This window comes from Isoptericola sp. 178, from assembly GCF_030586525.1.
Classification (GTDB): Bacteria; Actinomycetota; Actinomycetes; order Actinomycetales; family Cellulomonadaceae; genus Isoptericola; species Isoptericola sediminis.
The window spans coordinates 394398-620455 of sequence record NZ_JAUQYN010000003.1; the positions used below are offsets into that span (position 1 = coordinate 394398).

Annotated in this window: 215 protein-coding genes, 9 tRNA genes and 1 other RNA gene (2 of these 225 cut by a window edge); 106 read left to right on the forward strand and 119 right to left on the reverse strand. The window is 72.9% G+C overall.

Translation table 11 applies throughout. The features are described from left to right. The 3 genes in view from Q6349_RS10985 to Q6349_RS10995 are tightly spaced (at most 36 nt apart) and all read left to right on the forward strand, a layout consistent with a single transcriptional unit that may run on beyond the window. A protein-coding gene (locus Q6349_RS10985; RefSeq protein ID WP_304604110.1) for an iron ABC transporter permease crosses the window boundary here: on the forward strand, window positions 1–920 show its 3' portion. It extends 598 nt beyond the left edge of the window; the window shows 920 of its 1518 coding nt (coding positions 599–1518); the start codon falls outside the window, past its left edge; the stop codon is at window positions 918–920. Further along, the gene (locus Q6349_RS10990) at window positions 917–2017 is read left to right on the forward strand and encodes an ABC transporter ATP-binding protein (protein ID WP_304604111.1); all 1101 of its coding nucleotides are present in this window, start codon (window positions 917–919) and stop codon (window positions 2015–2017) included. Before Q6349_RS10985 ends, Q6349_RS10990 begins: the two co-directional genes overlap by 4 nt. A 36-nt stretch (window positions 2018–2053) precedes the next feature. Then, window positions 2054–2449 carry a VOC family protein gene (locus Q6349_RS10995; protein WP_304604112.1) on the forward strand — a complete coding sequence of 132 codons (396 nt, stop codon included), beginning with the start codon at window positions 2054–2056 and terminating at the stop codon, window positions 2447–2449. Here Q6349_RS10995 and Q6349_RS11000 read toward each other — a convergent pair. The 7 genes from Q6349_RS11000 to Q6349_RS11030 all read right to left on the reverse strand — a co-directional run bounded on the left by Q6349_RS11000 (window position 2442) and on the right by Q6349_RS11030 (window position 9483). Then, window positions 2442–3401, reverse strand: a complete 960-nt coding sequence (locus tag Q6349_RS11000) for a hypothetical protein (protein ID WP_304604113.1) — start codon at window positions 3399–3401, stop codon at window positions 2442–2444. The two genes, Q6349_RS10995 and Q6349_RS11000, sit on opposite strands and share 8 nt — an antisense overlap. Before the next feature lie 413 nt (window positions 3402–3814). After that, window positions 3815–4543, reverse strand: coding sequence for a hypothetical protein (locus tag Q6349_RS11005; RefSeq protein WP_304604114.1), 729 nt, complete (start codon window positions 4541–4543; stop codon window positions 3815–3817). Window positions 4544–4672: 129 nt separating this feature from the next. Then, window positions 4673–5860 carry a hypothetical protein gene (locus Q6349_RS11010; RefSeq protein ID WP_304604115.1) on the reverse strand — a complete coding sequence of 396 codons (1188 nt, stop codon included), beginning with the start codon at window positions 5858–5860 and terminating at the stop codon, window positions 4673–4675. Window positions 5861–6637: 777 nt separating this feature from the next. Then, window positions 6638–6709, reverse strand: a tRNA-Val gene (locus Q6349_RS11015). A 90-nt stretch (window positions 6710–6799) separates the two neighbouring features. After that, window positions 6800–7666: an aminotransferase class IV gene (locus tag Q6349_RS11020; protein WP_304604116.1), complete on the reverse strand. Its 867-nt coding sequence runs from the start codon at window positions 7664–7666 to the stop codon at window positions 6800–6802. A 5-nt stretch (window positions 7667–7671) separates the two neighbouring features. Then, window positions 7672–8283 carry a dihydrofolate reductase family protein gene (locus tag Q6349_RS11025; protein WP_304604117.1) on the reverse strand — a complete coding sequence of 204 codons (612 nt, stop codon included), beginning with the start codon at window positions 8281–8283 and terminating at the stop codon, window positions 7672–7674. Window positions 8284–8313: 30 nt separating this feature from the next. Beyond that, entirely contained in the window at window positions 8314–9483 is a 1170-nt protein-coding gene (locus tag Q6349_RS11030) for a chorismate-binding protein (RefSeq protein ID WP_370375614.1), read from the reverse strand. Between the two features lie 73 nt (window positions 9484–9556). Here Q6349_RS11030 and Q6349_RS11035 point away from each other — a divergent pair. The 9 genes from Q6349_RS11035 (at window position 9557) to Q6349_RS11075 (ending at window position 13272) form a co-directional block, all read left to right on the forward strand. Then, window positions 9557–9629 (forward strand) — tRNA-Gly (locus tag Q6349_RS11035). A gap of 57 nt (window positions 9630–9686) precedes the next feature. Next, window positions 9687–9757 (forward strand) — tRNA-Cys (locus Q6349_RS11040). A gap of 1 nt (window position 9758) precedes the next feature. Next, a tRNA-Val gene (locus Q6349_RS11045) sits at window positions 9759–9833 on the forward strand. 112 nt (window positions 9834–9945) lie between these two features. Continuing rightward, window positions 9946–11487 (forward strand): MFS transporter, encoded by a 1542-nt coding sequence (locus Q6349_RS11050; RefSeq protein WP_304604119.1) that lies wholly within the window; start codon window positions 9946–9948, stop codon window positions 11485–11487. A gap of 10 nt (window positions 11488–11497) precedes the next feature. Continuing rightward, a complete protein-coding gene (locus tag Q6349_RS11055; protein WP_304604120.1) occupies window positions 11498–11785 on the forward strand; it encodes a DUF2277 domain-containing protein in 288 nt (95 codons plus the stop codon). 44 nt (window positions 11786–11829) lie between these two features. After that, window positions 11830–12546 (forward strand): flavodoxin family protein, encoded by a 717-nt coding sequence (locus Q6349_RS11060; protein ID WP_304604121.1) that lies wholly within the window; start codon window positions 11830–11832, stop codon window positions 12544–12546. A 136-nt stretch (window positions 12547–12682) separates the two neighbouring features. Beyond that, a tRNA-Gly gene (locus tag Q6349_RS11065) sits at window positions 12683–12758 on the forward strand. A gap of 1 nt (window position 12759) precedes the next feature. Next, window positions 12760–12834: transfer RNA gene (locus tag Q6349_RS11070), tRNA-Val, on the forward strand. A 144-nt stretch (window positions 12835–12978) separates the two neighbouring features. Beyond that, window positions 12979–13272 (forward strand): hypothetical protein, encoded by a 294-nt coding sequence (locus Q6349_RS11075; RefSeq protein WP_304604122.1) that lies wholly within the window; start codon window positions 12979–12981, stop codon window positions 13270–13272. Between the two features lie 24 nt (window positions 13273–13296). On the opposite strand, the gene Q6349_RS11080 is transcribed toward Q6349_RS11075, so the two are convergent. After that, on the reverse strand, window positions 13297–13530 hold the full coding sequence (locus Q6349_RS11080) for a hypothetical protein (RefSeq protein WP_171248168.1): 234 nt from the start codon (window positions 13528–13530) through the stop codon (window positions 13297–13299). A 172-nt stretch (window positions 13531–13702) separates the two neighbouring features. Here Q6349_RS11080 and Q6349_RS11085 point away from each other — a divergent pair, with 172 nt between their 5' ends. Together Q6349_RS11085 and Q6349_RS11090 are read left to right on the forward strand one after the other, a co-directional pair. Next, a complete protein-coding gene (locus tag Q6349_RS11085) occupies window positions 13703–15367 on the forward strand; it encodes a hypothetical protein (protein WP_304604123.1) in 1665 nt (554 codons plus the stop codon). Continuing rightward, entirely contained in the window at window positions 15367–16215 is an 849-nt protein-coding gene (locus Q6349_RS11090; protein ID WP_304604124.1) for a PPK2 family polyphosphate kinase, read from the forward strand. The genes Q6349_RS11085 and Q6349_RS11090 overlap by 1 nt, the downstream gene beginning before the upstream one ends. Window positions 16216–16219: 4 nt before the next feature. Here Q6349_RS11090 and zapE read toward each other — a convergent pair whose 3' ends face one another. Then, window positions 16220–17290 carry a cell division protein ZapE gene (zapE, locus tag Q6349_RS11095; RefSeq protein ID WP_370375621.1) on the reverse strand — a complete coding sequence of 357 codons (1071 nt, stop codon included), beginning with the start codon at window positions 17288–17290 and terminating at the stop codon, window positions 16220–16222. Window positions 17291–17322: 32 nt separating this feature from the next. Between zapE and Q6349_RS11100 the strand changes: the two genes are divergently transcribed. Continuing rightward, complete coding sequence (locus Q6349_RS11100; protein WP_304604125.1) at window positions 17323–18081, forward strand: dihydrofolate reductase family protein; 759 nt, start codon at window positions 17323–17325, stop codon at window positions 18079–18081. A 54-nt stretch (window positions 18082–18135) separates the two neighbouring features. Further along, the gene (locus Q6349_RS11105) at window positions 18136–18633 is read left to right on the forward strand and encodes a hypothetical protein (RefSeq protein WP_171248165.1); all 498 of its coding nucleotides are present in this window, start codon (window positions 18136–18138) and stop codon (window positions 18631–18633) included. A gap of 97 nt (window positions 18634–18730) precedes the next feature. Here Q6349_RS11105 and Q6349_RS11110 read toward each other — a convergent pair whose 3' ends face one another. The 4 genes from Q6349_RS11110 to gndA are packed head-to-tail and all read right to left on the reverse strand — an operon-like array spanning window position 18731 to window position 23532. Beyond that, entirely contained in the window at window positions 18731–19471 is a 741-nt protein-coding gene (locus Q6349_RS11110; protein WP_304604126.1) for an aspartate/glutamate racemase family protein, read from the reverse strand. Continuing rightward, entirely contained in the window at window positions 19468–20751 is a 1284-nt protein-coding gene (locus Q6349_RS11115) for a carboxylate--amine ligase (protein ID WP_304604127.1), read from the reverse strand. Before Q6349_RS11115 ends, Q6349_RS11110 begins: the two co-directional genes overlap by 4 nt. Further along, on the reverse strand, window positions 20748–22088 hold the full coding sequence (locus tag Q6349_RS11120) for a hypothetical protein (RefSeq protein WP_304604128.1): 1341 nt from the start codon (window positions 22086–22088) through the stop codon (window positions 20748–20750). Before Q6349_RS11120 ends, Q6349_RS11115 begins: the two co-directional genes overlap by 4 nt. Window positions 22089–22095: 7 nt before the next feature. Next, window positions 22096–23532 carry an NADP-dependent phosphogluconate dehydrogenase gene (gndA, locus tag Q6349_RS11125; protein ID WP_304604129.1) on the reverse strand — a complete coding sequence of 479 codons (1437 nt, stop codon included), beginning with the start codon at window positions 23530–23532 and terminating at the stop codon, window positions 22096–22098. Window positions 23533–23735: 203 nt separating this feature from the next. On the opposite strand from gndA, the gene Q6349_RS11130 reads away from it, so the two are divergent. From Q6349_RS11130 to Q6349_RS11145, 4 genes are all read left to right on the forward strand, one after another. Then, window positions 23736–24317, forward strand: coding sequence for a DUF3000 domain-containing protein (locus Q6349_RS11130; protein ID WP_171248161.1), 582 nt, complete (start codon window positions 23736–23738; stop codon window positions 24315–24317). Beyond that, window positions 24314–25540: an HRDC domain-containing protein gene (locus Q6349_RS11135; protein WP_304604130.1), complete on the forward strand. Its 1227-nt coding sequence runs from the start codon at window positions 24314–24316 to the stop codon at window positions 25538–25540. Before Q6349_RS11130 ends, Q6349_RS11135 begins: the two co-directional genes overlap by 4 nt. A gap of 181 nt (window positions 25541–25721) precedes the next feature. Next, the gene (locus tag Q6349_RS11140) at window positions 25722–26993 is read left to right on the forward strand and encodes a thiolase family protein (protein ID WP_304604131.1); all 1272 of its coding nucleotides are present in this window, start codon (window positions 25722–25724) and stop codon (window positions 26991–26993) included. A 5-nt stretch (window positions 26994–26998) separates the two neighbouring features. Continuing rightward, a complete protein-coding gene (locus tag Q6349_RS11145) occupies window positions 26999–29152 on the forward strand; it encodes a 3-hydroxyacyl-CoA dehydrogenase NAD-binding domain-containing protein (RefSeq protein WP_304604132.1) in 2154 nt (717 codons plus the stop codon). A gap of 92 nt (window positions 29153–29244) precedes the next feature. On the opposite strand, the gene Q6349_RS11150 is transcribed toward Q6349_RS11145, so the two are convergent. The 3 genes from Q6349_RS11150 to Q6349_RS11160 form a co-directional block, all read right to left on the reverse strand. Continuing rightward, window positions 29245–29949 (reverse strand): hypothetical protein, encoded by a 705-nt coding sequence (locus Q6349_RS11150; protein ID WP_304604133.1) that lies wholly within the window; start codon window positions 29947–29949, stop codon window positions 29245–29247. A 179-nt stretch (window positions 29950–30128) separates the two neighbouring features. Then, a complete protein-coding gene (locus Q6349_RS11155; protein ID WP_304604134.1) occupies window positions 30129–30815 on the reverse strand; it encodes an HAD family hydrolase in 687 nt (228 codons plus the stop codon). 9 nt (window positions 30816–30824) lie between these two features. Beyond that, window positions 30825–31685: an SGNH/GDSL hydrolase family protein gene (locus Q6349_RS11160; protein ID WP_304604135.1), complete on the reverse strand. Its 861-nt coding sequence runs from the start codon at window positions 31683–31685 to the stop codon at window positions 30825–30827. Window positions 31686–31792: 107 nt separating this feature from the next. On the opposite strand from Q6349_RS11160, the gene Q6349_RS11165 reads away from it, so the two are divergent. Further along, entirely contained in the window at window positions 31793–32896 is a 1104-nt protein-coding gene (locus Q6349_RS11165) for a glutamate--cysteine ligase (protein WP_304604136.1), read from the forward strand. Window positions 32897–32898: 2 nt separating this feature from the next. Here Q6349_RS11165 and Q6349_RS11170 read toward each other — a convergent pair whose 3' ends face one another. The 4 genes from Q6349_RS11170 to dxs all read right to left on the reverse strand — a co-directional run bounded on the left by Q6349_RS11170 (window position 32899) and on the right by dxs (window position 38846). Beyond that, the gene (locus Q6349_RS11170; RefSeq protein WP_171248154.1) at window positions 32899–33636 is read right to left on the reverse strand and encodes a PIG-L deacetylase family protein; all 738 of its coding nucleotides are present in this window, start codon (window positions 33634–33636) and stop codon (window positions 32899–32901) included. Window positions 33637–33667: 31 nt separating this feature from the next. Then, window positions 33668–34528 (reverse strand): pyruvate formate-lyase-activating protein, encoded by an 861-nt coding sequence (pflA, locus tag Q6349_RS11175; RefSeq protein ID WP_171248153.1) that lies wholly within the window; start codon window positions 34526–34528, stop codon window positions 33668–33670. Window position 34529: 1 nt separating this feature from the next. Beyond that, window positions 34530–36791, reverse strand: coding sequence for a formate C-acetyltransferase (gene pflB / locus Q6349_RS11180; RefSeq protein WP_304604137.1), 2262 nt, complete (start codon window positions 36789–36791; stop codon window positions 34530–34532). A 165-nt stretch (window positions 36792–36956) separates the two neighbouring features. Continuing rightward, window positions 36957–38846, reverse strand: a complete 1890-nt coding sequence (gene dxs / locus Q6349_RS11185; protein ID WP_304604138.1) for a 1-deoxy-D-xylulose-5-phosphate synthase — start codon at window positions 38844–38846, stop codon at window positions 36957–36959. Between the two features lie 82 nt (window positions 38847–38928). Here dxs and Q6349_RS11190 point away from each other — a divergent pair, with 82 nt between their 5' ends. From Q6349_RS11190 to Q6349_RS11215, 6 genes are all read left to right on the forward strand, one after another. Further along, window positions 38929–40377, forward strand: a complete 1449-nt coding sequence (locus Q6349_RS11190; RefSeq protein WP_304604139.1) for a GuaB1 family IMP dehydrogenase-related protein — start codon at window positions 38929–38931, stop codon at window positions 40375–40377. 5 nt (window positions 40378–40382) lie between these two features. Next, entirely contained in the window at window positions 40383–41081 is a 699-nt protein-coding gene (locus Q6349_RS11195; protein ID WP_370375622.1) for a CoA pyrophosphatase, read from the forward strand. Beyond that, window positions 41081–41992 (forward strand): aminoglycoside phosphotransferase family protein, encoded by a 912-nt coding sequence (locus Q6349_RS11200; protein WP_304604141.1) that lies wholly within the window; start codon window positions 41081–41083, stop codon window positions 41990–41992. Before Q6349_RS11195 ends, Q6349_RS11200 begins: the two co-directional genes overlap by 1 nt. A 67-nt stretch (window positions 41993–42059) precedes the next feature. Beyond that, window positions 42060–43430, forward strand: coding sequence for a hypothetical protein (locus Q6349_RS11205; protein ID WP_304604142.1), 1371 nt, complete (start codon window positions 42060–42062; stop codon window positions 43428–43430). Window positions 43431–43509: 79 nt separating this feature from the next. Continuing rightward, window positions 43510–43890: a PadR family transcriptional regulator gene (locus Q6349_RS11210; protein ID WP_171248146.1), complete on the forward strand. Its 381-nt coding sequence runs from the start codon at window positions 43510–43512 to the stop codon at window positions 43888–43890. Then, window positions 43887–45233 carry a permease prefix domain 1-containing protein gene (locus tag Q6349_RS11215; protein WP_304604143.1) on the forward strand — a complete coding sequence of 449 codons (1347 nt, stop codon included), beginning with the start codon at window positions 43887–43889 and terminating at the stop codon, window positions 45231–45233. Before Q6349_RS11210 ends, Q6349_RS11215 begins: the two co-directional genes overlap by 4 nt. 13 nt (window positions 45234–45246) lie before the next feature. On the opposite strand, the gene Q6349_RS11220 is transcribed toward Q6349_RS11215, so the two are convergent. Next, window positions 45247–45915, reverse strand: coding sequence for a TetR/AcrR family transcriptional regulator (locus Q6349_RS11220; protein ID WP_304604144.1), 669 nt, complete (start codon window positions 45913–45915; stop codon window positions 45247–45249). A gap of 84 nt (window positions 45916–45999) precedes the next feature. Here Q6349_RS11220 and Q6349_RS11225 point away from each other — a divergent pair, with 84 nt between their 5' ends. Then, complete coding sequence (locus tag Q6349_RS11225) at window positions 46000–46854, forward strand: alpha/beta hydrolase (RefSeq protein WP_304604145.1); 855 nt, start codon at window positions 46000–46002, stop codon at window positions 46852–46854. 146 nt (window positions 46855–47000) lie between these two features. Here Q6349_RS11225 and acnA read toward each other — a convergent pair whose 3' ends face one another. Then, a complete protein-coding gene (acnA, locus tag Q6349_RS11230) occupies window positions 47001–49754 on the reverse strand; it encodes an aconitate hydratase AcnA (RefSeq protein ID WP_304604146.1) in 2754 nt (917 codons plus the stop codon). 224 nt (window positions 49755–49978) lie between these two features. On the opposite strand from acnA, the gene Q6349_RS11235 reads away from it, so the two are divergent. Both Q6349_RS11235 and Q6349_RS11240 read left to right on the forward strand, forming a co-directional pair. Continuing rightward, window positions 49979–50665: a DUF5701 family protein gene (locus Q6349_RS11235; RefSeq protein WP_304604147.1), complete on the forward strand. Its 687-nt coding sequence runs from the start codon at window positions 49979–49981 to the stop codon at window positions 50663–50665. After that, a complete protein-coding gene (locus Q6349_RS11240; RefSeq protein ID WP_304604148.1) occupies window positions 50662–51351 on the forward strand; it encodes a hypothetical protein in 690 nt (229 codons plus the stop codon). The genes Q6349_RS11235 and Q6349_RS11240 overlap by 4 nt, the downstream gene beginning before the upstream one ends. Before the next feature lie 29 nt (window positions 51352–51380). Here Q6349_RS11240 and Q6349_RS11245 read toward each other — a convergent pair whose 3' ends face one another. The 3 genes from Q6349_RS11245 to Q6349_RS11255 are packed head-to-tail and all read right to left on the reverse strand — an operon-like array spanning window position 51381 to window position 55086. Next, complete coding sequence (locus tag Q6349_RS11245) at window positions 51381–51800, reverse strand: hypothetical protein (RefSeq protein ID WP_304604149.1); 420 nt, start codon at window positions 51798–51800, stop codon at window positions 51381–51383. Further along, on the reverse strand, window positions 51800–53092 hold the full coding sequence (locus tag Q6349_RS11250; RefSeq protein ID WP_304604150.1) for a class I SAM-dependent RNA methyltransferase: 1293 nt from the start codon (window positions 53090–53092) through the stop codon (window positions 51800–51802). Before Q6349_RS11250 ends, Q6349_RS11245 begins: the two co-directional genes overlap by 1 nt. An 11-nt stretch (window positions 53093–53103) precedes the next feature. After that, on the reverse strand, window positions 53104–55086 hold the full coding sequence (locus tag Q6349_RS11255; protein WP_304604151.1) for an APC family permease: 1983 nt from the start codon (window positions 55084–55086) through the stop codon (window positions 53104–53106). Between the two features lie 91 nt (window positions 55087–55177). Between Q6349_RS11255 and Q6349_RS11260 the strand changes: the two genes are divergently transcribed. Then, window positions 55178–55834, forward strand: coding sequence for a TrkA family potassium uptake protein (locus Q6349_RS11260; protein WP_304604461.1), 657 nt, complete (start codon window positions 55178–55180; stop codon window positions 55832–55834). Then, complete coding sequence (locus Q6349_RS11265) at window positions 55834–56508, forward strand: TrkA family potassium uptake protein (protein WP_304604152.1); 675 nt, start codon at window positions 55834–55836, stop codon at window positions 56506–56508. The genes Q6349_RS11260 and Q6349_RS11265 overlap by 1 nt, the downstream gene beginning before the upstream one ends. A gap of 39 nt (window positions 56509–56547) precedes the next feature. Here Q6349_RS11265 and Q6349_RS11270 read toward each other — a convergent pair whose 3' ends face one another. The 4 genes from Q6349_RS11270 to dut form a co-directional block, all read right to left on the reverse strand. Continuing rightward, window positions 56548–57339: a DUF3159 domain-containing protein gene (locus tag Q6349_RS11270; RefSeq protein WP_304604153.1), complete on the reverse strand. Its 792-nt coding sequence runs from the start codon at window positions 57337–57339 to the stop codon at window positions 56548–56550. Further along, a complete protein-coding gene (locus Q6349_RS11275; RefSeq protein ID WP_304604154.1) occupies window positions 57336–57704 on the reverse strand; it encodes an OB-fold nucleic acid binding domain-containing protein in 369 nt (122 codons plus the stop codon). Before Q6349_RS11275 ends, Q6349_RS11270 begins: the two co-directional genes overlap by 4 nt. Window position 57705: 1 nt before the next feature. Continuing rightward, window positions 57706–58473: a DUF3710 domain-containing protein gene (locus Q6349_RS11280; protein WP_304604155.1), complete on the reverse strand. Its 768-nt coding sequence runs from the start codon at window positions 58471–58473 to the stop codon at window positions 57706–57708. 94 nt (window positions 58474–58567) lie between these two features. Beyond that, the gene (gene dut / locus Q6349_RS11285; RefSeq protein WP_304604156.1) at window positions 58568–59053 is read right to left on the reverse strand and encodes a dUTP diphosphatase; all 486 of its coding nucleotides are present in this window, start codon (window positions 59051–59053) and stop codon (window positions 58568–58570) included. A 43-nt stretch (window positions 59054–59096) separates the two neighbouring features. Between dut and Q6349_RS11290 the strand changes: the two genes are divergently transcribed. Next, window positions 59097–59594 carry a DUF3093 domain-containing protein gene (locus Q6349_RS11290; protein WP_304604157.1) on the forward strand — a complete coding sequence of 166 codons (498 nt, stop codon included), beginning with the start codon at window positions 59097–59099 and terminating at the stop codon, window positions 59592–59594. A gap of 105 nt (window positions 59595–59699) precedes the next feature. On the opposite strand, the gene Q6349_RS11295 is transcribed toward Q6349_RS11290, so the two are convergent. Then, window positions 59700–59999, reverse strand: coding sequence for a DUF4193 domain-containing protein (locus Q6349_RS11295; RefSeq protein WP_171248133.1), 300 nt, complete (start codon window positions 59997–59999; stop codon window positions 59700–59702). A gap of 193 nt (window positions 60000–60192) precedes the next feature. Continuing rightward, window positions 60193–61023 carry an inositol monophosphatase family protein gene (locus Q6349_RS11300; protein ID WP_304604158.1) on the reverse strand — a complete coding sequence of 277 codons (831 nt, stop codon included), beginning with the start codon at window positions 61021–61023 and terminating at the stop codon, window positions 60193–60195. Window positions 61024–61139: 116 nt separating this feature from the next. Here Q6349_RS11300 and sepH point away from each other — a divergent pair, with 116 nt between their 5' ends. Further along, a complete protein-coding gene (sepH, locus tag Q6349_RS11305; RefSeq protein WP_304604159.1) occupies window positions 61140–62438 on the forward strand; it encodes a septation protein SepH in 1299 nt (432 codons plus the stop codon). Between the two features lie 2 nt (window positions 62439–62440). Here sepH and Q6349_RS11310 read toward each other — a convergent pair whose 3' ends face one another. From Q6349_RS11310 to Q6349_RS11335, 6 genes are read right to left on the reverse strand one after another with little or no spacing between them, the layout of a single operon-like run. After that, complete coding sequence (locus Q6349_RS11310; RefSeq protein ID WP_304604160.1) at window positions 62441–63082, reverse strand: thymidine kinase; 642 nt, start codon at window positions 63080–63082, stop codon at window positions 62441–62443. Window positions 63083–63095: 13 nt separating this feature from the next. Beyond that, window positions 63096–64307 carry an MFS transporter gene (locus tag Q6349_RS11315; RefSeq protein ID WP_304604161.1) on the reverse strand — a complete coding sequence of 404 codons (1212 nt, stop codon included), beginning with the start codon at window positions 64305–64307 and terminating at the stop codon, window positions 63096–63098. Beyond that, on the reverse strand, window positions 64304–65521 hold the full coding sequence (locus Q6349_RS11320; RefSeq protein WP_304604162.1) for an alkaline phosphatase family protein: 1218 nt from the start codon (window positions 65519–65521) through the stop codon (window positions 64304–64306). Before Q6349_RS11320 ends, Q6349_RS11315 begins: the two co-directional genes overlap by 4 nt. Then, the gene (locus Q6349_RS11325) at window positions 65518–66117 is read right to left on the reverse strand and encodes a DUF5998 family protein (RefSeq protein WP_304604163.1); all 600 of its coding nucleotides are present in this window, start codon (window positions 66115–66117) and stop codon (window positions 65518–65520) included. Before Q6349_RS11325 ends, Q6349_RS11320 begins: the two co-directional genes overlap by 4 nt. Window positions 66118–66167: 50 nt before the next feature. Next, window positions 66168–68870 carry a GNAT family N-acetyltransferase gene (locus tag Q6349_RS11330; RefSeq protein WP_304604164.1) on the reverse strand — a complete coding sequence of 901 codons (2703 nt, stop codon included), beginning with the start codon at window positions 68868–68870 and terminating at the stop codon, window positions 66168–66170. 30 nt (window positions 68871–68900) lie between these two features. Continuing rightward, window positions 68901–69512, reverse strand: a complete 612-nt coding sequence (locus Q6349_RS11335; protein ID WP_304604165.1) for a bifunctional 2-polyprenyl-6-hydroxyphenol methylase/3-demethylubiquinol 3-O-methyltransferase UbiG — start codon at window positions 69510–69512, stop codon at window positions 68901–68903. Window positions 69513–69679: 167 nt separating this feature from the next. On the opposite strand from Q6349_RS11335, the gene Q6349_RS11340 reads away from it, so the two are divergent. Beyond that, entirely contained in the window at window positions 69680–70225 is a 546-nt protein-coding gene (locus tag Q6349_RS11340; RefSeq protein WP_304604166.1) for a hypothetical protein, read from the forward strand. Between the two features lie 6 nt (window positions 70226–70231). Here Q6349_RS11340 and Q6349_RS11345 read toward each other — a convergent pair whose 3' ends face one another. Together Q6349_RS11345 and Q6349_RS11350 are read right to left on the reverse strand one after the other, a co-directional pair. Next, on the reverse strand, window positions 70232–72343 hold the full coding sequence (locus Q6349_RS11345; protein WP_304604167.1) for an alpha/beta fold hydrolase: 2112 nt from the start codon (window positions 72341–72343) through the stop codon (window positions 70232–70234). A gap of 62 nt (window positions 72344–72405) precedes the next feature. Then, window positions 72406–73497, reverse strand: a complete 1092-nt coding sequence (locus Q6349_RS11350) for a class I SAM-dependent methyltransferase (RefSeq protein ID WP_304604168.1) — start codon at window positions 73495–73497, stop codon at window positions 72406–72408. Window positions 73498–73637: 140 nt separating this feature from the next. On the opposite strand from Q6349_RS11350, the gene Q6349_RS11355 reads away from it, so the two are divergent. Further along, a complete protein-coding gene (locus Q6349_RS11355) occupies window positions 73638–76355 on the forward strand; it encodes an AAA family ATPase (protein WP_304604169.1) in 2718 nt (905 codons plus the stop codon). 135 nt (window positions 76356–76490) lie between these two features. Next, window positions 76491–78977: a DNA topoisomerase (ATP-hydrolyzing) subunit A gene (locus tag Q6349_RS11360; protein WP_304604170.1), complete on the forward strand. Its 2487-nt coding sequence runs from the start codon at window positions 76491–76493 to the stop codon at window positions 78975–78977. 7 nt (window positions 78978–78984) lie between these two features. On the opposite strand, the gene Q6349_RS11365 is transcribed toward Q6349_RS11360, so the two are convergent. The 3 genes from Q6349_RS11365 to Q6349_RS11375 form a co-directional block, all read right to left on the reverse strand. After that, window positions 78985–80577 carry an MFS transporter gene (locus Q6349_RS11365; RefSeq protein ID WP_304604171.1) on the reverse strand — a complete coding sequence of 531 codons (1593 nt, stop codon included), beginning with the start codon at window positions 80575–80577 and terminating at the stop codon, window positions 78985–78987. Between the two features lie 79 nt (window positions 80578–80656). Beyond that, complete coding sequence (locus tag Q6349_RS11370; protein ID WP_304604172.1) at window positions 80657–81358, reverse strand: hypothetical protein; 702 nt, start codon at window positions 81356–81358, stop codon at window positions 80657–80659. 165 nt (window positions 81359–81523) lie between these two features. Continuing rightward, window positions 81524–82231, reverse strand: coding sequence for an alpha/beta fold hydrolase (locus tag Q6349_RS11375; RefSeq protein ID WP_304604173.1), 708 nt, complete (start codon window positions 82229–82231; stop codon window positions 81524–81526). Between the two features lie 75 nt (window positions 82232–82306). Between Q6349_RS11375 and Q6349_RS11380 the strand changes: the two genes are divergently transcribed. Genes Q6349_RS11380 through Q6349_RS11390 form a run of 3 tightly spaced genes read left to right on the forward strand, consistent with a single transcriptional unit; the run spans window position 82307 to window position 83389 of the window. Beyond that, window positions 82307–82537: a hypothetical protein gene (locus tag Q6349_RS11380; protein WP_304604174.1), complete on the forward strand. Its 231-nt coding sequence runs from the start codon at window positions 82307–82309 to the stop codon at window positions 82535–82537. Continuing rightward, window positions 82534–82950, forward strand: a complete 417-nt coding sequence (locus Q6349_RS11385; RefSeq protein ID WP_304604175.1) for a type II toxin-antitoxin system VapC family toxin — start codon at window positions 82534–82536, stop codon at window positions 82948–82950. Before Q6349_RS11380 ends, Q6349_RS11385 begins: the two co-directional genes overlap by 4 nt. A 25-nt stretch (window positions 82951–82975) precedes the next feature. Next, window positions 82976–83389, forward strand: coding sequence for a GNAT family N-acetyltransferase (locus Q6349_RS11390; protein ID WP_304604176.1), 414 nt, complete (start codon window positions 82976–82978; stop codon window positions 83387–83389). Between the two features lie 56 nt (window positions 83390–83445). Here Q6349_RS11390 and Q6349_RS11395 read toward each other — a convergent pair whose 3' ends face one another. Next, window positions 83446–83967, reverse strand: coding sequence for a flavodoxin domain-containing protein (locus tag Q6349_RS11395; RefSeq protein ID WP_304604177.1), 522 nt, complete (start codon window positions 83965–83967; stop codon window positions 83446–83448). Window positions 83968–84095: 128 nt separating this feature from the next. After that, window positions 84096–85220, reverse strand: a complete 1125-nt coding sequence (locus tag Q6349_RS11400) for a GNAT family N-acetyltransferase (protein WP_304604178.1) — start codon at window positions 85218–85220, stop codon at window positions 84096–84098. A 69-nt stretch (window positions 85221–85289) separates the two neighbouring features. Here Q6349_RS11400 and metH point away from each other — a divergent pair, with 69 nt between their 5' ends. The 4 genes from metH (at window position 85290) to Q6349_RS11420 (ending at window position 95304) form a co-directional block, all read left to right on the forward strand. Then, on the forward strand, window positions 85290–88886 hold the full coding sequence (gene metH / locus Q6349_RS11405; RefSeq protein WP_304604179.1) for a methionine synthase: 3597 nt from the start codon (window positions 85290–85292) through the stop codon (window positions 88884–88886). A 425-nt stretch (window positions 88887–89311) separates the two neighbouring features. Beyond that, a complete protein-coding gene (locus tag Q6349_RS11410; RefSeq protein WP_304604180.1) occupies window positions 89312–92956 on the forward strand; it encodes an NACHT domain-containing NTPase in 3645 nt (1214 codons plus the stop codon). A 395-nt stretch (window positions 92957–93351) separates the two neighbouring features. Beyond that, the gene (gene arfB, locus Q6349_RS11415; RefSeq protein WP_304604181.1) at window positions 93352–93798 is read left to right on the forward strand and encodes an alternative ribosome rescue aminoacyl-tRNA hydrolase ArfB; all 447 of its coding nucleotides are present in this window, start codon (window positions 93352–93354) and stop codon (window positions 93796–93798) included. Window positions 93799–93846: 48 nt separating this feature from the next. Continuing rightward, window positions 93847–95304: a DUF234 domain-containing protein gene (locus Q6349_RS11420; protein WP_304604182.1), complete on the forward strand. Its 1458-nt coding sequence runs from the start codon at window positions 93847–93849 to the stop codon at window positions 95302–95304. A gap of 67 nt (window positions 95305–95371) precedes the next feature. Here Q6349_RS11420 and Q6349_RS11425 read toward each other — a convergent pair whose 3' ends face one another. Then, on the reverse strand, window positions 95372–95743 hold the full coding sequence (locus Q6349_RS11425; protein WP_304604183.1) for a rhodanese-like domain-containing protein: 372 nt from the start codon (window positions 95741–95743) through the stop codon (window positions 95372–95374). A 151-nt stretch (window positions 95744–95894) separates the two neighbouring features. Between Q6349_RS11425 and Q6349_RS11430 the strand changes: the two genes are divergently transcribed. The 3 genes from Q6349_RS11430 to Q6349_RS11440 all read left to right on the forward strand — a co-directional run bounded on the left by Q6349_RS11430 (window position 95895) and on the right by Q6349_RS11440 (window position 98493). After that, complete coding sequence (locus tag Q6349_RS11430; protein ID WP_304604184.1) at window positions 95895–96530, forward strand: dihydrofolate reductase family protein; 636 nt, start codon at window positions 95895–95897, stop codon at window positions 96528–96530. 55 nt (window positions 96531–96585) lie between these two features. Continuing rightward, on the forward strand, window positions 96586–97500 hold the full coding sequence (locus Q6349_RS11435) for a hypothetical protein (protein WP_304604185.1): 915 nt from the start codon (window positions 96586–96588) through the stop codon (window positions 97498–97500). A 66-nt stretch (window positions 97501–97566) separates the two neighbouring features. Then, window positions 97567–98493, forward strand: a complete 927-nt coding sequence (locus Q6349_RS11440) for a hypothetical protein (RefSeq protein ID WP_304604186.1) — start codon at window positions 97567–97569, stop codon at window positions 98491–98493. Here Q6349_RS11440 and Q6349_RS11445 read toward each other — a convergent pair. Both Q6349_RS11445 and Q6349_RS11450 read right to left on the reverse strand, forming a co-directional pair. Next, the gene (locus Q6349_RS11445; protein WP_304604187.1) at window positions 98460–99053 is read right to left on the reverse strand and encodes a DUF6580 family putative transport protein; all 594 of its coding nucleotides are present in this window, start codon (window positions 99051–99053) and stop codon (window positions 98460–98462) included. The two genes, Q6349_RS11440 and Q6349_RS11445, sit on opposite strands and share 34 nt — an antisense overlap. Continuing rightward, on the reverse strand, window positions 99050–99484 hold the full coding sequence (locus Q6349_RS11450) for a DUF4430 domain-containing protein (RefSeq protein ID WP_304604188.1): 435 nt from the start codon (window positions 99482–99484) through the stop codon (window positions 99050–99052). Before Q6349_RS11450 ends, Q6349_RS11445 begins: the two co-directional genes overlap by 4 nt. Window positions 99485–99596: 112 nt before the next feature. Between Q6349_RS11450 and Q6349_RS11455 the strand changes: the two genes are divergently transcribed. Both Q6349_RS11455 and Q6349_RS11460 read left to right on the forward strand, forming a co-directional pair. After that, complete coding sequence (locus Q6349_RS11455; protein WP_304604189.1) at window positions 99597–100643, forward strand: pyridoxal-phosphate dependent enzyme; 1047 nt, start codon at window positions 99597–99599, stop codon at window positions 100641–100643. After that, window positions 100640–101860 (forward strand): amidohydrolase, encoded by a 1221-nt coding sequence (locus Q6349_RS11460; protein WP_304604190.1) that lies wholly within the window; start codon window positions 100640–100642, stop codon window positions 101858–101860. Before Q6349_RS11455 ends, Q6349_RS11460 begins: the two co-directional genes overlap by 4 nt. Here the strand turns inward: Q6349_RS11460 and Q6349_RS11465 are convergent. After that, complete coding sequence (locus Q6349_RS11465) at window positions 101857–103983, reverse strand: type IIA DNA topoisomerase subunit B (protein ID WP_304604191.1); 2127 nt, start codon at window positions 103981–103983, stop codon at window positions 101857–101859. The genes Q6349_RS11460 and Q6349_RS11465 overlap by 4 nt on opposite strands. A 152-nt stretch (window positions 103984–104135) precedes the next feature. On the opposite strand from Q6349_RS11465, the gene Q6349_RS11470 reads away from it, so the two are divergent. Both Q6349_RS11470 and Q6349_RS11475 read left to right on the forward strand, forming a co-directional pair. Beyond that, a complete protein-coding gene (locus Q6349_RS11470) occupies window positions 104136–104339 on the forward strand; it encodes a hypothetical protein (RefSeq protein WP_171248320.1) in 204 nt (67 codons plus the stop codon). A 248-nt stretch (window positions 104340–104587) separates the two neighbouring features. Next, complete coding sequence (locus Q6349_RS11475; protein ID WP_304604192.1) at window positions 104588–105361, forward strand: hypothetical protein; 774 nt, start codon at window positions 104588–104590, stop codon at window positions 105359–105361. Between the two features lie 14 nt (window positions 105362–105375). Here the strand turns inward: Q6349_RS11475 and Q6349_RS11480 are convergent, their stop codons facing one another. The 4 genes from Q6349_RS11480 to Q6349_RS11495 form a co-directional block, all read right to left on the reverse strand. Continuing rightward, a complete protein-coding gene (locus Q6349_RS11480) occupies window positions 105376–106962 on the reverse strand; it encodes a hypothetical protein (protein ID WP_304604193.1) in 1587 nt (528 codons plus the stop codon). Between the two features lie 175 nt (window positions 106963–107137). Further along, window positions 107138–108757, reverse strand: a complete 1620-nt coding sequence (locus Q6349_RS11485) for an RNA polymerase sigma factor (protein ID WP_304604194.1) — start codon at window positions 108755–108757, stop codon at window positions 107138–107140. A gap of 253 nt (window positions 108758–109010) precedes the next feature. Beyond that, the gene (locus Q6349_RS11490) at window positions 109011–109355 is read right to left on the reverse strand and encodes a universal stress protein (RefSeq protein WP_304604195.1); all 345 of its coding nucleotides are present in this window, start codon (window positions 109353–109355) and stop codon (window positions 109011–109013) included. Window positions 109356–109364: 9 nt separating this feature from the next. Beyond that, window positions 109365–110531 carry a DUF4192 domain-containing protein gene (locus Q6349_RS11495; protein ID WP_304604196.1) on the reverse strand — a complete coding sequence of 389 codons (1167 nt, stop codon included), beginning with the start codon at window positions 110529–110531 and terminating at the stop codon, window positions 109365–109367. 108 nt (window positions 110532–110639) lie between these two features. Here Q6349_RS11495 and Q6349_RS11500 point away from each other — a divergent pair, with 108 nt between their 5' ends. After that, entirely contained in the window at window positions 110640–111203 is a 564-nt protein-coding gene (locus tag Q6349_RS11500) for a hypothetical protein (RefSeq protein WP_304604197.1), read from the forward strand. 86 nt (window positions 111204–111289) lie between these two features. Further along, the gene (locus tag Q6349_RS11505) at window positions 111290–112399 is read left to right on the forward strand and encodes a polyprenyl synthetase family protein (RefSeq protein WP_304604198.1); all 1110 of its coding nucleotides are present in this window, start codon (window positions 111290–111292) and stop codon (window positions 112397–112399) included. A gap of 7 nt (window positions 112400–112406) precedes the next feature. On the opposite strand, the gene Q6349_RS11510 is transcribed toward Q6349_RS11505, so the two are convergent. Continuing rightward, the gene (locus Q6349_RS11510; RefSeq protein WP_304604199.1) at window positions 112407–112790 is read right to left on the reverse strand and encodes an Rv2175c family DNA-binding protein; all 384 of its coding nucleotides are present in this window, start codon (window positions 112788–112790) and stop codon (window positions 112407–112409) included. 53 nt (window positions 112791–112843) lie between these two features. On the opposite strand from Q6349_RS11510, the gene pknB reads away from it, so the two are divergent. Next, window positions 112844–114874 carry a Stk1 family PASTA domain-containing Ser/Thr kinase gene (gene pknB, locus Q6349_RS11515; RefSeq protein WP_304604200.1) on the forward strand — a complete coding sequence of 677 codons (2031 nt, stop codon included), beginning with the start codon at window positions 112844–112846 and terminating at the stop codon, window positions 114872–114874. Here pknB and Q6349_RS11520 read toward each other — a convergent pair. The 3 genes from Q6349_RS11520 to Q6349_RS11530 all read right to left on the reverse strand — a co-directional run bounded on the left by Q6349_RS11520 (window position 114861) and on the right by Q6349_RS11530 (window position 118299). After that, window positions 114861–116225 carry a class II 3-deoxy-7-phosphoheptulonate synthase gene (locus tag Q6349_RS11520; protein WP_304604201.1) on the reverse strand — a complete coding sequence of 455 codons (1365 nt, stop codon included), beginning with the start codon at window positions 116223–116225 and terminating at the stop codon, window positions 114861–114863. The genes pknB and Q6349_RS11520 overlap by 14 nt on opposite strands. Before the next feature lie 14 nt (window positions 116226–116239). Continuing rightward, on the reverse strand, window positions 116240–117466 hold the full coding sequence (locus tag Q6349_RS11525) for a pyrophosphate--fructose-6-phosphate 1-phosphotransferase (RefSeq protein ID WP_304604202.1): 1227 nt from the start codon (window positions 117464–117466) through the stop codon (window positions 116240–116242). Between the two features lie 74 nt (window positions 117467–117540). After that, the gene (locus tag Q6349_RS11530) at window positions 117541–118299 is read right to left on the reverse strand and encodes a 1-acyl-sn-glycerol-3-phosphate acyltransferase (protein ID WP_304604203.1); all 759 of its coding nucleotides are present in this window, start codon (window positions 118297–118299) and stop codon (window positions 117541–117543) included. 42 nt (window positions 118300–118341) lie between these two features. Here Q6349_RS11530 and Q6349_RS11535 point away from each other — a divergent pair, with 42 nt between their 5' ends. Continuing rightward, window positions 118342–118872: a hypothetical protein gene (locus tag Q6349_RS11535; protein WP_304604204.1), complete on the forward strand. Its 531-nt coding sequence runs from the start codon at window positions 118342–118344 to the stop codon at window positions 118870–118872. 22 nt (window positions 118873–118894) lie between these two features. On the opposite strand, the gene Q6349_RS11540 is transcribed toward Q6349_RS11535, so the two are convergent. Beyond that, complete coding sequence (locus Q6349_RS11540; RefSeq protein WP_171248091.1) at window positions 118895–119839, reverse strand: ROK family glucokinase; 945 nt, start codon at window positions 119837–119839, stop codon at window positions 118895–118897. Between the two features lie 217 nt (window positions 119840–120056). On the opposite strand from Q6349_RS11540, the gene Q6349_RS11545 reads away from it, so the two are divergent. The 3 genes from Q6349_RS11545 to Q6349_RS11555 all read left to right on the forward strand — a co-directional run bounded on the left by Q6349_RS11545 (window position 120057) and on the right by Q6349_RS11555 (window position 124000). Then, window positions 120057–121868 carry a long-chain fatty acid--CoA ligase gene (locus Q6349_RS11545; RefSeq protein ID WP_304604205.1) on the forward strand — a complete coding sequence of 604 codons (1812 nt, stop codon included), beginning with the start codon at window positions 120057–120059 and terminating at the stop codon, window positions 121866–121868. A gap of 93 nt (window positions 121869–121961) precedes the next feature. Continuing rightward, window positions 121962–123725 carry a DEDD exonuclease domain-containing protein gene (locus tag Q6349_RS11550; protein WP_304604206.1) on the forward strand — a complete coding sequence of 588 codons (1764 nt, stop codon included), beginning with the start codon at window positions 121962–121964 and terminating at the stop codon, window positions 123723–123725. Next, window positions 123719–124000 carry an Lrp/AsnC family transcriptional regulator gene (locus Q6349_RS11555; protein ID WP_171248088.1) on the forward strand — a complete coding sequence of 94 codons (282 nt, stop codon included), beginning with the start codon at window positions 123719–123721 and terminating at the stop codon, window positions 123998–124000. Before Q6349_RS11550 ends, Q6349_RS11555 begins: the two co-directional genes overlap by 7 nt. A 30-nt stretch (window positions 124001–124030) precedes the next feature. On the opposite strand, the gene trpD is transcribed toward Q6349_RS11555, so the two are convergent. After that, on the reverse strand, window positions 124031–125095 hold the full coding sequence (trpD, locus tag Q6349_RS11560; protein WP_304604207.1) for an anthranilate phosphoribosyltransferase: 1065 nt from the start codon (window positions 125093–125095) through the stop codon (window positions 124031–124033). Between the two features lie 38 nt (window positions 125096–125133). Then, window positions 125134–125523 (reverse strand): response regulator transcription factor, encoded by a 390-nt coding sequence (locus tag Q6349_RS11565; protein WP_171248086.1) that lies wholly within the window; start codon window positions 125521–125523, stop codon window positions 125134–125136. Between the two features lie 203 nt (window positions 125524–125726). Between Q6349_RS11565 and Q6349_RS11570 the strand changes: the two genes are divergently transcribed. From Q6349_RS11570 to Q6349_RS11590, 5 genes are all read left to right on the forward strand, one after another. Further along, window positions 125727–126380, forward strand: coding sequence for a heme-copper oxidase subunit III (locus tag Q6349_RS11570; protein WP_171248085.1), 654 nt, complete (start codon window positions 125727–125729; stop codon window positions 126378–126380). A gap of 70 nt (window positions 126381–126450) precedes the next feature. Beyond that, complete coding sequence (locus tag Q6349_RS11575) at window positions 126451–127233, forward strand: c-type cytochrome (RefSeq protein ID WP_171248084.1); 783 nt, start codon at window positions 126451–126453, stop codon at window positions 127231–127233. Further along, window positions 127230–128279: a ubiquinol-cytochrome c reductase iron-sulfur subunit gene (locus Q6349_RS11580; protein ID WP_304604208.1), complete on the forward strand. Its 1050-nt coding sequence runs from the start codon at window positions 127230–127232 to the stop codon at window positions 128277–128279. The genes Q6349_RS11575 and Q6349_RS11580 overlap by 4 nt, the downstream gene beginning before the upstream one ends. Beyond that, entirely contained in the window at window positions 128276–129982 is a 1707-nt protein-coding gene (locus Q6349_RS11585; protein ID WP_171248082.1) for a cytochrome bc complex cytochrome b subunit, read from the forward strand. Before Q6349_RS11580 ends, Q6349_RS11585 begins: the two co-directional genes overlap by 4 nt. Before the next feature lie 177 nt (window positions 129983–130159). Further along, the gene (locus Q6349_RS11590; RefSeq protein ID WP_171248081.1) at window positions 130160–130783 is read left to right on the forward strand and encodes a superoxide dismutase; all 624 of its coding nucleotides are present in this window, start codon (window positions 130160–130162) and stop codon (window positions 130781–130783) included. 636 nt (window positions 130784–131419) lie between these two features. On the opposite strand, the gene Q6349_RS11595 is transcribed toward Q6349_RS11590, so the two are convergent. The 3 genes from Q6349_RS11595 to coxB are packed head-to-tail and all read right to left on the reverse strand — an operon-like array spanning window position 131420 to window position 134579. Next, window positions 131420–131821 (reverse strand): cytochrome c oxidase subunit 4, encoded by a 402-nt coding sequence (locus tag Q6349_RS11595; protein ID WP_171248080.1) that lies wholly within the window; start codon window positions 131819–131821, stop codon window positions 131420–131422. Continuing rightward, complete coding sequence (ctaD, locus tag Q6349_RS11600) at window positions 131818–133656, reverse strand: cytochrome c oxidase subunit I (RefSeq protein ID WP_171248079.1); 1839 nt, start codon at window positions 133654–133656, stop codon at window positions 131818–131820. The genes Q6349_RS11595 and ctaD overlap by 4 nt, the downstream gene beginning before the upstream one ends. Continuing rightward, window positions 133656–134579 (reverse strand): cytochrome c oxidase subunit II, encoded by a 924-nt coding sequence (gene coxB, locus Q6349_RS11605; RefSeq protein WP_246246733.1) that lies wholly within the window; start codon window positions 134577–134579, stop codon window positions 133656–133658. The genes ctaD and coxB overlap by 1 nt, the downstream gene beginning before the upstream one ends. 272 nt (window positions 134580–134851) lie before the next feature. Here coxB and Q6349_RS11610 point away from each other — a divergent pair, with 272 nt between their 5' ends. Then, window positions 134852–136015 carry a cysteine desulfurase family protein gene (locus Q6349_RS11610; protein WP_304604209.1) on the forward strand — a complete coding sequence of 388 codons (1164 nt, stop codon included), beginning with the start codon at window positions 134852–134854 and terminating at the stop codon, window positions 136013–136015. Next, on the forward strand, window positions 136012–136269 hold the full coding sequence (locus Q6349_RS11615) for a sulfurtransferase TusA family protein (RefSeq protein ID WP_304604210.1): 258 nt from the start codon (window positions 136012–136014) through the stop codon (window positions 136267–136269). The genes Q6349_RS11610 and Q6349_RS11615 overlap by 4 nt, the downstream gene beginning before the upstream one ends. 31 nt (window positions 136270–136300) lie before the next feature. Here Q6349_RS11615 and Q6349_RS11620 read toward each other — a convergent pair whose 3' ends face one another. Next, a complete protein-coding gene (locus Q6349_RS11620; protein ID WP_171248076.1) occupies window positions 136301–136651 on the reverse strand; it encodes an iron-sulfur cluster assembly accessory protein in 351 nt (116 codons plus the stop codon). Window positions 136652–136730: 79 nt separating this feature from the next. After that, entirely contained in the window at window positions 136731–137255 is a 525-nt protein-coding gene (locus tag Q6349_RS11625; protein ID WP_304604211.1) for a hypothetical protein, read from the reverse strand. A gap of 44 nt (window positions 137256–137299) precedes the next feature. On the opposite strand from Q6349_RS11625, the gene nadA reads away from it, so the two are divergent. Genes nadA through Q6349_RS11640 form a run of 3 tightly spaced genes read left to right on the forward strand, consistent with a single transcriptional unit; the run spans window position 137300 to window position 139703 of the window. Further along, window positions 137300–138502, forward strand: coding sequence for a quinolinate synthase NadA (gene nadA, locus Q6349_RS11630; RefSeq protein WP_171248074.1), 1203 nt, complete (start codon window positions 137300–137302; stop codon window positions 138500–138502). A 25-nt stretch (window positions 138503–138527) separates the two neighbouring features. Then, on the forward strand, window positions 138528–139124 hold the full coding sequence (locus tag Q6349_RS11635; RefSeq protein WP_304604212.1) for a DJ-1/PfpI family protein: 597 nt from the start codon (window positions 138528–138530) through the stop codon (window positions 139122–139124). 30 nt (window positions 139125–139154) lie between these two features. After that, a complete protein-coding gene (locus tag Q6349_RS11640; protein ID WP_304604213.1) occupies window positions 139155–139703 on the forward strand; it encodes an acyl-CoA thioesterase in 549 nt (182 codons plus the stop codon). A 4-nt stretch (window positions 139704–139707) separates the two neighbouring features. Here the strand turns inward: Q6349_RS11640 and Q6349_RS11645 are convergent, their stop codons facing one another. Next, window positions 139708–141087, reverse strand: coding sequence for a dipeptidase (locus Q6349_RS11645; protein ID WP_304604214.1), 1380 nt, complete (start codon window positions 141085–141087; stop codon window positions 139708–139710). Between the two features lie 56 nt (window positions 141088–141143). Here Q6349_RS11645 and Q6349_RS11650 point away from each other — a divergent pair, with 56 nt between their 5' ends. Beyond that, window positions 141144–141809, forward strand: coding sequence for a DUF3043 domain-containing protein (locus Q6349_RS11650; RefSeq protein WP_304604215.1), 666 nt, complete (start codon window positions 141144–141146; stop codon window positions 141807–141809). A 17-nt stretch (window positions 141810–141826) separates the two neighbouring features. Next, window positions 141827–142840: an aldo/keto reductase family protein gene (locus Q6349_RS11655; protein ID WP_304604216.1), complete on the forward strand. Its 1014-nt coding sequence runs from the start codon at window positions 141827–141829 to the stop codon at window positions 142838–142840. 78 nt (window positions 142841–142918) lie between these two features. Here the strand turns inward: Q6349_RS11655 and Q6349_RS11660 are convergent, their stop codons facing one another. Beyond that, window positions 142919–143764, reverse strand: coding sequence for a YitT family protein (locus tag Q6349_RS11660; protein ID WP_370375615.1), 846 nt, complete (start codon window positions 143762–143764; stop codon window positions 142919–142921). A 60-nt stretch (window positions 143765–143824) separates the two neighbouring features. On the opposite strand from Q6349_RS11660, the gene Q6349_RS11665 reads away from it, so the two are divergent. Beyond that, window positions 143825–145276: a PLP-dependent aminotransferase family protein gene (locus Q6349_RS11665; protein ID WP_304604217.1), complete on the forward strand. Its 1452-nt coding sequence runs from the start codon at window positions 143825–143827 to the stop codon at window positions 145274–145276. Between the two features lie 36 nt (window positions 145277–145312). Here Q6349_RS11665 and Q6349_RS11670 read toward each other — a convergent pair whose 3' ends face one another. The 4 genes from Q6349_RS11670 to Q6349_RS11685 are packed head-to-tail and all read right to left on the reverse strand — an operon-like array spanning window position 145313 to window position 147403. Next, window positions 145313–145522 (reverse strand): hypothetical protein, encoded by a 210-nt coding sequence (locus tag Q6349_RS11670; RefSeq protein ID WP_171248067.1) that lies wholly within the window; start codon window positions 145520–145522, stop codon window positions 145313–145315. Then, window positions 145519–146598 carry a quinone-dependent dihydroorotate dehydrogenase gene (locus Q6349_RS11675; RefSeq protein WP_304604218.1) on the reverse strand — a complete coding sequence of 360 codons (1080 nt, stop codon included), beginning with the start codon at window positions 146596–146598 and terminating at the stop codon, window positions 145519–145521. The genes Q6349_RS11670 and Q6349_RS11675 overlap by 4 nt, the downstream gene beginning before the upstream one ends. Further along, a complete protein-coding gene (locus tag Q6349_RS11680) occupies window positions 146598–147047 on the reverse strand; it encodes a hypothetical protein (RefSeq protein WP_304604219.1) in 450 nt (149 codons plus the stop codon). The genes Q6349_RS11675 and Q6349_RS11680 overlap by 1 nt, the downstream gene beginning before the upstream one ends. Next, window positions 147044–147403 carry a hypothetical protein gene (locus Q6349_RS11685; protein ID WP_171248064.1) on the reverse strand — a complete coding sequence of 120 codons (360 nt, stop codon included), beginning with the start codon at window positions 147401–147403 and terminating at the stop codon, window positions 147044–147046. Before Q6349_RS11685 ends, Q6349_RS11680 begins: the two co-directional genes overlap by 4 nt. Window positions 147404–147465: 62 nt before the next feature. Here Q6349_RS11685 and Q6349_RS11690 point away from each other — a divergent pair, with 62 nt between their 5' ends. Next, window positions 147466–148971: a leucyl aminopeptidase gene (locus Q6349_RS11690; RefSeq protein ID WP_171248063.1), complete on the forward strand. Its 1506-nt coding sequence runs from the start codon at window positions 147466–147468 to the stop codon at window positions 148969–148971. Window positions 148972–149111: 140 nt separating this feature from the next. Here the strand turns inward: Q6349_RS11690 and Q6349_RS11695 are convergent, their stop codons facing one another. After that, window positions 149112–149462: an oxidoreductase gene (locus Q6349_RS11695; protein WP_171248062.1), complete on the reverse strand. Its 351-nt coding sequence runs from the start codon at window positions 149460–149462 to the stop codon at window positions 149112–149114. Between the two features lie 292 nt (window positions 149463–149754). On the opposite strand from Q6349_RS11695, the gene sucB reads away from it, so the two are divergent. Beyond that, window positions 149755–151560, forward strand: coding sequence for a 2-oxoglutarate dehydrogenase, E2 component, dihydrolipoamide succinyltransferase (sucB, locus tag Q6349_RS11700; RefSeq protein WP_304604220.1), 1806 nt, complete (start codon window positions 149755–149757; stop codon window positions 151558–151560). 89 nt (window positions 151561–151649) lie between these two features. On the opposite strand, the gene Q6349_RS11705 is transcribed toward sucB, so the two are convergent. From Q6349_RS11705 to Q6349_RS11715, 3 genes are all read right to left on the reverse strand, one after another. After that, the gene (locus Q6349_RS11705) at window positions 151650–152969 is read right to left on the reverse strand and encodes a hypothetical protein (RefSeq protein ID WP_304604221.1); all 1320 of its coding nucleotides are present in this window, start codon (window positions 152967–152969) and stop codon (window positions 151650–151652) included. Between the two features lie 83 nt (window positions 152970–153052). Continuing rightward, window positions 153053–154093, reverse strand: coding sequence for a Gfo/Idh/MocA family oxidoreductase (locus tag Q6349_RS11710; RefSeq protein WP_304604222.1), 1041 nt, complete (start codon window positions 154091–154093; stop codon window positions 153053–153055). Then, on the reverse strand, window positions 154090–156420 hold the full coding sequence (locus Q6349_RS11715) for an MMPL family transporter (protein WP_304604223.1): 2331 nt from the start codon (window positions 156418–156420) through the stop codon (window positions 154090–154092). Before Q6349_RS11715 ends, Q6349_RS11710 begins: the two co-directional genes overlap by 4 nt. Window positions 156421–156456: 36 nt before the next feature. On the opposite strand from Q6349_RS11715, the gene Q6349_RS11720 reads away from it, so the two are divergent. Genes Q6349_RS11720 through Q6349_RS11735 form a run of 4 tightly spaced genes read left to right on the forward strand, consistent with a single transcriptional unit; the run spans window position 156457 to window position 159446 of the window. Beyond that, window positions 156457–156945 (forward strand): MarR family winged helix-turn-helix transcriptional regulator, encoded by a 489-nt coding sequence (locus Q6349_RS11720; protein ID WP_171248057.1) that lies wholly within the window; start codon window positions 156457–156459, stop codon window positions 156943–156945. A 9-nt stretch (window positions 156946–156954) separates the two neighbouring features. Then, a complete protein-coding gene (lipB, locus tag Q6349_RS11725) occupies window positions 156955–157662 on the forward strand; it encodes a lipoyl(octanoyl) transferase LipB (protein ID WP_304604224.1) in 708 nt (235 codons plus the stop codon). Window positions 157663–157689: 27 nt separating this feature from the next. Further along, a complete protein-coding gene (gene lipA / locus Q6349_RS11730; protein WP_304604225.1) occupies window positions 157690–158700 on the forward strand; it encodes a lipoyl synthase in 1011 nt (336 codons plus the stop codon). An 11-nt stretch (window positions 158701–158711) separates the two neighbouring features. Further along, complete coding sequence (locus tag Q6349_RS11735) at window positions 158712–159446, forward strand: DUF4191 domain-containing protein (RefSeq protein ID WP_171248054.1); 735 nt, start codon at window positions 158712–158714, stop codon at window positions 159444–159446. A gap of 36 nt (window positions 159447–159482) precedes the next feature. Here the strand turns inward: Q6349_RS11735 and Q6349_RS11740 are convergent, their stop codons facing one another. Then, window positions 159483–159929 carry an RDD family protein gene (locus tag Q6349_RS11740; protein WP_171248053.1) on the reverse strand — a complete coding sequence of 149 codons (447 nt, stop codon included), beginning with the start codon at window positions 159927–159929 and terminating at the stop codon, window positions 159483–159485. Between the two features lie 134 nt (window positions 159930–160063). On the opposite strand from Q6349_RS11740, the gene glnA (Q6349_RS11745) reads away from it, so the two are divergent. Further along, window positions 160064–161488 (forward strand): type I glutamate--ammonia ligase, encoded by a 1425-nt coding sequence (gene glnA, locus Q6349_RS11745; RefSeq protein WP_171248052.1) that lies wholly within the window; start codon window positions 160064–160066, stop codon window positions 161486–161488. Between the two features lie 115 nt (window positions 161489–161603). Here the strand turns inward: glnA (Q6349_RS11745) and Q6349_RS11750 are convergent, their stop codons facing one another. After that, window positions 161604–162413 carry a crotonase/enoyl-CoA hydratase family protein gene (locus tag Q6349_RS11750; protein WP_304604226.1) on the reverse strand — a complete coding sequence of 270 codons (810 nt, stop codon included), beginning with the start codon at window positions 162411–162413 and terminating at the stop codon, window positions 161604–161606. Beyond that, window positions 162410–162718: an HIT family protein gene (locus Q6349_RS11755; protein WP_304604227.1), complete on the reverse strand. Its 309-nt coding sequence runs from the start codon at window positions 162716–162718 to the stop codon at window positions 162410–162412. The genes Q6349_RS11750 and Q6349_RS11755 overlap by 4 nt, the downstream gene beginning before the upstream one ends. A 112-nt stretch (window positions 162719–162830) precedes the next feature. Between Q6349_RS11755 and Q6349_RS11760 the strand changes: the two genes are divergently transcribed. The 3 genes from Q6349_RS11760 to Q6349_RS11770 are packed head-to-tail and all read left to right on the forward strand — an operon-like array spanning window position 162831 to window position 165858. Next, the gene (locus Q6349_RS11760) at window positions 162831–163022 is read left to right on the forward strand and encodes a cation-transporting P-type ATPase (RefSeq protein ID WP_304604228.1); all 192 of its coding nucleotides are present in this window, start codon (window positions 162831–162833) and stop codon (window positions 163020–163022) included. Further along, window positions 163019–165289 (forward strand): plasma-membrane proton-efflux P-type ATPase, encoded by a 2271-nt coding sequence (locus Q6349_RS11765; protein ID WP_304604229.1) that lies wholly within the window; start codon window positions 163019–163021, stop codon window positions 165287–165289. The genes Q6349_RS11760 and Q6349_RS11765 overlap by 4 nt, the downstream gene beginning before the upstream one ends. Window positions 165290–165345: 56 nt before the next feature. Further along, entirely contained in the window at window positions 165346–165858 is a 513-nt protein-coding gene (locus tag Q6349_RS11770) for a thioredoxin domain-containing protein (RefSeq protein WP_304604230.1), read from the forward strand. Here the strand turns inward: Q6349_RS11770 and Q6349_RS11775 are convergent. The 3 genes from Q6349_RS11775 to Q6349_RS11785 form a co-directional block, all read right to left on the reverse strand. After that, a complete protein-coding gene (locus Q6349_RS11775; RefSeq protein ID WP_304604231.1) occupies window positions 165845–166990 on the reverse strand; it encodes a cytochrome b/b6 domain-containing protein in 1146 nt (381 codons plus the stop codon). The genes Q6349_RS11770 and Q6349_RS11775 overlap by 14 nt on opposite strands. A 197-nt stretch (window positions 166991–167187) precedes the next feature. Next, window positions 167188–168183, reverse strand: coding sequence for an electron transfer flavoprotein subunit alpha/FixB family protein (locus Q6349_RS11780; protein WP_304604232.1), 996 nt, complete (start codon window positions 168181–168183; stop codon window positions 167188–167190). Next, window positions 168180–168956 (reverse strand): electron transfer flavoprotein subunit beta/FixA family protein, encoded by a 777-nt coding sequence (locus tag Q6349_RS11785; RefSeq protein WP_171248047.1) that lies wholly within the window; start codon window positions 168954–168956, stop codon window positions 168180–168182. The genes Q6349_RS11780 and Q6349_RS11785 overlap by 4 nt, the downstream gene beginning before the upstream one ends. Window positions 168957–169115: 159 nt before the next feature. Between Q6349_RS11785 and Q6349_RS11790 the strand changes: the two genes are divergently transcribed. Beyond that, the gene (locus Q6349_RS11790) at window positions 169116–170276 is read left to right on the forward strand and encodes an acyl-CoA dehydrogenase family protein (RefSeq protein ID WP_304604233.1); all 1161 of its coding nucleotides are present in this window, start codon (window positions 169116–169118) and stop codon (window positions 170274–170276) included. 63 nt (window positions 170277–170339) lie between these two features. Here the strand turns inward: Q6349_RS11790 and Q6349_RS11795 are convergent, their stop codons facing one another. Next, entirely contained in the window at window positions 170340–170957 is a 618-nt protein-coding gene (locus tag Q6349_RS11795; protein WP_304604234.1) for a TetR/AcrR family transcriptional regulator, read from the reverse strand. Between the two features lie 169 nt (window positions 170958–171126). On the opposite strand from Q6349_RS11795, the gene Q6349_RS11800 reads away from it, so the two are divergent. Together Q6349_RS11800 and Q6349_RS11805 are read left to right on the forward strand one after the other, a co-directional pair. Further along, window positions 171127–171462, forward strand: a complete 336-nt coding sequence (locus Q6349_RS11800; protein WP_171248044.1) for a YciI family protein — start codon at window positions 171127–171129, stop codon at window positions 171460–171462. A 24-nt stretch (window positions 171463–171486) separates the two neighbouring features. Further along, the gene (locus Q6349_RS11805) at window positions 171487–172218 is read left to right on the forward strand and encodes a DUF429 domain-containing protein (protein WP_304604235.1); all 732 of its coding nucleotides are present in this window, start codon (window positions 171487–171489) and stop codon (window positions 172216–172218) included. A 39-nt stretch (window positions 172219–172257) separates the two neighbouring features. On the opposite strand, the gene Q6349_RS11810 is transcribed toward Q6349_RS11805, so the two are convergent. The 4 genes from Q6349_RS11810 to glnA (Q6349_RS11825) form a co-directional block, all read right to left on the reverse strand. After that, window positions 172258–172941: a haloacid dehalogenase type II gene (locus tag Q6349_RS11810; RefSeq protein ID WP_304604236.1), complete on the reverse strand. Its 684-nt coding sequence runs from the start codon at window positions 172939–172941 to the stop codon at window positions 172258–172260. A gap of 54 nt (window positions 172942–172995) precedes the next feature. Then, the gene (locus tag Q6349_RS11815) at window positions 172996–174054 is read right to left on the reverse strand and encodes a DUF808 domain-containing protein (protein ID WP_304604237.1); all 1059 of its coding nucleotides are present in this window, start codon (window positions 174052–174054) and stop codon (window positions 172996–172998) included. A 107-nt stretch (window positions 174055–174161) separates the two neighbouring features. Then, the gene (locus Q6349_RS11820) at window positions 174162–177308 is read right to left on the reverse strand and encodes a bifunctional [glutamine synthetase] adenylyltransferase/[glutamine synthetase]-adenylyl-L-tyrosine phosphorylase (RefSeq protein ID WP_304604238.1); all 3147 of its coding nucleotides are present in this window, start codon (window positions 177306–177308) and stop codon (window positions 174162–174164) included. A gap of 46 nt (window positions 177309–177354) precedes the next feature. Beyond that, window positions 177355–178692, reverse strand: coding sequence for a type I glutamate--ammonia ligase (glnA, locus tag Q6349_RS11825; protein WP_171248039.1), 1338 nt, complete (start codon window positions 178690–178692; stop codon window positions 177355–177357). A gap of 108 nt (window positions 178693–178800) precedes the next feature. On the opposite strand from glnA (Q6349_RS11825), the gene panB reads away from it, so the two are divergent. Further along, entirely contained in the window at window positions 178801–179697 is an 897-nt protein-coding gene (gene panB / locus Q6349_RS11830; protein ID WP_369810817.1) for a 3-methyl-2-oxobutanoate hydroxymethyltransferase, read from the forward strand. A 25-nt stretch (window positions 179698–179722) separates the two neighbouring features. On the opposite strand, the gene Q6349_RS11835 is transcribed toward panB, so the two are convergent. Further along, window positions 179723–179917: an SPOR domain-containing protein gene (locus tag Q6349_RS11835; protein ID WP_171248037.1), complete on the reverse strand. Its 195-nt coding sequence runs from the start codon at window positions 179915–179917 to the stop codon at window positions 179723–179725. Between the two features lie 28 nt (window positions 179918–179945). On the opposite strand from Q6349_RS11835, the gene ppgK reads away from it, so the two are divergent. Further along, a complete protein-coding gene (gene ppgK, locus Q6349_RS11840) occupies window positions 179946–180710 on the forward strand; it encodes a polyphosphate--glucose phosphotransferase (RefSeq protein WP_171248036.1) in 765 nt (254 codons plus the stop codon). A gap of 61 nt (window positions 180711–180771) precedes the next feature. Here the strand turns inward: ppgK and Q6349_RS11845 are convergent, their stop codons facing one another. The 5 genes from Q6349_RS11845 to Q6349_RS11865 form a co-directional block, all read right to left on the reverse strand. After that, window positions 180772–181056, reverse strand: a complete 285-nt coding sequence (locus Q6349_RS11845; RefSeq protein WP_304604239.1) for an STAS domain-containing protein — start codon at window positions 181054–181056, stop codon at window positions 180772–180774. Window positions 181057–181292: 236 nt separating this feature from the next. Further along, window positions 181293–181889: a GNAT family N-acetyltransferase gene (locus Q6349_RS11850; protein WP_304604240.1), complete on the reverse strand. Its 597-nt coding sequence runs from the start codon at window positions 181887–181889 to the stop codon at window positions 181293–181295. A gap of 65 nt (window positions 181890–181954) precedes the next feature. After that, window positions 181955–182336: RNase P RNA component class A (rnpB, locus tag Q6349_RS11855), an RNA gene on the reverse strand. A 23-nt stretch (window positions 182337–182359) separates the two neighbouring features. Continuing rightward, window positions 182360–182743, reverse strand: a complete 384-nt coding sequence (locus Q6349_RS11860; protein WP_304604241.1) for a tautomerase family protein — start codon at window positions 182741–182743, stop codon at window positions 182360–182362. Between the two features lie 29 nt (window positions 182744–182772). Beyond that, window positions 182773–183240: a nucleoside deaminase gene (locus Q6349_RS11865; protein WP_304604242.1), complete on the reverse strand. Its 468-nt coding sequence runs from the start codon at window positions 183238–183240 to the stop codon at window positions 182773–182775. Window positions 183241–183275: 35 nt separating this feature from the next. Here Q6349_RS11865 and Q6349_RS11870 point away from each other — a divergent pair, with 35 nt between their 5' ends. Together Q6349_RS11870 and Q6349_RS11875 are read left to right on the forward strand one after the other, a co-directional pair. Continuing rightward, window positions 183276–184109 (forward strand): YaaA family protein, encoded by an 834-nt coding sequence (locus Q6349_RS11870; RefSeq protein ID WP_304604243.1) that lies wholly within the window; start codon window positions 183276–183278, stop codon window positions 184107–184109. A 45-nt stretch (window positions 184110–184154) separates the two neighbouring features. Further along, on the forward strand, window positions 184155–184481 hold the full coding sequence (locus tag Q6349_RS11875) for a TfoX/Sxy family protein (RefSeq protein WP_304604244.1): 327 nt from the start codon (window positions 184155–184157) through the stop codon (window positions 184479–184481). Between the two features lie 7 nt (window positions 184482–184488). Here the strand turns inward: Q6349_RS11875 and Q6349_RS11880 are convergent, their stop codons facing one another. The 5 genes from Q6349_RS11880 to Q6349_RS11900 all read right to left on the reverse strand — a co-directional run bounded on the left by Q6349_RS11880 (window position 184489) and on the right by Q6349_RS11900 (window position 190115). Beyond that, window positions 184489–185175 (reverse strand): histidine phosphatase family protein, encoded by a 687-nt coding sequence (locus Q6349_RS11880; protein WP_171248029.1) that lies wholly within the window; start codon window positions 185173–185175, stop codon window positions 184489–184491. Further along, complete coding sequence (locus Q6349_RS11885) at window positions 185175–185915, reverse strand: zinc ribbon domain-containing protein (protein WP_304604245.1); 741 nt, start codon at window positions 185913–185915, stop codon at window positions 185175–185177. The genes Q6349_RS11880 and Q6349_RS11885 overlap by 1 nt, the downstream gene beginning before the upstream one ends. Window positions 185916–185950: 35 nt before the next feature. Then, window positions 185951–186823, reverse strand: a complete 873-nt coding sequence (locus tag Q6349_RS11890; RefSeq protein WP_304604246.1) for a Nif3-like dinuclear metal center hexameric protein — start codon at window positions 186821–186823, stop codon at window positions 185951–185953. Between the two features lie 24 nt (window positions 186824–186847). Next, window positions 186848–188266 (reverse strand): sugar porter family MFS transporter, encoded by a 1419-nt coding sequence (locus Q6349_RS11895; RefSeq protein WP_304604247.1) that lies wholly within the window; start codon window positions 188264–188266, stop codon window positions 186848–186850. Window positions 188267–188345: 79 nt separating this feature from the next. Beyond that, window positions 188346–190115: a bifunctional 3'-5' exonuclease/DNA polymerase gene (locus Q6349_RS11900; RefSeq protein ID WP_304604248.1), complete on the reverse strand. Its 1770-nt coding sequence runs from the start codon at window positions 190113–190115 to the stop codon at window positions 188346–188348. Between the two features lie 214 nt (window positions 190116–190329). On the opposite strand from Q6349_RS11900, the gene Q6349_RS11905 reads away from it, so the two are divergent. Continuing rightward, window positions 190330–192099, forward strand: coding sequence for a serine/threonine-protein kinase (locus tag Q6349_RS11905; protein ID WP_304604249.1), 1770 nt, complete (start codon window positions 190330–190332; stop codon window positions 192097–192099). Window positions 192100–192153: 54 nt separating this feature from the next. Here the strand turns inward: Q6349_RS11905 and Q6349_RS11910 are convergent, their stop codons facing one another. Further along, window positions 192154–192594, reverse strand: a complete 441-nt coding sequence (locus tag Q6349_RS11910) for a CBS domain-containing protein (protein WP_304604464.1) — start codon at window positions 192592–192594, stop codon at window positions 192154–192156. 264 nt (window positions 192595–192858) lie between these two features. On the opposite strand from Q6349_RS11910, the gene Q6349_RS11915 reads away from it, so the two are divergent. The 3 genes from Q6349_RS11915 to Q6349_RS11925 are packed head-to-tail and all read left to right on the forward strand — an operon-like array spanning window position 192859 to window position 196168. Further along, on the forward strand, window positions 192859–194274 hold the full coding sequence (locus tag Q6349_RS11915; protein WP_304604250.1) for an FAD-binding oxidoreductase: 1416 nt from the start codon (window positions 192859–192861) through the stop codon (window positions 194272–194274). Window positions 194275–194285: 11 nt separating this feature from the next. Beyond that, a complete protein-coding gene (locus tag Q6349_RS11920) occupies window positions 194286–195170 on the forward strand; it encodes a universal stress protein (protein ID WP_304604251.1) in 885 nt (294 codons plus the stop codon). 8 nt (window positions 195171–195178) lie between these two features. After that, complete coding sequence (locus tag Q6349_RS11925; RefSeq protein WP_304604252.1) at window positions 195179–196168, forward strand: zinc-binding alcohol dehydrogenase family protein; 990 nt, start codon at window positions 195179–195181, stop codon at window positions 196166–196168. A gap of 3 nt (window positions 196169–196171) precedes the next feature. Here Q6349_RS11925 and Q6349_RS11930 read toward each other — a convergent pair whose 3' ends face one another. The 3 genes from Q6349_RS11930 to Q6349_RS11940 all read right to left on the reverse strand — a co-directional run bounded on the left by Q6349_RS11930 (window position 196172) and on the right by Q6349_RS11940 (window position 198767). Beyond that, entirely contained in the window at window positions 196172–196705 is a 534-nt protein-coding gene (locus Q6349_RS11930; RefSeq protein WP_304604253.1) for a flavodoxin domain-containing protein, read from the reverse strand. A gap of 21 nt (window positions 196706–196726) precedes the next feature. Next, entirely contained in the window at window positions 196727–197233 is a 507-nt protein-coding gene (locus Q6349_RS11935) for a GyrI-like domain-containing protein (RefSeq protein WP_304604254.1), read from the reverse strand. 151 nt (window positions 197234–197384) lie between these two features. Then, window positions 197385–198767 carry an MBL fold metallo-hydrolase RNA specificity domain-containing protein gene (locus Q6349_RS11940; RefSeq protein WP_304604255.1) on the reverse strand — a complete coding sequence of 461 codons (1383 nt, stop codon included), beginning with the start codon at window positions 198765–198767 and terminating at the stop codon, window positions 197385–197387. A gap of 173 nt (window positions 198768–198940) precedes the next feature. Here Q6349_RS11940 and Q6349_RS11945 point away from each other — a divergent pair, with 173 nt between their 5' ends. Continuing rightward, window positions 198941–199771 (forward strand): CPBP family intramembrane glutamic endopeptidase, encoded by an 831-nt coding sequence (locus Q6349_RS11945; protein ID WP_304604256.1) that lies wholly within the window; start codon window positions 198941–198943, stop codon window positions 199769–199771. On the opposite strand, the gene Q6349_RS11950 is transcribed toward Q6349_RS11945, so the two are convergent. The 4 genes from Q6349_RS11950 to Q6349_RS11965 all read right to left on the reverse strand — a co-directional run bounded on the left by Q6349_RS11950 (window position 199772) and on the right by Q6349_RS11965 (window position 201922). Then, on the reverse strand, window positions 199772–200803 hold the full coding sequence (locus Q6349_RS11950) for a sodium:calcium antiporter (protein ID WP_304604257.1): 1032 nt from the start codon (window positions 200801–200803) through the stop codon (window positions 199772–199774). A 107-nt stretch (window positions 200804–200910) separates the two neighbouring features. Then, window positions 200911–200987, reverse strand: a tRNA-Val gene (locus Q6349_RS11955). Between the two features lie 58 nt (window positions 200988–201045). After that, entirely contained in the window at window positions 201046–201513 is a 468-nt protein-coding gene (locus Q6349_RS11960) for a peroxiredoxin (RefSeq protein WP_304604258.1), read from the reverse strand. Window positions 201514–201517: 4 nt separating this feature from the next. Next, window positions 201518–201922, reverse strand: coding sequence for a DUF3052 domain-containing protein (locus Q6349_RS11965; protein WP_304604259.1), 405 nt, complete (start codon window positions 201920–201922; stop codon window positions 201518–201520). Window positions 201923–202260: 338 nt separating this feature from the next. Here Q6349_RS11965 and aceE point away from each other — a divergent pair, with 338 nt between their 5' ends. Then, window positions 202261–205008, forward strand: a complete 2748-nt coding sequence (gene aceE / locus Q6349_RS11970) for a pyruvate dehydrogenase (acetyl-transferring), homodimeric type (protein ID WP_304604260.1) — start codon at window positions 202261–202263, stop codon at window positions 205006–205008. 82 nt (window positions 205009–205090) lie between these two features. On the opposite strand, the gene Q6349_RS11975 is transcribed toward aceE, so the two are convergent. Then, a complete protein-coding gene (locus tag Q6349_RS11975; protein WP_343035833.1) occupies window positions 205091–205672 on the reverse strand; it encodes a hypothetical protein in 582 nt (193 codons plus the stop codon). A gap of 210 nt (window positions 205673–205882) precedes the next feature. Here Q6349_RS11975 and Q6349_RS11980 point away from each other — a divergent pair, with 210 nt between their 5' ends. From Q6349_RS11980 to Q6349_RS12000, 5 genes are all read left to right on the forward strand, one after another. Further along, entirely contained in the window at window positions 205883–207046 is a 1164-nt protein-coding gene (locus tag Q6349_RS11980; protein ID WP_171248011.1) for a CdaR family transcriptional regulator, read from the forward strand. An 83-nt stretch (window positions 207047–207129) separates the two neighbouring features. Further along, entirely contained in the window at window positions 207130–208101 is a 972-nt protein-coding gene (locus tag Q6349_RS11985) for an ACP S-malonyltransferase (RefSeq protein WP_304604261.1), read from the forward strand. Continuing rightward, a complete protein-coding gene (locus Q6349_RS11990; protein ID WP_304604262.1) occupies window positions 208098–209105 on the forward strand; it encodes a beta-ketoacyl-ACP synthase III in 1008 nt (335 codons plus the stop codon). Before Q6349_RS11985 ends, Q6349_RS11990 begins: the two co-directional genes overlap by 4 nt. Before the next feature lie 105 nt (window positions 209106–209210). Beyond that, window positions 209211–209459 carry an acyl carrier protein gene (locus Q6349_RS11995; protein WP_171248008.1) on the forward strand — a complete coding sequence of 83 codons (249 nt, stop codon included), beginning with the start codon at window positions 209211–209213 and terminating at the stop codon, window positions 209457–209459. A gap of 91 nt (window positions 209460–209550) precedes the next feature. Next, on the forward strand, window positions 209551–210801 hold the full coding sequence (locus Q6349_RS12000; RefSeq protein WP_304604263.1) for a beta-ketoacyl synthase: 1251 nt from the start codon (window positions 209551–209553) through the stop codon (window positions 210799–210801). 98 nt (window positions 210802–210899) lie between these two features. Here Q6349_RS12000 and Q6349_RS12005 read toward each other — a convergent pair whose 3' ends face one another. Then, window positions 210900–211400, reverse strand: coding sequence for a DUF3145 domain-containing protein (locus Q6349_RS12005; protein ID WP_304604264.1), 501 nt, complete (start codon window positions 211398–211400; stop codon window positions 210900–210902). 159 nt (window positions 211401–211559) lie between these two features. Beyond that, window positions 211560–212045 (reverse strand): peptide deformylase, encoded by a 486-nt coding sequence (gene def / locus Q6349_RS12010; RefSeq protein WP_304604265.1) that lies wholly within the window; start codon window positions 212043–212045, stop codon window positions 211560–211562. 106 nt (window positions 212046–212151) lie between these two features. Between def and Q6349_RS12015 the strand changes: the two genes are divergently transcribed. Both Q6349_RS12015 and Q6349_RS12020 read left to right on the forward strand, forming a co-directional pair. Continuing rightward, window positions 212152–212225: transfer RNA gene (locus tag Q6349_RS12015), tRNA-Ile, on the forward strand. 153 nt (window positions 212226–212378) lie between these two features. Next, window positions 212379–212741, forward strand: coding sequence for a hypothetical protein (locus tag Q6349_RS12020; RefSeq protein WP_304604266.1), 363 nt, complete (start codon window positions 212379–212381; stop codon window positions 212739–212741). 8 nt (window positions 212742–212749) lie between these two features. On the opposite strand, the gene Q6349_RS12025 is transcribed toward Q6349_RS12020, so the two are convergent. Then, complete coding sequence (locus Q6349_RS12025) at window positions 212750–212923, reverse strand: CsbD family protein (protein ID WP_171248003.1); 174 nt, start codon at window positions 212921–212923, stop codon at window positions 212750–212752. Between the two features lie 123 nt (window positions 212924–213046). On the opposite strand from Q6349_RS12025, the gene Q6349_RS12030 reads away from it, so the two are divergent. Further along, entirely contained in the window at window positions 213047–213565 is a 519-nt protein-coding gene (locus Q6349_RS12030; RefSeq protein WP_304604267.1) for a hypothetical protein, read from the forward strand. 53 nt (window positions 213566–213618) lie between these two features. Beyond that, window positions 213619–213691, forward strand: a tRNA-Asn gene (locus Q6349_RS12035). 89 nt (window positions 213692–213780) lie between these two features. Here Q6349_RS12035 and Q6349_RS12040 read toward each other — a convergent pair. From Q6349_RS12040 to Q6349_RS12050, 3 genes are all read right to left on the reverse strand, one after another. Further along, the gene (locus Q6349_RS12040; protein WP_304604268.1) at window positions 213781–214089 is read right to left on the reverse strand and encodes a hypothetical protein; all 309 of its coding nucleotides are present in this window, start codon (window positions 214087–214089) and stop codon (window positions 213781–213783) included. Window position 214090: 1 nt separating this feature from the next. Then, the gene (locus tag Q6349_RS12045; protein WP_304604269.1) at window positions 214091–215035 is read right to left on the reverse strand and encodes a hypothetical protein; all 945 of its coding nucleotides are present in this window, start codon (window positions 215033–215035) and stop codon (window positions 214091–214093) included. A 174-nt stretch (window positions 215036–215209) separates the two neighbouring features. Next, the gene (locus Q6349_RS12050) at window positions 215210–215788 is read right to left on the reverse strand and encodes a Dps family protein (protein ID WP_304604270.1); all 579 of its coding nucleotides are present in this window, start codon (window positions 215786–215788) and stop codon (window positions 215210–215212) included. 86 nt (window positions 215789–215874) lie between these two features. Between Q6349_RS12050 and Q6349_RS12055 the strand changes: the two genes are divergently transcribed. Next, a complete protein-coding gene (locus Q6349_RS12055; RefSeq protein WP_171247989.1) occupies window positions 215875–216123 on the forward strand; it encodes a hypothetical protein in 249 nt (82 codons plus the stop codon). Between the two features lie 33 nt (window positions 216124–216156). Here the strand turns inward: Q6349_RS12055 and Q6349_RS12060 are convergent, their stop codons facing one another. From Q6349_RS12060 to Q6349_RS12075, 4 genes are all read right to left on the reverse strand, one after another. After that, window positions 216157–217143 carry a S1 family peptidase gene (locus Q6349_RS12060; RefSeq protein ID WP_216077729.1) on the reverse strand — a complete coding sequence of 329 codons (987 nt, stop codon included), beginning with the start codon at window positions 217141–217143 and terminating at the stop codon, window positions 216157–216159. 116 nt (window positions 217144–217259) lie between these two features. Beyond that, window positions 217260–219215 carry a DNA primase gene (gene dnaG, locus Q6349_RS12065; RefSeq protein ID WP_304604271.1) on the reverse strand — a complete coding sequence of 652 codons (1956 nt, stop codon included), beginning with the start codon at window positions 219213–219215 and terminating at the stop codon, window positions 217260–217262. Window positions 219216–219239: 24 nt separating this feature from the next. Beyond that, window positions 219240–220574: a deoxyguanosinetriphosphate triphosphohydrolase gene (locus Q6349_RS12070; protein ID WP_370375616.1), complete on the reverse strand. Its 1335-nt coding sequence runs from the start codon at window positions 220572–220574 to the stop codon at window positions 219240–219242. A gap of 10 nt (window positions 220575–220584) precedes the next feature. Next, window positions 220585–221382 carry a metallophosphoesterase gene (locus Q6349_RS12075; RefSeq protein ID WP_304604272.1) on the reverse strand — a complete coding sequence of 266 codons (798 nt, stop codon included), beginning with the start codon at window positions 221380–221382 and terminating at the stop codon, window positions 220585–220587. Between the two features lie 79 nt (window positions 221383–221461). Between Q6349_RS12075 and Q6349_RS12080 the strand changes: the two genes are divergently transcribed. Together Q6349_RS12080 and Q6349_RS12085 are read left to right on the forward strand one after the other, a co-directional pair. Next, window positions 221462–221953: a GyrI-like domain-containing protein gene (locus Q6349_RS12080; RefSeq protein ID WP_304604273.1), complete on the forward strand. Its 492-nt coding sequence runs from the start codon at window positions 221462–221464 to the stop codon at window positions 221951–221953. Continuing rightward, window positions 221950–222816: a MerR family transcriptional regulator gene (locus tag Q6349_RS12085; RefSeq protein ID WP_304604274.1), complete on the forward strand. Its 867-nt coding sequence runs from the start codon at window positions 221950–221952 to the stop codon at window positions 222814–222816. The genes Q6349_RS12080 and Q6349_RS12085 overlap by 4 nt, the downstream gene beginning before the upstream one ends. Here Q6349_RS12085 and Q6349_RS12090 read toward each other — a convergent pair. The 4 genes from Q6349_RS12090 to Q6349_RS12105 all read right to left on the reverse strand — a co-directional run. Further along, window positions 222777–223289, reverse strand: a complete 513-nt coding sequence (locus tag Q6349_RS12090) for a DinB family protein (RefSeq protein ID WP_304604275.1) — start codon at window positions 223287–223289, stop codon at window positions 222777–222779. The two genes, Q6349_RS12085 and Q6349_RS12090, sit on opposite strands and share 40 nt — an antisense overlap. Before the next feature lie 158 nt (window positions 223290–223447). Continuing rightward, a complete protein-coding gene (locus Q6349_RS12095; RefSeq protein WP_304604276.1) occupies window positions 223448–225343 on the reverse strand; it encodes a glycoside hydrolase family 13 protein in 1896 nt (631 codons plus the stop codon). Window positions 225344–225387: 44 nt separating this feature from the next. After that, a complete protein-coding gene (locus Q6349_RS12100) occupies window positions 225388–225810 on the reverse strand; it encodes a spore germination protein GerW family protein (protein ID WP_304604277.1) in 423 nt (140 codons plus the stop codon). 55 nt (window positions 225811–225865) lie between these two features. After that, a protein-coding gene (locus tag Q6349_RS12105; protein ID WP_304604278.1) for a sugar ABC transporter permease crosses the window boundary here: on the reverse strand, window positions 225866–226058 show its 3' portion. 713 nt of this gene lie beyond the right edge of the window; 193 of the gene's 906 nt are visible here — the last part of the coding sequence; the start codon falls outside the window, past its right edge; its stop codon occupies window positions 225866–225868.

Here is a 226058-nt window from a genome sequence, read left to right on the forward strand (position 1 = left end):
CCTTCACCACCGCGATCATGCAGCGGTACGCGGTGGGGTTCAGCGACGCGTCGGGCAGCCTGCTCGCCTCGGTGCTGCTGGGTCTGTGCCTGCTCGTGCTCACGCTCGAGGTGGTCGCCCGGGGACGGCGCCGGGTGTCGCGGGTCGGTGCCGGCACCCAGCGTCCCGCCACGCGGGCCCGGCTGGGCGGCTGGACCGCTCCGGCGCTGGTCATGCTGGGCGCTCTCGTCGGCCTGGCGCTCGTCGTCCCGGTGGCCACGGTGCTGCGGTGGCTGGGATCGGCGATCGGGGACGGGCTGGTCGACGACCTCCTCACCGTCACCGCGAGCACGGTGCTGCTGGCGGTGCTCGGCGGGCTGGCGGCCGTGGTGGCCGCCCTGCCCGGGGCGTGGCTGCTCAACCGCCGCCGGTCGGCCCTGACGGTCCTGCTCGAGCGGTCCACGTACCTGGCCAGCGCCCTGCCCGGCGTCGTGGTCGGGCTCGCCCTGGTCACGCTCGCCATCGACTGGGCGCGCCCGCTGTACCAGACCCTGGCGCTGACCGTCCTGGCCTACGCCATCCTCTTCCTGCCCCGGGCGATGGTCGCCCTGCGCGCCGGTCTCGCCGCCGCACCGCCGGAGCTCTCGGAGGCCTCCCGGTCGCTGGGGCTGGGCGGCCCGGCCACGCTCGTGCGGGTGGTCCTGCCGCTCATCGGCCCGTCGGTGCTCACCGGCTTCGTGCTCGTCTCCCTCGCCGTCAGCACCGAGCTGACGGCCACCCTGCTGCTGGCCCCGACGGGGACCGACACCCTCGCCCTCGCCTTCTGGCGGGAGACGAGCGCGCTCGACTACGCTGCTGCGGCCCCCTACGCGGCAGTCATGATCGTCTTGTCCGTACCGCTGACGTTGTTGCTGCGGCGGCAGATACTGGAGGAACGATGACCGACGTGCAGCTGCGAGCCGTCACGGCCGCCTACGGCCGGCACGACGTGCTCGACGAGGTGAACCTGGTCGTGCCCGAGGGCACGACGACCGCCGTCCTGGGTGGGTCCGGCAGCGGCAAGACGACGCTGCTGCGCATCATCGCCGGGTTCATGCAGCCGCGCTCGGGCGAGGCGGTCATCGGCGGTCGCACGGTCGCGGGACCCGGCGTCTGGGTGCCGCCCGAGCGCCGCGGCGTCGGCTACGTCCGCCAGGAGGGCGGGCTGTTCCCGCACCTGTCGGTCGCCGGGAACATCGCCTTCGGGCTGCCCTGGCCGCGACGCCGGCACCACGACCGGGTGCTCGAGCTGCTCGACCTGGTCGGCCTGCCCGCCGAGGTCGCCGACCGGCGCCCCGACCAGCTCTCCGGCGGGCAGCAGCAGCGGGTCGCGCTGGCCCGCGCACTCGCTCCCCGCCCCGGTCTCGTGCTGCTCGACGAGCCCTTCTCCTCGCTGGACACCACGCTGCGCGCCACCACCCGGGACGCCACGGCGCTCGCGCTGCGCGCCACCGGCGCCACGGCCGTGCTGGTCACCCACGACCAGGACGAGGCGCTCTCCTTCGCCGACCAGGTCGCGATCCTCACGTCCGGCCGGATCCGGCAGGCGGCGGCCCCGCGGGCGATCTACCGGGACCCCGTGGACGCCGACGTCGCCCAGTTCCTCGGCGACGCGGTGTTCGTGCCCGGCGAGGCGGCGACCGACGGCTGCGTCACCTGCCCGCTGGGCACCCTGCCGGTCCGCGGTCAGAGCCCCCGCGGCGCCGTGGACGTCATGCTCCGGCCCGAGCAGATCACGCTGACCCCGGCCGGCACCGGCCAGCTCGAGGCCACCGTGCGCCACGTGTCGTTCTTCGGGCACGACGCGCTCGTCGAGCTGGCCCTCGGCGAAGGCGCCGCCGAGCAGCGGATCCGCGCGCGGGTGGTCGGCCTGCAGCCCCCGGAGGCCGGCGACCGCGTCGGGCTGGACATCGTCGGCCCCGTCCGTGCGTTCCCCTCGCGACCGGACCGCCCCGGGGATGGCCTGCGCGACGAGAGCCCGGTGCCCTCCTCCGCCTGAGGCGGCGTGGCGGTCCGATTCGCCTAGCGTGGGAGCGTGGAACGCTTCGAGGCGTCAGCGCTGACCCACATGCTCGTCGTGGCCGACGTCGAACGCAGTCGTGACTGGTACGTGCGCGTGCTCGACGCCCGGGTGGCCGGCGAGTACGGCGGGACGTCGGTCGTGCTCCAGCTGCTGGAGAGCTGGATCCTGCTCGTGACCGGCGGGGGTCCCGACGCAGGCAAGCCGACCGTGACCCTGGCCCCGCCCGCCGACCCCGACCGCCCCAGCGCCCAGCTCGTCTTCCGCGTCGACGACTGCCTGGAGTTCTACGAGCTTCTGTCGAGCCGTGGCGCAGAGTTCCTGGCCGCACCCGACGTTCGTGACGGCGAGACCCGCGCGTTCTTCCGCGACCCCGACGGCCATCTGTTCGAGATCTCCGAGCTCACCTGAGCCCTGACGGCGTGACCTCGCTTCGGTCGTGGCGTCCTGCACCACCCCTCGAGGCCCCCCGTTCCTCGACCGTCTGCGTGGTCCAGAAGAGCAAGAACCCGCCGACGATGACGAACTCGAGCACGTAGAACCAGCGCGAGTCATCACCCACCCAGCCAAGGAGCTTGAAGCCTGCCGTCCCCGCGATGCCACACACCATCGCGATCGCCACGAGGACGTAGATCCCGCGGTACACGCTGTCGCCACGTCCGGGGTGCCGGCGAGCGCCGAACCCCCCGATCAGGGCGACCAGCGCCATCGGTGTGAACACCAAGATGGCCGCGACCGCGTGGGCATTCAGCAGGAACCATTCGTGCAGCGTCAGGTAGACCGCGAGACCTGCCAGCCACAGACCGATGACGACGAGCGTCCCGACGACTTCCTCATTCCGAGAGGGTTCCCTGTACCCCGTGTCCAGCAACCTGCGCCACCTCGAGCCGCCCGGCGCCGCGAGCGGCTCTGGCGGCCGGTCGCGAAGCACGACGAAGAACAGCAGGAGCACCAGGGCGACCGATGAGACCAGGAAGTACGCCTCCAGGGAACTCTCTACCTGGTTCGTCCACTCCGCACAGGCCTGGGCGTCCCACGGTCCGCCGCCGACGGGCGGCTGCTCCGCGACCAGGGAGTCCGGCGTCGGACGCCCGAAGCACGCCTCGCGCACGGGCTCCGGGGTGGGAACGAACGCCACGACCGGTGCCAAGAAGCCGGCGAGGTTGAGCAACGGCTCCTGGGTGCCCCGCCCACGGATCGCGATCATCGCAGCACCGGTGGCCACGAGAACCGCGACGAAGACACTCTGCGCTGGGGTGTACCACGCGGCGCTGATGGACCCGAGCGGCTCCCCGCTCGCGGGGTCGGCGTCCTCGAGAAGGACGGCGACGACCAGCATGGCTGTCATCGAGATGATGGCCACACGCAGATAGTGATAGGTCGCGGCGGCATTGCGGGCCGTGGCGACCGGGGTCGGCGCCCCTGACATCGCGCTCATGACTGTGAGGAGGCCACAGCCCGGAACACTGATACGCGAGCACCGGGTGAACGACGGGAGCGCAGATCCCAAGAGCACCGACCTGCGGGCCTGCGGACCCGAAGACCTCGACCACATCGCCTGGGAGCTCAGCGGCCAGGCACTCGCGCCACGCGGCCCGGATCTGCCTGGCCGGGCGATCTACCGATCAGGCTTGGTTGGACCGCGGCAGAGCCTGCGGAAGCTCTCGGCCGCAACCCGAACAGATGCACTCGAAGGCGTGGATGCTACTCATGAGGCGAAGGATCGGCCCACCCGGCGCGTCCAGTCCTGAGGCTTCCGGTGGCCTAGGTCGAGGGCTACTGGCCAGGCAGACAGGTCTTGCAGGCGTCATCCCCGGCAGGGAACTCGCCTGCTCCTTGCCACATGCGAACGTCGGTCGCTGCACGTGTCGTTCTGCAACCTACGGCATGCCACTTGCCGGGAGGGAAGTCGACTTCCCCTCGACGTCGCACAAACGCTCCCAGGTTGGCGATCTCATCACGCATCGAATCACGAGCGAGGTCCTGCTCCGCGTGCGGTCGCTCTGCGGGAGTCGGCGGCTGACCGGCACGGCACTCCCCGCAGACACCCCCTACGCCGGGGAGCTCTTCAACCCCTTCCCAATTCGCAACGGCGCCAGCGCGGGCCACGAACCGGCAGGTGGACAGATGCCAACGGCCAGGGCGAACATCTCGACCGTCTCGTACAGCAGCCTTACGCCGGACGAACCTACCCAGCGCGATGAACTCCCCGTGGTGCGCCATCTGCGACTGCAGCACCTCCTCCATCAGCCCAGGGCTCCGCACCATCAGGTTGAGGAAGTCGGCCGCTTGGTCTTCCCCCAGGTAGGAAGCGACGTCGGCCGCCTCCCTGAGCGCGGCCTTGCTGATGCGCTGATCGAGAGCGCGAACGAAAGCGTGCACGACGGGTGCCCAGCTCTTGACTTCGGACCCGAAGGCCGACTCCATGAAGACGGCGAGGTTGTCAGACGCCTCTTTGTCGAGCTCCCAGGCGTCTTCGCTGAGCAGATGGGTCATTACCGGCATACCGGAATCATGCCTCATGGAGGGTTAGTGGTGCGCAAACTAGTTCAGACGTCGAGGACCTGCTCCTCGCCTGCTGCGGGCTCACTCCGTGATCCCAACCTGATTGGCGAAAGGGCCTGAAATCCCCTGCTACCGGAAGTCGTGCTGCGGTTCCGAGTCGAGCCGATGCGCCGCGGCGCGTAGCCGCTCGACGACGCCATCGTAGGGCGGGTTCGCGACGACCCAGCCTTCGACGGCGTCGAGCGCTTCCAGCGCGAGCTGGGAGCGTTGGCGGTAAGAGAGACCCTCGCCGCCTGCCGCGTGCGAGAGCCGCAGGGCCTCGTAGACATGGCCGATCGCGTCGATCAACCACGCCTGGACACGCTCGCGGTCGGGCGCTTCCTGCTCGAGCAGGTCGGCGACCTGGTGCAGGCGTCGAGCCGCCACTGTGGACGCGCGCTGCCACCGTTCGGCCGGGGGCGCCGTCTCCGCCTCGCCGGCGAGGGCCTTGTCCAGCATGCCCGCGGTGGCGGCCTCGAGTGCCTTGCGCAGGAGCGCCTGCCCACCGGCCGCGACGCCGACGGCGATCCCTGCGGCCGCGCCGGCCGGGGGGAACACCAGGGTGGTGATTCCGGCCGCGAGTGCCGCGGGGAGAGCCATCCGCGCACCCTTGACCAGGGCGCCGCGCAACTGCTCCCGCATCGGTTGTTGGACGACGACCGAGCTGGTCTCGAACGACTCCGCCGTCTCGATGAGCTCGGCGAGTCGGCGGCGGAAGAAGTACAGGTTCTCCCAAAGGCGTCCCCGGACCTGGAGGCCAAGATGGCCATCGGGTTCCTTCGCGGAGAACATGTCGACCAACGCCTCGGTGAGCTGGTCCTCGATCTCGCCGGTCTTGGGTGGTGGCCGGTAGCCGAGGTAGTTGAGCAGCGCGGTGAGGTTCTGCCCGAGGAGAGCCATCGCGTCGTAGCGCAACTGCGGCCGTTCGTCGAAGAAGTCGGCGGCGTCGGCGAGCTCGGTGAACACCTCGGTCTCACTTGCCAGCCGATCCGCCGCGCCGAGCACGAGGCGCGCGGCCGGGAGCAGTGTGGCGCGCCAGTCCTCCGCCTCCGCCCGGGCGTCGGCGCGGAGTGCACCGAGGGCCTCGCGTCGCGCCCATGTCAGTTCGGCGCGCAGCGCCGCGCCGCGGTCGGCGCGGGTTAGCTTCGGCTCGACGTCCGCCCCGACCTCCTCAACCCAGGACTCGTCCGGAGGATTGGGGTCCCACGTGAGCCACTCGGAGCCCTGAGGGTTTCCATGCCGAGGGGCGGTCGGCTCCCGCGGTGCGCGTTCCGGCACCCGGCGTTGGTCATCGGATCGCGGGGGCGAACTTCGCGACTGGGGCTCCGGCATCGGTGCTGCGGCGTTAGCCATCGTTCGTCCTCGGTGAGCGGCGACTCCTGCCACCATTGTCGATGCGCCGGGGCCACCCCGCGACGCGGGCATCATCCTCCGCGGGTGAAGTCCGCAGCACCGGCGGACAGTCTCCGCGCTCGACCCCACGATCGCGAGCGGCGATGGGGACCGTGCACGGAAAAGTGAAACGGGCCTCGGCTCGGCCCGTGAGGAGGACCTGCTCATTCCCGGTCTGGCCAAGAGAAAGGCTGAACTCGGTCGGTCCGTCCGGGTGATCCGCTCATCCGCCGCGGAGTACACGACGGACGCTGGCGCCGTCATCGACGTGTTCTTCCTCTGCGCGCCCTCCACGTCCTCGCTACTTCACGGAACCCGACCGCGGCGCTCTGTCAAGGGGCTCCCACCAGGAGCAAGTCAGTGCGGAGACACCGAGGAGGTCAGTGAAGAATCGGAGGGCTCTCCGCACTCACGGCTCGAGGGGCAGTCGGACACGACTGCCAGCGACCACCGGTCGCGCAGCGTCCACCCAGGTCAGAACCGGTTCAGGACGGCCCGTCAACGGTGACAACCACGCTCACTCCCCCTCACCGTGCACCCACGCCGAGCCCGACGGGACGCTCCCAGGGTCATAGACCAGCAGATGAGCCAGCAACGCTTCTCTCGGCAAAACGAAAGGCCCTCCGTCGCAGCGTTTCCGCTGTTCAGGGGGCCTCTCTGGGGTGGGCGATACTGGGTTCGAACCAGTGACCTCTTCGGTGTGAACGAAGCGCGCTACCACTGCGCCAATCGCCCGAGTGCGTGGTCGATACTAGCCACAGATCCGGGGTTGCTCCAAACCGGATCGGTGCGGCGTGGCCCACACCCGGACGACGACGCCCCAGGTCACGGGTCGAGGCGCTCCCGGCAGTTCTTCTCGAAGACCTCCCGCACGGCGAGCGTGATCTTCCCCGGTGCGACGTCGACGCCGTCCAGCCAGGTGATGGGCTGGACGTTGCGGCCCGAGGACGTCAGCGCCAGCTGCACGCCACCGGTGGTCACCTCGTCGAGCACCGAGAACGGCAGCTCACCCTCGTGGGCCTCGCGGACCGGCAGCCCCGCCTCGGTGCCCCACTCGAGCACGAGCGCCCGCGTGATCCCCGCCAGACAGCCCGTGGACAGCGCCGGGGTGAGGAGCTCGCCGCCCCGCTCGACGAAGATGTTCGACCCCGTGCCCTCGCAGAGCTCGCCCACCGTGTTGGGCAGGATCGACTCGTCGCCGCCCTTGGCCTTGGCGTCCGCGAGCGCCACCACGTTCTCCGCGTACGACGTCGTCTTCAGCCCGGTGATCGGCGACCGCTCGTTGCGCGGCCACGGCGAGCGGGCCGAGCGCGACTCGGGCATCATCCTCGAGTCCTGCACGGCGACCACAACGCTCTGCGCGCCGGGGACCCGCATGGAGCCGAGCGGGCCGATGCCCGCGGTGACAGTGATGCGCAGCCGGCCGTCGAACGGACCGTCGAGGCGCACGGCCTCGGCCAGGACGGCGTCGACGCCCTCGCGGACGCGCTGCTCGTCGGGCGCCTCCAGCCCGAGCCCGGTCGCGGACCGGCGCAGCCGCTCCAGGTGGCGCGTCAGCGCGAACACCTGCCCGTCGAACACGGTGCACGTCTCGAAGACGCCGTCACCCACCGTGATGCCGTGGTCGACCGCGCTCAGCGCGGCCTCCCCGGCTCCGACCAACCGACCTTCGGCCCAGATCACGAGACTCATGGTGCTCAGTCTGCCCGACGCCGGTACACCAGATGGGTCACCTCCCCTGCGTGCCGTGCCGAGACGGCGTCGAGGTCCAGCCGGCCGACGCCGTCGAACAGCCTGGTCCCGCCCGGGATGTCCAGCACGACCGGGGCGACGTGCAGGCGCAGCTCGTCGATCGCCCCGGCGGCGAGGTAGGTGTTGACCGTCGAGACTCCCCCGGCGATCGAGACGTCCCCGTCGCCGGCCGCCTCGACAGCCCGGCGCAGCGCGTCCTCGGCACCGGTGGTCACGAAGTGGAAGGTCGTGCCCCCGGCCATCACCAGCGGCTCGCGCGGGTGGTGGGTGAGCACGAACACAGGCGCGTGGTACGGCGGCTCGTCGCCCCACCACCCCGTCCAGTCCGGGTCCCACGGGCCGGGGTCCGGGCAGAACATGCCCCGGCCCATCACGTAGGCGTCGGCCTCCAGGATCCCCGCGACCTCGTCGGGATGGTCCTCGGCGTGCTCGAGCAGCCACGTGTGCAGCACCTCGCCGGTGCCGATCACGTCGCCGAAGGGTCGCTCACGGGTCTGGTGCGGTCCGGCGGCGAAGCCGTCCAGGGACACGGACAGGTCGCAGGTCACCCTCGTCATGCCGGTGCTGACGCCCGAGGGGCCCCGGACTCATCGGTCGGGGCGGTGCGCGGGGGCGCCCGAGGCGAGGCCGACCAGCCGGGCGGCCTTCAGCTCCGTCTCGTGCCACTCGGCCGCGGCGTCGGAGCCCCACGTGATGCCGGCGCCCGTGCCGAAGCGCAGCGTGCCGTCGTCGTCGGCCCCGCGTTCCCACCAGAAGGTCCGGATCCCGACGGCGAGCTCGGCCCGGTCGCCGTCGACCCAGCCGACAGCACCGCAGTAGGGCCCGCGTGCCGTCGGCTCGAGGTCGTCGATGATCGAGAGAGCCGACGACTTGGGCGCACCCGACACGGACCCCGGCGGGAACGTCGCGCGGAGCAGGTGACGCCACCGGTCCGGTGCGGCGGCGACAGCGGACGTCAGCGTGCCCTGCACCCGCGAGACCAGATGCACCAGCCCCGGGTGCTCCTCCACGCCGAGGAGCTCGGTCACCTCGACCGTGCCGGGCTCGCACACCCGCTGCAGGTCGTTGCGGACCAGGTCGGTGATCATGACGTTCTCGGCACGGTCCTTGCCGCTCAGGCCGTCCGCCGTCGGTGCGGTGCCCTTGATCGGCCCGGAGGCCAGCCGTCCGTCCTCGAGGGCCAGGTAGAGCTCGGGGGACGCGGAGACCACCCAGACGGGGGCGACGTCGAGGCCTGCCGGGACGTGCACGGCCGCCCCGTACGGCGCGGGGTTGCCGGCGGCCAGACGCGCAGCCAGCGCGGCCGCGTCCGGCTCCCCCGACCCGGTGCCGGGGTCCGTCGCCGGCAGCGGGGCGCTCAGCACCCGGCACACGTTGACCTGGTAGACGTCGCCCTGACGGATGTGCTGCTGCACGCGACGGACGGCGGCCTCGTACACCTCTTGGGACATCGACGTCGCCCAGTCGTCCGGGGCCGGGCCGGACCAGCCCGCCGCCGGGTCGTCGCCCCGCTCCGGGGGCCCGCCGGCGGTGACGTGGGCGAACCGCCAGGCTCGCGCCCGTCCGCCGCGCCCGAACGCCTCGAAGTCGACGACGACGAACCAGGGCCCGGGGTCGCGGAGCCGCTCGGGGGCGACCTCGAGGTCGACGCACTCGACGACGTCGGTCGCGAGACGGCCGGCGAAGGAGGCCCAGGAGGTCGGTGCACGCACGGCTGCACGGTATGCCAGCGAGGCACCGCGAGGCGATTGGACCATTCGGGCACCGTCCACTAAAGTTTTCCTCGCGCCGGAACACCGCGGGGATCACCCCTGCACCAGGTCCGGTCGTGCGGATGTAGCTCAGTTGGTAGAGCACCACCTTGCCAAGGTGGATGTCGCGAGTTCGAGTCTCGTCATCCGCTCGGAGGCCCACTCCCCTGCGATCTCGGCAACGAGCGAGCCGGTGAGCACAGTCTCAAGGTGGGTTGGCCGAGAGGCGAGGCAGCGGCCTGCAAAGCCGTATACACGGGTTCGAATCCCGTACCCACCTCGGGCGATTGGCGCAGCGGTAGCGCGCTTCCCTGACACGGAAGAGGTCACTGGTTCGATCCCAGTATCGCCCACCACCACAGGCCCCGGACCACACGGTCCGGGGCCTGCTGCGTTCCCCGGAGATCCGTGCCACGCGAGTGGCCGACAGCGGTGCTACGTTCCAGACGGATCACCCCGGGAGGTCCCATGGTCGAGCCCGAGCCCACCGCCACCACCGACGCCCGGACACCGCTCGGCGTGATGACGGCGGCCTGCGTTTCCACCCTCATCGTCAACGCGAACACGTCCGCCGTGGCCATCCTGCTCCCGGCGATCAGCGACGACGTCGGCATGTCCACGGAGACCCTCCAGTGGGCCGTGACGGGCTACCTGCTCGTCGGGGCGGCCACGATCGTCACCTCCGGGAGCCTCGGGGACGTCTTCGGCCGGCGCAAGGTGTTCCTCGGCGGCCTGCTGCTGTTCATCGCGTCGTGCGTCCTTATCGCACTGGCGCCGGGCGGCTGGGCTGTCATCGTCGGACGCTGCATCCAGGGCGCCGCCGGGGCCACGCTCGTGGCCGGCGGGCTGAGCATCCTCACCATCGCCTCACCGCCCGGGAACGCGCAGCTGCGGGCCGTGTCCTACTGGGGGTCGGCCTCGGCGGTCGGGGCGGCGGCGGGCCCGCTGCTCGGCGGGGCGCTCGTGAACACGGTGGGCTGGCAGGGGTTGTTCTGGCTCGACGCGGCGATCGCGGTCCTGCTCGTCCCCCTGACGCTGCGTGCGGTGGCCGAGTCCTCCGACCCGACGCGCAGCCGGTCGATCGACTGGGCGGGCAGCGCGCTCATCGCCCTCGCCCTGGCCCCGCTCATCCTCGGCCTCACCCAGGGCGCGACCTGGGGATGGCTCTCGATCCAGACGCTCGGCTGCTTCGCGGTGTCCGTCGCGTCGACGATCGGGTTCGTCGCGGTCGAGAGCAAGGTGTCCGCCCCGCTGATCGACCTCGGCCTGTTCCGCAACCGGCGGCTGGTCGGGGCGACGATCGGCATCCTCATCGGCGCCGCCGCGATCAACGCGATGATGTTCCTGCTGAGCCTGTTCTTCCAGGACCCGGCCGCCTTCGGGATGGACCCCTTCGAGGCGGGGCTCGCCACCCTGCCGGCGACCGTCGGGATGGTCGCCCTCACCCCGGCGGTCCCCGGGCTGACCCACCGGTTCGGGGTGCTCGCCGTCGTCGGGACGGGGTTCGTCATCATGACGGCCGGCTTCGTGGTGCTGGCCCTGGCCGGCGCCTCGTGGGGCTACCTGGCTTTCCTGGTGCCGATCGTCATGACGGCGGTGGGACTGTGCCTGTCGAACAATCCCTGTTCCTCGGTCGCCACGGGATCGGTCGACCACTCCGAGGTGGGCGGGGCGTCGGGCCTGTCCAACATGGCGCGCTACGTCGGACCGGCGGTCATGACCGCCGTGGTCGCGGCTCTGTACGCGGGCATCCCCGCGAACCGCTCCGCGGCCGGAGCGTCCGCCACCGATGCCCTGCTCGCCGGGTTCCACGCAGCCGCCCTCGCGCTGGCCGTCGTCTCGGCCCTGGGGATCGTGCTCGTGTGGCTGATCCGGGGCTACCGGGACAAGCACACGCCCGAGGGGGTCGACGTCGCGATCGCCGCCGCCGCGCCCGTGCACACGGTGCCCCGGCCCGAGACGGGGCCATCGACCGCGACCCGGACGGCGGCATCGGGCGACCCGGCGTAGCGTCGATCGCATGTGCCGCAACATCACCACCCTGCGCGGCCTCGAGCCGCCCGCGACCGCGAAGGAGATCGAGGCGGCCGCTGCCCAGTTCGTGCGGAAGGTGACCGGCGTGGCGTCCACCGCCGCACCGGCCTCCCGCGAGCCCTGCGAGGCGGCCGCCGCCGAGATCGCCGTGATCGTCACCCGGCTGCTGGACGACCTGCCCGCCCGCCGACAACCGCCGGCCACGGTCCCGCCCCTGCGCCGACCCGAGGTGCAGGCGCGGATCGCCGCCCGCAGCAGCAGCGCGACCGCATGACGTCACCTGGCGTCCCCGCGGGACGTCGAGACCCAGGAGCGACCATGGACCAGCCCGAGCTCGACTTCTCCGCGTTGAGCGCCGTCTTCGTCAACTGCACCCTCAAGCCGTCCCCGGAGGTGTCGAACACCCAGGGACTCATGGACGTCAGCGCCGCGATCATGCGCAGGCACGGCGTGAGGGTGGACGAGATCCGCGCCGTCGACCACGACCTCGCCCCCGGGGTCCAGCCGGACATGACCGAGCACGGGTGGAGCCGCGACGACTGGCCGGCGCTGGCCGAACGGATCCTCGCCGCGGACATCCTCGTCCTCGGCACGCCGATCTGGTTGGGCGACAAGTCCAGCGTCTGCACCCGCGTCGTCGAGCGGCTGTACTCGCTGTCGGGCCGGCTGAACGACGCCGGCCAGTACCTCTACTACGGCCGCGCCGCGGGCGTCGTGATCACCGGCAACGAGGACGGCGCCAAGCACGTGGCGATGAACGTCCTGTACTCCCTGCAACATCTCGGCTACACCATCCCGCCCCAGGCCGACGCCGGGTGGGTCGGCGAGGCGGGGCCCGGCCCGTCCTACCTGGACGAGGGCTCCGGCGGCCCCCAGAACGAGTTCACCCAGCGCAACACCACGTTCATGACCTGGAACCTCATGCACATGGCCGCGATGCTCCGGGCCGCCGGCGGGTTCCCCGCGTACGGCAACCAGCGCAGCGCCTGGGACGCCGGCACCCGGTTCGACCACCCGAACCCCGAGTTCCGCTGACGGCACCCGGCCTCTCGGCCCGTCGTCCGCCGGAGGCCCAGGTCACACCGGTGGAATTGGACCTGGGACCCGCGGTCCAGTAATGTTCCTCAGGCACCGGCACGCGGGGATCACGTCCTCGGAACTGTCCGGCCGTGCGAACGTAGCTCAGTTGGTAGAGCACCACCTTGCCAAGGTGGATGTCGCGAGTTCGAGTCTCGTCGTTCGCTCCACGGGCGATTGGCGCAGCGGGAGCGCGCTTCCCTGACACGGAAGAGGTCACTGGTTCGATCCCAGTATCGCCCACCAGCGCAGAAGGGCCCCTGTATCGCGGAGACGCGATACAGGGGCCCTTCTCGTCGGTGGGTGCGGGCGCCGCGCGAGCCCACGAGCCGTCGGCCGACGGACGCCGACTCTCCGACCGGCCCGAGGACGCCCGGTACGCTCGCGGGCGTGAACGCCGACGACTCCGCCGACAGCCCGCCCGCCGTCTCCGCGACGATGCACCGGGCCAAGACCCGCGCGCGGGCGTCCCACGTCACCGTGGGCCGGACGCGCATGACGGACGAGGGCACCGTCGAGATCGACTGCTCCTGCGGCATGGTGCTCACCAACGGGCCGCAGTGGTCGCTCGACGAGCACATCCGCCTGCATAGGGCGGAGGCGCGTTACCTCGCGCTCAGCGAGGTCGCTCCGGCCGGCATGCCCCGGCTGATCCCCGTGGGCCCCGACCGGCTTCCGCGCTGACCGGCTCCTGGCCGGTCGGCGGTCTCAGAGCTCGTCCGGGTCGTCCCAGGAGTGTCCGCTCGAGGCGCCCTCCATCGGGCGCAGGACGGTCTGCGACAGCGACAGCGGCGCCTTCGTCGCGTCGCCGCCGGGTCGGGGGTCACCGTGCTCTTCCGTGGCCGAGCGCTGCCGCGGCGCGATCCGCGCCTGGGAAGCGATCGACTCGTCGAGGAGGGCCCGAGCTCGGTCGGAGTCGGCCTCCTGTGTGTCCTTGATCATGTCCCAGGTGTATCAGCGGGACGGCGCGTTCGCCCGTGCTTGGCACACTATTCTGCACACGGGCGCACTCCTGCCACCCCGTCGGCACCGGGACGTCACACCGTGCGGCGACGCGACGCCCTCTGCACGACACGACCCTCCCCTGCCCGTGCGCGCGCCGTATGGTGGGGCCGTGACCACAGGCGATCCACTCGACGAGGCGCGCTCCCGGGCCACTCCTGCGCCGAGCGAACGCCGCCGCGAACCCTGGCCCGGCCCCCGACCGCTGCTCTGGGCACCTCGCGCGCACACCGTCGAGCTCGTGCTCCTTCTCCCCGACGGATCCACCTCGCGCCGACCGATGCGACTCGTCGGCGCCCACGAACCCGGCTACTGGCGTGCCGACGAGCAGATCTCCCCGGGGACGGACTACTCGTTCTCGATCGACGGCGGGCCGCCGCACTCCGACCCCGCGGCGGCCCACGTCCCCTCAGGGATCCAGGGCCCGAGCAGGATCCTGGACGAGCGGTTCGTGTGGCGGGACCACGCGTGGCCCGGGGCCGACCTCACCCGGGGGTCGCTGCTGCACCTCGACGTGCCCACGGTGACGCCGGAGGGGACCCTCGACGCCGCCACGGGGCTGCTGCCCGACGTCGCCACGCTCGGGGTCGACGGCGTCGAGCTCTCCCCCGTGGCGGCCTTCGACCCCGAGGCCGGTCCTCGCGCCGGCGTCCGGCTCTTCGCGGTCCACGAGCCCTTCGGGGGCCCGCACGCCCTGCAGCGGTTCGTGGACACGGCGCACCGCCACGGACTCGCCGTCGTGCTCGACCTGCCCCACCGGTGGGCGGTCGCCGACCCGCTGCGGCTGGACCGGTTCGGACCGTACGCGCAGGGGTCGCGGATCGCGCCGCGGCCGCGGAAGGACCACGGCCACGACGCCCCCCGGATCAACCTCGACGGCTCCGGCAGCCGCGGCCCCCGGGACTTCTTCGTCGCGGACGCCCGGCGCTGGCTGCACGAGTTCCACGTCGACGGCCTGCTGCTGGACGTCGAGGCCCTCGCCGACCGGTCCTCGGCGCCGTTCCTGACCGAGCTGGCGGCGGTCGCCCAGGACGTCTCGGCGCGGACCGGGCGCCCCCGTGCCCTGCTCGCCGACGGACCCGGTCTCAGCGACCGCCTCACCACGACCGTGGAGCGGCTGCTGACGGGGCGGCTCGACGGTCCGGCCGGCGACCTGCGCCGGCTGTCGACCGAGATCACCGCCCCGGCCCGGATCCCGGCCGGTCGACGGCGTGCGCTGCGAGCCGCCCAGCGCAGCGGCTCGTTCGTCGGACCCGTCACCCGCCTGCCGGCCGCCACCCGGGCGGTCCCCTGGTCACGCCTCGAGGACGTCGCCGGGTCCGCCGCCACGACCTCCGCGGACGACGACGCCACGCTGCTGGCGTTCGCCGTGCTCGCCGGCAGCGTCGTGGTCCTCGACACCGAGCACGTCCCCGTCCGGCCGGGCTCCGCGGACGCCCGCCGACTCGCGGCCTGGACGCGCCGGCTGCTCACCCTGCGGCCCGCCGCCCTGACGGACCTCGCCCACCGCCTGGAGGTCACGACCGACGACGGTGCCCTCGTCGCGCGTCGTGGCGGGACCGCGCTCGTCCTGGTCCTCGACCCCGCGGTGCCCGCGCTGGACCTCGTGCCTCGCCTCGGCACGCCGTCCGGCGCCTGGCGGGTGGCGGCGGCCTGGGACGAGGAACGCACACACCTGGAGGACGGGAGCCTGCGGGCCCCGCGGCGCTGCGTCGTCATCCTCCGGGACGACCCCGACGCCCGCCCCGCCGGCGCCGACCCGAGGACGGAACCCTGATGACCGCACCCTGGACCGAGCACCCGGCGACCTCCCTGCGCTGGCGGCCCGGTGATCGCCTCGACGCGCTCGACACCCGCTCCACCCCGGGCTACACCGGCCGCAAGCGCGCCGCCAAGGTGCTGCGCGCCGGCCACGCGGACGAGCTGTCGGACCTGCAGGAACGACTCTTCGCCCACGGCCGCACGGGTGGCGTGCGCAGCGTCCTGCTGATCCTGCAGGGGATGGACACCTCCGGCAAGGGCGGGATCGTGCGGCACGTCGTGGGCATGGTCGACCCTCAGGGCGTCCGGTGCCGAGGCTTCGGGCCACCCACCCCCGAGGAGCAGGCCCACGACTTCCTGTGGCGGATCCGGCGCGCCCTGCCGTCGCCCGGGCTGCTGGGCGTCTTCGACCGGTCGCACTACGAGGACGTGCTCGTCGTGCGGGTCGAGGAGCTCCAGCCCGAGGCGAGCTGGCGGGCCCGTTACGACGAGATCAACGCCTTCGAGGCCGAGACCGCCGCGGCCGGCACCGAGATCGTCAAGGTGATGCTGGCCATCTCGCCCGAGGAGCAGCTCGAGCGGCTGGTCTCACGCCTGGACCGACCGGAGAAGCACTGGAAGTACGACCCGGCCGACCTGCGCGCCCGGGAGCGGTGGGGCGAGTACCAGGCCGCGTACCAGGAGATGCTGGACCGCACCAGCACCGACGTCGCGCCGTGGTACGTCGTGCCCGCGGACCGCAAGTGGTTCGCCCGGCTGGCCGTGAGCGAGCTGCTGCGCCACACGCTGCGGGGCCTCGACCTCCGGTGGCCGGCGGCGGACTTCGACGTGGAGCGTCAGCGCCGGCTGCTCACCGGCGGGTGACGGCTCAGGCCCCGTCGAGGAGCGCGCGGCCGTCCTCGGCCAGCGCACCCAGGCGGGACAGCGCCCGGTAGTACTTCTTGCGGTAGCCGCCGCGCAGCATCTCCTCGCTGAACAGCGCGCGCGGGTCCGCCCCGGCCAGCAGCACCGGCACGTCGCGGTCGTACAGCCGGTCCACGAGCACGACCAGTCGCAGGGCGACCTCCTGGCGGGTCACCGGTCGCACCCCGGTCAGCCCGACCACCTCGACGCCGTCGAGCAGCGCCCCGTAACGGCTCGGGTGCACGGTCGCCAGGTGCGCGAGCAGGTCGGAGAAGTCGTCGACCACCGCGCGGGGACGCGCGGCCGCGGTGGTGCACACGACCTCGGTGGCGAGCGGCGCGGCGTCCGTGACCACCGACCGGTGGCGGTAGTCCTCGCCGTCGACACGGAGCACCTCGAAACGGTCCGCGAGCGCCTGGATCTCGCGCAGGAAGTCCTCCGCCGCGAACCGCCCCTCGCCGAGGGCGTCCGGCAGGGTGTTCGACGTGGCCGCGAGGGCGACGCCGCGGTCGGCGAGCTCGCGCAGCAGGCGTGACATCAGCACGGTGTCGCCCGGGTCGTCCAGCTCGAACTCGTCGATGCAGACGAGCTTCTTGGTGGAGAGGGCCTCGACCGTCGGCAGGAACCCGAGGGCGCCGACGAGGTTCGTGTACTCCACGAAGGTCCCGTAGGCGGCCGCGTCGGCCCCGAGCTCCTCCCGCACGGCGTGCGCGAGCGAGGTCAGCAGGTGGGTCTTGCCCACGCCGAACCCGCCGTCCATGTAGACGGCGGGCGCCGGACGACGACGGCCGAGCAGCGCCCGCAGCCCGCTCGGCGCCGGGCGCGCGATCTCGGCGGCCACCTCCTGCAGCCGGGCGACCGCGGCGGCCTGGCTGGGGTGGTCCGGGTTCGCGCGGTACGTGGCGAACCGCGCGTCGGCGAAGTGCCGCGGCGGGACGAGGTCCGCCAGGAGGCGGTCGGCGGAGAAGGCGGGACGGACCGCCACCAGGGAGCCGATGGCGGTCGTGTCGCTGGACTGCACTGCTGTCACGACGATCCACCCTATGCGGGCGTCGTAGTCTGGCCGCTGTGAGTTCCGACACGCCCCCGCTGGTCCGTCATCTCCCCACCGTCGGCGAGATCCCGCCCGACGCCGACGAGCACGTCCTCGCGGACCTGTACAGGGTGCCGGACGGGCCGTTCGTGCGGGCGAACATGATCGCCACCGTCGACGGGGCCGCCTGGGGTCCTGACGGCCGGTCCGCCTCGATCAACGACCCCGCGGACTGGCGGGTCTTCCGCGTCCTGCGCGCGCTGGCCGACGTCGTCCTCGTCGGCGCCGGGACCGCCCGGCAGGAGGGGTACACGGGCATGTCCCGGCCCCGCGGCCTGGAACGTCTCGCCACCGCGCCGCTCGAGCTCGCCATCGTCACCCGCAGCGGCCAGGTGCCCTGGGCGACGCTCGACGGCCCCCGTCCCCCGCTGGTGGTCACCGGGCGGGCAGGAGCGCAGGAGGCCGGGGCCGCCGTCGGCGAGGACCGGGTGCTGGAGTGCCCGGACGGCACCGAGGACGGCGTGGACCTGCGCGCGGCCCGCGAGGCGCTCACCGCGCGCGGCCTGGCGCGGGTGCTGTGCGAGGGCGGTCCCGGCCTGCTCGCCGACATGCTGGCCGCGGACCTCGTCGACGAGCTGTGCGTGACGACCTCACCGATGCTGGCCGGGCCCGGACCCGGCCGGATCGTCGCCGCCCCCCGGGACCGGGAGCCCGGCGCCGGGCGGGAGCTGCGCCTCGGCCACCTCCTGTCCGGGCCCTCCGGCACGCTGCTGGCGCGCTGGGAGGTCGGGTGACCCGTGCCGGCGGCCCCCTGGGCACCGCGGGCGGCGGTGCCGTAGGTTGCTGCCATGTCTGCAGAAGCATGGACCGTCGTCGTCCTCAGCGAGGACGCGCTGACCTCCGCCGACGTCGACCACATCACCGGGCTGCACACCGAGATGGACGCCGAGATCGCCTATCGCGTGCTGGTGCCCGCCGACACGGAGCACCGGGTCGTGTCCTCCGTGCTCGACCACCTCGGGATGCTCGAGCTGCGTGAGGCGTGGGACGACCTGATCGGCAAGGAGCCGACGCCCCAGCAGGCCACGGCGACCGCCGCCGAGCAGGTCACCGAGTCCGTGGAGCTGTTCCGCGACCGCGGCGCCACCGCCTCGGGCGAGGTCACCGAGGACGACCCGCTGCCGACGCTGCAGCGCGCCGTGGCGGACGGCGGCGACGAGGTCGTCGTGGTGACCTACCCGCACGCCGTCGAGGACACCTTCCACACCGACTGGGCCTCCCGTGCCCGGGACGTGCTGCAGGTGCCCGTGCTGCACCTGTACGCCGGCACCAGCGAGCTCGGCTGAGGCGGAGGTGCAGCGCAGGGTGGGGCCCGAGGAACGAGGCACCCGCCCGCAGCGCAACCGCAGACTCAGCCGACGACAGCACGGCTGAGGCCCAGGTCTACCGCACCCGGTGCCCGGCCCGCGTGATGGTCGCGCGCACGAGCTCGTCCATCGAGTCGAGGAACGGCGGCTCGTCCAGCAGCCCGTGGTCGACGGCGGCCACCGACAGCTCGGTGCAGCCGAGCACGACGACCCCGGCGCCGCGGTCGACGAGGCGCGCCGCGACCTGGCGCAGCGCGTCGGGGTCGGCCGGGCGACCGGCCTTGACCTGCTCGTAGATCACGGCGTTGACGCGCTCCTGGTCGGCCTCGTCGGGGGCGACGACGTCGATGCCGTGGGCGGCGAAGGCGTGGTCGTACACGCGGGAGGCGACGGTGCCGGCCGTGGCCAGCAGCCCCACGCGCGTCAGGTCCGGCACGCGGGCCCGTGCGGCGGCGACGGTCACGTCGACGATGGACACGAACGGCACCGTGACGGCGTCGAGCACCTGCTGGGTGAAGTAGTGCGCGGTGTTGCACGGCATCACCAGGAACCGCACCCCGAAGGCCTCGAGACGCGCCGCGTCGCGGGCCAGCACGGGGCCGGGGTCGTCCGTCGACCGGCCGAGCACGAAGTCGGTGCGGTCCGGGATCGTGGCGTGGTTGAGCACCACGAGGTCGACGTGCTCCTGGTCGCGCGCGGCGTCGGTGAGCTGCACGACCCGCTGCAGGAAGTAGGCCGTGGCCAGCGGGCCGACGCCGCCGATCACCCCGACCGGAGGCATCGGTCCCGTGGCCCCGGCGTCCGAGGTGGTGCTCACGCCGAGCCCCGCCACGCGAGGCGGCGGGCCTCGGCGACCGGGTAGTGCTGCGCGTACTTGCGCCACTGGTTGAGCTGGGCGATCGCCAGGTAGGCCAGCCGCCGCGGGTCCGTCTCCGCGCGGTACCACAGCGGGTTGGTGGACCGTCCGCGGCGGGCGAGGCGGCGTGCGGTCGAGCGCACCTCGTCGTCGAGCACGTACCGGCGCAGCAGGGCGCCGGGCAGCACCGTGTACAGGTGCTCCGCCTCGAGCTCGCCGGAGGCGGTGAGCGGCACGTCCGCCCCGAGCACCGCCCGCGGGTCGGGGTCCTGGCCCTGCACGTGCTCGTGCACGTAGAACGTCACGGCGTTCGCCCCGGCGGCGGTGATGTAGAAGTTCGAGCGACCCAGGCGCGGGTTCAGCTCGAAGAACACGTACCGGCCGTCGCGCGGGTCGTACTTGAGGTCGAAGTTCGCGAAGCCGGTCCAGCCCACGTGCTCGAGCATCCGGGTGGCCTGCTCGACGACCTCGTGGTTGACCTGCGTGATGATGCCGGCCGGGTTCCCCAGGGCGCCGGGCGTGTGCTCCTCGAGCAGCACGTGACCGTAGGCGGAGAAGCGGACCTTGCCCGTGGCGTCGGAGTAGCAGGTGAGGATCCGCATCCCGGAGTCGTCCCCGGGGATGTAGTCCTGGACGACGAACGACCCCTGGTACCCCGCGTCGTGGACCCGCCGGAGCAGGTCGACGAGCTCCTCACGGGTGTCGACGAGGAAGACCTTCTTCTTCCCGGCGAACTCCACGTCGTGGTACGCGGCCGTGCTGGCGGCCTTGGCGATGACCGGGAAGGTCAGCTCGGAGGTGTCGGGCTCGCCGCCCGCGGCGACGTCGTGGACGACCGTCGTCGGGTGGGCGATGCCGAGCTCGGCGCACAGGTCGCCGAACCCTTCCTTGTCGGTGAGCCGGTGCAGCAGCTTCTCGTCGACGTACGGGATCGTGTAGCGGTCCTCGAGCCGGGCCCGCTGCTCGACGAGGAGCCGGACCAGCCAGTCCGCCGACCCGACGGCGATCAGGTCGGCGTCGGCGTGCTCGTCGGCGATCGCCCGCAGCCGCGCCACCACGACGTCCGGGTCGTCGATCCCGGGCTCCACCACGTGCTGCAGGATCCGCGAGTGGCGCACGAGCCCCGTGGACATCCCGGAGACGACCACCGGGCGCACGCCGTAGGCCTCGTGGAAGGTCCGGGCCAGGGAGTAGGCGCCGATGTCACCGCCGAGGACGACGGGCTGCAGCCGGCGGCTCATCGGGTCTCCTGTCCTGCGGCGGTGCGCCGCGTCGTCGCGCGGAGGGCCGCGTCGTAGTTGGCCTGCAGGGCGCTGGCCGGGTAGTAGCGCCGGTACTTGCGCACGTGGTTCACCAGGGCGGTGAGCACGTACAGCCGACGGCGCGGGGAGGCGTCGGCGGCGTAGCGCAGCGGGTGCACGGTGCGTCCGGTGCGCATCAGCCCCACGACCCGGGCGCGCAGCCCCTCGTCGAGGACGTAGCGGCGCAGCAGCCGGTGCGGCACCACGCAGTAGAGCACCTCGCGCCGCGCCGTGACCTGCTCGCGACGCTCGCGGCGGATCACGTCGTCGACGAGCACCTCGGTCGGGTTCTGGCCGCCCGCGGTCAGGTAGTAGTTGTTGCGCCCGATGCGGGGGTTCTGCTCGAAGAACTTGTACACGCCGTCACGCGGGTCGAGCTTGACGTCGAAGTTGGCGAACCCGTGCCAGCCGACGTGCTCGCACAGCCGCTGGGCCGCGTCGAGGATCTCCTCGATCGGCTCGACGATCATCGCCGACGGGTTGCCCCGGGCCGCCGGGGTGCGCTCCTCCAGCAGCACGCGGGCGGAGCAGCGCAGGGTCACCCGTCCCGAGGTGTCGGAGTACGTCGTGACCGACCGCATCTGGGTGTCGTCGCCCGGGATCATCTCCTGGACGAGGAACCGCCCCCGGAACCCCGCGCGCCGCAGGCTGCCCCACAGGCTGTCCAGCTCGGCGCGGGAGGCGATCTCGTAGATCTTCTTCTTCCCGGCGAAGTGCACGTCGTGGTAGTCGGCGCTGGAGGCCGGCTTGGCGATCACCGGGTAGTCGAAGCCGACCGGCGCAGGCTTCCACCCCGGCTCGTCCGCGGTGGCGAAGTCCTGGATCACGGTGGCCGGCGTGGGGATGCCCAGCTCGGTGCACACGGCGGAGAACTCGGCCTTGTCGCAGATGCGGTCGATGAGGCCCATGTCGGCGTACGGCAGCACGTAGCCGGCGGCCTGCAGCGCGGACCGGTGGTGCGCGAGGATGCGCACGACCCAGTCCATGTTCGACTGCAGCAGCAGCGGCTCACGGTGCCCGGCCCCCCGACGCTCGCGCGCCACCCGCTCGAGGGTCGCGACGATCTCCTCGGCGGCGGTGCCGGACAGCACGGTGTCGATGAGCTGCGAGTGCGCGATGGGGCCGGGCTCGGCGAAGGCGACCACCGTGGTGCGCAGGCCGTAGGCCTCGTGGAAGGACCGCGTCAGCGCGTACACGCCGATGTCGGAACCGACGATCACGGGGTGGAACCCGGGGTCGCTCGTGGCGGCCTCGGGAACCGACTGGGGGTGGGTCACGGGGGTGTCAGGCCTCCTGCTCGGAACGGTCACCGGACCAGAGGGTGTGGAACGTCCCCTCGCGGTCGGTGCGACGATAGGTGTGCGCACCGAAGAAGTCACGCTGCGCCTGGATGAGCGCGGCGGGCAGGCGCTCCGCGCGGACGCCGTCGTAGTAGGCCAGCGACGACGAGAACGCCGGGGCGGGGATGCCGGCCGACGCGGCCTGGGCCACGACGCGGCGCCACGCGGACAGGCCGTCGCCGACGGCGTCGGTGAAGTACTCGTCCGACAGCAGCAGCGGGAGCTGCGGGTCACGCTCGTAGGCCTCGGTGATCCGGTTGAGGAACCGGGCCCGGATGATGCAGCCACCGCGCCAGATGCGCGCCATGGCACCCCGGTCGATGTCCCAGCCGTGCTCGGCCGACGCGGCGGCGATCTGGTCGAAGCCCTGGGAGTAGGCGACCACCTTGGAGGCGTACAGCGCCTGGCGGACGTCCTCGACGAACGCGTCCCGGTCGGCGACCTGCAGCGGCTCGGCGTTCGCCGGCAGCGCCCGGCGGCCGGCCTCGCGCTGCGGCACGCCGCCGGACAGGGCGCGCGCGAACGTCGCCTCGGCGATCCCGGTGATGGGCACGCCCAGGTCGAGACCGTTCTGCACGGTCCACCGGCCGGTGCCCTTCTGCTCGGCCTGGTCCAGGACGATGTCGACGAAGGCCTGGCCGGTCTCGGCGTCGACGTGCCGGAGCACGTCGGCGGTGATCTCGATGAGGAAGGACTCGAGGTCGCCCTCGTTCCAGGCCGCGAAGATCTCGCCGATCTCGGCGGCGGAGGCCCCCAGACCCGCCCGGAGCAGGTCGTAGGCCTCGGCGATGAGCTGCATGTCGGCGTACTCGATGCCGTTGTGGACCATCTTCACGAAGTGGCCGGCACCGTTCGGGCCCACGTACGTGCAGCACGGCGTGCCGTCGACCTTGGCCGAAATGGCCTCGAGGATCGGGCCGAGCGACTCGTAGGACTCCCGGGTGCCGCCGGGCATGATCGACGGGCCGAGCAGCGCGCCCTCCTCGCCGCCGGAGACCCCGGTGCCGACGAAGTGCAGGCCGCGGGCGCTCAGCGCCTCCTCGCGGCGGATCGTGTCCGGGAAGTGGGCGTTGCCGGCGTCGACGACGATGTCGCCGTCCTCCAGCAGCGGCAGCAGCTCGTCGATCACGGCGTCGGTGGCCGCGCCGGCCTTGACCATGATGACGACCTTGCGGGGGCGCTCGAGCGAGGCGACGAAGTCGGCCATCGACTCCGAGGGGACGAAGTCGCCCTCGTCGCCGGCCTCCTCCATGAGGGACTGCGTCTTGCCGTAGCTGCGGTTGTGCACCGCCACCGTGTACCCGTGGCGGGCGAAGTTCCGGGCGAGGTTCCGGCCCATCACCGCCAGTCCGGTGACGCCGATCTGAGCTCGTGCTGTCATTGCTTCCTGCTTCCTCGTGGAGGTCGTTCCCGGGCGAACACTCCGTCGGTCACCCGCCAGGCCGAGAACAGCCTAGTCGGACGGCACGCGGGGCAGGTCGGCGTGCCGCGATCCGGACACGCGCCGGTGGGCCGGCGACGACGGGACGGGGCCGTCCGGCACGTCGGCCCCGCGCGGCGCCCCGCCCGGCGTACGGTGACAGGGTGACTGCTTCCCCGCCGGAGGTCCCGGGGCGGTTCGCCGCCGCGCTGGCGTCGCTGCGCGGCCGTCGCACCCGCCCCGAGGTCCGGCTGTCCGAGATCCCCGGGCCGCGACGTGTGGCGCCGTACAGCCTGGCGCTGGAGGGCGAGGTCATCAGCGGCGGGGTCGAGCTGGCCACCGGACGTTTCGTCGTCCTGCACGACCCCGCGGGGCAGGACCAGTGGCGCGGCGACTTCCGGGTCGTGACCCTGGTGCGCGCCGAGCTCGAGCCGGAGCTGGCCGGGGACGAGATGCTCGGCGACGTCGCCTGGACCTGGGTGACCGAGAACCTCGAGTCGGCGCAGGTGGGAGCGATCGCGACCGGCGGGACGGTCACCCGGGTGCTCTCGCAGAGCTACGGGGCGCTGGCACGCACGCCGGACGCGGTGGACCTGGAGATCCGGGCCTCCTGGACGCCGACCGACACCGACCTGGGGGCGCACCTGGAGGTCTGGGCGGACCTGATGTCGACGGCCGGCGGCCTGCCCCCGCTGCCCGACGGCGTGACGGCCCTGGACGTGCGACGCCGTACCGTGGAGCCATGAGCTCCGGCGTGACCCAGGCCGACCCCGGCGTCGTCCCCCTGTCCGAACCGGCCGACGGGGTCGGCGAGGTCGTCTCCACCCCGCGGTCCCTGGACCGCGTCGTCACCGCGTTCGGTGCCGGGTCGGGCCCGGTGGCGGCCGACGCCGAGCGGGCCTCCGGGTACCGGTACGGCCAGGCCACCTACCTCGTGCAGCTCCGCCGCGAGGGCGCGGGGACCGCACTGCTGGACCCGGTGACGCTGCCGGACCTGTCGGCGGTCGCGGACGCCGTCGGACCCGTCGAGTGGGTGCTGCACGCGGCCTCCCAGGACCTGCCGGGACTGGCCGAGCACGGGCTGCGGCCGCCGCGGATCTTCGACACCGAGCTGGCCGCCCGGCTGCTGAACCTGCCGCGCGTGGGCCTCGCGGCCGTCGTCGCCGACACCCTCGGCCTCGGCCTCGCCAAGGAGCACTCCGCGGTCGACTGGTCGACGCGCCCGCTGCCCACGGACTGGCTCCGGTACGCGGCGCTCGACGTCGAGGTGCTGGTCGAGGTCCGCGACGTGCTCGCCGCGCGGCTCGAGGAGGCGGGCAAGGCCGAGTGGGCCGCCCAGGAGTTCGAGCACGTGCGCACCCTGCCGCCGCCGGCCCCGCGGCCGGACCCGTGGCGCCGCACCTCGGGGACGCACACGGTGAAGAACCGACGCGGCCTGGCGGTCGTGCGGGCGCTGTGGGAGGCCCGTGACCGCAACGCCCGCGAACGCGACGTCTCGCCGGGCCGGGTGCTGCCGGACCGCGCGATCGTCGCCGCGGCGCGCGCGATGCCGCGCACGGCCGGGCAGCTGGCGGCGGTCCCGGAGTTCGCCACCAAGGGCGCCCGACGGCGGATCACCACCTGGCAGCGCGCGATCGACACCGCGCTGGCCCTGCCCGACGCCGAGCTGCCCGCGATCCGGGGGCCGCGCACCGACGGACCCCCGCAGCCGCGCACCTGGGCCGACAGAGACCCCGTCGCAGCCCGGCGCCTGGACGCGGCGCGCGCGATCGTGGCCGAGCTCTCCGAGACCCACGACGTCCCGGCCGAGAACCTGCTGCAGCCCGACGCGATGCGCCGCCTGTGCTGGTCGCCGCCGGAGCCCGCGGGTGCCGAGGAGATCGGGGAATTCCTGCGCGGACGGCGTGCCCGGGAGTGGCAGATCGGTCTGGTGGCGGAGCGGTTCGCGCGCGGTTTCGCCGACGCCTGACCGGCGCGGCCCACGGGCCGGCCTGCCCGCCCGCCGTCTGATACCGGGTCTCAGGTGGTCTATGCTCTTCGTGGTACTCGCGGTAGCGTGTACCTGTGCTCGGCGTGACCCGCCGCGGCACCCGAGCGACGATGCTCCCCGGCACCGTCGGAACCGATCCCCCGCAACGGACGGAGCTGCCATGACCGTGGCCCCCCAGGCCCCCGGCACCACCCGAGACCCGGCCCGTCGCGCCCTGCGCGACGTCGTGTTCGTCGAGGGCGTGCGCACCCCCTTCGGCAAGGCCCGGCCCGACGGCCTGCTGGCCGAGACGCGTGCCGACGACCTCGTCGTCAAGGCGCTGCGCGAGCTGCTGCGCCGTCACCCCGAGCTGCCCGTCGAGCGCATCGACGAGGTCGCCATCGCCGCCACGACGCAGCAGGGCGACCAGGGCCTCACGCTGGGCCGGACCGTCGCGCTCCTCGCGGGCCTGCCGACGTCGGTCCCCGGCTACGCGATCGACCGCATGTGCGCCGGCGGCATGACCGCCGTGACGACCACCGCGGCGGGCATCGCCATGGGCTCCTCCGACGTCGTCGTCGCCGGCGGTGTCGAGCACATGGGCCGGCACCCGATGGGCCTCGACGCCGACCCCAACCCCCGGTTCCTCGCGGAGAAGCTGGTCGACCCCGAGGCGCTCAACATGGGCGTCACCGCGGAGAACCTGCACGACAAGTTCCCGCACCTGACCAAGGAGCGTGCCGACGCCTACGCCGTCAACACGCAGGCCAAGTACGCCAAGGCCGTGGCGAACGGCGACATCGGCCCGGAGATCGTGCCGATCGCCGTCCGGTCCGCCGAGAAGGGCTGGGGCCTGGCCACCGAGGACGAGCTCCCCCGCCCCGGCACCACGATGGAGGGCATCGCCGACCTCAAGACGCCGTTCCGCCCCGGCGGTCGGGTCACCGCGGGCAACGCGTCCCCGCTGACCGACGGCGCCACCGTCTCGCTGCTCGCCGCCGGCGACACCGCCGAGGAGCTCGGCCTGCCCGCCGCGATGCGCATGGTGTCCTACGCCTTCGCCGGCGTCCCGGCCGAGATCATGGGCTACGGGCCGGTCCCGGCCACCGACAAGGCGCTCGCCCAGGCGGGTCTGACCATCGACGACATCGGCCTGTTCGAGATCAACGAGGCCTTCGCCGTGCAGGTGCTCAGCTTCCTGGACCACTACGGCATCGCCGACGACGACGAGCGCGTCAACAGCTACGGCGGAGCCATCGCCGTCGGCCACCCGCTGGCCAGCTCCGGCGTGCGTCTGATGACCCAGCTCGCGCGCCAGTTCGCCCAGCACCCCGAGGTCCGGTACGGCATGACGACGATGTGCGTCGGCCTGGGCCAGGGCGGCACCGTCATCTGGGAGAACCCCCACCACGCCGACTACTCCGGCCACGTCCCGACCACCACGGAGGGCTGAGCACGATGACCGACACCACGACCGAGACCCGCGAACCCCGGGCCGAGCGCGTCACCCACTCCCTCGTCCGCGACGTGGAGCTGCCCGGCGGCCAGGGCACCCTGGCGCTGGTCACCCTCGACAACGGGCTCGACCACACCAAGCCGAGCACCCTCGGGCCGGAGGGTCTGGCCGAGCTGACCGCCGCCCTGCGCACGCAGCAGGAGCGCGCGGCGGCCGGCGAGATCGCCGCCGTCGGCATCACCGGCAAGCCGTACTTCCTGGCCGCCGGCGCCGACCTGCTCGGCGTCAGCGCCGTGACCTCCCACGACCAGGCGCTCGAGCTGGGCCGCGCGGGTCACGCCGCCTACGAGCTGCTGCACACGATGGGCGTGCCGACCTTCGCGTTCGTCAACGGCCTCGCGCTGGGTGGCGGCCTGGAGATCGCGCTCAACTGCGACTACCGCACCGTGGCCTCCGACGCCGCCGCGCTCGGCCTGCCCGAGACCGCGCTCGGCCTCGTGCCCGGCTGGGGCGGCGCCTACCTCGTGCCGCGTCTGATCGGCATCGAGAAGGCCGTCGACGTCATCCTCACGCGGCCGATGGCCAACAAGCCGTTCAAGCCCGCCGAGGCGCTCGAGATGGGCCTCGTCGACGCGCAGTTCGAGGCCGCCGACTTCCTGGAGCGGTCCCTGGCCTGGGCCGCGGGCGTCGTGTCCGGCGAGGTCACCGTCGAGCGTCGCGAGCTCGACCCGCAGCCCGTGTGGGACGCCGTCGTGCAGGGCACGCGCGAGCGTCTCGACGCGGTCATCAACGGGTCCCGCCCCGCGCCGTACCGGGCGCTGGACCTGCTCGCCGGTGCCCGCGACGCCTCGCGCGAGGAGGCCTTCGTCGCCGAGGACGAGGCCCTGGCCGACCTCGTCATGACCGACGAGATGCGTTCCAGCGTGTACGCGTTCCAGCTCACCTCGTCCGGCAAGAAGCCGAAGGGCGCCCCGGACAAGTCGCTGGCCAAGCCGGTGACGCGCGTCGGCATCGTCGGCGCCGGTCTGATGGCCGCCCAGATCGCCCTGCTCGTCTCGCAGCGCCTGGGCGTCCCGGTCGTCATGCGCGACCTGGACACCGAGCGCGTCGAGAAGGGCCTGGGCTACGTCCGGTCCACCGTCGAGAAGCTCGTCGGCCGCGGCCGGATGAAGCCGGAGGTCGGCGACCGCATCGTCGCCAGCATCTCGGGCACCACCGAGATCTCCGAGTTCGCCTCCTGCGACGTCGTCGTCGAGGCCGTCACCGAGGTCATGGGCCTGAAGAAGAAGGTCTTCGCCGAGCTCGAGGAGATCGTCGGCGAGGACACGATCCTGGCCACGAACACCTCCGCGCTGTCGATCACCGAGATGGCCTCGGACCTGCGCCACCCCGAGCGCGTGGTCGGCATCCACTTCTTCAACCCGGTGGCCCAGATGCCGCTGGTCGAGGTCGTCAACGCCGAGCACACCTCGGACGAGGCCCTGGCCACGGCGTTCGCCATCACCAAGAAGCTGCGCAAGACGGCCGTGCTCGTCGCGGACCGTCCGGGCTTCGTCGTGAACCGCCTGCTCGTGCTGGTCATGGGCAAGGTCGTCGAGGCCGTCGAGAACGGCACCTCGGTCGAGGTCGCGGACACGGCGCTCTCCCCGCTCGGGTTCCCGATGCCGACGTTCGAGCTCTTCGACCTCGTCGGCCCCGCCGTCGGCCTGCACGTGCTGACCTCGCTGCGCGAGGACCTCGGCGACCGGTTCCCCCAGTCCCCCGGTCTGGAGAAGATCGTCGCCGACGGCACCCGCGTGGTGCAGGACGCCCCCGGCCGCGGGCTGCCCAAGCCCGTCGACCCGGCGATCCAGTCGGTGTTCGGCGAGGCGTTGCCGGCCGGCTCGGAGGGCCGGGCGGGCACGCCGGTGCTCGACGCCGACGGCGTGCTGGACTCGGTGCTCACGGCCCTGACCGTGGAGATCGGGCACATGCTGGAGGAGAACGTCGTCGCCGACCCCTCGCAGATCGACCTGTGCATGATCCTGGGCGCCGGGTGGGGCTTCCACACGGGCGGCATCACGCCGTACCTGGACCGCACCGGCTACAGCGAGAAGGTGCTGGGCCGCCGCCTGCTGCCGGACGGCGTCGCCAACGTCCCCGGGGGCTCCGCCTGAGCCGAGGTCACCTGACACCGCCCTCCCCGGGGTGAGACGCACCGGAGGCCCGGTCCCGACGTCGGGACCGGGCCTCCGGTGCGTCCGGGGCGTCAGCGGGCCGGGTCGCCGCCGTCCCCGCCGAGCTCGTCGGCCACGGTGACGAGCCACTCGGCCCAGAACTTCTTCCACTGCTCGGCCTCGGCCGGCGTGCCGATGCGCTCGTGCGTGACCGTCACGCGGCACCGCTGCCCGACGGCGTCCATCGAGAGCATGAGCATCCCCCGGTCCGCCTCGCCGTCCGGACCGGACTCGGTCACCGCGAAGCGGGGGCTCTTCACCCCAGGGCGGGAGCGCGCCGTGAGCGTCAGGCCGGGCACCAGGGTGTCGGGTCCGCCGTCGTCCAGCAGCCGGGCCCGCACGGTCTCGCGGTCGACGTCCAGCGTCCGGGACCGGCTCACCGTGAACGTGCCGTCCGGTATCTGGCCCGGCAGCCGGATGCCGGTGATGCGTTCGTAGCCGACAGTCACCGTCTGCACCCACCAGCCGGAGAAGGCGGCGCGGGAGGTGACCCACGCGGCGATCTCGGGGTGGGAGGCGGAGCGGCCCGGACCGGCGTCGATCCGGGCGACCCACTCGTCCCAGCCGAGGCCGGTAGCGTCCCGGACACTCTCGTCGGACAGCTCCGGCTCGCTGACCCACCCCGACGGGGTGCCGGGCGGTTCCGTCAGCAGGGAGCGGCGCGCCGCCGCGTAGCGTTCGCCGGTGCGTGCCATCCGCTCGCGGACGCGGCGCTTGAACGATTCCTGGGAGGTCATGAGGACTCCTCGTGCTCGCGGGTGCGCCACCAGCGGCTCGCGCCCGCGGTGCCGCACCGGAACACGGGTGTCCTGTGCGACGCGTCGAGCACTCGAGGTCCCCTTTGCCCTCACCGCACCAGGCGGTCCCGGTGGCGCGAGCACCGGGGAGAGGGTGGGGCGGGACGCACCGCCCACCCTCAGACTAGCCCCTGCGCGGAGCGGCTGTCGGGTTGAGCGGCACGCGCGGCGGCGAGCACCTCGCGCGTCGTCGCCGCGGCCACGTCCGGCGCGTCGCCGTGGGCGACGTCCCAGCGGCGTCCGTGCGACACCCAGCCCGTGCGCGTGCCGGCGGCCCGCCCGGCGGCGACGTCGGCGTGCCCGGCGTCCCCGACCATCCACACCCGGCCCCGGTCGGCGTCGGCCGCGCCGAGGCGCTCCAGCGCGATCTCGAGCAGCGCGGGGTCGGGCTTCTGGACGCCCTCCTCCCCGGAGACGACGATCGCGTCGACACGTGCCTCGACGCCGCACCGGTCGATCTTGCCGCGCTGCTGGTGCGAGACGCCGTTGGTCACCACGGCCACCCGGTCCCCGCCGGCGCGCAGCGCGTCGAGGTCGTCGAGCACGCCGTCGTAGGCGCGGACGTGGTCGCGGATGCCGGCCCGGAAGCGGTCGACCGCCGCCGGGACGTCATCGGCCCACCCGAGCCGGGCGATCAGCTCGCGGGCGACGTCGGCCTTGGGCGCGAAGCCCCCGTCGTCGGCGGCGACGATCGCGGCCAGGTCGTCGTCCGTCCCGCCGTCGTCGGCCACCGCGCGCGCCGCCCAGGCGGCGAAGGCCGCGTCCCGGGAGACGAGCGTGTTGTCCAGGTCCAGGAGCCAGATCATGGCGCCAGGTTACGCGGGGCGCCGCCACCGGCGGCGCGCCGTCCCGGCGAGCGGATCGGGCGGCCGGTGCCCGGGCGGGAGCTCCGCCCGCTCCCCCAGCGCCACCAGCACCGACGGCACCAGCGCCGCGGCCGTGCGCCGGTAGCCGAGCGCGCTGGGGTGGAACCGGTCGAGGCTGAACGCCTCCTGCGGGGAGGACACGAAGAAGGGCCCGACGACCGCCGCCAGGGAGACGGTGTGCGCCCCGGCCCGGCGGGCGGCCACGGACTGCGCGGCCGCGAGCTGCCGCGAGGCGCGCGAGCCGAGGGCCCGCAGCGGCTGCGGCACCGGCCGCAGCGCCCCGAGGTCGGGGCAGGTGCCGACGACGACGGCGCTGCCCCGCTCCTGCAGCCGCTCGACCGTCTCGACCAGGTGTCGCACGGAGGTCGCGACCGGCACGCGGTGGGTGACGTCGTTGCCGCCGACGACGACGACCGCCACGTCGGGCCGGTAGTCGTCGTCGAGCCCGTCCAGCTGGGTCCGCAGCGCCGACGACTCCGCACCCACCACGGCGGCGCAGCGCAGGCGGACGGGACGCTGGAGCTGCTGGGCGACCCCGCGGGCGATCCGGGCTCCCAGGGTGTCCTTGCGCCGCTCGGCACCGAGCCCCGCCGCGACGGAGTCGCCGAGCACGAGCAGCTCCAGGGGGTCGCCCGGGTACCGGGCCCGCCAGACGCGGTCGGCGTCCGGCACCTCCTCGCCGAGCGCCTTCCCGATCCGTCGGCGGGCGATCGCGGCCTGGCGGCGCAGCACCACGACGGCGACTCCCGCCGTCACCGAGGCGGCGAGGGGGACGGTCAGTGCGGGGAGCGTGGTGCGCGGGCGACCCATGACCGCAGTTCAACCAGACGCGTCTGAACGCCGGGTGACGCCACCCTGACGTGTCGGGGTCGGCGTCTCGGCGCGCGCTCCACGGGCGGCGGCACCATGATGCCGACATGACAGAACCGCGCACCATGGGTGTCGAGGAAGAGTTCCTGCTCGTCGGGCCGGACGGCTCTCCGGTGGCGAAGGCCGCCGAGGCGCTGGCGGCGTCGGGCCACGACAACCGGGAGAGCGGCACCGGCGCCCTGGAGCCGGAGTTCATGGAGGAACAGCTCGAGACGGCCACCCTCCCCCGGGCGTCGCTCGAGGAGCTCGCGCAGGAGATCCGGGCGGGCCGTGCCCGTGCTCAGGACGCCGCCGACCGCGTGGACGCGCGGGTCGCCGCGCTGGCGACCTCCCCGGTGCCCTTCACCGGCACGACGGTGTCGCGGCTGCGCTACCTGCAGGCCCGGCACACGTTCGGCATGACGGCGCGCGAGCAGCTCACCAGCGGGTGCCACGTCCACGTCTCCGTGGTCGACGAGGTGGAGGGCGTGGCCGTGCTGGACCGGATCGGTCCGTGGCTCGCGACGCTGCTGGCGCTGAGCACCAACTCCCCGTACTGGCAGGGCGAGGACAGCGACTACGCGAGCTTCCGCTCCCAGGTGTGGGCCCGCTGGCCGACGGCGGGCCCGACGCGCCGGTTCGGCACGCCCGAGGCCTACCACGCCGCCGTGGAGGCGATCGTCGCCACGGACACCGTGCTCGACCGGGGCATGGTGCACTTCGACGCCCGGCTGTCGCCGAAGTACCCGACGGTGGAGATCCGGGTCGCCGACGTCTGCCTGCACCCCGACACCGCGACGCTGCTCGCCGCCCTGACGCGAGGACTGGTCGAGACAGCCGCCCGCGAGGCGCTCGACGACGTCGAGGTCACGGAGACCTACCCCGAGCTGCTGCGCACGGCGGCCTGGCGGGCCGGCCGGTCCGGTCTGGAGGGGGACCTGGTCTCCCCGGTGACGTGGCGCCCCGCCCCGGCGCACGACGTCGTCGGCCAGCTCGTGGCGCACGTGCGCGACGCGCTCGTCGACGCCGGCGACCTGGAGTCCGTGACCGAGCTGCTGGGCCGCCTGTGGTCCACCGGTGGCGGCGCGGCCCAGCAGCGGGCCTGGTTCGCCGAGTCCGGGGGGAACCTGCACCGGGTCGCCGAACGGGCCGTGGAGGTCACCCACTCCTGAGGTCACATGCTCAGCACCTCGAACGCGGTGGCGTGCTCGGTGCCGAAGGCCTCCCCGTTCCCCCGCGTGATGCGCCCGAGGAACTCCGCCGGGTCGAAGTCCTGCCAGCCGAGCCCCTCGATGTAGGCGGCGTGCGCGCGCAGCGAGGCCACGCCGTCGTCGAACGTGTCGGTGACGTCGACGGCGTGGCCGGCGCGCGGTGACGCCGCGACCCAGACCTCCCGGACGCCGTCCCACCGCTCGAGGCCGTCGGTGAGCTGGTCGGTGAACACCCACCGGTTGCCCGCGTCGCGCACGGCGTCGACGACGGCGCGGCCGACGGCGACGTGGTCGGCCTGGTTGAGGACGCCGCCGGGGAACTCCTCGCGGAAGTTCAGGGTGATGACGACCTCGGGGCGGTGCCGGCGGATCGCGTGGGCGATCGCGGACCGCAGCGGCAGGCCGTACTCGACCACCCCGTCGGGGAAGCCGAGGAACTCGACGTCCTCGACCCCGACGACACGCGCGGACTCGACCTGCTCCGCCTCGCGGACCCGCCGGGACTCGGTGGGCTCCATGCCGTCGATGCCGGCCTCGCCGCTGGTCACCATGACGTAGCCGATCCGTTTGCCCTGTCCGGTCCAGCGCGCGATGGCCGCCGCTCCCCCGAACTCCATGTCGTCGGGGTGGGCGACGACGACCAGGGCCGTGTCCCAGTCCTCGTCCAGCGGTGCCGGCGGTGCGGGTGCGGTGCTCCTCATGCCCCGACGGTACCCAGCGCCGCGCGCGGCGTCAGTACGTGGTCAACCCGCGCGAGCGGAACACCTCGCGCACGGCCTCGGTGGCCTCCGCGGAGGGCGGCTCGACGTCGTCCAGCTCGTAGGTCCGTCCGAGGTCCGCCCACTTGTCGCGCGCCATCTGGTGGAACGGCAGCACCTCGACCCGCTGCACGGTGCCGGGGCGCACGGCCTCGATCGCGGCGGCGTGCTCGGCCACGAGCTCGACGTTGCGCGGGTCGTCGGTGAGCCCCGGCACCAGCACGAACCGGATCCAGACCGGGACGCCCCGCTCGGCGAGCCGCCGGCCGAAGGCCAGCGTCGGGGCCAGCGGCCGGCCGGTCACCCGCCGGTAGGTCTCCTCGTCGCCGGACTTGATGTCGAGCAGGACCAGGTCGGTGTCGTCGAGCATCTCGTCGGTGGCGTTCGCCCCGAGGAACCCCGAGGTGTCCAGGCAGGTGTGCACGCCCCGCTCCTTGGCGCCGCGCAGGACGCGCGCGGCGAAGGCCGGCTGCATGAGCACCTCGCCGCCCGACAGCGTGATCCCGCCGCCGGTGGCGGCGAAGACGGCCCGGTACCGCTCGACGCGGGCCAGCAGGTCCTCGGCCAGGACGGGGCCGCCGTCCTTCATGGCGAGGGTGTCGGGGTTGTGGCAGTACAGGCACCGCAGGGGGCAGCCGGACAGGAACACGGTCATCCGCGTCCCCGGGCCGTCGACCGCGGTGACGAGCTCCCACGAGTGCACCGAGCCGAGCGCGCCCGAGCGCATGAGCTCCAGGCGCTCGGACCGCTCGACGTCGGTGGTCGCCAGCCCGCGCAGGCCGGCACCTGCCCGGCGCGCGCTGGGGGCGTCCAGGGGCGCCAGGCAGGTGGTCATCTCAGATCTCCCCGTGGAAGGTCCGGGCCAGCACGTCGAGCTGCTGCTCGCGGGTCAGCCGCACGAAGTTCACGGCGTAGCCCGAGACCCGGATGGTGAGCTGCGGGTAGTTCTCCGGGTGCTCCATGGCGTCCTCGAGCGTGGAGCGCACCAGCACGTTGACGTTCATGTGGTAACCGCCCGCGCCGAACGACGCGTCGAGCAGGCCGGAGAGGTTGGTGATCTGCTCCGCACGGGTCCGTCCCAGCCCTGCCGGCACGACGGTGTTGGTCAGCGAGATCCCGTCCTGGGCCGCCTCGTAGGGCAGCTTGGCCACCGACAGCGCGGAGGCGAGCATCCCGTGGGTGTCGCGCCCGTTCATCGGGTTGGCCCCCGGGGAGAACGGCTCGCCGGCGCGACGGCCGTCCGGGGTGTTCCCGGTGGCCTTGCCGTAGACGACGTTCGAGGTGATCGTCAGCACCGACTGGGTGGGCACGGCGTCGCGGTACATCCGGTGGCTGCGCACCTTGGCCATGAACGACTCCACCAGGTCCACGGCGATCTCGTCGGCGCGGTCGTCGTCGTTGCCGTAGGCCGGGTAGTCGCCCTCGGTGCGGTAGTCCACGACGATGCCGCGGTCGTCGACGACGGGGGTGACGGTGGCGTAGCGGATGGCCGACAGCGAGTCGGTGGCCACCGCCAGACCGGCGATCCCGCAGGCCATGGTGCGCAGCACGTCCTTGTCGTGCAGCGCCATCTCGAGCCGCTCGTAGGCGTACTTGTCGTGGGACCAGTGGATGCAGTTGAGCGCCTCGACGTAGGTGGCGGCCAGCCAGTCCATGGTCTGGTCGAACCGGGCACGGACGTCGTCGTAGTCCAGGGGCAGGCCCTCGGGCACCGGGGTGGCGACGGGCGAGACCTGCGCGCCCGTGATCTCGTCGCGCCCGCCGTTGATGGCGTAGAGCAGGGTCTTGGCGAGGTTGACGCGCGCGCCGAAGAACTGCATCTGCTTGCCGATCGCCATCGGGGAGACGCAGCAGGCGATGCCGGCGTCGTCGCCCCACGCGGTGCGGATCTCCTCGTCGGACTCGTACTGCACCGCGGAGGTGTCGATGGAGACCTGGGAGCAGAAGTCCTTGAACCCCTGCGGCAGGTCGGCCGACCAGAACACGGTCATGTTCGGCTCCGGCGCCGGCCCCAGGTTGTACAGCGTCTGCAGCATGCGGAACGAGTTCTTGGTGACCAGGGTGCGGCCGTCGGCGCCCATGCCGCCGATGGTCTCGGTGACCCAGGTGGGGTCGCCGGAGAACAGCGCGTCGTACTCGGGGGTGCGCAGGAACCGGACGATGCGCAGCTTGATGACGAAGTCGTCCATGATCTCCTGCGCGCGGGCCTCGGTGATCCGCCCGGCGGCCAGGTCGCGCTCGAGGTAGACGTCCAGGAACGTCGAGGTGCGCCCGAGCGACATCGCGGCACCGTTCTGCTCCTTGACCGCTCCCAGGAACCCGAAGTACAGCCACTGCACGGCCTCGACGGCGGTGCGCGCCGGGCCGGAGATGTCCACGCCGTAGGAGGCGGCCATCTCCTTGAGCTCGCCCAGCGCACGGATCTGCTCGGCGTGCTCCTCGCGGGCCCGGGCCACCGTCTCGCTGAACGGCTCGACGTCGAGGGTCAGCTTGTCGAGCTTCTTGGCCGCGATCAGCTCGTCGACGCCGTAGATCGCGACGCGCCGGTAGTCGCCGATGATGCGGCCGCGGCCGTAGGCGTCGGGCAGGCCGGTCACCACGTGCGAGCTGCGGGCGGCCCGGACGTTCGGCGGGTAGACGTCGAAGACGCCCTGGTTGTGGGTCTTGCGGTACTCGGTGAAGACCTTCTTGAGGTCCTGGTCGACCGGGTAGCCGTAGGTGTTGAGGGCTCCCTCGACCATCCGCCAGCCGCCGTTCGGCATGATCGCGCGCTTGAGGGGGGCGTCCGTCTGCAGGCCGACGATGATCTCGCTCGCGGGGTCGATGTAGCCCGGCTCGTGCGCCGTGATGCCGGCCGGGACGTCGTAGGAGACGTCGTAGACGCCGTTCTCGCGCTCGACGGGGAACATCGCGCTCAGCCGGGCCCAGAGGGCGTCGGTGCGCTCGGTCGGCCCGGCCAGGAACGTCGCGTCGCCCTCGTAGGGCGTGTAGTTGCGCTGGATGAAGTCCCGGACGTCGACCGTGTCGCACCACGGTCCGGGGACGAAACCTTCCCACGCGGCACCGGTGGTGGTCTGACGCTCTTCCTGGACGGTCATCGCCCCGCTCCTTCACGCTCGCTCGGTGATGCTTCCAGCGTATTCGTGAAGACCTTCACAAGCAATGGTCTGACCACAGAGCGGCCGAGACGTCCGTCACAGACCACCGGCCGCACCGTCTCACGGTGCGGCCGGTGGCGGGAACGGCTCAGGGGGGCGGAGAGCTCACTCCTGGGAGAGCGTCGCCAGCGCGTCGCGCACGGCGTCCTCGGCCTGCATGCGCTGCGCGGACATGATCTGCTCGCGGCTGGCGTGGTCGAGGAACGCCACCGGCAGGCCGGTGTGCACGAAGGGTGTGCGGATCCCCTGCGCGGCGGCGCGCTGGGCGAGCATCGCGCCGACACCGCCGTCCACGACGCCGTCCTCCAGCGTGACGACGAGGTCGTGGTCACCGGTCATCTTCACCAGGCGCTCCGGCGCCGGCAGCACCCAGGTCGGGGAGACGACGTCGACCGCCAGCCCGTGCGCCGCCAACGACTCCCCCGCCGCCAGACCGGCGGCAGCCATCGCACCGACGCCGACGACGAGGACGCGCGCGGGCGAGGAGGTGCCGTCGCCCGGGGTGTGCCGCGCCACGACGTCGACCCCCTCCAGCGTCTCGACGGCCTCGATCGACTCGTCGAGGGCGCCCTTGGGGTACCGGACGACGGTCGGCGCGTCGTCGACCTCCACGGCCGCGCGCAGGGCCGCGCGCAGCGTCGCCTCGTCGCGCGGGGCGGCCAGCCGCAGACCCGGGACGATGCGCAGCATCGCCATGTCCCACATGCCGTTGTGGCTGGCCCCGTCGGCGCCCGTGACGCCGGCCCGGTCGAGCACGAAGGTGACGCCCGCCTTGTGCAGGGCGACGTCCATCAGCACCTGGTCGAAGGCGCGGTTGAGGAACGTGGCGTACACCGCCACCACCGGGTGCAGGCCGGCGAACGCCATGCCGGCGGCCGACGTCGCGGCGTGCTGCTCGGCGATGCCGACGTCGAAGGTGCGCTCGGGGAACTCCTCGGCGAAAGGCGCCATGCCGACCGGGTGCAGCATGGCCGCGGTGATCGCCACGACGTCGGGGCGGCGGCGCCCGATCTCCACGAGCTCCTCGGCGAACACCTGGGTCCACCCGAACCGCGACGGCGCGACCGGCAGCCCGGTCTCGGGGTGGATCTTGCCCACCGCGTGGAAGCGGTCGGCGACGTCCTCCTCGGCCGGGATGTAGCCGCGCCCCTTCTCGGTGATCGCGTGCACGATGACGGGCCCGCCGTAAGTCTTGGCCCGCCGCAGGGCGTGCTCCATCGCGCTGACGTCGTGGCCGTCGACCGGGCCGACGTACTTCAGCCCCAGGTCCTCGAACATCCCCTGCGGGGCGACGACGTCCTTGAGGCCCTTCTTCAGGCCGTGCAGCCAGCCGTAGGCGAAGCGTCCGGGCGGGCCGGTGCGCTGCAGCGCGCGCTTGCCCCACGCCAGGAAGGCCTCGTAGCCACGGGTCGTGCGCAGCGTGGCCAGGTGGTCGGCGACGCCGCCGATGGTCGGCGAGTAGGAACGCCCGTTGTCGTTGACGACGATGACCAGCCGGCGGTCGCGCCCGGCCGCGATGTTGTTGATGGCCTCCCAGGCCATGCCACCGGTCAGGGCGCCGTCCCCGATCACCGCGACGACGTGCTTGTCGTCGTGGTGGCCGATCTCGTTCGCCTTGGCGATGCCGTCCGCCCAGGACAGGGCCGTCGACGCGTGGGAGTTCTCCACGACGTCGTGCTCGGACTCCGACCGGCTCGGGTAGCCGGACAGGCCGCCGCGCTTGCGCAGGTCGGAGAAGTCCTGACGCCCCGTGAGCAGCTTGTGGACGTAGGACTGGTGGCCGGTGTCGAAGACCAGCGTGTCCCGCGGCGAGTCGTACACGCGGTGCAGCGCGATCGTCAGCTCGACGACGCCGAGGTTCGGCCCCAGGTGCCCGCCCGTGCGGGAGACGTTGTGCACGAGGAAGTCGCGGATCTCGGTGGCCAGCTGGCGCGTCTGGGCCGGACCGAGCCTGCGCACGTCCTCGGGCGCGGTGATCGTGCTCAACAGCCCCATACGTTCCTCCTGCAGATCATCAGACAACTCTAAGTGCTGTTCGTGACGTCCCGGTGCAGCGGATGCGCGGTAGATTCGAAGGGTGCGTTTCCTCCCGGGCCAGCAGCCCACCACCGACCTGACCTACGGCGACGTCTTCATGGTGCCGTCCCGCTCGGACGTCACCAGCCGGTTCGACGTGGACCTGTCCAGCGACGACGGCACCGGGACGACCGTCCCCGTCGTGGTGGCGAACATGACGGCCGTCGCCGGCCGCCGCATGAGCGAGACCGTGGCCCGCCGCGGCGGCATCGCCATCCTCCCCCAGGACATCCCGGCCGACGTCGTGGCCGACGTCGTGGCGGACGTGAAGTCCAAGGACCCCGTCGTCGAGACCCCGGTCGTCGTGACCCCGACCGACACCGTCGCCGACGTGCTCTCCCTGCTGGGCAAGCGGTCGCACGGCGCCGCCGTCGTGGTCGACGCGGGCCGCCCCGTCGGCGTGGTGACCGCGGCCGACTGCACCGCCGTGGACCGGTTCGCCCGCGTCGCCACCGTGATGTCGACGGACCTGGTGACCCTCGACGCCAAGGAGATCGAGGACGACGGCCTGCCCGCCACGTTCGAGCGGCTGCACGCCGCGAAGATCCAGCTCGCCCCCGTCGTGCGCGACGGTGTGCTGGCCGGGGTGCTCACCCGCAAGGGCGCCGTGCGCTCGACCGTCTACTCCCCCGCCCTGGACGCCCGCGGTCGGCTGCGCATCGGTGCCGCCGTCGGCATCAACGGCGACGTCGCGGCCACCAGCCGCGAGCTGCTGGACGCCGGGATCGACGTGCTCGTCGTCGACACGGCGCACGGCCACCAGGACAAGATGATCGCCGCGCTGCAGGCGGTCCGGTCCGTCGACCCGCAGGTGCCGGTCGTGGCCGGCAACGTCGTGACGGCACAGGGAGTGCGCGACCTCGCCGCCGCGGGGGCCGACATCATCAAGGTGGGTGTCGGCCCGGGCGCCATGTGCACCACGCGGATGCAGACCGCCGTCGGGCGCCCGCAGTTCTCGGCCGTGCTGGAGTGCGCGGCCGCCGCCCGCGAGCTGGGCAAGCACGTCTGGGCCGACGGCGGCGTGCGGCACCCGCGCGACGTCGCCCTGGCGCTGGCCGCCGGCGCGTCGCAGGTGATGGTCGGCTCCTGGTTCGCCGGGACCTACGAGTCCCCGGGCGACCTGCACGAGGACGGGTCGGGCCGGCTGTACAAGGACTCGTTCGGCATGGCCTCGGCACGGGCCGTCGCCGCGCGCACCGCGGGCGAGGGGTCGGCGTTCGACCGCGCCCGCAAGGCGCTGTACGAGGAGGGCATCTCGACCGGCAAGATGTACCTCGACCCCCGCCGGCCGGGTGTCGAGGACCTGCTCGACGAGATCACCTCCGGCCTGCGCTCGAGCTGCACGTACGCCGGGGCGCGCACCCTGGCCGAGTTCGCCGACCGCGCCACGGTGGGCATCCAGTCGGCCGCCGGGTTCGCCGAGGGCATGCCCCTGCCGACCTCCTGGTGACCGGGGTGACCGGCCGTCCCGACCCGGCGCGCGACCAGCTGGCGGCCCTCGCCCGCGACGGCTCGTTCGCGGGCCCCTGGCCACACGCCCGCGGCGAGCTCGACCCGCGGCTCGCGCGTCCGGCGTCGGTCCTCGTGCTGTTCGGCGTCCTGGACGGACTGCCCTCGGACCACCACGCGCAGGCGCAGGCCGTCTCGCACGACCTCGACGTGCTGCTGCTCTCCCGGGCGGCGACGCTGAGCTCGCACGCCGGCCAGGTGGCGTTCCCCGGCGGGCGCGCGGACGCGGACGAGGACGCGGTGTCGGCCGCGCTGCGCGAGGCCCGCGAGGAGACCGGTGTCGACCCCGCGGGGATCGAGGTGCTGGGCACGCTGGCGACGCTGCCGATGCCGGTGAGCAACCACGTCGTCACGCCCGTGCTGGCCTGGTGGACGCGCCAGTCCCCCGTCGGCGTCGTCGACCCGGCCGAGTCCTCGCACGTGTTCCGCGCCCCGGTCGCGGACCTGCTCGACCCCGACCGGCGCGTGACCACGGTGCTGCGGCGGTCGGGCCAGGTCTGGCGCGGCCCGGCGTTCCGGGTGCACGACGCGGGCACCGACCACCTCGTCTGGGGCTTCACCGCGGGCGTCCTGGACGCGCTGTTCGACCACCTGGGCTGGACCGAGCCGTGGGACCGGGGGCGCGAGATCGAGCTCGACCCCTGATGGCGGCGGCCGAGATCGAGATCGACGTCGACCTGGTCCGCGCGCTGCTGGAGGCCCAGCACCCGGACCTGGCCGACCGCCCGCTGCGGGTCGCCGCCGAGGGCTGGGACAACGTCATGGTGCGCCTGGGCGACGACCTCGCCGTCCGGCTGCCGCGCCGCGAGCCGGCGGCGCCGCTCGTCGTGCACGAGCAGGAGTCCCTGCCCTGGCTGGCGGCGCGGCTGCCCGTGCCCGTCCCGGCGCCGGTCCGCGTCGGGGTGCCGAGCACCGACCCGGCGTACCCGTGGCACTGGTCGGTGGTGCCGTGGTTCGTAGGGCACCGCGCGGCGGACGTCCCGCGTCCCCGACGGCAGCGCCTGGCCGCACCGCTGGCCGCGTTCCTCGACGCCCTGCACGCACCGGCCCTCGACGCGCCGGTCAACCCGGTGCGCGGCGTGCCGTTGACCACCCGGGCCGAGGCCGTCCGCCGCCGGCTCGCCGACCCGCGGGTCGGGTCCGCCGCCCGGCTCGCCGCGGTGTGGGAGGACGCGCTGGCCGCCCCGCTCCACGACGGGCCGGCGGTCTGGGTGCACGGCGACCCGCACCCCGGCAACGTCGTCGTCGGTGACGACGACGGTCTCGCCGCCGTGGTCGACTTCGGGGACGTCACCTCCGGCGACCCCGCCACGGACCTCGCCACCGCGTGGCTGACCTTCGACGATGCCGGGCGGGCGGAGTTTCGGCGTGCCCTCGCGCACCGCTACCCCGCCGACGACCCGGTGTGGGTGCGCGCCCGCGGGTGGGCGGTGGCCATGGCGAGCGCGATGGTCGTCGACTCGTCCGCCGAGCACGCCTGGCTGCCCCCGCTGGGTGTCGAGAGCCTGGACCAGGTGCTCGCCGACGCGTCGGCCGAGGACGCCTCCCGTCACTGACGCCTCTTGCGTGGTGAGGCGCCGTTCCCGGCGTTTCAATGGGAGGAGAGCGAGGAGCGGCGGAGCCATGAGCAGCGACCGAGGGCGCGGGACAGGGCACCCGACGGGCTCCGAGCAGTCGGCGGAGGCTCGTCTCGAGAGCTGGCGGGAGGCGCTGCGGCGGCACGAGGCCGACGACGTCGAGGGGCGCACCGCCCGCCTCCGGTCCCGGATCGCCACGCTGCAGGAGGCCGGGCTCGACGACGACGAGGCGTTCCTCGTGGCCGTGATGCGCGTCGACCGGGAGGACCCGGTGGCGCGCGAGGTCGCCCGTGAGCAGGCGTCGGTGTTCTGGCGGCGGTTCGACCGGTCACCGGCCACCCCGGGCGATACCACGGTCGACTGGCGGGAGGTCGGCGTCGTGGCGGCGCTGGCCGTCGGCGCCGGCGTCAGCGTCAAGGTGGGGGTCGCCCAGCTCGACAGCACGGCGTTCGGCCACAACGTCGCCCTGCTCGTGGCGCCGTTCCTCGGCGCCTACTTCGCCTGGAAGCGGCGGGTGTCGTGGCGCACCGCGGCGGTGCTGCTGCTCCTGACGGCCGTCCTCGCCGTGGCGATCAACGTCTACCCGTTCGACGCCGGCGGGTCGACGGGCTTCCTCGCCGCGGTGCACGCACCGATCGTGCTCTGGGGGCTGATCGGCGTCGCGTACGCGGCGGGCCGGTGGCGCTCGACGGCGGGCCGGCTGCAGTACCTGCGCTTCACCGGCGAGCTGGTGGTCTACTACGCCCTGATCGCCCTGGGCGGCGGCCTGCTCGTCGGGCTCACGATCGGCCTGCTGACCCTGGCCGACGTGGAGTTCCAGGGGGTGATCGAGGACTGGGTGCTGCCGATGGGCGTCCCCGGCGCGCTGCTCGTCGCGGCGTGGCTCGTCGAGGCCAAGCAGGAGGTCGTGGAGAACATCGCCCCGGTGCTGGCGAAGATCTTCGTCCCGCTGACCACGATCACGCTGCTCGTGAGCGTCGCCGTCCTGGGGGCGGTGGGCAGCCTGACCACCGTCGACCGCGAGTTCCTCGTCACCCTGGCCTCGGTGCTCGTCGTCGCGCTGGCGCTGCTGCTGTACGCGGTCGCCGCCCGCACCCCGGGTCGGCGGCCCGGCTTCTTCGACGGCGTCCTGCTGGCGATGACGGTGGCGGCCACCGCCGTCGACGGCGTGGTGCTGACCGCGATGGTCGCCCGGACCGCCGCGTTCGGGGCGAGCCCGAACAAGGTCGCCGTGCTCGGTCTCGGCGTGCTGATGGCGGTCCACCTGGTCTGGTCGGCCCGGCTGCTGATCTCCATGCTGCGGCGGCGCGACGGGGTCGCGGGTCTGGACCGCTGGCAGGCCGCGGTCCTGCCCTTCTACGTCGGGTGGGCGTTCCTCGTCGTGGTCGCGTTCGGCCCGCTCTTCGGCTTCGTCTGACCCGGGACGCTCCCGCACCTCTTGCGATACCTCGCAGCTCGAGGGTTTAATACCTCGTACATCGAGGGATAGAGGCGCTATGCACATCGACAAGGATCTCGTCGCGGCCTCCGCGACACCGCTCGTGCTCGGCATCCTCGCCGAGGGCGAGTCGTACGGGTACGCGATCGCGAAACGGGTGGCCGAGCTCTCCGGCGGCCGGATGAGCTGGACGGACGGCATGCTGTACCCCCTCCTGCACCGCCTGGAGCGTAACGGCCTCGTCGAGGCGTCGTGGGGACGGTCGGGTTCCGGACGGCGTCGCAAGCACTACGCCCTCACACCGGCCGGGCACGAGGCCCTGGCCGAACGACGCCGGCAGTGGGACGTGGTCGCCGAGACGCTCGGCGAGGTCTGGCGCACCCTGTCCGACGTGCCGGCGCCCCAGGCGGGCCCGGCGACGGCCGGAGGCACGGCATGAACTCCCCGGAGGTCCTCGAGGCGCAGATCGACCGCTGGCGGGACTACGTCCGGCGGCACCGTGCGGTCGCGCCGGACGACGTCGACGAGATGACCGACCACCTGCGCGAGCGCATCGACGACCTGCGCGCCGCCGGGCTCGACGACGAGGAGGCGTTCCTCGTGGCGGTCAAGCGGATGGGACGTCTCGACGCCGTCTCCCGCGAGTTCGCCCGTGCCCACTCGGAGCGACTGTGGAAGCAGCTCGTCCTGCTCCCGGACGGCACCGAGGAGGACGTGTCCCCCGCGCGGCGGGAGCTGGCGGTCGTCCTCGCCTGCGCCGTCGGCGCCGGGCTGGCGGTCAAGGCGGGTGCGACGTTCCTCGACGAGGGGGCGTTCCTGACCAACCTGGGTCTGCTCGTGGCCCCGTTCGTCGCGGGGTACCTCGGCTGGAAGCGGCGCCTCGCGGCGTCCACCACCGGTGTGCTGGCCACCGGCCTCGTGGTCCTCGCCGCGGTCCTGAACCTCTACCCCTACACGGTCGACGGGTCCACGCTCGCCCTGGCCGCCCTGCACGCGCCGGTGGTGCTGTGGGCGCTGGTGGGCGTCGCCTACGCCGGCGGCCGCTGGCGCTCGCCGGACCGTCGGATGGACTTCGTGCGGTTCACCGGCGAGCTGGCGATCTACTTCGTGCTGCTGGCCCTGGGCGGCGGGGTGCTGGTCGGGCTGACGGCCGGCCTGTTCAGCCTGACCGGCCTCGACCTCGAACCCGCGCTCGAGCAGTGGATCCTGCCGGTGTGCGTCCCTGGCGCGTTCCTCGTGGCGGCCTGGCTCGTCGAGGCCAAGCAGGAGGTCGTGGAGAACATCGCCCCGGTGCTGACCCGGGTCTTCACCCCGCTCACCACGCTGACGCTCGTGGCCTGCCTGGTGGCGCTGGCCACCGCCGGGGACCTCACCACCGTCGACCGCGAGCTGCTCATCCTCATGGACGGGGTGCTGCTGCTCGTCCTGGCACTGGTGATGTACTCGGTGTCGGCCCGGGACCCGCTGGCGCGTCCGGGGCTGCTCGACGGCCTCCAGCTCGGCCTGGTCACGGAGGCCCTGGCCGTGGACGCCGTCGCCCTGACCGCGATGCTCACCCGGATCGCCGAGTTCGGGGCGAGCCCGAACAAGGTCGCCGCGCTCGGGCTGAACCTGCTGCTGGCCGTCCACCTCGCACGCTCCGCGTGGCTGCTGCTCGGCATGCTCCGGCACCGTCGCGCCTTCGGCGACCTCGAGCGCTGGCAGACCGCCTACCTCCCGGTCTACGCGGCCTGGGCGGTGCTGGTCGTCGTCGCGTTCGGCCCGCTGTTCGGCTTCGTGTGACCGTCCGCGGGGATCAGCGCAGCCGCTCCGGGTGGGCGCCGTGGGCCACCAGCATCGTCCGCACGGCGGCCAGCGCCCGCGCGTAGGCGCCGTCGTCGTCCAGCAGCAGCGACCGGTCGTTGGCCGTGCCGAGCAGGGCCACGACCTCGAAGACCACCTGGGCCGGGTCGACGTCGGCGGCCAGGTCGCCGGCGTCGACCGCCAGGGTGACGTGGTGCTGCAGGTACCCGTCCCACTCGCGGCGCACCGCCACGACGGCGTCGCGCACGGCACCGGGCCGAGAGTCCACCTCGGTCTCCACCGCCCGGAAGAAGCACCCGCCGGCGAAGGTCCGGGTGCGCGAGTACTCGCTCCACCCCTGCGCGAGCGCCCAGACGCGGTCGAGCCCCGGCGCCGCCGCGCGTGCCGGGGCGATCACCGCGTCGAGGAAGATGTCGCGCGCGTGCTGCACGAGGGCGGTCTCGAGGCCCTCCTTGTTCCCGAACAACCCGGCGATCGCGCTCTTGGTGGTCGTGGTCTCCGCCGCGAGCGTCCCGAACGTCAGCCCGGCGAGCCCGTCCGCGGAGGCGCGCTGGACGGCGTGGTCCAGCACCGCGGCGCGGGTGCGGTCACCTCGGCGCCGCCGACCGTCCGACGACGGGGCGACGGTGGCGGCTTCCGGCTCGGGTGCGTGGATGGTCATGACACGAGTATACGAGAAATCTTTACGTACGATCGTTCAGATAGTGCTATGGTGGTCTCGTCCAGCCGTTCGAGGAGGTACACCGTGGTTCCTGCACCGTTGCGCGCGACGTTCCGCACGCTGTCCGTCGTCGCTCCCCCGGTCGCCACCGGCATCGCCGCGCGACTCTTCACCCAGGTCGGCCCGCGGGCCCGGGTGCGCCCCGCCGACCAGGACGTCCACGACGCCGCACGCCGCGGCACGGTCGAGGTCGGCGGCCTCACGGTGACCACCTACCAGTGGGGCGAGACCTCCCCCGGGGCACCCAGCGTGCTGCTCGTGCACGGCTGGCAGCGTCGCGCGAGCCGCTTCGGGGCGCTCGTGCGCGCGCTGGTCGAGGCCGGGTGGTCGGTGGAGTCGTACGACGGCCCCGCCCACGGCGAGTCCGACGGCGACCGCCTCACGGTCGTGGAGCACATGGCGGCCATGCACGCGATGCAGGCGCGCCACGGCGCGTACACCGCCGTCGTCGGCCACTCCCTCGGCGCGTTCACGGCCGGGCTCGCCCTGCACGAGGGCTTCCGCGCCGAACGCTTCGCCTCGCTGGCCGGACCCACGAGCTTCGACTCCGTCACGGCGACCTACATGCGGCTCGTCGGCATCGCGCCCCGCCTGCTGGACCGGCTGTGCGACGACATCACCCGCCGGGAGTTCCCCGGCCAGGACGGTCTGCGCGACCGCTTCGACCTGCGCCGCCACCCGGTGCCGGAGCACGTCGGGACGCTCTTCGTCCAGGACGCCGACGACCGGATGCACGGCGCCGAGGAGGCGTACGCGCTGCACGCGGCGCACCCGGGCAGCGAGCTGATGATCACCGAGGGACAGGGCCACAACGGCGTCCTCGACGACGAGACGGTCGTCAAGACCGTCGTCGACCACCTCACCCGCGTCCCCGCCTGACCCCCGCACGGTTGTGGGCATGATTTCTGCGGGTCCGGAGCGCTCCGGACCCGCAGAATCCATACCCACAACGGACGAAGGCACGACGACGCCCCGCCGCTCTCCAGGAGCGACGGGGCGTCGTCGTGTGCGGGCAGGAGCCGGTCTCAGTCGACCAGCGAGCGCAGCACGTACTGCAGGATGCCGCCGTTGCGGTAGTAGTCCGCCTCACCCGGGGTGTCGATGCGGACCACGGCGTCGAACTCGACGGTGCTGCCGTCGTCCTTGGTCGCCGTGACCTTCAGCGTCTCCGGGGTCTCGCCGTCGTTGAGAGCGGTGATGCCGGCGATGTCGAACGTCTCGGTGCCGTCCAGACCGAGGGAGTCGACGGACTCCCCGGCCGGGAACTGCAGCGGGAGCACGCCCATACCGATGAGGTTCGAGCGGTGGATGCGCTCGAACGACTCGGTGATGACCGCCTTGACGCCGAGCAGCGCGGTCCCCTTCGCCGCCCAGTCGCGCGAGGAGCCGGAGCCGTACTCCTTGCCGCCGAGCACCACCAGCGGGGTGCCCTGCTCGGCGTAGTCCTGCGCGGCGTCGTAGATGGTGTCCTGCTCGCCGGTGACGAAGTTGTGGGTGAAACCACCCTCGACGCCGTCCAGCAACAGGTTCTTCAGACGGATGTTGGCGAACGTGCCACGGATCATGACCTCGTGGTTCCCGCGGCGCGAGCCGTAGGAGTTGAAGTCACGACGCGCGATCCCGTGGTCGGCCAGGTACCTGCCCGCCGGGCTGTCCGGCTTGATCGCACCGGCCGGCGAGATGTGGTCGGTGGTGACCGAGTCGCCGAGCTTGGCGAGCACCCGGGCGCCGGTGATGTCCTCGACCGGCGCCGGCTCGGCGCCCATGCCCTCGAAGTAGGGGGGACGACGCACGTAGGTGGACTCGGTGTCCCAGGAGAACGTGGAGCCCTCGGGGGTCTCCAGCGCGCGCCAGCGGTCGTCACCGGTGAAGACGTCGGCGTAGTCCTTCTCGAACATCTTGCGGTCGATCGAGGACTCGATCGTGGCCTGGACCTCCTCCGGCGTGGGCCAGATGTCCTTGAGGAAGATCGGCTTGCCGTCCTCGTCGCGGCCCAGCGGGTCGGCGTCGAAGTCGAACTCCATGGTGCCGGCCAGGGCGTAGGCGATGACCAGCGGCGGCGAGGCCAGGTAGTTCATCTTCACGTCCGGGTTGATCCGGCCCTCGAAGTTGCGGTTGCCGGACAGCACCGAGACGACGGCGAGGTCGTTCTCCTGGACCGCCTCGGAGACCTTCTCGTCCAGCGGGCCGGAGTTGCCGATGCACGTCGTGCAGCCGTAGCCCACCAGGTGGAAGCCGAGCTTCTCCAGGTACGGCCACAGGCCGGCCTTCTCGTAGTAGTTCGTCACGACCTGCGACCCGGGGGCCATCGAGGTCTTCACCCAGGGCTTGGAGACCAGGCCCTTGTCGACGGCGTTCTTGGCCAGCAGCGCCGCGGCGAGCATGACCGACGGGTTCGAGGTGTTGGTGCAGGAGGTGATCGAGGCGATCGCCACCGCGCCGTGGAACAGCTCGAACTCGCGCCCCTGGGTGTCGGTGACGGGCACGGTGCGGCGCACCTGGTCGTGGGTCGACGGCGAGTCGGAGGCCGGGAAGGACTCGATCTCGGCCTCGTCCACGGAGTCGACGACGTCGGAGGCGTAGTTCGGCAGGTCGCGGGCGAACGCGGCCTTGGCGTGCGTCAGCTCGATGCGGTCCTGCGGGCGCTTCGGGCCGGCGATGGACGGCACGACCGTGGACAGGTCGAGCTCCATGTACTCCGAGAACGTCGGCTCGACGTAGTCGGACGACGACGGGTCGAGCCAGAGGCCCTGCTCCTTGGCGTAGGCCTCGACGAGGGCGAGCTGCTCCTCGCTGCGGCCGGTCAGGCGCAGGTAGTCGATGGTGACGTCGTCGATCGGGAAGATCGCGGCGGTCGAGCCGAACTCCGGCGACATGTTGCCGATGGTGGCGCGGTTGGCCAGCGGCACCTGGCCGACGCCGGAACCGTAGAACTCGACGAACTTCCCGACGGCGCCGTGCTGGCGCAGCATCTGGGTGATCGTCAGCACGACGTCGGTGGCGGTGACGCCGGCGGGGATCTCGCCGGTCAGCTTGAAGCCGACGACGCGCGGGATGAGCATCGAGACCGGCTGGCCGAGCATGGCCGCCTCGGCCTCGATGCCGCCGACTCCCCAGCCGAGCACGCCGAGTCCGTTGACCATCGTGGTGTGCGAGTCGGTGCCGACGCAGGTGTCCGGGTAGGCGCGCAGGACGCCGTCGACCTCACGGGTCATGACGGTGCGCGCCAGGTACTCGATGTTGACCTGGTGGACGATGCCGGTGCCCGGGGGGACGACCTTGAAGTCGTCGAACGCCGTCTGGCCCCAGCGCAGGAACTGGTAGCGCTCGTGGTTGCGCTCGTACTCGAACTCGACGTTGCGCTCGAAGGCCTCGGTGGTGCCGGCGACGTCGATCTGCACGGAGTGGTCGATGACCATCTCGGCGGGTGCGAGCGGGTTGATGCGGGTGGGGTCGCCACCGAGCTCCTCGACCGCCTCGCGCATGGTGGCCAGGTCGACCACGCAGGGCACGCCGGTGAAGTCCTGCATGATGACGCGGCCCGGGGTGAACTGGATCTCGGTGCTGGGCTGGGCGTCCGGGTCCCAGTCGGCCAGGGCGCGCACGTGGTCGGCGGTGATGTTCGTGCCGTCCTCGGTGCGCAGCAGGTTCTCGGCGAGGATCTTCAGCGAGTACGGGAGGCGCTCGAGCCCCTCGACCGCGGAGAGCCGGAAGATCTCGTAGGAGTTCCCTCCGACGTCCAGGGTTCCCTTCGATCCGAATGTGTCCACGCTGCTCACTGCGGCTCCTTCTCGGGGGCTTTCCGGCGGACGGGACCCGACCTGCGCTGGTCGCAGCGGTTCCGACGCCGTCTCGTGCGGGGGCTGTCCCAGCGTACGCAGAGGTCGCCGGGCTGTGCCCAGCATAGCCCATATATCTTGACGTCAAGATACTTAGGCGTGCCTCACCCGGAACGCGTGGCACGCGCGCGGCGTTGACCCTGACGTCCGACGGAAGGAGCCCCGTGCCCGCCGCCCTGCCCCCGCTGCCGGCCCAGGCCGACCGCCTCGTCGCGCTGGGCCTCGTGCCCGACGACGGCACCCCGGCCGCCCCGGACCGTCTCGACGCCGCCGGCCTCCGCTCGGCCGCCCGGCGCCTGGCCCGCGCGGCACCGCCCGGCGCGCTGCTCGTGGTGCACCCGCGCCACCTCTCGCCGTCGGCACTGGCCCCGCACCTGCGACGCACGGTGCGCACCCGCACGGGCGTCGTCGAGCGCGAGGGGTTCGTGGTCGAGGACATGACCGACGTCGACGCGTTCGGTCCGGTCGACGGCCTCGAGGTCCCGGACGCCGACGTCTACCTCGTGAACGGACCGGACCGCGGCGACGACATGGCGAACGCCTCCCCGCAGGAGGCGGCGGCCCGGATCGCCGAGCGCGACCGCTCCCCGCTCACGCTCGCCGAAGGAGCCCAGTGGGTGCTGCAGGACCCGGAGGTTCTCGAGCCCGGGCGCTGCTTCATGACGATCGGCTCGCGACGACGCCGACCCCACGGCACGTACGACGCCCGCACCCCGGCGCTGTGGATCTCCGGCGGCACCGGACGGGACGGAAGCACTCGCCGCGGCGCGACCAAGATCGGCTGGTGCTGGTGGCGCAACCGGCACACCTGGCTCGGCGTCGCCTCGACGGATGACAGGCTGGACCCATGACGACCCCCACCGCCGTCGTCGAACGGCCGATCGTGACCTTCCTGCCCAGCCCGTTCCTCGGCCCCGCCGTCTGGGAGCCGGTGGCCCGGCGGCTGCGCTCGCACGGCTGGCGGACGCTCGTCGCCGACACCCGGGGCACCTCGCCCGAGCAGGTGCTCGACCGGTGCGAGGCGTCGTTGCCCGACGACGACCTCCTGGTGCTGGTGCCCCACTCGAACGCCGGTCTGTACGTCCCCGCGATCGCCGCGGCGGGCCCGCTGGCCGGCACGGTCTTCGTCGACGCCGCGCTGCCGCCCGCCTCCGGCGAGGCTCCCCTGGTGCCGCCGGACCTGCGGGAGCAGCTGCGCGACCTCGCGGACGCCGACGGGCTCCTGCCCCCGTGGCCGTCCTGGTGGCCGCGCGAGGAGGTCCGCCGGCTCCTGCCCGACGACGCCACCCTCGACCGGCTGGAGGCGGAGGCGCCGCGGATGCCGCTCAGCTACACCGAGTCCGCCGTGCAGGTCCCCGCCGGCTGGGAGCGGGGTCGTCTCGCCTACCTCTCCTTCGGCGACACCTACGCCCGCGAGGCGCAGCGCGCCCGCGAGGCCGGCTGGCCCACCGACTCGCTGCCCGGCGGCCACCTGCACCTGCTCGCCGACCCCGACGCCGTCGCCGCGTCCCTGGCGGGACTGCTCGCGCGGATCTGACGGGCGCCGGTGCGCGGCGCCGTCCCGGGTCAGCCGACGAGCTCGAGCTCGACCTCCAGGGCGTCCGGGTCCACGCCGTCGGGCAGGGCCACGATGCTGGTGCGGTAGACCATGTCCATCGTGCAGGCCGGCCCGCCGTCGACCTCGAGGCGGACCGTGACCCGGTTCCCGTCGGCCGTGACCGACGTCGGTCGCCAGGGGCACGACGAGCTCCCGCCCGCGTAGACGGCGAGCCGGCCGTCCTCGCCGAGCACCCAGCCGGGTTCGCCGTCCACGGGCTCGTCCTGCGCCACGCCCGCGGGCACGCCCTCGTACGTCTGCAGGACGGGGTCGTCGGACGGCTGGCGCGCCAGGACCGCCACGAGCAGGCCGACCAGGACGACGGCGGCCACGACGGCCAGCCGCAGCGGCAGCCAGCGCCGCACTCCCCGCCGCTCCGGCCGCCCCATCAGCGCTCCAGGACCGCGACGGCCTCGACGTGGTGCGTCATGGGGAACAGGTCGAAGGCGCGCAGACCCGCCAGCCCGTAGCCGTGCTCGGCCAGGTAGCCGACGTCACGCGCCAGCGCGGCGGGGTCGCAGGCGACGTAGACCACCCGGGTCGGACGGCGGTCCGCGATCGCCTGCACCACGGCACGTCCCGCGCCGGCCCGCGGCGGGTCGAGCACCACGACGTCGGCCTCGCCGGCGCCGTCGCCGGCCGCGTCCCCGCCGAGCAGCACCGTGTCGACGGCACCGAGGTGCAGCTCGACCTGCGGGGTGTCGTGGGCGTTGCGGCGCGCGTCCTTGACGGCCCGGGGGTCGGACTCGACGGCCACGACCCGGCCACCGGGGCCCACGGCCGCGGCCAGCGGCAGCGTGAACAGCCCGGCACCGGCGTACAGGTCGAGGACCCGCGCGCCGTCCAGGTCGCCGGCGGCCTCCAGCACGGCGTTCGCGAGCACGCCCGGCGCCTCGCGGTGCACCTGCCAGAACCCGTCGGCGGTGACGCGGTAGCGGTGCTCCTGGCCGCCCACGGTCACCTCCTCGGTCACGGCGCGGCGCGCGTTGGCACGGGTGTCGGGCCGGCCGCGGCGCCAGGGCACGCCGTCGACGAGCAGGACCGGCGCCGACCCGGACGCGGGCGCCACGAGCTCCAGCCGCTGCCCGGCGCGCCAGCGACCGCCCCAGACCCCCTCGGCGTCGGCGAGCGCCGCCACCTCGGGCGTCGCCAGCGGCATGCCGTCCAGCGGCACCACCCGGTGGGACCGGAACGCGCGCATGCCGGCGCGGCCGTCCCCGTCGGTGACGAGCTCGACGCGGGTGCGGTAGCCGAGCCCGCCGCGGACGTCGTCGCCCGGTGCCGCCTCGACGGTGACCGGCCGCTCCAGACCCGCGAGGCGCTGCAGCTGCTCGGCGAGGACGTCGGCCTTCCAGCGGCGCTGGGCGGGCAGCGCGACGTGGGACAGCTCGCCGCCGCCCGCTCCCCCGGGTCCGGCGGCCGGCCACGCCGGGTCGACGCGGTCGGGCGAGGGGTCGAGCACCTCGACGGCGTCCGCCCGCCAGAAGCGCTTCCCGCCCTCGGTGACCCGGGCGCGGACGCGCTCCCCGGGCAGGGTGTGGCGCACGAACACCACCCGGCCCTCGTGACGGGCGACGCAGTGCCCGCCGTGCGCGACGGGACCGATCTCGAGCTCGAGCTCGAGACCGACGTCGGGGTCGGCGGGACGGGGGCGCGGGGCGGAACGGCGAGGTCGGGGCACGTCCCCTATTCTCACCCGCTCTGCTCGGACTCGAGTCCCGTCTGCCCCTCCGACGAGGACAGCTGGTACGGCACCGAGGCCACCACGACGCCCGGGGTGAACAGCAGCCGACCCTTGAGCCTCAGGGCGGACTGGTTGTGCAGCAGCTGCTCCCACCAGTGCCCGACGACGTACTCGGGGATGTAGACGACCACGAGGTCGCGCGGGGACTCGCGGCGGACCGAGCGCACGTACTGCAGCACCGGCCGGGTGATCTCCCGGTAGGGCGAGTCGAGGACCCGCAGCGGCACCGGGAGGTGCAGCGCCTCCCAGCGTTCCCGCAGGTCGGCCATCTCCGCGGGGTCGACCCCCACGGTGACGGCCTCCAGCACGGACGGCCGGGAGGCGCGCGCGTACGCCAGGGCCCGCATGGTCGGCTTGTGCACGCGCGAGACGAGCACGACGGCGTGCACCCGGCTGGGCAGGGCGCGGGCACCGGAGATGTCGTCCAGCGCCAGCTCGTCGCGCACCCGCGAGTAGTGCTGGTGGATGCCCCGCATGAGGACGAACAGCAGACCCATCGCGACCAGCGTGATCCAGGCGCCGTGGGTGAACTTCGTCACCAGCACGATGACGAGGACCGCCGCGGTCAGCACGAAACCGACACCGTTGACCGTGCGCGACCACTTCATGCGGGTCCGCTCGCGCGGGCTGGGCTCCTTGCGCAGGGCCCGGGTCCAGTGCCGCAGCATCCCGAGCTGGGACAGCGTGAACGAGACGAACACACCCACGATGTAGAGCTGGATGAGCGCCGTGACCTCGGCGTCGAAGGCGAGGATCAGCACCCCGGCCGCGATCGCCAGGGTGACGATGCCGTTGGAGAACGCCATGCGGTCGCCGCGCGTGTGGAGCTGGCGGGGCAGGTAGCCGTCCTTGGCCAGGATCGACCCGAGGACCGGGAACCCGGAGAAGGCCGTGTTCGCCGCCAGCAGCAGCACCAGGGCGGTGACACCGACGACGACCATGGCCACGATCCCCGCGCCGCCGAAGATCGTCTCGGCGAGCTGGGCCAGCACGGGGTGCTGCTCGTAGCCCTCCCCCACCGGCTCGCCCCCGCGGGTGAGCTGGGTGGTCGGGTCCTCGACGAACTTCACGCCGGTGGCCTGCGCCAGGAACAGGATGGTCATGAGCATCACGGCCGAGATGCCGCCGAGCAGCGCCAGGGTGGCGGCCGCGTTGCGCCGCTTGGGGCGCTGGAACGCCGGGACACCGCTGGTGATCGACTCCACCCCGGTCAGCGCGACCGCGCCGGAGGCGAAGGCCCGCGCCACGAGGAAGGCGCCGGCGATGCCGACCAGTCCCTGCTCGAACCCGGCGCCGGGCACGAGGTCGAACCCGGCGCTCTCCGCCTGCGGCAACCCGCCGGTGAGGTGGCGGACGGCACCCACGACGGCCAGGATCCCGACCGCTGCCATGAAGCAGTAGATGACGACGACGAACACCCAGGAGGACTCCCGGACCCCGCGCAGGTTGACGACCGTCAGCGCCGCGAGCAGGCCGACGGCCACCCACGCCTCGACGTCGCGCGCGGCCGGGGCGAGCACGGTGAGGTACTGCGCCGCGGCGGACAGCGACACCGCCACCGTCAGGACGTAGTCGAGCAGCAGGGCCGAGGCGACGCCGATGCCCGCCGTCGGCCCGAGGTTGGTGGTCGCGACCTCGTAGTCGCCGCCGCCGGAGGGGTAGGCCCGCACGATCTGGCGGTAGGAGGCGACGACCACCAGCAGCACGACGACGACCACCAGCCCGACCCACGGCGAGACCGCGGTGGCGGCCAGGCCCGCCAGGGCGAGCATCAGCAGGATCTCGTCCGGCGCGTACGCCATCGACGACAGCGCGTCCGAGGCGAACACGGGCAGCGCGACCCGCTTGGGCAGCAGAGCCTGCTTCGTGCTCTCGCTGCGCAAGGGGCGTCCTAGGAGCAACCGCTTGGCGGCGTCCGCGATGTCCGACACGATGACACATGCTATGCCCAGCACCGCCCGCTGGCCGGGTCGGCAGCCGTCCTGACCTGGGTATAGCGTCTGGCGTGTGCACTTCGTGATCATGGGCTGCGGCCGCGTGGGTTCCACGCTCGCGCAGACGATCGAGTCGAACGGCCACTCGGTGGCGGTCATCGACCAGAACCCGGACGCGTTCCGCCGCCTCCCCGCGGACTTCTCCGGGCACAAGGTCACGGGCGTCGGCTTCGACCGCGAGACCCTGACCCAGGCCGGCATCGAGGACACGTACGGGTTCGCGGCGGTGTCCGACGGCGACAACTCGAACGTGCTGGCGGCCCGGGTCGCCCGGGAGACCTACGGCGTCGAGCACGTCGTGGCCCGCATCTACGACCCGCACCGCGCGGAGATCTACCAGCGGCTCGGCATCCCCACCGTGGCCACCGTGCGCTGGACCGCGGACCAGGTCCTGCGCCGGATGCTCCCCCTGGGGGCCACGGACGAGTACCGCGACCCCTCGGGCGCGGTACGCCTGGCGCAGGTCGACCACCACCCGGGCTGGCTCGGGCTCTCCGTCCGCCGGATCGAGGCCACCACCGGGGCGCGGGTCGCGTTCATCACGCGCTACGCCGAGGCCCGCATCGTCGGGCCGGACACCCTGCTGCAGGAGAACGACGTCCTGCACGTGCTCATGCACGCCGACGACGCGGCGCGGGTCGAACGGCTGCTCACCCATGCCCCGGGCCCGGAGGAGGAGGACTGATGCGCGTCGTCATCGCCGGGGCCGGGTCGGTCGGCCGGTCCATCGCCTCCGAGCTGCTGGCCAACGACCACGAGGTCGTCCTGGTCGACAAGAACCCGTCCGCCATGCGCGTGGCGCAGGTGCCGGACGCCGACTGGCTGCTGGCCGACGCCTGCGAGACGGACTCCCTGACCGGTGCCGACGTCTCCTCGGCGGACGTCGTCGTCGGCGCGACCGGCGACGACAAGGTCAACCTCGTCTTCTCCCTGCTGGCCAAGACCGAGTTCGCCGTGCCGCGCACCGTGGCCCGGGTGAACAACCCGCGCAACGAGTGGATGTTCGACGACTCGTGGGGCGTGGACGTCGCCGTGTCGACGCCCCGGATCATGACGGCGATGGTCGAGGAGGCCGTCTCCGTCGGCGACCTGGTGCGGATCTTCACCTTCCACCAGTCGGGTGCCGACATCTTCGAGGTCACCCTGCCCGAGGAGTCGCCGCTGGTCGGGCTGCGGGTGCACGACGTCCGCTGGCCCGCGGACACGGTGCTCGCCTGCGTGGTGCGCGGGACCCAGCCGTTCAACCCCACCGACGACGACGCCCTGGAGGCCGGCGACGAGCTGATGTTCGTCACCGGGCAGGAGGCCGACCCGTCGGTGCTGCAGCAGCTCGTCGTCGACGGTCCCGAGCTCGGCTGAGCCGGAGGTGCAGCGCAGGGTGGAGCCCGACGGGCTCGGTCAGGCGCGCTCGGGGGTCCCGGCCTCGGCGGCGTCCCGGTGCGCGCCGCGCACCACGACCCAGGTCAGCCACAGCACCAGGCCCCACAGCGGCAGACCGAGCGCCAGGTGCATCGTGCCCAGCCAGCCGACGTCGCCGTCGAGGTAGAGCGGCACCTTCACCGCGAGCCGGACGGCGAACAGCCCGACCCAGAACCAGCTGGCGATCGTGTACCGCCGCACGAGGTCCGCGTCCGCGCGCCAGGCGACCAGCGGGGCCCACGGGCTGGACTGCTCGGCCTCGTCGTCACGCGACTCGGCGGCCGGGCGCTGCGCGGACGCCTGCTCGGCGAACCCGGAACGGATCGCCTCGACGAACAGACCGACCAGCGGCCAGCGCACGAGGATGGACACGACGAACGCCACCAGGTAGGCGGCGTTCGTCCACAGGCCCCAGACGTAGAAGTCCTCGGCCTCGCCCGAGGTCCAGGCCCAGATGACGCCGACGGCGATGCCGAGCACGCCGCCGACCGCCTGCGTGACCGGGGTGCGCTGCACGAGACGCGCCCCGACGGTGACCAGCGCCGCGACGCCCGAACCGACCAGGGCCCAGGTCAGGTCCAGGGTCAGGACGTACACCACGACGAACACCAGCCCGGGCAGCACCGCCTCGACGACACCGCGCACGCCGCCGATCGCCTCACCGAGGGAGAACGAGTCCCCGGTCACGGCGCGCACGCCGCGGCGCGCGAGGGAGTCCGCGGGACCGGTCTCGTGCTCGGGCGGCCGCTCGCCGCCCTGCCGCCCGCTCACTCGCCCGCCCGTGCGCGCAGCTCGTAGCGCGGGTTGAACATGGCGCGCCGCCCGTCGCGGGTCGTCACCATGCCTTCCACGCGCAGCCGCCGGCCCGGCTGGATGCCGGCGATCTGACGGCGGCCGAGCCAGACGAGGTCGAGGGTGCCGGAGCCGTCGTAGAGCTCGGCCTCGACGGTGGGGACGTCCTGGCGCGGGTGCAGGACCACGGAGCGCAGGACGCCGGCGACCGAGTACCGGTGCCGCGGGGCCACCTCGCCCAGGGCCGTGCACCCGGCGACCATGGCCGCGGCGCTGCGCTCCTCGTCCGCGGCGACGGTGTCGGTGGAGGCCAGGGCGGACCTGACCATGCTGCGCAACGACATGTCAGCGCGTCTCGGTGATCTCGGGGCCGCGCTGCAGCGGGTCGAAGCTCGGCTCCTGGGGGGTCGCCCCGGCCGGGCCGTCGGACTCCGCGCCCGCGGCACGCTTCTGCTCGGGCAGGGTGAGGGTCAGCAGGTCGCGCGGGGGGCGCGGGCTGCCGTCACGGACGACGACGACGTTCGCGAACACCGACTCCAGCGGCTTGGCGGCGTCGGCGTCGACGGCGGCCCGCCCGGACAGCACGCCGCGCAGGAACCACCGCGGCCCGTCGACACCGATGAACCGGGCCGGGCGGACGCCCGTCTTGCCCTCGGAGGTCTGGGCCGGGATGCGCGCGATGAGCTCGCGGCCGAAGGTGCCCGGCACGTCGTCGACGGTGCCGCCCTGCTTGGTCAGCGAGGCGGCGATCTCCTCGCGCACCTCGTCCCAGATCCCCATCGTCTTGGGTGCGGCGAACGCCTGGACCTGCAGGATGGATCCCTTCAGGGACGCGGCCACCCCGGTGACCTTCTGCGACTTCTTGTCGACCTCCATGCGCAGCTGCAGCCCGGGCAGGACGGGCAGCCAGATGGCGCCGAGGTCGACCCGCGCACCCAGGGACGAGACCTGCGAGGAGTCGAAGGGGCCGCGACCGGTCGGCCGGGCGCTCTCCTCGCCCTGGTCGGACCCGGTCGCCGCCGGGGCGTCGTCCGGGGTCGGGGAGGTCGAGGTCGCGTCCGCCGCGGCGGACTCCGTGTCCTTCGTCGACGCCTTGCGCCGGAACAGACCCACCAGGGAGCTCCTTGTCTCGTCGGTCGCCACGGCGCTGCGCCGTGCCTCGTGCCCAGGGTAGACCGCTGGCGAGAGCGGTCGGGAACAGTGCAGGTCAGCCCTGCGCGAACCCCCCGCTCGACCCGAACCCGCCGGTGTCGCGCTGCGACCCCGGGAGGCGGTCGGCCACGAGGAACCGGGCGTGCTCGACCCGCTGCACCACGAGCTGGGCGACCCGGTCGCCGCGGCGCAGCCGGACGGTCTCCGTGGCGTCGGTGTTGGCCAGGACGACCTTGATCTCCCCGCGGTAGCCGGCGTCGACCGTCCCGGGGGCGTTGACCACGGTGACGCCGTGCTTGGCCGCGAGCCCGGAGCGCGGGTGGACGAACGCGGCGTAGCCCTCCGGCAGCGCGATCGCCAGCCCGGTCGGCACGACGGCGCGCGCGCCGGGCGCGAGGTCGACGTCGACGGTCGTGACCAGGTCGGCACCCGCGTCACCGGGGTGGGCGTAGGTCGGGGCGACCGCGGCGTCGTCCAGCAGCGTCACGAGCACGTCGAGCGTGCTCGGGTCGGTCAGCGGCGGGCTGGCGTCATGGGGCACGCGCGCAGCCTATCGGACCGCGCAGACCTGCGATGATGAGGCCATGAACGACGCGCCCAGCCGCTCGGGGAACCCGGCGGAGCCCGCTCCTGCCCCGCTGTTCCGGGAACGTCTCCTGCCCGGCCCCGGCGCCTGGGTCGCCTCGATCGGCCTCGGCGTCATCGTGGCCGTCACCCTGCTGCCGCTCGCGCCCCTCGTCGCCCCCGGGGCCGGGGTGCTCGTCGCCGGTGTCGTCGTGGTGACGCTCGTCGCGACCGCCCCCGTCGTCGAGGTGGCGGACGGCGAGCTGCGGGCCGGCCCCGCCCGTGTGCCGGTGGAGCTGCTCGGCGGGGTGACGCCGATCTTCAGCGCCGAGGAGATGCGCACCGCGCTCGGGCCGGAGCTCGACGCCCGCGCCTACGTCTGCCTGCGCAGCTGGGCGCGCACCGGCCTGAAGGTGGTGCTGCGCGACCCGCTGGACCCGACCCCCTACTGGCTGGTCTCCACGCGGCGCCCGGACGAGCTCGCCGACGCCCTGGTGCAGTCGGGTGCGGGCGCCTGAGCCGGTCCGCCGGCTCCCCCGACATGACGAAGGCCGTCATGTCGAGGACATGACGGCCTGGGTCTCGGGTGTCGGGTCACGCCCGTCCACGCGGTGTGCGGGGTGTCAGGCCGCGCACTCCGTGCAGATCATCTGGCCCTTCTTCTCGTAGGCCAGCTGGCTGCGGTGATGGACGAGGAAGCAGCTCGAGCACGTGAACTCGTCCGCCTGGCGAGGCAGCACGCGCACCGCGAGCTCTTCACCGGACAGGTCGGCGCCCGGAAGCTCGAAGCCTTCCGCAGCCTCCGTCTCGTCCTCGTCGACGACACCCGAGGACTTGTCGGAGCGACGGGTCTGGAGCTCCTGGATCGAGTCCTGCTCCGCGTCGTCCTCGTTCTTGCGGGGTGCGTCGTAGTCGGTTGCCATCTGTGCTGTCACGCTCCGTGGAGTGGGTGTCGGTACGCGCTGATAATGCTTGCCGATCAGGTTTTGTTCCCGTTCGGCCCACGGATTGTGCACCATCCGAGCCGGGCTCGCGACAAATTGCGGTGTCGCGCCGGTCACATGCCCCCTGACCTGCGCGAACAGTACGGTTCACCCTGCGCGAACGCAAGGTGCTTCAGGCACCTGCTTCCTCGAGCAGCGCGACCAGCTCCGCCTGCCGGTCGGGCGACCCGGCGACCGTCATGCGCCGCGTCGCCGGCGCGCCGTCCAGACCGCTGAGCGCCGCACCCGCCTCGAGGGCGACGAGACCGCCCGCGGCCATGTCCCACGGGTTCAGTCCCCGCTCGTAGTAGAGGTCGAGGCGCCCGTCGGCGAGCAGGCAGAGGTCGATGGCCGCCGACCCGAGGCGCCGGATGTCCCGCACCCGCGGCAGCACGTGCCTCAGCACGCGGGCCTGCTCGGCACGCCGCTCGGCCTCGTACCCGAACCCGGTGCCCACCAGGCTGGTGGCGAGCGAGTCCGCCCGGCGCACCTGCACGGGGAGGCCGTCGCGGTCGGCGCCCTGCTCCCGCGCAGCGGTCCAGGTCACGCCGTCGACCACGGAGTGCACGGCACCGGCGAGCGGTGTCCACCGGGCCGGGTCGGGGTCACCGGCCACGACCGCCACCGACACCGCGTAGGAGGCGACGCCGTAGAGGTAGTTGACCGTGCCGTCGATCGGGTCGATCACCCAGGTCAGCCCGCTCGTCCCGGTGACGTCGTCCCCCTCCTCGCCGAGGATCGCGTCGTCCGGCCGGCGCGCGGCGAGGCGCCGCCGCAGCAGGTCCTCCACGGCACGGTCCATCGCCGTGACGGGGTCGACGGCGCTGGACTTCGTCGCGGCCACCTCGACCTCGTCGGGCCGACTGCCCCGGACGAGCGCGCCCGCCTCCATCGCGAGGGAGCGGGCGAGGGTGCGCAGGTCGCTGGTCTCGGACGCGGACGGGAGGGAGGGTGTGGTGGTCACCCCTCCATCCTGCCCGATCCGCGGCACACCGACGGAACCTGCCCCCCGGACGACGGCGACGGTGGCACGCTCGACGGAGCAGGCCCGTCACGCGGGCGGGCGGTGAAGGAGGAACCATGGCAGAGCTCGAGCTCGTGACGCTGCACGAGGACGCCGAGCGCCTGGTCCTGCGCGGTCCGGACGGCGCGGAGCACACGCTCGCGATCTCCGAGGCGCTGCGCGCCGCCGTCCGGCGCGACCGCCCGCGGACCGAGGCGCTCCAGGCCCAGTCGCAGACCCCGCTGCGTCCCCGCGAGCTGCAGGCACGCCTGCGGGCCGGTGCCACGGTCGAGGAGCTCGCCGCGGAGTCGGGGCTGCCGTCGGAGCACGTGCGCCGCTACGAGTGGCCCGTGGCCGCCGAGCGCGACCACGTCATCGGCCAGGTGCGCGACCACCGGACCGACCCCGAGGGTGACGCCACCCTGGGCGAGCTCGCCGACGCCCGGCTCGCCGCCCGCGACGTCGACGCGGCCGAGGCGGTCTGGAGCGCCCGGCGCACGGGGACGGCCCCCTGGCACGTCGAGGTGCGCTTCGTGGCCGGGGGTCGCGACCGGTGCGCCGCGTGGACGTTCGACCCGCGCAGCCGGGCGGTGACGGCCGTGGACGACGAGGCCCGGTGGCTGGGCCAGCCCGACGACCCCGTCTCCCCCGAGATCCTCGGCGTCCCGACCGAGCCGCGGCGGCGTCCCACGCCTCCGCCCGATCCCGCCTCGGAGGCGACGGAGCTGCTGCTCGACGACCTGGCGGGCCGACGGGGACAGCGGCCCCACCGCACCCGGCCGGCTCCGCGCCCGGGTGACCAGGAGCTGCCGCTCGGCCTCGACGGCGGACCGCCCGCCAGGACCGACGACGGCGCGAGCATCGTCGACCTCGGCGCACGCCGGGACGCGCACCGCTCCTCGCGCGCCGAGGACACCTCCTCGGCGCCGGACGCCTCCGAGGACCCGGAGCGGTCCGGACGACCGGACCCGGGCGCTGACACCGAGGAGCCCGCACGACCCTCGCCCGACGCCGGGGCCGAGGACGCGTCGCACGACCGCGGCACGGACCACGAGGACGGTGACCACGGTGCCGAGCACGCCCCGGTGCCCGTTCCCGCGCCGGTGTCGGCGCCGGTCCCGGCGCCCGTCCCCCGGCCCGCCGCGCCGGCACCGGCAACCACGGACCGTTCGTCGTCGGCGGACGACGCCGGGTCACCGACACAGGACACCAGGTCGTCGGACGACGCCGGGTCTCCGGCGGACGACACCGTGGCGGCGACGGGGACCGGCACGGACGACCCGTCGCCACGCCCCCGACGCGGTGCCCGCAAGGGCCGCGCGCCGATGCCGAGCTGGGACGAGATCGTGTTCGGTGGTGCGCGGCCCTCGTCCTGAGGTCAGGGCACGTCGAGCAGCCCGTCCGCCGGGGCGAGCCGCCGCGCGACCCCGGCCGTCATGCGCCGCATGTGGTGGCGCCGGCAGAGCACCTCGTAGGCGACCTCGTCGGCCGAGCTGACGTCACCGACGACGACCTGGTCGCCCTCGACGACCATCACTCCCCCGACCGTGCGGGCGTTGTGGGTCGCCCGCGCCCCGCACCAGCAGAGCGTCTGGACCTGGAGGGCCTCCAGCCGGTCCGCGAGCTCGACCAGGCGGGTCGACCCCGGGAAGAGCCGGGAGCGGAAGTCGGCGGTGATCCCGAAGCAGAACACGTCGATCTCGGTCTCGTCGACGAGTCGCGCGAGCTGTTCCACCTGCTCCGGCGAGTAGAACTGCGCCTCGTCGCACACGAGGTAGTCCACCAGGTGCCCGCGCTGGCGCTCGGCGGAGATCTCCTCCCAGAAGTCGGTGTCGTCGTCGACCTCGCGGGCCTGGACCTCGAGCCCGAGCCGGGAGGAGATCCGTGCCGTGCCGGCGCGGTCGTTGCGGGTGAAGATCAGCCCGTGGCGACCCCGCGCGCGGTGGTTGTAGTCGGTCTGCAGGGCCAGCGTCGACTTGCCGCTGTCCATGGTCCCGGAGAAGAAGACGAGCTCGGCCATGGGGACGATCTTGTCAGACGTCGCGCCGCGGGCCCCGTCGCCGACCCAGCAGGCCGCGAGCACCCCGGGACCGACGCACCGCGTGGGGCAGCAGCACCAGCAGCGGCACCGCCGAGAGGCCGAGCGCGCCGCTGACACCGACCCCCTGGGCGACGAACCCGACCCCGAGAGATCCAGCGCCCGTGCCGCCGTCGTACGCGATGTTCCAGGCGGCGCTCGCCGTACCGGTGCCGGCCGGGCCCGCCTCCCGGAACATCAGCACGAGCGTGTCGTTCTGCAGCGCTCCGAACCCCAGCCCGTACAGCAGCCCGCCGGCGCTCGCCAGCACCAGGGCGGACATCCCCTCCAGCAGCCCGGCCGCGCCCGCGATCGCGAGCGTGCCGACCGCACAGGCGCCGACCCCGAAGGGCAGCAGGCCGCCCACGCCCTCGGAGTCGGCCCGCACCCCGGCCCACCACCGGCCCGCCGTCATCGTGACGCTGACGGCGAGCAGCACCAGCGAGGCCGTCGCGGCGGGGAAGGCCAGCGGGACGAAGGACGTCGTCCCGCCGAACGCGCAGGCGGCCACCAGCAGGAGCACCCCGGAGCCGGCCAGCGTCCGGTAGCGCACCGGGCCGCCGACCACCTCGGCGGGGTCCTCCTCGAGGGGGCCGACGGCGGACGGGTCGCCCCGGCGGTCCCGCTCGCGCACGCCCGCCATGACCACTGCGCCGAGCACACCGGCGCCGCCGGCGGTGACGAACACGACGGCGAAGCCGAGGTGCTCGGCCGCCCACACCCCGACGGGGAGCAGCAGGGCCTGCGGGGCGCCGATCGCGACGCCGTAGGCGCCCAGCCCGCGCCCGCGCCGCTCGGGCGGCACCAGCTCGGCGACGAGCGCGCTGCCCGCCACGACCAGCAGCCCGAACCCGACGCCTCGCACCGCGGAGACGAGCAGGACCCACCCCACGGCCGAGGAGACCAGGTAGGCGAAGGTCGGCGCCCCGAGCAGCAGCGCGCCCAGCATCGAGGCCCGGCGCAACGACAGCACCCGCAGGAGGCGCGGCATGGCGAGCTGGGTGGCGACGGTCGCTCCCATGAGCACACCGGTGGTCGCCCCGACGCCTCCCGACCCGGCGCCGCCGTCGGCGGTCCACAGGGGCACGACCGAGAGCAGCGGGGCGAATCCCGCGAAGGCGAACGCGGTCGCCCAGAGCAGGAGCGGGAAGTCCCGGCCCGACCTCACCCGCCGGCGGCGATCAGCGGGACGGTCATCTCGGTCTCGGTGAGGGAGCCGTGCACGCCGGGCATGTGCCGGGCCGCGGACGGGTGCAACCGGGAGTCGACGACGGTCGCCCGCCCGCGTGCGGCGGCCAGGACGTCCCCGACCACGGGCCGCACGTGGTCGGCGACGGGTCCGAACCACCCCGCCGCGATCGCGGCCTCGCCGGTGACGACGACCGCGTCCTCGCCGAGCTCGTCGGCCCACCGGTCGGCGACCGCGGCGGCGTCGGCGCCGGGTGCGGTGTACACGTGCGTCATGCGGGGTTCGCCGCCGAGCAGGACCACGTCGGCGGCGAGCGCGGGCCGGGTGGCGACGTCGTGCTGCGCGGACAGGTCGGAGGTCACCTGGCCGTGGTCGGCCGTGATCAGCACGAGGGTGCCGCGCGGGGCGGACCGTACGAGCCGACGAAGCTCGGCGTCGGCGTCCTCCAGGGCGTCACCCCACTGCCACGAGTCGGGACCGTGCTGGTGCCCGACCTTGTCGACGTCGCCGTGGTACAGGTACACCAGCCCGTCGTCGCGCAGGGCCGTCAGGGTCGCGTCGACGCGGTCGGCGAACCGTTCGGCCACCACGTACCGCGGTCCGCGCAGGGCGGCGCGGGTCATCCCCGAGTCGGAGAACTTGCGCGGTCCCGGCGCCACGACGCTCACCGCGGCACCGGCCTGCTCCAGGACGGTCGGCTCACGCTGCAGCGCGGCGGGGTCGACCGCCAGCGGGGCCGAGGTCTTGGTGCCGGGCCGGTAGGGGTCGGACTGCTCGGTCCACGACACCATCGTGGCCAGCCCGCCGGTGTCCGGGTTGCGCTGGGTGTAGCCCAGCAGCCCGGTCATGCCCGGGGACGTGCCCGTGCCGAGCGTGGCCAGGGCGGACGCCGTCGTCGACGGGAAGCAGGTGGTCAGCGACCGCGCCTGCGGCAGCAGGCCGCGCAGGAACGGTGCGTGACCGCCGCGTTCGGCGAGGTTGTGCAGGCCGAGGCCGTCGACGAGCACCACGACCACGCGACGGACGTCGGGCAGGCCGAGCGCGGCAGCCGCGTCGAGGGAGTGCAGACCGGTGGCGGTGGTGAGGTCCAGGCCCAGCGCGCCGGCCGCAGCGGGCAGCACGGCGGCCAGCGAGCCGGTGCCGTAGGACGGCGTGACCAGACCGGCGGGCAGGGCGTCGAGGTGTGCCGTCATCGTGACGAGCGCCCGCTGACGCCGGTGGCGGCGGACAGCTCGCGCGCGAAGTGCACCGCCCGGCGCACCGCGTCGGCGCCCTCGGCGGCCGAGCTGACGCGCACCACGACGTCGTCCGGGGTGAGCTGGCCGGTCAGGCCGTGGTCCGCCTCGCAGCTCGGGTCGCCGCACTGGGCAGGCTCGAGGTCGATGCGGGCGACGGCCCCCCAGCCGATGGCGAGGTTCAGCTCGGCGGCCGCGTCGCCGGGACGGTGGTCCGCGGGCTCGGCGACGATGTGGGTCAGGGCCACGGACCGGATCTCCGGCAGCGGGACCGCCTCGGTGGTGGCGGCGGCCGAGGACGGGTTCGCGGCGTCGCCCTCGTGGTCGTCCACGTGCGCGGCGACGAGCCGGGTGGGCGTCAGCGCGAGCACGGTGAGGTGGCGCCGCACCTGGCTGTCGAACGTCGTCTCGGCCTGGACGAGGTGCGCCAGGACCGGCTCGTCCGCGAGCGCGACGTCGAGGACGTCGGTCACCAGGTCGGGGTAGTACCCGGCGCGGTAGACGTGGGCACCGAGCTCGTCACGAAGGTTCTTGCGTGTGGTCGCAGAAGGCACGGTCGCATTGTCCCACTGTTCGCCCGCCCGCGAGCCCCGCGACCGGCGCCTCAGCCCGGCAGCGCGCGGCGCAGCCCGTCCGCGCGCCGGCCGGCCGGACGCAGGCGCACCGCGGCGTGCAGCACCGCGGCCCCCTGCTCGGCGACGACGACGGGGTACATCTCCAGCGAGGCGAGCTCGGGCAGGTCGTCGGCCATGACGGACACGCGGGCGAGCACGTCCTCGAGCGCGTCGACGTCGGCGGGCGGGGCGCCGCCGTAGCCGTACAGCCGCGGCGCGGCGCGCACGGTGCTGACCATCGCGGAGATGTCGACGTCGGTCAGCGGCGGGATGCCGTGGGCGACGTCGTCGAGCAGGTCGACGGCGTCCCCGGCGAGGCCGAACGAGACCATGGGGCCGAACAGCGGGTCCTCGGCGGAGCGCACCACGCAGGCCACGCCGGGCGGCGCCATCGCCTGCACCTCGAACACCGGGGACTCGTCGCCCACCAGGGCCGAGGCGACCGACCGGAGCCGCTCGACGTCGTCGCGCAGCTCGGTGGCGTCGGTGATGTCGAGACGCACTCCCCCGAGGTCGCTGCGGTGTCGCAGCGCCGGGGAGGTGCTCTTCAGCGCGACCGGCCAGCCGAGCTCCTCGGCGGCTGCCACCGCCTCGTCGGCGTCCCGGGCCGGGCGCGCCTCCCACAGCCGGATGCCGTAGCAGGCCAGCAGCTCGGCGGCCTCGTGGCCGTCCAGCTCGCGCCCCTCGGTGTCCGCGAGCCACGACTCGACGAGCTGCCGGGCCCGGCGGGAGTCGACGCCGTCGGGGGCGACCTCGTGGCCGCGCGTCACCGTGCGCTGCTCGGCGTGGTCGACCACCTTGCCGAGCGCGACCACGGCGTCCTCGGGGGTCGAGAACGCCGGGATCCGGACCAGCGTGCCGTCCGGCGCGACGGCGGCGAGCTCGTCGGGCATGCCGTGCAGCCCGAGCATGGAGGCGACGGTCGTGCGCCCCGTCCGCGCCGCCGCCTGCGCCACGGCCCGGGCGATCGCCCCGGTCCGGGGCTGCACGACGGGCACGTCGACGGCGACGACGACGTCGCAGGACTCGGGGGCGTACAGCGCCTCGACGGTGCGGGCGATGTCCTCCTCGTGGGCGTGCGGCGGCAGGTAGTCGCTGGAGGTCGCGACCTCCAGGCCCGCGGACGCCGCGGCCTCGGCGACCAGGGCCGCGAGCGCCGCCGAGGACGCGAGGATGCCCACCCGCCGGCCCACGGGCAGCGGCTGGTGGGCCAGCACCTGGGCGACGTCCATGAGCTGGTGGGTGTTCTCGGCCTGGATGACGCCGGACTGGCGCAGCAGCTCGTCGAGCAGCCGCCGTGGGGCCCGGGTGGCGCGGACGGCGTGCCCGGGCGGGACGACGTGCCCGGACCGCCCGGCGGTCGAGACCACGACCGGTTTGACGGCGGACAGCCGCCGCGCGATGCGGGAGAACTTGCGCGGGTTGCCGATGGACTCCAGGTAGAGGCACACCACCTGGGTGGCGTCGTCGTCCTGCCAGTACTGCATGAGGTCGTTGCCGGAGACGTCGGCGCGGTGGCCGGCCGAGACGAGGGAGGACACCCCGAGCCCACGGCGCTCCAGCGTCGCGGTGAGGGTGACGGCCGCGGCGGCGGACTGGCAGAACAGCCCGACGACGCCGGCGGGCGGCGGGCGTTCGGCGAGGCTCGCGCGCAGCGCCGACCCCGGCGTGGTCGTCAGCAGCCCGTAGGACACCGGCCCCACGAGCCGCATCCCGGCGGCGTGCGCGGTCCGCACCAGCTCACGACGCCGTTCGAGTCCGTCGGGGCCGGTCTCGGCGTACCCGCCGGAGAGCACGACGACGCCGCGCGCTCCCCTGCCGGCGAGCCGGCGCACGGCGGCGAGCGCGTCCTCGGGCGGGACGGCCAGCACCGCGAGGTCGATCCGGTCGACGTCGTCCCAGCCGGCGGGCCGGAGCACGTTGCCGGCCACGGCACCGGGCGGGTCGAGCACGAGGAGCTCGGTGTCCCCGGGGTCGAACGAGTAGGCGTCCAGCACCCGGCGGGCGAGCAGCGCCTCAGGGGTGCCGTCGTCGTCCCCGGGGCCGACGAGCAGCACCCGGCGGGCCGAGAGCAGACCGGCCATGGAGCGCGCCTCGGTGCGGTGCTCGCGGTCGGCCATCACCGCCCGGGACCTCTCGGTGGGGTCGAGGTCGATGCCGACCGTGACGAAGCCGTCGTCGAGGTGCTGGCTGATCTCGTAGCCGGCGTCGCGGAACACCCCGAGCATCGAGCCGTTCTGCGGCAGCACCTCGGCGGTGAAGCGCCGCACGCCGCGTTCGCGGGCGGCGCCGGCCACGTGCTCGAGCAGCACGGAGGCCAGCCCCTTGCCCTGGAGGGAGTCGGCGATGTTGAAGGCGACCTCCGCCTCGCCGTCGGCGATGACGTCGAAGCGCGCGACCCCGAGGATGTCCTCGCGGGCGTTGCCCTCCTCGTCCTGGCCCGGCCGGACCGCGACCAGGGCCACGCGGTCGCGGTGGTCGACGTCGACGAGGCGCCGCAGCTCGCGGTCGGTGAGCCGCGGCATGGGTGCGAAGAACCGCATGTACGTGGACCGCTCGGACTGCCCGGTGTGGAACCGCTGCAGCGCGTCCGCGTCCTCGGGGCAGATCGGACGCAGGTGCATCGTGGTGCCGTCACGCAGCACCACGTCGGCCTCCCACTCGACGGGGTAGGCGGTCCTCGGAGCGTCCATCCCCTGCAGGTTATCCGCTGACCACGACGATCACCCCGGGGACCGGCCGGTGTGGACGAGGCGGTACCAGCGCGGGGAGGACCGGTTCATCGGCCAGTGCAGGCCCTTCAGGTCGACCTCGGAGGCCGACCGCACGTCCCACGCCGGGAACGCATCGGCCACGTCCTGCCGCGACACGCCCCCGATCAGGGACCGCCAGCGGGTGACGCCGAACGCCATCATCAGCAGCGTCGCGCCCGGCCGGGCCACGGCGGTGACCTCGCGCCCCATCGCCTCCCGGTCCGCCGCGTCCAGCCCCTGGAAGCAGCCGACGTCCAGGAAGAGGTCGACCGGGCCGACGCCGAGCCCGCGAAGCCGCGTGACGTCGCCGACGACGTAGGTGGCGGTGGCGGCCGGGTCGCGGTCGCGCGCCTCCTCGACCGCCTGCGGCACCGCGTCGACGCCCACGGCCTCCCAGCCACGCCGGGCGAGCTCGCGGGTGTAGATCCCGCGGCCGCAGCCCAGGTCGAGGGCCCGGCCCGGCGGGCGCCCCCGCCCCTCGGCCGCGCCGTCGAGCACCGCTGCGACGTCGGCGGCGGCGACCTTCGGGTACCGCTCCCAGGGTCGGACACCGAGCCGGTACATCCGCGCGTAGTCCGTCATCCCGATCACCCTCCGCGTCCACCTCTCCCGACGAGCCCCCGGCGCCCAGTCTGCCCCGGTCTGCCCCGGCTCACCTCGTCAGCGAACTGCCAGGTGGGCCCCAGGGACACGGCAGGTCCGGCCACGATGCTGGAGACGTCCGGAGGCTCCGGGCGGGGAGGAGCATCATGAAGCGTCGGTTCCTGCGCCGGACGGCGGCGGCCGGGGCCCTGGGGCTCGCGGCGCTCGGCGCGGCCCCCGCGGTCGCCGCGGACACCGCCCTGCCGCAGCACGAGGTCCAGCACACCGGCACCGTCGTCGAGCTGCTGCAGACGCTCGTCGACGACGGTGCGATCACCGCCGCCGAGCGCGACGCCATCGCGGCCGACGTCGAGCGGGCCGACGAGGGCGAGGAGGACGACGAACGCCTGCTCGACCTGCCCACGGCCGCCGCCGTGATCGGCATCGCCCCGGCGGCGCTGCGAACGGCCCTGTCGGCCGACGGGGCGACGCTGGCCTCGGTGGCGGCGGCCCGGGGCGTCCCGCTCCCGACCCTGGAGGCCGGCCTCGTCGCGGCGGCCGCGCAGCGGCTGGGGACCGCGGTCGACCAGGGGCTGCTCTCCCCCGAGGAGGCCGACCGGTGCCGGGCCGAGCTCGCGGCCGTCGTCGCCGACGTCGTGCAGGCGCAGTACCCGGACCTGCGGGGCGGGCGGTCGACGCCGGGGGCCGCCTGACGTCCCTCAGAAGAGCTCGGACAGGATCGCGGCGGCCCGTCCCGCACCGTCGGTCTCCACGGGCCGGTAGCGGACGTCGGTGCCCACGTTCTTGACGATCTCCTCGGCGAGCAGGTCGGGGTCGCAGGCGTCCTCGTAGGGCACGCACCGACCGGCCGCGTACCGGTCGAGCCGGTGGCGCACGTGCAGGTTCTGCTCGAAGTGGTCGCGCAGGGGCACGTAGAGGAACGGGCGCTGGGCCGCGGCCAGCTCCATGCAGGTGGTCAGGCCGCCCTGGACCACGGCCAGGTCGCAGGCGGCGAGGTGGCGGTAGAGCTCGGGCAGGTACCCGACGACCTCGACACCCTCGTGCCGCGGCAGGGCGGCGGGGTCGATCCGGGGACCGGCCACGACGACGAACCGCAGCTCGGAGCGGCGACGGCGGGCCAGCGGCGCCGCGTCCAGGACGCGGCGCAGCAACGCCTCACCGACCCCGGAACCGCCCACGGTGACGACCACCAGCAGCTCGCCCGGCCGGCAGCCCAGGGAGTCGCGGGCGGCCTGGCGCTCCGCCTCGTCCGGCACCTCGAAGCCGGTGACGTACCCCGAGAACGAGAAGTTGTCCTCGGTCCACTCGCGGATACCGGGCAGTCCCGGGCCGAAGGTCCCCTCGACGACGTCACCCGGGTTGCCGACGAACACGGAGGCGTCCCGCAGCCGGCGGTACCGGGACCGCTGCTCGATCATCTCCGCGTTGTAGTCGGCCGTCAGGGCCACCTCCGCTCCCCCGCCCGAGGGCATGGGCAGCCACCCGACGAAGTCGGTCATCCAGGCGTACGAGAAGCGCTTGAGCTCGGGGTTCTCGTGCAGGAAGTAGTCGATCTCCCACGCCTCGTCGCCGACGACGAGGTCGTACGGCGTCTCGCGCACGACGTCGTCGAACACGAGGAAGTTGTGCACGAGGATCTCGTCCATGCGGCGGACGGCCTGGAAGGCGTGCAGGTCGTGGCCGGCGGACTCGTCCTCGATGTGCGCGGACTCGCTGGCCAGCCACCGCGACGCCGGATGGACGCGCTCGCCCGCGTCCGCCAGCACGCGGGTCACCGGGTGCTGGGCGAGCCAGTCGACCTCGAGGTCGGGGTGGTGGCGCCGCAGCTCGCGCGCGATCGCGACGTCGCGCCGTGCGTGCCCGAGCCCGATCGGCGAGGACAGGTACAGCGCCCGGCGCGGCCGCGACGCCGCCCGGGTCCACGTGCTGCGCCGCACCGCACGGGCCGGCGGCGTGAGGGAGTCGACGAACTCCTCGATCAGCCGGTTCACGACCACCGGGTCGCGGGCCAGCGGCACGTGGCCGCCGCCCCCGAGCGTGACGAGACGGCCTCCGGTGAGCTCCGCGAGGCGGGCACCGACCTCGTGGGACGTGATGCGGTCGTCGTCGCCGTGCACCACGAGCACCGGGCAGGCGACCCGCGCGCAGCGCTCCGGGGACACCGGGTGCCGGCCCGCCCCGACCGTCGCCGCGCCGAGCGCCTCGGGATCGCCCTCGAGCCCCCAGCCCACGCCGTCCTCGATCTGCTTGGTCGAGTGCGGCTCGGAGTAGACCCGGCCGAAGAAGAAGTCGAGGAAGTCCCGCCACGCGGACGGGCCCCGCCGCCAGTAGGGCAGGTTGCACTTCGCCCACCCGTCGGAGGTGTCCAGCGGCTCCGTGAACGACTGCCCCCGGTCGGGCAGCGGGCCCGCGAGGCTCGGGATCGACGGCGCGATCGCCACGAACCCGTCGACCCGCTCCGGCGCCGCCGTCGCGAGCGCCACGCCCCACGTGCCCCCGGCCGACAGTCCCACGACCACGGCCGTGGCGGTCCTCGTGGCGTCGAGGACCGCCACCGCGTCCGCGGCGTACTCGTCCGGGGAGTAGGCGGCCGGGTCGTGCGGCCGGTCGGACCGGCCGCACCCCCGTCCGTCGAACACCACGACCCGGTACCGCCGGGCGAGGAACGGGATCTGCGCCTTCCAGAAGCGCGAGTGGATGATCGACCACGTCGGCAGCAGCAGCACCGTCGGTGCGTCCTGCCGGTCGTAGAGGTCCCACGCCACCCGGACGCCGTCACGCTCGACGGTGCCCGTGGCGTCCGGTGCCACCGGTGCCCCCATGGTCCTCACCCCGTCTCCCAGTCTGCTCCTCGCCCGGACGGTCCGCGCCGTCAGCGCCGGACCTCGTAGACGAGGTTGAACGGCGTGCTGGCCGCCACGCCGAACCGGTCGAACCCGGCCGCGGTGGCGACGTCGTGGATCCGGGCGGGCCCGGCCTGGGCCCCGAGCGCCATCCCGACGTCCTGCGAGAGCGAGGACGGCGTGCACAGCAACGTCGAGAACCCGTAGAAGGCCCGGCCGATCGGGTGCAGGTTGTCCTCGACGCGGTCGCCCGCGGCGGGTTCGACGACCATCCACGTGCCGTCCTCCGCGAGGGCCTCGCGCACGTGCCGCCCGGCCCCGACCGGGTCGCCCATGTCGTGGAGGCAGTCGAACATCGTCACCAGGTCCAGCCCGGTCTCGTCGAACCCGTCCGCCGTCGCGACGGCGAACCGGACCCGGTCGGCCACCCCCGCCTCGGCCGCCCGCTCGCGCGCGGCCTCGACGGAGGCCTCGTGGTAGTCGTACCCGACGAACGTCGAGGCCGGGAACGCCTGCGCCATGAGGATGGTCGAGGCGCCGTAGCCGCAGCCGACGTCCGCGACCGCGGCACCCCGCTCCAGCTTCTCCACGACGCCGTCGAGCGCCGGGAGCCACGACGGGACGAGGTTCGCGTGGTAGCTCGGGCGGAAGAACCGCTCGGTGCCGGCGTGCACGTCACGGGTGTGCTCGTGCCAGCCGAACCCGGTGCCGCCGCGGGCGGCCTCGACGATGTGCTCCGTGCCGTGCAGCGCCCCGAGCGCCACCTGGAACAGCCCGGGCAGGAACGCGGGGCTGTCCTCGACGGTCAGCGCGACGGCCTTCTCGGGCTCCAGGGAGTAACGGGCCGACGCCGGGTCGTAGGTCACGTAGTCGCCCGCTGCCTGGGCGTTCAGCCACTCGCGCACGTACGGCTCGGCGGTGCCGGTGCGGTCCGCCACCTCGGCGGGGCTGCTCGGTCCGTGCGCCGCGAGGTCACGGTAGAGCCCCAGCCGGTCGCCCAGCACGACCAGGGCCGTGTTGAGGGTCGCGCCGGCGTCGCCGACCGCGCGGCCGACGAACGCCATGAGGGCGTCCATGTCGATGGTCGGGGCCTCGGTCCGGGGGGTGTCGAGCGTGGTCATGTCCGTCTCCTTCGTCGGGTGCCGGCCCGTCGCCGGCAGCTGGCCCGTCACCCCCTGACGCTAGGAATCGCAGGCCTCCCGCCGCGTCAGGGGCCCCACCTGGTCGTGCGACGGCCGGCCCCCTGGTCGAGACTCGGGGCATGCTCGTGGGGCGCGACGACGAGGTGGCCGCACTGGGGCGGCTCGTCGCCGGGGCACGCCTCGGCCGGGGCGGGGCCGTCGCCGTGCTCGGTGAGCCCGGCATCGGCAAGAGCTCGCTGCTCGCCGACACGGCCGACCGGGCCGCCGGGACGTGTCGTGTGCTGCGGGTCGTCGGGGCGGCGTCGGAGACGGAGATCGCGTTCGCGGGGCTGTCCCAGCTCCTCACCCCCGTGCTCGACCGGGTGGACGCCCTGCCGGACCGGCAGCGGGACGCCCTGCGATCGGCCCTCGCCCTCGGTGCGCCGGCGGACGGCGACCGGCTCGCCGTCGGCGCCGCGACCCTGGGCACGATGACGCGCTGTGCCGAGGAGTCCCCGCTGGTGGTGCTCGTGGACGACCTGCACCTGCTGGACGTGCCGTCGGTGCAGGCCCTGACGTTCGCGGCACGGCGGCTGTCCGCCGACCCGGTCGCGATGGTCCTGGCCGGACGCGATCCGGAGGCCGCGGGGCTCGTCGAGGGCCTGCCGGTACTACGGCTGGCGGGTGTGGACGAGGAGGACGCGCGGGTCGTGGCCGAGCGCAGCCTCGGGGCGTCGATCCCCCGCGAGCGCCTCGCGGAGCTGTACCGGCGCACGGGCGGCAACCCGCTGGCGCTCGTGGAGCTCGCCGGCGACCCCGACGCCGCGGCGGAGGTGCCCGGGCTGCCGCGGACGGTGCCGGAGGCGGTGGCACGCAGCTTCGAGCACCGCGTCGACCTGCTCCCGGAGACCACCCGGGAGGTGCTGCTCGTCGCCGCGGTCGCGGACGGGGACCTCGCCACGACGACCGCCGCCGCACGGGCCCTCGGGCTCGACGCCGCGGACCTGGGCCCCGCCGAGGACGCGGGGCTGGTGCGGACGACGGCCGGGCGCGTGACGTTCCGGCACCCGCTGCTGCAGTCGGTCGCGTACACGCGGCCGGCCTCCGCACGGCGGCGCGCGGCCCACCGGGCCGTCGCGGACTCGCTGCCGCCCGGGGACGAGGACCGCCGTGCCTGGCACCTCGCGGAGTCCGTGGGCGGCGTGGACGCGAAGGTGGCCGGACTGGTCGAGGCGGCCGCGGAGCGCGCGGTCGACCGCTGGGGGTGCGCCGTGGCGTCGACGAGCTTCGAGCGGGCCGCGGCCCTGAGCATCACGCCCGCCGACCGTGCCGGGCGGCTGGTGCACGCCGCCGAGAACGCCTGGGCCGCGGGGGACGCCCGTCGGGCGCTGGTGCTCCTGGACGAGGTCGCGGCGCTGGGACCGGACGCCGACGTCGAGTTCGCCGCGGACGACCTGCGCGCCACCGTGGCGGTGCACACCGGTTCGCTGCGCCGGGCCCTGGAGATGCTGGTCGACCTCGCCCACCGCGCCCCGGACGCCGAGACCCGGGCACGGCTGCTCGCCGACGGCGTCTACGCCGCGCTGTTCCTCGGGAGCACCCCGACGGCGGCGGAGCTGGCGGACGAGCTCACGGCCACCCTCCCGGCCCTGACGGACCCGGTCTCGCGCGCCGTGACGCTGCTGGCGTGCGGGGTCGCCCATGTGCTGGCCGGGCGCGACGGCGCCGCGGAGTTCCGCGCGGCCGTCCCGCTGCTCGAGGCCGGCGGGGCGCCTCGCGCCGGGGACCTGCGCTGGCCGTGGGTGATGTCGGCGCCCCTGTTCCTGCGGGACGACTCCGGTGAGTCCGCCGTCCGTCCGCGGGTGGCCGAGGCCCGTCGTGCCGCGACGCCGGCGGCGTTGCCGGGGCTGCTGTTCGTCATCGCCCGCTACGAGGCCACGGCCGAGAGCTGGCACCGGGCCGAGGCGGACTACACGCTCGCGATCGAGGTGGCCCGTGAGACCGGCCAGACGACGGAGCTCGCCGCTTCGCTGGCCGGCCGGTGCTGGCTCGCCTCTCACCAGGGGAACGCCGAGCTGTGCCGGTCCGACGCCGAGGCCGCCGTCGACCTGTGCGCGCAGGGCGACATGCAGTTCTTCGCCGCCTGGGTACGGTTCGCCCTCGGCGACCTGGCGCTCTCCGACGGGGACGCGGCCACGGCCGTCGAGGAGCTGTCGGCGCTGCAGCACCTGCTCGCCGGGCAGGGGCTCGCCGACCCGGACCTGTCCCCGGTGCCCGAGCTCGTCGAGGCGCTGGTGCGCACCGGGGACGTGGCCCGGGCCCGGGAGATCGCGCCCCGGTTCGTGGCCGCCGCCGAGGGCAAGGGCATGCCCTGGGCGCTGGCCCGTGCCCGCCGCACCGAGGGCCTGCTGGCCGACGACGACCTCGACAGCCCCTTCCTCGCGGCGTTGGCGCTGCACGCGCGCACGCGCGACGCGTTCGAGACGGCGCGCACGCGGTTGGCCTACGGGGCCCGGCTGCGGCGCACGGGGCGCCGCGTGGACGCCCGCGAGCAGCTCCGCGAGGCGCTGGCCGGTTTCGAGAGCCTGGGGGCGAGGCGGTGGGCCGACCAGACCGCGGCAGAGCTGACGGCGACCGGCGAGACCGTGCGGCGCTCGGGTGCGGGCTGGCAGGCGGAGCTCACTTCCCAGGAGCTGCAGGTGGCCTTGCTGCTGACCGACGGGTCCACCACGCGCGAGGCCGCCGCGGCCCTGTACCTGTCCCCCAAGACGGTCGAGTACCACCTGCGCAAGGTGTACACGAAGCTCGACGTGCACTCCCGCGAGGAGCTCGCCGCGCTGCTGACCGACCACGGATGAACCGTCCTGGTCACGGCCCGCCTGCGCGGTTCCACCCCGCGCTGACGCTACGCTTCCTTCGAACGCCCGTACGCGGCCGCCGTGCCGCCGTCGGGCCCGCAGTCCGCACCGAGGAACACCAGGGAGCCGCACCGCATGGCGCGCAAGAAGGCCGCACCCGTCGCCGACGAGCCGTACGACGAGACGATCGTCGACATCGACGTCGCCGCGGAGATGGAGACGTCGTTCCTCGAGTACGCGTACTCCGTCATTTACTCGCGCGCCCTGCCGGACGCCCGTGACGGCCTCAAGCCCGTCCACCGCCGGATCCTGTACATGATGGCCGACATGGGCCTGCGGCCCGACCGCGCGCACGTGAAGTCCTCGCGCGTCGTCGGCGAGGTCATGGGCAAGCTGCACCCGCACGGCGACGGCGCGATCTACGACGCGCTGGTGCGTCTGGCCCAGGACTTCTCGATGCGCCTGCCGCTGGTGGACGGCCACGGCAACTTCGGCTCGCTCGACGACGGTCCGGCCGCCGCCCGGTACACCGAGGCGCGGCTGGCGGCCCCGTCGATGGCGATGACCGCCGGGCTGGACGAGGACGTCGTCGACTTCGTCCCGAACTACGACAACAAGCTCACCCAGCCCGAGGTGCTGCCCTCGGCCATCCCGAACCTGCTGGTCAACGGGGCGTCCGGGATCGCGGTGGGCATGGCCACGAACATGCCCCCGCACAACCTCACCGAGGTCGTCGCGGCCGCCCAGCACCTGCTGGCCAATCCCGGGGCGACGCTCGACGACGTCATGCGGTTCGTCCCGGGGCCGGACCTGCCCAGCGGCGGCAAGATCATCGGCCTGGACGGCGTGCGCGACGCCTACCGCACCGGCCGCGGCTCCTTCCGCACCCGCGCCACGGCGCGGATCGAGAAGGTCACCGCGCGCCGCCAGGGCATCGTGGTCACCGAGCTGCCGTACACGGTCGGCCCGGAGAAGGTGATCGAGAAGATCGCCGACGGCGTGCGGAACAAGAAGATCCAGGGCGTGACGAACGTCCAGGACCTCACCGACCGGGCGCACGGCATGCGCGTGGTCATCGAGGTCAAGACCGGGTTCGACCCGGAGGCCGTGCTCGAGCAGCTCTACCGCACCACGCCGCTGGAGGACTCCTTCGGCATCAACAACGTCGCGCTGGTCGACGGCCAGCCGCGCCCGCTGGGGCTGCTGGACCTGCTGCAGGTATGGGTCGACCACCGCATCGACGTGGTGCGCCGCCGGTCACAGCACCGCCTGGGCAAGCGCACGGACCGCTTGCACCTCGTCGAGGGTCTGCTCGTGGCGATCCTGGACATCGACGAGGTCATCCAGGTCATCCGGTCCTCGGACGACGCCGCGACCGCCCGCGAGCGCCTGCAGTCGGTGTTCGACCTGTCCGAGCCGCAGGCCTCCTACATCCTCGACCTGCAGCTGCGCCGCCTGACGAAGTTCTCCCGCCTCGAGCTCGAGTCGGAGAAGTCCCAGCTCGAGCAGGAGATCGCCGAGCTGGAGGCGATCCTCGCCGACGAGGCCCGCCTGCACGGCGTCGTCTCGGACGAGATGACCGAGGTCGCGGCCACCTACGGCACCCCGCGCCGCACGGTGCTGCTCGACTCGGCCGGCGGGACGGCCCAGTCCGCCGCCGCGGCACCGACTCGGGGCAAGAAGGCCCCCGCCCTGGACCTGGAGATCAAGGACACCCCCACCCGGGTGCTGCTCTCGGCCACCGGGCTGCTGGCGCGCACGTCCGGCGAGAACGCCGACGCGCCGGTGGAACGTGCCGGACGGCGCCACGCCCACGACGCGCTGCGCTCCGACGTCGCCACGACGGCCCGCTCCGAGATCGGTCTGGTCACCTCGGCCGGGCGCCTGTACAAGGTGTCCGCCCTGGAGCTGCCGGCCCTGCCGAGCGTCGACGGTCCGCCGTCGCTGTCCGGCGGGGTGCCGGTCAGCGAGATGGTGTCGCTGGAGGCCGGCGAGCAGGCGCTGGCCGTGGTGTCGCTGGACGAGGACGCCGCTCCCCTGGCGCTCGGCACCCGCCACGGCGTGGTCAAGCGGGTGCTGCCGGGTGACGCGCCGCGCAACGGCGACGTGTGGGACGTCATCGGCCTCAAGGACGGCGACGCCGTCGTCGGGGCGGCACCGGCCGCGGACGACGACGAGGTGGTCTTCCTCGCCTCGGACGCCAGCCTGCTGCACTTCGAGGCCTCCCTGGTCCGCCCCCAGGGCCGTGCCGCCGCCGGCATGGCCGGCATCCGCCTCGGCGGGGGCCAGCACGTGGTGTTCTTCGGCGTGGCCCGCGCGGCGACCCGCGACCTGCACACGGTGGTGACGGTGGCCGGCACGGCCGGTGCGCTGCCGGGCACGGGCGGCGGCTCGGTGAAGGTCACTCCCTACGAGCTGTACCCGGGCAAGGGCCGCGGGACCGGCGGCGTGCGCGCCCACCGGTTCCTCAAGGGTGAGGACGAGATCGTCCTGGCCTGGGTCGGCGAGGGTCCGGCGCGGGCCGTCGGCACGGGCGGCCAGCCGGTCGACCTGCCGGAGGACAACCCCCGCCGTGACGGCTCCGGGGTGCCGCTGGCCGGCCCGGCCGCCGCCATCGGCTGAGGTCCCGTCAGGTCTCGGAGGGCGGCTGGTACCGCGCGCGCAGCTCGCGTTCGCGGTCCCGCCGCGGGAAGGCCAGCAGCACCAGCAGCGAGCCGAGCAGCACGGCGACGATCCCCGCCAGGTAGGCCCACTGGTCACCCGCGAGGAACGACTCGCGGGCCGCGGCGACGATCTCGTCGCTGTACTGGGGGTACTGCGACGCGATGGACTCGGCCCCGGCGAAGGACTTCTCCAGCGTCGCCTGCGTGCTCGCCGTGAGGTCCGACAGGTCGCTGTCCCCGCTGATCGCCGTGGCCATGGAGCTCGCGTACCCGGCGGCCAGCAGTGCGCCGAACGCGGACTGCATGATCGCTCCCCCGAGGTCGCGCTGCAGGTCGGCCGTGCCGGAGGCCATGCCGACGCGCTGCACCGGTACCGAGCCGGTCAGGGAGTTCGACGCCGGGGTCCCGGACAGCCCGACGCCGACGCCGACGAGCAGGTAGGCCAGCCCGACCGCCCAGTAGCCGATGTCCTCGCGCCACAGCAGCAGCATCACGAGGAACCCGAGCAGCACGAAGACGTAGCCGGACAGCATCGTCGCCCGCGAGCCGTGCCGCTCCACGAGCGCGGCCGAGCGGGGCGCGACGAGGACCATTCCCACCGCTCCGGGCAGGATCGCCGCGCCGGCCGCGACGCTCGAGTAGCCGAGCACGTTCTGCATGAAGAGCTGGCCGATGTACATGGCGCCCATGAGCGAGCCGAAGATGATGAGCCCGGCGACGGCCGCGACCCAGAACGTCGGGCGGGCGGCCACCCGCAGGTCGTACAGCGGGTTCTCGGCGCGCAGCTGGCGCAGCACGAACCAGGTGCCGGCCCCGACGACGGTCCCGCCCAGCACGGCGAGCAGTCCGGCCCGGCCCGGGACCGCGAGCAGGTTGATGCCCATGACCAGCGACCCGACGAGCAGGACGGACAGCACCCCGCCGACGTGGTCGACGGGTTCGACGCTCTCGTTGACGTGGGACGGCACGAGCACGATCGCCAGGACGAAGGCGACCGCGGCCAGCGGCACGGTGAGCAGGAACACCGACCCCCACCAGAACTGGGTGAGCGACCAGCCGGCGGCCAGCGGTCCGAGGGCGGCGAAGGCGGCACCGATGCCGGACCACAGGGCGATGGCGCGGGTCCGTCCGGGGCCGGACCACAGCGCGGAGATCAGGGCGAGGGTCGTGGGAAACGCCATGCCCGCGCACAGTCCCCCGCCCAGCCGCGCCACGAACAGCACCTCCACGGACGGCGCCCAGGCCGCGAGCAGGCTGAACGGGACGGTCAGCCCGGTGCCGATCAGCAGCAGGAGCTTGCGCCCGTACCGGTCGCCGACCGCCCCGAGGTAGAGCACCGAGGCGGACAGGCCCAGCGAGTAGCCGACGGCGACGAGGTTGAGCTGGACCTGGGAGGCGTCGAGGGCGTCGCCGATGTCCGGCAGCGCGACGTTGGCGACCGACAGGTTGAGGTTGGCCACGGCCGCCACGAGGATCAGCGTCGCGAGCACACGCCCCGTCGGCGCGCGCCGAGCCGTGCCCGACGACGCGCTCCGGGCGGCCGACCCGCCTGCGTCCATGCCGTGAGGCTAGGCACGAACCGGCCCGCTCACGCGTCGGACGCCCGAGGCGGGCATCCCCTCGGGGCCGCAGGACACGCTACGTGGCGTGCGGCCAGGACTGGATCTCGGCCAGCCTTCGCGTCACCCGGTGCCGGGAATGGTCGGACATGACGAGCTCGGCCTTGTCCAGGGCCGTCGACAGCGCGGATCGGAACTCCGGCGTCTCGTGGTCGCTGGCAGCCCACTCGCCCTCGGCCAGGTCCGCGCACGTCATCGCGTACTCGTAGCGTCCGACGTCGTGCCACGTGGGGATGATCTCGAGAGCCCGGGCGATCGCCCGCCTCATCTCTGGGTAGTCCCCTCGTTGGCTGTGACATCCGGCCATGCTGCGCCAGCTGGCCGCCTCGGCGACGGCACTGCCGTGTGCCGCCAGAGCGGTCGCCCGCTTCCACAACGCCAGTGCCTGGTCGAGGTCACCGGCTCGCTCGCACGCGAGCGCCAGCGTCGCGTACTCCTCCGAGGTCAGACGGCGACCCTTGATCATGCGTTCCAGGAGCAGTGCCTGTTGGACCATCCGCATGCGCTGTGCCGCGATCGCCGCGCGCCGGTCCCCGTCCTCCCCGCCCTGATCCCACCTCAGCTGGTCCTCCTGCACACCGAGCTCGTGCAGATCGTCCACCTTCTTGAGAAGACGGTCCCGCAGATCGCGCTCCGTGGCCGACCGACGTTCGATGATCCCGTACGCACTGATGAGGAGCGCGAAGACGCTCACGAGGATCGGAACGATGCTCGCGTCCATGACTCAACCCCCCAGGTCGTTCTCGGGACGCGACGAGCGGTGCACCCCGTCGCGGGCACGGTGAGGTCCGTCCCGACGAGAGTAAGTACGGCCGCCGCCACACGCAGGAGGCAGTGCGCGCTCCAGGATGGAGAGCCGGACCGGTGGTCGCGCGTCCTGCCGCCCTCAGCGGGCGAGGGCGGCGGCGATCGTCTCGCCGAGCTCGACCGGCCGCGTGAACATCGGCCAGTGCCCCGTGGGCAGGTCGACGATCTCGTCGTTCCGGTGCCGGGCCAGCTCGGCGACGTAGGGGTGGCCCTGCTCCATCAGCTCGCGCAGCATGCCGGCCGGCATCTCGGAGGCGATGACCGTGGTCGGCACGTCGAGCCGGGACTCGTCGTCGCTCAGCCGGTGCGGCTCACGCACGGTCCCGCCCGGCTGCGGTACCGCACGCTCACGGAACGCGGCCCGCAGCTCGTCGGTGAGCCCGGTGAGCGACGCCCCGTCCATGTCCTCCCAGGCGGGCAGGTGGTGGTCGACCACGTCGGCGGGCAGGTCCGCGTCCAGCGCCTGCCCTGAGGCGAGCGGCCCCGAGTCGACGTAGACGACGTGCCGGACGCGACCGGGCCGGGCGTCGGATGCCGCGTAGACCAGCGGGCCGCCGGCGGAGTGGCCCACCAGGACCACCCCGGCATCGGCGGGTAGGGCGTCGATCGCAGCGACGACGGCGTCCACGTGGTCGGCGAGGGTGATGCCTGTCCGGTCGGTGTCGACGGAGTCCATGCCGGGCAGGGTCAGCGGGTGCACGGTGTGCCCGGCCGCGACGAGCGTCGGGGTGACGGCGTCCCAGGCGGACGCGTTCAGCCAGAAGCCGGGAACGAGGATGATGTCCATGCCGGTGACGTTAGAGGTGTCCCCTGACACCCACGACTATCGACATGCAAACTGCATGCGAATATCATGGTATTCATGTCCACGCTGCAGGTCCGGGACGTCCCGGACGACGTCAAGCGGGTGCTCAAGGCCCGCGCCGCTCGGTCGGGCCAGAGCCTGTCCGAGTTCGTCCTCCAGGAGCTGAGCGAGCTCGCCGGCCGGCCGACCATCAGCGAGCTCACCGACCGCATCCGCGACCGCGGCAGCTACACGCCAGGAGTCGATGCTGCCGACGTGCTGGCCGCAGCGCGGTCGGAGCGCGAGTGACGCTCGTCCTCGACGCCTCGGTCCTGGCCGAGTTCCTCGTCGGCAGCCCGGCAGGCCGGCGGGCCACGCCTCGGATCCTCGCGGACCGTGACCTGCACATCCCGCACCTGGCGGTCGTCGAGGTCGCGTCCGTCGTCCGAGGGTGGGTTCTGGGCGGTCACCTGCCCGAGCCTCGGGCGCGTGGGGCACTCGACGACCTCGCGGCGCTGCCGGCCGCACGCTGGTCCGCCGAGCCGTTGCTTCCTCGCCTCTGGGCGCTGCGGTCGAACATGACGGCGGACGACGCGACCTACGTGGCGCTGGCCGAAGGCGTGCAGGCCACACTCCTGACCGCCGACGCCCGCCTGGTCCGTGCGGCGGAGCAGTTCGGCGAGTGCTCGGTCGAGCTCGTCGACGCGGGCACGGGACGGTGACGGTCGACATGGTGGAATCGGCCGCGTGACCACCTACGAGTTCTCCGCCGACCCCGACCGTCTCGACGTCGCCTGGATCCACGGGATCCTGTCGGGAACCTACTGGGCCCGAGGACGCTCGCGCGTGACGATGACCGCGATCATCGGGGCGTCGCGCAACTACGGGGTCTACGCGGATGGCGGCGACCAGGTCGCCTACGCCCGGGCCGTGACCGACGGCGTCACGTTCGCCTGGGTGGCCGACGTCATCGTCGACCCGGCGCACCGACGCCAGGGACTCGGCACGCAGATCGTGGACGGTCTGATGGCGGACCTCGAGAGCCTCGGGCTGAAGCGTGTGCTGCTCAAGGCCTCCCCCGAGGGGCAGGAGCTCTACCGGCGTGCCGGCTTCGACCGTCTCGACGACCCGGAGACCTGGCTGGGCCGCCGCCTGCGCTGACCGTGCGGAAGACTCCGGGTACGGCGCAGCGTCCGTCGGCGCGGCCCGCACCGCGGTCACTCGGCAGAGGCGACGTCCCGCGCGATCTGCCGGGCCCAGGCGTCGATCCGCTCCCAGTCGCGGAAGTCGCCCGCGGGCAGAGGCATCTTCCGGGTGAACCGTTCCGCCAGGCCGATCGGCTTCTCCTCAGGGTCGTAGGCGCCGAAGAACACCTCCTCGCCGCGCGGCTGCAGCAGCTCGCTCAGCTCCGCGAACTCCCGGGGGCGTGCCGCCTCCCGCACGTCACGGCCCTTCTCGTCGACCTCGTCGGTGCCGAGCGGGCCGCTGCTGAACAGCCACACCGGCCGCTGCTTCAAGGCCGACTCGTGCCGCTTCGCGAAGCGGTCGGCGTCCTTCAGCCAGTGGGCCATGTACGCGGCGCCGCCGAGGACCACGGCGTCGTACTCCTCGACCGTGCTGACCTCCTCGACGGGCACGGCGTCGGCGTCGACCCCATGGTCGCGCAGGGTTGCGGCGATCCGCTCGGCGATCCCCGCCGTGGCACCGTGGCGTGTGGCGTAGGCAACCAGGACGTTCATGGCCGGCTCCTTCTCGACGACGGGGAGTGCGGACGAGGGGGGCAGTTCAACGCTAGCGCGCGACCGCGTGTGCCGCATGGCCCGCCACAGCGCCCCGTCGGCGCGAGGGGCGCGACCGCAGGAGGCCCCTAGAGCTCGATGCTGAGCAGCCGCGATCCGTGCGTCTTGGTATACCCGAGGCTTGCATAGAGGCCGTCGGCGCCGCTGGGGTTCGCGGTGTCGACGTCGAGGCAGGCGTACTCCATGCCGTCGGCGGCGAAGGCCCGCATGCTCGCGAGCAGCGCGGCGAGCGCCGCCTTGCGCCCCCGGTAGGCGCGCCGGGTGCCGAGAACCCCGGTGTAGCCGAACGAGTACCCGCGCACCTCGAAGTCCTCGGTGAAGAGCTCGTTCATGGCGTAGCCGACCACCAGCGGCTCCCCGGCGCGCAGCGCGGCCGCGGTCTCGTCGTCGGTGTGGGGGTCGGCCAGCAGCGCCTCGATGTCCGGGGCGTCGTCCACGACGAGGTGGCTCCACTGCGGTGCGAAGCCGGTGCGGCCGCTCGTCCACTGCTCGGGGGTGTTGGGCTCGCTGCCCCAGTGGTCCCGGAAGGCGTCGTTGTGCGCCAGGCGCGTGGCCTCGTCCAGCTCGGGCGAGAAAGGCACGAGGCGCAGGGATCCGTCGAGGACGACGTCGGGCAGCGGCGAGGCCTCCAGGTCGCGCAGGTCGCGGCGCAGGTCGGAGTAGAACCGGCGGGGCTCGAACCCCGCCCGTTCGTACAGCCGGAGCTTCGACGGCGGGCCGTCGTCCTCGGCGAAGACACCGATCCGGGCAGGCAGCTCCTTGCCGGACTCCGCCAAGACCTGCCGGGCCCGGGCGACCTGCCAAGCGAACAGCTCGCGCCCGATGCCCTCGCCGCGACGGGACGGGTGCACCCCGCCGAACAGGAAAGCGCGCAGCGTGCGGGTGTCGCCGGGGAGGGTCTCGACGTGGCCATAGGCCCGGAGCGCGCCGTCGGCGTCGAACCCGAGGATCGAGTCGTCGTCGAACCGGCGCCACGGGGCGTCGAACAGCTCGGTGAGCTCCTCGAGGGTCTCGCGGTAAGGCTCGGCGTCGGCCTCGGCGATGGTGTTGCGCAGGTCGAGCAGCACCGCGGCGTCGTCGGCGGTGGCCGGGCGCCACGTCAGACCACCGGCGGTGACGGCCGGCAGCGTCGTCGGCGCCGCCGCACGCTCGGCGATCGGCGCGAGGTCGGGTGAGGTCTCCAGGGTGGCCATGTCTGGAGCCTAGGTCTCACCAGATGTACGCCGCACCCTGATTTCGTCCGGCCGAACTAGGCTGTTCGGGTGACTTCCACGCTCGACCTCGCCGCTGCCGACGCCCGTTCCGCCGCCCTGCTCGAGGCGCTGCGCACCCGGGTGGTCGTCGGTGACGGCGCCATGGGAACCATGATCCAGGCGGCCGACCCGACCCTGGAGGACTACCAGCAGCTCGAGGGCTGCAACGAGATCCTCAACGTGACCCGCCCGGACATCGTCCGGGGTGTGCACGACGGGTTCCTCGAGGTCGGCGTGGACGCGATCGAGTCGAACACCTTCGGGGCCAACTGGTCGAACCTGTCGGACTACGGCATCGAGGACCGCATCCGCGAGCTGGCCCGGGTCGGCGCAGAGCTGGCCCGCGAGCGCGCCGACGCCTACACCACCCCGGACCACCCGCGCTGGGTGCTGGGGTCGATGGGGCCGGGCACGAAGCTGCCCTCGCTGGGGCACACCACGTACGAGAACCTGCGCGACACGTTCGCCGAGCAGGCCGCCGGGCTACTGGAGGGCGGCGCGGACGCGATCCTCGTGGAGACCAGCCAGGACCTGCTGCAGACCAAAGCCGCCGTGAACGGTGCGCACCACGCGATGGACGCCGTCGGGCGCCGCGTGCCGGTGATCGCCTCGGTGACGGTGGAGACCACGGGCACCATGCTCATGGGCTCGGAGATCGGGGCGGCGCTGACGACGCTGCAGTCCGTCGGCGTGGACGCGATCGGCATCAACTGCGCCACCGGCCCGGACCAGATGAGCGAGCACCTGCGCTACTTGTCCAAGCACGCCGAGGTGCCGGTCACCTGCATGCCGAACGCCGGCCTGCCCGAGCTCGGCCCGCACGGGGCCGTCTACCCGCTGACCCCGGACGAGCTGGCGGCGGCGCACAGCCAGTTCGTCGACGAGTTCGGTCTGGGCCTGGTCGGCGGCTGCTGCGGCACGACGCCGGAGCACCTGGGCCGCGTCGTCGAGGCGGTGCGCGGCCGCGCGCTGCCGGAGCGCGAGATCGAGCGCACCAGCGGTGTCGCGTCCCTGTACTCGCACACGGACCTGACGCAGGACACCTCGTACCTGGCGATCGGCGAGCGCACCAACGCCAACGGCTCCAAGGCGTTCCGCGAGGCGCTGCTGGAGGGCCGCTGGGACGACATCGTCGACATCGCGCGCGACCAAACGCGGCACGGCGCCCACCTGCTCGACGTCTGCGTCGACTACGTCGGGCGCGACGGCGTCGCGGATATCACCGAAGTGGTCTCCCGGCTGGCGAGCGCCTCGACGCTGCCGCTGGTCATCGACTCCACCGAGCCGGCCGTGATCCGGGCCGGGCTGGAGCTCGTCGGCGGGCGCGCCGTCGTGAACTCGGTGAACTTCGAGGACGGCGACGGTCCGGAGTCCCGCTTCCAGCGGATCATGCCGGTCGTGCGCGAGCACGGTGCCGCCGTCGTCGCGCTGACGATCGACGAGGAGGGCCAGGCCCGCACCACCGAGAAGAAGGTGGCGATCGCCTCCCGCCTCATCGACACGCTCACGCGGGACTGGGGCATGCGGGTGGACGACATCATCGTCGACGCCCTGACGTTCCCCATCGCGACCGGCCAGGAGGAGACGCGCCGGGACGCCATCGAGACGATCGAGGCGATCCGCGAGATCACCCGGATCTACCCCGGCGTACACACGACCCTGGGCGTCTCGAACGTGTCGTTCGGGCTCAACGCGGCGGCGCGCACGGTGCTGAACTCGGTGTTCCTGCACGAGGCCACGCAGGCCGGGCTGGACTCCGCCATCGTGCACGCCGCGAAGATCCTGCCGCGCACCGCCATCGACGACGAGCAGTGGCAGGCGGCCGAGGACCTCGTGTGGGACCGCCGGCAGTACGACGACGAGGGCACCCTGACCCACGACCCGCTGTCGCACCTGCTCGAGGTGTTCTCCGGCGTGGATGCCGCCGCGATGCGCGACCAGCGGGCCGCCGAGCTCGCGGCGCTGCCGGTGGGCGAGCGCCTGGAGCGCCGCATCATCGACGGCGCCCGCAAGGGTCTCGAGGAGGACCTGAACACCGCGCTGGCCGACGGCATGAAGGCCCTCGACATCGTCAACACCCACCTGCTGGGCGGGATGAAGGTCGTCGGCGAGCTCTTCGGGTCCGGGCAGATGCAGCTGCCGTTCGTGCTGCAGTCCGCCGAGGTCATGAAGACGGCCGTGGCGCTGCTCGAACCGCACATGGAGAAGGTCGAGGGCGCCGAGGAGCAGTCCAAGGGCGTCATCGTGCTGGCGACCGTGCGCGGCGACGTGCACGACATCGGCAAGAACCTCGTCGACATCATCCTGACGAACAACGGCTACACGGTGGTCAACATCGGCATCAAGCAGCCGATCTCGGCCATGATCGAAGCCGCCGAGGAGCACGACGCCGACGTCATCGGCATGTCCGGGCTGCTGGTGAAGTCGACCGTGGTGATGAAGGAGAACCTCGAGGAGCTGGTCTCGCGCGGCATGGAGAAGCGCTGGCCGATCCTGCTCGGCGGCGCGGCCCTGACCCGCACCTTCGTCGAGGACGACCTCGCCTCCGCCTTCCCCGGCGTCGTGCGGTACGCCCGCGACGCGTTCGAGGGGCTGCGCCTCATGGAGCCGCTGGTGGCCGTCGCACGCGGCGCCTCCCCCGACGACGTCGACCTGCCGGCGCTGCGCAAGCGCCGCCACAACGTCGTCAAGGTCACCGAGACCGCGCCGGAGGACCTGCCCGAGCGCTCCGACGTGGCCACCGACAACACGGTGCCCACTCCCCCGTTCTGGGGCACGCGCGTGGTCAAGGGGATCCAGCTCGCCGACTACGCCGCGTTCCTCGACGAGCGCGCCACGTTCATGGGCCAGTGGGGTCTCAAGCCCGGCCGCGGCGAGGACGGGGCGTCGTACGAGGAGCTCGTCAAGACCGAGGGCCGGCCGCGGCTGTCCCAGTGGCTCGACACGATCCGCACCGACCAGATCATGGACCCGACGGTCGTCTACGGGTACTTCCCCGTGTGGTCCGAGGGCGACGACATCGTCGTGGCGCACCACGGACCTGGCCTGGCCGGCATCGGGGCGCCCGACGGCGGCTCCGGCGGCGAGCCGGGGACCGAGCGGCTGCGCTTCACCTTCCCCCGGCAGAAGCGCGACCGGCACCTGTGCCTGGCCGACTTCGTCCGGCCGAAGTCCTGGGTCGAGGAGACCGGCCGCTACGACGTGCTGCCCGTCCAGCTCGCCACCGTCGGCGAGCCCGTGTCCGCGTACACGGCGAAGCTGTTCGCCGCGAACAAGTACCGCGAGTACATGGAGCTGCACGGGCTGTCCGTGCAGCTCACCGAGGCGCTGGCCGAGTTCTGGCACTCCCGGGTGCGCGCTGAGCTCGGGTTCGGCGACGAGGACCCGAAGGACGTCGAGGGCATGTTCAAGCTCGAGTACCGCGGGGCGCGGATGTCACTGGGCTACCCGGCCTGCCCCGACATGGAGGACCGTCGCAAGGTCGTCGAGCTGCTGCGGCCGGAGCGCGTGGGGGTGACGCTGAGCGACGAGCTGCAGCTGCACCCGGAGCAGTCGACCGACGCGTTCGTGCTGCATCATCCGGAGTGCAAGTACTTCTCCGTGTGAACATGCTGCGACGAGTGCCGGGCCCGGACGTCCCTCAACCTGACGGCGCTGCGATACGCCTGGGGTGGCCGCCTCACTTCCGAGGTGGGACTACCTCAACGGAGTGAATGAGCCGTGCACAGATCTGGAGCATGTCGGCGGACACGCACCCCTTGGCGGTGGTCATCCCTCGCAGAGTGGCTCAACCACAACGCTCTGCTAAGCAACTCCGGTCGGCGTCGTTCAACCCTCATCACGAGACTCTGCGGCACCACACCGGTTTGTCCCAGCCACCTACGCCTCGGATCACGAGAACACCCTTCCCTAGCCCCAGCCCATCAACGAGACACGCCGAGATACTCCGGCTGGACGCGTACGACGCTCGCTACACTCGTATCCCACGGGCGATCCAGTGTACGCACTGGGGCAGGGAAGCGGAGGCGGAGTTGTCTTACCTATACGAGCAACTGGGCGCGGATCGATTCCAGCAATTCGTGCAGGCGCTACTGATCGATGACTTTCCCGACCTAAAATGCTTCCCGGTTGGCCAGCCAGACGGTGGACGTGACGGCCTGAGCGCAACCGGAGGTCCTCAAGGGATTGGCGAAACAGTACTGCAAGTCAAGTTTCGCCGCGAGGACGAACCTGTAACCGCCGAATGGATGATCTCAACGCTCGAAGGCGAGCTCCCTAAGATCGAGCGCCTGATTATGCGGGGCGCAAAAAGGTACATTCTAGCAACCAACGCAAAAACCACGGCACACCTCGATGTTGGCCGCCACGACCTTGTTCAAAAATGGCTAAAAGCGAACGTATCCATTCCGGCCGAGATATTCTGGCGCGACGAGATCGATCGTCGACTTGACGCTCGGCCGAACCTCAAGCTAAGTTACCCGGCGCTCATGACGGGAAATGATGCGCTAACACTCATCCTGGAAGCCAATGCGAAACCGGGACGAGAAAGGATAGCCCGGACAATACGCTCATTTGTCAGCGAGCAATATCTCAAAGACGAGCAAGTCAAGTTCCGCCAAGTCGATCTAACCTCTTCGTTGATAGATCTATTTGTTGATGTGCCAATTGACCTTTCTGACCTTGAAATGCCGCAGCCCGTCGAAGATCTTGGACCGTTCCGAGACCTCATCACCGACCTGGCTAGTGAGCGACTTGCCTCTGATGGCGATGAGATCGAGTCATCCTTCAACTCCAGGCGCGCCTTTCTCGCAAAGACCGCAGATCTACTACTAGACCAACGCACGCATAGAGTCTTCCCCTGGGTTGTACTGCAAGGCGCACCAGGGCAGGGCAAATCCACGTTAGCGCAATACATCTGTCAGGTTCATCGAGCCCGACTACTTGGCAAACAAGATCTCGTCGATGCTCTCCCGGATGCTCACGCAGGTTGCGCGATACGGCTACCCGTAAAAGTGGACCTCAGAGATTTCGCTGCATACCTGGACGGACAGCGCTACCTAAACAGCCCGAACCCCGACATTGAAACAACGCGTAGCTTGGAGCGCTTCCTGGCGTCGCTAGTTTCTATCCAATCAGGTGGCCGAGAATTCTCAATAGACGATCTCGTACAGACGATTGGGCGCAGCCCACTCTTGCTCTTTCTCGATGGCCTAGATGAGGTTGCTGACGTAAGACTCCGAAAGACCGTCATTGAATCCATCGTGCACGGCCTTAACCGACTTCAGGACGATGCGATCGACATACAGGTGGTCGTGACAACCCGGCCCTCGCTTGTCGGCCGAAAGCCAGCACTCGGCCGGAGCTTTGCTCGCTTCAACCTGGCACCAATTGATCGCTCGACGATTCGCCAATACACGGAAAAATGGATGATCGCGCGTTCGCTCGATGACGATCGTTCTTCCGAAGTGCGCAGTATCCTCGACCAGAAATTAGATCAGCCTCATATCCGAGAACTGACGCGCAACCCGATGCAACTTGCCATCCTTCTCAACCTAATTCTCTCCATTGGGCACTCGCTGCCAGACGCACGTACGTCACTCTATAGTGAGTACGTCAAGCTATTCATGACGCGCGAGGCGGAGAAGAGCGCGGTCGTTCGCCGGCACCGAGCAGTAATATCGGGAATCGTCGAGCATTTGGCATGGGTGCTGCAGTCGGGCGCTGAGAGCGACCGCGGTTCAGGAAGCATCGACGAGGAGAGTCTCAAGCACGAAGTCGAGTCCTACCTGGACCGAGCTGAGCACGACAGCTCCGTCGTCGATGAGGTTTTCACACACGGCATAGAACGTGTTTGGGTTCTAGTCCAGCGGGTCGAAGGGTATTTTGAATTCGAAGTTCAGCCGCTCCGAGAGTACTTCGCCGCCAGACATCTGTATTCGTCAGCTCCCGTATTGGATTATCGCCATCAGAACTTCGGTGGCGATCGATCTGAAAGGTTTGAAGCGATTGCGTCAAACCCGTACTGGGCGAACGTAACCCGCTTCTATGCGGGATTTTATCAACCTGGTGAGATCGCTGCGCTGCATTCGAGCCTCAAGCAACTAGGCAACTCAGCGAGTCTCGCGCTTCAACTCATCGCCCGAAATGTGGCCGTAGAACTGTTGGCCGACTGGGTTTTCAACCTCAAGCGACCGGTTCAGAACGAGGTCCTAGACTTTGCCTTTGACGAGATGGGCATGCGGTTGGCAGCGCTTGAATTTGGGACTTACGATGAACTGGCTCTGCCGCAGGAGTGTGGCAGAGAACGCCTTGCGCAATCGATTGTCGACCACGTAACATCTGAGCCGCACACTAATTCATCAGTAGGATTGGCGCGCACACTAAAGTTGAACCCGAGCCCGGAGCATCATCTGAACTGCGAGAGATGGATTGGCGAGTCCCGCGGCGGTGAGCGCACAGCTCGACTAGTTTTTGCCTTGCGTGCAGGATTGCTACAAGACGGAGGCCGCACACTTGGATTAGTCACCAGTGATGCTGCGGATCACAGTGAACGTCGAACACGTGCGCGCGCAATCTGCTTCTTGGGTCGCGGCCTTATGGAAATGTCGGTCGATCTTCGGAACTTCATACTAGAGGAAGTGCTCGCAGGCGGCGGATTCCACACCCCTCAGCGCAGCATGGAAACAGACGTTGCAGAAGCGCTAGCCGCAGATGTATCTCTCCCGCGATTCAGCCTGCGCCGGAGCGCTGATCCTATCGAATACCGCCAACCCAAGATCGAAGAGTTTCTTTCATACTACTGGGATGAATACTCTTGGCGCGAGCCAAGAGCCATCGATTCAGAAAGCTACACCATGCTCCTAGAGCACGCGAGAGAAGCATTCGGGGATCGCTGGGCAGTACTGCGCCTTGCCGCCATAAATTGCGGCGGCGTCGATGTTTGGAGGGCTAAGGAGGCGAGCGATTTCGCGCTGGATCCGAGTCGACCCCTATTTGAGAGAGCAAGACTCGCGCGAGGTTACCAGGGGTCAGCCAGTTGGTGGTCCGAACTAATTCAGGACTCGAAGCCGGAAATGAATCTGTTCTGGCTGACTATCCTACTTTGCTGGGCTCCCGCGAGGCATGTCCAGTCGAACTTGCAGGGTATCCAACATGCGATTTCTGAACTTGCAGTGGACGACAGACTGCGGCTCTTCGATGCAATTCGCCAGGCAACCGACGTTCGCGCAAGGCGAGGCGCGCGAGATCGAGTAGCGGTCGTTGCTTCTGATGTCAATGATGAGGCGACAGGAGTTGCCCTAGTGCTGGCCTTTGGGCGCGTTCAGATCGAAGAGTTGCCCGACCATGTTCTGGCCACATCGGGAGTTGCCAAACAGGTGGACGTCCTTAATCGCGAGGAAGAGTGGTCCAGTTTTTCAGGTTGGCGCAACCTCAGCGCTAATGATGCCGACAAGTGGCTTGAGTCGCTCAGACTTCACGGCTGGCCCCGCGGAGTGCGGAGCCGCAAGCTGCTGGAGCAGATGGACTGGCCAGGGCACGTCGCGGAGAGCATCGTTTCCAATCCGGACGATTATCCGCCAAGTCTTGTTCGCTCGGTCTATCAGTATGCACTCGGGCAGCATGTACCCGAGCCAGTAGGCGAGGTTGCCCGGAGACAGTCATGGGTTCTCGGTTGAACTGAGATACCAGTACAGCGCTGTCCAGAATTTCGTGTTTCCACCGCTCAGGCTTTGTGGGCACCGCTGATCCGATGCGGCATCACGGCAAGGTTCCGGCACCATCCAGGTCGTGTCTCGCAGTCACATCTTGCACAGTCCTGCCACGTCGGATTTGACCCGATCTCCGATCTTCCGTGCCGCGGAGTGCGATGTACAACTGCGGACCGGAGGGCGCCAATTCGGATCGTGCATCGGCAAGACGAACTGGCCAACGGGAGTCTGCTCAGCAGTCTGCACGTCCGCGGTGGCCAAACGGTCCATACTTAGAGCGAACTGGGCTGAAGAAGTTGGCCGGGGCTTTCGGGGACAGCCTCGCCGTGCGCGGCGAGCTCCGACCACGCCACGATGGAGTCGTGCCCTCGCCGACCCAATCCGGACTCGTCGTCAGCCCGTCCCTGACGATCCCCCGGGCCGAGCTGACCGAGCGCTTCTCGCGGTCCTCCGGCCCCGGCGGGCAGGGCGTCAACACCACGGACTCCCGGGTGGAGCTGTCCTGGGACGTCGAACGCTCGGCGGTGCTGAGCCGCGTCCAGCGGGAGCGGATCGTCGCCCGGACGGGTCACCGCCTGGTCGACGGAGTCCTCACGGTGACGGCGTCCGAGCACCGCGAACAGCGGCGGAACCGCGACGCGGCCGCGCACCGCCTGGCAGCGCTGGTCGCTGACGCCGTTGCGCCACCTGGCCCCGCGCGTCGTGCCACCCGGCGCACCCGCGGGTCCCAGGAACGGCGGCTGAAGGCCAAGAAGCAGCGATCCGCGACGAAGCGGATGCGCTCGTCCCGGCCGTCACGGGACGACTAATCGTGCCCATCTCTGGGCACTTTAAATACATCACCGTATGATACAAGCGTGACCACTAATCCGCGGGTTCCCTTCTACGGCCGCGCCGACGTCGTCGCGGCGCTGACGCAGCACCTCGATGCGGTCCGCACGCACGGCCAAGGGCGCATCGTCGCGATGCGAGGCCGCCGACAGGTCGGCAAGTCCACGGCGGTCGACACCTTCGTGCGCAGTACCGACGTGCCGTACGTCTTCGCCGCAGGAACCCTCGGCGCACCGACGCGCACCCAGGTCGCCGACGCCACGGAGGCGCTCACGTCGTCGACCCGACCACTCCCCGGCACCGAGGTCACCCAAGGCCTTTCCCTGCAGTCGTGGCGTGACTGGTTCCGGGCGATCGAGGTCGCGGCACGTCAGGGGCCGGCCGTCGTCGTGCTCGACGAGTTCCCGTGGGCCGTCGCCGCCGACGCGTCGCTCGAAGGCACTCTCCAGAACGTCTGGGACCAGACGCTGGAACACCTGCCCGTACTGGTCGTCCTGGTGGGGTCCGACGTCGCGATGATGGACCGGCTGTCCGAGTACGGCCGCGCCCTGTACGGCCGTGTCCGCCCGCTCGTCGTCGACCCGCTCAACCCTGCGGAGATCGCCCAGGCACTTCCGGACGCGACCCCGACCGAGATCTTCGACGCCTACCTCGTCACGGGCGGCTACCCGCGCCTCGTCACGGACCTCGCCCGGTCCGACGGCGGCGTCTCGCAGTATGTGGCCGACTCCTTCGCGGACCTGTACAGCCCGCTCGTCTCGACCGCCCGGTTCACCCTGGACGCGGAGTTCCCCGACTCCCCCGCCGCGGCCCGCGTGCTGTCGGCGATCGGCGCGAACGAGTCCACGGCACCTCGGTTCAACGACCTCATCCCCGCCGGCCTCGAGGACGCCGAGGTCACGCGGTACCAGACCGCCACCACCCGGGCGCTGCGAGTCCTGACCGACGACAAGCGACTCGTCACCACGGAGAAGCCGGTCTGGGCTCCCGAGAAGGGGCGACTGCGCCGGTATCGCGTGACCGACCCCTACCTGCGGTTCTGGTTCCGGTACGTCGACCCCAGCCTCGAGCTGATCTCTCGCGGACGGGCCGACCACGCCTTCGGGCGCTTCGAGCGGGACTGGTCGTCCTGGCGGGGACGCAGCATCGAGCCCGTCGTCCGTGAGTCGCTCGCCCGCCTGGCGTTCGACGATCCGCGGCTCGAGAGCGTCGAGGACGTCGGCGCCTGGTGGACCCGTGACGGGCAGACCGAGGTGGACATCGCGGCCGTCTCCCGGGAACGCACCGTCCTGCTGGGAACCATCAAGTGGCGCCCGGGCGGCGCGGTCTCGCGGCGGGAGGTCGAACACCTCCGCACTGCGGCCGGCAAGGTTCCACGCAGCGCAGCTGCTCTGTTCGCCGCCGTCAGCCCCGACGGAGGACCGGTCGAGGGCGCGGACCTCACCTACAGAGCAGCGGACCTGCTCGCCGGCTGGCGGGCCTGACCGCGACGTGGCGGGTGCGCTTCATACGGCCCACCCGCGGCGAGCCCGCCCGCCAGGGTGCGTGACGTCAGTCGACGATCTCCAGGCCGGTCTCGTCCGCGGCCTCCTGAACGCCGCCGGCGTTGACGACGTCCTCGAAGCCCTGGGCCTTGAGGAAGTCGAGCGCGGCGCCGGCGCGGTTGCCCGAGCGGCAGTACAGGACGTAGGAGCCGTTCGGGTCCAGTTCGGCGAGCTGCTGGGTGGCGTCGGGCGACTGGACGTCGATGTTGAGCGCGCCCTCCAGGTGACCGCCGGCGAACTCGGCCGGGGTGCGGACGTCGATCACCGTCGTCCCGGCATCCAGCGTCGTGGTCTCACCGTCACCCGACGGCGCGCACGCGGCGAGTGCCACGGTGCCCGTCAGCGCCAGCCCGATTCCCAGCATCGACATCTTGAACATGCCCTACTACTCCCGTCAGTCGTCGCACGGAGCGATCACCCCGTCCCGGAGCATACTACTAGATACCCCCTGGGGTATCTAGGAAGCCGTGATCGATGAGTCTCCGCCCCTCCGCCGGTCCCATGCTTGAACGGATTACCGGGAGGATTCCATGGGCATCATCCAGAGCGAGCTGTTCGCCACCCTCGACCTCGTGGGCCAGTCCCCCGGCAGCCCGGACGAGGATCCCGACGGGTTCGCGTTCGGCGGCTGGCAGGCCCCACTGCTCGATGAGGTCACCGGCGCCGAGGTCGCCGCGGCCTACGCGGGGATCGACGCGCTGCTACTCGGACGACGGACCTACGACATCTTCGCCGCGTACTGGCCACACCAGGAGGGCGGGCAGGACGACGACATCGCGACGTTGTTCAACCGCGTGCCGAAGTACGTCGCCTCCCGCGGCACGCCAGACCTGACCTGGGCCGGGTCCACGCTGCTCGGCCCGGACCTCCCGCGCGCCGTCGGCGAGGTGCGCGACCGGCACGAGCAGGTCCGCGTCGTCGGGAGTCTCGACCTGCTGCGGACGCTGCTGCGGGAGCGGCTGGTCGACCGACTGGACCTGTGGGTGCACCCGATCGTGCTCGGCGTCGGCAAGAAGGTGTTCGACGGTGGCGAAGTGCCGACGAGCTTCACCCTGCTCGACCCGCCGACAGCGAGTCCGCGGGGCGTGGTGCACCTGCGCTACGGCCTCGTCGAGGGCACCCCGGCGACGGGCGACATGGACGCACCGGACCGAGGAGTCGGCTGATCACGGCTCGTCGACGCTCGCGTCGCGACGGGCCGGCGTGCCATCATCCCTGGTCATGACCGGATCGCAGTCGCTCCGCGAGCTCACGCCCGTCCAAGGTTTCCTCCTGGGCGCCGGCGCGGCCGTCGTCGGACTGCTCCCCTGGATCCTGGTCGGATGGCAGCCATCGTGGCCGACCTACCCGAACACGCCCGACCTCTTCGTCGGCACGTTCCTACCGTTCGCGCCGGACCTCCTCGCGCTCATGCTCGGGGTCGTCGTCCTGCCCGGCGCGATCGTCGGGGTCGTCCTCCGCCCGCGGACCGCAGGGATGCCGGGGCGCGTCGACGCCGCCGCGACCGCCGGACTGGTCCTGGTCATCGCCTTGGCGGCACTGCAGAGCGTCGCGGCGACGGTGCCGAGGCTCCGCCCGGAGACGTCCGGTCTGCTCGATGTCGCTGTCGGTCTGACAGCCGTGGCCGTCGCGCTCGTGCTCTCCGCCCTCGTCTCCCGGGTGCTGGCCCACCGCACGGTGCCGGCCGCCACCGTCGCCGCAGCGGTCGGTGCCGTGGCCGCCGGGTACTGGCTGCAGAGCGTCCTGCGCATCACGTGGACGTGGGGGCTTCAGCTCGCGGACGGAGTCATCACCACGCTCGCCGTCATCACGCAGGTCACACCCGCCGTCCTCCTCGGAGTCGCCCTGGCGTGGTGCGGCTGGACGCCTCGACGCCGGCTCTGGGCCTGGACGGTCGCCCTGCTGATCTTCGGGGTCGGTCAAGCCGTTCTGGACGCGGCGACGTACTGGTTCGTCATCGCGCGGTCGCCGGGTTCGGCGAGCCCCGCGCAGTACGTCGGCGTCGCTCTGGACGGCCTGGTCTGGAGCCTGCCGTTCGCCGCTGTGGCAATCCTGGTCGGCGTCGTGGGCCGGCTCGTCGCACCCCGTGCCCGGCGGCGCTACCGCGAGACAGCGAACACCGCCCCGACCGCGTGAGCCCGCTCCAGCCGCCCGCCGAGCATCACGACGCCGGCGCCACGCGGTGTGACATCATCCCTGGTCATGACCGGATCACCGTCGCTCCGAGGCCTCACACCCATCCAAGGATTCCTCCTCGGCGTCGGCACCGCCGTCGTCAGCCTGCTCCCCTGGTTCGTGGCCGGGCTGCAGGCCCCGCCGATGGACGGCCCGCCCTGGCTGGCGGACGCTCGTGGCGCGCTCCTCCCCCTGAACCTGATGACCTTCGTGCGTCTCGGGGGAATCGTGGTCCTTCCCGGGGCAGCCATCGGGCTGGTCCTGCGCCGAGGCGCGTCCGGCTCGACGGGTCGTGCGGCCTGGGCCGCAGCTGCCGGGCTCGCCGTGGTCTTCGCAGGCGCGACGGTGCAGAGCCTCACGGTGATCCTGCCGAGACTCCGCCCTGACTCACCCGCCGCGCTCAACACCGTCCTCGGCGCGGTGGCTGTGGGAATCCTGCTCGTGCTGTCCGTCGTCGTCTGCCGCGTGCTGGCCTTCGGCTCCGTCCCGGCGGCGACCGTCGCGGCGGCGGTCGGCGCCGTCGCGGTGGGGTTCTGGCTCCCGACGCTGCTGCTGCCCCCGGGGATCGTGACGGAGGGCGCGGTGCCGACTGAGCTGATGCGCGCACTCTTCCTGACCATGACCTACACCCCCGCCGTGCTCACGGGAGTCGCGCTGGCCTGGTGCGGCTGGACACCCCTCCGCCGGTTGGCAGCCTGGGCGCTCGCCGTGCTGATCCTCTGGATCGGACCGGCCGTCCTCCCTGTCCTGACGCACTGGGGAACTCCGGGCGGGCCGAGCCTGGTGGCCTTTGTCCCCGTCGTCCTCGACGACCTCAAGGTCTTCCTGGACAGGGGCCTGCCGTACCCCGTCACGGCGCTCGTCGTCGGCGTCGTCGGCCAGCTGGTCGTGCTCCTCGTCCGTCGGCGCCAGCGGGAACGTCAGGCCGCCGTCGGCGCCGTCCCGACGGCGTGAGCCCGCTCCAGCCGCTCGACCAGCGCCACGACGGCGGCCGCGACCGGCACGAGCACGAGGTTGCCGAGCAGCATGGGCCGCAGGAACGGCAGCCCGGCGACGTAGCTGGCCAGGAGCCCGTCCAGACCGGCCGGGTAGAAGGTGCCGCGGCCCTGCAGCCAGACGCCGAAGTTCGTCCAGAGGTAGAACACCAGCGAGGAGCCGACGCCGAAGCCCAGCGCGGCCACGACGCGGCGGCCGCCGCTCGCCCGGCGGGTCCACCAGGCGCCGACGCCGATCGCTGCCCAGGCGGTCCACGTGAACAGCAGGATCGCGGAGTTGGTCAGCAGCACGTCGCTGATCGCCACGACGACCAGCGGGGCGAGCATCGCCAGGCGGTGCCGCAGCAGGCCGGCCGCCGCGAACGCGGCCGCGGTGGACAGCTCCAGGTTCGGCGGGGCGCCGAGGTCGTCCTTGACGACCCGCCACACGATCGCCGCCGCCACGAGCAGCACGGCGACGGCGGGGCGCCACCAGCGCTCGCCGAGGTCGCGCAGGGTCAGGTCCGTCGTCGGGGTCATTCGGTGATCTCCTCGAGCGTCCACGTGATCTCCTGGCCGTCCTCGGTCTCCAGCGCGCCGGCACCGACCTGGGCCATCTCACCATCGACGGACAGCGACCAGAACTCCTCGCCCTCGACGGCGGTGCGCCCCTGGATGCCGGTCACGTAGGCCATCTCGCCCTCGCCGGTCACCTCGGCCTCCGGGTCGGCCTCGAGCAGCAGCTCCAGGGCCGTCCTGCCGTCCTCGCCGGTGTAGGAGAACTCGGTGACGTCCTGCTCGGCCGACTCCTCGGCCGTGTCCTGCGGGGCGGAGACCGACGCCGAGGTGTCCACGGGGGTGGCCGCCGGGTCGTCGTCCTGCCCGCACCCGGCCAGCAGCCCCACCGCGAGCGCGCCGACGGCGGCGGCGGACAGCAGACGGTCGGGCGTGGTGCGCTTCGGGATTCTCACGCCGTCGAGCCTAGCCCGCGTCCTCTGCCGGACGTGCGGGGTGCCGCCATCCGGACGCGTGACCTCGCTCTCGCGCTGGACCAGGGCGTTCACACGCGTCGATGATGAGCAGGTGACTCGATGGTTCAGCGCACCCGACGCCCGCACCTGGGACGCGCCGGCGACGCACGACAGCCCGCGCGACTTCCACCGCACGCTGCCCGGCTACTCCCCCACCCCGCTGGTCGAGCTCCCCGAGCTCGCCACGGAGCTCGACGTGGGACGCCTGTTCGTCAAGGACGAGTCGTCCCGGCTCGGGCTGCCCGCCTTCAAGATCCTCGGCGCCTCCTGGGCCTGCCGGCAGGTGCTGGAACGTCAACCGGGCGCGGAGCTGGTCACGGCGACCGACGGCAACCACGGCCGGGCGGTGGCTCGCACCGCCCACCAGCTCGGCGTCCCGGCGACGGTGTTCGTCCCCGACGTCATGGAGCAGGCGACCCAGGCAGCCATCGAGGCCGAGGGGGCGACCGTCGTGCGGCTCGACGTCGGGTACGACGACGCGGTCCGTGCCGCGGCGGACTACGCCGACGCCGCCGACACCCGGGCGCTGGTGCAGGACACCGCCTGGGAGGGCTACACCGACGTCCCGGCGTGGATCGTCGACGGCTACGGCACCCTGCTGGAGGAGGTCGACGAACAGCTCGGCCGCACGCCGGACATCGTCGCCGTGCCGGTGGGCGTGGGTTCGCTCGCCGAGGCCGTGGTGCGCCACTATCGCCGCCCGGACACCCCGCACCCGACCGTGCTCTCCGTCGAGCCGGACAGCGCGGCCTGCGCGCTGGAGAGCCTCGCCGTGCACGAGCCCGTCACCGTTCAGACGGGATCGACGGTGATGGCGGGCCTGAACTGCGGCACCGTCTCCAGCACGGCGTGGCCGGTGCTGCGCGACGGCTGCGACGCCGCGGTCACCGTGAGCGACGACGAGGCCGAGCAGGCGGTGGCCGACCTGGGCCGGCTCGGCATCTCCTCGGGACCCAGCGGTGCCGCCACGCTCGCCGGCGTCCGCGCCGCACTGGCCGAACCACACCGCCGCGAAGCGCTCGACCTGCCGCTGCACCCCGTCGTCGTGCTGCTCAGCACCGAGGGCGCTCCGCACGACACCGAGGGATCCCCCGCATGACCGCGAGCGCCCCGGGCCCCACCGCTGACGCCGTCCCGTCCGCCGTGGTGGACCGTGCCCGGCGGTGGCGTCACGACCTGCACCGCATCCCCGAGACCGCGTTCACCGAGCACGCGACCGCCGCGTATGCCGCACGCGTGCTGGCGGAGCTCGGGCACGAGGTCGTCACCGGCGTCGGCGGAACCGGCGTCGTCGCCTCGCTGACACGCGGCACGTCCGGCCGGTCGGTGGGGCTGCGCTCCGAGCTCGACGCGCTGCCGATCACCGAGGCGAGCGGTGTCGAGTACGCCTCGACCCGTCCCGGGGCGATGCACGCCTGCGGGCACGACGGCCACCTGGCGATGCTGCTGGGCGCCGCCGCGCTGCTGGCCGAGGACGGCGGGTTCGACGGCACGGTCCGCCTCGTGCTGCAGCCCGCCGAGGAGCCGGGGCACGGTGCCCGGGCGATGGTCGACGACGGGCTGTTCGACCGGTTCGCGATCGACCAGCTGTTCGGGATCCACAACATCCCAGGGCTGCCGGCCGGGCACCTGCGCACCCGGCCGGGTCCGATCATGGCCGGGGAGGACAACTTCCGCGTCGCCGTGCGGGGCCGCGGCGGGCACGCATCCGCCCCGCACCTGGTGGTCGACGCGCTCGTCGTCGCCGCGGAGATCGTCGTGGCGCTGCAGCACGTCGTCGCGCGCAGCGTCGACCCGGTGAGCACCGCCGTGCTGTCGTGCACCGACCTGCACACCGACGGGGCCCGCAACGCCATCCCCACTCACGCCACGATCACCGGGGACACCCGCAGCTTCGACCCCGCCGTCAGCACGCTGCTGGAGCGCCGCATCCGGGAGGTCGCCGCCGGGGTCGCCGCCGCGCACGGCGCGGAGGTCACCGTCGACTACACCCGCGAGTTCGCGCCCACGGTCAACGACGGTGCGAGCGTGGCCCTGGCCGGGCTGGCCGCGGCGCGGGCCGTGGGCATGGATCGGCTCGACGTCGACGCCCCGCCGATCATGGGCAGCGAGGACTTCGGCGTGCTGGCCGGGCACGTGCCCGCCTGCCTGGTGTTCCTCGGCAACGGCACCGCACCCGACGCGGGCGGGGTGCCGCTGCACAGCGCCGACTACGTCTTCAACGACGACGTGCTGGCGGCCGGCATCGCGTTCTACCGCGAGGCCGTCGTCGAGAGCCTCACGACTCCTCCGCCGTCCGACGGAGCGCCGGCCTAGGCGTCGATCTGCGCGCGGTCCAGGGCGTTCGCCCCGGCCACGATGAACTCCTTGCGCGGCGCGACGTCGGAGCCCATGAGCAGGTCGAAGACACGCTCGGCGGCCTCGGCGTGCTCGACGGTCACCCGGCGCAGCGTGCGGTGGCGCGGGTCCATCGTCGTCTCGGCGAGCTGGTCGGCGTCCATCTCGCCCAGACCCTTGTACCGCTGGATGTCGTCCTTGTAGCGGCGGCCGGCCTTGTCGAGCTTCTTCAGCGTCGCGTTGAGCTCGGCCTCGGAGTACGTGTACAGGTACTCGCCCTTGCGGCGGCCCGACCCGAGCACCTCGATGCGGTGCAGCGGCGGCACGGCGGCGAACACGCGGCCCTCGGTGAGCAGCGGCCGCATGTACCGGTAGAAGAGCGTCAGCAGCAGGGTGCGGATGTGCGCGCCGTCGACGTCGGCGTCGGTCATCAGCACGACCTTGCCGTACCGGGCGGCGTCCACGTCGAAGGAGCGCCCCGACCCGGCGCCGAGCACCTGGATGATCGCGGCGCACTCGGCGTTGCGCAGCATGTCGCTGATCGACGCCTTCTGGACGTTGAGGATCTTGCCGCGGATGGGCAGCAGCGCCTGGAAGTCCGACGACCGCGCGAGCTTGGCCGTGCCGAGGGCGCTGTCACCCTCGACGATGAACAGCTCGGAGCGCCCGACGTCGTCGCTGCGGCAGTCGGCCAGCTTGGCCGGCAGCGAGGAGGACTCCAGGGCGTTCTTGCGCCGCGAGATCTCCTTCTGCTTGCGCGCGGTGACGCGGGCGCGCATCTCCGCCACGACCTTCTCCAGCAGCAGGGAGGCCTGCGCCTTGTCGTCCCGCTTGGTCGAGGTCAGCAGCGCCTTGAGCTCGTCCTCCACGACGCGGGAGACGATCTGGCGCACCGGCGCGGTGCCGAGGACCTCCTTGGTCTGCCCCTCGAACTGCGGCTCGGCGAGCCTGACGGTGACGACGGCGGTCATGCCGGCCATCGCGTCGTCCTTCTCGATGCGCTCGGCGGAGTCCTTCGCCGAGACCTTCAGCCGGCGGGCGTTGGCCTCGACCTGCTTGCGGATCGTCTTGAGCAGGCCCTGCTCGAACCCGGTGCGGTGCGAGCCGCCCTTGGGCGTGGCGATGATGTTGACGAAGGTGCGCAGCTCGGTCTCGTAGCCGACGCCCCACCGCAGCGCGACGTCGACCTCGCAGTCGCGCTTCACCTCCTGGGAGGTCATGTGGCCCTTGGCGTCCAGGACGGGCACCGTCTCGGTGAACGAGCCGGACCCCGTCAGGTGCCAGGTCGAGGTGACCGGGGTGTCCGGGGCGAGGAACTCCACGAAGTCCACGGCGCCGCCGGAGTGCTGGAAGACCTCCTCGTGCGGCCCGGACTCCCCCGGCGTGCCGGGCAGGCCCCGCTCGTCGCGCACGGTGATCTTCAGCCCGGGCACCAGGAACGTCGTCTGCCGCGCCCGCGTGACCAGCTCGTCGTAGGAGAACACCGCCGACTTGGGGAAGATCTGCCGGTCCGCCCAGTAGCGCACCCGCGTGCCGGTGCGCTTGCGGGGCGCCTTGCCGACGACCTCGAGCTCGGAGTGGTCGACGAACGGCTCGAACGGGGCCTCCGGCGTCGGGCCCGTGGCGGGGTCGGCGAAGGTCCCGGGCTCACCGCGGTGGAACCGCATGCCGTAGGTCTTGCCGCCGCGGTCGACCTCGACGTCGAGCCGCGCGGACAGCGCGTTGACGACGGACGCACCCACACCGTGCAGGCCGCCGGAGGCGGTGTACGAGCCACCGCCGAACTTGCCGCCCGCGTGCAGCTTGGTGAAGACCACCTCGACGCCGGACAGGCCGGTCTTCGGCTCGGCGTCCACGGGGATGCCGCGGCCGTCGTCCTCGACCGTCACGGAGGTGTCGGCGTGCAGCACGACGCGGATCGCGCCGGCGTGTCCGCCGAGCGCCTCGTCGACGGAGTTGTCGATGATCTCCCAAAGACAGTGCATCAGGCCGCGGGAGTCGGTGGACCCGATGTACATGCCGGGGCGCTTGCGGACCGCCTCGAGGCCCTCGAGGACGGAGAGATGGCGTGCGGTGTACCCGGACTCGGACGTGGCTGTCACGCGGTCGAGGGTAGCCGAGCCCGCTGACAGCACCGCCCAGGCGCCCCGCTGGTGGCCGAGATGTGACCCGCGGCGTTGATCGCCGACAGCGAACCAGGCCTCCTCCCGGGAAGAAATCGCGGCCCAGATGGTTTGATGGTGGCGTGAGCACCATGACGGAAGACACGACCCAGATGACCGCCGCCGACCGCTGTGACCGCTGCGGGGCCCAGGCCTACGTGCGTGTCGAGCTTCCCGCCGGGGAGCTGCTGTTCTGCGGCCACCACGCCCGCGCCCACGCCGACGCCTACCAGTCCGTGGCCACGCACGTTCAGGACGAGACCGATCGTCTGCACGCCGAGCACGGCGCCTCCTGACCCCACGACGACCTGCCGGGGACGCCCCGGACCGACGAAGGCCCCGCACCGATCGGTGCGGGGCCTTCGTCATGTCGAGGCGGGCACGATCCGGCGAGCGCGCCTCGCGGACGCCGGCATGGCGTGATCGCGAACCATGTCGGCAATGCGTCCGACGTCTGACGTGCGCGTTTGCGGTGCGTGTGTCCAGGACCCTGCCTACCGTGAAACAGGGCGTGACACGGTGCATCCACGAGGAGGGCCGGACCATGAGTCTGCCCAGGAGCGTCATGAGGGCCGCGCTGGCGTCGATGTTCGCGGCGGCGATGCTCGCCGTGTCGGTGCCCGCCCCGACCGCCGGCGCCGAGACGGCGTCCCCGGTCGCGGACCAGCAGACCATCGTCGGCCTCGTGACCGTGAACGGCGAGGTCCCGACGACGGGTGTCCACGTCACGGTCGTCGCCGCCGCCGACGGCGCGGACGAGAGGACGTGCGGCGACTTCGTCACCGGGGAGGGCGCGACCTTCGAGCTCATCCTTCCCGCCGAGTGCGGCCCGGGAGCGACGGCCGTCTTCCGCGTCGACACCGGGAGCGAGTCCGGCACGGTCGTCGAGATCACCGAGGACCCCCGGTTGACGGCGACGGTCGACTTCCAGCTGTCGGATGCCGAGCTGGAAGCGCTCGGACTCCAGGCGGAGCCGTCGCCCGAGCTCACGGTCGTCCCGCCGAGCTCCCCGCTGGAGGGTTGGGACCTGTTCGTCGTCGTGGCGTTGACGGTCCTCCCGGCGACGGCGCTGCTGACCTTCATGGTGATGACGGTCGCCAGGAAGAACCGGCAGATGGCCAGCGCCGACTCGAAAGAGGCGGAGCGTGCGGCAGGCGCCTTCCGCTCCCAGATCGAGGGCATGATCCTCGTGATGGTGGTGCTCGCCGTGATCCTCCTGGGGGTCACGGACAAGATCGGCTCCGACGGGCTGGTCTCGGTCCTCGCGGCCATCGTCGGGTACACCGTGGGCCGCCAGGCGAGCCGCCGGGAGACGTAGTCCCGCCCGAGGGCTCAGGCCTTGAAGACGAGGGCGCGCTTGACCCAGTCGAGGGTCTCGTCCGCCCAGCGGAGGGTCTCCAGGCTGGGGCTGATGTTCTGGGGCGGGGTCCGCACCAGCGTGTCCCGGCGGATGAGGCGGTGCATGTCCACCACGACCGGGTCCTGCCGCGCACCGAACGGGACCCCGGCCAGGCGCATGACGTTGATGACCTCCTGGGCGATGACACCGTAGCCGATGGTGGTCGGGTGCACGCCGTCGAGGGAGAAGAGTCCACCCATCGCACGGCCGCCGTCGCCGTCACCGGTCAGGAAGCGCGAGTCCGGGACCGGGGCGAGCGCCGTGAGCGGCGCTGGGAGCGGGTAGGGGGACCACCAGTCCGGGCGGGCGTTGGGGTCGGTGAGGTAGCGCCGGGATGCGAGGCGGTCGAGGAGACCGCCGACGTCGAGGAGGTACCAGTCCTTGGCGTCCTCACCCTCGGCGCTGCGGGCGGCGTGCACCACGCTCTCGATGTGGTCGTTGTAGCAGTCGATGGCGTAGTCGACGGCCCGGGCCTCGGCGCCCGTGATGGACGGGTCCTGGTGCGGGTCGAACGTGGCGTCGTCGATCCAGGGCCGTGTGTAGAAGGGGAAGTAGCGGGAGCCGGGCTTCGTCTTGCCGCCCACCCCGCGGGCGATCGGCGCGATGGTGACGTGCGGGACGGTGCACCAGATGACGTGGCGCGCGTTGATCCGCCTCACCTCGGTCGCGATCTCGTCGAGCTCCGACGCGAAGTGCTCCGGCCGCCAGACCGTGGCCCGGTTCTTCCTGCGCAGATCCTTGAAGTCCTTGTCGGACCAGGTGACGTCGAGCTTCGTCACCGACTGGAGGGCGTTGTTGGAACCCAGGAAGACGACCAGCGTCTCGATCCCCGACTCGGCCGAGTCGTCGTGGTCCTCGCCCAGGTCGCGGGCGACGTCGAACACGGTCTTGTCCTGGTCCGCCTCCGCCATCGGGTAGACGAGCAGCGCGGCGCGTTCGCCGTTGTTCTCGACGATCTGGCTGAGCAGGGCGTCGCGCGGCTCACCGATGGCCCGCCGGCAGCTCGCGGCCGTTTTCGACAGGGCGTCCCGCAGGTCCCACCCGTAGATCCCCAGGACGTGCATGGCGCCGGCGACCTCGGTGGGATGCGCGCCGGGGCCCCGCTCCCAGTAGTCCTCGATCTCGTCCATGAGCTGACGTGCCCGGAAGAGGGCGAGCGGGAGCTCCCAGAGGGACAGCGTGGGCCCGAAGCGGTGCTCCAGGTCGCGCAGCAGCAGCTCGATGTTGATCGGCAGCCCGCCGGGACCGCCGTACCGCGGGTAGCGCAGCCCCGACCACCCCAGCTCGTGCGCGACGATCGCCGGCCAGGAGAGGTCGGTGTTGAAGATCGCCCCGCTCTGGAACCCGTGCGTCAGGGAGTCGCCGATCGCGACGAGCCGGTGCGGGGGTGTGCCCTTCGTCCCCGTCACCGCGACGGGGACGCCCAGGGTGGGGTCGGTCGCCGGGCGCCGGACCTCGCCGACTCGCTCCGCGACCGCGGAGGGAACTCCCTGCGGGAGTGGATCCTCGTTCGATGGCATGGTCCGGCCTTCCGTCAGGCAGCGCACCTCGCTGCGGGGCCCCTGTCTGGGAAGAGCCTGCCGGACCCACCGGTGATACCCCGCGCGTCGGCCCCGGCCCGCTGTGGGCATGAAAAGTGCCGCCCTCCCGGGGAGGAGGACGGCATCTTTTCATCCCCGCACGCGGGGGTGTCGGTCAGTCGAGGTAGTCGCGCAGCACCTGCGAGCGCGACGGGTGCCGCAGCTTCGACATCGTCTTGGACTCGATCTGACGGATCCGCTCACGCGTGACGCCGTAGACCTTGCCGATCTCGTCGAGCGTCTTGGGCTGGCCGTCCTGCAGGCCGAACCGCATCGAGACCACGCCGGCCTCGCGTTCGGAGAGCGTGTCGAGCACCTGGTGCAGCTGCTCCTGCAGCAGGGTGAACGACACCGCGTCCGACGGGACGATCGCCTCGGAGTCCTCGATGAGGTCGCCGAACTCGCTGTCGCCGTCCTCGCCGAGCGGGGTGTGCAGCGAGATGGGCTCACGACCGTACTTCTGGACCTCGACGACCTTCTCCGGGGTCATGTCGAGCTCCTTGGCCAGCTCCTCCGGCGTGGGCTCGCGGCCCAGGTCCTGGAGCATCTGGCGCTGCACGCGGGCGAGCTTGTTGATGACCTCGACCATGTGCACCGGGATACGGATGGTGCGGGCCTGGTCGGCCATCGCGCGGGTGATCGCCTGCCGGATCCACCAGGTGGCATACGTCGAGAACTTGTAGCCCTTGGTGTAGTCGAACTTCTCGACCGCGCGGATCAGACCGAGGTTGCCCTCCTGGATCAGGTCCAGGAACAGCATCCCGCGGCCGGTGTACCGCTTGGCGAGCGAGACGACCAGACGCAGGTTCGCCTCGAGCAGGTGGTTCTTGGCGCGGCGGCCGTCGTGCGCGATCCAGCGCAGGTCGCGCCACATCTTGCGCTCGTCGGCCGAGGCCTTGGTGCGGTCAAAGTCGGCGAAGTCCTGCGCGAGGCGCTCCTCGGCGAACAGGCCGGCCTCGATGCGCTTGGCGAGCTCGACCTCCTGCTCGGCGTTCAGCAGCGCGACCTTGCCGATCTGCTTGAGGTAGTCCTTGACCGGGTCGGCCGTCGCGCCGGCGGTGACGACCTGCTGGGCGGGCTGGTCGTCGTCGTCGGTGTCGGAGACGACGAAGCCGCCGCCCTCCTCCTCCTTCTTGCCGCGCTGGAGCTTGATCCCGGTGACGTGGATCTCGCGGGGGCCCTCGCCCTCCTCGTCCTCGACCGGGACGCCGTCCGGCTCCGGGGCGGGCTTGTGGGCCTTGGCCGCCGCCTTGCGCGTGGTCGTGGTCGTCGCCGCGGCCTTCTTGGCCGCCGGCTTCTTGGCGGCCGTCTTCTTGGCGGCGGGCTTCTTGGCCGCCGTCTTCTTCGCGGCCGACGTGGTGGCCTCGCCGGACTCGGCGTCCGCGGACGAGGTGTCCTCGGCCTCCGACGTCGTGCCGGCGGCCGCGGACGTCGTGGGCTTCTTCGCGGCAGGCTTCGACGCGGGCGCCTTCGCACGCGTCGAGGTCTTGGTGGACGAGCTCGCGGCCGCGGCGACCTTGGTCGCCGCGGGCACGCCGACCTCGACACCGGCGCCCGCGAAGGCACGCAGCACGGCCTTCAGGCGCTTCGGGTCACCCACGGACGCGTGCTCGCAGGCAGAGCGGAAACTCTCCGCGTCGACACGACCGTTCGCGGTGCCGCGGTCGAGCAGCTCCTGCAGGGCAGGGTGGTCGAACTCTCGGGGCAGCGGGGGGTTCTGCGCAGTGGACGCCACAAACCGACCTTTCGGCGTTCGAGGGAGACGGTGGACCGCGGTCGGAGCCTGGGACGAGGGCCTCTCGACGCAGCGGAATACCTATATTGTACTGGCGGTACCAGGGAAGAGGGGCCCGGAGGGCCCTCGCCGCCTCGCCACGGCTGCGCTTCCCGGTACGTCATCGGTGGTCACGCAGGTGAACGCCGGATGACGGCCCGTCTATTCCCCGTCGGATCCTCGGCGTGGCGACACGCGGGTCAGCGGCGTGGCGTCACGGCTTGACGGCCAGCACCGGGCACGGGGCCTCCAGCAGGATGCGCTGTGCGCCGGAGCCCAGGATGAGCTTGCCCACGGGGCTGCGCCGTCGCAGCCCGATGACGATCAGCTCCGCCTGCGCCTCGAGGGCCTCGCGGACCAGGTCCTCGGCGAGGTCGCCGGTGCCCGGCACCACCACGTGCTCGATCGACGCGGCCTCCAGCCGCTGCGCGACGTCCTCTCCCCCGGAACCCGGACTGATGACCACGAGTCGCGTCTGGCGCTGCAGGGCCTCCGCCTCGGCGGCGGCCAGCGCCTTCTCGCCCTCGGGAGTGCTCAGATGTCCCACGACGATCGCCATGCCTGCACGCTACCGGACGCCGCCGCCCCGGGGTCTGCCGGCCGGGCCGTCCGCTCGCTGGTCGGCCCGGACCCACCCGGGCGGCAGCCCTGCCGACACCGCACCGTGCACCAGCCGCGCCAGCCGGTACGTCGCGTCGACCGCCAGCGCGGCGTCGACACGCCGCGCCGCCCGCGGGCCGTCGCCCTGCCACCACGCCAGGAACGCGAGCAGCGTCAGGGGTGGCGCCTGCAGACGCCGGGGCACGTGCGCCACCACCTGTTCGAGCACGACGGCGCCGCGTCGCAGCCGCGCCGGGTCCGGGGCCACCGCGTGGTCGGGGTCGACGACGGACGCCATCGCGCGGGCGGCGCCGGCCTCGTCGTCCTCGACCCCCTCGACGGTCGCCGCGGTGGCCTCGTCACCGCGGGGCAGCAGGCTCAGCAGCGCGGCGTCGCGCACCCGCCGGTCGGCCAGGCCGGCACCGACGCGGCCGAGCAGGGCCGGGCCCAGCGCGGGGTCCGCGGCCGGGTCGTCGTCGACCTGCCCCAGGGCCGACCGCCAGGCCGACCACGCCTCGCCCCGCCACCGTCGGGCGGCCTCCTCGTCGCCGGTGGTCGGTCGGGCGCTCTCGCGGCGTCGTGCCGCCCGGGCCGCCAGCCCCCGGGCCGCGGCGGTGGCGGCCGGGAGGCGGAAGGCCTCCTCCGCCGAGTCCGCGAGCGCGCGGCCGGCCAGGACGTGGGCCGCCCCCACCGGCCCGTGCTCGAGGGCGGCGGTCGGGAACCCGCCGGGCGGGCAGCACGCGACGTCGTCGCAGTCCAGGCCGCGGTACCCGTGCGGTGTCACGAGCCAGCGGTCGACCTCGACGGTCGGGGCGACGACCCGGCGGACGGCCTCCACCCGGTCCATGGCGGCCGCGACCTCCCCCGCGGTGTACAGGGCGAGCAGGCAGAAGGTCGGGTCGACGTCCGCGACGGCACGGGTGAGCGGTTCCAGACCGGCCGTGACGTCCCCGGGGCCGGCGAGGTCGGGCAGGCCGACGCGGGCGACGAGCCCGAGGCGCCCGGACGCGGTCACGCAGGCCAGGACGACGGACTCGGTGGGCCGGAACCCCAGCCGGTACGGGACGGCGGCCAGGAGGTCGTGGGCGTCACGGAGGCGGACGGTGTCGGGTGCGGGGTCACAGGTGGTCGTCATGAGGCGAGCACACTGCCTCGCGGCACCCGGCCGCCGCGCCCCGGCCCGTCCCGCGGCCGGGCCTGGGGACGGGCCCTGCTGGGGGTGAGCGCCCACTACGGTGTCCCCGTGTCCCCGACCAGCCGCCCGCGTGCCGACCGCACGCCGGGACCCGCCGCGCGTGCCGTCGCGACGGCCGCCCTCGTGGCGTGCCTCGTGAGCGGCTGCGGCACGGCCGACGGCCAGGGAGCGGCGTCGGGCCCCGACCCCACCGGCGACCCCTCCGACGTCCCGACCGCCCTGCCGTCGTTCGACCCGTCGTCGGCCGTCGGTGACTACGCCCAGGGATTCCCCACCGGTCTGCTGGGTGCCCCGAAGAAGGCGACGGTGCTCGCCAGCTCCGCGCTGCCGGCGGAGGACGGACTGGTGGAGGTCTCCCTCAACCTGGCGACGAACCAGTCCGCCCGCAAGGTCATGGCGTCCTACGCGCGCCGGCTGGACGAGGCCGGCTTCGCCGAGGCCGACGAGGTCCCGGCCTCCGGGCTCGCCGCGCGGTCGGTGTTCACCCGCACGCGGGACACCAAGAGGGCGGCGGTCGAGACCGTCCTCATCGGCGTGCTGGACGACGGCGAGCGGCGCCTGGTGTCGTTGTCCGGCACGGTGGCCGCCGACGGGCCGACCGACGGTTCCTGACCACCGGACGAAGGCCCGGGGACACGCAGGACACGGTCGGGTCACGATCACCGGCCCAAACTACTCAGCACGCTTAGGCTGTGCCCATGCCTGCTGCCGCGACCCCCCTGGTCGAACTCGAGAACCTCCGCACGGACGTCGACACGGCACTGCGTGCCCACCTCGCCCGGCTGGGCGAGGAGGTCGCGGAGATCGGTCCCGGGACCGCGGCACTGACGGAACACGTCTCCACGCTGCTCGACGGCGGCAAGCGCCTGCGTGCCGCCTTCTGCTACTGGTCGTTCCGCGCGCACGGTGGCGCCCCGACCGGCGCCACCCGTGACGCCGTCGTCCGCATCGGTGCCGCCCTCGAGCTGTTCCAGGCCGCCGCGCTGCTGCACGACGACGTGATGGACGCCTCCGACACCCGCCGCGGCCGTCCCACGGCCCACCGCGTCTTCGCCGCACGGCACGGCGACAACGCCTGGACGGGCGACGGCGAGCGGTTCGGCACGGCGGTGGCGATCCTGCTGGGCGACCTGTGCCTGGTGGCCTGCCACCGGGAGGCGGCCGCCGCGCTGGACGCCGTCGAGCCCACGGTCGCCCGCGCCGCCCGCGACCTGTTCGACACCATGACGAGCGAGGTCGTGGTCGGCCAGTACCTCGACGTGCTGGTGCAGGCCGAGCCCTGGGGCCTGGACCCCGTCGCCGACGAGCAGCGCGCCCGCACGGTGCTGCGCTCGAAGTCGGCGCGCTACTCGGTGGAGCGTCCGCTGGCGCTCGGCGCGGTGCTGGCCGGCGCCGGTGCGGAGGAGGTCGAGGCGATCAGCGCCGTGGGGCTGCCCGTCGGCGAGGCCTTCCAGCTCCGCGACGACCTGCTGGGCGTGTTCGGCGACCCCGCGGTCACCGGCAAGCCGGCCGGCGACGACCTGCGCGAGGGCAAGCACACCGTGCTGGTGGCCCGGACCCTGGCCGACGGCGGCGAGGAGGCCCGGGCCCTGCTGTCGAAGCACCTGGGCGACCCCGAGCTCTCCGCCGAGGACGTCTCCGCGCTGCGGGACACCATGACCGCCTCGGGGGCGGTCGACGACGTCGAGGCCCTCATCGACGAGCTCGCCAGTGCTGCGCTCGAGCGCCTCGCGTCGTCCGACCTCAGCTCCCCCGGCCGCGAGGTGCTCGCCGACCTCGCCCGGGTCGCCGTCGACCGGCGGGCCTGACCGGTTCTCAGCCGAGCGCCTGCGCCAGCCGGCGCACCTGCGCGCGCCGTCCGGCACGCAACGCGCCCACCGGGGTCGTGCCGAGCGTGGAGTCCTCGGTGAACAGCCACCGCAGGGCCTCGGCGTCGCTGTACCCGGCGTCCCCGAGCAGGATGAGCGTCCCGCGCAGGGTCTCGAGCACCGTCGCCCCGCCGTCCGACGTCTCGACGACGAACGCGGCCGGCACCTGGAAGGTGGTCCGCTCCCCGCGCTTGACCCCGATCACGTGGCGGGACGACACCATGCCCCGCACCTTGCTGACGTCGGTCCCCACCGCGTCGGCGAGGTCGGGCAGGGTCAGCCAGTCGCCGACGAGGTCGTCCAGGGGGGTCTGCTCAGGTGCATCGCTCACGGCGCCAGCCTAGCCTCCACGCCCGCCCGGCCGAGGCCCCGTAGGATCGGCCCGTGGCCTCCACGACGACCGATCCCCTGCTCGGCCGCCTGGTCGACGGGCGGTACGAGATCGCCGCGCGCGTCGCGCGCGGCGGGATGGCCACCGTCTACCGGGCGCACGACCGGCGTCTGGGACGCGAGGTCGCGCTCAAGGTGATGCACCCGCACCTGGCCGACGGCGTCGACGGCGCGAGCTTCGTCTCGCGCTTCCGCCGCGAGGCGCGCGCCTCGGCCCGGCTGTCCCACCCCGGCGTCGTCGCCGTCTTCGACCAGGGCCTCGACGGCGACACCTCGTACCTGACGATGGAGTACGTGGAGGGCGGCAACCTGCGCGCCGCGCTGCTGGAGGGACCGCTGCCGGTGGGCCGTGCCCTGGACGTCACCACCCGGGTGCTGGACGCGCTCGCCGCGGCCCACCGCGTGGGACTGGTGCACCGGGACGTCAAGCCCGAGAACGTCCTGCTGGGCCACGACGGCTCGGTGAAGGTCGCCGACTTCGGTCTGGCGCGCGCCGTCACGGAGGTGACCTCGACCGCCAGCGGGACCATCCTCGGCACGGTCGCCTACCTGGCCCCGGAGGTCATCGCGTCCCGCGGGGCCAGCCCCGCGACCGACGTGTTCGCCGTCGGCGTCCTGCTCTCCGAGATGCTCACCGGCACCGTGCCCTACCCCGGCGAGCCCGCGATCGGCGTGGCCTACCACCACGTCCACGACGACCTGCCGGCACCGTCGGAACGCGTGCCCTGGCTGCCGCCGGAGCTCGACCGCCTCGTCGCCTCCTTCACGGAGCGCGACCCGCAGCAGCGGCCCGTGGACGCCGCGGCGGCGAGCGCCGCGGTCGCCGCCGCGCGCGCGGCATTGGATGACGAGATGCTCACGCGGCGCGCGGAACCGCCCGTGCTGCCGGTGCCGGCCGACGACGAGCACGACGCCACCGGGCCGGACGGCGAGCCGCGGGCGTCGGCGCTGCCCTCGGACGCCGTCGACGCGATCCCGGCCGCGCTCTTCACCCAGGACGCCGGGCCGGACCACCGGACCGAGCACCTCGTCGTGGCCCCGACGCACACGATGACGGCCCCGGTCCGCACCGGGCCGAGCACCGGACCGAGCACCGGGCCGACCGGTGGCGGACGCACCGACCGGCGCGGCGCCGTCCTGCGCACCGTGCTCCTGGTGCTGCTCCTGCTCGGAAGCCTCGGTGCCGGCGCCTGGTGGTGGTTCGCCGCCGGCCCCGGCGCGTGGACGACCGTGCCGGCCGGGCTCACGGGCGTCGCCGTCGAGGACGCGCGCACCGAGCTGTCCTCGCGGGGCCTGGAGGCCACCGTCCAGGAACGCCACCACGACGAGGTCCCCGCCGGGGACGTGGTCTCGACCGACCCCGCGGCCGGCGACCGGGTCAGTCAGGACGGGGCCGTGACGCTGGTCGTCTCCCTCGGGGTGCGCATGCTGACGGTGCCCGAGAACCTGGTGGGTGCCGATCGCCAGGACGCCCGGTCGGCGCTGGAGGGCACGGGTTTCACCACCCAGGTCGAGAGCGCCTACGACGACAGCGCGCCGAAGGGCCGGGTCCTGGCCGTCTCCGTGCCCGAGGGGTCCGAGCAGCGGCACGACACCGTCGTGACGCTCACCGTCTCGGACGGACCGGCTCCCGTGACGGTCCCCCAGGTCGTCGGCCGGACCGGCGCCGAGGCGGAGGAGGCCCTGGCCGGGTTCGGCCTGCGGACGGCCTACGCCGACCCGGAGCCGTCGGCGGAGGTCGCCGAGGGGACGGTGCTGCGCCAGGACCCCGAGCAGGGCGAGACGGCGTCCCGCACGGACACCGTCACCCTGACGCTGTCGTCGGGCCCGCCGCAGGTCGCCGTGCCCGACGTGATCGGGATGACGACCGGCGAGGCGACCACGGCCCTCGAGGAGGCCGGGTTCGAGGTCGAGGTGGACGGGCTCCTGGGCGGCTGGCTGCCCGCGTTCAGCGACGAGGTCCGCGACCAGGACCTGACCGGCGACGCACCGGCCGGGTCGACGGTGACGATCACCGTCTGGTGAGCATCTCCGCGACCTGGAAGGCGGTCTCGAGCGACTGCTGGTGATTGAGCCGCGGGTCGACGAGCGTCTCGTAGCGCTCGGCCAGCCCGGCGTCGGAGATCTCCTCGCTGCCGCCGAGCACCTCGGTGACGTCGTCCCCGGTGAGCTCCATGTGCAGGCCGCCGGGGACCGTGCCGAGCTCGCGGTGCACGGCGAAGAACCCGGTGACCTCGTCGAGCACGTCGGTGAACCGGCGCGTCTTGAAGCCGCTCTCGGAGGTGATGGTGTTGCCGTGCATCGGGTCGGTCACCCACGTCACGGCCAGACCGGCGTCGGTCACGCCCCGCACGACGTCGGGCAGCACGTCGCGCACCTTGCCGGCGCCCATGCGCGTGATGAACGTCAGGCGCCCCGGGGTGTTGTCGGGGTTGAGCCGGGCGGCCAGCGCGATCGCGTCGTCCGCCGTCGTGGTCGGGCCGAGCTTGACCCCGACCGGGTTGGCGACGTGCGAGAGGAACTCGACGTGCGCGCCGTCGAGCTGCCGGGTGCGCTCGCCGATCCACAGGAAGTGCGCGCTGGTGTCGTAGGCGCGGCCGGACCGGGGGTCGACCCGGGTCAGGGCACGTTCGTAGTCGAGGATGAGCGCCTCGTGGCTGAGGAAGAACTCGACGGTGCGCAGGGCGTCGAAGTCGGCCCCGCAGGCGTCCATGAACCGGATCGCCCGGTCGATCTCCGTGGCGGTGCGCTCGTAGCGCGCGTAGGCGGGGTTCTCCATGAAGCCGCGGTTCCACTCGTGCACACGCCGCAGGTCGGCGTACCCGCCCTGGGTGAAGGCACGCACCACGTTGGCCGTCGCGGCGGAGATCCGGTACGCCTGCTCGAGGCGGGCGGGGTCCGGGATCCGCGACGCGGGGGTGAACGCGTGACCGTTGACCATGTCCCCGCGGTAGCACGGCAGGGTGACGCCGTCGCGCGTCTCGGTGTCCGCCGAGCGCGGCTTGGCGTACTGGCCGGCGAGCCGGCCCATCTTCACCACGGGGGTGCTCGCCCCGTGGGTGAGGACGACGGCCATCTGCAGGATGGTGCGCACCTTGTTGCGGATGCGGGTGGCGTTCGCGTCCGCGAAGGTCTCGGCGCAGTCGCCCCCCTGCAGCAGGAACGCCTCGCCGCGGCCGGCCGCGGCGAGGCGTTCGGTGAGCGTGTCGGCCTCGGCGGGCACCACGAGGGGCGCCGCGACCGCCAGGCGGGCGGCGGCGGCGTCCAGGGCGTCGGCGTCCGGCCACACCGGCTGCTGCCGGGCCTCCAGCTCACGGAACCGGTCCAGGCCCTGGGGGTCGGTCCCGGGCGCGACGACGTCGACGGCGGTGCTCATGGTGCCCGTCCGCCTCAGTGCTCGGTGGGCTGGGCGGGCACGAGCGACTGACCGAGGTCGGCCAGCATCTCGCCGAACCACTCCTGGTGGACGTCGAAGGCCTTGCCGCCGGCGATGCGCGGGAACGCGATCGCCTTGAGCCTGTCCTCGTCCTCCTCGTCGTGGCCGATGACGCCGGGCTCGCCGCGCAGGGCGCACTCGACCGCCAGGTCCGTCATCGACTTGATGAGACGCAGGTCCTCGGCGTTCGCTGCCGCGGCACGCGAGTAGTAGCCGGACTTCTGGACCATGACCTTCTCGGCGCCCAGCTTCTCGGCGAACTGCTGGGCGAACCACTGGCCCGGGTTGATCGTGTCGAGCTTGACGTGGCCGAACGGGTCGCGCTGGACCTCCTCGCCGGCCGCCTCGAGCTGGGCGACGATCTCGTGCATGCCCGCCCCCTCGGACAGGAAGATGTTGACGTTGCCGTGGGTGTCCATGACCGTCTTGAGGCGCTCGGCCTCGGCATCGATGTCGATGGCCAGCTCGGGCACGAACACCGCGTGCACGTCCCAGCGCTCGCGGGTGAGGCCGAGGGCCGGGGCGAACTCCTGGGCGTCGAGCCACTTGCGGTACTCCGCGGCGGCGGCGGCCGTCAGCCAGCCGCAGTGGCGGCCCATGACCTCGTGCACGATGAGCATGCGCGGGCCGGAGCGGTGCTCGCCGATGACGTTGGCGGCGAACCCGGCCGCCTCCTCGGCGGCGGTCCAGGCGCCGAGCGACTGCTTGATCGGCACCACGTCGTTGTCGATGGTCTTGGGCAGACCGACGACGGTGAGCTCGTAGTCGTTCTCGTGCAGGTAGGCGGCGAGGTCCGCGGCGGTCGTGTTCGTGTCGTCGCCGCCGATGGTGTGCAGGACGTCCACGCCGTCGGCCTTGAGCTGCTCCGCGGCGACGTGCAGCGGGTCCTGACCCTCCTGGACGAGGCCGCGCTTGACGCAGTCGGCCGCGTTGGTCAGCTTCACGCGCGAGTTGCCGATCGGCGAGCCGCCGAAGCGGTGCAGGATGCCGGCCTGGCGGCGCGCCTCCGCACCGACCTCGATCTTCGTGCCGGTGAGCAGGCCGTGGTAGCCGTACTGGTAGGCGATGATCTCGATCGAGGGGTCGAGCTCGTTGTAGCGCTCGATGAGGCCACCGACCGCGGAGGACAGGCACGGGGCGAAACCACCGGCGGTCAGCAGGGCCACACGACGGACCGACATGAGGAGCAACCTCTCCTAGGGGATGAACAGCGCTCCCCATCCTACGAGGGCCGTCACGCCCCCGCGGCCCCGTCTCAGCGCTCGGGTCGGTCCCCGTCCGTGGCGGGCCCCCGCTCCGACGCCGAGCTGCCCGGCGTCGGGTCGACCGGCAGGCCCTGGGCGATGCGGGCCTTGGCCGTGGCCGCGTAGACGTCGACGTACTCCTGCTCGCTCAGGCGCAGGATCGCGTACACGATCTCGTCGGTGACGGCGCGCAGGACGAACCGGTCGTTCTCCATGCCGCGGTACCGGCTGAAGTCCAGGGGCTCGCCGATGACGACGCCGATGGGCATCGGCTTGGGCAGCACCTTGCCCAGGGGCTGGGCGACGTCGGTCCCGACCATCGCCACGGGCACCACGGGCGCGCCGGACTCCAGGGCCAGCCGGGCCACCCCCGTCTTGCCACGGTAGAGGCGGCCGTCGGGGCTGCGGGTGCCCTCGGGGTAGATCCCGAAGAGCTCGCCCTCGGACAGCACGCGCAGACCGGTCCGCAGCGCGGCCTCGCTCGCCTTGCCGCCCGACCGGTCCACCGGGATGGTGCCGACCCCGCGCATGAACCCGGCCACCAGCCGGCCGCGCAGCCCGCTGCCGGTGAAGTAGTCCGACTTGCCGAGGAACTTCACCTGCCGGTCCAGCACCAGCGGCAGCACGAAGGAGTCGATGACGGCGAGGTGGTTGCTGGCCAGGATCGCACCGCCGGTGCTGGGCAGGTTGTCCACACCACGGGTCCACGGGCGGAAGGCCATGCGCAGCACCGGTCCGACCAGCACGTGCTTCATCACCCAGTAGAACAACGGTCCTCCTCGCGGCGTCACCGACGACAATAGAGTGTTCCCATGGCCTCATCGAACCGGGACGCGGATCCGGACGACCTCCCGGACGCCGACGTCGACGCCCGTTGGACGGATATCGTCGCACGACTCGGCGACGTGGAGCAGTCGGGGCGCGACCTCGGACGACCCGAGGAGACCGTCGGCGGGACGGCGTCGGAGACGGTGACCGACCCGGAACCGACCGACGACGACGCGCCGTCGGCGCCCGTCGCGCGGGCGGCCGGCCCCCGGGACTGGCCGGCCTCCCCCGAGGTCGAGGCGCTCGAAGAGACTGAGTCGCACTTCGTGCCGCCGGACCCGGGGCCGATCACCCACCGCGACCCGCTGCTCACCCTCGCCTGGACCGTGGTCGTCGCGGTGCCGGTGCTCACCGTGCTCAGCGTCGTCCTGCGCGCGATGCTCGCCCAGCTCGTCGTGCCCGGCTGGCTGGGTCCGGCCGCCGGCGGGGCGTTCGTCGCCGCCGTCGCGGTGCTGGTCTGGCGCATGCCGGCCCGGCGCGACCCCGAGGACGACGGCCCCGGCGCGGTCGTCTGAGACCGCGCCCGGACCGCCGGCGTCAGCGTCGGGCCAGGTCGGCCGCGCCCACGATGCCGGCCTCGTTGGCGTGCTGGGCGAGCTCGACCTGGGCGACGGGCCGGTGGCCCAGCGCCGAGAGCTGCGCCTCGTAGGCCTTGCGGATCGGCAGCAGCAGCAGGTCACCGGCGGCGCCGACACCGCCGCCGATCACGAACAGCTCCGGGTCCAGCAGGGCGGCGACGGACGCGGCGCCCTCGCCGATCCAGCGCCCGAGGTTCGCGAGCAGGTCGATCGCCAGCGGGTCGCCCTCCTGGGCCGCCTGCGTCACGTGCGGGCCCTGGATGGCCTCGCGGTCGCCGCCGGCCAGCTCCAGCAGGCGCGCGGCGGCGTCACGGTTGGCCACCGCCGCCTGCCGGGCGTCGCGCACGAGGGCCGACCCCGAGGCGTACTGCTCCCAGCAGCCCTCGTGGCCGCAGCCGCAGTAGTGCCCGCCCGGCACCACCCGCATGTGCCCGACCTCGGCGGCCACGCCCCACTTGCCGCGCACGAGCTCGCGGTCGACGACGACGGCGCCACCGAGCCCCGTCCCGACGGTCAGCATGATCATGTCGGTGGCGGCCCGGGCCGCACCGAAGCGGAACTCCGCCCAGCCGGCCGCGTTCGCGTCGTTCTCCACGACGACCGGGACGTCCAGGTCCAGCAGGTCGCCGACGCGCTGCGCCAACGGGTACTCGCGCCAGGCGATGTTCGGCGCGAACAGCACCGAGGACCGGTCGGGGCTGACGAAACCGGCCGCGGCCAGGCCGATCGCACCGACCTCGTGCTCCCGGGCCAGCTCGGTGCACGCGTCCGCGATCGCACGGTCGATGCTCGCGACGTCGTCGGCGACGGTGTCCCGCCGGACCTTCGCCAGGATGCGCCCGGCCTCGTCCACGACGCCGACGGCGATCTTGGTTCCGCCGATGTCGACTCCGATGGCGTGCATGCGTACGACCTCACGTTCGCTCGTCGGGGGGACGTCGCACGGCCCGGTGAGCCGCACCGACGCCGGGTGGAGGCGCGCTCCGTCGCGCCGGGGACAGCCTACCGACCTCCGCGACCGCCGCACGCACCGTCCGACTGGTGACCGGAGATGGCCCACGCAGGCCTTGCGACGCGGTATCGTGACGCTCCGTCGGACATCCCTGCCACTGGAGTCAGCCATGGACGAGACCACCACACCGCAGCTCGTTGAGCTGCCCCCCACCTACAACCTGAACACCCTGCTCGCCGACCGGATCTCCCCCGACCCCTCGGCGACGGTGCTCGAGCGCCCCGGGCCGTCCGGTTGGGAGAAGGTGAGCGGCACGGAGTTCGACGCGCAGGTCGTGGCGGTCGCGAAGGGTCTGGTCGCCAAGGGCGTCCAGCCGGGCCAGGCCGTCGGGATCATGTCGCACACGCGGTACGAGTGGACCCTGCTCGACTTCGCGGCCTGGGCGGCCGGCGCCGTCGCCGTGCCGATCTACGAGACGTCCTCGCGGGACCAGGTCGAGTGGATCGTCACCGACTCCGGCACCACCCTCGTGGTGGCCGAGGACGCCGAGATGGCCGACACCGTCAAGCAGGTGCAGGCCTCGGCCCCCACGCTGCACGCCGTCCTCTCCCTCGAGGACGGCGCCATCGCCGAGCTCACCGCCGCCGGCGCGGAGGTCGAGGACGCCGAGATCGAGCGCCGCCGGGCCGTCGCGCAGCTCGACGACGTCGCCACCATCATCTACACCTCCGGGACCACCGGGCGGCCCAAGGGCGCCGAGCTCACGCACGGCAACTTCGCGCTGCTCACGAAGAACGCCGTCGCGGCCCTCCCCGAGGTCTTCGAGCAGGACGGCGGGCGCACCCTGCTGTTCCTGCCGCTCGCGCACGTCTTCGCCCGGTTCGTCGAGGTGCTCGCCATCGCCGGCGGCACCGTGCTCGGCCACTGGGGCGACACCAAGACCGTCACCGAGGGCCTGGCGGAGTTCAAGCCCACCTATGTGCTCGCGGTCCCGCGCGTCTTCGAGAAGGTCTACAACTCGGCCGAGCAGAAGGCCGCGGCCGGCGGCAAGCTCAAGATCTTCCACTGGGCGACCGCCACGGCCATCGAGTGGTCCCGCGCGCAGGACACCGGCGGCCCCTCGTTCTGGCTGAACCTGCAGCACACGGTCGCGGACCGGCTGGTCTACAAGAAGCTGCGCGCGGCGCTGGGCGGCGAGGCCCGCTACGCCGTCTCCGGCGGCGGCCCGCTGGGCGAGCGGCTCGGCCACTTCTTCCGCGGCATCGGGCTGACGATCATCGAGGGCTACGGCCTCACCGAGACGACGGCCCCGACCTCCGTCAACCGACCCAGCAACAACCGCATCGGCTCCGTCGGGGAACAGCTGCCGGGCTGCGGGGTCAAGATCGCCGAGGACGGCGAGATCATGCTGCGCGGCGTGCAGGTGTTCAAGGGCTACCACGACAACGCCGAGGCGACCGCGGAGTCGTTCGACGGCGAATGGTTCCGCACCGGTGACCTCGGCTCGCTGGACGACGACGGCTTCCTGCGGATCACCGGTCGCAAGAAGGAGATCATCGTGACCGCGGGCGGCAAGAACGTCGCCCCCGCCGAGCTGGAGGACCGCATCCGCGCCCACGCGCTGGTGAGCCAGTGCGTGGTCGTCGGTGACAACCGCCCGTTCATCGGTGCGCTGATCACCCTCGACCCGGACGGCCTGCCCGGCTGGTGCAAGATGCACGACAAGCCGACCCTGTCGGTCGAGGAGGCCAAGTCGGACCCGGACGTGCTGGCCGCGCTCGACCACGCCGTCACGCGGGCCAACGAGGCGGTCTCGCGCGCCGAGTCGATCCGCAAGTTCTCGGTGCTGCCCGAGGACCTCACCGTCGAGAACGGCTACCTCACGCCCTCGATGAAGGTCCGGCGCAACGTCGTGCTCGACGACTTCTCCGCCGACATCGACTCCCTCTACCAGGACACGCGCACGCAGTCCCCCGCCTGACCGTGCGGCCGGGCCGGCACCTCGCCGGCCCGGCCCCACCGTCGGCACCGCCGCCCCGACCTGCTGTCGGTGGCGGCCGCTAGCGTCCCCGCCATGTCGATCACGTCCACCCGTGGGCAGCCGGGGACGAGCGTCCAGCCGTCGTTCGCCGACCTGGGGACCCCGCTGCAGGACGTCACCTTCGTCGTCGTCGACCTGGAGACCACGGGCAGCCGTGCCGACGACGCCGGGATCACCGAGATCGGCGCGGTCAAGGTCCGTGGCGGCGAGGTGCTCGGCGAGTTCCAGTCGTTGGTCAACCCCGGGCGGCCGGTCCCGGCGTTCGTGGCCCGCCTGACGGGCATCACCACCACGATGGTCGCGACCGCACCGGACCCCGACCTCGTCCTGCCCAGCTTCCTGGAGTTCGCGCACGACGCCGTGCTCGTGGCGCACAACGCCCCGTTCGACATCGGCTTCCTGCGGGCGGCCTGCGCCGAGCTGGGCTACGCCTGGCCGGGTTTCGCCGTCGTCGACACTCTCCCGCTGGCCCGGCGCGTCGTGACGCGCGACGAGGCCCGCAACCACAAGCTGTCCACGCTCGCGGCGCTGTTCCGGGCCGGCACCTCCCCCGACCACCGCGCGCTCGCCGACGCCCGCGCGACGGTGGACGTGCTGCACGGCCTGCTCGAGCGGCTCGCCCCGCTCGGCGTGACCCACCTGGAGGACCTGGCCACCGCGTCCGACCCGGTGCCGGCGGACGTGCGGCGCAAGGCCACCCTCGCCGACGGCCTGCCCTCCTCCCCCGGCGTGTACCTGTTCCGGGGACCGGACGACGAGGTGCTCTACGTCGGCACCTCGACCAACATCCGTCAGCGCGTGCGGTCCTACTTCACCGCCGCCGAGAAGCGCCGGCGCATGACCGAGATGGTGCGGATCGCCCACGCCGTGACGCCGGTCGTGTGCGCGACGCCGTTGGAGGCCCGGGTGCGCGAGCTCCGCCTCATCGCGGAGCACGCCCCGCGCTACAACCGCCGGTCCAAGCACCCCGAGCGACGGTCGTGGGTCCGCCTGACCGACGAGGCCTACCCCCGGCTCTCGGTGGTATCCGAGGTGCGCGGCGACGCGCCCCACATCGGCCCGTTCACCTCGCGCCGCACGGCGTCGGCCGCCGTCGAGGCCGTGCACGACGCCCTCAGCCTGCGCCAGTGCACGCAGCGCCTGCCCCTGGTGGCCCGGGAACGACGCAGCCCGTGCGCGCTGGCCGGGCTGGACCAGTGCTCGGCGCCCTGCACCGCCGTCGAGACGCCCGACGTCGGCTACGCCGCCGTCGTGGCGGAGGCGACCGCGGCGCTGACCGGTGACCCCGGGGTCGTGGTGCGGGCCCTCGGCGAACGGGTCGCCCGCCTGGCCGCCCAGGAACGGTTCGAGGAGGCCGGGCAGGTCACGGCCCGGCTGCGTGCCTTCGTCGGCGGCGCGGCGCGTGCCCAGCGGCTGGACCCGCTGAGCCGGTGCGCGGAGCTCGTCGCCGGTCGGCCGACGCCCGCGGGCGGCTGGGAGCTGGTCGTGGTGCGGCACGCCCGGCTGGCCGCGACGGCGGTCACCGGCGCCGGCGAGGACCCCTGGCCCGTCGTGCACGCCCTGCGGGCCACGGCGGAGGTCGTCGACGCGCCGACGCCGCCGGCCCCGGCGTGCCATCCCGAGGAGGCGGCGCTGATCCTGGACTGGCTCGACCAGCCCGACGTCCGCCTGGTCGACGTCTCGGACCCGTGGACGTGCCCGGTCCGGTCCGCCGTCGCGCACGCCGATCTCGACGACGTGGCGGCCACGGTCGCGCTGGCCGTGGGCGAGGCCGCCGATACGATGGCCGCATGCTGACCGCCATCGTGCTGATCGACACCGCCGCCGACCAGATCCCCGAGGTCGCGTCCCGCGTCACCGACCTGCCCGGCGTGAGCGAGGTCTACTCGGTCACCGGCAAGGCGGACCTCGTGGCGATGGTCCGGGTGAAGGAGCACGACGCTCTCTCCGACGTCATCGCCGACGGGATCAGCAAGGTCCCGGGCGTGCTGCGTACCGAGACGCTCATCGCGTTCCGCGCGTACTCGCACCTGGACCTCGAGCAGGCCTTCGCCCTCGGCCTGGACGACTGACCGGCGCGGGCCCCCGCGGGTCCCGGGTCCTCAGTGCTGCGTGGCCTCGACCCACCGCGCGAGCACGTCGGCCGCGCCGCCCTCGTCGACGCTGCGTGCGGCATGCGCGGTGCCCGCGGCGAGGCGCTCGACGAGGGAACCCTCGGCGGTGCCGGGCAGCGACCCGTCCGCGACGAGCGCCGCGGCGGCGTTGAGCAGGACCGTCTCGCGCACGGGGCCGCGGTCGGCACCGGAGAACACCGCTCGCGCCACCTCGGCGTTGTGCGCGGCGTCGCCGCCCCGCAGGTCCTCGATCGCGATGCGGCGCAGGCCCAGGTCCGCGGCGGCGTCGAGGCGCTGCTCGACCACCTCGCCGTCGCGCACCTCCCACACGTCCGCGCCGCCGGTGGCGGCGAGCTCGTCGAGGCCGTCGTCGCCGCGGAACACCAGAGCACGCGTGCCCCGGGCGGCGAGCACGCCGGCCATCAGCGGGGCCATCCGCGCGTCCGCGCAGCCCACGGCCGTGGCGGCGGGCTGGGCGGGGTTGGTCAGCGGCCCCAGGAAGTTGAACGCCGTCGCGATCCCCAGGTCGCGCCGCGCCGTCCCGGCGTGACGCATGGACGGGTGGAACATCCCGGCGAAGCAGAAGGTGATGCCGACCTCGAGCGCGATCTCCGCGACCCGCTCGGCCGGCTGGTCGAGCCGCACGCCGAGCGCCTCGAGGACGTCGGCCGACCCGGACGAGGAGGAGGCGGCGCGGTTGCCGTGCTTGACCACGCGCGTGCCGGTCCCGGCCACGACGACGGCGGCCATCGTGGAGATGTTGACGGTGTGGTGGCGGTCCCCGCCCGTGCCCACGAGGTCGACCGACGGGCCCGGGACCTCGATGCGCGTGGCGTGCGCGAGCATCGCGTCGGCGAGCCCGGTGAGCTCGGCGGCCGTCTCCCCCTTGGCCCGCAGGCCCACCAGGAAACCGGCCAGGCGGGCCGGCGGCACCTCGCCCGACATGACCTCGTCCATCGCCCAGGAGGTCTCCTCGGCGCTGAGGTCGTGGCCCGCGACGAGTGCGGAGAGCACGCCGGGCCAGGTGGGGACGGTGGGGTCGCTGGTGGGCACGGCGGTCCTCTCCGGGGGTACGCGGTCGAACGAGAAGGTCAGGCCGCCCGGGCCAACGCGTCGGCGACGGTGCGCTGCACCGCGAAGGGCTCGAGCGGGCGCGGCACGACGGCGTCCGCGAGCGACCATGATGCCAGCCAGGCGTCGTCGGGCCGGCCGGTCAGCACCACGACGGGCGGGCAGTCGTAGACCTCGTTCTTGAGCTGCCGGCACAGCCCCATCCCGCCGGCCTTGTCGGCCTCGCCGTCCAGCACCAGCAGGTCGAACCGTCCGGAGGTGACGGCGGAGGTCACGGCCGGGGCGGTGGCGGTCTCGGTCCACTCGATCGGCGGCGCGTCGGCCCCCAGACGAGGTCCGACGGCGAGGCGCACCTGCTCGCGCACCGTGCGGTCGTCGCTGTACAGCAGCACCCGGGGGCCGTTCGTCATCGAGCATCCCTTTCGCAGTCGTTTGGTGGCATCGTGGCACAGGTCCGTCACCTCGGTCAGCACGATGTCGTGGTCTTTTCGTGGCACTGTCCTGCCATCCGTCACGATCTGGGCCCTTGGCCGCCCGTTTCTGCAGATTTCGTGGTGGTCGTCTCCACCGAAACCGTCGTGATGGTCCTCGAACCTCCCGCACGTCGGCCATAATGGATCGCGTGTCGACCGCAACGGCTGCTGCCCCCCACGCCCATCAGCACGTGACCGTGAACCGACCGAACACCGTCTCGGTCGGGACGATCGTGTGGCTCGCCAGCGAGCTCATGTTCTTCGCGGGCCTCTTCGCGATGTACTTCACGGTGCGATCCGTGTTGCCCGAGGAGGAGTGGGCCGCGCAGGCCGACATGGTCAGCTTCACCTTCCCGCTGATCAACACGACCGTCCTGGTGCTGTCCTCGGTCACCTGCCAGCTGGGTGTCTGGGCCGCCGAGCGCTTCCAGCCCGTGCGCACCGGCTCGCTGCTCCAGGTGGGCAAGTGGGGCATGAACGAGTGGATGACCCTGACCTACCTCATGGGCTCCTTCTTCATCGCCGGCCAGATCTTCGAGTACGCCGAGCTGGTCGAGCACGGCCTGACGATCTCCTCCAGCGCCTACGGCTCCGTGTTCTACCTGGCCACCGGGTTCCACGGCCTGCACGTGATCGGCGGCCTCATCGCCTTCCTCTTCCTGCTCGGCCGGTCCTTCCGCGCCAAGCGGTTCACCCACCACGAGGTGACCACGGGCCTCGTGGTCTCCTACTACTGGCACTTCGTCGACGTCGTGTGGATCGCCCTGTTCCTGGTGATCTACGTCCTGAAGTGATCCCTCCGGCCCGGCGCCGTCGCCGGGCCGACGCCCCCGAACCATCCACCTTCGAGACGAGGACATTTACGTGAAGGCACTCGCCGCCCGCCGGCACCACCGGGCCGCCCCGGTCGTGCTGATGCTGCTGGCGCTGCTGCTCACGGGCGGCGTGTACGCCGTCCTGGCGCCGAGCCCTGCCACGGCCGACACCGCCAGCACAGCGAACGACGTCGAAGAGGGCGACCGCCTCTTCCAGGCCAACTGCGCCACCTGCCACGGCCCGAACGCCGAGGGCACCTCCCAGGCCCCGTCCCTGGTGGGCGTGGGCGCGGCGTCCGTGGACTTCCAGGTCTCGACGGGCCGGATGCCGATGCAGGCGAACGGTCCGCAGGCTCCGCAGAAGCCCCCGCAGATGACCGAGGAGCAGACCGCGCAGCTCGCCGCCTACGTCGCCTCGCTGGGCGCGGGTCCCGCGATCCCGACCGACGAGCAGGTCGACGGGGCCGAGGGCGACGCCTCCAACGGCGCCCTGCTGTTCCGCACCAACTGCGCGATGTGCCACAACGCCGTCGGCGCCGGCGGTGCGCTGTCCGAGGGCAAGTGGGCCCCGCCGCTCTACGAGGTCTCGGAGCGGAACATCTATCAGGCCATGCTGACCGGCCCGCAGTCGATGCCGGTCTTCAACGACGCCAACATCACGCCCGACGAGAAGCGGGACATCATCGCGTACCTGCTCGAGCAGCGCGACGGGTCGGCCGGCGGGCTGACCCTCGGGTCGCTCGGCCCCGTGAGTGAAGGCGTGTGGGCATGGGTCGTCGGCCTCGGGCTGATGATCGGTGCCGCTGTGTGGATCGGAGCGAAGTCCTCGTGAGCGAGAACCAGAACCCCACCCCCGGCCGCGACGTCACCACGACGTCGGGCGCCCAGGACCCGGAGCGTTTCACCGACCCCGGCGTCCCCGCCCACAAGCTGCGGCTGACCGACACCGACCCGGCGGCCCGCCGGCGCAACGAGCGCCTCGTGGTGCTGCTGTTCGCCATCTCGTGCCTCGGCGCCATCGGCAGCATCGTGGCCTACTTCGCGGTCCGTCCCGACGGCACCACCGAGGGCGTCCGCCTGTCGACGATCGCGCTGGGCGTCACCATGGCGATCTCCCTGCTGGGAATCGGCATCGCGGCGATCCACTGGTCCAAGTCGCTCATGAGCGACCACGAGCACGTCGACGAGCGGCACGAGCTCGCCTCGTCGCCCGAGGTGCGCGAGGTCGCCGTCCAGCACCTCACGGACGGCGTCGAGGACTCCGGGATCGCCCGCCGCGGCGTGCTCAAGGGTGCCGCGGTCTCCGCGCTCGCCCTGTTCCCCCTGACCTTCGCCGTCCCGCTGATCTCCAGCGTCGGCGGCGACTGGAACATCTCCAAGTTCCGGCACACCCTGTGGGAGCGGGGCACGCGCCTCGCCTACGACCCCACGGGACGCCCCATCCGAGCTGCCGACCTCACCGTCGGTTCCGCGGCCCACGTCATCCCTGAGGTCCCTCAGGAGTACATGGAGTCGCACGAATGGATCACCGAGAAGGCCAAGGCCGTCGTCCTGCTCGTCCGGCTCAACCCGGAGGACCTGCGCTCCGACCAGTCCCCCGAGGGGCAGACCTGGTCGTACGACGGGATCGTGGCATACTCGAAGATCTGTACCCACGTCGGATGCCCGGTGGCGCTGTACGAGCAGCAGACTCATCACCTGCTCTGCCCGTGCCACCAGTCGACATTTGACATGGCCGATGGCGCGAAGGTCGTCTTCGGACCGGCGAACCGGCCGCTGCCCCAGCTGCCGATCACGGTCGACGACGAGGGCTACCTCATCGCGCAGGACGACTTCGCCGAGCCCGTCGGACCGAGTTTCTGGGAGCGACTGAAGTGAGCACCGACACCACCGCGTCCAACAGCGGCGCTCCGACCACCCCGGCCGGCAAGGCCGCGGACTACCTCGACCAGCGCACCAGCGTCGGTGGCGCCGTCAAGGAGTTCGCGCGCAAGGTCTTCCCGGACCACTGGTCGTTCATGCTGGGCGAGATCGCCCTCTTCTCGTTCGTCGTGCTGCTGCTGACGGGCGTGTTCCTGACGATGTTCTTCGACCCCTCGATGGCGCTCGAGGAGTACCACGGCGCCGGGCCGGAGACGATGCAGGGGCAGCTGATGTCGGTGGCGTTCGCCTCGACGCTGGACCTCTCCTTCGAGGTCCGCGGCGGTCTGCTCATGCGGCAGATCCACCACTGGGCTGCGCTGATCTTCATGGCCGCGATCGTCGTGCACATGATGCGCGTGTTCTTCACCGGTGCGTTCCGCAAGCCGCGTGAGATCAACTGGCTCGTCGGCACCGTGCTGCTGATCCTGGGCCTGGCCGCCGGGTTCTCCGGCTACTCGCTGCCGGACGACGTGCTCTCCGGCAACGGCCTGCGCATCACCGACGGCGTCATCAAGTCGATCCCGGTGATCGGCTCGTACATGTCGTACTTCGTCTTCGGCGGGGAGTTCCCGGGCGACCAGATCATCCCGCGGCTGTTCACCGTGCACATCCTGCTGGTGCCGGCCCTGATCCTCGCCCTCATCGGCGTGCACCTGTTCCTCATGGTGCTGCACAAGCACACGCAGTACCCGGGCGGCGGCCGCACCGACAAGAACGTCGTCGGCTACCCGCTGTTCCCGGTGTACATCGCCAAGATGGGCGGCAACTTCTTCATCGTCTTCGGCATCCTCGCCCTGATGGGTGCCACGATGAGCATCAACAACGTCTGGAACTACGGACCGTACGACCCCTCCCCCGTCGGCGCCGGCGCGCAGCCCGACTGGTACATGCTGTTCCTCGAGGGATCGCTACGCCTCATGCCGGGTGCCGGCATGGAGTGGGTCATCTTCGGCTACACGTTGTCGCTCAACGTGCTGATCCCGGCCGTGGTCATCCCGACCCTGCTGTTCCTGTTCCTGTTCGCGTACCCGTTCGTCGAGGCCAAGGTCACCGGTGACAAGCGCGAGCACCACGTGCTGGACCGTCCGCGCAACGTCCCGGTCCGCACCGGGCTGGGCGTCGGGTTCCTGACCGCGTTCATCATCCTGGCGCTCGCCGGCTCGAACGACCTCATCGCGACGCACTTCGGGATGTCGATCAACCAGATCACCTGGGCGTTCCGCATCCTGTTCTTCGTCGGTCCGGTCCTCGCGTTCTTGATCACCAAGCGCATCTGCCTCGGCCTGCAGCGCAAGGACCGCGAGCTCGTGCTCCACGGTCACGAGACCGGTCGGATCGTGCGGTTCGCCAACGGCGAGTACATCGAGGTCCACCGTCCGCTGGACGAGCAGGAGCGCTGGCTGCGCGTCAACTACACGGCGCACAAGCCGCTGGAGATCGAGCCCGCGACCGACGCCCGCGGCGTCAAGCGCAAGGGCTACCAGAAGGACAAGCGCTGGCAGCGTCTGTCCCGGTTCTTCTACGAGGACCGCGTCGAGCCGGTGACCCCGGCCGAGCTCGCCGCCGCGCACTCGCACGGCGAGCACGACGAGATCGCTGCCGAGAGGAAGTCCCCCGAGGTCACCACGGGGGCGGAGAGCGTCGAGCGGGAGCGCTGAGACTCCTGCCAGGTCGCGACAGAGACCCGCGCACCCATCGCCCGCTCCGGCGGGCAGGGTGCGCGGGTCTCTGTCTATCCTGCACCGGGGGTCGGCACGGCCGACCCACCGGGACGACGAGAACACGCCGCGCACGCCCACCGGGTGTCGTGCGGCCTGACACCGGAGGTACCCAGCATGGCCGTCTACACGCTGCCTGACCTGCCCTACGACTACAGCGCGCTCGAGCCGCACATCAGCGGCAAGATCATGGAGCTGCACCACGACAAGCACCATGCGACCTACGTCTCCGGCGCGAACACCGCGCTGGACAAGCTGGCCGAGGCGCGCGAGTCGGGCGACCTCGCGGCAGTGAACCTGCACGAGAAGAACCTCGCGTTCAACCTCGGCGGGCACACCAACCACACGATCTTCTGGCACAACCTGTCCCCCGAGGGCGGTGGCGAGCCCGAGGGTGAGCTGGCGGAGGCCATCAAGGACCAGTTCGGCTCCTTCTCCGCGTTCCAGGCGCACTTCGCCGCGACCGCGACCGGCATCCAGGGCTCCGGCTGGGCCGTGCTCGGCTGGGACTCCATCGGCCAGAAGATGCTGATCTTCCAGCTGTTCGACCAGCAGGCCAACGTCCCCGTCGGCATCACCCCGCTGCTGATGCTCGACATGTGGGAGCACGCCTTCTACCTGGACTACCTGAACGTCAAGGCCGACTACGTCAAGGCGTTCTGGAACCTGGCCAACTGGCAGGACGTGGCCGCCCGCCTCGAGCGCGCCCGCACCGCCACGAACGGGCTCCTCACCGCCTGAGCTCGTCCGAGCCTGCGGCCGCCGTCACGACGGCGTCCGACGGAGGGCCCCGCACGCCGTTGCGTGCGGGGCCCTCTCGCGTGTTCCCACGACCTTTGAACTGCCCCCGAGAACGCGTCTGCGCGCTTCTCCGGGCCGCTCGGCCTGGGCAGCACGGGGAGTCTGCGCTGCGCCTTCTGCGCGGGTCAGGGCGGCCTGCGGCGGGTCAGGGCAGTGCTGCGCGGGTCAGGGCGGCACAGGGCCGATCGAGGCCCTCTGGCGGGCCGGCACGCCTGGCCGTGGACGCCCCCTCTCCCCTGGTCCCGTCCGAACGACGGTGTCCGGGCGCGGGCACGCCTGGCCGTGGACGCCCCCTCTCCCCTGGTCCCGTCCGAACGACGGTGTCCGGGCGCGTCATGGCGAGATGGGCCGGTTGCACTCGCTCCCCGCAGTCCTGACTGGGCGTGAGGCGTCCTGACTCGGCGAGAAAAGCCCTGACTCGGCGAGAAAAACCCTGAGTCGGCCGGAGAGGTCCTGAGTCGGCGCAGGGCGGCCTGACTGGGCGTGGAGGGGGCCTCGGGCCAGGGCGGGGCCGGGAGACGACAAGAGGCGCCCCGCACCAGACGGTGCGGAGCGCCTCTCGGGAGATGCTGACGATCAGTGGGCGTGCTGGCCCCGGCTGAACTCGAAGACCCAGCCGACCAGGCCGACGATCCCGATGATCGCGCCGATGTAGAGCACCCACCAGCCCACGGCCAGGCTCAGGAAGCTGACGGCGGCGGCGATGCCGAGCACCAGGGGCCACCAGGACCAAGGGGCGTAGACGCCCTGGTCGCCGGCGCCCTGCTCGATCTCACCGTTCTCGTCGTCCTCCGGACGCGGGTCGGTGTGCTTGGCCTGGACGACCAGGTAGGCACCGATCATCGCCATGAGAGCACCGACGAGCGGGATGCCGAGGTACCCGACCGGCTCGGTGAAGCCGCTCCAGAGGCCGTACACCACGCCGACCAGCACGAAGAACGGTGCCGTCCAGACGAAGAGGCGGATCTCGATCTTCACTTGGTGTCCTCCTCGCCCTCGGCGGGGCGGTCAGCGTCGACGACGGTGGTGCTCGACTGGTGCTTCTCCGGGTAGTCCTTCCAGCTGAGCTCCTCAACCATCTCGTACTGGCCGGTCCGGTCCGCGCCGCCGTAGACCTGGTCCAGGGCGCCCTGGTTCAGGTGCGGGTCCTCCATCGCGGCGACCTCCGGGTGGTGGAGGTCGAACGCCGGCGACTCGGAACGGATCCGCGGCAGCGAGGTGAAGTTGTGCCGCGGCGGCGGGCAGGACGTCGCCCACTCGAGGGAGCGGCTGTAGCCCCACGGGTCGTCCACGGTGACCTTCGGCGCGTTGCGCCAGGTCGTGTACACGTTCCACAGGAACGGCAGCGTGGACGCGGCGAGGATGAACGCCCCGACCGTCGAGAGCTGGTTCTCCCAGGTGAAGCCTTCCTCGGGCAGGTAGTCGGCGTAGCGGCGGGGCATGCCCTCGACGCCGAGCCAGTGCTGGACGAGGAACGTCATGTGGAAGCCGACGAACAGGATCCAGAAGTGGATCTTGCCGAGGCGCTCGTTGAGCATCCGCCCGGTGAACTTCGGCCACCAGAAGTAGAAGCCGGCGAACATCGCGAAGACCACGGTGCCGAAGACGACGTAGTGGAAGTGGGCGACGACGAAGTACGAGTCCGACAGGTGGAAGTCGAGCGCCGGGCTGGACAGGATGATGCCGGTCAGACCGCCGAAGAGGAAGGTCACCAGGAAGCCGATCGACCAGAGCATCGGCGTCTCGAAGGTGAGCTTGCCTCGCCACAGGGTGCCGATCCAGTTGAAGAACTTCACACCGGTCGGGATGGCGATGAGCATCGTCATGAACGCGAAGAACGGCAGCAGCACCGCACCGGTGACGTACATGTGGTGGGCCCACACCGTGACCGACAGGGCCGCGATCGCGATGGTCGCGTAGACCAGGCCCTTGTAGCCGAAGATCGGCTTGCGGCTGAACACCGGGAAGATCTCGGAGACGATGCCGAAGAACGGCAGCGCGATGATGTACACCTCGGGGTGGCCGAAGAACCAGAAGAGGTGCTGCCAGAGCACCGCTCCCCCGTTGTCCGGGTTGAACACCTGGGCGTCGAACCGGCGGTCGGCACCGAGCGCGAAGAGCGCGGAGGCCAGCGGCGGGAAGGCCATGAGGACCAGCAGGCTCGTCACCAGGGTGTTCCAGGTGAAGATCGGCATCCGGAACATCGTCATGCCCGGGGCGCGCATGCAGATGATCGTGGTGATGAAGTTGACGGCACCGAGGATGGTGCCGAAACCACCGAGGGCGAGGCCGAAGACCCACAGGTCACCGCCGAGCCCTGGACTGAAGGTCGTGTTCGACAGCGGCGCGTAGGCGAACCAGCCGAACGAGGCGGCCCCCTGCGGCGTGAAGAAGCCGCCGGCCGCGATGAGCCCGCCGAACAGGAACATCCAGTAGGCCAGCATGTTCAGCCGCGGGAACGCGACGTCGGGCGAGCCGATCTGCAGCGGCATGATCACGTTGGCGAAGCCGGCGAACAGCGGCGTCGCGAACAGCAGCAGCATGATCGTGCCGTGCATCGTGAAGAGCTGGTTGTACTGCTCCTTGCTCTGCACGAGCTGGATGCCCGGCGCGAAGAGCTCGGCGCGGATGAGCAGCGCGAGGATGCCTCCCACGGCGAACCAGAAGAACGACGTGATGAGGTACATGTAGCCGATCGTCTTGTGGTCGGTGGAGGTGATCCACTTGACCACGGTGCGACCCAGCGTCTGTCGCCTCGGCTGCAGGCCGGGGATGGCCTCGGCGGCGCCGTAGGCGGTCTCGGTGGTGGCCATCAGCCCTCGACCTCCGGGATCGTCTCTTCACTGGAGTACTCGGAGCTCTGCTGGCGGTTCAGGTCCAGGCCGAGCTCGCCGGTCTGGCCCTGGGCGCGCAGCTCCTCCATCTGTGCGTCGTACTCGGCACGGTCGACGACCTTGACGTTGAAGAGCATCCCGGAGTGGAACTCACCGCAGAGCTCGGCGCACTTGCCGGCGTAGGTGCCTTCACGCTCGGGGACGACCTGGAACGTGTTCGTCTTGCCGGGGATCATGTCCATCTTGAACAGGAAGGCCGGGATCCAGAACGAGTGGATGACGTCGCGGGAGTCGACCGTGAACTCGACCCGCTCACCGACGGGCAGGTAGAGCGTCGGCAGCTCCTCGGCCGTGCCGGGCGCGCCGTCGACGGTGTCCTCGGCGGTCACCGAGCCGGGCTCGAGCAGCTGCTGGCCGGTCTCGTAGACGTCGTCGTCGAGGTAGTTGAAGTCCCAGCTCCACTGCTTGCCGATGACGTGGATGTTGACGTCCGGCTCCTCGCTCGTGTCGAGGATCGCCGTCATGTCGCGGTTCGTGTAGAAGAACAGCACCAGGATCATGAGCGTCGGCACGATCGTGTACATGATCTCGAGCGGCATGTGGTAGCGGGTCTGGACCGGCAGCCGGTCGTCGCCGCGGCGCTTCCGGTACGCGGCGACGCACCAGAGCATGAGGCCCCAGGTGATGACGCCGACGGCGAGTGCGGCGACCCAGGAACCGTTCCACAGATTCATGATCCGCTCGGTCTGGTTGGTCACCTGGCCGTCGGTGTAGCCCGGGAGGTAGCCGCGCTGGACGGCGTCGCTGGCGCAGCCGGTGGCGAAGGCCGCGACCGCGACGGCGAGCGCCGTCGCACGCAGCGCCATCGACCGCCGGGTGCGGGTGGTGCTCTTCGAGTGCAAGGGAGGCCTTTCACGTCTCGTCCGACCGCTGCGTCCTGAGGCAGGGCGCACGGGTGGGACCTTCGTCCTCGATGGGAGCAGCCTAGCGCGACCTTCACCGTTCCGACGCCAGAAGATCCCCCTTCCTACGTGACGGGATCACCCTGGACGTCGCCATCCGCGATGTTCGCGACGCCTGCGGAACCGGTGTCAGATCGGCCGCCGCTTTCGCGACACCGAAGCCCCCGGCGGCATGATGGTCACCACGCTTCGACGCCCACCGAGAGGCCCTTGTGACACATCCCACCTCGCCGACGCCCGCCCGCACCCACCTGGACAACGGCGGGTCGGCGCCCCTGCACCCGTCGGCGCGGCAGGCCTTCGTCCAGGCCCTGGACGAGGGATGGGCGGACCCCCGCCGGCTGCACGCCGAGGGCCGGCGCGCGGCCGCCCTGCTGGACGGGGCGCGCGAGGCCGTGGCCGGGGTGCTGGGGACCCGGACCGAGGAGGTCCGGTTCACGCCCTCGCACACGGCGTCCCTGCACGCGGCGGTGGCCCAGGTCGCCCGGGCCCGACGGCGGCACGGCGGCGACGTCGTGGTCGGCGCGGTCGAGCGGGCCGCGGTCCTGCACGCCGCCGACCACGTCGCGGCTGCCGCGCAGGGCCGCCGCACGACGGTCCACGTCGACCGGGTCGGGCGGGTGGACGCCGAGGAGCTCGCCTCGGCGGCCCGCGCGGACGGCGTCGCGCTGGCGGCGCTGCAGGACGCCAACGGCGAGGTCGGTACCCGCCAGCCGGTCGCCCGGGTCCACGCCGCGCTCGAGGGTTCCGGGGTCCCCCTGCTCGTGGACGCCGGTGCCTCGGTGGGGCACGCCCCGCTGCCGACGGCGTGGGACCTGCTGGCGGCCGACCCCGCGGACTGGGGCGGGCCCCGCGGCCTGGGGATCCTCGCGGTGCGCCACCGCACGCGCACGGTCCCGGCCGGCCCGGAGGACCCCGACCCCTGGGCGCCCGGCGGCGTCAGCGTCCCGGCCGCGTTCGCCGCGGCCGTGTCCCTGCAGGCGGTCGCCCAGGACCTCGCCGCGGAGGACGAGCGGCGCCGTGCGCTGGTCGACCGGATCCGCGACGGCGTCGCGGGCGTGCCGGACGTCGAGGTGGTCGGCGACCCGCAGGACCGCCTCCCCCACGTGGTGACGTTCTCGTTCCTCTACGTCGACGGCGAGGCGCTGGTCACCGAGCTCGACCGCGCCGGGTTCGCCGTGGGTTCCGGGTCGGCCTGCACCGCGGGCACGCTGGAGCCGTCGCACGTCCTGGCCGCGATGGGCGTGCTCACGCACGGCAACGTCCGCCTGGCCCTGGACCGTTCGACCACGGCCGAGGACGTCGAGCGCTTCCTCGCGGTGCTGCCGGGGGCGGTCGCCCGCGTCCGGGACGCCCTGGGGGTGTCCGGGCTGTGAGCGCCGGGCCTGAGGTCGTGGACGCGCGGGGCCTGCGCTGCCCGCTGCCCGTGGTGCGGCTGGCCGCCCACGCGAAGGAGCGACCCGGGGGAACGGAGATCACGGTGCTCGCGACGGATCCGGCCGCCCGGTACGACGTGCCGGCGTGGGCGCGGCTGCGGGGGCACGCCATGGTGGCCGAGGAGCAGCACCCCGGGAACGACGAGACGGACGGCCGGGCCTGGTGGGCCCTGACCGTCCGTCTCGAGGACTAGCGGCTCCGGCTCGCGCGAGCCGGGACGTCGATCAGCCGAAGGAGCCGCCGCAGGCGCAGGACTCGCCGGCGTTCGGGTTGTCGATCGTGAAGCCCTGCTTCTCGATGGTGTCCGCGAAGTCGATCTTCGCGCCGTCGAGGTAGGGCACGCTCATGCGGTCCACGACGACCTCGACGCCGTCGAAGTCGCGCAGCGCGTCCCCGTCGAGCAGGCGCTCGTCGAAGTAGAGCTGGTAGATGAGCCCGGAGCAGCCGCCGGGCTGGACGGCGACGCGCAGGCGCAGGTCGTCGCGCCCCTCCTGCTCCAGGAGGCTGCGGACCTTGTTCGCGGCGACCTCGGAGAGCTCGACGCCGTGCGTGGCGATCTCGGTGGTGTCGGTCATGCTTCCTCCAACAGGTGGGCCGGTACGGCTGTTCCCGATCCTACGCCCGAATCCCCCGCCCCCGGCGATGTGAGGGACGTCACTCCTCGGGGGCGGCCCAGGCCGGCGCCCACGTGCGCGCGACCCGGCCCACGGCCTCACCCGACGGCGGCTCGCCGATCTCGTGCGCCCCGGCGACCCCCGCCCCGGAGAGCTCGCGGCGGGTCGTCTCGTCCCGCCCGGCGAGCACGACGACGGGCACGGCGTACGGGGCGGCCGCCTCCGCGGCCCGGTGCACCGGGCCTGCGCGCAGGGCGGAGCCGTCCAGGACGGGCGTGTGCACGACGACGAGGTCGGCGTGGGCGACACGCTCCTGCAGGAGACGGACCTCGGGCGGCGGCGGGGGCGGCGTGACGCTCGTCAGCCCGAGGCTCGTCGTGGGGACGAAGACACCGGGCGCCGGAGCCTCGCCGGGGGGTGCGGTCGCGGCCACCGGTCCCGGGGGCAGGACCATCGGCTCGACGACGCAGCGCGGCGCCGCCTCGGTCCAGGCCGCGGCCAGGGGCGTCCAGGGCTCACGGTCGGCGCCGCCGTCGTCGGCGGCTGTCACCAGCAGTACGTGCACGTCACCGATCGTGGCACACGTCGGGACCGTGGGAAGATGATGCCGTGACTGTGCTGAACGAGACGTCGAACTTCACCGAGCCGGCGCCCTCGGCGCTGCTGCTGCTCGGTCAGGGCCGCGACCTCGCCTCCGAGCGCGGGGTGGAGTGCACCGGCGCGCTGCCGGCGCCCTCGGACCCGGACCTGGTGGACCGTGCGCGCGCCGCGCGGGCGGCGCTGGGCGAGCGCGCCTTCGTGCTGGGCCACCACTACCAGCGCGACGAGGTGATCGACTTCGCCGACGTCACCGGGGACTCCTTCAAGCTCGCCCAGCGGGCGGCGGCGCGGCCCGAGGCCGAGTTCGTCATCTTCTGCGGCGTGCACTTCATGGCCGAGTCGGCCGACATCCTCACCGCGGACACCCAGCAGGTGGTCCTGCCGGACATGGCGGCGGGCTGCTCGATGGCGGACATGGCCGAGATCTCGCAGGTCGAGGAGGCCTGGGAGGTGCTGGCCGACGCGGGCGTCGCCGGCGACACCGTGCCGGTGACGTACATGAACTCCTCCGCGGCGATCAAGGCCTTCACCGGCCGGCACGGCGGGACCGTGTGCACGTCGTCGAACGCCCAGGTCGCCCTGCGGTGGGCCTTCGACCAGGTCGGCGGCGTCGACGGCACGGGCAAGGTGCTGTTCCTGCCGGACCAGCACCTGGGCCGCAACACCGCGGTGAACCAGCTCGGGCTGTCCCTGGACGACTGCGTCGTGTTCGACCCGCGCAAGCCGAACGGCGGCCTGACCGACGCCGAGCTGCGCGACGCGCGGATGATCCTGTGGCGCGGCCACTGCTCGGTGCACGGACGGTTCTCGGTGCAGAACGTCGAGGCGATCCGCGCCAAGGCGCCGGACGTCAACGTCATGGTCCACCCGGAGTGCCGCCACGAGGTCGTCGCGGCGGCGGACCGCGTCGGCTCGACGGAGTACATCATCAAGGCCCTCGACGCCGCCGAGCCCGGGTCGACGTGGGCGATCGGCACCGAGCTCAACCTCGTGCGCCGGCTGGCCAGGGCTCACCCCGACAAGCAGGTCCACTACCTCGACTCCACGGTGTGCTTCTGCTCGACGATGAACCGGATCGACCTGCCCCACCTGGTGTGGGCGATGGAGTCGCTGGCCGAGGGCCGCGTGGTCAACCGGATCGTGGTGGACTCCGACGACGCCCACTGGGCCCGGGTGGCCCTCGACCAGATGCTGGCGCTGCCGGGACTCTGACCCGGGGCGCGGGAAGGCGACGCGAGTGAGCACCGACGGCGGGCTGCACATCGGGATCCTGCTGTTCGACGACGCCGACGAGCTCGACGCGGTCGGACCGTTCGAGGTCCTCGCCGCGTGGGAGGAGCACTCCGCGTCGCCCCTGCGGCCGCACGTGAGCACCTTCTCCCGCGACGGCGAGGGCGTGCGGCTGGCCAAGGGCATGCGGATCGTGCCGGCCCGCTCGGCGGACGACGTCGGCCCGCTGCACGTCCTGGTCCACCCGGGGGGCTGGGGCACCCGTGCCCTCGTGGCCGACCACGGGCACCTGGAGTGGTTGCGCCAGGTGCACACCCAGACGCCGGTGGTGGCGAGCGTGTGCACGGGGGCGCTGGTGCTGGCGGCGGCCGGTCTGCTGGCGGGGCGTCCCGCGACGACGCACCGGGACCACTACGACGACCTGGCGCAGATCGACCCGTCGACGGTCATCGACACCGAGGCCCGGTTCGTGGACGACGGCGACGTGGTCACCTCGGCCGGCGCCTCGGCCGGGATCGACATGGCCCTGCACCTCGTGGAGCGCCTGGAGTCGGTGGAGGTCGCCCGGGCGGTGCGGCGCACCCTGGAGTACCCAGGTATCTGATACCGCAGGTCGCTGGTATACCGTCGCCGTATGACGCGGATGATCCAGCTCGCCACGGCCACGCTCCTGCCCCGCCGCCAGCGCCCCGGGATGGGGCCGTTCGACGCCTCGACCACGGTGATGCGCGTCAAGCCGGGCGACCTGGACTTCTACCTGCACGTCAACAACGGCTCGTACCTGCAGATGATGGACGTGGCCCGGTCCAACTTCCTCGCCGACATCGGCGGTCTGGCCAAGCTCCGGTCGCAGGGCTGGTACCCGGTGGTGGCGGCCTCGACGATGACGTACAAGCGGTCGCTCAAGCTCTTCGACCGCGTCACCATCACCAGCCGCGTGATGGGCTGGGACCAGCGCGTCGTCTTCCTCGAGCAGAGGATGACCCGGCGCGACGACGAGCTCTGCGCCCGCGGCTGGATCGCCGCCCGGTTCCTGGGCCGGGACGGCATCCGGGTGGCCCCGCACGACGTCGTGGCGGTGCTCGGCGACGACCCGGACCTGGTCAGCCCCGACCTGCCCGAGGACGTCGCGGCCTGGGCCCGGGCGGTCGACGTCGCGCACCGCGACGTCGACCGCGCCTGAGCGCTCAGCGGGCGGCCAGCCCCCGCAGCAGCAGCGCCTCGGCCACCAGGACCTTGCGCAGCTCGCCCAGGTGCACCGACTCGTTGGCGCCGTGGGCGCGCGAGTCCGGGTCCTCCACCCCGGTCACCAGCACGGCCGCCTCGGGGAACGCCTCGAGCAGGTCGGCGATGAACGGGATCGACCCGCCGACGCCGATGTCCACGGGATCCGTCCCCCACGCCGCGGCGAAGGCCGAGCGCGCGGCCCGCATGGCCTCCGAGTCGTCGGGCGCGCCGAAGGCCTTGCCCTGCTCCCCCGGCGTCCAGGTCACGCGGGCGCCGAACGGGGCGTGGGCGGTCAGGTGCGCCTGCAGGGCGTCCTCGGCGGCCTGCGGTGCGAGCCCCGGCGGGATCCGCACCGACAGCTTGGCCGCGGCCCGCGGGGCCAGCGTGTTCGAGGCGTGCGCGACGTCAGTGGCGTCGACACCGATGACGGCGACGGCCGGCTTGGTCCACATCCGGCCCGCGATCGTGCCCTCCCCGGCCAGCTCGACGCCGTCCAGCACCGAGGAGTCGGCCCGGAAGTCGGCCTCGGCGTAGTCCACGTCGGGCTCGGCGGCGCTGGTCAGGCCCTCGACCGCCACGTTCCCGGCGTCGTCGTGCAGCGTGGCCAGCAGGCGGGCCAGCAGCAGGTTGGCGTCGAGGACGGGACCGCCGAACATCCCCGAGTGCACGGCGTGGTCGAGCACGTCGACGCTCACGACGCCGTCGACGAGCCCGCGCAGCGACGTCGTCAGGGCGGGCACGCCCACCTTCCAGTTGGTCGAGTCCGCCACGACGATGACGTCGGCGGCGAGCAGCTCGTGGTGGTCGGCCAGGAACCGGGAGAAGCTCGGCGAGCCGGCCTCCTCCTCCCCCTCGACGAACACGGTCACGCCGACGCCCGGCTCCTCGCCCAGGGCGGCGAGCGCGCGCAGGGCGCCCACGTGCGCCATGACCCCGGCCTTGTCGTCGGCCGCGCCGCGCCCGAACAGCCGCTCGCCGCGCTGGACGGGTTCGAACGGCTCGGTGTCCCAGGTGGCGGGGTCCCCCGGCGGCTGGACGTCGTGGTGGGCGTACAGCAGCACGGTCGGCGCCCCCTCGGGCGCGGGACGGCGCGCGACGACGGCCGGGGCCCCGGGCTCGCCGTCGGGCCGCTCCGAGCGCAGGATCTGCACCTCGGGCATGCCGGCGTCGCGCAGCAGCGTGGCCACGGCCTTGGCGCTGGTCTCCACGTGCGCCGGGTCGAAGGCGCTCGCGGAGACGCTCGGGATGCGGACCAGGGCCTCGAGGTCGGCCTGAACCGCGGGGAACAGCTCGTCGACGTGCGCGCGCAGCGCGGCGACGTCGCTCTCGGTGTGGGTCATGCGCCCACGGTAACGGGGTGTTCGAAGGCACCCCGTGTCTCAACTACCCTGGAGGCGTGTTCTCCCGCAAGCGTGATCTCGCCGATTCCCCTGCCACGGAGCCGTCCGCCTCCTCCGCCGACGTCGCGGGGACGTCCTCCGCCGCCGACAGCTCCGACTCGCCGTCGCGCCCGGGCTCCAAGGGACGCCCCACGCCGAAGCGCAGCGAGTCGCAGGCGAAGAACAAGCGCCCGCTGGTCCCGAACGACCGCAAGGCCGCGCGCAAGGCGAACCGGGAGAAGGCGCGCACGGAGCGCAACCGCGAGTACCAGGCGATGCAGACCGGTGACGAGCGGTTCATGCCGGCCCGGGACAAGGGCCCGGTGCGCCGCTACGTGCGGGACTACGTCGACGCCCGCTGGAACGTCGGCGAGTTCTTCCTGCCGGTCGCGTTCGTGTTCATCTTCCTGAACCTGCTCTTCATCCAGAACCCGACCATGGCGTCCCTCGTGCTGCTGGCCCTGTACGCGGTCGTGTTCATCACGCTCATCGACGTCGTCGTCATGTGGCAGCGCCTCAAGCGCCGGCTGCGCGACAAGTTCGGCACGCTGGGCGTGGACGGCAAGAAGGAGTACTACGTCCCGCGCGGCACGATGATGTACGCCGCGATGCGGGCGCTGCAGATCCGCCGCTCCCGGCTGCCGAAGCCGATGCACAAGAAGCACGGGCACTGGCCGGAGTGAGCGCCTAGGGTGGCCGGATGGTCACCTACCGCTACCTCGGCAACAGTGGTCTCAAGATCTCCGAGATCACCTACGGCAACTGGCTCACCCACGGCTCCCAGGTCGAGAACGACGTCGCCACGCAGTGCGTGCACGCCGCCCTGGACGCGGGCATCACCTCCTTCGACACCGCCGACGTCTACGCCAACACCAAGGCGGAGCAGGTCCTCGGCGACGCCCTCAAGGGGCAGCGCCGCGAGAGCCTGGAGATCTTCACGAAGGTCTACTGGCCCACGGGGCCCGGCGGTCCGAACGACACCGGCCTGTCGCGCAAGCACGTCATGGAGTCGATCAACGGCTCGCTGCAGCGCCTCGGCACCGACTACGTCGACCTCTACCAGGCGCACCGCTACGACACCGAGACGCCTCTCGAGGAGACGATGCAGGCGTTCGCCGACATCGTGCGCCAGGGCAAGGCGCTCTACATCGGCGTCTCGGAGTGGTCGGCGGACCAGATCCGTGCCGGCGCCGCGATGGCGAAGGACCTCGGTTTCCAGCTCATCAGCTCCCAGCCGCAGTACTCGATGCTGTGGCGGGTCATCGAGGACGATGTCGTCCCGGCCTCGCGCGAGAACGGGCTGTCGCAGATCGTCTGGTCCCCCATCGCCCAGGGCGTGCTGACCGGGAAGTACGTCCCCGGCCAGCCGCTGCCGTCCGGGTCCCGCGCCACGGACGACAAGGGCGGGGCGAAGATGATCCAGCGGTTCATGAATGACGACGTCCTCGAGCGGGTGCAGCAGCTCAAGCCGGTCGCCGACGAGCTGAACCTGACCATGGCCCAGCTCGCCGTGGCCTGGGTGCTGCAGAACGACAACGTCGCCGCCGCGATCGTGGGCGCGTCGCGGCCCGAGCAGGTCGCCGAGAACGTCAAGGCTTCCGGGGTGGAGATCCCCGCCGAGCTCATGACACGGATCGACGACGCGCTGGGTGACGTGGTCGAGCGCGACCCGGCCAAGACCCTCGAGGGTGCACCGAAGACGCGCGTCGTCTGAGGCCCCTCGCCCCGTCAGGCCCTGCCCCGCCACCTCGGCGGGCAGGGCCTGACGTCCGTCCGGGACCGACCGCGGCGGTCAGCGGTGCTGGTCGCCGAACGACGCCAGCGCCCGCGCGATCCGGGCGGCCCGACGGCGCACCTGGTCCGGGTGCGCCGCGGGCAGGGCGGGCTCGGGTGCCCGCCGTCTCCCGCGGGCCCGCCGCGGTGCCGGCGTGGTCAGCCCCGCGGGTACGAGGGGACGCCACCGCGCGGCCGCCTGAACCACGGGGCCGACCCCGAGGGCGTAGGCGATCGTCGCCCAGCCGAACGTGCCGCCGAGCAGCACACCGACCACGACGACCGCGACCTCGATCCCCGTCTTGACCGCCCGGACGGACCAGCCGGTGCGGGCCACCAGACCGGTCAGCAGCCCGTCCCGGGGTCCCGGCCCGAGGCGGACGCCCACGTAGGCGGCGGTCGCGACGCCGTTGAGCACGATGCCGCCCACCACCAGCAGCACCTGCGCCGCCCGTCCGGGCTCGGGCGCGAGCCGGTCGACGACGACCAGGGCCGGTCCGATGAGCGCGGAGATGACGACGACGTTCGCCACGGTCCCGATCCCGGGCCGCTGGCGCAGCGGCACCCAGGCGGCGAGCACGAGGATCGAGGCCACCAGCACGGCGACGCCGAACGACCAGCCCGTGGCCCGGACGACGCCCTGGTGCAGGACGTCCCACGGCATCGCACCCTGCCCGGCCTGCACCACCATGGCCATCGAGGCCGCGTAGCCGGCCAGGCCGAGCAGGAGCTGGACCGCGCGGCGCGTCACCCCCATCTCCGGGATGCGCGGCCCCGGGGACCGGCGGTCGGTCACGCGGCGTGCGGGACGACGGCCGACCGGGCGTCCCTGGCGTGGCGTCGGTTGCGGAGGTGCGAGAGTCATGGCCTCACCCTCGCCATGATTGGCCTGGACTTCCATAGCCAATCGCGCAAGAGTGGACCGGTGACCACCACCACGCCCGGACCACCGGCCACCGGGGCGGTGCGCTCCCTGACGGCGCAGGGCGCCGTCCGGCTCCTCGGGACCTGGCACACGACCGGCCCCGCCTACCAGGCGCTCGCCGACGCGCTGCGCGCGGCCGTCCTCGCGGGGGCGCTCCCCGTCCTGACGCGGCTGCCGAGCGAGCGCGAGCTGGCCCGCGCGCTGGGCGTGTCCCGGGCGACGACGTCGGCCGCCTACGCCCGGCTGCGGGACCTCGGCTTCGCCGCGAGCCGCGTGGGCTCCGGCACGGTCGCCGTGCTGCCGCGCGACACCGGACGCCCCGCCGGGACACCGCCCCCGGCCGGTGACGCGCCGTCGGCCGACCCCGCACGCCCCGCCTCCGACCGCACGATCGACATGTCGCAGGCGACGCCGTCCGCCTCCCGTGCCCTGCACGGCGCCTACACCCGGGCGCTGGAGATGCTGCCCGGCTACCTGGACGGCGGGGGCTACGCCCACCTCGGGGTGGAACCCCTGCGTGCCGCCGTCGCCGCCCGGTACACCGCCCGCGGGGCCCCGACCGACCCGGACCAGATCCTGGTCACGACAGGAGCCCAGCAGGCGATCGCGCTGCTGACGACCACGCTCGTGGCCCGGACCGAGCACGTCGTCGCCGAGTCGCCGACGTACGTCCACGCGCTGGGTGCGCTGCGCCGGGCCGGCGCCCGCGTCGTCGGGGTCCCGGTCGGGGACGTCGAGGCGATCGAGTCCGTCGTCCGGCGCACGGGCGCACGGTTCGTCTACCTGGTGCCGGACTTCCACAACCCGACCGGGCGCACGATGACCCGCGACGAGCGCGACGCGGTCGCGGAGCTCGCCGCCCGCCACGACGTCACCGTCGTCGGGGACGAGACGCTCACCGACGTCGACCTCACGGGGGCCGGTGTGCCCGCCCCGTTCGTCGGGGACGGGACCGACCCACGTCTCGTCGCGGTCGGGTCGGCCTCGAAGTCGTTCTGGGGCGGCCTGCGCGTGGGCTGGGTGCGGGCCGACCCCCAGCTCGTGCGCCGGCTCGCGCACACCCGCCAGGTCCTCGACGTGGCCACCCCGGTGCTCGAGCAGCTGGCCGTGACCGACCTGCTGGAGCGCCGCGACCGGATCCTTCCCGAGCGGGTCGCGGACCTGCGCGCCCGGCGCGACGACCTCGTCGACCTGCTCCACGAACGGCTGCCGGCGTGGGACGTGCCCCGCCCGGACGGCGGGCTGTGCCTGTGGGTCGGGCTGGGCCGCCCCCTCGGGCGGGCGGTGGCCGCCGCGTCCGTCGCCGAGGACCTCCGCCTGGCCCCGGGACCCTTGTTCACGCCCGACGGGTCGGGACAGGACCGGGTGCGCCTGACCTTCACGCGGCCGGTCGGGGAGTACGAGGAGGTCGTCGACCGCCTGCGACGGGCGTGGGCCCGGGTCGGCGGGTGAGGAGCCGCGCCGGCGACGCCGCCGCGCCGAGGGACCTCAGGGCTTGCGCAGCTCGACGGTCGGCGTGGCCTGCGCCCCGTCGTGCAGCAGCCGCGCCCGGGCGGCACCGGTCTCGGCCAGCGTGCGCCAGTGCTCGCCGAGCCATTCCTCGGCGTCGTACTGCGTCGTGAACGCGGGGCTGAGCGGCGCCGTCAGCGGCGCACCGGTGTCGTCGTCGAGGGCCCACTCCCAGCGGGGCCGGATCATGCCATCGTCCCGGCGCTGGACGACCCCGGGGACCGCGTCAGGGCGCGGTTGATCCTGGACGGCCAGAACGGCCCGCGGTAGACGAACGAGGTGTAGCCCTGGACCAGGTCGGCGCCGGCGCGCAGGTAGGCACGCACGTCGTCGGCGTCCGTGACGCCCCCGACGCCGATCACCACCGGGTCGGGTCCGAGCCGTCCGCGCAGGCGGCGCACGACCTCCAGCCCGCGTGCGAGCAGCGGCGGGCCGGACAGCCCGCCGGGTCCGCGGTCGTGGCCGACGGTGGTGTTGACGGCGACGACGCCGTCCAGCCCGAGCTCGGTGACGAGGTCGGCCACGGCGTCGACGTCCTCGTCGGACAGGTCCGGGGCGATCTTGACCAGCAGCGGGGTCCGGCCGACGCGGGCGAGCGCCGTCGCCTCGTCCGCCGCGGCACGGACGGCGGTCAGGATCGGGCGCAGCTCGTCGGCCGTCTGCAGGTCGCGCAGCCCCGGCGTGTTGGGCGAGGAGACGTTGACGACGAGGTAGTCGGCGTGCTCGGCGAGCATCCGCGCGCACCGCGCGTAGTCACCGGCCGCGTCCGTGGCGGGGGTGGACTTGTTCTTGCCGATGTTCACCCCGACGATGACGGCGCGACCCGCCCGGGTGGAGCGGAGCGCACGCAGCCGCTCGGCCATCTCCACGGCGCCGTCGTTGTTGAACCCCATCCGGTTGCGCACGCCGCGCACGTCGAGCTCGCGCCACATGCGGGGCCGCTCGTTGCCCGGCTGCGGGCGCGGGGTGACGGTGCCGACCTCGACGAACCCGAAGCCCAGCATGGTCAGCCCGCGCACGGCCCGCGCGTTCTTGTCGAAGCCGCCGGCCAGGCCGAAGGGTGCCGGCACGGTCCGGCCGAGCACCTCCACGCTGCCGGGACCGCCGATGCCGCGACCGAGGTAGGGGGCCAGGGCGCCCTGCACGACGTCGCGCAGCAGCGGCACCCTGCCGGCGACCTCGATCGCGCGGAAGGCGCGGTCGTGCGCACGCTCGGGGTCCATCCGCCGCAGGACGGTCTGGAACAGCAGGGTGTACGGCGTCATCAGGCCTCCGTCGGTCGGACCGGCGCGGACTCCGGGGCGGTGCGTCCGGGGCGAGTGTGCCAGAGCCACCACAGACCCACGAACGGCAGGACGAGCGGGACGTACCCGTAGCCCTGACCGAAGCCCGACCACACGGTCGCCTCGGCGAAGTACTCCGGGTGGGTCACAGATAGCGTACCGACGGTCAGCACACCCGCCGCCTCGACGACGACGGCGCCCCAGGCGACACCCCGCCAGCCCGTCCCCCGTCCGCCCAGCGCGAGCGCGACGGTGGCCACGACGTACACCACGGCGGCCAGCAGGGACAGCAGATAGGCGGCGGGCGCCTCGGCGAGCTTGGTCAGCACCTGGTAGCTCGAGCGGCCCAGCGCGGCCAGGGCGAGGATGCCGTACACGGACACGAGCAGCCGGCCGAAGCCGCCGCTCGTGGTGGGCCGCTCGTCGCTCACAGGCCGGCCTCCCAGATCACCCAGAGGCGCCACTCCAGGAACGCGACGGTCAGCGCGGCGACGCAGAGCACGACCGAGGACCACTTGGTCCGCTCGGCGAAGGCCCACAGGGCGGCCAGTGGCAGCAGCATCGCGGCGGTGAGCAGGTACCCCCAGAACAGCGGCCCGTCCACCGCGTGGCCGCCGGCCTGCTGGATCGCCGCCACGACGGCCTGGACCAGGAGCACCGCCTCGACCGCGGCCGCACCGAAGAGCTGTTTGAGGATCACCGCCCGGTCGCGCACGACGAACCAGGCGGCCCAGCCGGCGAGCAGCCCGCACAGCACCAGGGCGAGGACGAGGAGCGGAAGGACCACGTCGGCAGACTACCCGTCGCGGCCGTACCCGGTGGTGGGGGCGACCGGTTAGCCTGGTGCGCGTGGCTGACCTCACTCTGACCGGAAAGAATCCGACCTCCCTCGCTGCCGACGCGCTCGTCGTGGGCACCTGCTCGACCTCCGACGGCGTGGCCGTCGTGGCCGACCAGCTGCCCGCCTCGCTGGTCGAGCAGCTCGAGACCCTCGCACCGCGCCTCGGCGTGACCGGCGCACGGCAGGAGGTGCGCACCGTGCCCGCCGGCAAGGACGTCGCGGCGGACGTGCTGGTCCTGACCGGCCTCGGCGAGCGGGACGCGGACGGCACCTTCGACCGCGAGACCCTCCGGAGTGCTGCCGGTGCGGCCGTGCGCTCGCTGGCCGGCTCCACGTCGGCCGTCGTCGCCCTGCCGGCGGTGGACGAGGAGGAGCTCGGCGCCGTCGTCGAGGGCGCGCTGTTCGGGGCGTACGCGTACACGACCTACCGGGACGACAAGGCGTCGGCGAAGCTGGCCCCGGTGACCACCCTGCAGGTCGCGACGCCGTTCGCCCGTTCGGCCCGCGCCAAGGCCGCGGCAGCCCGCGCCGAGGTGCTGGCCGCCGCCGTGCACGGCACGCGCGACCTCGTCAACGCCCCCGCGAACGACCTCTACCCGGCCTCGTTCGTCGACGCGGCCAAGGCCGCCGTCAAGGACCTCGGCGTCAAGGGCGTCAAGATCACCGTCCTGGACGACAAGCAGCTCGCCGCCGGCGGCTACGGCGGCCTGACCGGCGTCGGCCAGGGCTCCTCCCGAGGCCCGCGGATGGTCAAGCTCACCTACTCCCCCTCCAAGCCCGCCACCCGCATCGCGCTCGTGGGCAAGGGCATCACGTTCGACACCGGCGGCATCTCGATCAAGCCCGCCGCCAACATGGACGCGATGAAGTCGGACATGGCCGGTGCGGCGACCGTGCTGCACGCGGTGCTCGCCGCGGCCCGGCTCGGGCTCCCGGTCGCCGTGACCGGCTACCTGTGCCTCGCCGAGAACATGCCCGGCAGCAACGCCCAGCGGCCCGGCGACGTCATCACGATCCGCGGCGGCAAGACGGTCGAGGTGCTCAACACCGACGCCGAGGGCCGCCTGGTCATGGCCGACGGTCTCGTCTCGGCCGTCGAGGACGGTCACGACGTCGTGCTCGACATCGCCACGCTGACCGGCGCCCAGATGGTGGCGCTCGGCAAGCGGGTCGGCGGCGTCATGGGCACCGACGACGTCCGCGACGAGGTCAAGGTCGCCGCCGACACCGTCGGTGAGCAGTTCTGGCCGATGCCGCTGCCCGAGGAGCTCGCCGAGGGCCTCAAGTCCAAGACCGCCGACATCGCCAACGTGGGCGAGCGCTGGGGCGGCATGCTCTCGGCCGGCATCTTCCTGCGCTCGTTCGTCGAGGACACGCCGTGGGCCCACCTCGACATCGCCGGCCCGTCGTTCAACGACTCGGCCGCGTTCGGCTACACCCCGGCCGGCGGCACGGGCGTGGGTCTGCGCACGCTGGTGGGCTTCCTCGAGGGCCGGGGCATCACCACCGACTGACCGGACCGGCTCCGGCGCACCGAGCGACGAGGGCCGGACCGACAGCTCCCCCGGTCGTCAGACCGGAAGCGGAGGGCGCCCAGCGCCCGTGAGCGCGACCGGGGGAGCTGTCGGTCCGGCCCTTCGTGCTGCCCGGGGTCCTATCGTCCCTTGCGCTCCTGGCGCTGCGCGGAGTTCCAGTCGCGCATGCGCTGGGGGTAGCCGGTGAACCGGACGTTGTAGACCGGGACGCCCAGGGACCGGGCCACCTCGAAACCCGTGCGCTCGTCGGGCACGCGGCGGCGCGTCCACTCCCCCGTGGTCGCCACCAGCAGCACCGTGCTGGGGGTCTGGGCGTTGGGGGGCTCGACGTAGGCCTCGACACCGACGCGGGTGCGGACGAACTCCTCGAGATGCGCGACGGCGGCGGCGCGTCCACCCCCGCCGGAGGGGGCCGGCGACGACGGTTCCGACCGCCCGAGCAGACGGTCCAGAGCAGACCTCAACGACATGTTCGCGAGACTACCCGCCCCGGGCGGACGACGGGGGAGCCGGTCGTGCCGCGCGGAGCGGCCGTTTCACGACGTTACGGGTGTCGACGCCAGCAAAGATGCCGTGGTGGACCACGATGTACCCAGCATCACAGCTCTGCGCAGGCGCCCGATTGGGGGGCGGACGCAGGTAGTGACAAGATGGCACGCAGTGACCCAGGAACGCGGCTACCGGACAGGAGTCGGTCGAGCCTCCGGCCGACCGGCTCCGGCGCCTCGCTCGACCCACTGATCGAAGGAGACTCCACAGGTCATGTCTGAGAACGTGCAGCTGCCGGCGCTCGGCGAGTCCGTCACCGAGGGCACCGTCACGCGATGGCTCAAGTCCGTCGGCGACACCGTCGAGGTCGACGAGCCCTTGCTCGAGGTCTCCACCGACAAGGTCGACACCGAGGTCCCCTCCCCCGTGGCCGGCGTCGTCGAGCAGATCCTCGCCGAGGAGGACGAGACCGTCGAGGTCGGCGCCGTGCTCGCCGTCATCGGTGACGGCTCGGGTTCGGGGTCCTCCGACGGCGGGTCCCAGGAGGCCCCGGCCGAGGAGTCCGCCGAGTCGGCGCCCGCGGAGGAGTCCCCCGCCGAGTCCGCCCCCGCCGCGCAGGAGTCCGCTCCCGCCGCCGAGGAGTCCGCTCCCGCCGAGAAGGAGGAGTCCTCCCAGCCGGCATCGGGTGGCGGCGAGGGCACCGAGGTCACGCTCCCGGCCCTGGGCGAGTCCGTCACCGAGGGCACCGTGACCCGGTGGCTCAAGGCGGTCGGCGACAGCATCGAGGTCGACGAGCCCCTGCTCGAGGTCTCCACCGACAAGGTCGACACCGAGGTCCCCTCCCCCGTGGCGGGCACCGTGCAGGAGATCAAGGTCGAGGAGGACGAGACCGTCGAGGTCGGCGCCGTCCTGGCGATCGTCGGCTCCGGTGCCGCCCCCGCGGCCGAGAAGAGCGAGAAGAAGCCCGAGCCCGAGAAGAAGCCGGAGCCCGAGCCCGAGCCGGAGAAGAAGCCCGAGCCGGAGAAGAAGCCGGAGCCGAAGCCCGAGCCCGAGAAGAAGCCCGAGCCCGCGGCGGAGAAGCCCGCCGAGAAGCCGGCTCCGGAGAAGAAGCCCGAGTCGAAGGCCGAGCCGGCCGCGGAGAAGCCTGCCGGTGGCCGCGGCTCCTACCTGACGCCGCTGGTGCGCAAGCTCGCCGCGGAGAAGGGTGTCGACGTCGACACGGTGCAGGGCACCGGCGTCGGTGGCCGCATCCGCAAGGAGGACATCCTGGCGGCGGCCGAGAAGGCCTCCGCCCCGGCCGCGTCCGCCCCGGCGTCGTCGGAGCCCAAGAAGCCGACCGTGCCCGAGGTCTCGCCGCTGCGCGGCACCACGGAGAAGATGTCGCGTCTGCGCAAGGTCGTGGCCGAGCGCATGCACGAGGCGCTGCACACCCAGGCCCAGCTCACGACCGCCGTCGAGGTCGACGTCACGAAGGTGGCCAAGCTGCGTCAGCGGGCCAAGGCCGACTTCAAGGCCCGCGAGGGTGCGAACCTGACCTTCCTGCCGTTCTACACGCAGGCGGCCGTGGAGGCCCTCAAGGCCTTCCCGAAGGTCAACGCCTCCATCGACACCGACAAGGGCGAGATCACCTACCACGGCTCGGAGAACGTCGGTATCGCCGTCGACACCGAGCGCGGCCTGGTCGTCCCGGTCATCAAGAACGCCGGTGACCTCAACCTGGCCGGCATCGCCCGCCAGATCGGCGACCTCGCGGCCCGTACCCGCGACAACAAGATCGGTCCGGACGACCTCAGCGGCGCCACGTTCACCATCACGAACACCGGCTCCGGCGGTGCCCTCTGGGACACCCCGATCGTCCCGGTCGGCCAGGTGGCGATCCTCGGCACCGGCACGATCACGAAGAAGCCCGTGGTCGTCACGACCGCCGACGGCGAGGAGACCATCGCGATCCGCCAGATGGCGATGCTGTTCCTGTCCTACGACCACCGCCTGGTCGACGGCGCCGACGCCGCCCGCTTCCTCACCGCGGTGAAGAACCGCATCGAGGAGGGCGCCTTCGAGTCCGAGGTCGGTCTCTGACCGGCTGACGCACCACCCGTCAGGGGCGAGGACCGCACGGTCCTCGCCCCTGACGTCGTCCTGGGCCCGGACACGCCGTCGCGGTCCGGTCACACGACGTCGGTCACCCGCCAGCCGTCCGGCGTCCACGCCAGGCGCAGCGTGTCGGTCCTCGGTTCACCGGCCGGCACGGTCACGGCCTCGCCGTCCGCGCCGACCTGGGTGTGCTCCTCGACGACGTAGCGCACGACGACCTCGGCCCGGTCCCGCGTCGGAGCCCCCGCCAGCCGCACGGACAGGACGGTGACCCGCGCGTCCACCAGCCGGGTCCCGGACGCCCTCGCACGCTCCAGCCACGCCGTGTCCGCCGCATGGGCGGGGGTGCCCGGCACCGCGACCTCCGCCACGTCGTGCTCCCCCGCCAGCAGCCCCGCGCGGCGCCGGGTCAGCTCGGCGGCGGCAGCGGCCGGGTCCTCCCGGTCGGTCGTCACCTGCCCGGCCCCCGTGCCGGCGCCCGGTGCCGGGCCGGCAGATGCCGCCACCGCGGCCGACGGCGTGCCCGGCGCCGCGGTGAACGCCAGCCCTCCAGCGACCAGCACGGCCACCGCGACGAGGACACCGGCGCCGGCCAGCGCCGGACGCCACACCGACGCCGGCCGGTGCCGTGCCGGGCCCCGAGCCCTCCCGGCGGGATGCGACCGCCGCGTCGCCCGGGTGCCGGGCACCGGCGCGGAACCGGCCCCGTCCTCACCGGGGCGCCGGGCCCGGCGGTGCCGCGGCTCGCCGTCCGAGGGGTCGGTCCCCGGACGCTGCCGGCCGCTCGCGAGCGCGGCGGCCGCGAGGGCCGCCGGTTCGGGCAGCCGCAGCGGTTCCGGGTCCAGCTCGTCGTGCACGCGCGCGGCGAGCGTCCCGGCCTCCGGACGGACGCGCGGGTCGTCGGCCAGCGCGGGGGCGAGGACGGCCCGCAGCGCGGTGTCCGTGTCCGACCCGGCCCGGGCGCACAGCGTCTCGACCAGCCGGGCCAGGGCGTGCACGTCCTCGCTCTCGGAGGCGGGGTTCGCGTCGTGCGGCGGCGTCAGCCGCGGCCGCAGCAGCACCCGGCCGTTCAGGTCGACGACGACGTCCCCGACGTCGAGGCCCCCGTGGACGACACCGGCGCTGTGCAGGGTCGCGAGCCCCTGGGCGAGGTCGGCCGCGAGCCCGGCGGCCTCGGGACCGTCGCACCGGCCCCGCACGGCGAGCACGGTGGCCAGGTCCGTCGCCGACGCGGCACCACGCGGCACGACCAACGCTCCGTCAGGACGGGCGACGGCGGCGCCGACGGGCTCGACGCGGGCGGCATCGATGTCGGCGAGCCGTCGCAACCGGTCCAGCAGGGCGTCGCGGGCAGCGGCGTCGGGCGGCACGGCGAGGACGGTGTCGGTCTGCACCAGGTCATGCAACACCCCGGGAGCACCCGCCCGCAGGCGTCGTCCACAGGCTTCGGGGCGACCAGCAGCGGGACGGCCCCGGGTCAGAGCTCGACGCGGCGCCCCTGGCGGGCGGCCACCCGGGCCGCGTCGAGCACCTCGGCGGTGCGTACCGCGTCGCCCGGGTCGACGGGTGCCGGTTCCTCCCCGTCGAGCCAGGGACCCAGCGCCCGGTAGAAGTCGGCGTGCCCGCCGGGTGCGGTCGGCACGGGGCGTCGTTCGCGGCCGCGGGTGAACCAGCCGTGCGTGCCCGCCGGGGCCTCGTCGTCGAACCGCTCGAGCGGGGAGGCGTCCTGCTCGAAGGTCGTGACCAGGTAGGCGCCCTCGCTGCCGAGGACCCGGGTGCGCGGGCCGGGCGCGGCGACGACGGAACCCGCCCAGAGCCGCGAGACGACGGGGTGCCGGCTGGCGGCGAGCCCGCCGCCGGCCTCGTGGGTCAGCACGAGGAAGACGTCGTCCTCCGTCGGCGTGGTCAGCGCTCGCAGCTGGGCCCACACGTCGGTCACCCGGCCGAAGAGCCGTGTGGCGGAGTCCACCAGGTGCGGTCCGAGGTCCAGCAGGAGGCCGCCGCCGTCGGGGTCGTTCTCCTTCCACCGCTTGCGCGGCACCGGCCGCCACCGCTCCCAGTGCCGTTCGAAGGTGTGCACGTCGCCCAGCTCGCCGCGCCCCAGCAGCGCGGCGAGCGTGAGCTGCTCGGGGTCCCAGCGGCGGTTGTGGAACACCGTGAACGGCGTGCCCGTGGCGTCCGCCTCGGCCGCCACGGCTCGCGCCTCGTGGGCGTCGACCCCGATGGGCTTGTCCAGCACGAACGGCACCCCGGCCCGGGCCAGCGCCGCCGCCTGCTTCGCGTGCAGCTGGCTGGGGCTGGCGACCACGACGACGTCGTAGGTCGAGCGGGCGGCCAGCAGGTCGTCGAGGTCGTCGTACAGCCGGGCACCGGGCCAGTCACCCGCGGCCTGGGTCCGGCGGCCCTGGTCGCGGGTGACGACACCGGTCACCGGGAGCCCGGCCTCGCGGGCCAGGGCCGCGTGGATGCCCCGGCCCGCTCCCCCGTACCCGATGATGGCGACGCGTGGCGTGATCATGTGCCCATGGTGCCGGACCCCTGCTCGGCCGCCACCGGGCGACGCGCCAGTCGGGAGGGCCACCACGTGCGGTCGCCGATGTCGTGGACGAGCGCGGGCACGAGGAGGCTGCGCACCACGAGGGTGTCGATCAGCACGCCGAAGGCGACGATGAAGGCGAGCTGGGCGAGGAACGCCAGCGGGATGACCCCGAGGGCGGCGAACGTCGCCGCGAGCACGACGCCCGCCGAGGTGATCACCGACCCGGTGACCGCGAGCCCGCGCAGCACCCCCGGTCGGGTCCCGATCTTCAGGCTCTCCTCCCGCACCCGGGTCATGAGGAAGATCGAGTAGTCGACACCGAGCGCGACGAGGAACGCGAAGGCGTACAGCGGGACGCTGGGGTCGGTCGCGGGGAAGTCGAAGACGTTGTTGAACAGGATCGCCGAGATGCCGAGGGCGAACCCGAAGGACAGCACGTTGGCACCCATGAGGAGCGCGGCGGCCAGCACGGAGCGCAGCAGCAGCATGAGGATGAACAGGATGACGATCAGCACGACGGGCACGATGACGCGCAGGTCACGCTGACCGGCCTGCTGGGTGTCCAGGCGTTCGGCGGCCGCACCGCCGATGAGCGTGTCGGGCGAGACGCCCTCCACCGAGTCCCGGAGCGCCGCGACGGCCTCGGTGGCCTCCTGGCTGTCCGAGGGGGCGTCGGTGATGACGTCCACGCGGACCAGGCCGTCCACCACGAGCGGGTCGCCTCCGGCCGGCGCGCCCGGGGCCGGCGCCGGCTGGTCGGTCACCGGGGTCGCCTCCGAGACCCCTTCGGTGCTCTCCGCGGCCTCGACGACGGCATCGAGGTCTCCCTCGGGGGTGACGACGGTGACGGGCTGGGTGGAGACACCTTCGAAGTGGGCGGTGAGGACCTCCTCGCCGTCGACCGAGTCGACCTGGGTCAGGAACACCTCGGAGTCGCCCGTCCCCCCGGCGTTCAGCGTGGGCACGAAGGCGGCGCCGGCGAGGAGCACGAGCGCGGTGACGATCCAGACGGGCCGGTCGTGGCGGCCGACGAAGCCGGCCGCACGGGACCAGAGCCCGTGCCCGGCGACCGCCGGGGTGTCGTCCTCGGCGCCGTGACGCCCACGGCCGGGCTTCGCCGGCTGCTCCGCGACGGGCGCGGACTCCGCGGCGGAGCCGTCGGCCGTCGCACCGGCCGACACCCGGGGGATCCGGGGCCAGAACACCCAGCGGGCGCGGCGCCCGCCGACGAGCAGCAGGGCCGGCAGCAGCGTGAGCGCGGACAGGTACGCCGCGACGATGCCGATGGTGGCGACCGGACCCAGGCTCCGGTTGGACGACAGGTCGGACAGCAGCAGGCAGAGCAGACCGGCGATGACGGTGACCGCGCTGGCCGTGATGGGTTCGAACGACGCGCGGACGGCGCGGCGCAGGGCCGTGTAGGGCGACTGCAGCCGTCCCAGCTCCTCGCGGTACCTGGCCACGACGAGCAGGGAGTAGTCGACGGAGGCGCCGACCACGAGGATCGACAGGATGCCCTGGGACTGGCCGTTGAGGGTCAGCACGTCGTTCGCCGCGAGCTGGTAGACCGCCAGGCCCGCGAGGGACAGCGCGAGCACGGAGGTGAAGATGACGACGAACGGCAGGAACGGCGACCGGTAGACCAGGGCCAGGATGATGAGCACGGCGCCGAGGGCGACCAGCAGCAGCACGGTGTCGATGGCGCCGAACGCGCTGGTGAGGTCCGCGATGAAGCCGGCCGGACCGGTGACCCAGGACTCGAGCCCGGAGTCGGCCAGACCGCCGTCGCCGGAGCCCTGCTCGGCGAGGTCGCGCATGGCCGTGACGGCGGCCTCGGCCACGCTGGCCTCCTCCTCGCCGATCGCCTCGTCGGCGAGCGAGGCGTCGAGGGAGACCAGCACCAGCACCGCCTCGCCGTCCTCGGACGGGATGACCACCGGGTCGGCGATGCTGGCCTCCCCGACCGTGGCGGGCTCGTCGCCCGTGGCGCCCTCGAGCGGGGCGTCCGGCACGGCCTCGGCGTACGCCTGCGCGTCCTGGAGCTGCTCGGGGGTCAGCGTCGCGCCGTCACCGGCCTCGGCCACGAGGAGGGCGGGCAGCGTCGTGTCGTCGGTGAACTCGGCGGCGAGCTCGGCCGCACGGGTCGACTCGGCACTCTCGGGCAGGAACGCGGCGGAGTCGTTCTCCTGGACGCTGCTCAGGTTGCCCTGGGCCTGCCCTCCGAAGGCTCCGACGGCGAGCCAGACGCCGATCGCTGCAAGAATGACGAGACCGCGGGCGATGCCCGCCCACCTTTTACTCAGCATGCTGAGTATGATGGGGAATCGGAGGACATCACGCAAGTGAAGAACGAGACGCGCCGGCCCGGGGAGCCGGACCCCACGAGCGAGGAGCCGGGCCAGTGGCCCACGGGGCGGCTCCTCTTCACGGTCGCGCGCCGGATCGAGCAGGACTGGAACGCCCACCTGGCCACCTGGGACCTCAACCACGCCGGGCACCCCGTGCTCCTGCACCTCCTGGCCGGGCCGCTCACGCAGCGCGAGATCGCCTCGCGCAACGGCGTCACCGAGCAGACGATGAGCCGCATCGTCGCGCGCCTGGAGCGGTCCGGCTACGTCGTCCGCGCCGACGACCCGCGCGACCGACGCCGCCGGGCCGTGACCATCACCGACACCGGCCGGCGCGTCGCGCTGGAGGCCGCGCAGTTCCAGCCCGCCGAGGACCTCACCTCCCGCGGCCTCGACGAGGAGCAGGTCGCGACGCTGCGCGAGATCCTCGTGGACATGGTGCGCGCCCAGCGCGCGGAACCCGGCACCTCCGTGGGGCAGTAGGCTGCCGGGATGGACGTCGTCTCGCTGCCGGGCACCGTCGACTACCACGAGGCCTGGGAGCTCCAACGCCGAACGCACGCCGCCGTGCAGACCGGGGAGGACCCCGGTCGCCTCTTCCTGCTCGAGCACGACTCCGTCTACACCGCCGGACGCCGGACCCGCCGGGACGAGTACCCCACCGACGGCACCCCCGTGGTCGACGTCGACCGCGGCGGGAAGATCACCTGGCACGGCCCCGGCCAGCTCGTCGCCTACCCGATCGTGCCCCTGCGCTCCCCCGTCGACGTCGTGGTCTACGTGCGCACGCTCGAGGCCGCCGTCATGGACGTGTGCGCCGGTCTCGGCCTCGACCCGATCCGGGTCGAGGGACGCTCGGGGGTGTGGTTCGCGGCCGACGACGGCGGACCGGACGGCACGCCCCGCCGGGCCCGCAAGGTCTGCGCCATCGGAGCGCGCGTCGCCCGCGGCGTGACCATGCACGGCCTGGCCCTGAACTGCGACGCCGACCTGGCGGCGTTCGACGCGATCGTGCCCTGCGGCATCGACGACGCCGACGTCACCTCGCTGTCGGCCGAGACCGGGCGGCGGATCACCGTCGACGACGTGCGCGACGCCCTGACCGACGCCCTCCTGACCCACCTGACCCCGCTGGTGACCGAAGTCACCACCGCCCCCGTCGACGTCGCGCCGGAGCCGCGTGGCGCCGTCGTAGGCTGACAGACGTCGACGAAAGGGAACGACGCCGTGACCATCGCACCCGAGGGCCGCCGCCTGCTGCGCGTCGAGGCCCGCAACGCCGAGACCCCGATCGAGAAGAAGCCCGAGTGGATCAAGACCCGTGCGGTCATGGGCCCGGAGTACAAGGAGCTCAAGGGCCTGGTGAAGGGTGGTGGCCTGCACACCGTCTGCGAGGAGGCGGGCTGCCCCAACATCTTCGAGTGCTGGGAGGACCGCGAGGCGACGTTCCTCATCGGCGGTGACCAGTGCACCCGCCGCTGCGACTTCTGCCAGATCGACACCGGCAAGCCCGCCGCCTTCGACGCCGACGAGCCGCGCCGCGTGGCCGAGTCCGTCCGCGAGATGGGGCTGAAGTACTCCACCGTCACCGGTGTCGCCCGTGACGACCTGCCCGACGGCGGCGCCTGGCTGTACGCCGAGACGGTCCGCAAGATCCACGAGCTCAACCCCGGCACCGGCGTCGAGCTGCTCATCCCGGACTTCAACGCGATCCCCGAGCTGCTCGACCAGGTCAACGAGTCGCGCCCCGAGGTGATGGCGCACAACGTCGAGACCGTGCCGCGGATCTTCAAGCAGATCCGGCCCGCGTTCCGCTACGAGCGCTCCCTGTCGGTGCTGACGCGGGCGCGCGACGCGGGGCTGGTCACCAAGTCCAACCTCATCCTCGGCATGGGCGAGACGATCGACGAGGTGAAGTCCGCGCTGGACGACCTGCACTCCGCCGGGTGCGACCTCATCACGATCACCCAGTACCTGCGGCCGTCGGTGCGCCACCACCCCGTCGACCGCTGGGTGCGCCCCGAGGAGTTCGTCGAGCTGAGCGACTACGCCGAGGAGATCGGGTTCCTCGGGGTCATGGCCGGTCCGCTGGTGCGCTCCTCCTACCGGGCCGGGCGCCTGTGGGGCCAGGCGATGACGAAGCGCGGCCAGGCCGTGCCGGACTCCCTCGCTCATCTGACCGAACCGACCACCGCACGGCAGGAGGCGGCGAGCCTCGTCGCCCCGCGCGCCCAGTAGAATCGACCACCATGGCCCGCACGAAGTCCGACGCCGGCGAGCCCGCCGACGCGTCCACCAAGAAGCAGAAGAAGCCCAAGAAGCAGCGCTGGTACCACCAGGTGTGGTCGGCGTACCAGATGACCCGACGTCAGGACCCGCTGGTCACCTGGATCATGCTGGCGGTCTTCATCGGCATCCTCGCCGTGGCGCTGCTCATCGGCGCCCTGACCGACAACGTCATCTACGCCGGGATCATCGGCCTGCCGTTCGCCCTGCTCGCCGCGATGTTCGTCCTGACGCGCAAGGCGGAGCGCGCGGCGTACACCCAGATCGCCGGGCAGCCGGGTGCCGTCCGTGCCGCGCTGGGCACCGTCCGTGGCGGCTGGAACTTCGACGACGAGCCCGTGGCGGTCAACCGGCAGCAGGACCTCGTGTTCCGCGGCGTCGGGCGCCCCGGCGTCGTGCTGGTCTCCGAGGGGCCGTCGCACCGCGTGGAGCGGATGCTCGCCGACGAGCGCAAGCGCGCCGCGCGCATCCTGCCGAACGTCCCCGTCACGACCATCCAGGTGGGTGACGAGGAGGGTCAGGTCCCGCTGCCCAAGGTCGCCCGCAAGGTCCAGCGGATGAAGAAGCAGCTCACCCGCGCCGAGGCCGCGGAGGTCGGCAAGCGTCTCAAGTCCCTCGGCGGCATGCGCCTGCCGGTGCCCAAGGGCGTCGACCCGATGAACGCCCGCCCCGACCGCAAGGGCATGCGCGGGCGCTGACACCCCCTCCGGACCACCGTCGGGCGGCCGGGACCCTCATCGACGCACGATGACGGTCCCGGCCGCCTTGTCGTGCAGACCCCGGCCGTCGGTGTCCCAGACCACGGCCGGGATGACGAGGCACACCAGCACCGCGCGGATCGCCCCGCGCCCGAACCCGACCAGGTGCGGGCCCTCGACGCCGAGCCGGCGCACCTGCAGACCGAGCAGCCGGTGCCCGAGCGTCGTGCCGACCGTGCTGACCAGCAGCAGGTTCATGGCGAAGAAGATCGCCAGGGTCGCACCGGCGTCGTAGGAGAAGAACGCGTAGCTGATGGCGCCGGCGGCCGCCCAGTCCACGACGAGCGCCACGACGCGCCGCCCGATCCGGGCCGGCGACCCCGGCCCGGAGGTGGGCAGACCCAGGGAATCGGTCCCGGACGTCTCATCCCTCGGGACGCCCCGACCGGTCAACCACGACCCGAATTCCTCGCGCGACGGCATGAACACACTCTACGTCGGGGTTTCGGCCGTCTACGTAACGCGGACGAAACACCGGCGCTATGCAAGAGTAATGCCACGGCTCTAGCGTCGAGGGAGCCGAGCCACCTGGCACCGTCCCATCAAGGAGCGCATGCATGTTCACCAATGCCGAGGAGGCAATCGCCTTCACCCGCAACGAGGGGGTGGAGTTCATCGACGTCCGGTTCATCGACCTTCCGGGCGTCATGCAGCACTTCAACATCCCCGTCGCGCAGTTCGACGAGGACTCCTTCACCGAGGGCCTCATGTTCGACGGCTCCTCGATCCGCGGGTTCCAGGCGATCCACGAGTCGGACATGAAGCTCGTGCCGGACGTGAAGACCGCGTTCATCGACCCGTTCCGCAAGCGCAAGACGCTCGTGATGAACTTCTCGATCGTGGACCCGTTCACGGACGAGCCCTACGCCCGCGACCCGCGCAACATCGCCGCCAAGGCTGAGGCCTACCTCGCCTCCACCGGCCTCGCGGACACCGCGTTCTTCGCCCCCGAGGCGGAGTTCTACATCTTCGACGACGTCAAGTTCGGCACCTCGTCGCAGTCCGGCTTCTACAGCATCGACTCGGTCGAGGCCGCCTGGAACACCGGCCGCGACGAGGAGGGCGGGAACCTCGGCTACAAGACCCGCTACAAGGGTGGCTACTTCCCCACCTCCCCGGGTGACCGCTTCGCCGACCTGCGTGACGACATGGTCGCCACCCTCGGTCAGGTGGGCCTGGACGTCGAGCGTGCGCACCACGAGGTGGGCACCGCCGGCCAGCAGGAGATCAACTACAAGTTCAACACCCTGCTGCACGCCGCCGACGACCTGATGAAGTTCAAGTACGTCATCAAGAACGTCGGCTTCGAGGCCGGCAAGTCGGTGACGTTCATGCCGAAGCCGATCTTCGGCGACAACGGCTCGGGCATGCACTCCCACCAGTCCCTGTGGCTGAACGGCGAGCCGCTGTTCTACGACGAGAAGGGCTACGGCGGCCTGTCCGACATGGCCCGCTGGTACATCGGCGGTCTGCTCAAGCACGCCCCGTCGCTGCTCGCCTTCACCAACCCGTCGGCGAACTCGTTCCACCGCCTGGTGCCGGGCTTCGAGGCGCCGGTCAACCTGGTCTACTCGGCCCGTAACCGCTCGGCCTGCATCCGCATCCCGATCACCGGGAACTCGCCGAAGGCCAAGCGCGTCGAGTTCCGCGTGCCGGACCCGTCGAGCAACCCCTACCTCGCGTTCTCCGCGATGCTGCTCGCCGGCATCGACGGCATCAAGAACCGCATCGAGCCGCCGGCCCCGGTCGACAAGGACCTCTACGAGCTGCCCCCGGAGGAGCACGCGGAGATCGCCCAGGTCCCGAGCTCGCTCGAGGGCACGCTGAACTCCCTCGAGGCGGACCACGAGTTCCTCACCCAGGGCGACGTCTTCTCCGAGGACCTCATCGCCACCTGGATCGACTACAAGCGGACCAACGAGATCGACCCGATCCGTCTGCGCCCGCACCCGCACGAGTTCGAGCTGTACTACGACATCTGATCGTTCTCCCCGGTCACCAGGCGTGGCACGTCTCGACCTGACACGTCGGTGACCCGAGGACGTCACGCGGACGCCCTGGCCCCACCTTCCACGGTGGACGCCAGGGCGTCCTGCGTCATCGGAACGTCGGCTCGCGACCTTCCCGCATGGCTGCCATGGCCTCCAGCAGGTCGTCGCTGGCGAGGAAGGCCGAGTTCCAGGCTGCGACGTACCGCAGGCCGGCTTCAACGCGCGGACCACGCTCGGCGTCCAGCACATCCTTGATCCCGCGCATGGTCAGCGCGCTGTTGCGGGCGATGGTCGAGGCGAGCGCGTGGGCGGCAGCCATCAGTTCCTCGGAGCTCGGATAGACGTCGTTGACCAGGCCGATCCTCGCGGCGCGCTCGGCGGTGATGTCCTCGCCGGTCAGCGCGAGCTGGCGCAGGTGGCCGTCACCGATCACCCCCACGAGTCGCTGCAGACTTCCGAGGTCCGCCACGATCGCGAGCCTCGCCTCCTTGATGCTGAACGTCGCGTCCGCCGAGGCCACCCGGATATCGCAGGCCGCGGCCAGGTCGACGCCCCCGCCCAGGCACCATCCCTCGATGGCGGCGATCGTGGGCTTGCGGCACGAGGCGACGGCGGTCATGGCCGCCTGCCAACGCCTGACCGTGGCGTGAACCTGCTGCCGCGTGTCGGCGTCGTCCTTGCTGAGGAAGTGGCCGAACATCCCCGCCACCGCCGCGATGTCGAGCCCGTAGGAGAAGTTTCCGCGCGTGCCCCGCAGCACGATCGCCCGCGCCTCGTCGTCCTGGTCGAGCTCGACGAACGTGTCGTGCAGCTCCGTGAAGAACTCCGGATCCATGACAGGTTTCCCGTCCCGTCCGGCAAGCTCGACGGTGACGACTCCGCCGTCCCGCGTGAGGTCGAAGCGTGCGTCGGTCACAGTGGTGCCCTCGTTTCTCGGGGGGTATGGGAGTTGATTCCTGGGTCCGAGCCCGCGAGCCGTGCGCGCAGCGCCTCGGCGACCGTGTCGAGCGCTGCCCGATCGGCGACCCGGTCCGGTGCGGAGACGACCACCCCGTCACCGGCCACGCGCGGGATCACGTGCAGGTGCGAGTGGAACACCGACTGCTGCGCGTCACGCCCCTGCGCCGGCAGGTCCGTGATGGCCTCGTGGTGCTCGACCGAGGCCTCGAGGTCACCGTTCACGATCCGGCAGAAGAGGCAGTCGTTCTCCATCGTCGACACGGGGACAAGGTACCGGTCGGGACGGCACCGCCGGGACGCACCGACCCGGGTGCGAGTCACGACGGACACGCCCACTATCCGAGGACCACCAGGTTCGAGACCAGGAGGCGCAGTGAGCACGGCGGACCTCTCCAGCCTTCCTCTGGAGGACCTTCTCGAGGAGCTGGGGGCCACCCCGTCCGGCTTGACCACCGCGGAGGCCACGGAGCGGCTGGACCGGTACGGGGCCAACGAGATCATCGAACGACGGAAGAACCCACTGCTCGTGCTGGCCGGGTACTTCTGGGTCCGATCCCCTGGATGATCGAGGCCGCCCTGGTGCTCTCCCTCGTCCTCGGCAGCTGGTCCGACGCGGTGATCATCGGGGTGCTGCTGGCCATGAACGGGGCGGTGGCGTTCAGCGAGGAGCACCAGGCGACGCGGGCGATCGAAGCGCTCCAGGAGCGGCTCGCGACGTCGGCCCGGGTCCGCCGGGACGGGGTGTGGACCACGGTGCCGGTCCGCGAGGTCGTGCCCGGCGACGTGGTCCGCCTCCGCCTCGGCGACGTCGTGCCCGCCGACGTCCGGCTCCTGGAGGACGCCGAGCTCCAGGTCGACCAGTCGGCGCTCACCGGCGAGTCGCTCCCCGTGACCCGGGGGCAGGGTGACGCCGCGTGGTCCGGCTCGGTGATCACGCGCGGCGAGGCGGACGCGGTGGTCTACGCCACCGGTGAGGACAGCTACTTCGGCCGGACCGCGACGCTGGTCGAGAGCGCCGGGGTGGTCAGCCACTTCCAGCGCGCGGTGCTGCGGATCGGCCGGTACCTCATCGTCATCGCGGTCACCCTGGTCACGCTGACGTCGGTCGTCGCGCTGCTGCGCGGCAACGACCTCGCCGAGATCCTCCAGTTCGCCCTGGTGGTCGTCATCGCGTCCGTGCCCGTCGCGCTCCCGGCCGTGCTGTCGGTGACGATGGCGGTCGGCGCCCGCGCGCTCGCCCGCCGCCAGGCCGTCGTCAGTCACCTGCCGGCCGTCGAGGAGCTCGGCGGGATCGACGTGCTGTGCTCGGACAAGACCGGGACCCTGACCAGGAACCGGCTCGCCGTCGGCGACCCGTGGTGCGCCTCCGGCGTCGGACCGGCGGAGCTGCTCGAGGCCGCCGCCGTGGCCTCGCGCGCCGAGGACCAGGACCCGATCGACCTCGCCGTCCTCGCCGCCGCCGAGCACCCGGACGAGACCTCGGCCGGTCGGCTGCTGCACTTCACCCCGTTCGACCCGGTGGGCAAGCGCACCGAGGCCACCGTGCGGCAGGAGGACGGCCGCACCTTCCGGGTCAGCAAGGGAGCCCCGCAGATGATCGCCGCGCTGTGCGGCGACGACCCGGCCGTGGCGGAGTCCGCCCGGCAGGTGGACGACTTCGCCCGGCGCGGGTACCGCTCCCTGGCCGTGGCCCGCACCGACGGGGCCGACCGCTGGCATCTCCTCGGGGTGCTGCCGCTCGCGGACCCGCCGCGGGAGGACTCCCGGGAGACGATCGACGCCGCCCGCGACCTCGGGATCGAGGTCAAGATGGTCACCGGGGACCAGGTGGCCATCGGGGCGGAGATCGCCCGGCAGGTCGGGCTCGGCGACCGGATCCTGCCGGCGTCCGCGCTGGGCGACGAGGACACCCCCGAGGACACCCGGGCGCGGCTCGTGGCCGAGGCGGACGGGTTCGCCGAGGTGTTCCCCGAGCACAAGTACCGCATCGTCGAGCTGCTGCAGCGCCGCGGCCGCATCGTGGCGATGACCGGCGACGGTGTCAACGACGCCCCCGCGCTCAAGCAGGCCGACGCCGGGATCGCGGTCTCCGACGCGACCGACGCCGCCCGATCGGCCGCCGACGTCGTGCTGATGGCCCCCGGCCTGTCGGTGATCGTCGACGCCATCCGCATGGCGCGGGAGATCTTCGCGCGGATGACCAGCTACGCGACGTACCGCATCGCCGAGACGATCCGGGTGCTGCTGCTCATCACGCTGGCCATCGTGTTCCTCGACTTCTTCCCCGTGACGGCCGTGATGATCGTCCTGCTCGCCGTGCTCAACGACGCGGCCATCCTGACGATCGCCTACGACCACGTCCGCGGCTCGGACCGCCCCGCGCGCTGGCGCATGGGGTCCGTGCTGACGGTCGCCACCGCGCTCGGGCTCGCCGGTGTCGTGGCGTCGTTCCTGCTGTTCCTCGTGGCGGACCTCGCGCTGGACCTCGACCGCGAGCTGATCCAGACGCTGATCTACCTCAAGCTGTCCGTGGCCGGGCACCTGACGATCTTCGTCACCCGCACCCGCGGCCCGTTCTGGTCGCGTCCGGCGCCGGCCCCGGTGCTGGTGGCCGCCGTGCTGGGCACCCAGGCGATCGCCACCGTGATCGCCGCGACCGGGTTCCTCATGGCCCCGATCGGCTGGGCCGGTGCCGGACTCGTCTGGGCCTACGCCCTGCTGTGGTTCCTCGTCAACGACCGGGTCAAGCTCGCCGCCCACGCGCTGGTGGACCGCCGGGCGGCTCGGCGCGCAGCTCGCGACCGAGTGACCCTGCTCCGCGCCGAGGGCTGACCCCGGGCCGCGAGCGGTCCGCAGCGACCGCACGCGGTCCTGGGCATACTGAGGTCATGAGGCGCCTGGCCGCGCTCGTCATCGCCTGGGCCGTCCTGACCGCGTGCACCGGACAGGAGCCCGGTTCGTCGGTGTCCGTCGGGGACGACGTCGTCGGGGCTGCCGACGCCGCGGTCGCGCCCGACGTTCCGACCGTGCACTGGTTCTGGGCGCCGTGGTGCCCCACCTGCCAGGCCCCGGACCCGCACCTGTCCGGACTGGCGGAGCAGCACGCGGACCAGCTCGCCGTCATCGCCTTCGAGGGCCCCGACGGCCTCGAGACCATCGAGGTGGCCGCCCGGGTGGTCCCGCACGTCACCTACGTCGTCGGCTCCGAAGGCACGCTGTGGCAGCAGCGCGAGGTCACGGGCATGAGCACCTACACGGTCTTCGGACCGGACGGCGAGGTCCTCGACGAGGGCCACCTCGGTCAGACCGACCTGGCCGAGCTCGTGGCGGGGCTGGCGGAGGAGCACGGCCACGCCCCGGACGTCACGGTCCCGAACCGGTCCGCGATCAGCGCCGGCTGACGGTGCCGAACCGGCGGGCGACGGGGGCCAGGAAGAGCGGACGCAGGAGGGCGGCCGCCCCGGCGATCACCACGACCGCCGCGACGAACAGCCAGAAGCCGACCCAGCTCACCTCGTCCCGGGCGGCGAACATGTGGTTGAGGTTGCGCAGCGCCCCCGTGGCGAAGACCAGGGAGACGTGGACGACGGTGAACGCGACGAAGTACAGCATCACCGGGAAGTGGATCCGCCGCGCGACCTCCACGGGGAACAGGCGGTCCCGCCGGGGCCGCGAGGGCCAGGAGACGCTCATCCGCACGCCGGTGGCGATCGCCAGCGGGGCGGCGACGAACACCGTGGTGAAGTAGGCCAGCTGCTGGAGGCTGTTGTAGTGCACCCACCCGTTGTCCGTGGGCCAGCTCAGCGACAGGTACTGCAGACCCGCGGACACCGCGTTCGGGAACACGCTCCAGTCCGTCGGCACGATCCGCACCCACTGCCCCGTCGCGAACAGCAGCACGACGTAGAGCACGCCGTTGGCGACCCAGAAGACGTCCAGCGCCTGGTGGGCCCAGGACATGATGCTGATGCGCTCCTGCGGTGCGGCCCGCCGGGCCCAGTACGCCGCCGGCCGCTGCTGCCGGCGCACCATCCAGCCGGTGCGCACGATCAGCACCAGCAGGAACACGTTGAAGAAGTGCTGCCAGGAGAGCCAGGCGGGGATGCCCACCGGGGAGCCCTCGGGGAGCGGGTAGTCGCCGGGATAGGTGGTCAGGAAGCCCTGCACCGGTTCCAGGTGCACCAGCCACCGCGCGACCAGGACGGCGGCACCGACCAGGACGACGGCACCGGCCACCAGGACGAGGGCACGACCGGCCCAGCGCGGCGGCCGAGGCCGGGCGGCCGGGAGCTGCTCGTCCTCGGCGGCCGTGCCCGTCTGCTGCCCAGCGGCCGGCGCGTGGTCCGCCCGGACGAGCGGCGGCGTGGCCGGGGCCGGCTCGGGCACGGGCTCCTGCTCCGGCTCCGGCTCCGGCGGGCGATAGGCCCACGCCGGCGCCATGCCCGCAGGGGGCCACGGCTCTCCCCCGGGCACCCGGGGCAGGCCGCGGCGCAGGGGGACGCCGTCGAGGGCGGTCTCGGGCGAGGTCGGCACGGCGGGCGACCCTGTGGATGCCTCCGCGGGCGCCCCCGCAGCGGTCACCGCCTCCGAGCGCTCGACGGTCCCGGTGGCCACGGAGGCCTCCGGAACGACCGTGGTACCCGCCACCGCGGACGCGTGGGCAGGGGCCTCGCCGGCCGGGGGCCACGGTGGGCCCCCCGGGCGGCGCGGCAGTCCTCGCCGCAGGGCGGTCATGCGTTCCTCCGCGCCTCGAGGGCGGCGACGAGCCGGGGCACGACCTCGAACACGTCGCCGACCACGCCGAAGTCCGCGATCTCGAACAGGGGGGCGTCGGCGTCCTTGTTCACGACGACGATCGTCTGAGCCGTCTGCATCCCGGCGCGGTGCTGGATGGCGCCGGAGATGCCCAGGGCGACGTACAGCCGGGGCGACACCGACACGCCGGTCTGGCCCACCTGGGCCGACGACGGGGCGTACCCGTTGTCGACCGCGACCCGCGACGCGCCGACGGCGGCGCCGAGGGCGTCTGCGAGTCGCTCGACCAGCTCGAAACCCTCTGCGGAGCCCAGACCCCGACCGCCGGAGACGACCTTCTCGGCCCCGCGCAGCGCGGGGCGGGACGACGTCACCTCGACGGGTTCGACCGCCACGATCTCGGCGCCGGGGATCCCCGACTCGGTGACCGCGAGCTCCTCGACGGAGGCGTCGGGGACGGCGGACGCACGGTCGTCGATCTCCCCCACGCGCAGCGTGACGACCGGTGCGCCGAACGTGGCGGCCGCGTCGACCAGGTAGGTGCCGCCGTAGACCGAGTGGCGGGTGATGATCCCCTCCTCGTCGCGCGAGACGCCGACGGCGTCGACCGCGAGCGCCGACCGCGACCGGACGGCGTAGCGGGCGGCGGCCTCCCGGCCGTCCACCGAGTGCGCGGCGAGCACGGCGGCGGGGCGGACGCGCTCCGCGGCGGCCGCGAGGGCGTCGACGCGGGGCACCCCGAGGGCCTTGACGGGCGCGGAGACGGTCAGCACGCGCCGTGCTCCCAGCGCGGCGGCCGCCGCGGCCTCGGTGTCGGCGTCGGGTCCGAGGATCAGCGCCACGGGGCTGCCGAGCGAGGCGGCCGCGCCGAGCAGCTCGGCGCTGGAGCCCGCGAGGGCGCCGTCGGGGTCGCGGTCGAGCAGCACCAGGATCGGCGCGTCGTGGACGGTCATGGTCGTGTCCCCCTTCATGCCAGCCGGTTCTCGACCAGGAAGTCCGCCAGCCGTTCGGCGGCGTCGCCGCTGTCCACGATCTTGGTCCCCGCCGTGCGCGGGGGACGTTCCGAGACGGCGATCATGATCGAGCGGGCGGCGTCGGCGGGCTCGGGGTCGACGCCGAGGTCGGCCGCGGAGACGGTCTCGATGGTCTTCTTCTTGGCGGCGATGATCCCCTTGAACCCGGCCAGGCGGGCCTCGGGCAGCGCCTCGGTGACGGACACGACCGCCGGCAGAGGTGCGCCGACCCGCACGGCGGCACCGTCGGAGGCACGCACACCGGTGACCTCGGTGTCCGAGAGGTGCACCTCGGACAGCGCCGTGGCGGCCGGGACGGCGAGAAGCTCGGCGACCGCCGCCGGCACCGCTCCCCCGGACCCGTCGGTGGACGCGTCCCCGGCCAGGACCACGTCGAAGCCCACGTGCTGGACCGCCGCAGCCAGGATCTCGGCGGTGAGGACGACGTCGGCGCCGACGAGTCGCTCGTCGACCACCTGCAGAGCGGACGTGGCGCCGAGGGCGAGGGCCTTGCGCAGGCTGGTGACGCCGGCCTCCGGGGTCATCGCGACGGCCACGATCTCGGTGTCGGGGTGGTCGTCGGCATGGCGGAGCGCGACCTCCAGGGCACGCTCGTCGATCTCGTCGAGGACCAGGTCGGCGGTGGCACGGTCGGCCAGCCCCGTCTCGAGCGACAGCGTGCGGTCCACGTAGGTGTCCGGCACCACCTTCACCAGCACGGCGATCCTCATGGTCCTCCTTCTGCCGGGCTCCCTGGCGCAATGCTTAACCTCGGTTCAATCCCTGGACCTGACGGCGAGAGATCTTCGCCGGGACCAGCAGCGCGCCAGCGACGTTTCTAATACGCTATAGAAAGACGGAGGTCGAGATCAAGGATGATCGGAGACGACATGAGCCAGATCTTCGGGCCGCGCTCCCTCTACGAGGAGGAGCACGAGCAGCTGCGCGAGATGGTGCACGACTTCGTGGAGCAGAACGTCCGCCCCCACGTCGAGCGGTGGGAAGGCGAGGGCCGGGTCGACCGCAAGCTGTTCACCCAGGCCGCCGAGGCAGGGATCCTGGGCCTCGGCATCCCGGAGGAGTACGGCGGCGGCGGATCGGACGACTTCCGCTTCAACGCCGTCGTCGGCGAGGAGCTCTCCCGCCACCCGGTGTCGGACGGCGTGGCCAACATCCCCCTGGCGAACGACGTCGTCATCCCGTACTTCACCGACCTGACGAACGACGAGCAGAAGCAGCGCTGGCTGCCCGGGATCGCGGCCGGGGAGAGCCTCGTCGCCGTGGCGATGACCGAGCCCGGCGCCGGCAGCGACCTCGCCGGGATCCGCACGTCGGCCGTGCGCGACGGCGACGACTACGTCGTCGACGGATCCAAGACGTTCATCTCCAACGGGCAGGACGCCGACCTCGTGGTCACGGTCGTGCGCACCGGACCGGACCCGCACCGGGGGCTGAGCCTGCTCGTGATCCCCGCCGACTCCCCCGGGTTCTCCCGCGGCCGCCTGCTGGAGAAGATCGGCCTGCACACCCAGGGCACCAGCGAGCTCGCGTTCGAGGGCGTCCGCGTGCCGGCGGCGAACCTGCTCGGCCCCGAGGGGTCCGGCTTCGCGAGCCTCATGCACAACCTGCCGCAGGAACGCGTCTCCATCGCCGCCGCCGCCGTCGCCGCCAGCGAAGGCGTGCTGGAGCGGACCCTCGAGTACGTCAAGCAACGGCACGCGTTCGGCCAGCCCATCGGCTCGTTCCAGAACACCCGCTTCGAGCTGGCCGACATGGTCACCGCCGTGCGGGCCACCCGGGCCTACATGGACGCCTGCCTCGTCCAGCACAACGCCGGTCGGCTCAGCGCGGAGGACGCCGCCGGGGCCAAGTTCCTGGCCACCGAGCAGTACGTCGACGTCGTCGACCGCTGCCTGCAGCTGTACGGCGGCTACGGGTACATGCGCGAGTACCGCATCGCCCGGGACTACGAGGACGCCCGCGTCACCACCATCTACGGCGGCACGACCGAGATCATGAAGGAGATCGTCGGCCGCGGCCTGGGGCTGTGAGGATCCCGTCGCCGAGGCACTCCTCCACCACGCGGTCCCCCGGGGCGCGGAGCGCCGGGTCGGTCACGTCCCGGCGCCGTGCCGGATCATCCCCTGCGCGGTGGCCACCAGGTCGTCGAGCGACCGGGTCCGCGGGTTCCACCACTCGACGACCCAGTTCATGGCGCCGAGCAGCAGGAGCCGGAGGATGTTGATGTCGAGATCGGCCCGCACCTCCCCCGCCTGCTGGGCGGCCACGAACAGGTCCCGCCACAGGTGGGTGTACTGGGCCTCCTCGGCGGCCGGCCGGACCCGGAGCTGCTCGGGGACGTGCCCGGCGTTGCGGACCGAGGCGGTCGCGTAGTCCGACAGCTGCAGCTCGAACCGCAGGTGCGCCTCGACGGCGACCATGAGGCGGTCCATCGCCGAGGCGTCCTCCGGCACGGCGGCCAACCGCTCCTCGACGTGGAGCCGGACGCGGTGCGCCCCGACCCACATCACCTCCTCGACGAGCTCGTCACGGGAGGCGAAGTAGTAGTAGATCGCCGGTGCCTGCACGCCGGCCACGGCCGCGACGTCCGCAAGACGTGTGCCGGCGTAGCCCTTGCGTGACAGCACCTCGGCGGCCGCGTCGAGGATCCGCTGCCGGGTCTGCGCCGACTTCGACGCCGCGCGCGACGGGGCAGGCTCGGTCACGTCCATCCCTCGATTCTAAGCCAGATTAGAGAATCGCCCGGGTTGCGGGCGCCCGGACCTGGCCGCCGGGTCGGGACGGCGGGTCGCCGTCGCGCACGGATGCGTGCCGGGTGGCGGCGACCTACGGTGACGGCAGACCGGCGGTGGACGGCCGGTGATCTCGAGGGGGAGAACCATGGCACGCTTCATGTTCGTCTACCACGCGCCGATGACGCCGGACGACGCCACGCCGCCGACAGCCGAGGAGACACAGGAGGTCATGGGCCGCTGGATGGCCTGGGCCGACCAGGTCGGGGAACGGATGATCGACTTCGGCACGCCCCTCGCCGGTGGCGTCCAGGTCACCCCGGACGGCGAGCGGCCGAGCACCCAGGACGTGGCGGGCTACACGATCCTGGAGGCCGACGACATGGACGCCGCGGTCGCCCTGGCGCGCACGCACCCGCACCTGCAGATGCCGGGCGGGTGCACGATCGAGGTCCACGAGGCCCAGCCCCTGCCCGGGATGTAGCCGACCGACCAGCTGCGACCGGCCATGATCACCGCGGGCATCGATCTGTCGGCGAACCCTCGCAAGACCGGCGTGGCGACGATCGAGTGGTCCGACGACGATGCCCGGGTCACCGCGCTGGCCGTCGGGGAGCACGACGACGCCGCGCTCTGCGACGTCGTCCGGGCGGCCGCGACCACCGGGATCGACTGCCCGATCGGCTGGCCCGACGCGTTCGTCGACTACGTCGTCGCCCACCGCGACGGCGGGCACGACCTGGTGATCCCCGAGACGCGTCGCCGTCTCACCTACCGGGCCACCGACCTGCACGTCTGGCAGCGCACCGGCGTGCGCCCGCTCGCGGTCTCCGCCGAGCGGATCGGCGCCGCGGCGATGCGCTGCGCGGCGATCCTCGCGATGCTCACGCGGTCCGGGACCGTCGTCGACCGCGCCGGCGACGGGCCGGTGATCGAGGTCTACCCCGCGGCGGCCCTGAAGATCTGGGGGCTGCCCCACCGCGGGTACAAGGGCCGCGACCCGCAGTCGTCCCGCGCCCGCGCGGACCTCGTCGACCACCTGGCGATCGCGTTCCCGTGGCTCGACCTCGACACCTTCGCGCCGCTGTGCCGCGACACCGACGACGCCCTCGACGCCGTGCTGTGCGCCGTCATCGCCGGACTGGCCCGGCAGGGCCGCTGCGAACCCGTGCCCGCCGACCTGCGCGACCTGGCGTCCCGGGAGGGCTGGATCGTGCTGCCCCGTGCCGGACACGACTGACGCCTCACCGGCCGCGGCGGCTCGGCGCGACGGCCCGGCTCAGCGCGGCAGCTCCCCCAGCACCGCCGCCAGGTCGACGACGGACGCGACCTCCCGGTCCGCTGGGCCGAAGTGGTCCGGGTAGACGGCGCCGGTGCGGTTGACCCACGCGGTCTGCAGACCGGCGCGACGCGCCCCGTCGACGTCCCAGGGATGCACGGCGACGAGGACCGCCCGCTCGGCGGCGACGCCGGTGGCCGCCAGCGCATGAGCGTACGCGCGGGCGTCGGGCTTCCAGGCGTCCGCCTCGCCGACCGCCAGGTAGTCCTCGATCACCCCGCCCGCCGCGGTGTCGGCGAGCAGGGCGCGGGCCACGTCCGCGGACCCGTTGCTCAGCGTCACGATCCGGCAGCCCTGCTCCGCCAGGGCCAGGAGCCCCGGGACGACGTCGGGGTGCGGGGACAGGGCGACGAACCGTCCCAGGACCTGCTGGGCACCCTCGGACGGATCGGGGTGGCCGGCCGCCGTCAGGCGAGCGCGGAGCAGCGCGCCGCCGATCTCCGCGAACGACGGGTTGTCACCGAGCATGCCGAGCGCGAAGGCGTCCCGGAGCACGCCGGCGAACCAGGCCTCCACGTCGCCCGGCTCCAGGCCGACGTCACCGAAGGCGTCGGCCAGCGGCGCCAGGTCGGACAGGGTCTCGTTGACGTCGAGGACGACCAGGTCGGGACGTGGGAGCGACATCCCCCTACCGTCGCCCGGGTCGCCGGTTCCAGCAATCCGACGGGCCGGGCGGACTCAGTGCTCGTCGTGCCGGCTCGTGCCCGTCCCCGCTGACTCGCCACCCTGTGCCCCTGACCCGGCGTCCGGGTCGCGGTCGACGGCGGGACGCTCACCGGCGGGCGTGTCGTGGGCGTCGCGCGCGTCGTGGTCGTCGCCGAACGGCAGCACGTGCATCACGGCCACCGCGACCGCGCCGACGACCAGCCCGATGAGGGCCGAGCACAGCGTGTTGAAGCACCAGGCGAGGAACCCGCCGATGCCCGGGACCGCCGCGGCGATCGCCTCCTCGCCGTGGTGCACCAGGTCGTACAGCCCGTGCCAGCCGAGCTCGTCGACCCCGACCAGCAGGATGTGCCCGCCGACCCAGAGCATCGCCACCGTGCCCACCACCGAGATCGTGGCCAGCACCTTGGGCATCCCGGTCACCAGGGCGCGCCCGACCCGGCGCGACAGGTCGGACTCGCGCTGCGCGAGCGCCAGCCCGACGTCGTCCATCTTCACGATGAGGGCCACGGCGCCGTAGACGATCACGGTGATGACGAGAGCCACGACGAGCAGGATCACCAGCCGGGACCAGAACCCCTCGTCGGCGACCTCGTCGAGGGCGATGACCATGATCTCCGCGGACAGGATGAGGTCGGTGCGGATCGCCCCGGACACCATCGTCTTCTCGGCCTCGGGCCCGACCGCAGCGGCCGGCCGGTCGTGGTCGGTGTGCCCGCGCACCCGGCGCCAGATCTTCTCCGCACCCTCGAACGCCAGGTAGGTGCCGCCGAGCATGAGGATGGGTGTCAGCAGCCACGGCAGCCACTCGCTGAGCACCAGCGCGATCGGCAGGATGATGAGCACCTTGTTGCGGATCGAGCCCCACGCGATCTTCTTGATGATCGGCAGCTCGCGCTCGGCCGCGACCCCGTGCACGTACTGCGGCGTCACGGCCGTGTCGTCGACGACCACGCCGGCCGCCTTGGCCGTGGCCCGGCCGGCCGCCGCCCCGACGTCGTCCAGCGAGGCCGCCGCCAGCTTCGCGATGGCCGCGACGTCGTCGAGGAGCCCGAGCAGCCCGGCGCTCATGCGATCCCCTCCCCGGCTCCGGTCGGACGGGGAGCGGACGCCGGCGCGGCGGGCGTCGACAGGAGGCGCAGGTGCAGGTGCATGGGCCTATCGTGCCCCAGACCGTGTCAGTCGTCGCCGTAGACGAGCCGCTCCATCACCGTGCGGGCGCGTCGTGCGGTGCGCAGGTACAGCTCCTCCAGCTCCTGGCCGGTGTCGACGTCGCCGAGCAGCCGCGCCAACCCGGTCAGCGCCCAGGCGTCCGCCGGGAGCACGTCCGCGCGCAGGCCGCCGACCTTGCCGGACCACAGCACCAGGGCGGACCGCAGCCGGGACGCGAGCAGCCAGGCGTCGAGCAGGCACTCGGCCTCCTCGGCCTCGACGAGTCCGGCCCCCTCGGCCGCGGCCAGCGCCGCGACCGTCTCGGTGGTGCGCAGCCCCGGCACCTCGTGCGCGTGCTGGAGCTGCAGGAGCTGGACCGTCCACTCGACGTCGGACACTCCCCCGCGCCCCAGCTTGAGGTGGCGGCTCGGATCGGTGCCCCGTGGCAGCCGTTCGGACTCGACGCGGGCCTTGATGCGCCGCACCTCGCGCAGCTTGGGCTCGGCGAGCCCACCGGGCGGGTAGCGCAACGGGTCGACGACGGCGTCGAAGCGCTCGGCCAGGTCCACCGCCGTGCCGGTCGCGCCGGCCACGGGGCGGGCGCGCAGCAGGGCCTGCTGCTCCCACACGCTCGCCCACCGCTCGTAGTACTCGGTGTAGGAGGCCATCGTGCGCACCAGCGGCCCCTGCCGCCCCTCGGGACGCAGGTCGGCGTCCACCGGCAGCGGGGGCTCGGGTCCGACGGCGGAGAGCAGCTTCTGCAGCGTGCGCGCGGTGAGCTCGGCGAACGCCTTGGCCTGCTCGGGGTCGGCGTCGGGCAGCGGGTCGTGCACGAACAGGACGTCGGCGTCCGAGCCGTAGCCCATCTCCCGTCCGCCGAGGCGGCCCATGGCGACCACGAGCATGCGGGTGGGGTTCGCCGCCGGGTCGGGTCCCAGCCCCATCTGGTCCCGGGCGGCGAACTCGGCCACGCGCAGGCCGCCGACGACGACCATGTCCGCGGCGTCGGAGATCGCCGCCTGGGCCTGCACGGGCCCGAGCACGCGGAGCACCTCGCCGGCGCCGGTCCGGGCGAGCTCGCGGCGCCGCAGGGCGCGCAGCCGGGTCGCCGCCGGACCGGGGTCGTCCGCCCGGGTCAGGACGGCGTCCGCCTCCGCGGCGAGCCGCTCGGGACCGCGGGGTTCCAGCCGGGAGGTGTCGGCGAGCCACTGCACCGACTCCGGTGAGCGGGCCAGCGCCTCGGCGAGGTACCGCGAGGAGGACAGCAGGTGGGCCAGGTGGTAGGCGGCGTTCCCGGAGTCGCGCAGCAGCCGCAGGTACCAGGGCGTGGCGCCGAGGTTCTCGGACAGCTTGCGGAAGTCCAGCAGGCCCGCGTCGGGGTCGGAGCCCTCGGCGAACCAGCCGAGCATCACCGGCAGGAGCTGGCGCTGCAGCTTGGCCCGGCGTGAGGTGCCCTCGGTGAGGGCCACGACGTGCCGCATCGCCCCGTCCGGGTCGCGGTAGCCGATCGCCGCGAACCGGGCGCGCGCGGCGTCCGGGGCGAGCGAGAGCTCGTCCTCCGAGAGCTGCGCCCACGCCGGCAGCAGCGGGCGGTAGAAGACGGCCTCGTGCAGGGCACGGACCTCGCGCCGGGTGGCCCGCCAGCGCTGGCGCAGGTCCTCGGCGCCCTGGCCGCGCATGCCCAGCGACCGGGCGAGGCGCCGCAGGTCCTCGTCCTCGGTCGGCAGCAGGTGCGTGCGCTTGAGCCCGAAGAGCTGGACCCGGTGCTCCAGGGACCGCAGGAACCGGTAGCAGGCGCCCATGCGCAGGGCGTGCTCACGCCCGACGTACCCCCCGTCCGCGAGCGCGGACAGTCCGGCCAGCGTGTTGCCGTCGTGGATGGCGTCGTCGGTGCGGCCGTGCACGAGCTGCAGGAGCTGGACGGTGAACTCGACGTCCCGCAGCCCGCCCTTGCCGAGCTTGATCTGCCGGTCGGCCTCGGCGTTGGGCACGTGCGCCTCGACGCGGCGCCGCATCGCCTGGGCGTCCTCGACGAAGTGGTCCCGGTTGGCGGCCGCCCAGACGAACGGGTCGACGGCCTCGCGGTAGGCCGCGCCGAGCGCGGCGTCCCCCGCCACCGGGCGGGCCTTGAGCAGGGCCTGGAACTCCCACGTCTGGGCCCAGCGCTCGTAGTAGGCGACGTGGCTGGCCAGGGTGCGCACCAGCGGCCCCTGCTTGCCCTCGGGACGCAGCGCCGCGTCGACCTCCCACAGCGCCGGTTCGAGCGAGGTGCCGCCGCACACCTTCTGCAGCCGGGTGGCGAGCTGGGTCCCGATCCGCATCGCCCCGGACTCGTCCAGGACCGGCTCCCCCGCCTCGTCGGTGGCGGGTTCGCACACGTAGACGACGTCGACGTCCGAGACGTAGTTGAGCTCGCGACCGCCGGTCTTGCCCATCCCGATCACCGCGAGGCGGGCCCCGGCGCCGTGGTCGGGGAGCTGGGAGCGCGCCACCGCCAACGCCGCCTCCAGCGCGGCGGCGGCCAGGTCGGCCAGCGCGGCGCCGACGTCCGGCAGCGTGGCCGAGGGGTCCGGCGCGGTCAGGTCCGTGGCGGCGATGCGCAGCAGCCGTTCGCGGTAGGCGCGCCGCAGCGCGTCCGTGGCGGTGGGGGCGTCCCGGTCGGGCCACCCCGGCGTGTCGGCGCCCTCGGGCTCCAGGGCCGCGACGGGATCCGCCGACTCCGGGTCGGCGCCGACGGCGCGCAGGAGCTCCGCCCGCACGTCCCGCGGGTCGGCCCCGAGCCCGCCGTCGCCGTCGCCCAGCACGTCCAGGAGCGCGGGACGGCGGACGATCTCGTCCGCGAGCGCCGTCGACGCGCCGAGGACGGCGAGCAGCCGTCCCCGGGCCACGCCCTCGCCCGAACGCTGGTCCGCCGCGAGCAGCCGTTCGACGGTCTGCTGCGCGGCGGGCACCGAGGCCAGCCGCACGAGGTGCAGCAGCGCGAGGTCCGGGTCGGCCGTGACCCCGAGGGCCTGCAGCACGCCGTCGTCCCCGCCCGCGTCGGCGGGGAGGCGGCGCTGCAGCGCGGCGTCCTGCCAGAGCGTGGCCGACCGGGTCAGGTCGGCGAACCCTGCCCGGAGCAGCCTCCGGGTCGGGGTCTGCGGTCTACCGGTGCCGGAGGTCGTCGGGCTCACCTCTCGACCCTATCGGCCGCCGCCGGAGCGTGCGGCGGCCGTCCGCTCAGAGGAACTGCAGGGAGGTCTTGAGCTCGTACGGGGTGACCTGGGCGCGGTAGGCGTCCCACTCGTTGCGCTTGTTCTTCAGCACGTAGTCGAAGACGTGCTCGCCCAGGGTCTCGGCGACGAGCTCCGAGGACTCCATGAGCTCGATGGCCTCGTCGAGGGACTCCGGCAGCGGCGCGATGCCGAGCGCGCGGCGCTCCGCCCCGGTGAGCTCCCAGACGTCGTCCTCGGTGGCCTCGGGCAGCTCGTACCCCTCCTCGATGCCCTTCATCCCGGCGGCCAGCAGCACGGCGAACGCCAGGTACGGGTTCGCCGCCGAGTCCAGCGCCCGGTACTCGATCCGCGAGGAGTTGCCCTTGCCCGGCTTGTACATGGGCACGCGCACCAGCGCGGAGCGGTTGTTGTGGCCCCAGCAGATGTAGCTGGGCGCCTCGGAGCCGCCCCACAGCCGCTTGTAGGAGTTGACGTGCTGGTTGGTCACCGCGGTGATCTCGCCGGCGTGCACCAGCAGCCCGGCGATGAACTGGCGCCCGGTCTTGGACAGCTCGAACTGCGCCCCCGGCTCGTGGAAGGCGTTGGAGTCCTCCTCGAACAGGGACATGTGGGTGTGCATGCCCGACCCCGGCTTGTCCGCGAAGGGCTTGGGCATGAAGGAGGCGAACACACCCTGCTCGAGCGCGACCTCCTTGACCACGGTGCGGAACGTCATGAGGTTGTCCGCGGTGGTCAGCGCGTCGGCGTAGCGCAGGTCGATCTCGTTCTGCCCGGGCCCGGCCTCGTGGTGGGAGAACTCCACGGAGATACCCATCGACTCGAGCATCGAGATGGCCGCGCGCCGGAAGTCGTGCGTGCTGCCGCGGGCCAGGTGGTCGAAGTAGCCGCCCTCGTCGACCGGCACCAGGGGCCCGTCCGAGGAACCCATCTGGTTGAAGAGGTAGAACTCGACCTCGGGGTGGGTGTAGAACGTGAAGCCCTTGTCGCCGGCCTTGGCGAGCGTGCGCTTGAGGACGTTGCGCGAGTCGGCACGCGAGGGCTCACCCTCGGGGGTGAGCAGGTCGCAGAACATGCGACCGGTGCCGTGGCGCTCACCGCGCCAGGGCAGCACCTGGAACGTCGTGGGGTCGGGCTTGGCGATCATGTCCGCCTCGTAGACCCGTGTCAGCCCCTCGATCGCGCTGCCGTCGAAGCCGATGCCCTCGACGAAGGCCTGCTCGAGCTCCGCCGGGGCGACCGCGACGGACTTGAGCACCCCCAGCACGTCGGTGAACCAGAGTCGGATGAAGCGGATGTCGCGCTCCTCGACCGTGCGAAGCACGAACTCCTGCTGCCTGTCCATGACCTCATCCTGCCCGATACCTGTTAACCGTGGGTGACGGACCGTCGACGGTCCGTCGCACCGGTCCGGGACCTGGGCCCGCACCGGCTGTCGCCTACGCTATCGACCATGGAACCCGCAGGCCACAACCCCTCGGTCACGCCCGCTGACAACTCCGCTGTGAGGTCGGTCACCGACGACGACGCGGCCGGCATCGCCGCCGGCGCCCGCCGAGTCCGCGTCCACCACCTGCAGCGCGCCAAGGAGCGCGGTGAGCGCATCACGATGCTCACCGCCTACGACGCCCCCACGGCCGCGATCCTCGACGCCGCCGGCATCGACACGCTGCTCGTGGGCGACTCCGTCGGGAACACCATGCTCGGGCACGCCACCACGCTGCCCGTGACCCTCGACGACATGGTGCGGGCCGGACGGGCGGTCGCCTCGGCGGCGCAGCACGCGTTCGTCGTCGTCGACCTGCCCTTCGGCACCTACGAGGCGGGCCCCGAGCAGGCCCTCGCCTCCGCCGTGCGCATCATGAAGGAGACCGGCGCCTCGGCGGTCAAGCTCGAGGGCGGCCGCCGCTCGGCCGAGCAGATCCGCGCGATCACCCAGGCGGGGATCCCGGTGGTCGGCCACCTCGGCTACACCCCGCAGTCCGAGAACGCGCTGGGCGGCCCCCGCGTGCAGGGCCGGGGCGACGACGCGGCCGAGGAGCTCAGCCAGGACGCGCTCGCCGTCCAGGAGGCCGGCGCGGTCGCGGTCGTGCTGGAGATGGTGCCCCGCGCCGTGGCGGCCCGCATCACCGAGTTCCTGGTCATCCCGACGATCGGGATCGGCGCCGGCCCCGAGGTCGACGGCCAGGTCCTCGTGTGGACCGACATGGCCGGGATGACCGACTGGTCGCCGCGCTTCGCCCGCCGCTACGCCGAGCTGGGCCGCGCCCTGCAGCAGGCGGCCGCGGACTTCGCGGCCGAGGTGCGCGACGGGTCCTTCCCGACCGAGGAGCACACCTTCGACCAGTGACGCGGGACCGGCGGCGCAGAGCCCCTCAGCGCCGCCAGTCCTCGTCCTCGGCCTCCCACTCCTCGTTGCGCCGCGCGGCGTTGTCCAGGGCGTGCTGCGCCTCCTCGCGCGTGGCGTACGGACCCAGCAGGTGCGTCCAGCTCGACTTCTCCTTCGCGGTCTCCACCTGCCCGGTCTCGGTGTTGAACCAATACTGGGTGCTGCTGCTGTACTCGCTCATGACTCGATCCTGCCGCAAGATGGGGTCCATGGCTGAGCAGAGCGGACACCAGGTGGCCTTCGGTATCGACATCGGCGGGTCCGGGATCAAGGGCGCCCCCGTCGACCTGACCACCGGCGAGTTCGCCGCGGACCGGCTGCGGATCCCCACCCCGAGCAAGTCCACCCCGGACGCGGTCGCCGACGTGCTCGCCGAGCTCGTCGCCGGCTTCGACCTGCCCGACGAGGCGCCGGTCGGCGTCGCGTTCCCCGCGCCCCTGGACCGCGGGATCGTCCGGTTCATCGCCAACCTGCACAAGTCCTGGAAGGGCGTCGACCTGCCGCAGCTCGTCCGCGAGGCGACCGGCCGTGACGTGACGGCGGTCAACGACGCGGACGCGGCCGGGGTCGGGGAGGACCGCTACGGGGCGGCCGCCGGGCACGGCGGCGTGGTGCTCATGGCGACCCTGGGCACCGGGATCGGGTCAGCCCTGCTGGTGGACGGCGTGCTCGTGCCGAACACCGAGCTCGGCCACCTCGAGATCGACGGGCACGACGCCGAGACGAAGGCGTCGGAGGCCGCGCGGGACCGCGAGGACCTGTCGTGGGAGAAGTGGGCGAAGCGCCTGCAGCGCTACTTCGAGACCGTGGAGATGCTGCTCTCCCCCGACCTCATCGTCGTCGGCGGCGGCGTGAGCAAGCACCACCAGAAGTTCCTGCCGCTGCTGGACCTCCGCGCCGAGATCGTCCCGGCAACACTGCGCAACCGCGCCGGGATCGTCGGCGCCGCCTCCCTCGCGGCCGATCCCCACTGACCCTTCCGGACACGAGGACGCCGCACCACCCGGCCGGGTGGTGCGGCGTCGTCGTGTCGGGTCAGTTGGCGACGGGGACGTCGACGTGCAACGTGCCCAGCGGTTCGCTGACGACGGCCGGCGGGTCGTGCAACGTGACGGAGAGCCCTTCGTCCTGCCCGATGCGGCAGAGCTGGACGAGGAAGGCGATACCCGCGGAGTCGAGGAACGTCACCTCGGAGGCGTCCACGATCACGGGAAGGTCACGCTGGAACGCCCCGGCCAGAGCAGCCGAGGCCTCGTCGCGCAGGGCGATGTCGATCTCGCCCCACAGGGTCACCACACTGGCCTCGGGCGTCTCGTTCAAGACGATCCCTCCGGCCCGAACCTCATGGATGAGGGTCACTGTGCCACCTTCGTCCCTGGTGTCCTCGCCCCCTGCGTGCCGCGGGCGCGGCACCGGCGTTCGAGACTCGCGACCTCGTCGTCGCGATGCGGCCAACGTACACCACTCCGACCCCCACGGGAACCCGTTTCCGGAACCGTTCTTGACCGAACTTTCACGTTCGGACCGGGGCACCGGAGCGCCCGTCGACCCGTCGGTCACAGCTCGAGGCGCAGGACGCGACGGCGCGGCGTCGGGGCCGCGACCTCCTCCAGGCCGGCGGCCGAGAAGATCTGCGGCACGCCGACGCTCGCCTCGTCCCAGATCACCTCGCCACCGTCCGCCGCGACGATCGGATACCCCTCGAGGACCCGCGCACCCCGTTCCCGGGCGAAGTCGACGGCGCAGCGGGCCAGCTCGTACATCAGCCCCTGGCCCCGGTACCCCGCGCGGACGACGAAGCAGGCCGCGAGCCACACGCCGTCGTCGTCGCGGTCCTCGTGACGCCCGCGCCACGCGACGGGACTGCGGCCGTGGTACCGGCGGTAGGTCGGACGCGGGCCGACGGCGACCCAGCCGACCGGCTCGTCGCCGTCGTAGAGCACGACGCCGCTGGTCACCGGCGATGTCGGGTCGTCGGCACACGTCTGCTCGGCCAGCCGGAGCCGCCGTTCCTCGACCGGCATGTCCCACCACTCGCCGTCGCCGAGCACCTGACGCTGGCACTGGCACCGACCGGCCTGGGAGGTACCGAGCACCGTCTGGAGGTCCTCGAAGGGGACCTGGTTCGCGGGCCGTGCGGTGAGCGTCGCCACGCCGTGACCCTACGGGCGACCCCCGACGCTCGCCGCCGGACGGCCGGCGCCGGGGCGATGGGGTGCGGACGAGCCGGTCTGTACGCCGGGTTCTGTTCCCGTGCCGGGTCACCCCCGCACGGGCGACGGTCATCCATCTAGGACCTGCGTCGCCACAGGCCTCCAGCGGTCTACCCGGGGACATCGGGCGGGCAGCCCTCGAACGTCCCCTGTCCGACCTTGCTCCAGGTGGGGTTTACCGAGCCGTGCCCGTCACCGGACACGCTGGTGGTCTCTTACACCACCGTTTCACCCTCACCGCCGGTCTCCCGGCGGCGGTCTGTTTTCTGTGGCACTGTCCCGCGGGTCACCCCGGGTGGCCGTTAGCCACCACCTTGCCCTTCGGAGCCCGGACGTTCCTCGGCGACGGCGCCTGAGCACCGCCGACGCGACCGTCCGACCGACTCGTCCGCCCCGCAAGGATACCGGCCTCAGACCTCCACCGGGTACGTCAGCGCCAGCTCGTCCGCCGTCCGTCCGCGGATCCCCCAGTTCTCCGGCCGGCTCTCGAGGATCACGACCTCCAGGTCGTCGTCCGCCAGGTCCAGGGCCGGCGCGACCTCGTCGTACATGGCCCTGACCAGCGCCTTCTTCGCGGTGGTCGACCGGCCGGAGAAGCAGACGACCTCGATGAGGAGGTACGCGTCCGACCGCGGCGCGACGAGGTCCCCGTCCTCGAGCAGCAGGAACCGGTGGAACCTCTTGTCCTCGGGGATCCGCCAGGCCGTGACCAGCGCGTCGTGCACGGCGTCGGAGACCTCCTCACGACGCTCGCCCCAGATGGTCCGGTTTCCGTAGATCTTCACCTGCGCCATGAGGGGACCGTACCGCCCGGGGCGGTCCGTCAGTAGGCGGTGCGCCCCGGATAGGCGTGCCATGCCTCGAACGGGGCGAGCGCGGCGTCGATCCGCAGGTTCTCCATCGGCACCTCCGAGGGCTGTCGGCCGGCGAGCACCTCGTGGAAGTGCCGGTCGTCGAAGCCGGCACGGGCGGCGTCGTCGCGGTCGGCGGCGAACACCACCCGGTCGACGCGCGCCCACAGGGCGGCCCCGAGGCACATCGGGCACGGTTCGCACGAGCTGTACAGCACCGCGCCGCTCAGGTCGAAGACGCCGAGCCGTGCGCACGCCTGCCGCAGCGCGACGACCTCGGCGTGCGCGGTCGGGTCCGTGTCGGTCGTCACACGGTTCGTCCCCTCGGCCACGACCTCGCCGTCGCGGACGACCACCGCGCCGAAGGGCCCGTGACCGGCCGGGACGCTGCTCGTCGCCAGCTCCACGGCCCGGGTGAGCCAGTGCACGTCGTTCGTCATGCCGAGATCGTCCCACGGTTGCCTAAGGTGTCCGGGTGCTGATCTGCCTGCCGCCCTCCGAGGGCAAGACCCCCGCGCCCGACGACGGCGCACCCGTCGACCTCGCGGCGCTCACCGCGCCGGAGCTCACCGCGCAGCGCGAGGCCGTCCTGGACGCGCTGGCCACCGCCAGCGCCCGCGACGACGCCACCGCGGTCCTCAAGGTGGGGGCGGGCCTGGCGGAGGAGGTCGCCCGCAACACCCGGTTGCGCACCGCCCCGACGGCACCGGCGACCGACGTCTACACCGGGGTCCTGTACGCGGCGGCGGGCCTCGCCGAGCTCGACGGGGAGGCGGCGGCCCGTGCGGCGGCGGACGTGCGCACCTTCTCGGGCCTGTGGGGCGTCGTCGCGCCGTCCGACCGGATCCCCGCCTACCGGCTGTCCATGGGCGTCACGCTGCCGGGCGTCGGCGGGTTGGCCACCGCCTGGCGGCCGCACCTGACCGCCGCGCTGGCCGAGCGGGCCGCCGGCGACGTCGTCGTCGACTGCCGCTCGTCCGCCTACGTCTCCGCGTGGAAGCCGGCCACCACCGGTGACCACGCCGCCGAGTGGGTGACGGTCCGGGTCGTGCGGGAGGCGGACGGCGAGCGCACCGTCGTCTCGCACAACGCCAAGCACACCCGTGGCGTGCTCACGGGCCACCTGCTGCGTCGCCGGGCCGCTCCCCCGACCTCGGCGACCGGGCTGCTCGCCGCGGCCCGCGAGCTCGACGGCGAGGTGATCGGCACGCAGGTCGGCACCGGGCTCAGCTACCGGATGGTCGCGGCCGAGCTGCACGAGGCCACGGGCGCGCGTCGCCCGCACACCCTGGAGCTCGTCATCGCCTGACCGGTCTCCCGGGCGGGGCGCGTGCCGCCGGCGCACACTGGCGCCATGGCCTACGACGAGGAGCTGGCCGACCGCGTGCGGGACTCCCTCTCCCGGTGGGAGGGGCTCACCGAGCGGAGGATGTTCGGCGGCATCGCGTTCATGCTCTCCGGGAACATGGCCGCGGGGGTGCTGCGCGACGCGCTGATGGTGCGGGTCGGCCCGGACGGGTACGAGGACGCCCTGGCCGCGGGCGCCGCCCCGATGAGCATGGGTCACCGCGAGATGCGGGGGTTCGTCTCGGTGGGACGGGACGAGCTCGCCGACCCCGCCACGCTGGACGCCTGGGTGGCCCGCGGCGCCGACCACGCCGCTGCCCTGCCGCCGAAGTGACCGGTCGTCAGTCGGCGGCGGGGTGCCCGACGGCGGTGACCTCGCGGTCCCCGTCGGGCCACAGCCGCACGATGGACAGCGAGCACGGCGGCACGCGGAGGCGCCCCCACCCCGCCGGGGGCGCGTCCAGCGCCCGGCCGATCACGGACCGGATCACGGCGGCGTGGGCGACCACGACCGCGGTGCGCCCCACCGTGCCCGCCGCCAGCTCGTCGACCGCGGGGCCGACCCGTTCGCCCAGGTCCGCGTAGGACTCTCCCTCGGGCGGGGCGAAGGACCCGCTGGTGACCCACTTGGCCAGGTCGCCCGGCCAGGTCTCCTCGACCTCCTGCGGCGTCAGGGACTCCCAGACGCCGAAGCGCACCTCGGCGAAGCGCTCGTCCGTCGTGACGTGCACCCCGAGCCGCCGGCCGATCGCGGCGGCGGTCTCCTGGGTGCGCACCATCGGGGAGGCGACCAGCAGGTCGGGCCGGGCGAGGTCGGCCCAGCGCTCGGTGCCGAGCCGGAAGACGGCGTCCGCGGCCTGTGCCGCCTGGCGGCGACCCGCCGTGGTCAGCGACGGCCCGGGCACGTCGCCGCCGGACAGCGCCCCCGCCTCGGTCAGGTGCGTCACGCCGTGCCGCACCAGCACGAGCGTGGCCGGGACCGCGCCGTCGTAGCGCGCCAGGGCTCCGGGGGCGGGTCGGCGGTGCATCAGGAACCGTCGGGGTCGCGCACGAGGATCCGGCCGCACTCCTCGCACCGGACGATCTGCTCCGGGGCGGCGCCGCGCGCGGCGGCGAGGTCACCCGGGTTGAGCTCGAGGCGGCAGCCCTCGCAGCGGTTGCCGCGCAGGGCAGCGGCGCCGAGACCGCCGAGCTGGCCGCGCAGGCGGTCGTAGAGCGTCACGAGACCGGCGTCGAGCCCCTCGGCCAGCTGGGCGCGCTCCGCCTGGACCTCCCGCGCGGCGGCGTCGATCTCGGCGTAGGCGGCGTCCCGTTCGGCAGCGGCCTTCTCCTGGGCGGCGACCAGCTCGCCGTGGGCGGCCTCGACCTGCCCGAGCGACTCCTGGTGGGCCTCCAGCCGCTCCATGATCTCGAGCTCGGTCTCCTCCAGGACGTTCTGCCGACGGGCGAGCGACTCGAGCTCGCTCACCACGGCCTGGGCGTCCTTGGCACCGAGGGCGCCGCTGTCGAGGCGCTGCTGGTCCTTGGTCGCGCGGGTGCGCACCTGCTCGACGTCGGCCTCGGCCTTGGCGACCTCGCGCTCGAGGTCCGCGACGGCGGTCCGGGAGTCCACGAGCGAGGAGTGCAGGTCCGCGAGCCGCTTGTCCAGCTCGGCCAGCGTCGTCAGCGACGGGTGCTTGCTGCGCTGGTGGGCGAGCTGCTGGAGGCGGGTGTCCAGGGCCTGGACCTGGAGCAGACGACGCTGGTCCTCGACGGGTGCGGTAGCCATGGACGGGTCCTCTCGGTCTGCTCTCCTGATGCCGGTCAGCGCCCGACGCCGCCCACGCGGTGCGTCCACGGGTCGGTCACCAGGGTGCTGACCTTCGTGGTCACCGTACCGTCTCCGAGCCCGGCGGAGAGATCCGTGGCCGCGTAGGCCAGCCAGGGCCACTCGGAGGCGAAGTGCGCCACGTCCACGAGGAACGGGGTGCCCGCCTCGCGCCGCTCCGGATCGGTCGACTCGAAGAGGGCCCGCTCGCGCAGCTCGGAGGCGGGGTGGTGACGCAGGTCGGCGGTGACGTACACGTCGGCGGCCGTCGCCCGCACGGCGTCGAACAGGGAGTCGCCCGACCCGCCGACGACCGCGGCCGTCGACACCGGGGCCTCGAGGTCGCCGGCCACGCGGACACCCTGGGCGGTGGTGGGCAGCACCTGGGCGACGCGTTCGGCGAACTCGCCCAGGGTCGTGGGGTGGTCGAGGGTGCCCACGCGTCCCAGCCCGCGCTCGGTGTCGTCGACGTGCGCGACGAGCGGACGGCGGTCGGTCAGCCCCACGAGGTCGGCCAGGGCGTCCGCGACCCCCCGCGGCGCCGCGTCGGCGTTCGTGTGCGCCACGTACAACCCGCAGCCCGCGGCCAGCAGCCGGTGGACCACGGCACCCTTGAACGTGGTCGCCGCCACCGAGTGCACGCCGCGCAGGAACAGCGGGTGGTGGGTCACCACGAGGTCCGCCTCCCACTCCACGGCCTCGGCGACGACGTCGGCCACCGGGTCGACGGCGAACAGCACCCGGCGCACCGGCCGCGACGGGTCGCCGGCGACCAGACCGACGGCGTCCCAGCCCTCCGCCGTCGACGGCGGGTAGAGGTCCTCCAGGACGGAGACGACGTCGGCCAGCGTGGGGTGTTCGGCGTTCATGGCCCCGAGCCTAGGACGTGCCGGTCACTCCATGTCCTCGAGCTCCTTGTTGCGGGTCTCGGGGACGAACCGCAGCACGAAGAACAGCGACGCCAGCGCCGCGATCGTGTAGAAGCCGTAGGCGAACCACAGCCCGACCTCCGCCATGGACGGGAAGGAGCTGGAGATCGCGAAGTTGGCCAGCCACTGGGCCGCCGCCGCGATGCCGAGGGCCGTGCCACGGATCTTGTTGTTGAACATCTCCCCCAGCAGCACCCACACGGCCGGGCCCCAGGACATCCCGAAGAAGACGACGAACAGGTTGGCGGCCACGAGGGCGACGATCCCGGCGCTGTCGCTGAGGACCGGCTCGAGCTCGCCGGCGTCGTTGGGGACGAGCGGCGCCTGGCTGAACACGATCGTCATCGTCCCGAGGGCCACGAACATGCCGGCCGACCCGATGGTGAGCAGGCGACGTCGGCCGATCCGGTCGATGAGCAGGATCGCCACGACCGTGACGACGATGTTGGTCACCGACGTGATGACGGTCTGCTGCAGGGCGTCGTCCTCGGTGAACCCGACCGCCTGCCACAGGGTCGAGGAGTAGTAGAAGATGACGTTGATCCCGACGAACTGCTGGAAGACGCTCAGCGCGATGCCGATCCAGACGATCGGCAGCAGACCGCCGGTGGGCTTGAGCAGGTCCCGCAGCGAGGTGGCGCGGTCGCGGATGATCGTGCGGCGGATCTCGCTGATGCGGTCGTCGACGCCCTCGGTGAGCACGCTGGACAGCACCTTGCGGGCCTCGTCCTCGCGGCCCTGGTGCACCAGGAACCGGGGGGACTCCGGGATCGACAGCGCGAGCGCGCCGTAGATGACGGCGGGGATGACCTCGGTGAAGAACATCCAGCGCCAGGCGTCGAGGCCGAACCAGAACTCGTTGCCGGCCCCGCCGGCCGCCGCGGCGATGGCGTAGTCGGACAGCAGGGCGATGAAGATGCCGGTGACGATGGCCATCTGCTGCAGGGAGCCGAGGCGCCCGCGGATGTGCGCCGGCGAGATCTCCGCGATGTAGGCCGGCGCGATGACCGACGCCGCCCCGACGCCGAGGCCGCCGATGACGCGCCAGATGATCATGTCCACCGGGCCGACGGCGAACGTCGAGCCGATGGCGGAGATCGTGAACAGCGCCGAGGCGATGACCATGACGCGGACGCGGCCGATCTTGTCGGAGAGCCGCCCGGCGAAGTACGCGCCGACCATGCAGCCGAGCAGCGCCGAGGACACGACGAAGCCCGTCACCCCGGCACCCATGCCGAAGGCCTCCTGCATGGGCGTGACGGCGCCGTTGATCACCGCCGTGTCGAAGCCGAACAGGAAGCCACCCAGCGCCGCGGTCACCGCGAGCTGGATCACACGCCCCGCGTGGAACCCCTGCTCCTGGGTCTGTGCCGTGCCTGACATGGTGCCCCTTCCGCCGCTGTCGTCAGAACCCGGCCAGGTTAGGCCCGCACGCCGTCGGGCGCCTGCCGGAGTCGGGGCGCTACTTCGCCTCGTCGTAGGCCGGCACGGCGGCGACCGTCAGGGGGAAGGCGACGGGGAACTCGCCGAAGAGCAGCCGTCCGGCCTCCGCGGCCGCCTCGCGCACCTCGTGGGCGACGGCGTCGGCGAGCTCGGCCGGCGCGTGCACGACGACCTCGTCGTGCACGAAGAACACCAGGTGCGGGCGGTCGGTGAACGGCGCCGGCGCGCGACCGTCGGTCGCTGCGGTGCCGAGCGCCCAGAGCCGGCGGCGGATCGAGGCCAGCCAGCAGTCCGCCCACTCGGCCGCGGTGCCCTGCACGACGAAGTTCCGCGTGAACCGCCCCCACGCGCGCGCCGAGGACCGGGCGAGCGTCGCGGCGTCCGGGGCGGCGTCGTCCCCGAGCGCACCGGACTGCGCGTCGTCCCAGGCCTGCCCCGGCGGCGGGGAGGACCGCCCGAGCCAGGTGGTCACCACGCCCCCGCGCTCACCGGTCGCGGCGGCCTCCTCGACCAGTCCCATCGACCGCGGGAAGGCGCTGCGCAGCCGCGGGAGCACCTGACCGCTGACACCCGTGGTCCCGCCGTAGAGCGCGCCGAGCATGCCCACCTTGGCGTGCTCGCGCGAGGCGACGGCACCGCCGGCCACGATGCCGGCGTACAGGTCGCCGTCGCGGCCGGCGCGCGCCATGGCCTCGTCCCGCGCCATCCCGGCGAGCACCCGCGGCTCGAGCTGGGCGGCGTCGGCCACCACCAGCACCCAGCCGGGATCGGCCCGCACCGCGCCGCGCACGCCCTTCGGCAGCTGCAGGGCTCCCCCGCCGGTGGAGGACCAGCGGCCGGTGACGACGCCGCCGACGACGTAGTCGGTGCGGAACCGGTCGCCGCGGACCCACTGGTCGAGCCAGTGCCAGCCGTTCGCGGTGTAGAGCCGGTAGAGGCTCTTGTACTCGAGCAGCGGGGCGATCACCGGGTGCTCGAGGCGCTGGAGCTCCCCCTTGCGCAGGCTGCGCGCCCCCACGCCGGCGTACTCCATGGCACGCAGCAGGTCCGGGTGGGAGTCGGGGTTCAGGGACGCGGGGGCGTCGAGGGCGGCGCGGATCTCGGTGACGAGCGCCTCCAGCCGGTCCGGGCGCAGGCCGGGCGCCGGGCGGGGCCCGAGGGCCTCGGTGAGGATCGCGTCGTGCACGTCCGCGCGCCACGGCAGGCCCGCGTGGTGCATCTCGGCGGCCGCGAGCGCCGCGGCGGACTCCGCCGCGAGCAGGAGTCGCAGCCGGCCGGGCTCCGACGCACCGGCGACGGCGGCCTGCTGGGCGGCCAGCTCGGCCACCGGGTCCGGGTCGGTCTGCGCGGGACGGCCCGACCGGGCCCCGTGCGTGGGTCCGTCGAGGTCACCGAGGTCGAACAGCGAGTCGGCCTGCTGCTCGGGGCGGGCCCGGTCGACCGCTCCCCCGGCGACGGTGGGTTCCAGGGCGTCCCAGGGACCCGACGGGGCACCGGCCAGGTCGGAGCCGTGCGCGAACCGCGAGCCGCGCAGCACCCGGTGGGCGAGGCGCAGGTCGTGGGCCCGCTCGACCCGGACCCCGTCGGCGAGCAGGGCGGGGTACCAGCGGTTGGTGTCGACCCAGGTCCAGCGCGACGGTTCCACGGACTCCCGGGCGTGCACGGCGGCGGAGAGCTCACCCGGCGCCAGCCGCCACGGCGAGGCGTCGTCGGGGTCGCTCCCTGCCCCCTCCGGACGTCGGACGGCCTGGACGACCCCGGAGGCCTGCCGGGCCAGGACGATGTGCACGGGAGCATCCTCGCGCGTCCCTGCGACACCGCGCGGGCGCGGTCCCGCAGGGGGGCGACGCGCGTCACGCGGCGCACGGCCCACGTGGCCGCGACCGCGCGGCTTTCCCCGCGTATCCTGTGAAGGCTTATGAGTCAGAACACCGAGCCCGTCGACGCCGTGCCGCCGATCGCCGTACCCGACCAGGCGTCCCGCCCCGACGGCGGTGCGTGAGGTGGCACCGGACGACGACCGCTCCGGCGGCGGAGTGATCCTCGGCGGCCGCTACGTGCTCGGGGACGTCCTCGGCACGGGGGGGACCTACACCGCCTACGAGGCCACCCGGGTGGACGCGGGACCCGACGACGCCGAACCCGCGCTCCTCGTCAAGACCCTGCACCCGCACCTCGTCGACGACGAGGCCGCGCGCGCCGCGATGGACCGCGAGATCTCCGCGTCGCAGCAGATCGACGACCCGCACGTGGCGACGGTCCTCGACTCCGGCGAGGACGAGGTCGCCGGGGCGACCGTGCCGTGGGTCCTGACCCGGCGCTTCCCCGGTGCCCCTCTGTCCGAGACGGTGGCCGGCACCGGCCTGCCGTGGCGGGAGGCCCTCGTCGTCGTGGACGGGGTGCTCGGTGCGCTCGCGGCCGTGCACGCCGCCGGACTCGTGCACCGGGACGTGAGCCCGCGCAACGTCGTCGTCTCGCGGCACGAGGAGAGCGGCCCCACGGTGGGGCTGATCGACCTCGGGCTCGCCACTCCCGGCGACGCGGAGGGCGCCGCGGGTGTCGTGACGGGTTCGGCCCTGGGCATGTCCCCCGAGCAGGCCCGTGGCAGGCCGCTGGACGAGCGCAGCGACGTGTACGCGGTGGGCGCCCTGGCGTACTACGTCCTGACCGGGCACCCGCCGTACGAGCGGGCGACACCGGACGACGTGCTGCGCGCCCACGTCGGGGCCCCGGTCCCGGCGCCCTCGGCCCGACGGGCCGCCGTGCCGGCCGCCGTGGACCGGTTCGTGGCACAGGCGATGGCGAAGGACCCGGCACGACGTTTCGCCTCGGCCGCCGCCATGCGCACGGCGGTGGCGTCGCTGCTCGGCGGGTCCGCCGCCGTCGCGGCGCCCGGCGGCGGGGCGTCCCCCGACCAGACGATGGACCTGGGCCGCGTCGACGAGGACGACCCGCACCGGACCGCCGCGCTCGGAGCGGTCGGCGCCGCCGCGGCCGCGGCCGCGGTGGACAACCTGGGTGCGGAGCTGCAGCGCACACGGCAGATCGCCGCGGTCGAGGACGGTGACGCCGGCGCGACCGAGGGCGACGACGCGGCCGACGGCGGCGGCGACACCGCGGCCGCGACGACCGCGGGGGCTGCCGGTGCGGCCGTCGGCGCAGGTGCCGGTGCCGGCGCGGCGTTCGGCACGGATGCTGCCGCGGCGGACCCGGGTGCCGGAGGGACCGGCGCCGACGGGTCCGGCAGCGGCGCGGAGACGGTCCCTGCGGGACGGCGCCGGCGATGGGTCCTGGTCGGGGCGCTCGCCCTCGTCCTGGCCGCCGCCGTGGGGGCGATGATGACCTGGCCCCTGCTCGACGGGGAGGACGAGGCACCGGTCGTCCCGGTCCTGCAGAGCCCGTCGCCGTCACCCACGTCGGAGCCGTCGCCGTCACCGACGACGACCGGCCCGACCTCCGAGCCGGAGGCGCCGACGTCGGAGCCCACGTCGGCACCGACCCGCACCGAGGAGCCGACGGAGGAGCCGACGTCCTCGCCGACCCCCACGGACTCCCCCTCGCCGACGGACGACCCGACGACCGCGGCGCCGGAGCCCGAGCCCACCGCCACACGGACCAGCTCCCCCGCGCCGGAACCGACCGCCACGCAGACCAGCGCGCCCGCGCCGGAACCGACCGCCACGCAGACCAGCGCGCCCGATCCCGCGCCGGCACCCAGCGAGGACGCGGACCCGATCGCCGAACCGAGCCGCAGCTCCTCGCCCATGCCCTGACGGGGGGCGACCGGAACCTCCCGGGCGCCACGGCGCGGGCGCGGCCCTGCCGCGTCACACCCCGGGGCCGCCGGCGATGTAGTCGGTCAGCTGGTCCCGCTCGGCCTGCACCTCGGCCATCCGGCGCTTGACGACGTCCCCGATGCTGACGATGCCGACCAGCCTGCCGTCGTCCAGGACGGGGACGTGACGGATGCGGCGCTCGGTCATCACGAGCATGAGGTCGTCGAGGGACGTCCCGGGGGTGCAGGTGTGGACGTCGACGGTCATGATCCGCGTCACCGGCCCGTCGAGGATCTCGTCACCGTCGACGTGCAGCCGGCGGACCACGTCGCGCTCGCTGACGATGCCGTCGACGTGCATGCCGTCGACGGACACGACGACGGCACCGATCCGGTGCTCGGCGAGCAGCGCCAGCATCTCGCGCACGGTCGATCCCGGCGCGATGGTGACCACGCCCTCGCCCTTGTGCCGCAACGTCTCTGTCACCCGCATCCCGGACACCTCCGTGGTGTGCACGCCGGGACCTCGTCGTCCCGGCCTCCTGCCACGACGCTACGACATCGGCCCGCGCTCGCTCTGCGGCCCCGGGCCGGTCGGGGTGTCCTGCCGCGGCAGGGATTCACCCGACGGGGTGGCGGCGCCCACCCGGCGAGCGGGTGAACCGTGGCTACGCTCGACACCAGGAGGGCGTCCCGCGGCGGCCAGGACCTTGCGGGCGCGGCGAGGTCGCCGGCACCACACCACGAAGGAGCGGTGATGACCGAGCTCACCACGCTCGAGGGCGGCACCGCACGGCTCGACGCCGAGCTGGACGCGCTCGCCGCCGCCCTGGCCGGCCGCCTGGTCCGCGCCGAGGACGACGACTTCGACGAGGTCCGGGCCCTGTGGAACGGGGTCACGGAGCGGCGTCCCGCCGCGATCGTGCGCTGCGCCACCACCGAGGACGTCCGTCGCACCGTCCTGCTGGCCGCCGAGCACCACCTGCTGGTCGCCGTCCGCGGGGGCGGGCACAACGTGGCCGGGACCGCCGGCGTCGACGGCGGGCTCGTCATCGACCTCGGCGAGATGCGGGACGTCTCGGTGGACCCCGGCGCCCGGCTGGCACGGGTGGCCGGCGGCGCCCGCCTCGGCGACCTGGACGCCGCCTCCCAGGAGCACGGCCTGGCGACGCCGGCCGGGGTGTTCTCCGACACCGGTCTCGGCGGGCTCGGTCTGACCGGAGGGATCGGCTGGCTGCGCCGCCGGTTCGGCCTGACCTGCGACAACATCGTCGGTGCCACGATCGTCGCCGCCGACGGGTCGGTGCACCACGTCGACGAGGAGTCCGACCCCGAGCTGTTGTGGGGGCTGCGCGGCGGGGGCGGGAACCTCGGCGTGGTCACCGAGTTCGTGGTGCGGCTGCACCCCGTCGGGCCCGAGGTCTACGCAGGGTTCGTCGTCCACCGGGCCGAACGCGCCATGGAGGTGCTGCACGCCTACCGCGACTGGTCCGCCGACCTGCCCGACGAGGTCTCCTCGATGGCCGTGCTGGGGGCCGCTCCCGAGGACGACGCGATCCCCGCCGAGCTCACCGGGCAGCCGTGCGTCATCGTGCTGGCCTGCGTCACCGACCCCGCGCGCGGTCCCGAGCTGCTGGCGCCGATCCGCGACCTGCCCGACCCGGCGGCCGACCTCAGCGGCCCGATGCCCTACGTCGAGCTGCAGCAGATCTTCGACGCCGACTACCCGAACGGGATGCGCTACTACTGGCGCTCGGTGCACCTGCCCGAGCTCTCGGAGGAGGCGCTGCGCCGCGCCGTCGACCAGACGTACCGCCGTCCCTCGGCGCTGTCCACCATCGATCTGTGGCACATGGGCGGCGCGATGTCCCGGGTCGCGCCGGAGGACACGGCGTTCGGTGACCGCAGCGCACCCTACCTGGTGGGGATCGAGGCGAACTGGACGGAGCCCGGTGACGACGAGGCCAACGTGCGGTGGGCCCGGGCGTGCGCGGCCGACCTCGACGACCTGTCGACGGGACGCGAGTACCTCAACTTTCCCGGGTTCCAGGAGGGCGGCCCGGCGACGCTGCGGGCGGCCCACGGCGAGGCGAACTACGCCCGGCTGCGCGCCCTCAAGCAGCGCATGGACCCGGACAACCTGTTCCGACTGCACCAGAACGTCGCGCCCTGAGGAGAGGAACGATGATCGAGAAGAGCGAGATCTGGTCGCGCGGGGTCGTCGTCGGCGTCGACGGGTCGCACGAGAGCTACCACGCGTTCGACTGGGCCCTGGCCGCGGCCGAGCGTCACCACGCCACGCTGACGGTGACCCACGCCCGCACGGTGCCCGCGGGACCGATCAGCCCCGTGCCCGCCTACGACCCCGAGCTCCTGCGCGACGAGGGCGAGAGGATCCTCAGCGAGGTCCTCTCGCGGGTCGGACCGCGCCGCGAGGGGGCACCGCCCGTGCGCTCCGCACCGAGCGTCGGGGCGGCGGACGCCGTCCTGGCCGGGTACTCCCGCGACGTCGACCTGGTGGTGGTGGGTCGCCGGGGCCGGAGCGAGACCCGCCACGCGCTGGGATCGGTGTCCGCGGCGACCGCGGCCCACGCCCGGGGGCCGGTCGCGGTCGTGCCGACGGCCGCCCAGGGCACGGCCCCGGAACGGGTGGTCGTCGGCATCGGGTTCGACGACGACCCCTCCGCGGCGCTGGACCTGGCGTTCTCGGAGGCGCACCGGTGCGGCAGCCCCGTCGTGCTCGTGCACGCCGTGCAGCCCTCGACCCGTGCCGCCCGGGAGGCCGGCGCGGGCCGGGACGAGGACGTCCGGGCCGCGCTGCGCGGTCTGGCCGAGAGCTGGTCGGTGCTCCACCCGGACGTGGAGTGCCAGGTCGAGGTGGTCGAGGGCGACCCGGCGGACGCGCTGCTCACCCGGGTGACGGCCTCGGACCTGCTGGTCCTCGGCGGGCACCGGCACCCCCGGTTCGTCGGCCGGCTGCTCGGGTCGGTGCCGGACGCCCTGCTCGGCGACGCGCCCTGCGTGGTGGTCGTGGCCCACACCTCCCGTCCGCACCACGAGGAGGACTGACGACGTCGATGCGGGCCTGGACGACCGGCACCGAGCCCGGTCGCCTGACGAGGTCCGAGGTCGCCGTCCCGGAGCCCGGGGCCGACGAGGTGCTCGTGCGCGTCGAGGCCTCGGGGGTGTGCCGGACCGACCTGCACGTCGTGGACCAGGAGCTCCCGGTCCACCGCCCGCACGTGGTGCCCGGGCACCAGGTCGTCGGGACGGTCGAGGGCACGGGACCGGGCGTCCGCCGGCTGCGACCGGGTGACCGTGTCGGGGTCGCCTGGCTGCGCCGCACCTGCGGAGCCTGCCGGTGGTGCCGGGAGGGGCGCGAGAACCTCTGCCCCGACTCGCGGTACACCGGGTGGGACGCCGACGGCGGGTTCGCGGAGTTCACGACCGTGCCGGAGGCCTTCGCGTACCCGCTGACGTCCGACCACGACCCGGTGACGACGGCTCCCCTGCTCTGCGCGGGGATCATCGGCTACCGCGCGCTGACGCGTGCTGCGCTCCCGCCGGGCGGACGGCTGGGGATCTACGGCTTCGGATCCAGCGCGCACCTCACGGCCCAGGTGGCGGCGGCCCGGGGCGCGGAGCTGTTCGTCATGACGCGGGGCGAGCAGAACCGGGAGCTCGCACGGCACGCCGGGGCCGCCTTCGTCGGCGGTGCCGCCGACGTGCCCCCGGTGCGGCTCGACGCCGCGATCGTGTTCGCCCCCGCCGGCGAGCTGGTGCCGTGCGCGCTGCAGGCCACCGAGCGGGGCGGCACGGTGGTGCTGGCCGGCATCCACATGACCGACATCCCGGCCATGGGCTACCAGGAGAACCTGTTCGACGAACGCGACCTGCGCACCGTCACGGCGAACACGCGGGCGGACGGTGCCGCGCTGCTCCGGCTCGCGACCACGCTACGGCTGACGCCGACCGTCACGCGCTACCCCTTCACCGCTGCGGACGCGGCGCTGGACGACCTGCGTGCCGGACGCGCCTCGGGCTCGCTGGTGCTCGAGCCGGACTGACCGTCAGGCCCGCTGGAGCATCTCCAGGGCACGACGGGCCAGGCGCTCGCCCCACTGGCGGGCGCGGTCCCGCTCGTGCGGCAGCAGCGGCCCCTCGACGTCGGCGACGTAGAACGACGCGCCGCGGTCCACGACCCGGTGCCCCTCGTTGCGCAGCGCCCGCGCGGCAGCGTGCGCGGCGGACCCCGGCAGGTGGCGCACCTTCTCCACGCGGGTGTCGAAGGTGGCGTACAGACGCCCCTCCCGGTCCGGGTCGAGACGGTCGATCCACTCCCGGATCCCCGGGTAGTCGGTCGGGCGGTCACCCATCCGCTCCTGGGCCTCGTGCCGGGTCTGCGGCCGGCTCATCCCGAACGCGTGGGTCGGACCGCCGACGACGACGAGGTCCTCGCCGTCGGTCTCGTCGTCCCCCAGGCTGGTCACGGACCGGACGCGGACCGGCATGTGCTCGGCGATCCCGTCGCCGACGGCCCGTGCTACCAGGGCCGTGTTGCCGAAGCTGGACTCGTAGACCACGAGTGCGGACATGGTGCTCATCTCCTCGGCGCGTGTGCGCTCTCAGCCGGCCTCGACCTCGGGGCCGTGGACCGGCATGACGATCCGGGTCCGCCAGGTGGTCGGGTCGGGGTCGGACTCGGGGCCGGCCTCGTAGAACTCCCAGGACTGGTCCAGCGGCTCCAGGTGGCGCTCGGCCATCCACGACTCCAGGTCCGCGTACGTCGCGGCCAGCCCGTCGTAGCCGCCGTGGTGGACGGTCTCCACGACACGGGCCTCCGGCAGCACGTCGGCGGTGGGCTCGCCCGGTCCGGGGTCGTCGACCGTCAACGTCGCCGGCTCGGCGAGGGGGAACCCGATCTCGACGTCGAAGCCGCCGGCCATCCGGCCGCGGTACCGGGCGTACGGCGGCCCGGCGGGCTGCACCCCACCGTGCTCCATCGCCGCGGTCAGCACGGGCAGGACGCGCGCGAAGAGCGCGGGCATGTCCTCCTGGCTCACCATCTGGCGTAGCCCGAACGTGGGCTGCTCCAGCGACTCGATGAGGTGGATCTCTCGCGTCTCGGCCATGGCTCCTCGACCTCCCGGCGGTCCCCGCGGTGCGCCGTCGCCCGCTGATTCCCACGATCGGTCGGGGCGGTCCGCCCGGATAGGGCCGATGGTCCCGGAGAGGTCGGCCGGAGGTCCCGGCCGCCTCCGACCCCGGGGCCGGGACGGGCTGTCAGTCCACCAGGACCTTCTCGCCGGACCGGGGGACGACGGCGACGCAGCCGACCTCGTCACGGATGCGTCCGGCCAGGGCGGCCGACGCCTGCTCCTCGCCGTGGACGACGTAGACGACCTCTGGCGGCTCCGGCATCTGCCGGAGCCAGTCGACCAGCTCGCTCGCGTCGGCGTGGACGGAGAACTCCTGGTCCTCGACGATCTCGGCCTTGACCGGCACGTACCGGCCCATCATCTTCACCTCGCGGGCACCGTCGCGCAGCATGCTGCCGCGCGTGCCGACCGCCTGGTAGCCGGTCAGGACCACGCAGTTGCGTCGGTCCGGGAGCAGGTGGCGCAGGTGGTGGACGACCCGGCCGCCGGACGCCATCCCCGAGGCGGACACGATGATGCAGGGCTGCCGCGGCGAGTTGAGCCGCATCGACTCCTCCGGGGTCCGTGCCGCGTGCAGCGACGGGAGGTCGACGAAGCTCGACATGCCCTCGCGCAGCTCTCCGGCCACCTCGGCGCGCCCGTAGACGTCGAGGGCGGCCAGCGCCATCGGGCTGTCGACGAAGACCGGGACCGGAGGGATCTGCCCGTCGCGGACCATCGCGGACAGGGCGTGCAGGACCAGCTCCGTGCGGTCGACGGCGAAGGCCGGCACGAGCACCACCCCGCCTCGACGGATCGTGCGCCGCACGGCGTCCGCGAACGCGGCATGGGCCCGGGACGGCTCGCGGTGCTCACGGTCGCCGTAGGTGGACTCGATCACCACCGTGCGTGCCGCCGGGGGGTCGGCTCGTGGTCGCAGCACCGGGTGCTCCGTGCGGCCGAGGTCTCCGGAGAAGAGGACGCGGGCGGACCCGGCACGAGCCAGCACGCTGGCCGAGCCCAGGACGTGCCCGGCACGGTGGAGCCGGACGCCGGCGTCGCTCCCGAGGTCGACGTCGACGTCGAAGGGCACGGTCTCGAACCTCTCGATCGCCCGCTCGGCGTCCGCGACCGTGTAGAGGGGCAGGGGCGGGTCGTGACGGGACCACCCTCCGGCACGGGCCATGTCCGCGTCCCGCTCCTGCAGGTTCGCGCTGTCCCGCAGGACGATCGCCGTGAGCGCGGCCGTCCCCTCGGTCATCCGGATCGACCCCTCGTAGCCGTCACGCACGAGGACCGGGAGGAACCCGCAGTGGTCCAGATGGCAGTGCGTCAGCACCACGTCGTCGATGGTCCGGGGCGAGACCGGGAAGGCGTCCCAGTTCTTCCGCCTCCACCGCCGCTCCCCCTGGTACAGGCCGCAGTCGACCAGGAGCCGCCGCTCTGCGGACTCGATCAGGAACCGGCTCCCCGTGACGGTCCCGGCGCCACCGAGGAAGGTCAGTGCGACCGATGCTGCCTCGCTCATGCGCACTCCTCGGGTCGTCGTCCCGTCCTCTCCACCGTCCACCTCTCGGGCCCCGGGCAGCAGGGCCGATGGTCCCGATCGGGCCGGCCGGAGGTCCCTGGGGTCGGCTCTCCCGCAGCGGGTCGCCGCCACGGGGCGGACGATGGGAGGACGAGGGATCCGAGGAGAGCACCATGGGCACCGCGGACACCGAGCCGCCGGCCGTGCGGCGCCGGTCCCGTCTCGGCCGGTGGGTCGTCGCCCACCCGCCGGCCGCCTACGTCGTCCTCGCCTACGTGCTGTCGTGGGGGTACTGGGTCCCGCTCGCCCTCGCCGGGCAGACCGTCGAGGCCGGTGTCGGCCGACCGAGCCAGCTCCCGGGACTGCTCGGCCCGCTGGTCGCCGCGGTGGTCGTCACCGCCCTGGTCGACGGCCGGGCCGGCCTGGCGGACCTGGGCCGCCGCATGACCAGGTGGCGCGTGGGCTGGTGGTGGCTGTCCGTGGTCGCCGTCCTGGCGGTCGGCGCGGTCGGGCTGGTGGTGGTCGGCGGCCCACCCGACGCTGCCGATCTCACGCTCTACAGCGGGATCGACGCGGCGGCCGGCCCATTGCTGACCGTCGTCCTCGCCCTCGTGGTCAACGGACTCGGTGAGGAGACCGGGTGGCGCGGCTTCCTGGCCGACCGTCTGCTCCGTCGGCACGGCCTGACCGCCACGGCCCTGCTGGTGGCGGCGGTCTGGGCGCCGTGGCACGCACCGCTGTTCGTCGTGATGGCCTCGTTCTCGGGCTTCACCGTCCCCGAGGTCCTCGGCTGGGTGATCGGCCTGACCGCGGGGTCGGTGGTGCTCACGTGGCTCTACCGCGGCTCCGCGGGCAGCATCCTGCTCGTCGCGGTCTGGCACATCGCCTTCAACCTCACCTCGGGGACCCCCGGGACCGCGGGCACCGTCGCCGCGATCAGCTCGACCGTCGTCATGGTCGCCGCGGTGGTGGTCGTCGTCGCGGACCGGCGACGGCGGCGGTGATCAGCCCCAGACCGCGAGCGCCACGGTGCCGACGTAGATCGCCGGGATCGCGACGCCCTCGAAGCCGATCCCCCGCCGGTCGCGCACGACGAGCCCGGCGGCCAGGGTGGCGGTCATCAGCAAGGTCCCACCGACCAGCACCAGGCCGGTCGACCCCGCGTCGGTGTAGACGGACCCGGGCAGGTACGCCGCGTCGGCCACGGACACCATGAGCATGTCGTAGACGTTGCCGCCGATGATGTTGCCGATGCCGAGTGTGAACTGGCCCATCCGGACCGCGGTCACCAGCACCACGAGCTCGGGCAGGGAGCTGATCCCCGTGGTGAGCGTGAAGCCCACGACCCCGCCGTCGAGCCCGGTCGCCTCGACCACGGACAGACCCGCCCGGCCGACGAGCCAGCCCGCGACGCCGACGACGACGCCGAGCCCGGCCAGCGACCACCACAGCCGCGGGGTCGAGCGACCGTCCGCGGCGCCGTCGTCCCCGGAGCCCTCGTCGTCGTCCTCCGTCTGCGGGGTGCGGATGGGCTGCCACATCGGCGCCTTGTGCATCTGGCGCAGCAGCACCAGCCCGTAGCCGTAGAGCACGGGGATGAGCAGCGTCAGCCAGTGCACCCACCCGATCGTCAGGTCCGGGGTGGCGGCGGCGACCACGGGCACCGCCAGCAGGGCGACGAGGATCAGCGACTGCAGGACGTTCTGCAGGGAGGCGGCCGCGTGCTCGAGGTTGACCCGGCGGTAGACGAGGTCGGCGATGGCCAGCCACACGGTCTGCACCGCCACGCCGCCCACGGGGTTGGCGAGCGCGAACCCGGCGTCACCGCCGAGGGACCCCGTGAGCACGGTGACCAGGCCCGGCAGCGAGGTCACCGCCCCGAGGAGCAGGGCGCCGCCGACCGCGTCGCCGAGCCCGGTCCGCTCGGACAGCGTGTCGGCGACCCGCGTCAGCCGCACACCCGCCAGCACGATCACCCCGGACATGGCCGCCAGGGTCACGAGGCTGGGCAACAGGTCCCACGGCATGCTGAACATCGGCCCGACGCTACCCGGGCAGATCGATTCGCTCTCGCCGAGGGGCACCGGTCGCCCGGCGGGCAGGCCCCTGGTCGCCAGGAAGCCAGGAAGCGGGGAAGACCTGGTGGTGGGCCCGGAGGGACTCGAACCCCCGACATCCACGGTGTAAACGTGGCGCTCTGACCAACTGAGCTACAGGCCCCGGTAGCGCAGGACAGGATACCCGGCCGCGCCGTCACGCCGAACATCCGCCGTGCGGTTCAGACCTCCGCGAGCGCCGCCAGGTAGTCGTCGAGGTCGCGGCGGGCGCCCCGCGGCAGCACCGTCGACCAGCGCACGAGGCCGTCGGCGTCGATGAGGAACGAGCCGCGCAGCGCGTGCCCGGTGGCCTGGTCGAACACGCCGAAGGCCTGGGCGGCACGGCCGTGCGGCCAGAAGTCGCTGAGCAGGTCGAACCCGAAGCCCTCGACCTCCTGCCAGGCCCTGAGGGTGAACACCGGGTCGGTGGAGACCGCGAGGATCCGCACTCCCGCGGCCTCGAACTCGCCGGCGTGGTCGCGCAGCTCGCCGAGCTCCGCGGTGCAGGTGCCGGAGAAGGCGAACGGGAAGAACACCACGAGCACCGGTTCGCCGCGCAGGTCGGCCAGGTGGGTCGGGGTGCCGTGGGTGTCGGGCAGCGTGAAGTCGGGGGCCGGGTCGTCGGCGCCCGGCACGGTGCCGTCGGCCATCTGCTTACCGGCCGCGGGAGGCGAGCCGCGTGGCGGACCAGTCGTCGCCGGCGGCGAAGGTGCTGGTGGCGTGCAGGCCCGCGGTGGTCGACGCCTCCTGGATCTCGCTGTGGCCGACGTGGCCGTCGCGGCCGGGCTTGCGGGTGAGCAGCCAGATCTGGCCGCCGTCGTCGAGAGCCGTCTGGACGTCGACCAGCATGTCCGTCAGGTCGCCGTCCTCCTCGCGCCACCAGATGATGACGCCGTCCACGACGTCGTCGTACTCCTCGTCGGCGAGCTCCTCGCCGACGACCGCCTCGATCGCCCCGCGCAGGGGTTCGTCGACGTCGTCGTCCCACCCGAACTCCTGCACGACCTGACCGGTGGTGAACCCGAAGCGTGCCGCCAGGTTGTCCGCCTGCTGTCCCACGAGGACCTACGTTCCTTCCGTCATGCCTTCGGCGCCGCCCGGCGCCCTGTCTGCTTCCTGCTGTGCGTCAACGTAGTGCACGCGCGCCCCGGATGCCCGCCCAGCCCCCCGCATGGGCCCACCTGACCACTTCAGCACGGGGTGACATGACGTAGATCACGGATTCTTGACCGCTCCCTGGTGTCAGTGCGGAGCAAGTGGGGACACAATGTGTAGTGACCCCCTGTGGGTGCTCCCGCGCCGTCGCGATCCCGACGACGCAGGCGACGCGCACGGGACGCCTGACACGGGCGCGCGCCGGACCCTCGGCGACCGCCCGCAGAAGAGAGAGGTTGCTGGTGGCTTCGTACGACGAGACCGGACCGTTGATCGACGGTCTGCTCAGCGCTGTGCCGGACATCGACCCGTCCGAGACCTCGGAGTGGGTGGAGTCCCTCGACGGGTTGATCGACGACAAGGGCGGCCCGCGCGCCCGCTACGTGATGCTCAACCTGCTGCGGCGCGCTCGCGAGCGCAACGTCCAGATCCCGACGTCGGTCGCGACGCCGTACGTCAACACGATCGGGGTGCACGAGGAGCCGTACTTCCCCGGCGACGAGACGATGGAGCGCCGCTACCGCTCCTGGATCCGCTGGAACGCCGCGGTGATGGTGACCCGCGCCCAGCGCCCCGAGATCTCGGTGGGCGGCCACATCTCCTCCTACGCCTCCGTGGCGACGCTGACCGAGGTGGGGCTCAACCACTTCTTCCGCGGCAAGGACCACCCGGGCGGCGGCGACCAGGTCTACTTCCAGGGGCACTCCTCCCCCGGCCAGTACGCCCGCGCCTACCTCGAGGGCCGCCTGTCGGCCGACCGGCTGGACGGGTTCCGCCAGGAGAAGTCCCACGAGGGCGGCGGGCTGCCCTCCTACCCGCACCCCCGGCTCATGCCGGAGTTCTGGGAGTTCCCGACCGTCTCGATGGGTCTCGGCCCGGCCTCGGCGATCTACCAGGCGTGGACGAACAAGTACCTGCACAACCGCGGTATCAAGGACACCAGCCAGCAGGACGTGTGGGCGTTCCTCGGCGACGGCGAGATGGACGAGCCGGAGTCGCGCGGCATGCTGCAGCAGGCCGCCCACCAGGGGCTCGACAACCTGACGTTCGTGGTCAACTGCAACCTGCAGCGCCTCGACGGCCCGGTGCGCGGCAACGGCAAGATCATGCAGGAGCTGGAGGCCCAGTTCCGGGGCGCCGGCTGGAACGTCATCAAGGTCGTCTGGGGCCGTGAGTGGGACGCCCTGCTCAACGCGGACAAGGACCGCGCCCTGGTCAACCTGATGAACGCCACCCCGGACGGCGACTACCAGACCTACCGGGCCGAGTCCGGCGCGTTCATCCGCGAGCACTTCTTCGGCCGCGACCCGCGCACGAAGGCCCTCGTCGAGAACATGACCGACGAGGACATCTGGAACCTGCGCCGCGGCGGCCACGACTACCGCAAGATCTTCGCCGCCTACTCGGCGGCGCGGTCGCACACGGGCCAGCCCACGGTGATCCTCGCCCAGACGGTCAAGGGCTACGGGCTCGGCTCGAGCTTCGCCGGCCGCAACGCGACGCACCAGATGAAGAAGATCAAGAACGAGGACCTCAAGGCGCTGCGCGACAACCTGCGCATCCCGCTCAGCGACGAGCAGATCGACGCCGAGCCCGGCCTGCCGCCCTACTACCACCCGGGCATGGAGGACGAGTCGATCCAGTACATGCTGGAGCGCCGTCGTCAGCTCGGCGGGTTCGTGCCCGAGCGGCGCTCGTCGCCCAAGGCCCTGTCGCTGCCGCAGGACAAGTCCTACGAGATCCTCAAGAAGGGCTCGGGCAGCCAGCAGGTCGCCTCGACGATGGCGTTCGTCCGCCTTCTGAAGGACCTCATCAAGGACAAGGAGTTCGGCCGGCGCATCGTGCCGATCATCCCCGACGAGGCCCGCACGTTCGGCCTGGACTCGATCTTCCCGAGCGCGAAGATCTTCAACACCGCCGGGCAGAACTACCTGGCCGTGGACCGTGAGCTCATGCTGAGCTACAAGGAGTCCGAGTCCGGGCAGATCATGCACACCGGCATCAACGAGGCCGGGTCCGCGGCCGCGTTCCAGTCGGTCGGCACCGCCTACGCCACGCACGGCGAGCACATGGTGCCCGTCTACATCTTCTACTCGATGTTCGGGTTCCAGCGCACCGGCGACCAGTTCTGGGCGGCCGGTGACCAGATGACCCGCGGGTTCATCATCGGTGCCACGGCGGGCCGCACCACGCTGACCGGTGAGGGCCTTCAGCACGCGGACGGGCACTCGCCGCTCATCGCGGGCACCAACACCGCGATGGTGCAGTACGACCCGGCCTTCGGCTACGAGATCCGCCACATCGTGCGCGACGGCATCGAGCGCATGTACGGCGACGGCTCGGACGGTCGCGACCAGAACGTCATGTACTACCTGACGGTCTACAACGAGCCGATGGTGCAGCCGGCCGAGCCGGAGGACGTGGACGTCGACGGCATCCTGCACGGCATCCACCGCGTCTCCGCGGACAGCGGCGACGGGCCCCGGGCCCAGCTGCTCGCGTCGGGCGTCGGGGTGCCGTGGGCGCTCGAGGCGCAGGAGCTCCTGCGCGAGGACTGGGGCGTCTCGGCCGACGTCTGGTCGGTGACGAGCTGGAACGAGCTGCGTCGCGACGCGCTGGCCGCCGAGCACGACGCCCTCGTCGACCCGGCCGCCGAGCCCCGCGTGCCGTACGTGACGCAGAAGCTGTCCGACGCCGAGGGTCCGTTCGTGGCCACCAGCGACTACGACCACCTGGTCCCCGACCAGATCCGGGCGTGGGTGCCGGGTGACTACGCGGTGCTCGGCGCCGACGGCTTCGGGTTCTCCGACACCCGCGCCGCCGCACGCCGGTACTTCCTCATCGACGGGCCGTCCATGGTCGTCAAGACCCTGCAGCAGCTCGCCCGCCGGGGCGACGTCGCCCAGGACGTCGTGGCCAAGGCCGTCGAGAAGTACCGCCTCACCGACGTCAACGCCGGCACCTCCGGTGTCGCGGGCGGGGACACCTGACCCACCGCGGCCGACCGCAGCACGACGACGGCCCCGCCACCTGTCCGGTGGCGGGGCCGTCGTCGTGGCGGGACTGTCCGGCTCAGGAGGAGGCCTGGCGCGCCTCCGCCTCGTCGATCGCGGCGACGAGGTCGTGCCGCATCGCCTCGACCTGGTCGTGGTCCGGGTGCGCCTCCAGCGCCTCCAGGTGCTGCCTGGCCTCGAACACCCGGTCGGCCTCGAGCGCGGCCAGGACGAGCTGGCGGCCGACCTCGGGCACCTGCTCGCGCGTGCGCCAGTGGCCGATGCCGAGACCGAGCGCCTCGACGGGCATGTGCGCGTCCCGCAGGATCTCGAGGCTCTTCGCCAGCGCCACCCCGGACGGGTCGCGCTCGGTCGCCGTCGTGAAACGACGCACCGCACCCTCGGGGTCGTCGTTGACGGAGAGCCGGCCGAGCTCGACCAGCGGGCGCCAGGCGCGAGGGTGGCCGGCGAGCTCCTCGGCCAGGGACCACAGCGCCAGGTCACCGGCCTGGATCGGCTCTTCCTCCGGCTCGGCGGTCAGGGGGTCGTCGGGGTTGTCGGGCTCGGACGCGTGACGACGCACGAGATCGGCGAGCGCGTTGAAGGCGCGCTCGTCGTTCGGGTCGTCGTGGAGCATCGCCCGCAAAGAGTCTTCGTGCACGGTGTCACCTCGCCGTCGGGTCTCGGTGGGCCTGCGGACACCCACCGTGGAGGTGGACCGTGTCCGCCGGATGAGCTGGCGGAGCCGAGACATCATGGCCATGAACCGACCCTATCGCCTGCGCCTCCTCGGGGCCGGGCGAACGCGCCCCGGGCACACGACGGCCGCCGTTTGTGCAATCCCCACAACGATGGCCCTATCCTCGAGAGCATGTCGACCACGACCGTCTCGCGTGACGAGAACGTCCAGCGCGTCCGTGAGGGCCTCGGGCTGCTCACGAACGCCGCCATGCGCCGCCTCGACGAGGAGGTGAGCTGGTACCGCCAGCTGCCGGCCGAGGACCGCTCCTACGTGGCGCTCGTCGCCCAGAGCGGCATCAACGCGTTCGCGACCTGGTTCGCCGACCCGACCCAGACGCCGCACGGCGTCGGCGAGATGTTCGCCGCCGCTCCCCCGGAGCTGACCAGGTCGATCTCGCTGCAGCACACCCTGCAGCTGGTGCGCCTGATGGTCGACGTCGTGGAGTCCTACTCGGACCAGATCGCCGCCCCAGGGTACGAGCGCGAGCTGCGCGAGGCCGTCCTGCGCTACTCGCGCGAGGTCGCGTTCTCCGCGGCCGAGGTCTACGCCCGCGCCGCCGAGGTCCGCGGCGCCTGGGACGCCCGTCTGGAGGCCCTGGCCGTGGACGCGCTCGTGCGCGGGGACACCGACGACGCGCTGCGCTCGCGCATCTCCGCGCTGGGGTGGAGCGGGCGCGGCCAGGTGCTGGTCGTGGTCGGCGAGGCGCTCGACGGGCTGGACGACGTCGGCACCGCCGAGCTGCGCCGGGCCGCCCGGCGGGCCGCGGGCGACACGCTCGTCGGCATCCACGGCGACCGGCTGGTGCTGGTCCTGGGCGGGGACACCGACCTGGTCGCCGCCGCCACCAGCCTCATCGGCCGGTTCGGGCCCGGACCCGTCGTCTTCGGGCCGGTGGTGCCCACGATCGCCGAGGCCACGGCGTCGGCGCGCTCCGCCCTGGCCGGACTCGCCGCCGCCGCCGCCTGGCCGCAGGCCCCCCGGCCGGTCCTGGCCGACGACCTGCTGCCCGAACGGGTGCTCACCGGGGACCAGGAGGCCCGCCGGACCCTCGTCGCCCAGGCGTACCTGCCGTTGCAGCAGGCCACGGGTGCGGTCCTGGAGACGCTCTCCGCCTACCTCGGTACCGGCCGCTCCCTGGAGGCGGCGGCCCGTCGTCTGTACGTCCACCCCAACACCGTGCGCTACCGGTTGCGCAAGGTGTCCGAGATCACCGGGTGGGACCCCCTGGACGCCCGCGAGTCGTTCGTGCTGCAGATCGCCCTGGCGTTGGGACAGCTCGACGACGCCCCCTGATTGCCGATTCCCACAACCGGCGGTGGCCAGGTTGGTGCACGTCGCGACGCTCGGGGTCAGAACCCAGGTGGCACCGTGGTGTCGTGCTCGCCGTCGTCTGCCCTGGACAGGGCTCTCAGAACCCCGGGATGCTCAGCCCCTGGCTGGAGCTGCCCGGCACCGCCGACCTGCTCGACTCCTTCTCGGCCGCGGCCGGGACCGACCTGACCCGGCACGGGACCACGTCGGACGCGGAGACGATCCGGGACACCGCCGTCGCCCAGCCGCTGATCGTGTCGGCCTCCCTGCTCGCGCTGCGCACGATCCTCGACGGCCGCGACACGGCCGAGGTCGTCGACGTCACGGCCGGGCACTCCGTCGGTGAGCTCGCCGCCGCCGCCGTCGCCGGCGCGCTGGACGACGCCGGGGCGGTCGGGCTGGTCTCGCACCGCGGACGAGCCATGGCGGACGCCGCGGCCGCGTCGCCGTCGGGCATGAGCGCGGTCGTCGGGGGCGACCCCGAGGACGTCCTGGCCGCCATCGAGGCGGCCGGCCTGTTCCCCGCCAACGTCAACGGCGGCGGCCAGGTCGTCGCCGCCGGGTCCCGGGAGGCGCTCGCCGCGCTGGCCGAGCAGCCCCCGGCCCGGACGCGCGTCGTGCCGCTGCCGGTCGCCGGCGCGTTCCACACCCCGTACATGGAGCCGGCCCGCGGACGCTTCGAGCAGGTCGCCACCACGTGGCTGGCCACCGACCCGCGCCTGCCGCTGCTCAGCAACGCGGACGGCGCCGACTACGGCTCCCTGGGCGAGGGCTCGCACGGCCACGGCCGCTCCGCCGACCTGCTCGCCCGCCTCACCGCCCAGATCACCGCGCCCGTGCGCTGGGACCTGTGCCAGGTCTCCCTCGCCGACCGCGGCGTGACGGGACTGCTCGAGCTGGCCCCCGGCGGTGTCCTGGCGGGCCTGGCCAAGCGTTCCCTGAAGGGCGTCGAGTCCGTCGCCGTGAAGACCCCCGACGACGTCGAGGCCGCCCGCGACCTGATCTCCCGCCACTCGGCCGTCGGCGGCGCGGCATGAGCGCACGGGCACTGCGCCAGGGCGCGCCGGTGCTCCACTCACGCATCCTGGGCATCGGCGGCGAGCGCGGCAGCCGCGCCGTCACGAACGACGAGATCGCCGGCCCGATCGACTCCTCGGACGAGTGGATCCGCCAGCGCACCGGCATCGTCACGCGCCGACGCGCCACGGACGACGTCGAGGTCCTGGACCTTGCCGAGGCCGCGGCCCGCCGCGCGATGGACGCCGCCGGCGTGACCGGCGCGGAGATCGACACGATCATCCTGTCGACCATCACGTACTACCACCAGACGCCCTCGGGCGCGGCGGTGCTGGCCGACCGGCTGGGCGCCTCGCCGGCCGCGGCCTACGACATCTCGGCGGCCTGCGCCGGGTACGCCTACGGCATCGGGCAGGCGGACGCGCTCGTCCGTGCCGGGGCGGCGCGGCACGTGCTGGTCATCGGTGCCGAGAAGCTGAGCGACATCATCGACCCCACCGACCGGTCGATCTCGTTCCTCCTCGGCGACGGCGCCGGGGCCGTCGTGGTCGGCCCCTCCGACACCCCGGGCATCGGCCCGACGGTGTGGGGGTCGGACGGCTCCCGCTCGCAGGCGATCCGCCAGACGCACTCCTGGAAGGAGCTGCGCCAGGACCCCGACCTCGGCTGGCCCACGCTGCGCCAGGACGGCCCGACCGTGTTCAAGTGGGCGAGCTTCCAGATGGCGCCCGTGGCCGCGAAGGCCATGGCCGAGGCCGGCGTGGAGCCGCAGGACATCCAGGTCTTCGCCCCGCACCAGGCGAACATGCGGATCATCGACCAGATGGTCAAGCAGCTCGGCCTGCCCGACCACGTCGTGGTCGCCCGGGACATCGCCGAGACCGGCAACACCTCGGCGGCCTCGATCCCGCTGGCCCTGGACCGCCTCCTGGCGGAGGGCCAGGCCCGTTCCGGCGACCTGGCGCTGCAGATCGGCTTCGGCGCCGGCCTGGTGTACGCCGCGCAGGTGGTCGTGCTGCCGTAACACCCGCCCCGTAGAGTCCGACCCTGGTGGTGCGCAAGAATCGCACCGCCGCATCCCGACCTGGTGCCGGAGGACCGGTACCCCGTTCAAGGAGAGAAGCACCCCATGGCTCACACTTCTTCCGAGATCCTCGACGGCCTCGCCGAGATCGTCGCCGAGGAGACCGGCCTGCCGACGGACACCGTCACGGCCGAGAAGTCCTTCACCGACGACCTCGACATCGACTCGCTGTCGATGATGACCATCGTGACCCACGCCGAGGACAAGTTCGGCGTCCGCATCCCGGACGACGAGGTCAAGAACCTCACCACCGTCGGCGACGCCGTCACCTACATCGAGGGCGCGCAGAGCTGACCCGGCTCCCCCGCCCGCGCGGGCAGGCCGGCCCTGCCGGTCTGCCCGCGTCGCCCGTCCACCGCCGACCTTCGTTCTCAGGAGCACCGTCATGACCGCCCCAGCCTCGCGCGACGTCGTCGTCACCGGCCTCGGCGCCACCACCCCGCTCGGCGGGGACGCACCCTCGACGTGGGCGGCCGCGCTCGCCGGCGAGTCCGGTGCGCGCACGATGGACAACGACTGGTCGGAGAAGTACGGCATCCCCGTCACCTTCGCCGCGACGATCAAGGAGCAGCCCTCCGAGAAGCTGTCGCGCCCGGAGATGAAGCGGATGGACCCCTCGACCCAGTACGCGATGATCGCCGCGCGGGAGGCCTGGCAGGACGCCGGCGCCCCCGAGGTCGACGGCGAGCGGCTCGGTGCGGTGGTGTCCTCCGGCATCGGTGGCATCTGGACCACGCTGGACGCCTGGGACACGCTGCAGGAGCGGGGCGCGCGTCGCGTGCTGCCGATGACGGTCCCCATGCTCATGCCGAACTCCCCGGCCGCCTACGTCTCCCTCGAGCTCGGCGCCCAGGCCGGTGCGCACGCACTGGTCTCCGCCTGCGCCTCCGGTGCCGAGGCGATCGGTTACGGCATCGACATGATCCGTGCGGGCCGGGCCGACGTCGTCGTCTGCGGCGGCACCGAGGCCACGATCCACCCGATGCCGATCGCCGCCTTCGCGGCCTCGCGCACCCTCTCGCTGCGCAACGACGACCCGCAGGGCGCGTCACGGCCGTACGACGTCGACCGGGACGGGTTCGTCATCGGCGAGGGCGCGGCGGTCGTGGTGCTGGAGAGCGCCGAGCACGCTGCCGCCCGCGGCGCCCGCGTCTACGCGAAGATGGCCGGCGTGGGACTGTCCTCCGACGCCTACCACATCACCTCCCCCGACCCGGAGGGCAAGGGCCAGGTCGCGGCGATGCGCCGGTCGCTGGCGGACGCCGACGTCGACGGGGCGGAGGTCGTGCACGTCAACGCCCACGCCACGTCCACGAAGGTCGGCGACCTCACCGAGACGCGGTCGATCCGCACCGTGCTCGGCGACGACACCGACCACGTGCGGCTGTCCGCCACGAAGTCGATGACGGGCCACCTGCTCGGCGGCGCCGGTGCCCTGGAGGCGCTGTTCACGATCAAGGCGGTGCACGAGCGCCTCGCCCCGCCGACGATCAACGTCGTCACCCCCGACCCGGAGCTGCAGGTCCCGCTCGTCCGCGACGAGCCGGCGACGCTGCCCGACGGCGACATCGCCGCCGTCAACAACTCCTTCGGGTTCGGTGGGCACAACGTGGCGCTGACCGTGACCAACGCCTGAGCGTCCCCCCACCCACGACGGCGCCCCACCGGTTCGAGCGAACCGGTGGGGCGCCGTCGTGCACGGAACCTCCGAACCCGCCAGGGGCGGGCGCGCGACTACCCGACGCGGTGCAGCCAGCGCACGGGAGCACCCGCACCCGCGTAGCGGAACGGCTCGAGCTCGTCGTCCCAGGCGCTGCCGAGGGCGAGGTCCATCGCCTCGCGCAGGGCGCGCGGGTCGGACGAGGACTCCATGGCGCTGCGGACGCGGTCCTCGGGCAGGACCACGTTGCCGTGCACGTCGGTGACGGCATGGAAGATGCCGAGGTCCGGGGTGTGCGACCAGCGGGCGCCGTCGCTGCCGTGGCTCGCCTCCTCGGTGACCTCGTAGCGCAGGTGCTCCCAGCCGCGCAGGGCGGACGCCAGGCGGGCGCCCGTGCCCTGGGCTCCCTGCCACGCGTGCTCGGCGCGGTACAGGCCTCGCCCGGCGGGCTGAGGGGTCCAGTCCAACGAGACGTCAGTGCTCAGCACGTTGCCCGCCGCCCACTCGAGGTGGGGGCACAACGCGCGTGGCGCCGAGTGCACGAAAAGCACACCGCGGGTGATGACACCAGCCATGTTGTCCTCCCTGGTTCCGAGATCCGTCTTCCCCTACGTCCTCGGTAGCCACGAAGTTCCTGGTCAGGCCATCTTTTGCGGCGTGTCGTCTTGCTTCTCGGACACATACTGCCGCAGCGTCGGGGAACACGCGAGAGTGATTCGGACATTTGAGGCCGCTCAGAGGCGCTCGCGCAGCTCCCGCATCGCCTTCTTCCGGACGCTGCGCTCCAGCCGGTCCAGGTAGAGCTTGCCGTCCAGGTGGTCGCACTCGTGCTGCAGGGCCCGGGCCATGAGGTCGGTCCCCTCGACGACGACCTCGTTGCCGTCGAGGTTGATCCCCTCGACCCGGGCGTACCAGGCACGTGTCGTCGGGTAGAACAGGCCGGGCACCGAGAGGCAGCCCTCGTCGCCGTCCTGGAGCTCCTCGGAGACGTCGACCAACCGCGGGTTGAGGACGTAGCCGAGGTCGTCGTCGACGTTCCAGGCGAACGCCCTCAGGTTGACGCCGATCTGGTTCGCGGCCAGGCCGGCGCGACCCTCGGTGTCCACGGTCTCGAGCAGGTCCGCGACGAGACCCCGCACGCGGTCGTCGATCGTCGTGATCTCTTCGCACGCCGTCCGCAGCACGGGGTCGGGCACCACCCGGATCTCTCGCATCGCCATGGCGGACATTCTTCCACGGCGCCACGCTGACCAGCGCCGCCACGGACTCCGCGCGGGCCGCCGTCACAAGGGCTCCACACGGCGCTTCCGGTAGGCTCACCGCCGCGCCCCGTTAGCTCAGTCGGTCAGAGCAGTCGACTCATAATCGATCGGTCGCCGGTTCAAGTCCGGCACGGGGCACGGTCCCCGGGCGACGGTCAGCAGGCACGCCTGGCCCGGCCGGCGGCGTCGCGCCGAGCATGCAGCCGCTCCCCGTCCGCGCCGGCGGCGGCAACCGGTCATACCATGGAGACGATCCCCTGGAGGGGTCCCCGGCTCACCCTGAGGCGCGCCATGTCCACCATGCCGTCCCCACCTCGACACCGGCAGTCGGCGCCCGGTGCGCGGCGACGCGCGTGGCTGTGGTTCGCCAGTGCCCCGGTGTTCTTCGTCGTGGCGTTCGCCGCCGGCGAGGGGCTGTCCGCCTTGCTGGGTCTTGTGGAGGGCGACGTGTCCCGGTTCACCTGGCGAGAGCTCCTGGTGCTGGTCGTCGCCCTGTCCATCGTCGCGGTGCCGGCCGTGGGCGCACGGGTGGTAGCGCGACGTGCGGACGGCGACGTGCTGACCCGGCTGCCCGGCTGGACCCTGGTCGCCCTGGTGCTGTTCTTCCTCGTAGCCAACGTGGTGGGATTCCTTGTCCCACCGGCGCCGGACTGAGCCGCGGACTATTTCTTGAAGGCGTCCTTGACGTCGTCGCCCGCCTGCTTGAGGTTGGCCTGCGACTGCTCGGCCTCGCCCTCGGCACGCATCTCCTCGTCGTCGGAGGCCTTGCCGACGGACTCCTTGACCTTGCCCGCCGCTTCCTCGGCCATGTGCTTGGCCTTGTGTCCCCTGCTCATGTCGGACCTCCTCGTCCTCGGAGGTCCGACGATACGGGCGCCGACGGACCGTCGCACCTGGACGGTCGCACCCTGTCCGGGTCGCGTCTCGGGCACAGGCCGCTCGACCAGTACCGTGGGCGCATGTTCGCCAGCCGTCGCCAGCAGCCGCCCGCCGTGCGCCAGGTCGTGCCCCTGACCCGTGGCGAGCGCCTGCTCGCGAGCGCCGAGACCTCCGACGGCGGCTGGGTGGTCGCCACCACGGCGGACCTCGTCGTCGTCGCGGCGGCGGACGACGGCCCCGCCGTGTCGCTGCGCCGCCCCTGGTGCGACGTCGACCGGGCGGCCTTCGACCCCGAGCGGTCGATCCTCACCGTCGAGTGGGTCGACGCGGCACCGGATCTCCGCCCGATGCTCTCCGACGCGGCCGGCTCGAACCTGCCCGCCGTCGTGCGCGAGCGGGTCCTGTGGTCCGTGGTGCTGGCCGAGACCGTCGACGTCCCCGGCGGCACGGTGCGCGTCGCGGTACGCCGCCGTCTCGACGGCACCCTGTTCTCCCAGGCGGTGGCGGGCGACGGTGTCGACCTGTCCCGCGCCGACGTGGCGAACGTGGTGGACGCCACGGAATCGAGGGTCCGAGGGGCGTGCGGACTACCCGGGTAGACCTGGTAAGGTTCTTCACGGTTCGGCGCTCCGGAGGAGCCTCGGGCCCTCGATCCCGCGTAGCTCAGCTGGCAGAGCATCCGACTGTTAATCGGACGGTCACTGGTTCAAGTCCAGTCGCGGGAGCAATAGACCCCGGAGTCTCAACGACTCCGGGGTTTTTCGCTTCTGCCGTCCGTGCACTTTCTCTGTCACGCCTCTCGAAGGCATGGCAATCACCCGACGGCATCTGGGTTCCGGCGCGTGAACGTCAGCGAGACCGATGCGTCGGCCTTGGTGACCAGGCCGATGACCACGCCGGCTTCGATGCCCACGTTGAACTGGATCGACTCGAGCTGGAACGGGCTCCGCTCCGCCGCCTCGCGCGTAGCGGTCGCGAGAGCGGTCAGCCGATCGACGGCGATGTCCCAGACCTCTCCGAGTCGGTCGATCGCCTCGACGGTCCGGTCACGGCTGTGCTGCTCGAAACCGACGGGGTCATGCGGATCCGCCTCGGCTTCGTCCGCCGCGACGACGAGCTGCATCTCAAGCATCGAGCACCCCCAGCAGATCCGGATCGACGCCGAGGAGTCGTGCAGCCTGACGCAGGTCGCCCGCGTGGCCATAGGTTGACCACCGACCGTCCTCGTCCTCGGCGTTGTGCTTTCCCAGGTAGATGCCGCATGGCTCGCTACTCGTGGTGGAGACGAGCGATCCGCTCTGCCCGGGGCGTCCCCACTCGCTCGTGAGGAAGTTCTGCGGAACGGCCGCGGACAGCAGCGGCTGCGCATCGACTGCCATCATCACCCTCGTCGGCACCACCTTGCGTCGACCGAGGTGCAACTGAACGGCATCACCCACCCCGACCGGCCGCGCGGCGACCGGACCGACGGGCGCGCAATGACATTCCATCTCGACGAGCGCGGCATCCACATAGCCAGGTGCGCACCGCAGGAGCCTGGCTCCACCGCCGCGCTCGCAGCGCAGCGGCACGCGGTCCCCCGGCCGATGAGCGTCGACCACGTGACCGGCAGTGATCCCGACCGGCGGGTCGGCGTTGATGTCGTAGGCGGCGATCCGGCCGTCGCTGACGAACCGATGAGGCTCGATCTGCATTCTCTGTTCGACGACGGGGAAGGCAACACCGTCCACCTCAACCTCGCCTGCCTGCCCTCGGGCACGCCCTCCGGTGAACAGGACGACGCCGAACTGGTAGCCGTCGACCGGGGGCATGTCGCCGGACCGGCCACGTCCGAGGGTCTGGAAGATGCCCGTCCCCACGAGGGCCGTCCGGTACAACGCCTCCTCGAGGCGTTCGTCCTCGCGCATCCGTTCGGCGGTCCGGGCCCGCAGCGCGGCTGCCCACATGTTCGCCACTGTCGGCTCGTACGGGAGATCGCCCCGTGGGGTCCGCCGCTCTTCCACCACCCGGAGATAGGTCTCGGGCGCGTAAGGCGGTACGAGCTGCGCAACGACACTCTCGTAGATCACGCGGACCTCCCACCGTCGACAGCGCCTGTCCCGACACGATCATCTGTCGCCGTCGCCCGGCACGCCCCTCGCGGACGGAGAATTCGCCCATCAGGACCGCCGGTCGCGGGATCCCCAGGAGGAAGGCCCCTGACCTCGCGGTCAGGGGCCTTCCTCCTGTGCGCGTGCGGACCGTCAGCCCGCGTTGCGCTCAGCCTCGCGGGCCTGACGTGCGGCGTCGATCTCGGACGTCGCGCCGGCCGTGGACAGCTCTCCCCCGGCGGTCTCCAGGTGGGCCCGGACGAACCAGTGGAACTGCTCCAGCTCACGCAGGTTGCCGATCAGCAGGTCGTTGGTGACGTCGTCGAGCTGAGCCGTCGTCTCGGCAGCCTGACGGTGCGCGGCGATGACACCCTGGTAGACCTCGTCGAGCGCCCCGAGGTGCTCGATGGTCGTGGCCCGTCCCAGGTGGTAGTCCTCCCAGGTGCGGTGCGCCACCAGCGCGCCCGGTGTGCCCTGCGGGACCCCGCCCAGCGTCGCGATCCGTTCAGCCACGTCGTCCGCCATCAGCCGCACGGCGTCGACCTGCGGGTCGAGCATCTCGTGCACGGCGATGAAGTGGGGGCCGACGACGTTCCAGTGGACGTGCTTGAGCGTCAGGTGGAGGTCCGTCAACGAGTTGAGCCGGTCCTGCAGGATGTCAGCGACCCGGGCACCGTTCTCGGCGGTCATCGAGGGCACCGTGTAGGTGGGGTCGTGAGTACCGTCAGCCATCTGATCTCCTTCGCTCGGTCGTCCCCCCATGCTGGCCCCCCGACCCATCGACCGCGACCCGAGGACGACAGGCGTACGGTGAACGTATGAGCGAGGACGACCTGATCGCCGGCATCCCCCAGGAGGATCCTGCGGTGCGTGACGCGTTGGCCACCGCCGAGGAGTGGATCGGCGCGGAGATCCAAGGCGTCGCCGTCGGGGAGACGGCCCAGGGTGAACCGTGCGTGGTGGTCTACGCGCCGGACCCGGAGTCGCCGGCCGTGCGCGAGCTGCCCTCCTCACTGAACGACATCCCCGTGCGCGTCGAGGCCGGCGGCCCCTTCCTCGCGGAGTAGCGAGTCCGGGGCCGACGGCACCGCGCGGCCTCGTCACGGCCAGATGCGCACACCCAGCAGGATCTGGACGTAGGCGATCGGGTTGATGATCGTGGCCGTGCTGGACCCGGCGAACAGCAGCCCGACGGGGTTGTTGTCCAGGTCGAGCACCAGCGATCCCGAGTCACCACCGGCCGACATGTCCGAGGTGACGATCTGCTTGCCGAACTTCGCGACCTTGCCCCCGCCGTAGTTGACGTTCACGGTGGCGTTGAGCGCGGTGACCCGGCCGGTGGTGAAGTGCGTGGTGCGACCGGTCTTCTTCACCAGCATGCCGACCTCCGCCGCCTTGACGAGCGACCGCGGGTAGCCGGACCAGTAGATGTCCCGGTCGATGGTGTCGAACGGGATCTCCGCGATCGCCGCGTCGACGTAGTTGACGGTCCCGTCGAAGCGGATCGGCACGTAGCGCGCCAGCCGGCCCACCACGTCGGCCGGGTAGGTCCCGCCGTCGTACGCCCCCGGCTGGATGATCGGGTCGCCGATCCGGGCGTCGTTGGAGTTGGCGAGCACGTGGTTGTTGCTCAGCGCGTAGTAGCGCGGCGGCTTGCCGGGCACGGTGTTCCGCAGGTCGTAGGCACCGGCACCGAGCGTGCCCGCCGTGACCTTCAGGTGCCCGATGCTGTAGCCGGGCCGCACCGGACGGACCCGCTTGGCCAGCTTCTGCACACCCGCCTCCATGGCGGGTTCGGCGTCTCCCCCGGCGACGAGCGGGCCGACCTCGAGCACGTCGGTCGGCGCACCCCCGACGGTCTTCGGGACTCCCTTGCCGGACAGCATCTCGGCCGGCAGCTTCTGCTCGACCAGCACCATCACGCTCGGCTTGTCCGTCTGGGTCCCGCCGGTGATCTTGAAGCCGAGTCCCACCCCCACCACGTTCTCCGTGGCGAGCAGGTCGTCCTCGGCCGAGTCCCGCTTCGAGGCGATGCCGGAGAGCGCCTCCGGTACGTCCGGCTCGAGGTCGAACATCTCGTCGTTCATGATTCCCTCCCCGAGGAGCCCGGAACGCCGGCCCGGGTGGGCCGCGACGTCGCTCCGGCACCCCTAGCAGGAAGGAGCGGACCCTCGGGTGTCCCGATACCCGGGTCGGGGGTGAATCAGACGCTCTCGCGCAGCTCGCGGCGTTCCTTCTCGATCGCGACGAGCTCCTCGAACGCGGCACGGTAGGCGTCGGGGTCCGCCGTGGCGTCGAGCCGCTGCACGCGGCTCTTGGCGTCCGCGATCCGCCGCGTCAGCCCCAGGTCGGCGACCTTGCGCACGACGTCGGCCACGAACGCGGCGATCGCGCTCTCGCGGTCCTCGGGCACCGGCGCGACCGCCAGCTCGGTCACCAGCGGCGCCACCGCGTCGCCGGCTTCCTCCACGACGGTCTCGACCCACCGGTTCCCGCCCAGACCGGCGCCGGTCCGCACTCCCCCGGCCGCGCGGATCGCGGCGTGCACCGCCCGCCACGCGGGGGTGGCGAAGGCGTCGGGGCCCAGGTCGTCGAACGTCACCGGCACGTGCTGCGGGTACTGCAGCACCACCACGAGGGCGAGCCGCTCGATGCGTGCCACCGGGTCGGCGGGGTCGGGGGCGCTGAGCACCGGGCCGGACACCACCGACTCGCCGTCCGCGGGGCCGAGTGCACGCTCGGGCCGTGCGGTCCGCTCCTCGCGCCGTCGGGCGGGGCCCGGGGTGCTGTGCGCCCGGCTGACCTCGCGGCGCACCTCGTCGGTGTCGATGCCGATCCACCGGGCGAGCAGACGCGCGTAGCCGAGCTGCATCGACCGGTCGCGGATCCCCGCGACCACCGGTGCCGCGGCCCGCAGCGCGTTGACGCGCCCTTCGACCGTGTCGAGGTCGAAACCGTCGAGCGTCGTGCGGATGACGAACTCGAACAGCGGTACGCGCTTGTCCACGAGGGTGCGGACCGCGTCGGGGCCGCGCTGCATGCGCAGGTCGCACGGGTCCAGGCCGGTCGGTTCGACGGCGACGAAGGTCTGGGCGTGGAAGCGCTGGTCCTCGCCGAACGCGCGCATCGCGGCTTTCTGACCGGCCGCGTCCCCGTCGAAGGTGAAGATGATCTCGCCGCCCAGCGACGCACCCGAGGCGAGCTGCAGGCCGCCGCCGGCGGTGGTGTCGCCGAGCAGACGCCGCACCACCTTGGCATGGTCGGCGCCGAACGCGGTGCCGCACGTCGCCACCGCGGTGTCCACCCCGGACAGGTGGGCGGCCATCACGTCGGTGTACCCCTCGACGATGACCACCCGCTTGTTCTGGGCGATGGCGCGTTTGGCCAGGTCGATGCCGTAGAGGACCTGCGCCTTCTTGTACAGGGTCGTCTCGGGGGTGTTGAGGTACTTGGGGCCGGGGTCGTCGTCGAAGAGCTTGCGGGCGCCGAACCCGATGACCGCCCCGGTCACGTCGCGGATCGGCCACACCAGCCGGCCGCGGAACCGGTCGTAGATGCCGCGCTGGCCCTGGCTGACCAGCCCCGAGGCGACGAGCTCGGCCTGGGTGAACCCGCGGCTCTGCAGGTGCCGCATCAGGGCGTCCCACCCGGTCGGGGCGAACCCCAGCCCGAACGTCTCGGCGTCGGCCCGCTCGAAGCTGCGCTCGGCGAGGAACGCCCGTGCCGCCTGGGCACCGGGGGCGAAGAGCTGTTCGGCGTAGAACTGCGCCGCCACGCGGTGCGCCTCGAGCAGGCGCTGCCGACGGCCCGGCTCCTCGCGGGGGCCCCGCTGCGCCGCCGCACCGGTGCGGGAGTCCTCGTAGTGCAGCTCGACGCCGACCTTGTCCGCCAGGTACTCGACGGCGTCGGTGAACCCCATCCCGTCGATCTTCTGCACGAACGAGATGACGTCGCCGCCCTCGCCACACCCGAAGCAGTGCCAGCGGCCCACGCCCGGACGCACGTGGAAGGAGGGGGTGCGCTCGTCGTGGAAGGGGCACAACCCCTTCATCGAGCCGACGCCCGCGTTCTTGAGGGTGACGTGCTGGCCGACGATCTCGTCGATCCGCGCGCGGTCGCGGACGGCGTCCACGTCGTCTCGCTTGATCAGGCCTGCCACGGGCGCGAGTCTATGCCCCCGCAGTCAGTCGTCGCCGCGCACCAGGCGGCCGTGCATCTGGACCGCCGAGACGTCGGTGAGCGAGGCCACCTGGTCGACGACGACCCGCAGCCGCGCGGCGTCGTCGGGGGCCTCGTGCCAGTCCGCGGCGAACTGCGGCTCCAGCGCCGTCGGGGCACGGTCACCGAGGACCTTGACCAGGTCGGCGACGATCTCGCGCTGCGCGGCGTACAGCGGTTCGGACTCCCGCGGCGCCATGACGTAGGTGACGGCGACGCCCTTGAGCGCCAGGATCTCGTCGGCCGTCTCCGGCGGGACGACGAGCTGGGCCGAGTACCGCGTCAGCGGCCCGTCCCCGTACTCCTCGCGGGTGGCGCGCTGGGCCGAGCCGCTGAACCGCCCGATGAGCTGGCTGGTGGCGTCCTTGAGCCGGGCGAGGGCTCCCCGCGATCCGTCGAAGTCGGTCACGAGGTAGCCGGTGTCCCGCAGCCGGCACAGCGCGGCGTCGAGGGCGTCGGCGTCGTGCCACATGCCGTACCAGGACCGCACGTGCTCGACGATGCGCGCCCGCTCGGACTCGTCGTCGAGCAGGCGCAGGTCGAGGCGGCTGCCGACGACGGCGTCCTCGACGTCGTGCACGGAGTAGCTGATGTCGTCGGCGAGGTCCATGACCTGCGCCTCCATGCAGCGCACCATGGACCGCGGCGCGCCCTGCCGGAGCCAGTCGAACACCGGGGCGTCGTCGGGGTAGACACCGAACTTGCCGGTCGTCGACCCGTCGGGGCGAGGCGGCCCCTCGTGCAGAGGCCAGGGGTACTTCACCGAGGCGTCCAGCGACGCCCGGGTCAGGTTGAGGCCGCGGGGTGCGCCGTCGGCCTCCAGGATCTTGGGCTCGAGCCGGGTGAGCAGCCGCAGGGTCTGGGCGTTGCCCTCGAACCCCCCGATGTCGGCGGCGAGCTCGGCCAGCACGCGTTCACCGTTGTGCCCGAACGGCGGGTGCCCCAGGTCGTGCGTGAGGCAGGCGGTGTCGACGAGGTCGGGGTCGCAGCCCAGCGCGCGGCCCATCTCGCGGCCGACCTGCGCCACCTCCAGGGAGTGCGTCAGCCGGGTGCGCACGAAGTCGTCGCTGCCGGGCGTGAGCACCTGGGTCTTGGCGCCGAGACGACGCAGGCCCGAGGAGTGGACCACCCGGGCCCGGTCGCGCTCGAACGGGGTGCGGTCCTTGGACTTGGGCGGCTCGGCGGCCCAGCGCTCGGTGTCGGCGTCCGTGTACGACGCCGGCCCCTCCTCGCCGGGGGCAGGACGCGGCCCGGTGCCGACCACGTCCGGGTCGAAGGCCTCCTGCGAGAACGTCTGCACGAGGGGAAGCCTACCGAGCGCCGCCCACGGGCTCGACGGCGTGCCGACTGCGGTGGACGGCGGTGCGCAGCTCGCGCTCCCACGGCCCGTACTGCGGCATGTCCAGGTGGCGGGCGACGGCCAGCTCGGCCTCCACGTCGTACGGCAGACGGACGACCTGCAGGCCGAACGGCGCGGGGTCCGGTCCGGGGACTCCCTCGAGGACGACGTAGGCCGCCGACGGCTCGTCGAGGGCGTTGCCGACGCTGCCGGCGTTGAACAGGGTGCGGCCGCGCCGGGTGCGCTGATAGGCGGCGTGGACGTCGCCGTATCCGACCAGGTCGGGCTCCGGCCCCCGTCCCGTCAGGTCCGTGGCGGCGAACATGCCGGCGAACTCCTCACGGGTGTGGTCGACGTGCACGCGCGTGTGCACGCTCGCCGCCGAGGCGTGGAAGAGCCGGATCCGTCGTCCGGAGAGCTGCAGGTCGTGGCACAGCGGACGACGGCGGATCAGCTCGCGCTGGTCGGGGCGCAGCTCGTCGCGCCACCACACCATCTCCGGCGGGCCGTCGTCGGGGATGTCGGGCAGGAACTCGTCCCAGTTCCCGCGGACGTTCATCTCGCAGACCTGCTCGGTCCGGTCCACGACGGCGCTGCCGCGCGGGCCCTTGCCCACGTCGTCCCCGAGGTTGAGGACCCGCGTGATCCCGCGGGCGGAGATGTCCGCGAGGACGGTCTCGAGCGCCGTGAGGTTGCCGTGCACGTCGGAGAGGATCGCGATCTGCTCGGTGGCCACGGCCCGAGCCTCCCACAGGGTGCGGGCCGTCACGCTTGACCTTTCCCCCGGGTCAAGGAGTCTTCTGGTGCCGGCCCGTTCGAGACTCGCACGGCGACCAGGAGGAACGACGATGACGACATGCACGATCGAGCAGTGGTCCGAGCGCCACTGGGTCGGTATCCCCGTGACGGCCGAGCTCTCGCGGTGGGACCGCGTCAACGCTCTCGTGCCGCAGGTCTTCGCCGCCCTGGCGGCGGCGGGCCACGAGCCGCTGGGAGGGCCGATCTACCAGTACCACCGGTTGCGGACGGTGGCCGACCCGATGGACGTCACCGTGTCCGTCCCGGTCGCGGCCCCCGTGCAGCTGGGTACGGGATTCGACACCGGGACGCTCCCGGCGGGCCGCTACCTCGTGGCGCGGCCGCACGGCGGACCGGACGCGCTGGCCCAGACCCACCGGGACATGGGCGACTGGGCGGGCCAGCAGGGTCTGGAGCTCGCCGTCGACGAGGAGGCCGACAGCATCCGGTGGCACGTCCGCACCGAGCAGTTCCTCACGGACCCGCAGACGGAGCCGGACCGGAGCAGGTGGACGGTCGAGGTCGCATACTTGCTGAGGTGAGCGAGCACAGCACCCGGATGCCCATCGGCGAGTTCGGCCGCGTCACCTGGCTCTCGCCGCGGGCGTTGCGCCTCTACGAACGCCGGGGCCTCCTGACGCCCGAGGTCGTCGACCAGTTCACGGGCTACCGCTACTACGGGATCGCCCAGGCCGACCGTGCCCGGCTCATCGCGTTACTCCGCCGGGCGGGGATGCCTCTGGACCGGATCGGCGACGTCCTGGACGCCGACCCGCGCCGGCGCTCGGACCTCGTCGCCGCGTACCGGGAGGACGCCGCCCGACAGCACGCGCGGACCGTCGCGCTGCTCGACGACCTCATCGACGACCTCGACGGCGACCGCTCGCACCCGACGCGGTCGCATCCCCCGGTGGAGAGACGTGACGTCCCGGCGCAGGTGTTCCTCTCCCGCACCGTGCGCACCACGGCCGCCGACCTTCCCCGGCACGTCGAGGTCGCTGCGACCGAGCTGTCACGGCGGGCAGGCTCCTCCCGCGACGAGGACCGACCCCTCGTGGTCGTCTACCACGGCGAGGTGAGCTGGGAGTCCGACGGGCCGATCGACGTGCGCGTGCCCGTGCACCCCGACTCCGGCGTGGACGGCACCGAGGTCGAACCGGCCGGGTCGGAGATGTTCGTCGCCGTACCGTACGGCGCCGTCCAGTTCCCGACGATCCTCGGCGCCTTCGACGCCGTCCGTGCGGCCGCGACGGTCCAGGACCGCCGACCGCTCGGCCCGCCGCGGGAGATCTACCGGCAGGGCGACCCGTTCCGCTGCGAGGTGGCTCAGCCGTATGCCGTGACCCGCGTGGGCGCCGCCGATGGCTACGCCCGTCCGGTGCGCTCCAGGACGCCGCGCAGGTAGGCGATCTGCGCGGCGTGCTCCAGGGAGTCGTTCGCGACGCTCACGAGCCGCGCTCCGCGGGTGACCGGCGGGTCCCAGGCGTCGTCGACCACCTCGTCCAGATCGTCGTCGGTCAGGTGGTCCAGCACGTCCAGGGACTCCGCCGCCACCGCCTCGACGTAGCCCAGGAGCAGGTCGGCCGGTGCCCGGACCCGCGCGACGTCCTCGGCGGTGTGCCCGTACCCGGTGTCGTGCAGCCCGAACGGGAGGTCGAACCGGTCCGCCCAGCCGCGGGCGTACACCTGGTCGCGGCCGACGGCGTCGGCGACCTGGACGTCCTGGTCGCGGCCGATGTGCCAGGTCAGCCAGGCGACGGTGTTCGCCGCCGGGTCGAGCCGCTCGGTGAGCGCGGCCTCCGGCAGCCCCGCGACGGCACGCCGCACCGTCGGGAAGATCCGGGAGTACAGGTCCTGCAGCACCGCGATGCCGTGCATGGTTCCTCCGTCGGGTCGGGGTCGGTGGTCCCGCAGCCCACCGTGCCGTGGACCGCCGGCCGGCGCGACCGGGCTCCGTGCCGGCTCTGGCGGCCGCGGCGGCCCTGGCGGACCTCCGGGTCGGGCATCGGCCACCCGATGCCTGACCGACGACGCCGTCACGCAGCGGTGGGCAGACGGAACACGCCCACGCCCGGCCCCGCGCCGTCGACCGTCAGCCCGTCCGGCCCGACGTCGAGCCCCACCTCGCCGTACAGCCGCTCCGGCTGCGCACCCGGGTCCAGCAGGTGGCTCGGCAGCACCGTCCCGGCCCAGGGGCCACGGGCGAGCACGACGAGCACCCGCTCGGACGGCGTCTCCCGCAGGAAGACGACCGCGTCGTCCTCGACCACCGCCCAGCGCAGCCCGCCGTCGCGCAGGGCGGCCGATCCGCGACGCATCGTCGAGAGCCGCTGGTAGCGCTCGAGGATCTCCGCGTCCCAGCGCGGCCCTCCCCCGCGAGCGCCCTGGTCCCACGCCATGGTCGTGCGGGCGTGCTCGCCGTTGTCCCCGGTGGCACCGATCTCGTCCCCGGCGAAGACGACGGGCGTGCCCGGGTAGGTGAACAGCAGGGCGGCCGCGACCTCGGCCGCGGCGTCGGAGTCGACGGTGGTGCGCAGCCGCGGTGTGTCGTGGGAGCCGAGCATGTTCCACTGCCGGGCGGTGACGGACCACGGCACGGCGGAGTCGAACTCGCGCATCGCGGCCACCATGGCACCGCCCGGGCGGCGGGCGCCCGCCACGGGCAGACCGTGCGCGGCGGCCGGGGACCCCTCGGCGGCCAGCCAGGACCACGCGGGTCGGGTGAACCCCGTGTAGTTCATGTTGGCGTGCCAGCCGCCGGCGCGCAGGTCCTCGATCGCGTCGTGGAAGTGCTCGGCGATGAGGGCGCCGTCGGGCCGCTCCCGCTCGATGGCGGCACGCAGCTCGCGCGCGACGGCGTGGGTGCGGTCCTGGTCGGCCCACCGACCGGTCATGTTGGCGACGTCGACCCGCCAGCCGTCGAGTTCGAAGGGCGGGCGCAGGTACCGGCCGATCGGGGCGTCGGGGTCGGTGACCATGCGGCGCCAGGTCTCGGGCGCGCCCCAGTCGAGCTTGGGCAGGGAGCCGAACCCGAGCCAGCTCGCGTAGTGCTCCCCGGACGCCGTGGTCGACACGTCCGTGGTGTCGCCGGACGGGTCCGCCCACACGTACATGCCGTGCTCGGGCGAGTCCGGGTCGGCGAGAGCGGTGGCGAACCACTCGTGGCCCTCGCCGGTGTGGTTGGTCGTGATGTCGCCCATGAGCCGCATGCCGCGGGCGTGCACGGCCTCGGCGAGCCGCGCGTAGGCCTCGTCGCCGCCGAGCAGAGGGTCCACCTCGTGGAACGTCGAGGCGTCGTAGCGGTGGTTGGACCGGCCGGGGAACACCGGGGTGAGGTAGACGGTGCCGACGCCGAGCGCGGCGAGGTGGTCGAGGTGCTCGACGATGCCGTCGATGTCGCCGCCGTAGTACTGGGTGCCGGCCAGCACGCCGGTGCCGGCGGGTTCGTCGTCCCACTGCGCCGGCACGGCCCAGTCCGGGACCGGGCGGGCGTCCGCGGCCGCCGAGCGGGCGAACCGGTCGGGGAAGATCTGGTAGACGAGTCCATCGCCCATCCACTCCGGGCCCGGGGCGTGCGTCGTGAGCCGGAAGTCCCCGGCGTCGGACACGTCGCGGTCGTGCACGCCGCGGCCGTTCAGCCACCGGTAGCCGCCGGGCCCGTCCAGGAGGAAGCGGTACGGCGTGACGGGGTTGTGCACCACGACGTCCGCGGTGAACCACCGGTCGGTGTCCGTGCCGGCGTCGGGCGTCGCCTCGGTGAGCCGCGGCTCGCCGTCACGCACGCTGCGGACCCAGACCCTCTCGACGCCGGAGGCGCGGGGCACGCGGACCCGGACCGGCACCGAGTCACCGAGCTGCGGGGTGCCCGGGGGCACGTGGACGGCGGACCCGTCGTGGTGGGGCAGGTCGAGCAGGTGGGGTGCAGGGTGCATGCGGTCCTCTCGGTCGGTGGCGGCCGCCACCGACCGAGGTCCGGTCAGCGGCGGCGGCCGATCGCCCACCCGGTGGCGAGCGCGATCACGATCCCGACGATCTGTCCGCCGAGGATCACCTTGTTCAGGTCGAGCACGGGCTGCCATCGCGTGCCCGTGGCGCCGACGACGTAGACGCCGAGCGGCGTGACCCGCAGCCCGTAGCCGCCGCCCCCGCCGCCGCCCTCGCCGGACGCCTCATCGTGCGCCCCGTCGGGGACGTCGCTCGCGTCGTCCTCCGCGTGCGAGACGGGGCCCGCCCCGCCGCCGGACCCCGTGCCGACACCACCCCGTACGCGGGCGACCGGGATGACGAGCTGGCCGTCGTGCTCGTACGCCTCGCCGAACGCGCGGCGCACGGTGAACGACTGGTCGGCGGCGTCGGTGAGCCGTGCCAGGTCCGGGCCGAAGGTGCGCTTCTCGCTCATGCATCCAGGCTAGGACCGGGGCCGGAGCCCCGCCACGGGCACGCGACCGACGCCGTCAGCCCTTGACGGAGCCGGCCGTCAGCCCGCCGACGATGTACTTCTGCAGGAACAGGAACAGCGCGAGGATCGGGATCGTGGAGATCACCGCGCCCGCGGCGAAGAGCCCCCAGTTGGCCTCGAGGAGGCTGGAGACCCACGAGTAGAGACCGACCGCGAGCGTCCAGTTGGACTCCGACTGCAGCAGCACG

Bases quoted from the DNA above. Each gene is read 5' to 3' on its own strand.
- Q6349_RS11565 (WP_171248086.1), bottom strand. From the start codon at position 125,523: ATGACGAACGGCCCCCGGGTGCTGCTGTACAGCGACGACCGCACGGTG.
- Q6349_RS12005 (WP_304604264.1), bottom strand. From the start codon at position 211,400: ATGGCTGGTGTCATCACCCGCGGTGTGCTTTTCGTGCACTCGGCGCCA.
- Q6349_RS11695 (WP_171248062.1), bottom strand. From the start codon at position 149,462: ATGTCGTTGAGGTCTGCTCTGGACCGTCTGCTCGGGCGGTCGGAACCG.
- Q6349_RS11395 (WP_304604177.1), bottom strand. From the start codon at position 83,967: ATGAACGTCCTGGTTGCCTACGCCACACGCCACGGTGCCACGGCGGGG.
- Q6349_RS11875 (WP_304604244.1), top strand. From the start codon at position 184,155: ATGGCCTACGACGAGGAGCTGGCCGACCGCGTGCGGGACTCCCTCTCC.
- Q6349_RS11135 (WP_304604130.1), top strand. From the start codon at position 24,314: ATGAGCTCCGGCGTGACCCAGGCCGACCCCGGCGTCGTCCCCCTGTCC.
- Q6349_RS11550 (WP_304604206.1), top strand. From the start codon at position 121,962: ATGTCGATCACGTCCACCCGTGGGCAGCCGGGGACGAGCGTCCAGCCG.
- Q6349_RS11365 (WP_304604171.1), bottom strand. From the start codon at position 80,577: ATGGACGCAGGCGGGTCGGCCGCCCGGAGCGCGTCGTCGGGCACGGCT.
- Q6349_RS11545 (WP_304604205.1), top strand. From the start codon at position 120,057: ATGGACGAGACCACCACACCGCAGCTCGTTGAGCTGCCCCCCACCTAC.
- Q6349_RS10990 (WP_304604111.1), top strand. From the start codon at position 917: ATGACCGACGTGCAGCTGCGAGCCGTCACGGCCGCCTACGGCCGGCAC.
- Q6349_RS11890 (WP_304604246.1), bottom strand. From the start codon at position 186,823: ATGAACGCCGAACACCCCACGCTGGCCGACGTCGTCTCCGTCCTGGAG.
- Q6349_RS11790 (WP_304604233.1), top strand. From the start codon at position 169,116: ATGAGCCAGATCTTCGGGCCGCGCTCCCTCTACGAGGAGGAGCACGAG.
- Q6349_RS12025 (WP_171248003.1), bottom strand. From the start codon at position 212,923: ATGAGCAGGGGACACAAGGCCAAGCACATGGCCGAGGAAGCGGCGGGC.
- Q6349_RS12100 (WP_304604277.1), bottom strand. From the start codon at position 225,810: ATGAGCGAGAAGCGCACCTTCGGCCCGGACCTGGCACGGCTCACCGAC.
- Q6349_RS11445 (WP_304604187.1), bottom strand. From the start codon at position 99,053: ATGACCCCGACGACGGACCTGACCCTGCGCGACCTCGGCGAGCGCTGG.
- Q6349_RS11620 (WP_171248076.1), bottom strand. From the start codon at position 136,651: ATGACCGACACCACCGAGATCGCCACGCACGGCGTCGAGCTCTCCGAG.
- Q6349_RS11330 (WP_304604164.1), bottom strand. From the start codon at position 68,870: ATGGACGCTCCGAGGACCGCCTACCCCGTCGAGTGGGAGGCCGACGTG.
- Q6349_RS11310 (WP_304604160.1), bottom strand. From the start codon at position 63,082: ATGGCCGAGCTCGTCTTCTTCTCCGGGACCATGGACAGCGGCAAGTCG.
- Q6349_RS11350 (WP_304604168.1), bottom strand. From the start codon at position 73,497: ATGACCACGCTCGACACCCCCCGGACCGAGGCCCCGACCATCGACATG.
- Q6349_RS11770 (WP_304604230.1), top strand. From the start codon at position 165,346: ATGAGGCGCCTGGCCGCGCTCGTCATCGCCTGGGCCGTCCTGACCGCG.
- Q6349_RS11360 (WP_304604170.1), top strand. From the start codon at position 76,491: ATGGCGCGCAAGAAGGCCGCACCCGTCGCCGACGAGCCGTACGACGAG.
- Q6349_RS11990 (WP_304604262.1), top strand. From the start codon at position 208,098: ATGAGCGCACGGGCACTGCGCCAGGGCGCGCCGGTGCTCCACTCACGC.
- Q6349_RS11105 (WP_171248165.1), top strand. From the start codon at position 18,136: ATGTCTGCAGAAGCATGGACCGTCGTCGTCCTCAGCGAGGACGCGCTG.
- Q6349_RS11800 (WP_171248044.1), top strand. From the start codon at position 171,127: ATGGCACGCTTCATGTTCGTCTACCACGCGCCGATGACGCCGGACGAC.
- Q6349_RS12095 (WP_304604276.1), bottom strand. From the start codon at position 225,343: ATGCACCCTGCACCCCACCTGCTCGACCTGCCCCACCACGACGGGTCC.
- Q6349_RS11155 (WP_304604134.1), bottom strand. From the start codon at position 30,815: ATGATCTGGCTCCTGGACCTGGACAACACGCTCGTCTCCCGGGACGCG.
- Q6349_RS11335 (WP_304604165.1), bottom strand. From the start codon at position 69,512: ATGACGGACTACGCGCGGATGTACCGGCTCGGTGTCCGACCCTGGGAG.
- Q6349_RS11885 (WP_304604245.1), bottom strand. From the start codon at position 185,915: ATGGCTACCGCACCCGTCGAGGACCAGCGTCGTCTGCTCCAGGTCCAG.
- Q6349_RS12060 (WP_216077729.1), bottom strand. From the start codon at position 217,143: ATGAACGACGAGATGTTCGACCTCGAGCCGGACGTACCGGAGGCGCTC.
- Q6349_RS11090 (WP_304604124.1), top strand. From the start codon at position 15,367: ATGACCGCACCCTGGACCGAGCACCCGGCGACCTCCCTGCGCTGGCGG.
- Q6349_RS11815 (WP_304604237.1), bottom strand. From the start codon at position 174,054: ATGAGCGCCGGGCTGCTCGGGCTCCTCGACGACGTCGCGGCCATCGCG.
- Q6349_RS11935 (WP_304604254.1), bottom strand. From the start codon at position 197,233: ATGGCCGAGACGCGAGAGATCCACCTCATCGAGTCGCTGGAGCAGCCC.
- Q6349_RS11005 (WP_304604114.1), bottom strand. From the start codon at position 4,543: ATGCCGGTAATGACCCATCTGCTCAGCGAAGACGCCTGGGAGCTCGAC.
- Q6349_RS11200 (WP_304604141.1), top strand. From the start codon at position 41,081: ATGGCGGCGGCCGAGATCGAGATCGACGTCGACCTGGTCCGCGCGCTG.
- Q6349_RS11375 (WP_304604173.1), bottom strand. From the start codon at position 82,231: ATGGACATCATCCTCGTTCCCGGCTTCTGGCTGAACGCGTCCGCCTGG.
- Q6349_RS11525 (WP_304604202.1), bottom strand. From the start codon at position 117,466: ATGTCGGTCCGTCGTGTGGCCCTGCTGACCGCCGGTGGTTTCGCCCCG.
- Q6349_RS11860 (WP_304604241.1), bottom strand. From the start codon at position 182,743: ATGGCGCAGGTGAAGATCTACGGAAACCGGACCATCTGGGGCGAGCGT.
- Q6349_RS11275 (WP_304604154.1), bottom strand. From the start codon at position 57,704: ATGTCGTTGCGCAGCATGGTCAGGTCCGCCCTGGCCTCCACCGACACC.
- Q6349_RS11950 (WP_304604257.1), bottom strand. From the start codon at position 200,803: ATGTTCAGCATGCCGTGGGACCTGTTGCCCAGCCTCGTGACCCTGGCG.
- Q6349_RS11050 (WP_304604119.1), top strand. From the start codon at position 9,946: ATGGTCGAGCCCGAGCCCACCGCCACCACCGACGCCCGGACACCGCTC.
- Q6349_RS11675 (WP_304604218.1), bottom strand. From the start codon at position 146,598: ATGACGCCGTACACCCTGCTGTTCCAGACCGTCCTGCGGCGGATGGAC.
- Q6349_RS11435 (WP_304604185.1), top strand. From the start codon at position 96,586: ATGACCGGATCGCAGTCGCTCCGCGAGCTCACGCCCGTCCAAGGTTTC.
- Q6349_RS11995 (WP_171248008.1), top strand. From the start codon at position 209,211: ATGGCTCACACTTCTTCCGAGATCCTCGACGGCCTCGCCGAGATCGTC.
- Q6349_RS11660 (WP_370375615.1), bottom strand. From the start codon at position 143,764: ATGACTCTCGCACCTCCGCAACCGACGCCACGCCAGGGACGCCCGGTC.
- sucB (WP_304604220.1), top strand. From the start codon at position 149,755: ATGTCTGAGAACGTGCAGCTGCCGGCGCTCGGCGAGTCCGTCACCGAG.
- Q6349_RS11920 (WP_304604251.1), top strand. From the start codon at position 194,286: ATGATCGAGAAGAGCGAGATCTGGTCGCGCGGGGTCGTCGTCGGCGTC.
- Q6349_RS12050 (WP_304604270.1), bottom strand. From the start codon at position 215,788: ATGGCTGACGGTACTCACGACCCCACCTACACGGTGCCCTCGATGACC.
- Q6349_RS11425 (WP_304604183.1), bottom strand. From the start codon at position 95,743: ATGTTCAAGATGTCGATGCTGGGAATCGGGCTGGCGCTGACGGGCACC.
- pflB (WP_304604137.1), bottom strand. From the start codon at position 36,791: ATGACCGTCCAGGAAGAGCGTCAGACCACCACCGGTGCCGCGTGGGAA.
- Q6349_RS11795 (WP_304604234.1), bottom strand. From the start codon at position 170,957: ATGGACGTGACCGAGCCTGCCCCGTCGCGCGCGGCGTCGAAGTCGGCG.
- Q6349_RS11555 (WP_171248088.1), top strand. From the start codon at position 123,719: ATGCTGACCGCCATCGTGCTGATCGACACCGCCGCCGACCAGATCCCC.
- Q6349_RS11925 (WP_304604252.1), top strand. From the start codon at position 195,179: ATGCGGGCCTGGACGACCGGCACCGAGCCCGGTCGCCTGACGAGGTCC.
- ctaD (WP_171248079.1), bottom strand. From the start codon at position 133,656: ATGGCCACCACCGAGACCGCCTACGGCGCCGCCGAGGCCATCCCCGGC.
- Q6349_RS11430 (WP_304604184.1), top strand. From the start codon at position 95,895: ATGGGCATCATCCAGAGCGAGCTGTTCGCCACCCTCGACCTCGTGGGC.
- Q6349_RS11215 (WP_304604143.1), top strand. From the start codon at position 43,887: ATGAACTCCCCGGAGGTCCTCGAGGCGCAGATCGACCGCTGGCGGGAC.
- Q6349_RS11240 (WP_304604148.1), top strand. From the start codon at position 50,662: ATGACGACCCCCACCGCCGTCGTCGAACGGCCGATCGTGACCTTCCTG.
- sepH (WP_304604159.1), top strand. From the start codon at position 61,140: ATGGCAGAGCTCGAGCTCGTGACGCTGCACGAGGACGCCGAGCGCCTG.
- Q6349_RS11460 (WP_304604190.1), top strand. From the start codon at position 100,640: ATGACCGCGAGCGCCCCGGGCCCCACCGCTGACGCCGTCCCGTCCGCC.
- Q6349_RS12000 (WP_304604263.1), top strand. From the start codon at position 209,551: ATGACCGCCCCAGCCTCGCGCGACGTCGTCGTCACCGGCCTCGGCGCC.
- Q6349_RS11265 (WP_304604152.1), top strand. From the start codon at position 55,834: ATGCGCGTCGTCATCGCCGGGGCCGGGTCGGTCGGCCGGTCCATCGCC.
- Q6349_RS11160 (WP_304604135.1), bottom strand. From the start codon at position 31,685: ATGGGTCGCCCGCGCACCACGCTCCCCGCACTGACCGTCCCCCTCGCC.
- Q6349_RS11260 (WP_304604461.1), top strand. From the start codon at position 55,178: ATGGGCTGCGGCCGCGTGGGTTCCACGCTCGCGCAGACGATCGAGTCG.
- Q6349_RS11540 (WP_171248091.1), bottom strand. From the start codon at position 119,839: ATGCACGCCATCGGAGTCGACATCGGCGGAACCAAGATCGCCGTCGGC.
- Q6349_RS11140 (WP_304604131.1), top strand. From the start codon at position 25,722: ATGACCGTGGCCCCCCAGGCCCCCGGCACCACCCGAGACCCGGCCCGT.
- Q6349_RS11080 (WP_171248168.1), bottom strand. From the start codon at position 13,530: ATGATCAAGGACACACAGGAGGCCGACTCCGACCGAGCTCGGGCCCTC.
- Q6349_RS11145 (WP_304604132.1), top strand. From the start codon at position 26,999: ATGACCGACACCACGACCGAGACCCGCGAACCCCGGGCCGAGCGCGTC.
- Q6349_RS11735 (WP_171248054.1), top strand. From the start codon at position 158,712: ATGGCCCGCACGAAGTCCGACGCCGGCGAGCCCGCCGACGCGTCCACC.
- Q6349_RS11030 (WP_370375614.1), bottom strand. From the start codon at position 9,483: ATGGTCCAATCGCCTCGCGGTGCCTCGCTGGCATACCGTGCAGCCGTG.
- Q6349_RS11835 (WP_171248037.1), bottom strand. From the start codon at position 179,917: ATGAGCGAGTACAGCAGCAGCACCCAGTATTGGTTCAACACCGAGACC.
- Q6349_RS11400 (WP_304604178.1), bottom strand. From the start codon at position 85,220: ATGGCCACCCTGGAGACCTCACCCGACCTCGCGCCGATCGCCGAGCGT.
- Q6349_RS11535 (WP_304604204.1), top strand. From the start codon at position 118,342: ATGGCCTCATCGAACCGGGACGCGGATCCGGACGACCTCCCGGACGCC.
- Q6349_RS11670 (WP_171248067.1), bottom strand. From the start codon at position 145,522: ATGATCCGGCCCCGCTGGGAGTGGGCCCTCGACGACGACACCGGTGCG.
- Q6349_RS11150 (WP_304604133.1), bottom strand. From the start codon at position 29,949: ATGACCTCCCAGGAATCGTTCAAGCGCCGCGTCCGCGAGCGGATGGCA.
- Q6349_RS11945 (WP_304604256.1), top strand. From the start codon at position 198,941: ATGGGCACCGCGGACACCGAGCCGCCGGCCGTGCGGCGCCGGTCCCGT.
- Q6349_RS11245 (WP_304604149.1), bottom strand. From the start codon at position 51,800: ATGGGGCGGCCGGAGCGGCGGGGAGTGCGGCGCTGGCTGCCGCTGCGG.
- Q6349_RS11115 (WP_304604127.1), bottom strand. From the start codon at position 20,751: ATGAGCCGCCGGCTGCAGCCCGTCGTCCTCGGCGGTGACATCGGCGCC.
- Q6349_RS11205 (WP_304604142.1), top strand. From the start codon at position 42,060: ATGAGCAGCGACCGAGGGCGCGGGACAGGGCACCCGACGGGCTCCGAG.
- Q6349_RS11440 (WP_304604186.1), top strand. From the start codon at position 97,567: ATGACCGGATCACCGTCGCTCCGAGGCCTCACACCCATCCAAGGATTC.
- Q6349_RS11880 (WP_171248029.1), bottom strand. From the start codon at position 185,175: ATGCACCGCCGACCCGCCCCCGGAGCCCTGGCGCGCTACGACGGCGCG.
- Q6349_RS11355 (WP_304604169.1), top strand. From the start codon at position 73,638: ATGCTCGTGGGGCGCGACGACGAGGTGGCCGCACTGGGGCGGCTCGTC.
- Q6349_RS11805 (WP_304604235.1), top strand. From the start codon at position 171,487: ATGATCACCGCGGGCATCGATCTGTCGGCGAACCCTCGCAAGACCGGC.
- Q6349_RS11810 (WP_304604236.1), bottom strand. From the start codon at position 172,941: ATGTCGCTCCCACGTCCCGACCTGGTCGTCCTCGACGTCAACGAGACC.
- Q6349_RS11740 (WP_171248053.1), bottom strand. From the start codon at position 159,929: ATGCCGTCGCGCGAGGAATTCGGGTCGTGGTTGACCGGTCGGGGCGTC.
- Q6349_RS12020 (WP_304604266.1), top strand. From the start codon at position 212,379: ATGTCCACCATGCCGTCCCCACCTCGACACCGGCAGTCGGCGCCCGGT.
- pflA (WP_171248153.1), bottom strand. From the start codon at position 34,528: ATGACCACCTGCCTGGCGCCCCTGGACGCCCCCAGCGCGCGCCGGGCA.
- Q6349_RS11470 (WP_171248320.1), top strand. From the start codon at position 104,136: ATGACGGAAGACACGACCCAGATGACCGCCGCCGACCGCTGTGACCGC.
- Q6349_RS11785 (WP_171248047.1), bottom strand. From the start codon at position 168,956: ATGAGGATCGCCGTGCTGGTGAAGGTGGTGCCGGACACCTACGTGGAC.
- Q6349_RS11380 (WP_304604174.1), top strand. From the start codon at position 82,307: ATGTCCACGCTGCAGGTCCGGGACGTCCCGGACGACGTCAAGCGGGTG.
- Q6349_RS11495 (WP_304604196.1), bottom strand. From the start codon at position 110,531: ATGACGACCACCTGTGACCCCGCACCCGACACCGTCCGCCTCCGTGAC.
- Q6349_RS11165 (WP_304604136.1), top strand. From the start codon at position 31,793: ATGACAGAACCGCGCACCATGGGTGTCGAGGAAGAGTTCCTGCTCGTC.
- Q6349_RS11960 (WP_304604258.1), bottom strand. From the start codon at position 201,513: ATGGCCGACGGCACCGTGCCGGGCGCCGACGACCCGGCCCCCGACTTC.
- Q6349_RS11780 (WP_304604232.1), bottom strand. From the start codon at position 168,183: ATGAAGGGGGACACGACCATGACCGTCCACGACGCGCCGATCCTGGTG.
- Q6349_RS12090 (WP_304604275.1), bottom strand. From the start codon at position 223,289: ATGCACGGCATCGCGGTGCTGCAGGACCTGTACTCCCGGATCTTCCCG.
- Q6349_RS11170 (WP_171248154.1), bottom strand. From the start codon at position 33,636: ATGAGGAGCACCGCACCCGCACCGCCGGCACCGCTGGACGAGGACTGG.
- Q6349_RS11940 (WP_304604255.1), bottom strand. From the start codon at position 198,767: ATGAGCGAGGCAGCATCGGTCGCACTGACCTTCCTCGGTGGCGCCGGG.
- Q6349_RS11490 (WP_304604195.1), bottom strand. From the start codon at position 109,355: ATGGCGATCGTCGTGGGACATCTGAGCACTCCCGAGGGCGAGAAGGCG.
- Q6349_RS11370 (WP_304604172.1), bottom strand. From the start codon at position 81,358: ATGGACGCGAGCATCGTTCCGATCCTCGTGAGCGTCTTCGCGCTCCTC.
- Q6349_RS11915 (WP_304604250.1), top strand. From the start codon at position 192,859: ATGACCGAGCTCACCACGCTCGAGGGCGGCACCGCACGGCTCGACGCC.
- Q6349_RS11640 (WP_304604213.1), top strand. From the start codon at position 139,155: ATGACGCGGATGATCCAGCTCGCCACGGCCACGCTCCTGCCCCGCCGC.
- lipB (WP_304604224.1), top strand. From the start codon at position 156,955: ATGGACGTCGTCTCGCTGCCGGGCACCGTCGACTACCACGAGGCCTGG.
- Q6349_RS11930 (WP_304604253.1), bottom strand. From the start codon at position 196,705: ATGAGCACCATGTCCGCACTCGTGGTCTACGAGTCCAGCTTCGGCAAC.
- Q6349_RS12080 (WP_304604273.1), top strand. From the start codon at position 221,462: ATGACGACATGCACGATCGAGCAGTGGTCCGAGCGCCACTGGGTCGGT.
- def (WP_304604265.1), bottom strand. From the start codon at position 212,045: ATGGCGATGCGAGAGATCCGGGTGGTGCCCGACCCCGTGCTGCGGACG.
- panB (WP_369810817.1), top strand. From the start codon at position 178,801: ATGGAACCCGCAGGCCACAACCCCTCGGTCACGCCCGCTGACAACTCC.
- Q6349_RS11025 (WP_304604117.1), bottom strand. From the start codon at position 8,283: ATGACGAGGGTGACCTGCGACCTGTCCGTGTCCCTGGACGGCTTCGCC.
- Q6349_RS11295 (WP_171248133.1), bottom strand. From the start codon at position 59,999: ATGGCAACCGACTACGACGCACCCCGCAAGAACGAGGACGACGCGGAG.
- ppgK (WP_171248036.1), top strand. From the start codon at position 179,946: ATGGCTGAGCAGAGCGGACACCAGGTGGCCTTCGGTATCGACATCGGC.
- Q6349_RS11480 (WP_304604193.1), bottom strand. From the start codon at position 106,962: ATGCCATCGAACGAGGATCCACTCCCGCAGGGAGTTCCCTCCGCGGTC.
- Q6349_RS12030 (WP_304604267.1), top strand. From the start codon at position 213,047: ATGTTCGCCAGCCGTCGCCAGCAGCCGCCCGCCGTGCGCCAGGTCGTG.
- Q6349_RS11710 (WP_304604222.1), bottom strand. From the start codon at position 154,093: ATGATCACGCCACGCGTCGCCATCATCGGGTACGGGGGAGCGGGCCGG.
- Q6349_RS11505 (WP_304604198.1), top strand. From the start codon at position 111,290: ATGCCTGCTGCCGCGACCCCCCTGGTCGAACTCGAGAACCTCCGCACG.
- Q6349_RS11290 (WP_304604157.1), top strand. From the start codon at position 59,097: ATGAACGACGCGCCCAGCCGCTCGGGGAACCCGGCGGAGCCCGCTCCT.
- dxs (WP_304604138.1), bottom strand. From the start codon at position 38,846: ATGGGGCTGTTGAGCACGATCACCGCGCCCGAGGACGTGCGCAGGCTC.
- Q6349_RS11570 (WP_171248085.1), top strand. From the start codon at position 125,727: ATGGATCGCGTGTCGACCGCAACGGCTGCTGCCCCCCACGCCCATCAG.
- Q6349_RS11055 (WP_304604120.1), top strand. From the start codon at position 11,498: ATGTGCCGCAACATCACCACCCTGCGCGGCCTCGAGCCGCCCGCGACC.
- glnA (WP_171248039.1), bottom strand. From the start codon at position 178,692: ATGGACAGGCAGCAGGAGTTCGTGCTTCGCACGGTCGAGGAGCGCGAC.
- Q6349_RS11910 (WP_304604464.1), bottom strand. From the start codon at position 192,594: ATGCGGGTGACAGAGACGTTGCGGCACAAGGGCGAGGGCGTGGTCACC.
- Q6349_RS11060 (WP_304604121.1), top strand. From the start codon at position 11,830: ATGGACCAGCCCGAGCTCGACTTCTCCGCGTTGAGCGCCGTCTTCGTC.
- Q6349_RS11980 (WP_171248011.1), top strand. From the start codon at position 205,883: ATGTCGACCACGACCGTCTCGCGTGACGAGAACGTCCAGCGCGTCCGT.
- Q6349_RS11020 (WP_304604116.1), bottom strand. From the start codon at position 7,666: ATGAGTCTCGTGATCTGGGCCGAAGGTCGGTTGGTCGGAGCCGGGGAG.
- Q6349_RS11220 (WP_304604144.1), bottom strand. From the start codon at position 45,915: ATGACCATCCACGCACCCGAGCCGGAAGCCGCCACCGTCGCCCCGTCG.
- Q6349_RS11520 (WP_304604201.1), bottom strand. From the start codon at position 116,225: ATGAGCACCGCCGTCGACGTCGTCGCGCCCGGGACCGACCCCCAGGGC.
- Q6349_RS12055 (WP_171247989.1), top strand. From the start codon at position 215,875: ATGAGCGAGGACGACCTGATCGCCGGCATCCCCCAGGAGGATCCTGCG.
- Q6349_RS11590 (WP_171248081.1), top strand. From the start codon at position 130,160: ATGGCCGTCTACACGCTGCCTGACCTGCCCTACGACTACAGCGCGCTC.
- Q6349_RS11715 (WP_304604223.1), bottom strand. From the start codon at position 156,420: ATGCTGAGTAAAAGGTGGGCGGGCATCGCCCGCGGTCTCGTCATTCTT.
- glnA (WP_171248052.1), top strand. From the start codon at position 160,064: ATGTTCACCAATGCCGAGGAGGCAATCGCCTTCACCCGCAACGAGGGG.
- Q6349_RS11655 (WP_304604216.1), top strand. From the start codon at position 141,827: ATGGTCACCTACCGCTACCTCGGCAACAGTGGTCTCAAGATCTCCGAG.
- Q6349_RS11895 (WP_304604247.1), bottom strand. From the start codon at position 188,266: ATGTCAGGCACGGCACAGACCCAGGAGCAGGGGTTCCACGCGGGGCGT.
- Q6349_RS11865 (WP_304604242.1), bottom strand. From the start codon at position 183,240: ATGACGAACGACGTGCACTGGCTCACCCGGGCCGTGGAGCTGGCGACG.
- Q6349_RS11645 (WP_304604214.1), bottom strand. From the start codon at position 141,087: ATGACCCACACCGAGAGCGACGTCGCCGCGCTGCGCGCGCACGTCGAC.
- Q6349_RS11340 (WP_304604166.1), top strand. From the start codon at position 69,680: ATGAAGCGTCGGTTCCTGCGCCGGACGGCGGCGGCCGGGGCCCTGGGG.
- Q6349_RS11765 (WP_304604229.1), top strand. From the start codon at position 163,019: ATGATCGAGGCCGCCCTGGTGCTCTCCCTCGTCCTCGGCAGCTGGTCC.
- Q6349_RS11475 (WP_304604192.1), top strand. From the start codon at position 104,588: ATGAGTCTGCCCAGGAGCGTCATGAGGGCCGCGCTGGCGTCGATGTTC.
- gndA (WP_304604129.1), bottom strand. From the start codon at position 23,532: ATGACAGCACGAGCTCAGATCGGCGTCACCGGACTGGCGGTGATGGGC.
- Q6349_RS12040 (WP_304604268.1), bottom strand. From the start codon at position 214,089: ATGCAGCTCGTCGTCGCGGCGGACGAAGCCGAGGCGGATCCGCATGAC.
- Q6349_RS11210 (WP_171248146.1), top strand. From the start codon at position 43,510: ATGCACATCGACAAGGATCTCGTCGCGGCCTCCGCGACACCGCTCGTG.
- Q6349_RS11320 (WP_304604162.1), bottom strand. From the start codon at position 65,521: ATGACGGCACACCTCGACGCCCTGCCCGCCGGTCTGGTCACGCCGTCC.